Source organism: Methylobacterium sp. Leaf399 (genome assembly GCF_001424525.1).
Taxonomy (GTDB): Bacteria; Pseudomonadota; Alphaproteobacteria; order Rhizobiales; family Beijerinckiaceae; genus Methylobacterium.
Genome location: NZ_LMQK01000012.1, coordinates 230,687 through 457,302, shown reverse-complemented (window position 1 = coordinate 457,302; position 226,616 = coordinate 230,687). Strand labels below are relative to the sequence as shown.

210 protein-coding genes, 2 tRNA genes, 2 pseudogenes and 1 riboswitch (2 of these 215 running past the window's edge) are annotated in these 226,616 nt (G+C 69.2%); of the genes and pseudogenes, 102 read left to right on the top strand and 112 right to left on the bottom strand.

Features of this window, described 5'->3' with window-relative positions:
- On the bottom strand, window positions 1–180 hold the 5' end (the start) of the coding sequence (locus ASG40_RS10225) for a DUF1775 domain-containing protein (protein WP_055884592.1). It extends 831 nt beyond the left edge of the window; 180 of the gene's 1,011 nt are visible here — the first part of the coding sequence; its start codon is at window positions 178–180; the stop codon falls past the left edge of the window.
- A gap of 45 nt (window positions 181–225) precedes the next feature.
- Window positions 226–603: a hypothetical protein gene (locus ASG40_RS22375; RefSeq protein WP_055884587.1), complete on the bottom strand. Its 378-nt coding sequence runs from the start codon at window positions 601–603 to the stop codon at window positions 226–228.
- 268 nt (window positions 604–871) lie between these two features.
- Between ASG40_RS22375 and ASG40_RS10215 the strand changes: the two genes are divergently transcribed.
- The 12 genes from ASG40_RS10215 (at window position 872) to ASG40_RS10160 (ending at window position 15,264) form a co-directional block, all read left to right on the top strand.
- Window positions 872–2,167: a L,D-transpeptidase family protein gene (locus ASG40_RS10215; protein ID WP_055884584.1), complete on the top strand. Its 1,296-nt coding sequence runs from the start codon at window positions 872–874 to the stop codon at window positions 2,165–2,167.
- 383 nt (window positions 2,168–2,550) lie between these two features.
- Entirely contained in the window at window positions 2,551–3,855 is a 1,305-nt protein-coding gene (gene glyA, locus ASG40_RS10210) for a serine hydroxymethyltransferase (protein ID WP_055884580.1), read from the top strand.
- A gap of 206 nt (window positions 3,856–4,061) precedes the next feature.
- Window positions 4,062–4,580, top strand: coding sequence for a transcriptional regulator NrdR (gene nrdR / locus ASG40_RS10205; RefSeq protein ID WP_055884576.1), 519 nt, complete (start codon window positions 4,062–4,064; stop codon window positions 4,578–4,580).
- Window positions 4,577–5,722 (top strand): bifunctional diaminohydroxyphosphoribosylaminopyrimidine deaminase/5-amino-6-(5-phosphoribosylamino)uracil reductase RibD, encoded by a 1,146-nt coding sequence (gene ribD, locus ASG40_RS10200; protein ID WP_055884573.1) that lies wholly within the window; start codon window positions 4,577–4,579, stop codon window positions 5,720–5,722. Before nrdR ends, ribD begins: the two co-directional genes overlap by 4 nt.
- Window positions 5,704–6,336 carry a riboflavin synthase gene (locus ASG40_RS10195; protein WP_055884569.1) on the top strand — a complete coding sequence of 211 codons (633 nt, stop codon included), beginning with the start codon at window positions 5,704–5,706 and terminating at the stop codon, window positions 6,334–6,336. The genes ribD and ASG40_RS10195 overlap by 19 nt, the downstream gene beginning before the upstream one ends.
- 354 nt (window positions 6,337–6,690) lie before the next feature.
- Window positions 6,691–8,688 carry a methyl-accepting chemotaxis protein gene (locus ASG40_RS10190; RefSeq protein WP_055884563.1) on the top strand — a complete coding sequence of 666 codons (1,998 nt, stop codon included), beginning with the start codon at window positions 6,691–6,693 and terminating at the stop codon, window positions 8,686–8,688.
- 319 nt (window positions 8,689–9,007) lie between these two features.
- The gene (ribH, locus tag ASG40_RS10185; RefSeq protein WP_055884561.1) at window positions 9,008–9,523 is read left to right on the top strand and encodes a 6,7-dimethyl-8-ribityllumazine synthase; all 516 of its coding nucleotides are present in this window, start codon (window positions 9,008–9,010) and stop codon (window positions 9,521–9,523) included.
- Between the two features lie 4 nt (window positions 9,524–9,527).
- Window positions 9,528–10,040: a transcription antitermination factor NusB gene (gene nusB, locus ASG40_RS10180; RefSeq protein WP_055884558.1), complete on the top strand. Its 513-nt coding sequence runs from the start codon at window positions 9,528–9,530 to the stop codon at window positions 10,038–10,040.
- A 7-nt stretch (window positions 10,041–10,047) separates the two neighbouring features.
- Window positions 10,048–11,043 (top strand): thiamine-phosphate kinase, encoded by a 996-nt coding sequence (gene thiL / locus ASG40_RS10175; RefSeq protein WP_055884554.1) that lies wholly within the window; start codon window positions 10,048–10,050, stop codon window positions 11,041–11,043.
- A gap of 171 nt (window positions 11,044–11,214) precedes the next feature.
- Window positions 11,215–12,306, top strand: coding sequence for an alkene reductase (locus ASG40_RS10170; RefSeq protein ID WP_055884551.1), 1,092 nt, complete (start codon window positions 11,215–11,217; stop codon window positions 12,304–12,306).
- A 346-nt stretch (window positions 12,307–12,652) separates the two neighbouring features.
- The gene (locus ASG40_RS10165) at window positions 12,653–14,551 is read left to right on the top strand and encodes a PAS domain-containing protein (RefSeq protein ID WP_055884548.1); all 1,899 of its coding nucleotides are present in this window, start codon (window positions 12,653–12,655) and stop codon (window positions 14,549–14,551) included.
- Window positions 14,552–14,568: 17 nt separating this feature from the next.
- Window positions 14,569–15,264 carry an HAD hydrolase-like protein gene (locus tag ASG40_RS10160; RefSeq protein ID WP_338011773.1) on the top strand — a complete coding sequence of 232 codons (696 nt, stop codon included), beginning with the start codon at window positions 14,569–14,571 and terminating at the stop codon, window positions 15,262–15,264.
- Between the two features lie 64 nt (window positions 15,265–15,328).
- Here ASG40_RS10160 and ASG40_RS10155 read toward each other — a convergent pair whose 3' ends face one another.
- Window positions 15,329–15,826: an outer membrane protein assembly factor BamE gene (locus ASG40_RS10155; RefSeq protein WP_055884545.1), complete on the bottom strand. Its 498-nt coding sequence runs from the start codon at window positions 15,824–15,826 to the stop codon at window positions 15,329–15,331.
- Window positions 15,827–16,022: 196 nt separating this feature from the next.
- Between ASG40_RS10155 and ASG40_RS10150 the strand changes: the two genes are divergently transcribed.
- From ASG40_RS10150 to ASG40_RS10105, 10 genes are all read left to right on the top strand, one after another.
- Window positions 16,023–16,610, top strand: coding sequence for a ubiquinol-cytochrome C chaperone family protein (locus ASG40_RS10150; protein ID WP_055884536.1), 588 nt, complete (start codon window positions 16,023–16,025; stop codon window positions 16,608–16,610).
- The gene (locus ASG40_RS10145) at window positions 16,607–17,149 is read left to right on the top strand and encodes a YceD family protein (RefSeq protein ID WP_055884533.1); all 543 of its coding nucleotides are present in this window, start codon (window positions 16,607–16,609) and stop codon (window positions 17,147–17,149) included. Before ASG40_RS10150 ends, ASG40_RS10145 begins: the two co-directional genes overlap by 4 nt.
- Before the next feature lie 168 nt (window positions 17,150–17,317).
- Window positions 17,318–18,352, top strand: coding sequence for a phosphate acyltransferase PlsX (gene plsX / locus ASG40_RS10140; protein ID WP_055884528.1), 1,035 nt, complete (start codon window positions 17,318–17,320; stop codon window positions 18,350–18,352).
- A gap of 28 nt (window positions 18,353–18,380) precedes the next feature.
- Window positions 18,381–19,358 carry a beta-ketoacyl-ACP synthase III gene (locus ASG40_RS10135; RefSeq protein WP_055884525.1) on the top strand — a complete coding sequence of 326 codons (978 nt, stop codon included), beginning with the start codon at window positions 18,381–18,383 and terminating at the stop codon, window positions 19,356–19,358.
- A gap of 96 nt (window positions 19,359–19,454) precedes the next feature.
- On the top strand, window positions 19,455–19,775 hold the full coding sequence (locus ASG40_RS10130; protein WP_055884521.1) for an integration host factor subunit alpha: 321 nt from the start codon (window positions 19,455–19,457) through the stop codon (window positions 19,773–19,775).
- 6 nt (window positions 19,776–19,781) lie between these two features.
- Window positions 19,782–20,300 (top strand): MerR family transcriptional regulator, encoded by a 519-nt coding sequence (locus ASG40_RS10125; RefSeq protein ID WP_055884518.1) that lies wholly within the window; start codon window positions 19,782–19,784, stop codon window positions 20,298–20,300.
- 218 nt (window positions 20,301–20,518) lie between these two features.
- Window positions 20,519–20,956 carry a hypothetical protein gene (locus tag ASG40_RS10120; protein ID WP_055884513.1) on the top strand — a complete coding sequence of 146 codons (438 nt, stop codon included), beginning with the start codon at window positions 20,519–20,521 and terminating at the stop codon, window positions 20,954–20,956.
- Window positions 20,957–21,289: 333 nt separating this feature from the next.
- A complete protein-coding gene (locus tag ASG40_RS10115; protein WP_055884509.1) occupies window positions 21,290–23,236 on the top strand; it encodes a PrkA family serine protein kinase in 1,947 nt (648 codons plus the stop codon).
- Between the two features lie 85 nt (window positions 23,237–23,321).
- A complete protein-coding gene (locus ASG40_RS10110) occupies window positions 23,322–24,623 on the top strand; it encodes a YeaH/YhbH family protein (protein WP_055884506.1) in 1,302 nt (433 codons plus the stop codon).
- On the top strand, window positions 24,620–26,194 hold the full coding sequence (locus ASG40_RS10105) for a SpoVR family protein (RefSeq protein ID WP_055884502.1): 1,575 nt from the start codon (window positions 24,620–24,622) through the stop codon (window positions 26,192–26,194). Before ASG40_RS10110 ends, ASG40_RS10105 begins: the two co-directional genes overlap by 4 nt.
- Window positions 26,195–26,206: 12 nt before the next feature.
- Here ASG40_RS10105 and ASG40_RS10100 read toward each other — a convergent pair whose 3' ends face one another.
- On the bottom strand, window positions 26,207–26,413 hold the full coding sequence (locus ASG40_RS10100) for a hypothetical protein (RefSeq protein ID WP_055884498.1): 207 nt from the start codon (window positions 26,411–26,413) through the stop codon (window positions 26,207–26,209).
- Between the two features lie 269 nt (window positions 26,414–26,682).
- Between ASG40_RS10100 and ASG40_RS10095 the strand changes: the two genes are divergently transcribed.
- Entirely contained in the window at window positions 26,683–27,975 is a 1,293-nt protein-coding gene (locus tag ASG40_RS10095; RefSeq protein ID WP_055884779.1) for a nicotinate phosphoribosyltransferase, read from the top strand.
- Window positions 27,976–27,982: 7 nt separating this feature from the next.
- Here ASG40_RS10095 and ASG40_RS22370 read toward each other — a convergent pair whose 3' ends face one another.
- Window positions 27,983–29,014 (bottom strand): methyl-accepting chemotaxis protein, encoded by a 1,032-nt coding sequence (locus ASG40_RS22370; RefSeq protein ID WP_274533825.1) that lies wholly within the window; start codon window positions 29,012–29,014, stop codon window positions 27,983–27,985.
- Between the two features lie 513 nt (window positions 29,015–29,527).
- Here ASG40_RS22370 and ASG40_RS10085 point away from each other — a divergent pair.
- The 3 genes from ASG40_RS10085 (at window position 29,528) to hisN (ending at window position 33,296) form a co-directional block, all read left to right on the top strand.
- Window positions 29,528–30,313 carry a LamB/YcsF family protein gene (locus ASG40_RS10085; RefSeq protein WP_055884495.1) on the top strand — a complete coding sequence of 262 codons (786 nt, stop codon included), beginning with the start codon at window positions 29,528–29,530 and terminating at the stop codon, window positions 30,311–30,313.
- 129 nt (window positions 30,314–30,442) lie between these two features.
- Window positions 30,443–32,425 carry an AI-2E family transporter gene (locus ASG40_RS10080; protein ID WP_082523993.1) on the top strand — a complete coding sequence of 661 codons (1,983 nt, stop codon included), beginning with the start codon at window positions 30,443–30,445 and terminating at the stop codon, window positions 32,423–32,425.
- Between the two features lie 82 nt (window positions 32,426–32,507).
- Window positions 32,508–33,296: a histidinol-phosphatase gene (hisN, locus tag ASG40_RS10075; RefSeq protein ID WP_055884488.1), complete on the top strand. Its 789-nt coding sequence runs from the start codon at window positions 32,508–32,510 to the stop codon at window positions 33,294–33,296.
- A 9-nt stretch (window positions 33,297–33,305) separates the two neighbouring features.
- Here the strand turns inward: hisN and ASG40_RS10070 are convergent, their stop codons facing one another.
- Window positions 33,306–34,286 (bottom strand): alpha/beta fold hydrolase, encoded by a 981-nt coding sequence (locus tag ASG40_RS10070; RefSeq protein WP_055884484.1) that lies wholly within the window; start codon window positions 34,284–34,286, stop codon window positions 33,306–33,308.
- 180 nt (window positions 34,287–34,466) lie between these two features.
- Between ASG40_RS10070 and ASG40_RS10065 the strand changes: the two genes are divergently transcribed.
- Complete coding sequence (locus ASG40_RS10065; RefSeq protein WP_055884480.1) at window positions 34,467–34,955, top strand: Hsp20 family protein; 489 nt, start codon at window positions 34,467–34,469, stop codon at window positions 34,953–34,955.
- A gap of 107 nt (window positions 34,956–35,062) precedes the next feature.
- Here the strand turns inward: ASG40_RS10065 and ASG40_RS10060 are convergent, their stop codons facing one another.
- Both ASG40_RS10060 and ASG40_RS10055 read right to left on the bottom strand, forming a co-directional pair.
- Window positions 35,063–35,377 (bottom strand): hypothetical protein, encoded by a 315-nt coding sequence (locus ASG40_RS10060; RefSeq protein ID WP_055884477.1) that lies wholly within the window; start codon window positions 35,375–35,377, stop codon window positions 35,063–35,065.
- A 152-nt stretch (window positions 35,378–35,529) separates the two neighbouring features.
- On the bottom strand, window positions 35,530–35,997 hold the full coding sequence (locus ASG40_RS10055) for a hypothetical protein (protein WP_055884473.1): 468 nt from the start codon (window positions 35,995–35,997) through the stop codon (window positions 35,530–35,532).
- Between the two features lie 264 nt (window positions 35,998–36,261).
- Between ASG40_RS10055 and ASG40_RS10050 the strand changes: the two genes are divergently transcribed.
- On the top strand, window positions 36,262–37,128 hold the full coding sequence (locus tag ASG40_RS10050) for a Kdo hydroxylase family protein (protein WP_055884469.1): 867 nt from the start codon (window positions 36,262–36,264) through the stop codon (window positions 37,126–37,128).
- 44 nt (window positions 37,129–37,172) lie between these two features.
- Entirely contained in the window at window positions 37,173–37,472 is a 300-nt protein-coding gene (locus ASG40_RS10045; RefSeq protein ID WP_055884463.1) for an antibiotic biosynthesis monooxygenase family protein, read from the top strand.
- A gap of 24 nt (window positions 37,473–37,496) precedes the next feature.
- On the opposite strand, the gene ASG40_RS10040 is transcribed toward ASG40_RS10045, so the two are convergent.
- Window positions 37,497–37,925: a hypothetical protein gene (locus ASG40_RS10040; protein ID WP_055884459.1), complete on the bottom strand. Its 429-nt coding sequence runs from the start codon at window positions 37,923–37,925 to the stop codon at window positions 37,497–37,499.
- A 405-nt stretch (window positions 37,926–38,330) separates the two neighbouring features.
- Between ASG40_RS10040 and hemC the strand changes: the two genes are divergently transcribed.
- Entirely contained in the window at window positions 38,331–39,254 is a 924-nt protein-coding gene (gene hemC / locus ASG40_RS10035; RefSeq protein WP_055884454.1) for a hydroxymethylbilane synthase, read from the top strand.
- A 32-nt stretch (window positions 39,255–39,286) separates the two neighbouring features.
- Here the strand turns inward: hemC and ASG40_RS10030 are convergent, their stop codons facing one another.
- Complete coding sequence (locus ASG40_RS10030; protein WP_055884451.1) at window positions 39,287–40,348, bottom strand: GSCFA domain-containing protein; 1,062 nt, start codon at window positions 40,346–40,348, stop codon at window positions 39,287–39,289.
- Window positions 40,349–40,593: 245 nt separating this feature from the next.
- On the opposite strand from ASG40_RS10030, the gene ASG40_RS10025 reads away from it, so the two are divergent.
- The gene (locus tag ASG40_RS10025) at window positions 40,594–41,499 is read left to right on the top strand and encodes a WcbI family polysaccharide biosynthesis putative acetyltransferase (protein WP_244480581.1); all 906 of its coding nucleotides are present in this window, start codon (window positions 40,594–40,596) and stop codon (window positions 41,497–41,499) included.
- A gap of 22 nt (window positions 41,500–41,521) precedes the next feature.
- Here the strand turns inward: ASG40_RS10025 and ASG40_RS10020 are convergent, their stop codons facing one another.
- Window positions 41,522–41,914 (bottom strand): response regulator, encoded by a 393-nt coding sequence (locus ASG40_RS10020; protein WP_055884768.1) that lies wholly within the window; start codon window positions 41,912–41,914, stop codon window positions 41,522–41,524.
- Between the two features lie 333 nt (window positions 41,915–42,247).
- Here ASG40_RS10020 and pal point away from each other — a divergent pair, with 333 nt between their 5' ends.
- The 5 genes from pal to glmM all read left to right on the top strand — a co-directional run bounded on the left by pal (window position 42,248) and on the right by glmM (window position 48,417).
- Entirely contained in the window at window positions 42,248–42,748 is a 501-nt protein-coding gene (gene pal, locus ASG40_RS10015) for a peptidoglycan-associated lipoprotein Pal (protein ID WP_055884449.1), read from the top strand.
- Window positions 42,749–42,877: 129 nt separating this feature from the next.
- Window positions 42,878–43,849, top strand: a complete 972-nt coding sequence (gene ybgF / locus ASG40_RS10010; protein ID WP_055884445.1) for a tol-pal system protein YbgF — start codon at window positions 42,878–42,880, stop codon at window positions 43,847–43,849.
- Window positions 43,846–44,931: a tRNA lysidine(34) synthetase TilS gene (gene tilS / locus ASG40_RS10005; RefSeq protein WP_200944231.1), complete on the top strand. Its 1,086-nt coding sequence runs from the start codon at window positions 43,846–43,848 to the stop codon at window positions 44,929–44,931. The genes ybgF and tilS overlap by 4 nt, the downstream gene beginning before the upstream one ends.
- Window positions 44,932–44,976: 45 nt before the next feature.
- Entirely contained in the window at window positions 44,977–46,896 is a 1,920-nt protein-coding gene (gene ftsH / locus ASG40_RS10000) for an ATP-dependent zinc metalloprotease FtsH (RefSeq protein WP_055884442.1), read from the top strand.
- A 168-nt stretch (window positions 46,897–47,064) separates the two neighbouring features.
- A complete protein-coding gene (gene glmM, locus ASG40_RS09995) occupies window positions 47,065–48,417 on the top strand; it encodes a phosphoglucosamine mutase (RefSeq protein ID WP_055884762.1) in 1,353 nt (450 codons plus the stop codon).
- Between the two features lie 11 nt (window positions 48,418–48,428).
- Here glmM and ASG40_RS09990 read toward each other — a convergent pair whose 3' ends face one another.
- Window positions 48,429–48,761 (bottom strand): MmcQ/YjbR family DNA-binding protein, encoded by a 333-nt coding sequence (locus tag ASG40_RS09990; RefSeq protein WP_055884439.1) that lies wholly within the window; start codon window positions 48,759–48,761, stop codon window positions 48,429–48,431.
- A 295-nt stretch (window positions 48,762–49,056) separates the two neighbouring features.
- On the opposite strand from ASG40_RS09990, the gene ASG40_RS09985 reads away from it, so the two are divergent.
- The 3 genes from ASG40_RS09985 (at window position 49,057) to ASG40_RS09975 (ending at window position 51,306) form a co-directional block, all read left to right on the top strand.
- Window positions 49,057–49,965 carry an outer membrane protein gene (locus tag ASG40_RS09985; protein ID WP_055884434.1) on the top strand — a complete coding sequence of 303 codons (909 nt, stop codon included), beginning with the start codon at window positions 49,057–49,059 and terminating at the stop codon, window positions 49,963–49,965.
- 212 nt (window positions 49,966–50,177) lie between these two features.
- A complete protein-coding gene (locus ASG40_RS09980) occupies window positions 50,178–51,008 on the top strand; it encodes an outer membrane protein (protein ID WP_055884432.1) in 831 nt (276 codons plus the stop codon).
- A 28-nt stretch (window positions 51,009–51,036) separates the two neighbouring features.
- Window positions 51,037–51,306, top strand: a complete 270-nt coding sequence (locus tag ASG40_RS09975; RefSeq protein ID WP_055884427.1) for a hypothetical protein — start codon at window positions 51,037–51,039, stop codon at window positions 51,304–51,306.
- A 7-nt stretch (window positions 51,307–51,313) separates the two neighbouring features.
- Here ASG40_RS09975 and ASG40_RS09970 read toward each other — a convergent pair whose 3' ends face one another.
- Window positions 51,314–51,862: an HNH endonuclease gene (locus ASG40_RS09970; RefSeq protein ID WP_055884423.1), complete on the bottom strand. Its 549-nt coding sequence runs from the start codon at window positions 51,860–51,862 to the stop codon at window positions 51,314–51,316.
- Window positions 51,863–52,639: 777 nt separating this feature from the next.
- Here ASG40_RS09970 and ASG40_RS09965 point away from each other — a divergent pair.
- Window positions 52,640–55,288, top strand: coding sequence for a DUF3772 domain-containing protein (locus tag ASG40_RS09965; protein ID WP_055884759.1), 2,649 nt, complete (start codon window positions 52,640–52,642; stop codon window positions 55,286–55,288).
- A 59-nt stretch (window positions 55,289–55,347) separates the two neighbouring features.
- Window positions 55,348–55,776, top strand: a complete 429-nt coding sequence (locus ASG40_RS09960) for a CAP domain-containing protein (protein WP_055884754.1) — start codon at window positions 55,348–55,350, stop codon at window positions 55,774–55,776.
- 42 nt (window positions 55,777–55,818) lie between these two features.
- On the opposite strand, the gene ASG40_RS09955 is transcribed toward ASG40_RS09960, so the two are convergent.
- The gene (locus ASG40_RS09955) at window positions 55,819–56,652 is read right to left on the bottom strand and encodes an OmpA/MotB family protein (RefSeq protein ID WP_055884421.1); all 834 of its coding nucleotides are present in this window, start codon (window positions 56,650–56,652) and stop codon (window positions 55,819–55,821) included.
- 18 nt (window positions 56,653–56,670) lie between these two features.
- Window positions 56,671–57,444: a motility protein A gene (locus ASG40_RS09950; protein WP_055884418.1), complete on the bottom strand. Its 774-nt coding sequence runs from the start codon at window positions 57,442–57,444 to the stop codon at window positions 56,671–56,673.
- A 280-nt stretch (window positions 57,445–57,724) separates the two neighbouring features.
- On the opposite strand from ASG40_RS09950, the gene ASG40_RS09945 reads away from it, so the two are divergent.
- Complete coding sequence (locus tag ASG40_RS09945; protein WP_055884408.1) at window positions 57,725–59,506, top strand: glucan ABC transporter ATP-binding protein/ permease; 1,782 nt, start codon at window positions 57,725–57,727, stop codon at window positions 59,504–59,506.
- A gap of 49 nt (window positions 59,507–59,555) precedes the next feature.
- Here the strand turns inward: ASG40_RS09945 and ASG40_RS09940 are convergent, their stop codons facing one another.
- Complete coding sequence (locus ASG40_RS09940; protein WP_055884405.1) at window positions 59,556–60,359, bottom strand: transglutaminase-like domain-containing protein; 804 nt, start codon at window positions 60,357–60,359, stop codon at window positions 59,556–59,558.
- A gap of 128 nt (window positions 60,360–60,487) precedes the next feature.
- Window positions 60,488–61,405 (bottom strand): YihY/virulence factor BrkB family protein, encoded by a 918-nt coding sequence (locus tag ASG40_RS09935; RefSeq protein ID WP_055884402.1) that lies wholly within the window; start codon window positions 61,403–61,405, stop codon window positions 60,488–60,490.
- Window positions 61,406–61,560: 155 nt separating this feature from the next.
- Here ASG40_RS09935 and ASG40_RS09930 point away from each other — a divergent pair, with 155 nt between their 5' ends.
- The gene (locus ASG40_RS09930) at window positions 61,561–62,439 is read left to right on the top strand and encodes a DMT family transporter (RefSeq protein ID WP_055884753.1); all 879 of its coding nucleotides are present in this window, start codon (window positions 61,561–61,563) and stop codon (window positions 62,437–62,439) included.
- A 121-nt stretch (window positions 62,440–62,560) separates the two neighbouring features.
- Window positions 62,561–64,243, top strand: a complete 1,683-nt coding sequence (locus ASG40_RS09925; protein WP_055884400.1) for an acyl-CoA dehydrogenase family protein — start codon at window positions 62,561–62,563, stop codon at window positions 64,241–64,243.
- Window positions 64,244–64,368: 125 nt separating this feature from the next.
- Here the strand turns inward: ASG40_RS09925 and ASG40_RS09920 are convergent, their stop codons facing one another.
- Window positions 64,369–65,607, bottom strand: a complete 1,239-nt coding sequence (locus ASG40_RS09920) for a glycosyltransferase family 4 protein (protein WP_055884397.1) — start codon at window positions 65,605–65,607, stop codon at window positions 64,369–64,371.
- A gap of 257 nt (window positions 65,608–65,864) precedes the next feature.
- Here ASG40_RS09920 and ASG40_RS09915 point away from each other — a divergent pair, with 257 nt between their 5' ends.
- Together ASG40_RS09915 and ASG40_RS09910 are read left to right on the top strand one after the other, a co-directional pair.
- Window positions 65,865–66,791, top strand: coding sequence for a histone deacetylase family protein (locus ASG40_RS09915; protein WP_055884393.1), 927 nt, complete (start codon window positions 65,865–65,867; stop codon window positions 66,789–66,791).
- Between the two features lie 106 nt (window positions 66,792–66,897).
- Window positions 66,898–68,097, top strand: a complete 1,200-nt coding sequence (locus ASG40_RS09910; RefSeq protein WP_055884391.1) for an MFS transporter — start codon at window positions 66,898–66,900, stop codon at window positions 68,095–68,097.
- Between the two features lie 341 nt (window positions 68,098–68,438).
- Here ASG40_RS09910 and ASG40_RS21165 read toward each other — a convergent pair whose 3' ends face one another.
- Window positions 68,439–69,410: a WcbI family polysaccharide biosynthesis putative acetyltransferase gene (locus ASG40_RS21165; RefSeq protein ID WP_156387639.1), complete on the bottom strand. Its 972-nt coding sequence runs from the start codon at window positions 69,408–69,410 to the stop codon at window positions 68,439–68,441.
- Between the two features lie 116 nt (window positions 69,411–69,526).
- On the opposite strand from ASG40_RS21165, the gene ASG40_RS09905 reads away from it, so the two are divergent.
- Window positions 69,527–69,850 carry a hypothetical protein gene (locus ASG40_RS09905; RefSeq protein ID WP_055884388.1) on the top strand — a complete coding sequence of 108 codons (324 nt, stop codon included), beginning with the start codon at window positions 69,527–69,529 and terminating at the stop codon, window positions 69,848–69,850.
- Between the two features lie 106 nt (window positions 69,851–69,956).
- Here ASG40_RS09905 and ASG40_RS09900 read toward each other — a convergent pair whose 3' ends face one another.
- Window positions 69,957–70,580, bottom strand: a complete 624-nt coding sequence (locus tag ASG40_RS09900) for a sigma-70 family RNA polymerase sigma factor (RefSeq protein WP_244472405.1) — start codon at window positions 70,578–70,580, stop codon at window positions 69,957–69,959.
- A gap of 332 nt (window positions 70,581–70,912) precedes the next feature.
- A complete protein-coding gene (locus ASG40_RS09895; RefSeq protein ID WP_055884382.1) occupies window positions 70,913–71,332 on the bottom strand; it encodes a flagellar biosynthesis repressor FlbT in 420 nt (139 codons plus the stop codon).
- Window positions 71,333–71,571: 239 nt separating this feature from the next.
- Here ASG40_RS09895 and ASG40_RS09890 point away from each other — a divergent pair, with 239 nt between their 5' ends.
- Window positions 71,572–73,239, top strand: coding sequence for a flagellin N-terminal helical domain-containing protein (locus tag ASG40_RS09890; RefSeq protein ID WP_055884378.1), 1,668 nt, complete (start codon window positions 71,572–71,574; stop codon window positions 73,237–73,239).
- 170 nt (window positions 73,240–73,409) lie between these two features.
- Here the strand turns inward: ASG40_RS09890 and ASG40_RS09885 are convergent, their stop codons facing one another.
- The 3 genes from ASG40_RS09885 to flaF all read right to left on the bottom strand — a co-directional run bounded on the left by ASG40_RS09885 (window position 73,410) and on the right by flaF (window position 76,704).
- Window positions 73,410–73,784, bottom strand: coding sequence for a hypothetical protein (locus tag ASG40_RS09885; protein WP_082494565.1), 375 nt, complete (start codon window positions 73,782–73,784; stop codon window positions 73,410–73,412).
- A 211-nt stretch (window positions 73,785–73,995) separates the two neighbouring features.
- Window positions 73,996–75,888 (bottom strand): phosphomethylpyrimidine synthase ThiC, encoded by a 1,893-nt coding sequence (thiC, locus tag ASG40_RS09880; RefSeq protein ID WP_055884372.1) that lies wholly within the window; start codon window positions 75,886–75,888, stop codon window positions 73,996–73,998.
- An 83-nt stretch (window positions 75,889–75,971) separates the two neighbouring features.
- Window positions 75,972–76,076: riboswitch (TPP riboswitch) on the bottom strand.
- A 268-nt stretch (window positions 76,077–76,344) separates the two neighbouring features.
- Window positions 76,345–76,704, bottom strand: coding sequence for a flagellar biosynthesis regulator FlaF (gene flaF / locus ASG40_RS09875; protein ID WP_055884369.1), 360 nt, complete (start codon window positions 76,702–76,704; stop codon window positions 76,345–76,347).
- Window positions 76,705–76,928: 224 nt separating this feature from the next.
- Between flaF and ASG40_RS09870 the strand changes: the two genes are divergently transcribed.
- Window positions 76,929–77,186 (top strand): hypothetical protein, encoded by a 258-nt coding sequence (locus ASG40_RS09870; protein WP_055884366.1) that lies wholly within the window; start codon window positions 76,929–76,931, stop codon window positions 77,184–77,186.
- Between the two features lie 178 nt (window positions 77,187–77,364).
- Here ASG40_RS09870 and ASG40_RS21675 read toward each other — a convergent pair whose 3' ends face one another.
- From ASG40_RS21675 to ASG40_RS09840, 7 genes are all read right to left on the bottom strand, one after another.
- Window positions 77,365–77,517 carry a hypothetical protein gene (locus ASG40_RS21675; protein ID WP_200944234.1) on the bottom strand — a complete coding sequence of 51 codons (153 nt, stop codon included), beginning with the start codon at window positions 77,515–77,517 and terminating at the stop codon, window positions 77,365–77,367.
- A 98-nt stretch (window positions 77,518–77,615) separates the two neighbouring features.
- Window positions 77,616–77,930, bottom strand: coding sequence for a hypothetical protein (locus ASG40_RS09865; protein ID WP_055884363.1), 315 nt, complete (start codon window positions 77,928–77,930; stop codon window positions 77,616–77,618).
- A gap of 111 nt (window positions 77,931–78,041) precedes the next feature.
- Window positions 78,042–78,572: a metallophosphoesterase gene (locus tag ASG40_RS09860; RefSeq protein ID WP_055884362.1), complete on the bottom strand. Its 531-nt coding sequence runs from the start codon at window positions 78,570–78,572 to the stop codon at window positions 78,042–78,044.
- A gap of 10 nt (window positions 78,573–78,582) precedes the next feature.
- Window positions 78,583–79,689 carry an energy transducer TonB family protein gene (locus ASG40_RS09855; protein WP_055884359.1) on the bottom strand — a complete coding sequence of 369 codons (1,107 nt, stop codon included), beginning with the start codon at window positions 79,687–79,689 and terminating at the stop codon, window positions 78,583–78,585.
- A gap of 4 nt (window positions 79,690–79,693) precedes the next feature.
- Window positions 79,694–80,167 (bottom strand): protein TolR, encoded by a 474-nt coding sequence (gene tolR, locus ASG40_RS09850; RefSeq protein ID WP_055884355.1) that lies wholly within the window; start codon window positions 80,165–80,167, stop codon window positions 79,694–79,696.
- Between the two features lie 81 nt (window positions 80,168–80,248).
- Window positions 80,249–80,941 (bottom strand): MotA/TolQ/ExbB proton channel family protein, encoded by a 693-nt coding sequence (locus ASG40_RS09845; RefSeq protein WP_055884352.1) that lies wholly within the window; start codon window positions 80,939–80,941, stop codon window positions 80,249–80,251.
- Window positions 80,942–81,010: 69 nt separating this feature from the next.
- Entirely contained in the window at window positions 81,011–81,427 is a 417-nt protein-coding gene (locus ASG40_RS09840; RefSeq protein WP_055884348.1) for a hypothetical protein, read from the bottom strand.
- Between the two features lie 581 nt (window positions 81,428–82,008).
- Between ASG40_RS09840 and ASG40_RS09835 the strand changes: the two genes are divergently transcribed.
- Window positions 82,009–82,443: an Hsp20 family protein gene (locus ASG40_RS09835; protein ID WP_055884345.1), complete on the top strand. Its 435-nt coding sequence runs from the start codon at window positions 82,009–82,011 to the stop codon at window positions 82,441–82,443.
- Window positions 82,444–82,555: 112 nt separating this feature from the next.
- Window positions 82,556–82,816, top strand: a complete 261-nt coding sequence (locus ASG40_RS09830) for a DUF1150 family protein (RefSeq protein WP_055884750.1) — start codon at window positions 82,556–82,558, stop codon at window positions 82,814–82,816.
- Here ASG40_RS09830 and ASG40_RS09825 read toward each other — a convergent pair.
- On the bottom strand, window positions 82,803–83,621 hold the full coding sequence (locus tag ASG40_RS09825; RefSeq protein ID WP_055884747.1) for an alpha/beta hydrolase: 819 nt from the start codon (window positions 83,619–83,621) through the stop codon (window positions 82,803–82,805). The two genes, ASG40_RS09830 and ASG40_RS09825, sit on opposite strands and share 14 nt — an antisense overlap.
- Before the next feature lie 204 nt (window positions 83,622–83,825).
- Between ASG40_RS09825 and ASG40_RS09820 the strand changes: the two genes are divergently transcribed.
- The 8 genes from ASG40_RS09820 to ASG40_RS09785 all read left to right on the top strand — a co-directional run bounded on the left by ASG40_RS09820 (window position 83,826) and on the right by ASG40_RS09785 (window position 91,102).
- On the top strand, window positions 83,826–85,058 hold the full coding sequence (locus tag ASG40_RS09820; protein WP_055884745.1) for a glycosyltransferase family 4 protein: 1,233 nt from the start codon (window positions 83,826–83,828) through the stop codon (window positions 85,056–85,058).
- Window positions 85,059–85,262: 204 nt separating this feature from the next.
- Window positions 85,263–85,784: a translation initiation factor IF-3 gene (gene infC, locus ASG40_RS09815; protein WP_238204267.1), complete on the top strand. Its 522-nt coding sequence runs from the start codon at window positions 85,263–85,265 to the stop codon at window positions 85,782–85,784.
- A 505-nt stretch (window positions 85,785–86,289) separates the two neighbouring features.
- Entirely contained in the window at window positions 86,290–87,180 is an 891-nt protein-coding gene (locus tag ASG40_RS09810) for an amino acid ABC transporter substrate-binding protein (protein ID WP_055884742.1), read from the top strand.
- 110 nt (window positions 87,181–87,290) lie between these two features.
- On the top strand, window positions 87,291–88,013 hold the full coding sequence (locus ASG40_RS09805) for an amino acid ABC transporter permease (RefSeq protein WP_055884339.1): 723 nt from the start codon (window positions 87,291–87,293) through the stop codon (window positions 88,011–88,013).
- Between the two features lie 89 nt (window positions 88,014–88,102).
- Complete coding sequence (locus tag ASG40_RS09800; protein WP_055884335.1) at window positions 88,103–88,795, top strand: amino acid ABC transporter permease; 693 nt, start codon at window positions 88,103–88,105, stop codon at window positions 88,793–88,795.
- Between the two features lie 48 nt (window positions 88,796–88,843).
- Window positions 88,844–89,572 (top strand): amino acid ABC transporter ATP-binding protein, encoded by a 729-nt coding sequence (locus ASG40_RS09795; protein WP_156387655.1) that lies wholly within the window; start codon window positions 88,844–88,846, stop codon window positions 89,570–89,572.
- A 139-nt stretch (window positions 89,573–89,711) separates the two neighbouring features.
- Window positions 89,712–90,293, top strand: a complete 582-nt coding sequence (locus ASG40_RS09790) for a hypothetical protein (RefSeq protein WP_082523990.1) — start codon at window positions 89,712–89,714, stop codon at window positions 90,291–90,293.
- A 179-nt stretch (window positions 90,294–90,472) separates the two neighbouring features.
- Window positions 90,473–91,102 carry a PRC-barrel domain-containing protein gene (locus ASG40_RS09785; RefSeq protein WP_055884329.1) on the top strand — a complete coding sequence of 210 codons (630 nt, stop codon included), beginning with the start codon at window positions 90,473–90,475 and terminating at the stop codon, window positions 91,100–91,102.
- A gap of 117 nt (window positions 91,103–91,219) precedes the next feature.
- Here ASG40_RS09785 and ASG40_RS09780 read toward each other — a convergent pair whose 3' ends face one another.
- The 7 genes from ASG40_RS09780 to ASG40_RS09750 form a co-directional block, all read right to left on the bottom strand.
- Entirely contained in the window at window positions 91,220–93,361 is a 2,142-nt protein-coding gene (locus ASG40_RS09780) for a diguanylate cyclase domain-containing protein (RefSeq protein WP_082523989.1), read from the bottom strand.
- A gap of 184 nt (window positions 93,362–93,545) precedes the next feature.
- A complete protein-coding gene (locus tag ASG40_RS09775) occupies window positions 93,546–94,799 on the bottom strand; it encodes a molybdopterin molybdotransferase MoeA (protein ID WP_055884323.1) in 1,254 nt (417 codons plus the stop codon).
- A complete protein-coding gene (gene mobB / locus ASG40_RS09770; RefSeq protein WP_200944227.1) occupies window positions 94,783–95,343 on the bottom strand; it encodes a molybdopterin-guanine dinucleotide biosynthesis protein B in 561 nt (186 codons plus the stop codon). The genes ASG40_RS09775 and mobB overlap by 17 nt, the downstream gene beginning before the upstream one ends.
- On the bottom strand, window positions 95,343–97,328 hold the full coding sequence (locus ASG40_RS09765; protein WP_055884321.1) for a molybdopterin biosynthesis protein: 1,986 nt from the start codon (window positions 97,326–97,328) through the stop codon (window positions 95,343–95,345). The genes mobB and ASG40_RS09765 overlap by 1 nt, the downstream gene beginning before the upstream one ends.
- Before the next feature lie 2 nt (window positions 97,329–97,330).
- Window positions 97,331–98,485, bottom strand: coding sequence for a molybdopterin-binding protein (locus tag ASG40_RS09760; protein ID WP_244480580.1), 1,155 nt, complete (start codon window positions 98,483–98,485; stop codon window positions 97,331–97,333).
- A gap of 78 nt (window positions 98,486–98,563) precedes the next feature.
- Window positions 98,564–99,100, bottom strand: coding sequence for a GNAT family N-acetyltransferase (locus tag ASG40_RS09755; RefSeq protein WP_055884314.1), 537 nt, complete (start codon window positions 99,098–99,100; stop codon window positions 98,564–98,566).
- Window positions 99,101–99,222: 122 nt separating this feature from the next.
- Window positions 99,223–100,389: a type III PLP-dependent enzyme gene (locus ASG40_RS09750; RefSeq protein ID WP_055884311.1), complete on the bottom strand. Its 1,167-nt coding sequence runs from the start codon at window positions 100,387–100,389 to the stop codon at window positions 99,223–99,225.
- 708 nt (window positions 100,390–101,097) lie between these two features.
- Here ASG40_RS09750 and ASG40_RS09745 point away from each other — a divergent pair.
- Window positions 101,098–101,604, top strand: a complete 507-nt coding sequence (locus tag ASG40_RS09745) for a GNAT family N-acetyltransferase (protein ID WP_443136602.1) — start codon at window positions 101,098–101,100, stop codon at window positions 101,602–101,604.
- A gap of 52 nt (window positions 101,605–101,656) precedes the next feature.
- Here the strand turns inward: ASG40_RS09745 and ASG40_RS09740 are convergent, their stop codons facing one another.
- From ASG40_RS09740 to ASG40_RS09725, 4 genes are all read right to left on the bottom strand, one after another.
- The gene (locus ASG40_RS09740) at window positions 101,657–101,893 is read right to left on the bottom strand and encodes a hypothetical protein (RefSeq protein WP_055884305.1); all 237 of its coding nucleotides are present in this window, start codon (window positions 101,891–101,893) and stop codon (window positions 101,657–101,659) included.
- 145 nt (window positions 101,894–102,038) lie between these two features.
- The gene (glyS, locus tag ASG40_RS09735; protein ID WP_443136601.1) at window positions 102,039–104,165 is read right to left on the bottom strand and encodes a glycine--tRNA ligase subunit beta; all 2,127 of its coding nucleotides are present in this window, start codon (window positions 104,163–104,165) and stop codon (window positions 102,039–102,041) included.
- A gap of 181 nt (window positions 104,166–104,346) precedes the next feature.
- The gene (locus ASG40_RS09730; RefSeq protein WP_055884297.1) at window positions 104,347–104,784 is read right to left on the bottom strand and encodes a DUF3828 domain-containing protein; all 438 of its coding nucleotides are present in this window, start codon (window positions 104,782–104,784) and stop codon (window positions 104,347–104,349) included.
- A 213-nt stretch (window positions 104,785–104,997) separates the two neighbouring features.
- The gene (locus ASG40_RS09725; protein ID WP_055884294.1) at window positions 104,998–105,957 is read right to left on the bottom strand and encodes a glycine--tRNA ligase subunit alpha; all 960 of its coding nucleotides are present in this window, start codon (window positions 105,955–105,957) and stop codon (window positions 104,998–105,000) included.
- Between the two features lie 216 nt (window positions 105,958–106,173).
- Between ASG40_RS09725 and ASG40_RS09720 the strand changes: the two genes are divergently transcribed.
- Window positions 106,174–106,419, top strand: a complete 246-nt coding sequence (locus ASG40_RS09720; protein WP_055884291.1) for a hypothetical protein — start codon at window positions 106,174–106,176, stop codon at window positions 106,417–106,419.
- A gap of 7 nt (window positions 106,420–106,426) precedes the next feature.
- Here the strand turns inward: ASG40_RS09720 and ASG40_RS09715 are convergent, their stop codons facing one another.
- From ASG40_RS09715 to ASG40_RS09705, 3 genes are all read right to left on the bottom strand, one after another.
- Entirely contained in the window at window positions 106,427–107,299 is an 873-nt protein-coding gene (locus ASG40_RS09715; RefSeq protein WP_055884288.1) for a S49 family peptidase, read from the bottom strand.
- Window positions 107,300–107,383: 84 nt separating this feature from the next.
- Entirely contained in the window at window positions 107,384–108,133 is a 750-nt protein-coding gene (locus tag ASG40_RS09710; protein ID WP_055884284.1) for a tRNA1(Val) (adenine(37)-N6)-methyltransferase, read from the bottom strand.
- Window positions 108,134–108,135: 2 nt separating this feature from the next.
- The gene (locus tag ASG40_RS09705) at window positions 108,136–108,360 is read right to left on the bottom strand and encodes a putative signal transducing protein (protein ID WP_055884281.1); all 225 of its coding nucleotides are present in this window, start codon (window positions 108,358–108,360) and stop codon (window positions 108,136–108,138) included.
- A gap of 179 nt (window positions 108,361–108,539) precedes the next feature.
- Between ASG40_RS09705 and ASG40_RS09700 the strand changes: the two genes are divergently transcribed.
- Window positions 108,540–109,562 (top strand): polyprenyl synthetase family protein, encoded by a 1,023-nt coding sequence (locus ASG40_RS09700; protein ID WP_055884278.1) that lies wholly within the window; start codon window positions 108,540–108,542, stop codon window positions 109,560–109,562.
- A gap of 57 nt (window positions 109,563–109,619) precedes the next feature.
- On the opposite strand, the gene ASG40_RS09695 is transcribed toward ASG40_RS09700, so the two are convergent.
- From ASG40_RS09695 to ASG40_RS09680, 4 genes are all read right to left on the bottom strand, one after another.
- Window positions 109,620–111,245 (bottom strand): putative bifunctional diguanylate cyclase/phosphodiesterase, encoded by a 1,626-nt coding sequence (locus ASG40_RS09695; protein WP_055884276.1) that lies wholly within the window; start codon window positions 111,243–111,245, stop codon window positions 109,620–109,622.
- 167 nt (window positions 111,246–111,412) lie between these two features.
- A complete protein-coding gene (locus tag ASG40_RS09690; protein ID WP_055884730.1) occupies window positions 111,413–112,288 on the bottom strand; it encodes a 4-(cytidine 5'-diphospho)-2-C-methyl-D-erythritol kinase in 876 nt (291 codons plus the stop codon).
- An 86-nt stretch (window positions 112,289–112,374) separates the two neighbouring features.
- Window positions 112,375–114,222, bottom strand: coding sequence for a tetratricopeptide repeat protein (locus ASG40_RS09685; RefSeq protein ID WP_055884273.1), 1,848 nt, complete (start codon window positions 114,220–114,222; stop codon window positions 112,375–112,377).
- A gap of 189 nt (window positions 114,223–114,411) precedes the next feature.
- Window positions 114,412–116,085 carry an electron transfer flavoprotein-ubiquinone oxidoreductase gene (locus ASG40_RS09680; RefSeq protein ID WP_055884267.1) on the bottom strand — a complete coding sequence of 558 codons (1,674 nt, stop codon included), beginning with the start codon at window positions 116,083–116,085 and terminating at the stop codon, window positions 114,412–114,414.
- Between the two features lie 222 nt (window positions 116,086–116,307).
- Here ASG40_RS09680 and ASG40_RS09675 point away from each other — a divergent pair, with 222 nt between their 5' ends.
- The 3 genes from ASG40_RS09675 (at window position 116,308) to moaB (ending at window position 118,825) form a co-directional block, all read left to right on the top strand.
- Window positions 116,308–117,165, top strand: coding sequence for a uracil-DNA glycosylase (locus ASG40_RS09675; protein ID WP_055884265.1), 858 nt, complete (start codon window positions 116,308–116,310; stop codon window positions 117,163–117,165).
- A 102-nt stretch (window positions 117,166–117,267) separates the two neighbouring features.
- Entirely contained in the window at window positions 117,268–118,167 is a 900-nt protein-coding gene (gene ypfJ, locus ASG40_RS09670; protein WP_055884261.1) for a KPN_02809 family neutral zinc metallopeptidase, read from the top strand.
- 100 nt (window positions 118,168–118,267) lie between these two features.
- Entirely contained in the window at window positions 118,268–118,825 is a 558-nt protein-coding gene (gene moaB, locus ASG40_RS09665; protein ID WP_055884255.1) for a molybdenum cofactor biosynthesis protein B, read from the top strand.
- A gap of 6 nt (window positions 118,826–118,831) precedes the next feature.
- Here the strand turns inward: moaB and ASG40_RS09660 are convergent, their stop codons facing one another.
- The gene (locus tag ASG40_RS09660; RefSeq protein WP_055884252.1) at window positions 118,832–119,353 is read right to left on the bottom strand and encodes a hypothetical protein; all 522 of its coding nucleotides are present in this window, start codon (window positions 119,351–119,353) and stop codon (window positions 118,832–118,834) included.
- Window positions 119,354–119,536: 183 nt separating this feature from the next.
- Here ASG40_RS09660 and ASG40_RS21160 point away from each other — a divergent pair, with 183 nt between their 5' ends.
- A complete protein-coding gene (locus ASG40_RS21160; protein WP_055884250.1) occupies window positions 119,537–119,878 on the top strand; it encodes a VOC family protein in 342 nt (113 codons plus the stop codon).
- Complete coding sequence (locus tag ASG40_RS09650; protein ID WP_156387637.1) at window positions 119,875–120,990, top strand: PA0069 family radical SAM protein; 1,116 nt, start codon at window positions 119,875–119,877, stop codon at window positions 120,988–120,990. The genes ASG40_RS21160 and ASG40_RS09650 overlap by 4 nt, the downstream gene beginning before the upstream one ends.
- Here the strand turns inward: ASG40_RS09650 and ASG40_RS09645 are convergent.
- The 3 genes from ASG40_RS09645 to ASG40_RS09635 form a co-directional block, all read right to left on the bottom strand.
- Window positions 120,977–121,597: a ribonuclease HII gene (locus ASG40_RS09645; RefSeq protein ID WP_055884247.1), complete on the bottom strand. Its 621-nt coding sequence runs from the start codon at window positions 121,595–121,597 to the stop codon at window positions 120,977–120,979. The genes ASG40_RS09650 and ASG40_RS09645 overlap by 14 nt on opposite strands.
- Window positions 121,598–121,662: 65 nt before the next feature.
- Complete coding sequence (locus ASG40_RS09640; RefSeq protein ID WP_055884244.1) at window positions 121,663–122,727, bottom strand: glycosyltransferase family 4 protein; 1,065 nt, start codon at window positions 122,725–122,727, stop codon at window positions 121,663–121,665.
- The gene (locus ASG40_RS09635; RefSeq protein WP_055884241.1) at window positions 122,724–123,548 is read right to left on the bottom strand and encodes a UDP-2,3-diacylglucosamine diphosphatase; all 825 of its coding nucleotides are present in this window, start codon (window positions 123,546–123,548) and stop codon (window positions 122,724–122,726) included. The genes ASG40_RS09640 and ASG40_RS09635 overlap by 4 nt, the downstream gene beginning before the upstream one ends.
- A 445-nt stretch (window positions 123,549–123,993) precedes the next feature.
- Here ASG40_RS09635 and ASG40_RS09630 point away from each other — a divergent pair, with 445 nt between their 5' ends.
- The 9 genes and pseudogenes from ASG40_RS09630 (at window position 123,994) to ASG40_RS09590 (ending at window position 134,897) form a co-directional block, all read left to right on the top strand.
- A complete protein-coding gene (locus ASG40_RS09630; RefSeq protein ID WP_055884238.1) occupies window positions 123,994–125,202 on the top strand; it encodes an aminotransferase class V-fold PLP-dependent enzyme in 1,209 nt (402 codons plus the stop codon).
- Window positions 125,203–125,307: 105 nt separating this feature from the next.
- Window positions 125,308–126,252, top strand: coding sequence for a D-2-hydroxyacid dehydrogenase (locus ASG40_RS09625; protein WP_055884236.1), 945 nt, complete (start codon window positions 125,308–125,310; stop codon window positions 126,250–126,252).
- A 226-nt stretch (window positions 126,253–126,478) separates the two neighbouring features.
- Window positions 126,479–127,342, top strand: a complete 864-nt coding sequence (locus tag ASG40_RS09620; RefSeq protein ID WP_055884232.1) for an NADP-dependent methylenetetrahydromethanopterin/methylenetetrahydrofolate dehydrogenase — start codon at window positions 126,479–126,481, stop codon at window positions 127,340–127,342.
- A gap of 3 nt (window positions 127,343–127,345) precedes the next feature.
- Window positions 127,346–127,972: a methenyltetrahydrofolate cyclohydrolase gene (gene fchA, locus ASG40_RS09615; RefSeq protein ID WP_055884231.1), complete on the top strand. Its 627-nt coding sequence runs from the start codon at window positions 127,346–127,348 to the stop codon at window positions 127,970–127,972.
- Between the two features lie 144 nt (window positions 127,973–128,116).
- Window positions 128,117–129,298, top strand: a pseudogene (locus ASG40_RS09610) (malate--CoA ligase subunit beta); the annotation flags it as partial.
- A gap of 18 nt (window positions 129,299–129,316) precedes the next feature.
- Complete coding sequence (sucD, locus tag ASG40_RS09605; protein WP_055884226.1) at window positions 129,317–130,210, top strand: succinate--CoA ligase subunit alpha; 894 nt, start codon at window positions 129,317–129,319, stop codon at window positions 130,208–130,210.
- A gap of 207 nt (window positions 130,211–130,417) precedes the next feature.
- Window positions 130,418–133,177 (top strand): phosphoenolpyruvate carboxylase, encoded by a 2,760-nt coding sequence (locus ASG40_RS09600; protein WP_055884223.1) that lies wholly within the window; start codon window positions 130,418–130,420, stop codon window positions 133,175–133,177.
- A 126-nt stretch (window positions 133,178–133,303) separates the two neighbouring features.
- Window positions 133,304–134,278, top strand: coding sequence for an HpcH/HpaI aldolase/citrate lyase family protein (locus ASG40_RS09595; RefSeq protein ID WP_055884220.1), 975 nt, complete (start codon window positions 133,304–133,306; stop codon window positions 134,276–134,278).
- 184 nt (window positions 134,279–134,462) lie between these two features.
- Entirely contained in the window at window positions 134,463–134,897 is a 435-nt protein-coding gene (locus ASG40_RS09590; protein ID WP_055884217.1) for a GlcG/HbpS family heme-binding protein, read from the top strand.
- Between the two features lie 151 nt (window positions 134,898–135,048).
- Here ASG40_RS09590 and ASG40_RS09585 read toward each other — a convergent pair whose 3' ends face one another.
- Window positions 135,049–135,930: an outer membrane protein gene (locus tag ASG40_RS09585; RefSeq protein ID WP_200938229.1), complete on the bottom strand. Its 882-nt coding sequence runs from the start codon at window positions 135,928–135,930 to the stop codon at window positions 135,049–135,051.
- 206 nt (window positions 135,931–136,136) lie between these two features.
- On the opposite strand from ASG40_RS09585, the gene ASG40_RS09580 reads away from it, so the two are divergent.
- Window positions 136,137–136,316, top strand: coding sequence for a hypothetical protein (locus tag ASG40_RS09580; protein WP_055884212.1), 180 nt, complete (start codon window positions 136,137–136,139; stop codon window positions 136,314–136,316).
- Between the two features lie 78 nt (window positions 136,317–136,394).
- Here ASG40_RS09580 and ASG40_RS09575 read toward each other — a convergent pair whose 3' ends face one another.
- On the bottom strand, window positions 136,395–137,252 hold the full coding sequence (locus tag ASG40_RS09575; RefSeq protein WP_055884209.1) for a formate/nitrite transporter family protein: 858 nt from the start codon (window positions 137,250–137,252) through the stop codon (window positions 136,395–136,397).
- An 81-nt stretch (window positions 137,253–137,333) separates the two neighbouring features.
- Entirely contained in the window at window positions 137,334–138,083 is a 750-nt protein-coding gene (locus ASG40_RS09570; protein WP_055884202.1) for a competence/damage-inducible protein A, read from the bottom strand.
- A 97-nt stretch (window positions 138,084–138,180) separates the two neighbouring features.
- On the opposite strand from ASG40_RS09570, the gene sfsA reads away from it, so the two are divergent.
- Window positions 138,181–138,888: a DNA/RNA nuclease SfsA gene (gene sfsA / locus ASG40_RS09565; protein WP_055884199.1), complete on the top strand. Its 708-nt coding sequence runs from the start codon at window positions 138,181–138,183 to the stop codon at window positions 138,886–138,888.
- 82 nt (window positions 138,889–138,970) lie between these two features.
- Complete coding sequence (locus ASG40_RS09560; protein ID WP_055884196.1) at window positions 138,971–139,378, top strand: cupin domain-containing protein; 408 nt, start codon at window positions 138,971–138,973, stop codon at window positions 139,376–139,378.
- Between the two features lie 7 nt (window positions 139,379–139,385).
- Here ASG40_RS09560 and ASG40_RS09555 read toward each other — a convergent pair whose 3' ends face one another.
- Window positions 139,386–140,216 carry an FkbM family methyltransferase gene (locus ASG40_RS09555; protein WP_055884192.1) on the bottom strand — a complete coding sequence of 277 codons (831 nt, stop codon included), beginning with the start codon at window positions 140,214–140,216 and terminating at the stop codon, window positions 139,386–139,388.
- Window positions 140,217–140,338: 122 nt separating this feature from the next.
- Between ASG40_RS09555 and ASG40_RS09550 the strand changes: the two genes are divergently transcribed.
- Window positions 140,339–141,103, top strand: coding sequence for an alpha/beta fold hydrolase (locus ASG40_RS09550; RefSeq protein ID WP_055884189.1), 765 nt, complete (start codon window positions 140,339–140,341; stop codon window positions 141,101–141,103).
- A 61-nt stretch (window positions 141,104–141,164) separates the two neighbouring features.
- Here the strand turns inward: ASG40_RS09550 and ASG40_RS09545 are convergent, their stop codons facing one another.
- The 12 genes from ASG40_RS09545 to tpiA form a co-directional block, all read right to left on the bottom strand.
- Window positions 141,165–141,926: an ABC transporter permease gene (locus ASG40_RS09545; RefSeq protein ID WP_055884185.1), complete on the bottom strand. Its 762-nt coding sequence runs from the start codon at window positions 141,924–141,926 to the stop codon at window positions 141,165–141,167.
- A gap of 2 nt (window positions 141,927–141,928) precedes the next feature.
- Window positions 141,929–142,894, bottom strand: a complete 966-nt coding sequence (locus ASG40_RS09540; RefSeq protein ID WP_055884182.1) for an ABC transporter ATP-binding protein — start codon at window positions 142,892–142,894, stop codon at window positions 141,929–141,931.
- A 144-nt stretch (window positions 142,895–143,038) separates the two neighbouring features.
- Window positions 143,039–143,491 (bottom strand): BLUF domain-containing protein, encoded by a 453-nt coding sequence (locus ASG40_RS09535; RefSeq protein ID WP_055884179.1) that lies wholly within the window; start codon window positions 143,489–143,491, stop codon window positions 143,039–143,041.
- A 314-nt stretch (window positions 143,492–143,805) separates the two neighbouring features.
- Window positions 143,806–144,180: a hypothetical protein gene (locus ASG40_RS09530; RefSeq protein ID WP_055884176.1), complete on the bottom strand. Its 375-nt coding sequence runs from the start codon at window positions 144,178–144,180 to the stop codon at window positions 143,806–143,808.
- A complete protein-coding gene (locus tag ASG40_RS09525; protein ID WP_055884173.1) occupies window positions 144,177–145,733 on the bottom strand; it encodes a S10 family peptidase in 1,557 nt (518 codons plus the stop codon). The genes ASG40_RS09530 and ASG40_RS09525 overlap by 4 nt, the downstream gene beginning before the upstream one ends.
- Before the next feature lie 56 nt (window positions 145,734–145,789).
- Window positions 145,790–146,242: a DNA polymerase III subunit chi gene (locus ASG40_RS09520; RefSeq protein ID WP_055884170.1), complete on the bottom strand. Its 453-nt coding sequence runs from the start codon at window positions 146,240–146,242 to the stop codon at window positions 145,790–145,792.
- Between the two features lie 51 nt (window positions 146,243–146,293).
- Window positions 146,294–147,463 carry a glutathionylspermidine synthase family protein gene (locus tag ASG40_RS09515; protein ID WP_055884166.1) on the bottom strand — a complete coding sequence of 390 codons (1,170 nt, stop codon included), beginning with the start codon at window positions 147,461–147,463 and terminating at the stop codon, window positions 146,294–146,296.
- Window positions 147,463–148,068, bottom strand: coding sequence for a DUF1190 domain-containing protein (locus tag ASG40_RS09510; RefSeq protein ID WP_055884723.1), 606 nt, complete (start codon window positions 148,066–148,068; stop codon window positions 147,463–147,465). Before ASG40_RS09510 ends, ASG40_RS09515 begins: the two co-directional genes overlap by 1 nt.
- Window positions 148,069–148,173: 105 nt before the next feature.
- Window positions 148,174–148,572 (bottom strand): DUF350 domain-containing protein, encoded by a 399-nt coding sequence (locus tag ASG40_RS09505; protein WP_055884163.1) that lies wholly within the window; start codon window positions 148,570–148,572, stop codon window positions 148,174–148,176.
- A gap of 63 nt (window positions 148,573–148,635) precedes the next feature.
- Window positions 148,636–150,264, bottom strand: coding sequence for a CTP synthase (locus ASG40_RS09500; RefSeq protein WP_055884160.1), 1,629 nt, complete (start codon window positions 150,262–150,264; stop codon window positions 148,636–148,638).
- A gap of 331 nt (window positions 150,265–150,595) precedes the next feature.
- On the bottom strand, window positions 150,596–151,024 hold the full coding sequence (gene secG / locus ASG40_RS09495; RefSeq protein ID WP_055884156.1) for a preprotein translocase subunit SecG: 429 nt from the start codon (window positions 151,022–151,024) through the stop codon (window positions 150,596–150,598).
- 143 nt (window positions 151,025–151,167) lie between these two features.
- Window positions 151,168–151,929: a triose-phosphate isomerase gene (gene tpiA, locus ASG40_RS09490; protein ID WP_055884153.1), complete on the bottom strand. Its 762-nt coding sequence runs from the start codon at window positions 151,927–151,929 to the stop codon at window positions 151,168–151,170.
- 254 nt (window positions 151,930–152,183) lie between these two features.
- On the opposite strand from tpiA, the gene ASG40_RS09485 reads away from it, so the two are divergent.
- Both ASG40_RS09485 and trpE read left to right on the top strand, forming a co-directional pair.
- On the top strand, window positions 152,184–154,085 hold the full coding sequence (locus ASG40_RS09485; RefSeq protein ID WP_055884150.1) for a peptidylprolyl isomerase: 1,902 nt from the start codon (window positions 152,184–152,186) through the stop codon (window positions 154,083–154,085).
- 13 nt (window positions 154,086–154,098) lie between these two features.
- Entirely contained in the window at window positions 154,099–155,628 is a 1,530-nt protein-coding gene (gene trpE, locus ASG40_RS09480; RefSeq protein WP_443136600.1) for an anthranilate synthase component I, read from the top strand.
- 27 nt (window positions 155,629–155,655) lie between these two features.
- Here the strand turns inward: trpE and ASG40_RS09475 are convergent, their stop codons facing one another.
- The 5 genes from ASG40_RS09475 to ASG40_RS09455 all read right to left on the bottom strand — a co-directional run bounded on the left by ASG40_RS09475 (window position 155,656) and on the right by ASG40_RS09455 (window position 161,376).
- Window positions 155,656–156,528, bottom strand: a complete 873-nt coding sequence (locus ASG40_RS09475; protein WP_055884143.1) for a CheR family methyltransferase — start codon at window positions 156,526–156,528, stop codon at window positions 155,656–155,658.
- A complete protein-coding gene (locus tag ASG40_RS09470) occupies window positions 156,525–157,697 on the bottom strand; it encodes a protein-glutamate methylesterase/protein-glutamine glutaminase (RefSeq protein ID WP_055884140.1) in 1,173 nt (390 codons plus the stop codon). The genes ASG40_RS09475 and ASG40_RS09470 overlap by 4 nt, the downstream gene beginning before the upstream one ends.
- 62 nt (window positions 157,698–157,759) lie before the next feature.
- On the bottom strand, window positions 157,760–158,143 hold the full coding sequence (locus tag ASG40_RS09465; RefSeq protein ID WP_055884137.1) for a response regulator: 384 nt from the start codon (window positions 158,141–158,143) through the stop codon (window positions 157,760–157,762).
- Between the two features lie 23 nt (window positions 158,144–158,166).
- Window positions 158,167–158,658 carry a chemotaxis protein CheW gene (locus ASG40_RS09460; protein ID WP_055884719.1) on the bottom strand — a complete coding sequence of 164 codons (492 nt, stop codon included), beginning with the start codon at window positions 158,656–158,658 and terminating at the stop codon, window positions 158,167–158,169.
- A gap of 33 nt (window positions 158,659–158,691) precedes the next feature.
- Window positions 158,692–161,376: a hybrid sensor histidine kinase/response regulator gene (locus ASG40_RS09455; RefSeq protein ID WP_055884133.1), complete on the bottom strand. Its 2,685-nt coding sequence runs from the start codon at window positions 161,374–161,376 to the stop codon at window positions 158,692–158,694.
- 284 nt (window positions 161,377–161,660) lie between these two features.
- Between ASG40_RS09455 and ASG40_RS09450 the strand changes: the two genes are divergently transcribed.
- The 5 genes from ASG40_RS09450 to ASG40_RS09430 all read left to right on the top strand — a co-directional run bounded on the left by ASG40_RS09450 (window position 161,661) and on the right by ASG40_RS09430 (window position 165,196).
- A complete protein-coding gene (locus ASG40_RS09450) occupies window positions 161,661–162,329 on the top strand; it encodes a TetR/AcrR family transcriptional regulator (protein ID WP_055884130.1) in 669 nt (222 codons plus the stop codon).
- A gap of 58 nt (window positions 162,330–162,387) precedes the next feature.
- Window positions 162,388–162,864 carry a DUF2852 domain-containing protein gene (locus ASG40_RS09445; protein ID WP_055884126.1) on the top strand — a complete coding sequence of 159 codons (477 nt, stop codon included), beginning with the start codon at window positions 162,388–162,390 and terminating at the stop codon, window positions 162,862–162,864.
- 158 nt (window positions 162,865–163,022) lie between these two features.
- Entirely contained in the window at window positions 163,023–163,670 is a 648-nt protein-coding gene (gene upp, locus ASG40_RS09440; RefSeq protein ID WP_055884123.1) for a uracil phosphoribosyltransferase, read from the top strand.
- Between the two features lie 76 nt (window positions 163,671–163,746).
- Entirely contained in the window at window positions 163,747–164,757 is a 1,011-nt protein-coding gene (locus tag ASG40_RS09435) for an NAD(P)H-quinone oxidoreductase (protein ID WP_055884120.1), read from the top strand.
- A 124-nt stretch (window positions 164,758–164,881) separates the two neighbouring features.
- A complete protein-coding gene (locus ASG40_RS09430) occupies window positions 164,882–165,196 on the top strand; it encodes a hypothetical protein (RefSeq protein WP_055884117.1) in 315 nt (104 codons plus the stop codon).
- Window positions 165,197–165,227: 31 nt separating this feature from the next.
- On the opposite strand, the gene ASG40_RS09425 is transcribed toward ASG40_RS09430, so the two are convergent.
- The 12 genes from ASG40_RS09425 to ASG40_RS09370 all read right to left on the bottom strand — a co-directional run bounded on the left by ASG40_RS09425 (window position 165,228) and on the right by ASG40_RS09370 (window position 176,869).
- Complete coding sequence (locus tag ASG40_RS09425) at window positions 165,228–166,109, bottom strand: 3-hydroxybutyryl-CoA dehydrogenase (protein ID WP_055884114.1); 882 nt, start codon at window positions 166,107–166,109, stop codon at window positions 165,228–165,230.
- 194 nt (window positions 166,110–166,303) lie between these two features.
- Entirely contained in the window at window positions 166,304–167,254 is a 951-nt protein-coding gene (locus tag ASG40_RS09420) for an electron transfer flavoprotein subunit alpha/FixB family protein (RefSeq protein ID WP_055884111.1), read from the bottom strand.
- Between the two features lie 62 nt (window positions 167,255–167,316).
- Window positions 167,317–168,066, bottom strand: a complete 750-nt coding sequence (locus ASG40_RS09415; protein ID WP_055884106.1) for an electron transfer flavoprotein subunit beta/FixA family protein — start codon at window positions 168,064–168,066, stop codon at window positions 167,317–167,319.
- Window positions 168,067–168,283: 217 nt separating this feature from the next.
- A complete protein-coding gene (locus tag ASG40_RS09410) occupies window positions 168,284–168,856 on the bottom strand; it encodes a cob(I)yrinic acid a,c-diamide adenosyltransferase (protein WP_055884103.1) in 573 nt (190 codons plus the stop codon).
- A gap of 35 nt (window positions 168,857–168,891) precedes the next feature.
- Window positions 168,892–169,542, bottom strand: coding sequence for an acyloxyacyl hydrolase (locus ASG40_RS09405; RefSeq protein WP_055884099.1), 651 nt, complete (start codon window positions 169,540–169,542; stop codon window positions 168,892–168,894).
- Window positions 169,543–169,687: 145 nt separating this feature from the next.
- Window positions 169,688–169,873, bottom strand: a complete 186-nt coding sequence (locus ASG40_RS09400) for a twin transmembrane helix small protein (protein ID WP_055884096.1) — start codon at window positions 169,871–169,873, stop codon at window positions 169,688–169,690.
- Window positions 169,874–170,036: 163 nt separating this feature from the next.
- Window positions 170,037–172,682, bottom strand: coding sequence for a TIGR02302 family protein (locus ASG40_RS09395; protein ID WP_055884092.1), 2,646 nt, complete (start codon window positions 172,680–172,682; stop codon window positions 170,037–170,039).
- Between the two features lie 139 nt (window positions 172,683–172,821).
- A complete protein-coding gene (lysA, locus tag ASG40_RS09390) occupies window positions 172,822–174,093 on the bottom strand; it encodes a diaminopimelate decarboxylase (RefSeq protein ID WP_055884089.1) in 1,272 nt (423 codons plus the stop codon).
- 125 nt (window positions 174,094–174,218) lie between these two features.
- Entirely contained in the window at window positions 174,219–174,527 is a 309-nt protein-coding gene (locus tag ASG40_RS09385) for a lipoprotein (protein WP_055884086.1), read from the bottom strand.
- Between the two features lie 182 nt (window positions 174,528–174,709).
- The gene (locus tag ASG40_RS09380) at window positions 174,710–174,997 is read right to left on the bottom strand and encodes a hypothetical protein (RefSeq protein WP_055884083.1); all 288 of its coding nucleotides are present in this window, start codon (window positions 174,995–174,997) and stop codon (window positions 174,710–174,712) included.
- A 160-nt stretch (window positions 174,998–175,157) separates the two neighbouring features.
- Complete coding sequence (locus tag ASG40_RS09375) at window positions 175,158–176,012, bottom strand: hypothetical protein (RefSeq protein WP_055884080.1); 855 nt, start codon at window positions 176,010–176,012, stop codon at window positions 175,158–175,160.
- Between the two features lie 236 nt (window positions 176,013–176,248).
- The gene (locus tag ASG40_RS09370; RefSeq protein WP_055884076.1) at window positions 176,249–176,869 is read right to left on the bottom strand and encodes a DUF1134 domain-containing protein; all 621 of its coding nucleotides are present in this window, start codon (window positions 176,867–176,869) and stop codon (window positions 176,249–176,251) included.
- 195 nt (window positions 176,870–177,064) lie between these two features.
- Here ASG40_RS09370 and ASG40_RS09365 point away from each other — a divergent pair, with 195 nt between their 5' ends.
- Complete coding sequence (locus tag ASG40_RS09365) at window positions 177,065–177,532, top strand: hypothetical protein (RefSeq protein WP_055884073.1); 468 nt, start codon at window positions 177,065–177,067, stop codon at window positions 177,530–177,532.
- 16 nt (window positions 177,533–177,548) lie between these two features.
- Here ASG40_RS09365 and ASG40_RS09360 read toward each other — a convergent pair whose 3' ends face one another.
- Window positions 177,549–178,793: a hypothetical protein gene (locus ASG40_RS09360; protein WP_055884070.1), complete on the bottom strand. Its 1,245-nt coding sequence runs from the start codon at window positions 178,791–178,793 to the stop codon at window positions 177,549–177,551.
- A 172-nt stretch (window positions 178,794–178,965) separates the two neighbouring features.
- The gene (locus ASG40_RS09355; RefSeq protein WP_055884068.1) at window positions 178,966–179,619 is read right to left on the bottom strand and encodes an ABC transporter ATP-binding protein; all 654 of its coding nucleotides are present in this window, start codon (window positions 179,617–179,619) and stop codon (window positions 178,966–178,968) included.
- Between the two features lie 245 nt (window positions 179,620–179,864).
- Between ASG40_RS09355 and ASG40_RS09350 the strand changes: the two genes are divergently transcribed.
- Window positions 179,865–179,954: transfer RNA gene (locus ASG40_RS09350), tRNA-Ser, on the top strand.
- Window positions 179,955–180,871: 917 nt separating this feature from the next.
- On the opposite strand, the gene guaA is transcribed toward ASG40_RS09350, so the two are convergent.
- Window positions 180,872–182,428, bottom strand: coding sequence for a glutamine-hydrolyzing GMP synthase (gene guaA / locus ASG40_RS09345; protein WP_055884065.1), 1,557 nt, complete (start codon window positions 182,426–182,428; stop codon window positions 180,872–180,874).
- A gap of 138 nt (window positions 182,429–182,566) precedes the next feature.
- Here guaA and ASG40_RS09340 point away from each other — a divergent pair, with 138 nt between their 5' ends.
- Window positions 182,567–182,797 carry a hypothetical protein gene (locus ASG40_RS09340; protein ID WP_055884062.1) on the top strand — a complete coding sequence of 77 codons (231 nt, stop codon included), beginning with the start codon at window positions 182,567–182,569 and terminating at the stop codon, window positions 182,795–182,797.
- Between the two features lie 95 nt (window positions 182,798–182,892).
- Here the strand turns inward: ASG40_RS09340 and ASG40_RS09335 are convergent, their stop codons facing one another.
- The 4 genes from ASG40_RS09335 to ASG40_RS09320 all read right to left on the bottom strand — a co-directional run bounded on the left by ASG40_RS09335 (window position 182,893) and on the right by ASG40_RS09320 (window position 187,297).
- Complete coding sequence (locus tag ASG40_RS09335) at window positions 182,893–183,984, bottom strand: DUF808 domain-containing protein (protein ID WP_055884059.1); 1,092 nt, start codon at window positions 183,982–183,984, stop codon at window positions 182,893–182,895.
- 125 nt (window positions 183,985–184,109) lie between these two features.
- Entirely contained in the window at window positions 184,110–184,853 is a 744-nt protein-coding gene (locus ASG40_RS09330) for a sulfite exporter TauE/SafE family protein (RefSeq protein ID WP_055884056.1), read from the bottom strand.
- A gap of 73 nt (window positions 184,854–184,926) precedes the next feature.
- A complete protein-coding gene (locus ASG40_RS09325) occupies window positions 184,927–185,916 on the bottom strand; it encodes an alpha/beta hydrolase (RefSeq protein ID WP_055884053.1) in 990 nt (329 codons plus the stop codon).
- An 88-nt stretch (window positions 185,917–186,004) separates the two neighbouring features.
- Window positions 186,005–187,297: an RsmB/NOP family class I SAM-dependent RNA methyltransferase gene (locus ASG40_RS09320; protein ID WP_055884049.1), complete on the bottom strand. Its 1,293-nt coding sequence runs from the start codon at window positions 187,295–187,297 to the stop codon at window positions 186,005–186,007.
- A 147-nt stretch (window positions 187,298–187,444) separates the two neighbouring features.
- Here ASG40_RS09320 and ASG40_RS21670 point away from each other — a divergent pair, with 147 nt between their 5' ends.
- The gene (locus tag ASG40_RS21670) at window positions 187,445–187,618 is read left to right on the top strand and encodes a hypothetical protein (RefSeq protein ID WP_165700237.1); all 174 of its coding nucleotides are present in this window, start codon (window positions 187,445–187,447) and stop codon (window positions 187,616–187,618) included.
- A 3-nt stretch (window positions 187,619–187,621) separates the two neighbouring features.
- Here ASG40_RS21670 and panE read toward each other — a convergent pair whose 3' ends face one another.
- The 4 genes from panE to ASG40_RS09295 form a co-directional block, all read right to left on the bottom strand.
- Entirely contained in the window at window positions 187,622–188,563 is a 942-nt protein-coding gene (gene panE, locus ASG40_RS09310) for a 2-dehydropantoate 2-reductase (protein ID WP_055884043.1), read from the bottom strand.
- 73 nt (window positions 188,564–188,636) lie between these two features.
- Window positions 188,637–189,068, bottom strand: a complete 432-nt coding sequence (locus ASG40_RS09305) for an MAPEG family protein (RefSeq protein ID WP_055884040.1) — start codon at window positions 189,066–189,068, stop codon at window positions 188,637–188,639.
- 7 nt (window positions 189,069–189,075) lie between these two features.
- Window positions 189,076–190,569: an IMP dehydrogenase gene (gene guaB, locus ASG40_RS09300; RefSeq protein WP_055884036.1), complete on the bottom strand. Its 1,494-nt coding sequence runs from the start codon at window positions 190,567–190,569 to the stop codon at window positions 189,076–189,078.
- A 171-nt stretch (window positions 190,570–190,740) separates the two neighbouring features.
- Complete coding sequence (locus tag ASG40_RS09295; protein WP_055884716.1) at window positions 190,741–191,625, bottom strand: DUF3313 domain-containing protein; 885 nt, start codon at window positions 191,623–191,625, stop codon at window positions 190,741–190,743.
- 328 nt (window positions 191,626–191,953) lie between these two features.
- On the opposite strand from ASG40_RS09295, the gene ASG40_RS09290 reads away from it, so the two are divergent.
- A complete protein-coding gene (locus tag ASG40_RS09290; protein WP_055884032.1) occupies window positions 191,954–193,354 on the top strand; it encodes a DHA2 family efflux MFS transporter permease subunit in 1,401 nt (466 codons plus the stop codon).
- A gap of 1 nt (window position 193,355) precedes the next feature.
- On the opposite strand, the gene ASG40_RS09285 is transcribed toward ASG40_RS09290, so the two are convergent.
- The 3 genes from ASG40_RS09285 to ASG40_RS09275 form a co-directional block, all read right to left on the bottom strand.
- Complete coding sequence (locus ASG40_RS09285) at window positions 193,356–193,871, bottom strand: DoxX family protein (RefSeq protein ID WP_055884029.1); 516 nt, start codon at window positions 193,869–193,871, stop codon at window positions 193,356–193,358.
- A gap of 69 nt (window positions 193,872–193,940) precedes the next feature.
- Window positions 193,941–195,275, bottom strand: a complete 1,335-nt coding sequence (locus ASG40_RS09280) for a multidrug effflux MFS transporter (RefSeq protein ID WP_244480579.1) — start codon at window positions 195,273–195,275, stop codon at window positions 193,941–193,943.
- A gap of 308 nt (window positions 195,276–195,583) precedes the next feature.
- A complete protein-coding gene (locus ASG40_RS09275) occupies window positions 195,584–197,410 on the bottom strand; it encodes a sigma-54-dependent Fis family transcriptional regulator (protein ID WP_244480578.1) in 1,827 nt (608 codons plus the stop codon).
- Window positions 197,411–197,717: 307 nt separating this feature from the next.
- On the opposite strand from ASG40_RS09275, the gene adh reads away from it, so the two are divergent.
- Complete coding sequence (gene adh, locus ASG40_RS09270) at window positions 197,718–199,238, top strand: aldehyde dehydrogenase (RefSeq protein ID WP_055884023.1); 1,521 nt, start codon at window positions 197,718–197,720, stop codon at window positions 199,236–199,238.
- A 179-nt stretch (window positions 199,239–199,417) separates the two neighbouring features.
- On the top strand, window positions 199,418–199,828 hold the full coding sequence (locus tag ASG40_RS09265; protein WP_055884021.1) for a DUF779 domain-containing protein: 411 nt from the start codon (window positions 199,418–199,420) through the stop codon (window positions 199,826–199,828).
- Between the two features lie 10 nt (window positions 199,829–199,838).
- Here ASG40_RS09265 and ASG40_RS09260 read toward each other — a convergent pair whose 3' ends face one another.
- Window positions 199,839–200,555: an RlmE family RNA methyltransferase gene (locus ASG40_RS09260; protein WP_055884018.1), complete on the bottom strand. Its 717-nt coding sequence runs from the start codon at window positions 200,553–200,555 to the stop codon at window positions 199,839–199,841.
- A complete protein-coding gene (locus ASG40_RS09255; RefSeq protein ID WP_055884013.1) occupies window positions 200,552–201,652 on the bottom strand; it encodes a Ppx/GppA phosphatase family protein in 1,101 nt (366 codons plus the stop codon). The genes ASG40_RS09260 and ASG40_RS09255 overlap by 4 nt, the downstream gene beginning before the upstream one ends.
- A 365-nt stretch (window positions 201,653–202,017) precedes the next feature.
- On the opposite strand from ASG40_RS09255, the gene ASG40_RS09250 reads away from it, so the two are divergent.
- Window positions 202,018–202,093: transfer RNA gene (locus tag ASG40_RS09250), tRNA-Thr, on the top strand.
- A gap of 87 nt (window positions 202,094–202,180) precedes the next feature.
- On the opposite strand, the pseudogene ASG40_RS22125 reads toward ASG40_RS09250, so the two are convergent.
- The 8 genes and pseudogenes from ASG40_RS22125 to ASG40_RS09215 form a co-directional block, all read right to left on the bottom strand.
- Window positions 202,181–202,336 (bottom strand): annotated as a pseudogene (locus ASG40_RS22125) (IS3 family transposase); the annotation flags it as partial.
- Between the two features lie 661 nt (window positions 202,337–202,997).
- Window positions 202,998–203,549 carry an RBBP9/YdeN family alpha/beta hydrolase gene (locus tag ASG40_RS09245; RefSeq protein ID WP_055884010.1) on the bottom strand — a complete coding sequence of 184 codons (552 nt, stop codon included), beginning with the start codon at window positions 203,547–203,549 and terminating at the stop codon, window positions 202,998–203,000.
- A gap of 48 nt (window positions 203,550–203,597) precedes the next feature.
- Window positions 203,598–204,629: a biotin-dependent carboxyltransferase family protein gene (locus ASG40_RS09240; RefSeq protein WP_055884007.1), complete on the bottom strand. Its 1,032-nt coding sequence runs from the start codon at window positions 204,627–204,629 to the stop codon at window positions 203,598–203,600.
- Window positions 204,626–205,351 carry a 5-oxoprolinase subunit PxpB gene (pxpB, locus tag ASG40_RS09235; RefSeq protein WP_055884004.1) on the bottom strand — a complete coding sequence of 242 codons (726 nt, stop codon included), beginning with the start codon at window positions 205,349–205,351 and terminating at the stop codon, window positions 204,626–204,628. Before pxpB ends, ASG40_RS09240 begins: the two co-directional genes overlap by 4 nt.
- Window positions 205,352–205,502: 151 nt before the next feature.
- Entirely contained in the window at window positions 205,503–206,402 is a 900-nt protein-coding gene (locus ASG40_RS09230) for a hypothetical protein (protein ID WP_244480577.1), read from the bottom strand.
- A 44-nt stretch (window positions 206,403–206,446) separates the two neighbouring features.
- The gene (locus tag ASG40_RS09225) at window positions 206,447–206,839 is read right to left on the bottom strand and encodes a DUF3618 domain-containing protein (RefSeq protein WP_055883997.1); all 393 of its coding nucleotides are present in this window, start codon (window positions 206,837–206,839) and stop codon (window positions 206,447–206,449) included.
- Window positions 206,836–207,231: a phage holin family protein gene (locus tag ASG40_RS09220; protein ID WP_055883994.1), complete on the bottom strand. Its 396-nt coding sequence runs from the start codon at window positions 207,229–207,231 to the stop codon at window positions 206,836–206,838. The genes ASG40_RS09225 and ASG40_RS09220 overlap by 4 nt, the downstream gene beginning before the upstream one ends.
- 12 nt (window positions 207,232–207,243) lie before the next feature.
- On the bottom strand, window positions 207,244–207,732 hold the full coding sequence (locus ASG40_RS09215; RefSeq protein WP_443136599.1) for a hypothetical protein: 489 nt from the start codon (window positions 207,730–207,732) through the stop codon (window positions 207,244–207,246).
- Window positions 207,733–208,198: 466 nt separating this feature from the next.
- On the opposite strand from ASG40_RS09215, the gene ASG40_RS09210 reads away from it, so the two are divergent.
- Together ASG40_RS09210 and glgX are read left to right on the top strand one after the other, a co-directional pair.
- Window positions 208,199–209,620 (top strand): alpha,alpha-trehalose-phosphate synthase (UDP-forming), encoded by a 1,422-nt coding sequence (locus ASG40_RS09210; RefSeq protein WP_055883992.1) that lies wholly within the window; start codon window positions 208,199–208,201, stop codon window positions 209,618–209,620.
- Window positions 209,621–209,708: 88 nt separating this feature from the next.
- The gene (glgX, locus tag ASG40_RS09205) at window positions 209,709–211,826 is read left to right on the top strand and encodes a glycogen debranching protein GlgX (protein WP_055883988.1); all 2,118 of its coding nucleotides are present in this window, start codon (window positions 209,709–209,711) and stop codon (window positions 211,824–211,826) included.
- A gap of 56 nt (window positions 211,827–211,882) precedes the next feature.
- Here glgX and ASG40_RS09200 read toward each other — a convergent pair whose 3' ends face one another.
- A complete protein-coding gene (locus ASG40_RS09200; RefSeq protein ID WP_055883985.1) occupies window positions 211,883–212,347 on the bottom strand; it encodes a YidB family protein in 465 nt (154 codons plus the stop codon).
- A 306-nt stretch (window positions 212,348–212,653) separates the two neighbouring features.
- On the opposite strand from ASG40_RS09200, the gene treZ reads away from it, so the two are divergent.
- The 5 genes from treZ to glgB all read left to right on the top strand — a co-directional run.
- Window positions 212,654–214,459: a malto-oligosyltrehalose trehalohydrolase gene (gene treZ, locus ASG40_RS09195; RefSeq protein ID WP_055883981.1), complete on the top strand. Its 1,806-nt coding sequence runs from the start codon at window positions 212,654–212,656 to the stop codon at window positions 214,457–214,459.
- On the top strand, window positions 214,456–219,366 hold the full coding sequence (locus ASG40_RS09190) for a malto-oligosyltrehalose synthase (protein WP_055883978.1): 4,911 nt from the start codon (window positions 214,456–214,458) through the stop codon (window positions 219,364–219,366). The genes treZ and ASG40_RS09190 overlap by 4 nt, the downstream gene beginning before the upstream one ends.
- 173 nt (window positions 219,367–219,539) lie before the next feature.
- Window positions 219,540–222,920 carry a maltotransferase domain-containing protein gene (locus ASG40_RS09185; protein WP_055883976.1) on the top strand — a complete coding sequence of 1,127 codons (3,381 nt, stop codon included), beginning with the start codon at window positions 219,540–219,542 and terminating at the stop codon, window positions 222,918–222,920.
- Window positions 222,921–223,263: 343 nt separating this feature from the next.
- Window positions 223,264–226,521 carry a maltose alpha-D-glucosyltransferase gene (treS, locus tag ASG40_RS09180; protein WP_055883973.1) on the top strand — a complete coding sequence of 1,086 codons (3,258 nt, stop codon included), beginning with the start codon at window positions 223,264–223,266 and terminating at the stop codon, window positions 226,519–226,521.
- Window positions 226,522–226,616: the start of a 1,4-alpha-glucan branching protein GlgB gene (gene glgB / locus ASG40_RS09175; RefSeq protein WP_055883969.1), read on the top strand. 2,188 nt of this gene lie beyond the right edge of the window; 95 of the gene's 2,283 nt are visible here — the first part of the coding sequence; the start codon lies at window positions 226,522–226,524; the stop codon falls past the right edge of the window. It abuts the gene before it with no gap.

Here is a 226,616-nt window from a genome sequence, read left to right as displayed (position 1 = left end):
GGTGACGCTGACGCGATTGGTAGGCTTGCCGGAACAGCCGTGGTTGACCTGGACCACGGCGCGATAGCTCGCGTTCGGGGTTGCCTCGCGGCGCTCCAGGGTGACGTGGGCGAAGGCGGCGGTGGTCGAGGCGGTGACGAGGAGGGCGGCGTAGAGCTCGGCCCGGGGAATCCGGTGCATGGCGGCGGTCCTGCTATCTAAGGGGATCGAAGACGGACGATCGGCTCAGACGGTGGGAGGGCCTCGGGCGGAGACGGTCGATCCCGGCGGCGCGCGGGCTGCGGCGGGGGTCTCGGGGCGCGGGACGACCGGCGAGGCCGTACGCGGCGGCCAGGCCGGCATTGCCATGGCGGGGAGGGGGCCGCCGGCATCGGTGGCGGCGAAGGCGGCGATGCAGCAGGACGCCGCGTGGTGGGCCGGAACCTTGACCGGCCCCTCGCCATCGCCGGCCGCAGCCACACCCTCGGCGCAGAGGACGCCGGTATGGTCGATCATGCTCAAGGGCAGCATGCCGCCGAGCATGCCCTGCAGCACGAACGCGTAGAGCACGATCACCGCGGTGATCGGGCGCCAGACGCTCCGTTTGACGATCGAGGGGACCATGGAACGCCCCTTACGACACGTCGCGTCGCCTCGCCAGGGCCGCGCATCGACGAACTCCGGATGTTGCCGATGCGCCGCAGGTGCGCGGATGCACGCACGGGGCGTGGCCCGCGCCACATTGTGGCCCGGTCGCCATGGCTTCTTAACCGTGCCGGGACAGTGTCCCGGCACGACAGTTTCGCGGCACGACATCCGAAAGTCCCGATCGCGCTCGGCGCGGCGGCCTTCCGGTCGAACGCCCCACCACCGGATCCAAGAGCTGAGCCCGATGCGCAAACAGGCCCTTCCCCTCCGCTCCCTCGCCGTCGCGCTGCTCGGCACCGCCGCCCTCGGGCAGGCAGCCGTGGCGCGTGAACCGGCCGGCTTTTCCCAGGCCGAATGGGCCCAGGACTACGCCGCCCCGGCCGGGCTCCAGGTCCAGCGGTCGCTGACCCCGATCCTGTCGCCCCAGACCATCGCCTCCACCGAGCAGATGGTGGAGAAATACCGGGAGATCGTCGCCCGCGGCGGATGGCGGCCGGTGACCGGCGCCGACCGCCTGCGCATCGGATCGCGCGGTCCGGCCGTGGGCACGCTTCGCCAGCGCCTCGCGGTGAGCGGAGACCTCGACCAGGGCCAGGGCGGCTCGAACACCTACGATTCCTACGTCGCGGCCGGCGTGAAGCGGTTCCAGGCGCGCCACGGTCTCAGCCAGACCGGTGCCATGAGCATGGCGACCCAGCAGGCCATGAACGTCCCCGCGGACATCCGCCTGCGCCAGCTCGAGGTGAACGTGGTGCGGCTGCGCTCCTACTCGGGCAACCTCGGCAACCGCTTCGTCATCACCAACATCCCGGCCGCCCTGGTGCAGACGGTCGAGAACGGCCAGGTCGTGACGCTCCATGCCGCCGGTGTCGGCAAGATCGACCGGCAGTCGCCGATCATGAACGCCAAGGCGGTGGAGATCAATTTCAACCCGACCTGGACGGTCCCCGCTTCCATCGTGAAGAAGGACCTCATCCCCAAGATGCAGAAGGATCCGAACTACCTCACCGAGAACAAGATCCGCATCTTCACCGGAGAGACCGAGATCTCGCCGGCCTCGGTGAACTGGAACTCGGACGAGGGCACCCGCTATCGCTACCGCCAGGATTCGGGCGCCGACTTCAACTCGATGGGCATCGTGCGCATCAACATCCCGAACCCGCACGGGGTGTTCATGCACGACACCAACTCCAAGGGCGTGTACGGCGACGACTTCCGCTTCATCTCCTCGGGCTGTGTGCGCGTGCAGAACGTGCGCGAGTACATCACGTGGCTGCTCAAGGACACGCCCGGCTGGGGCCGCGACCAGGTCGAGCAGGCCATCGAGAGCGGCAAGCGCATCGACGCCCGGATGACGCAGCCGGTGCCGGTCTACTGGACCTACATCACCGCCTGGTCGACCCCGGACGGCCTGGTTCAGTTCCGCGACGACATCTACAAGCGCGACGGCGTCAACGTGCCCTCGACGCTGTCCGCCCCGACCCCGGTGGCGAGCGCCGAACAGGTTCAGACCTTCGAGCCGGGCGACGAAGAGAACTAGGACGTCTCGCTAGTCCGGATCGCCGCGTTCGCGCCTGCATCTCCCTCGGAGGTGCAGGCGTTTCGATTCCCGGCGACCGAGGAGAACCGCCGACCGATACGGCCGGGCGGATCGCCAGACGTCCGGTTTTCGCCGAGCCGGCGACACCGGTCCGCCGCGCTCGATCGCAGCCTCCCGTTCACGTCTGCGACGGCAGGACGCGTCTTCGTCCAACGGTCGAATCCCGCCCGTCGAAGGGAAATGAATTTTTTTGCACCTCGCGGCAAATTCGCGTGCGCTTGGCCTGGCATCCCAGCCCGTGTAGTAATTCAGCCTTCGAACGCCCGTCCGTTCACGCCGACGGATAACGGGTGCGTCAACTCGTTCAACAATCGAGGGCATCCATGAGCGCCGGTACGATTTCCGACAAGCACTTCTCGAACTCGTTCTTCAGCGCGTCGCTCGCCGACGTCGATCCGGAGATCGCCAGCGCCGTCTCGCAGGAACTCGGACGGCAGCAGCACGAGATCGAGCTGATCGCCTCCGAGAACATCGTCTCGCGCGCCGTGCTCGAAGCGCAGGGTTCGGTCCTCACCAACAAGTACGCTGAGGGCTACCCGGGCCGTCGCTACTACGGCGGCTGTCAGTTCGTCGACATCGCCGAAGATCTGGCCATCGACCGCGCCAAGCGCCTGTTCGATTGCGGCTTCGCCAACGTCCAGCCGAACTCCGGTTCGCAGGCCAACCAGGGTGTGTTCCTGGCGCTGATGCAGCCGGGCGACACCTTCCTCGGCCTCGATCTCGCCGCCGGCGGTCACCTCACCCACGGCGCGGCCCCGAACGTGTCGGGCAAGTGGTTCAAGCCGGTGCATTACACCGTGCGCCGCGACGACCAGCGCATCGACATGGAACAGGTCGAGGCGCTGGCTCACGAGCACAAGCCCAAGATCATCATCGCCGGCGGCTCGGGCTACCCCCGCCAGTGGGACTTCGCCAAGTTCCGTGAGATCGCCGATGCTGTGGGCGCCTACTTCATGGTCGACATGGCTCACTTCGCCGGCCTCGTCGCCGCCGGCGTGCACCCGTCGCCGTTCCCGCACGCGCATGTCGCCACCACCACCACCCACAAGACCCTGCGCGGCCCGCGCGGCGGCATGATCCTGACCAACGACGAGGCGCTCGCCAAGAAGTTCAATTCGGCGATCTTCCCCGGCCTGCAGGGCGGTCCGCTCATGCACGTCATCGCCGGCAAGGCCGTTGCCTTCGGCGAGGCCCTGAAGCCCGAGTTCAAGATCTACGCCCGTCAGGTCATCGAGAACGCCAGGGCGCTCGCCGACACCCTGATGACCGGCGGCTACGACATCACCTCGGGCGGTACCGACAACCACCTGATGCTGGTGGACCTGCAGAAGAAGGGCCTCACCGGCAAGGCGGCGGAAGCCGCGCTGAGCCGCGCCCACATCACCTGCAACAAGAACGGCGTTCCGTTCGATCCGGCCAAGCCCACGGTGACCTCGGGCATCCGCCTCGGCACCCCTGCCGGCACCTCGCGCGGCTTCGGCGTCGCCGAGTTCAAGCAGATCGGCAGCCTCATCATCGAGGTGCTCGACGGTCTCGTGGCCAAGGGCGAGGGCGGCGACGCCGAGGTCGAGGCGAGCGTGAAGGCCAAGGTCCACGCGCTCACCGACCGGTTCCCGATCTACGGCTGACCCGCCCCACCATCGGCGGAGGGTTGCCACGGGCGCAGGTGTGCCCGTGGAAGCCCTTAACCCGCGGGCCGCGACCCGCTATGCCATCGGCCACGGACCTCCTCGGGTCCGTGGCCGTTTTCCGTTCGACGGGACGGCCCGCCCCGCCAACCGCGATCCCTCCCGTCCGCCGGGTTCGGTCCGGCCAAGACAGGTCCAACCGCGCGATGCGATGCCCCTATTGCGGCGGTCCCGACACCCAGGTGAAGGATTCGCGGCCCAGCGACGACGCCGCCGCGATCCGGCGCCGGCGCGTCTGCCCCGATTGCGCCGGCCGCTTCACGACGTTCGAGCGGGTGCAGCTGCGCGAGCTGATGGTGCTCAAGCGCTCGGGCAAGCGGGTGCCGTTCGACCGCGACAAGCTGCAACGCTCCATCGGCGTCGCCCTGCGCAAGCGGGCGGTGGATCCTGAGCGGGTCGAGCGGCTGGTGAGCGGCATCACCCGCCAGCTCGAGAGCGGCGGGGAGGGCGAGATCGCCAGCGAGGCCATCGGCGAGCTGGTGATGGAGGGGCTGAAGGGCCTCGACGACGTCGCCTACGTGCGCTTCGCATCCGTCTACAAGAACTTTCGCGAAGCCAGCGACTTCAAGGCGTTGCTCGGCACCCTCGGCACCGGTGCCGCCGAGGCTTCGGACGAGGACGCCGCCCCGGCCACGACCGGGCGACCCGCGCGGGCGCGCCCATGACGGAGACCGCCGGCGACGCCGACCGCCGCTTCATGCGCCTCGCCCTGGCCCTGGGCGAGCGCAACCTCGGCCGGACATGGCCCAACCCCTCCGTCGGTGCGGTGGTGGTGGCTGGTCCCCCCGGGGCCGAGCGCATCGTCGGGCAGGGTGTCACCGCGCCCGGCGGGCGTCCGCACGGGGAACCGCTCGCCGTGGCCATGGCCGGCGAGGCCGCGCGCGGCGCCACCCTCTACGTGACGTTGGAGCCGTGCTCCCACCACGGCCGCACCCCGCCCTGCACCGATTCGATCCTGAGCGCCGGGATCGCCCGCGTCGTGACGGCGATGGAGGATCCCGACCCCCGGGTGGCCGGAAGCGGGCACGCCCGGCTGGCGGCCGCCGGCGTCGCCCTGACTATGGGCGTCCTGCGCGAGGAGGCGATGCGCGCCCACCTCGGGCATGTCAGCCGCATCACCCTCGGGCGTCCCTGCGTCCACCTGAAGCTCGCCGCCACCAGCGACGGGTTCGCGGCGGGCGGTCCGGACGGTCGGCTGCGGATCACCGGCCCCGTCGCCAACGGCGCGGTCCACCTCTGGCGGGCCCATGCCGACGCGATCATGGTCGGCATCGGAACCGTGCGGGCCGACGATCCGTCCCTCACCGTGCGCCTGCCGGGCCTGTCGGGGCGCTCGCCGGTGCGGGTGGTGCTCGATTCGACCCTGCGCATCCTGCCCTCGACCCATCTGGTGCGCAGCGCCCGCGATATCCCGACCCTGGTCCTCACCACCCGCGGCGCCCCGGCGCACGCCCGCCGGATGCTGGCTGCCACGGGGGTCGAAATCCTGTCCGTGGATGCCGACGCCACCGGCCGGATCGATCTGCCGGCCGCGCTGGCGTGCCTTTCGGACTATGGATTATCCCGCATCTGCAGCGAGGGCGGGCCGCACCTGGCCGATGCCCTGGCCGAGGCCGATCTCGTCGACGTCTGCACCCTCGTCACCGGCGAAGGCCGGCTCGGGGAGGGCGGCGGCCTCAAGGCGATCGGCCCCCATCTCGAAGGCCGCCTGTCCAGCGGCCAGTTGCGCCAGGTCGAGGCCCGCGATCTCGGGGCCGACAGGGCGGTCACCTATGAGCGGAGCGTGCCATGTTCACCGGTCTCGTGAGCGATGTCGGAACCGTCGTCGCCGTCTCCGGCGACGACCGGCTCAGGCGGCTGACGATCCAATCCGCCTACGATCCGGCCACCATCGCACTCGGGGCTTCCATCGCCTGCTCCGGTCCCTGCCTCACGGCGGTCGCGGTCGAGCCGGTGGCGGGCGGCTGCCGCTTCAGCGTGGACGCGGCCGCCGAGACCCTGGCGCGTACCAGCGTCGGGGCTTGGCGGGTCGGAACGCGCATCAACCTCGAACGCTCGCTGAAGATCGGCGACGAGCTCGGCGGCCACCTCGTCACCGGCCATGTCGACGGCCTCGGGCTGATCGTGGCGCGCGAGGCGGTCACGGGCGGAAGCGGCGATCCGCAATGGGCGCCCAGCGACCGCTTCAGGATCAAGGCGCCGGCCGCGCTGGCGCGGTTCATCGCCGAGAAGGGCTCGATCTGCCTCGACGGGACGTCGCTCACGGTGAACGCGGTCGAGGACGACGTCTTCTCGGTCCTCTTGATCCCGCACACCCTGGCGGTGACGACCTGGGGCGAGCGCCGGGCCGGCGACCACCTCAACCTCGAGGTCGACCTCATCGCCCGTTACGCCGCCCGCCTGAGCGAGAGCCGGGCATAGACCGGCGCATCGTGAGGGCAGGGCGCGCCGACACGTCCCGCACAGGGCGAAGGCCGAGGATCGACCACACCCGCGCGTGGTAAGCGCCGCCTTGTCACTCGACCGCTCGGGGCAAGGCCGCGCCCTCGACACCTCGGCGCGACCGATGAGCTTTAACGCTCGCCGGCTTTTTCAGATTTTGCATTTTGTATATGATTGGTCTGTCGAGCGCTGGTCATGAATTTATCAATATATCTCTTCATCGATCCTTAATGCGACGCTATTAACCGTGTCGAGGCGCCGCTCGACTCGCGAGACGGATGTGCAGCCAAGGCAACGGGCTGCGAACTCAGCCTCTCTCGTCGAGATACGCTTATGAAACTCGGTATCCGTTCGCGCCTCTATGGCGGTATTTCTGCGCTCGTCATTCTTGCAGGCGCGATGGGAGGCTTCGCTTATAGCCAGCTCGACGATCTCGACGCGACGTTCGCGACACGGGCCCGGATCGAGCGGGCCGCGCGCGAACTCTATACGGTCAACGGGCTCACCGACCGGCTCATGGCCCAGAGCGCTCAGTTTCGCACGACCCCGACCCCGGAACGGGCCGCAGGCATGACCGCCACCCTGGCTTCGATCAAGGAGACCGGGGACGGTCTGGCGGAGAGGGCTCTCAGTGAGGAGCGTCGGGCTGCCTATGCCGCCATCCGCGACGAGACGGTGAGCCTCATCGGCAATCTGCCCAAGCTGATCGAGTTCGGGACCCAGATTCGTGAAAACAAGGCCAAGCTGTTCACGGCCGGCGACAACCTCACCAAGGCCACCAATGCCCTCGTGACCGAGTTCCGCGCGACCGGGGATGCCGATGGCGTCGCGGCGGCGGCGGAGGTGGAAAGCGCCGTACTCCTGGTCCGGGTCAGCGCCTGGCGGTTCCTCGCCACGAACGATGCCAAGGGCCCGGCGACCTTCGCGACGAATTTCGAAAAGGCGAAGCTGACGATCCAGAAGCTGCGTGCCCTCTACGCTGCGACGCCACAGATCCGGGTGGTGAAGACGATCGAAGAGGCGCTGGCCGGCTATGGCGCGAACTTCGGCGCGACTTCGGCAGCGGTCGTCTCGACCGAGGAGTTCTATGACAAGACGCTGACGCCGCAGGTGGACACGATCAATGCGACCGGGCTCGCGGTGCGCACCAAACTCGAAGCGACGCTCAAGGATCTCGTCGAGAAGAGCAACGCCACGATGTCGACGGCCAAGACCGTCCAGCTCGGCCTGATCGGCCTGATCCTGGCGCTGGGTGTCGGTCTGGCCTTCGCGATCGCGCGCAGCATCATCCTGCCGATCTCGGGGATGACGGCCGCGATGCGCCGGCTGGCCTCGGGCGAGACGGCGGTCGATGTTCCCTCGCAGGACGCCGTGGACGAGATGGGCGACATGGCCAAGGCCGTGGACGTGTTCCGTCGCAACGCCATTGCCCGGATCGAACTGGAGGCCGAGCAGGTCGCCCAGCAGTCGGCCCGCCAGCGCCGGGCCGACCGTGTCGACCAGCTCGTACGCAGTTTCGAGGGGCGGATCGCCGGCTCCCTGGAGATCGTGACGTCGGCCGCCACCGAACTCGACGCCACCGCCCGTTCGATGACGGGGGTCGCCGACAGCACCAACGGCCAAGCCATGGCCTCCAGTGCCGCCGCCGAGGAGACGTCGGCCAACGTGCAGACGGTGGCGTCGGCGGCCGAGGAGATGGTGGCCTCGCTCCAGGAGATCGAGCGTCAGGTGCAGCGCTCCAACGAGGTCGCCGGCCATGCCGCGCAGGAGGCCGAGGCGACCACGGGGGCGATGACCGACCTGGCCGCCGCAGCCGAGAAGATCGGCGAGGCCGTCACCATGATCTCCAGCATCGCCGGCCAGACCAACCTCTTGGCGCTCAACGCCACCATCGAGGCCGCGCGCGCCGGGGAGGCGGGCCGGGGTTTCGCCGTGGTCGCCTCCGAGGTCAAGGAGCTCGCCGGGCAGACGGCACGGGCGACCCAGGAGATCTCGAGCCAGATCGCCGCGATCCAGGCCGCCTCGGGTCTTGCCCTCACGGCGATCCAGCAGATCGGCCGCACCATCGTCACCGTCAACACGATCACCGGTACGATCGCCTCCACGGTGGTGGAACAGACCGCGGCCACCAACGAGATCTCGCGCAACGCCTCCGAGGCGGCGCGCGGCACTCAGGACGTCTCCATGAACGTCGCCCGCGTCCTCGCCTCCTCGAGCGAGACCGGCAGTGCGGCCCAGCAGGTGCTCATGGCCGCGGCCGAACTCGCGACGCAGTCGCTCACCGTCAAGGAGGAGGTCGACGGCTTCCTCGCCGACATCCGCGCTGCCTGAGAGCGGCAGACGCAAAGAAGATGGACGGCGGCCTCCCGGAAACGGGCGGTCGCCGCTCGCGTCCGGGCAGGCCGATCGCTCAGGGGACCCGGAATGACGCCGGCCGGCCGATTGCACCGGTCCCGCGCTTGTGAGCCGCCGGCCTTCGGTCTAGTGCTGCGGCGTCCCGATCCCTCGCAAGAAGGAGTCCGACGAGCCGTCGAGGCTCATCGGGCAGGCCGCGGACGAGACCTCGTGGGTCGTGTGTGCGACGGGCTCGTTCGCGCCGAACCCGGGGCGGTGGAACGCCCCCGGGACCAACAGCAGCGACGAGGCCGGCATGGTATCTGCGACCCAGACATTCAAAAGCGACCCTGGCCTCGCGGAAGCTCTGAAAGGCGCGCGCGTCCTCGTGGTGGAAGCACGCTATTACGATGGGCTCGCCGACGAGCTCCTGGCGGGCGCGCAGGCGGCGATCGACCGGGTCGGGGCCGAGGCGGTGGTGGTGACGGTGCCTGGCGCCCTCGAGATCCCCGCCGCCATCGCCATCCTGATCGAAGCGGCGGCACGCGCCGGCCAGCCCTACGATGCGGCGGTGGCGCTCGGCTGCGTCATCCGCGGCGAGACCGGCCATTACGACATCGTGGCCGGGGAAAGCGCGCGCGCGCTCATGGACCTGTCGGTGACGCTGCGACTGCCGCTCGGCAACGGCATCCTCACCGTCGAGACGCAGGCCCAGGCCGAGGCCCGCGCCCGCGTCGCCGAGATGAACAAGGGTGGCGGCGCCGCCGAGGCCGCCCTCGCGGTGCTGGCGCTCAAGCGCGCCGCGGCCGCAGCCTCCGTCGGAGAGGACTAGCCCCATGGCCAAGCCCCAGAATACCCGGACCAACGAGCGCAGCGGCGCGCGTCTCTCCGTGGTCCAGGCGCTCTACGAGATGGAGATCTCCGACAAGGGCGTGATCGAGGCCCTGGCCGAGTTCGAAGCCTTCTGGATCGGCCGCGAGGTCGAAGGCATCGATCATCCGCCCGCCGAGATCGCGTTCTTCCGCGATCTCCTGCGCGGCGTCGTCGAGGAGCAGCGTGCCATCGATCCGCAGATCGACCGGGCATTGGCCGCCGGCTGGTCGCTCAAGCGCATCGAGGCGGTGTTGCGGGCGATCCTGCGGGCGGGCACCTACGAGTTGATGTTCCGCCGCGACGTCCCCGCCCGCGCGGCGATCTCGGAATACGTCGACGTCGCCCATAGCTTCTTCGGTGGCGACGAACCCGGCCTCGTCAATGCGGTCCTCGACAAGGTCGCCCGCGACGTGCGCGGCATCGAGTTCGCGGGCCTGCCCGGAAGTGCCACCCTGCCCGGCACCGCCAAGGGCTGAGGGGACGGTGGCGGGGGAGCGGCCGAGCGAGGACGGGCTGATCGCGCGCTATTTCGCGCCTCTGGCCGGACCTGGCGCCGACGGCTTGCGCGACGACGCCGCCACGCTGACGCCCCGCGAGGGGTACGACCTCGTCGTGACCACCGACACGGTGGTGGCGGGCATCCATTACCTTCCCGACGACGCCGGCGCCTCGGTGGCCCGCAAGGCGATGGGCGTCAACCTGTCCGACCTCGCCGCCAAGGGCGCGACCCCGTGCGGGTTCGTCGTCAACCTCGGGCTGCCCGAGGCCTGGACCGAGGCCTGGCTCGCCGATTTCGCCGCCGGGTTGGGCCGGGCCATCGCGCAGTTCGGGTGTCCGCTGCTCGGAGGCGACACGGTGCGCACCACGGGGCCCGCCTTCGTCGGCGTAACGGCCCTGGGCGAGGTTCCGGCCGGGGCCATGGTCCGCCGGATGACGGCCCGGATCGGGGATCGCCTGTGCGTCACCGGCACCATCGGCGATGCGGCACTCGGACTGCCTCTGGCGCGCGGCGAGCGCCCGGCCTGGGCCGCGGGCCTCGACGACGCCTCGGTCGCCACCCTCGTCGACCGCTACCGGCATCCGCGACCCCGCCTCGCGCTGGCGCCGGCGTTGCGCCGCCATGCGCGGGCGGCCATGGACGTGTCGGACGGTCTGGCCGGCGACCTCGCCAAGATGCTTGCCGGCGAGGGACGCTGCGCGGTCGTCGCCATGGCCGACGTGCCGCTCTCGCCGGCCGCCCGCGCCGCCGTGGTCCGCGATCCCCGTCTGCACGACCTCGCCGTGACGGGGGGGGACGACTACGAGATCCTGTGCGCGGTGCCGCCGGACGCGCTGACGGCGTTTCTGGCCGACGCCAGGGCGGCGGATGTGGCGATGGCCGTCATCGGAACGGTGACGGCCGGGGCGGGGCGGCCGCTCTTCCTCTTTCCAGACGGTAGCCAACGGCGATTCGCGACCGGGTCCTTCAGCCACTTCTGACGACATCCGGCCGCCGCCGGCACAGGCCGATGTGCGCGGACGCACCGCTTGCCGACCCGCAGCGGCTGGTGCGGACGACGCGCGGCCCCATGTAATCCCGCATGGGACGACGCCCGCCCACGATCGCGCGCGTCCCCACCCTCGACACGCAAGAACGCGAGAATCCCTTTCATGCCGTCACTGTTCGATCCGATCCGCCTCGGCGCGATCGACGCTCCCAGTCGCATCCTCATGGCTCCGCTGACCCGCGGCCGGGCCACCCGCGAGCACGTGCCGACGCCGATCATGGCGGAATACTACACCCAGCGCGCCGGCGCCGGCCTGATCATCAGCGAGGCCACCGGCATCAGCCGCGAAGGCACCGGCTGGCCGTTCTGCCCCGGCATCTGGACCGACGAGCAGGTCGCCGCCTGGAAGCCGGTCGTGGCCGCCGTGCATGGCGCCGGCGGCCGCATCGTCTGCCAGCTCTGGCACATGGGTCGCATCGTGCACCCGGCCTTCCTCGACGGCGAGAAGCCGGTCTCGGCCTCCGCGACCACGGCGCCGGACCAGGCCCATACCTATGAGGGCAAGAAGCCTTACGAAGAGGCGCGTCCGCTCGGCCTCGACGAGATCCCGCGGCTCCTGGCGGATTACGACCGCGCCGCGCGCAACGCGATCGCGGCCGGCTTCGACGGCGTCCAGATCCACGCGGCGAACGGCTACCTGATCGACCAGTTCCTGCGCGACGGCACCAACCTGCGCGACGACCGCTACGGAGGGTCGGTCGAGAACCGGGTCCGGCTGCTCGCCGAGGTCGCCAGGACCGTGGCCGACGCCATCGGCAAGGAGCGTGTTTCCGTGCGTCTGTCGCCCAACGGCGAGATCCAGGGCGTCGACGATTCCAACCCCGAGGCCCTGTTCACCGCAGCGGCCGCCGCCCTGGCGGAGGTCGGCATCGCCTTCCTCGAACTGCGCGAGCCCGGCCCGAACGGCACCTTCGGCACCGCCAACCGCCCGCCCGTGGCCCCGGCGATCAAGCGTGCCTTCGGCGGTCCGTTGGTGCTCAACTCCGACTACGACGGCCCCAGGGCGCAGGCCGCGCTGGATGCGGGCGAGGCCGATGCCATCGCCTTCGGTCGTACCTTCCTCGCAAACCCCGACCTGCCGAAGCGACTGGCGGAGGGCGCTGCCCTCAACAAGGACAATGCCAAGACCTGGTACAGCCAGGGACCCGAGGGCTACGTCGATTACCCGACCCTGGGACGGGCCGACGCGGCCTGAACCGGCCGGTCCGGGCGTCACCCTGACCACGTGATACGGTTCCCGCTTGATCCAAGCGGAAACCGTATCACCGAGCCCGCGCGGCGCCTGAGCGAAGCCCATGTCCGCATCACGACGTGATCACCCGGAAATGGGATGAGGTGATCGACCAGGCCGCTATTGTATCGTTTCGTACAATGACGGCCGGACTTTGGTGACCGTTTTGCTAACGATGGCGCCGGACCTACGCCATTTGGTCTAGCCCTCCATTCAGCGCGCGGCGACTCGTGTAAGCTCGACCGCAAGTGAAGCTATCGCAGGCCGCATTTCGGGCCTATGGACGGTTGTCCAGCGAGGGTTCAGAGGTTTGAGTTCGAACGACCCCTGTCTATCGGCTGTCTGTCATTGGGCGGAGAACGATCGGCTCGCGCATCTGCGCGACCTGAAGATTCTCGATACCGTTCCGGAATCGGTCTACGACGACATCGTCGCGATCGCGGTCCGCATCACCGGTGCGCCGATTGCCCTCGTCAGCCTGGTCGACGAATTCCGCCAGTGGTTCAAGGCCCGCGTGGGCTTCCCGGAGGCGGAGACGTCACGACAGGTCTCGATCTGCGCCCATGCGATCGAGAGCGAGGCGCTGCTCGTCATCCCCGATCTGACCCTCGACCCCCGCACGCGCGACAACCCCTTCGTGACCGGCCCCCAGGCCCTGCGCTTCTACGCCGGCGCTGTCATCCGCACCTCCGGTGGCTTGCCGCTGGGAAGCCTGTGCATCCTCGACGCCGCGGCGCGCCCCGACGGGCTCACCGACATCCAGGCCGACGTGCTGTGCGCCCTGGCCCGCCAGGTCGCCACCCTCATCGAGACCCGGCGCATCCGCGAGGAGGTGGCCGCGCAGGAAGCGGAACTGGCCGCGAGCGAGCGCCGGTTCCGCGTGATGACCGCGGCCATGCCGCAGATGGTCTGGACCACGCTGCCGGACGGCTTCCACGACTTCTACAACGACCGCTGGTACGAGTTCACCGGCGTGCCGGTCGGCTCCACCGACGGCGAGGGCTGGAACGGCGTGTTCCACCCCGACGACCAGGAGCGGGCGTGGTCGCGCTGGCGCCACAGCCTCGCCACCGGCGAGCCCTACGAGGTCGAATACCGCCTGCGCCACCGGTCCGGCGCCTACCGATGGACGCTCGGCCGGGCGATGCCCCTGAGGGACGCCGAAGGCCGCATCGAGCGGTGGTTCGGGACCTGCACCGATATCGAGGATCTTAAGCTGGCCGAGGGCGAGGCCCGCAAGCTCGCCGCGATCGTCGAGCAATCGAAGGATTTCATCGGCATCGCCGATACCTCGCTGGCGATGCTGCACGTCAATGCCGCGGGCCGACGCCTGGTCGGCCTGCCCGACCGCCAGGCCGTGACGGGCATGGAACTGCGGGATTACTTCACGCCATCGAGCCAAACGACGATCGAGGCGGTCGTCCTGCCCGCGGTCCGGCGCGAGGGCTGGTGGGAAGGCGAACTGACGTTCAGCCACGTCGTCACAGGCGAGGAGATCGCCGTCCTGTGCACCGTCTTCCCCGTCCACGACGACGACGGGGTGCCGATGGGCTACGCCACCGTGACCCGCGACCTGCGCGAGCGCAAACGCGCCGAGGAAGCCCGCGATCTCCTGATCAAGGAACTGTCCCACCGGATCAAGAACATCTTCGCCGTGGTCGGCGGCATCGCCGCCCTGTCCGGGCGGGGCGATCCCACCGCCAAGCCCTTCGTCGAGGCGTTCCGCCTGCGCCTGGGTGCCCTGGCGCAGGCGCACGAATACGTCCGCCCGCACTCGCCGGCCAGCGCGCCCTCGGTGGGCGATCAGACCGTTCTCGGCCTGATGCGCCTGATCATGGCCGCCTACAGCGACGAGGGCCGCGCCCGCGTCGTGATCGAGGGCGACGACGTCGCGATCGGCGACAGTTCGGCAACCGCGCTCGCCCTGATCATGCACGAGCAGGCCACGAACGCCATGAAGTACGGCGCCTTGTCCACGCCGGGGGGGCGCGTCACCCTCACGGGCCGCCTCGTGGACGGGACCTACGAACTGACCTGGGCCGAGACCGGCGGGCCGGTGGTGACCGGCCCGCCGTCGCGGCGGGGCTTCGGCACCCTGCTGGCCGAACGCAGCGTCGCCGGACAACTCGACGGGACCCTGCACCACGACTGGGCGCCGGGAGGCCTCGTCATGCACCTGGGCGTTCCCGCGGCCAACCTGCGGCATTGACCGAATTCGGGACGGGCATGAGCCCGATGGCGCGGTGTGGCGACGACAACCTCGCCCACGGGTCACGCCCGGCTTCGGCGCGGCCCTACGGTCTCGTGGCGTTCGATTTCGACGGGACCCTGGCCGACAGCTTCCCTTGGTTCTGTGGCGTCCTCAACGACGTGGCCGCCCGCTATCGCTTCCGGGGCGTCGCGGAAGCCGACCTCCATACGATGCGCGGCATGGATGCGCGGGCCATCGTTCGCCACCTCGGCATCCCGGCCTGGAAGCTTCCTTTCGTCAGCCGGCACATGAAGGCGCTGGCGGTGCGCGATCGCGCCGACATCGGGCTGTTTCCCGGCATCGCGCCGATGCTGCGGACACTGGCCGGAGCCGGGATTCCGCTGGCCGTCGTCAGCTCGAACGGCGAGGGCACGATCCGCACCGTGCTCGGGCCGGAACTCGCGGAAACGATCCGGTATTTTGCTTGCGGCGCCTCGCTGTTCGGCAAGGCCAGGCGTCTCGCCGAAACGGTCCGGCGGGCAGGCGAGCCCGGTACGGCGACACTCTATGTCGGCGACGAGATCCGCGATCACGAGGCGGCCACGGCGGCCGGCTGCGACTTCGCGGCGGTGAGCTGGGGTTATACGCGGGCCGATACCCTGGAGGCGAGACACCCGGCCTTCGTCTTCACGAAACCGACCGACATCCCGGCGGCCGTTATCCCGCAGTGAAGCGCCATACCGGCGACGACGACGAGGGCGTCGAACCCTCGCGTCGTCCCGTCGACGGGACGGATCAGAGGCCGCTTCTGGCGCCCGGGACGATGCTGGTGCCGCTGCCGCTGCCGAACGGCTCGTAGCGGGTGAGGCCGCGGAAGAGCTGGCTGAGGAAGGCGCGGTCGGCGCCGCTGGATGGGGTCGTCCGCTCGATGAAGTCGAACACCCGGCCGTCCTGGAGGCCGTACAGCGCCACGCGCTCGACCTTGAAGCCGGCGTTGAAATAGACCGCCGTGACCTTCTGGTCCTCGACCTGCTCACCGAGGAACAGCACCGTGCGGCGGGTGTTCTGGGTGATGTAGTACCAGGACTTGTTGCCGACGGTGGAAACGGTCGACGGCGTGCCGAGGATCTGCAGGACCTGCTCGGCGCTCATCCCGGGCTTCACGGTGGCGAGCGCGGCTTGATCGATCTGGTATCCGTGGCGGATATCCTCACCGATGCAGCCCGATACCCCGAGACCGACGAGACCGACGATAGCGAAACGGGCGAGCGACGAAACGAGACGGCGCGACATCGACCACCCTTGATCTTGAACAACTGAACGCATCTTCGGTGCGGTGCAGGTAACCCGGTGACGACCGGGAGCCCTTGCACCTTGACCGTTCGTTGCCGTACCGCGGGGTTATGGTTTTGACAAGGCAAGCCCGGACACAGCCCTCCGCCCAAGCGCAGGTGCGTTGGCCCCGCCGTTGCGGGCAGGGGACCCGATCGTGATCTGGCGTTTGTTCAGGCGTGAGGCGCCGCGGGGGCTGGCCGTCGAGACGCTGCACCGGCGCATCAACGACGCCTCGCGCCAGCCCGGGCTCTATACCGGCCTCGGCGTGCCCGACACGGTCGAGGGCCGGTTCGAGTGCCTGTGCCTGCACGTCATCCTGGTGCTGCGGCGCCTTGAGACGCTGCCCGAGCCCGCCGCCGACGTGGCGCAGGATCTCGTCAATGCGGTCTTCCTGCAGCTCGATTCGTCGTTGCGCGAACTCGGCGTCGGCGACTTCGGCGTGCCCAAGCGCATGAAGAAGCTCGGTGCCGCCTTCTACGGACGGGCCGAGACCTACGGTGCCGCCCTGGCGACCAAAGACCTGGCGACCAAAGACCTGGCGACCAAGGACGGTGAGGCGCTCGCTACGGCGCTGGCCCGAAACGTCATCGGCACACCCGAACCCGGGCACGGGGCCGGCCTGGCGCGCTATGTCCTGGCCGCTGCCGCCGCCCTGGAGGGGACGGACCTCGACGCCCTGCTGGCGTCGGGGCCTGGTTTCCCCTCGCCCGACGCCTTCACCGACCAGACGGGTGCGCCATGACACGTCACGACCACCCGCCACGCCACGACCGGACCAGGGACCCCAAGCCCGGCCCGCTCTCGCGCCCGACCCGCATCGATCGCCTGCGCAAGGAGGGCAGCGAGGTGATCGTGACGGCGACACCCGCCGAATGCCTGGCGCTGGCGGCCGACTTCAAGATCCCCGCGATCCGCGACCTGGTCGGGCGGTTTCGCGTCGCCGGCCCGTCCTCGCGCCTGATCGTCACCGGCACCGTGACGGCGCTCGTCACCCAGACCTGCACGGTGAGCCTCGATCCGTTCGAGGCGCCGGTGTCGGAGCCCGCGGAAGTGGTCTTCACCGACACCGACATTCTCGCGGGCACCGATGCGGAGGAGGTCGACGTGCCCGACCCCATCGTCGGCAACACCATCGATTTCGGAACCCTCACCGCCGAGTTCCTGGCGTTGGGCCTCGACCCCTATCCGCGCAAGCCCGGCATCGCCTTCACCCCCGTGATCGAGGACGCCGAGCCCGGACCGTTCGATCCCCTCGGGCAGCCTCCGGGGCGGCAGGACTGAGGGCCGGCGCGGGGCTTCGCGCGCCAGGCACCGCAGATTTCGTTTGCCCGGTGGGCCCGGATCGCTATTTTCCGCCCCGCCGAGCAGGGCCCCGCACGATGCGGCGCCTCCATCCCGCCCTTGACGACCGGGGCACCCCTTCGCACGAGGCCACCGGCCGGACCCGTCATGTCACAACGCGTGTGCATCTCCCTCGACGCCATGGGCGGCGACCACGGTCCCGCGACCGTCGTCCCCGGCGCGGGCCTCGCCCGCGAGCGACATCCGGAGATGACCTTCCTGATGTTCGGCGACGAGGCCGTGCTGGGGCCGCTGGTGGCGGCCGAGCCCCGCCTGAAGGGCGCCGTCGAGATCCGCCACACCACCGTCTCCATCGCCATGGACGAGAAGCCGAGCCAGGCGGTGCGCTCGGGGCGCGGCAAGTCGTCGATGTGGCGGGCGATCCAGGCGGTCAAGGACGGCGAGGCGGATGCCGCGGTCTCGGCCGGCAACACCGGCGCGCTCATGGCGATGTCGAAGATCTGCCTGAAGACCCTGTCGGGCATCGAGCGCCCCGCCATCGCCTGCCTGTGGCCGACGGTGCGCGGCGAGAGCGTCGTGCTCGATGTCGGCGCCACCATCGGCACCGACGCCGAGCACCTCGTCGAGATGGCGCTGATGGGCGCGGCCATGGCCCGGATCGTGTTCGACCTCGACACGCCGACCGTCGGCCTGCTCAACGTCGGCACCGAGGAGATGAAGGGCAACGAGGCGGTCAAGGAAGCGGCCCGCATCCTGCGCGAGTCGCCGCTGCCGGGCCTGACCTATCACGGCTTCGTGGAGGGCAACGATCTCGGCCTCGGCACCGTCGACGTCGTGGTGACGGAGGGCTTCACCGGGAATATCGCCCTCAAGACCGCGGAAGGCACGGCCAAGCAGATCGGCACCTACCTGCGGGCCGCCATGAGCCGCACGCTCTCGGCCAGGATCGGCTACTTCTTCGCCCGCCAGGCCTTCAAGGCCCTGCGGGAGAAGATGAACCCGAGCCGCGCCAACGGCGGCGTCTTCCTCGGGCTAGAGGGCATCGTCATCAAGAGCCACGGCTCGGAGAACGCGCAGGGCTTTGCGGCCGCCGTGGACCTAGCCCACGACATGGCCCGCCACGACCTCATGCGCACGATCCGCGACATGCTCGACCTGACGCCGACGGCGGCCTCGGCGTGAGGGCGCCCCCGATGCAGGAGCGGATGCGATGACGATCCTGCGTTCCGTGGTCGTGGGCGGGGGCTCGGCGCTGCCGTCGCGCTGCGTCAGCAACGCCGCGCTGGCCGAGACGGTGGACACCTCCGACGACTGGATCGTCCAGCGTACCGGTATCCGGCAACGCTACCTCTGCGGCCCCGGCGAGACCACCTCGGTGCTGGGCGCCAGGGCGGCGCGGGCCGCCCTCGACGATGCGGGCCTGACCCCCGACGACATCGATCTCGTGATCTGCGCCACCTCGACGCCTGACCACACCTTTCCCTCGACGGCGACGCAGATCCAGGCGGCGCTCGGCATCCACCAGGGCTTCGCCTTCGACCTTCAGGCCGTCTGTGCCGGCTTCGTCTATGCGGTGACCACCGCCGACAAGTTCCTGACCTCGGGCTCGGCCAGGCGCGCGCTGGTCGTCGGCGCCGAGACCTTCTCGCGCATCCTCGACTGGGAGGACCGGACCACCTGCGTCCTGTTCGGCGACGGCGCCGGCGCCATCGTGCTCGAAGCTCAGGACGGGCAGGGGACGATCGCGGACCGCGGCGTGCTCGCCTCCAGCTTACGGTCGGACGGCCGCCATCGCGACAAACTCTACGTCGACGGCGGTCCCGGTTCGACCGGCACCACCGGGCACCTGCGGATGTCGGGCAAGGAGGTGTTCCGATTCGCCGTCGGCTCGGTCACCGACGTGATCCTCGACGCCTTCAATGCCACCGGGACGACCGCGGACGACCTCGACTGGTTCGTGCCGCACCAGGCCAACCGCCGCATCATCGAAGCCTCGGCCGACAAGCTCGGGATCGCCCGCGACAAGGTGGTGCTGACCGTGGACCGGCATGGCAACACCTCGGCGGCCTCGATTCCGCTGGCGCTCGACGTCGCCCGCAAGGACGGGCGCATCAAACCCGGCGACCTCCTGATGATCGAGGCCATCGGCGGCGGGTTCACCTGGGGCGCCGCGCTGATCCGCTGGTAAGGCCAAGGCTTTCTGTTGACCCGGACCGGGCGGGCGATTAGCGTGTCCGATCATAGAGATACGTGTCAAACGTAGAAACGGCCCGGGGACGGATTCATGAGTGGGAAGACGGTCACACGCGCCGATCTGAGCGAGGCCGTCTATCAGCAAGTCGGCCTGTCCCGCACTGAATCCTCGGCCCTCGTGGAGACGGTGCTCGCCGAAATCTGCGCTTGCCTCGCGCAGGGAGAAACGGTCAAGCTGTCCTCGTTCGGATCGTTCGTGGTGCGCAGCAAGGGCCGACGCATCGGCCGTAATCCGAAGACCGGCGTCGAAGTCGAGATCGAGCCGCGCCAGGTGATGGTGTTCAAGCCCTCCAACGTGCTCAAGGCCCGGATCAACGGCATGAACGGCGCGGCGGATCACGACGAGGAGTGAGCGACCATGGCGCTGGCGGCAACCCGGGATGGCGTTGACGGATCGGAGAAGAGCGCCGGGGCCTTCCGCACGATCAGCGAGGTCGCCGATGACCTCGACGTGCCGCAGCACGTTCTGCGCTTCTGGGAGACGCGTTTCACCCAGATCAAGCCGGTCAAACGGGCAGGCGGGCGCCGCTACTACCGGCCGGAGGACGTCGATCTCATCAAGGGCGTGAAGCGCCTGCTGCACGGGCAGGGCTACACCATCCGCGGCGCTCAGCGCATCCTGAAGGAAGGCGGCGTGCGCTTCGTCCAGTCGATCGGACGCGGCGAGGCCGAAGCGGCGGCGCCGGCGGCGCGCGACGCGGACACCGGCGAGGATGGGTCGGACGCCCCCACGTCCATGACCGCCACGGACCGCGCCCTCCTGGAAGACGTGCTCGCCGATCTTCAGGTCTGCCGCGACAGGCTTGTCGCCCTGCGGCTTCCGCCGGAGATGGATCTGCCGGACCTGGTGCTGCCGGACGTTTCCGCGGAATCGTGATTCCCGCCCGGTTTCGAGGCAATCTGCTTCGAGTCTTCCGTCGACCTCGGGCATCCGTGCCCCGGCAGAGGGCAGCCTGCCCAACCGATCATCGTCCGCCGCAGAGCGGACGGCCCTCGACGCTCCCCCTCGCGCTCCCCACATCACGGGTGTTGGGGCGCGACCGGGCCGGGACACTCCGGATCTCATCGGCGCGCCCGCACCGGAGTGTCATCCCGATGTTGATCCGTTCGTCCGCCATCCTCCTTGCAGGCCTCGCCCTGTCGGGCCCCGCCTTCGCCCAGACCACGGTCACCCGCAGCGAGAGCGTGGCCAGCGGCAAGTCGGTCAGGCTCGCCATCGTCCCGAACCTGAAGAAGGATTGCTCGGCCGGCCCGATGCCCGAGATCCGGGTCAGCGGCGCCCCCAAGAACGGGTCGCTCGTCACCAAGGTCGGCAAGATCAAGACGCCCGCGAGCTATCGCTGCCCGGGCAAGGACGCCGCCGTCCAGGCCGTCTTCTACGAGGCCAAGGCGAATTACACCGGCGCCGACGAGGTGGTGGTCGACATCAAGGATTCGGACGGCCAGGTGCAGACCCAGACCATCAAGATCACGGTGGGACCCGCCGCCGCCAAGACGGGCGGCGACGCCAAGAAGGAGGGGACCGACCTCTGAGGACGACGGACGGAGGGGGTGAGGCCGGGAACCGTACCGGCCTCGCTCCCATTCGATCGCGGGCAGGGCGTCAGGCGTGCACCTCCGCGATAGGCCGGCGAGCGATGGGCCGGCGATCCGACACGGCCGCCCTCGAGAGGTCGTGCGAGGGGAAGCCACGCACCGGCGGCCGGGCCCGGTGGTTCGGGCGCTCGGCCCAAATTCGGCCCCGTGTGGCCGTCATCACACGGGGTGTCCCGGCCTCCATCGCACTGCGACAAATCTGGGCCTGTCAGTTGCATCAGAGGCCAGACAGGATGAAGCTGCGAATGTCGTGAGGGGATCGGAGAGCCCATGCCGTCGACGAACGACCTTTTCCAGAGCTTTGCACGGGGCTACGAGGCCCGCCGCGATACGGAGATGAGCCTCTCCGACTATCTCGAGGCCTGCCGCGACGAACCCCTGATGTACGCCTCCGCCGCCGAGCGCATCCTCGACGCGATCGGCAAGCCGGAGTTCGTCGACACCGCCAAGGATGCCCGCCTCGGCCGCGTCTTCATGAACCGCACCATTCGGGTCTACCCGGCCTTCTCGGAATTCTACGGCATGGAGGAGACGATCGAGCGGATCGTCTCGTTCTTCCGCCACGCCGCGCAAGGGTTGGAGGAGCGCAAGCAGATCCTCTACCTGCTCGGCCCCGTCGGCGGCGGCAAGTCTTCGCTGGCCGAGCGCCTCAAGGCCCTGATGGAGGTCCATCCGGTCTACGTGCTCAAGGCCGGCAACGAGGTCTCGCCGGTGTTCGAGAGTCCGCTCGGCCTGTTCGACCCCGAGGTGATGGGGACCGAGATCCAGGAGCGCTACGGCATCCCGCGCCGGCGCCTCACCGGCCTGATGAGTCCCTGGGCCCTCAAGCGCCTCGACGAGTTCAACGGCGACATCTCGCAGTTCAAGGTGATCAAGGTCCGGCCGTCGCGCCTGCGCCAGATCGCCATCGCCAAGACCGAGCCCGGCGACGAGAACAACCAGGACATCTCCTCGCTGGTGGGCAAGGTCGATATTCGGCGGTTGGAGACCCTGAGCCAGGCCGACCCCGATGCCTATTCGTATTCGGGCGGCCTGAACCGCGCCAACCAGGGCGTCCTCGAATTCGTCGAGATGTTCAAGGCGCCGATCAAGATGCTCCACCCCCTGCTGACGGCGACGCAGGAGGGCAACTACGTCGGCACCGAGAACATCGGCGCGATTCCCTTCACGGGCATCATCCTCGCCCACTCGAACGAGTCCGAGTGGCAGACCTTCAAGACCAACAAGAACAACGAAGCCTTCATCGACCGCATCTACGTCATCAAGGTGCCCTACTGCCTGCGGGTGACGGAGGAGCAGCGCATCTACGAAAAGCTTGTCTCCGGCTCGGAATTGTCGGCGGCTTCCTGCGCACCGGGCACACTGGAAATGCTGGCTCGGTTCTCGGTGCTCTCGCGCCTTCGCGAGCATGCCAATTCCAATGCTTTCTCGAAGATGCGGGTCTACGACGGCGAGAGCTTGCGCGAGGTCGATCCCCGTGCCCGCTCGATGCAGGAGTACAAGGATTCCGCCGGCGTCGACGAGGGCATGGACGGGATCTCGACCCGTTTCGCCTTCAAGGTGATGGCGGCGACCTTCAACCACGACACGACCGAGGTCTCCGCCGACCCCGTCCACCTCATGTACGTGCTCGAACAGGCCCTTCGCCGCGAGCAGCTGCCGCCCGAGACCGAGAAGCGCTACCTCGAATTCATCAAGACCGAACTGGCGCCGCGCTACGCCGAGTTCATCGGGCACGAGATCCAGAAGGCCTATCTCGAGTCCTACCACGACTACGGCCAGAACCTGTTCGACCGCTACATCGACTACGCGGACGCCTGGATCGAGGACCAGGACTTCAAGGACGCCGAGACCGGCCAGCTCCTCAACCGCGAACTCCTCAACCAGGAGCTCACCAAGATCGAAAAGCCGGCCGGCATCGCCAACCCGAAGGATTTTCGCAACGAGGTCGTCAAGTTCGCCCTGCGTTCACGGGCGCAGCACGGCGGCCGAAATCCGTCGTGGACGAGTTACGAAAAGCTGCGCGAGGTGATCGAGCGGCGCATGTTCAGCCAGGTCGAGGAACTGCTGCCCGTCATCTCGTTCGGCTCCAAGAAAGACGGCGACACCGAGAAGAAGCACGGCGAGTTCGTGGAGCGCATGGTGGCGCGCGGCTACACCGAGCGGCAGGTTCGCCGCCTCGTCGAATGGTACATGCGCGTGAAGCAGGCCGGATGAGGACGGCCTCCGGACGGCTCCCTGCAGGGGACCGTCCGGACGACCGGGACCCGCGGCACTCCTGGGGCGAGGGCGAAGAGACCGGATGCACATCGTCGACCGTCGACTCAATCCGGGAGGCAAGAGCCTCCCCAACCGTCAGCGCTTCCTGCGCCGCATCAAGGACATGGCGCAGCGTTCGGTGCGAGAATCGGCGCGCGAGAAGGACATCAAGGATCTCGGCAAGGACGGCCGCGTCACCGTGCCGGTGGACGGGGTGCGCGAACCGCGCTTCAGCCGCCAGTTCGGCAGCGGGTTGCAGGACCATATCCTGCCGGGCAACAAGACCTACGTGGAGGGCGACCGTATCGAGCGCCCGCCCGGCGGATCGGGTGGCGGCGGCTCGGGGGAGGGCGGCGACGGCAACGAGAACAACGAGGACGCATTCCGCTTTGTCCTCACACGCGACGAGTTCCTGGAACTCTTCCTCGAAGACCTCGAGCTGCCCGACCTCGCCAAGCGACGGCTCTCCGTGGTGGAGACCGAGGGCCTGCGCCGGGCCGGCTACACGGTCTCCGGCTCGCCCGCCAACCTCGCCCTGACCCGCACCCTGCGCAACTCGATGTCGCGGCGCATCGCCCTCAAGCGTCCGAAGCCCGACGAGATCGCGGCCCTGGAAGCGCAGATCGCCGAGGCCTTCGAGACCGACCCCGGCCTGCCCGATCTCAGGCTCGCCCTGGAGGCCCTGCGCGAGCGCGCCAAGCGCATCCCCTACGTCGACCCCCTCGACCTGCGCTACCGCCGGTTCGAGACCTATCCGCGCCCGGTGGCCCAGGCGGTGATGTTCTGCCTCATGGACGTCTCCGGCTCGATGACCGAGCACATGAAGGACCTGGCCAAGCGGTTCTACATCCTGCTGCACATCTTCCTGACGCGCCGCTACCGCCACGTCGAGATCGTCTTCATCCGCCATACCGACAAGGCGACGGAGGTGGACGAGGAGACGTTCTTCGGCTCACGCGAGACCGGCGGCACGCTGGTGTCCTCGGCGCTCGTGGAGATGAAGCGGGTCATCACCGAACGCTACGACCCCAACGACTGGAACATCTACGCGGCGCAGGCCTCGGACGGCGACAACGTCTCGAGCGACGCGCCCACCGCCACCGACCTCCTGCGCGCCCACATCCTGCCGGCCTGCCAGCACTTCGCCTACCTCGAGGTCGGCGACGAGAACGGCCCGCGTGCCGGCTTCGTCGAGCACCGCACCACCCTGTGGCGCACCTACGAGGCCCTGGCGAAATCCGGCGGCGCCATCGCGATGCGCAAGGTCAACCACCGGCGCGAGATCTATCCGGTGTTCCGCGAACTGTTCGGGCGCAAGGATGCACGTACGGAGGCGGGGGCATGACGGGGACGGCACCAAGACACGTCTCGGGTGGAAACATCTCAGGTGCGCAGCAACCCCTGTTCACCGGCAACGACTGGGATTTCGACACCATCCGGCGCATCCACGAAGCCTGCGAGGCCGAGGCGGCCGCGCTCGGGCTGTCGTGGTACCCCAACCAGATCGAGATCATCACCGCCGAGCAGATGCTCGACGCCTATGCCTCGATCGGCATGCCGCTGTTCTACAAGCACTGGTCGTTCGGCAAGCACTTCGCCCAGCACGAAGCCGGCTACCGCCGCGGCCTGATGGGGCTGGCCTACGAGATCGTCATCAACTCCGATCCGTGCATCTCCTACGTCATGGAGGAGAACACGGCGACGATGCAGACGCTCGTCATCGCGCACGCCGCCTTCGGCCACAACCACTTCTTCAAGAACAACTACCTGTTCAAGCAGTGGACCGACGCGGAAGGCATTCTCGACTACCTCGACTTTGCCAAGGGCTTCATCACCCGCTGCGAGGAGCGCTACGGCCATCAGGCGGTGGAGCAGGTGCTCGATGCCGCCCATGCCCTGATGAGCCAGGGCGTGCACCGCTATCCCCGCAAGAAGCGCCCCGACCTCGCCTCGGAACAGCGGCGCGAGCGCGAGCGGCTGGAGCACGGCGAGCAGATCTACAACGACCTGTGGCGGACCCTGCCGCAGAAGGTCGCCGGCGTCCGGCCCGACGTGGCGATGGAGCGGCGCAAGGCGCTGCTCGAACTGCCCCAGGAGAACATCCTCTACTTCCTGGAGAAGGCGGCTCCCCGCCTGCGGCCCTGGCAGCGCGAGATCCTGCGGATCGTGCGCCTGGTGGCGCAGTACTTCTATCCCCAGCGCCAGACCAAGGTGATGAACGAGGGCTGCGCCACCTATTGCCATTACCGGATCATGAATAGCCTCTCCGAGAAGGGGCTGATCACCGAGGCGGCCTATCTCGAATTCCTGCAGTCGCACACCAACGTCATCCGCCAGCCGAACTACAACGAACGCGGCTACGGCGGGCACAACCCCTACGCCATCGGGTTCGCCATGATGCAGGACATCGCCCGCATCGTGGAGCAGCCCACCGACGAGGACCGGCAGTGGTTCCCCGAAATCGCCGGCACCGGTGACGCCATGGCGACGTTGCGCGATATCTGGGCGAACTACCGCGACGAGAGCTTCATCGCGCAGTTTCTCAGCCCCAAGCTCATGCGCGACATGCGCCTGTTCCACGTGGTGGACGACCCCGACGAATCCGAGCTGCGGGTGGCGGCGATCCACGACGAGCGCGGCTACCGCAAGCTGCGCCGCTCGTTCGCCCGGCAGTACGACGTCGCCTGGCTCGACCCCGACATCGAGGTGATCGACGTCGACCTCGAAGGGGACCGCCGCCTCATCCTCCACCACAAGGCCCTGAACCGCATCACCCTGCAGAAGGACGACGCCAAGCGCGTGCTCCAGCATCTCGCCGATCTGTGGGGTTACGACGCCGTGCTCAGGGAGATCGATCCGGCCACCGATGCGGTCCTGGCCGAACACAACGCCAGCGCGCGGCCGATCTTCTTCTGAGGGCCGCGCCCGTCAGCGGGCATCCAACAGGGTGTCCGGCCGGGCCGGCGTCAAAGGCCCTTGCGAGCCGGGCAGGAGCCCGCTGTCGATGAGCCAGAGCAGGGCCATCACCCCTGCGATCAGCGTCGCCAGCGAGGTCAGGCGGCCGATGTCGCGCCGCCGCACCAGCATGAGCACGAGGACGGCGAGCAGCGCGAGGCCGAGGAGCACCGTCAGCATGGGCGAGCATCGCCGGTCACGCGACACCCCGGCGCAGCCCGGGTCGGTGTCGCCGGCGGTCGCTCGGTGATCGTCATGCCCGCGCCATCCTGATCCCTCGCAACGACTACGGTTCCGTGATGCCGCACGGCTCGCCTCCCGGCAACCGCTCCGGGTTGGCGCGGCCGGCGACGACCTGCAGAGATGCGGCCTTCGGTTGACTCCGCCCTCGGCCTCGTGCGCCTCTGGCCGAGGCGGGCGAGGGGCTCCGCATGACCGGTACCGGCCACATGCTCGATCTCGCGACGCGGGTGCACAACCACAACTTTTCCATCGACCCGGTGGTGCGGTCGCTGCTCGACACCGATTTCTACAAGCTCCTCATGGCACAGACGATCTTTCGGCGACACCGCGACGCCGACGTGACCTTCGGGATCCAGAACCGCAGCCGCAGCGTCCGGCTCGCCGATTTCATCGATGCCGGCGCCTTGCGCGAGCAGCTCGACCACGCCCGCTCGCTGCGCCTCAGCCGCGGCGAGTCGACCTGGCTGCGGGGCAACACCTTCTACGGTCGCCGGCAGATGTTCTCGTCCGATTTCATGGAGTGGTTCGAGGGCTTTTCCCTGCCCGAGTACGAGCTCGAGGCCCGCGACGGGCAATACGTCCTCACCTTCCACGGCCCGTGGATCGAGACGACGATGTGGGAGGTGCCGGCGCTGGCCATCCTCAACGAGCTGCGCTCGCGCGGCGTGTTGCGCAGCCTCGGCAAATTCGACCTGCAGATCCTCTATGCGCGGGCCATGACCCGGGTCTGGGAGAAGATCGAGCGCCTCAAGCGCCTGCCCGGTCTGTCGATCGCGGATTTCGGGACCCGGCGACGGCACGGATTCCTGTGGCAGGACTGGTGCGTCGAAGCGATGCGCGAGGGCCTGGGCGAGGCCTTCCTCGGCACCTCGAACTGCCTCATCGCCCTGCGCCGGGAGGTCGAGGCGGTGGGCACCAACGCCCACGAGCTGCCGATGGTCTATGCGGCCCTCGCGGACGGCGACGCGGCGCTGGCCCGCGCGCCCTACGACGTGCTCGCCGACTGGCAGCAGGATTATGCCGGCAATCTCCTCGTCATGCTGCCCGACACCTACGGCACCACCGGCTTCCTGGCCGAGGCCCCGGACTGGATCGATGCCTGGACCGGCATCCGCATCGACTCGAAGGAGCCCATCGCCGGCGGCGAGGAGGCGATCGCCTGGTGGCGGTCGCGGGGCTGCGACCCGCGCGAAAAACTGGCGATCTTCTCCGACGGCCTCGACATCTCCACCATCGAGGCGATCCACGCCCATTTCCACGGGCGCATGCGGATCGGCTACGGTTGGGGCACCCTTCTGACCAACGATTTCCGCGAGCTGGCGCCGGAGGGCGGCCTCGACCCGATCTCCATCGTCTGCAAGGTCATCGCCGCCAACGGCCGGCCCACGGTCAAGATCTCGGACAATCCCTCGAAGGCGATCGGGCCCGAGGCCGAGATCGCGCGCTACCGGCGGGTGTTCGGTGTCGGCGAACTGGCGGCGATGCCGGTCGTGGTCTGAACCTTCCTCACGCGGGCGGCGTCTGCACGATGACGCCGTACCAGCCGAGCCCCGCATAGGTCTCGTAGCCGGGCGTGCGGTGGAAGGCGGTGACCGCGCCGGAGGTCGGGCTGCGCGCGGCGCCGCTCGCCTGCGTTCCGGGGGCGAAGGCCAGGGTCTCGGTGAGGGCGCCCTTGCCGTCGGAGGCGGCCAGGACGCGCCTGTCGGCATCCACGAGGAGAACGCGGGTGCGCGCCCTGTCCTCGGGGCTGACGCGCACGCCCTCGACGATGGCCTTGGCCTGCGGCTCCCAGTCGAAATGGACGGCGAGGATGCCCAGCGGCCGGCCGTTGGCGCTTCCGCCGGCGCGGATGCCGGCGCAATAGGTGGCGACCTGGGCGCCGCCGAGCAGGCCCTGCCGGGCGACGTCGCCGGCGACGTAGGCGTCGCCGGCGGGCAGGGCCATCGCCTCGCGAAACCAGGTTTCGCCCGCCACGCTTCGCCCGGTCAGGCCGGGATAGCGGTCGGGGCGGCCATGGGCGACGACCCGGCCGTCGAGGTCGCACAGCCACAGGTCGAGGTAGACCGTATAGGCCCCGAGGATGACCGCGAGCCGCTCCATGGCGTAGGCGATACGTTCCGGCGAGGGCGCGGCGGCGCATTCGACGATGGCGGTGTCGGTGGCCCACCAGCGGACGTCGCAGGTGCGCTCGTAGAGATTGCGGTCGATCAACTCGACCGCATTGAGGGCGAGGTCGGTGAGGCGGGCGTCCTCGGACGCCTGCGACAGGCTCTCGAACCGGCCCTGGAGCCCCGCGATCCTGTCCGAGAGCTCGTCCTCGAGGGCCTTGGCGATGACCTCGATCTCGGCTCCGATCGCCCGCACCTCCTGGGCGACCACGGAGAAGCCGCGCCCCATCTCGCCGGCGCGCGCCGCCTCGATCAGGGCGTTGAGCGCCAGCATCTTGACCTGGCCGGTGATGCCCTGGATGCGGCGGCTCTTGTCGAACGAGATCCGTTTGATCTCGCCGATCTCCTCGGCGATGCCGCGGATGCTCACCCCGGCGGGAGCCGCCTCGGCCGAACGCGCCGCCCTGTCCTCCCTCGAGATCGTCAGTCCAGCCACGGGGTCGCGTCCCTCTTGTGTTTCGTTGCGCGGATTATCCGTGGCGGCGCATTACAGTTTCATAAAGACGGGGGGATTTCGGCCGGTCGGTAGCGCTATCGATCCGGTTTCATCCCGTCGGGCGGGGTCGTCGTCCGTTCAAGAACAGATCACGCCAGGACATCACCCGGCGCCAAGACTGTGTTCACGCCGACCGTCGAAGGCCTCGGCGACGCGTCGATGCGGGAGCGCGCAATGAACCGGCACCCTCGGGGTCATGCCATCCTCAAACGCCGTATCGGGCACGGCTTGGAAAAATCAGGCCGTTCGGGCATGTCCCCACCCATGAACACATGCCCCCACCTATGAACACTTGTTCTCACCCATGAACACCTGCCCTGGGATCCGGGCCGTGCGCGGTCGGCCAATACGGCCGGGCGTTCCCGTCGCCCGCGCGGTGGCGCGGTCATGACGGGGGCTGCCGGTGACGGAAAGGTCATCGACCTCAATGCCGACCTCGGCGAGGGCTTCGGGCCCTACCGGATCGGCGACGATGCGGCGCTTCTGGACATCGTCACCTCGGCCAACGTCGCCTGCGGCTTCCATGGCGGCGATCCCGTCATCATGGTCGCCACCGCCGCCGCTGCGAAGGGGAGGGGGGTGGCGATCGGCGCCCATCCGGGCTTCGAGGACCGCCGCGGCTTCGGCCGGCGCCCGATCCGCCTGAGCGAGGCGGAGATCGAGGCCGAGGTCGCCTATCAGATCGGGGCGCTGCAGGCCTGCGCCGCCCTGGCCGGGCATGTCGTGACTTACGTCAAGGCCCACGGTGCCCTGGCGAACCTGTCGAACCGGGAGGACGGCGTCGCCGGGGCCATAGCCAGGGCGGTGCGCGCGGTCGACCGCACCCTTCCCGTGACGGTGATGCCCGGACTGGCGGCCGAACGCGCGGCGGAGCGGGCGGGCCTCAGGACGATCCGGGAAATCTACGCCGACCGCGCCTACGACGAGGACGGCCAGCTCGCCGACCGCAGCCTCCCCGGGGCGGTGATCCACGATCCCCCGGCGGTGGCGGCCCGCGTCGTGCGGATGGCGGCGGCGGGCGTGATCGAGACCCTGTCGGGACGGGCGATCCCGGTGTCCATCGACACGGTCTGCGTACACGGTGACGCGCCCGGCGCCGTGGCGACGGCACGGGCGGTCCGGGCGGCGCTGGAAGACGGCGGCTACCGGCTGGCGCCGTTCGCGACGGCGTGAATCCCCGGCACCCGGACCCGTCCACCGGGACATCCCGCCGGCGCCAGGGATCGATTGGTGCCGGACCGTCGTTTTGAATACGGATGCCGCGCCCGTGGGGCGTCGTCGAGAGCGGGCTTGATCATCGGAATGAATGCGAAGGCGTCCCTCCCGCGCTTGCGGGGCACCCGCGTACCGCCCGCCGAGACACCGCCGCCCGTGCTCGTCTCACCGGTCATCGTCACCGCGGTCTTGATCGCCGGGCTCTACGTGGCGCGGGACGTCCTGATCCCCATCGCCATCGCGATCCTGCTGTCGTTCGTCCTCGGCCCCCTCGTGAACCTCCTGCGCAGGCTGCGCCTGGGCCGTCTCTTCGCGGTGGCGTCCGCCGTCCTGCTGACGCTCGGGATCGCGGCGGCGCTCGCCACCCTGATCGGCGTCCAGCTCGCCGATCTCGCCGGCGACGTGCCACGCTATCGCGACACCATCGAGCGCAAGGTCGAGGGCCTGCGCGACAGTCCGGCCGGCCGGTTGACGGGTTATGTCGCCAGCATCGGCCGCTCCATGCGCGAGGGCGAGCGGACGGACGAGAAACCGAAGGACGAGGCTCCCAAGACCGAGGCGGCGCCCCAGCCCCCGCCGGTGAAGCCGATCCTGGTGGAGGTGCGCGAGCGCCCGCCGAGCCCCGTCGAACTCGCCACCACGGTGCTCTCGCCGGTGCTGCACCCCCTGGCGACCACCGGCATCGTGTTCATCGTGCTGCTGTTCCTGCTGATGCAGCGCGAGGACCTGCGCGACCGCATGATCCGGCTCGTGGGCTCGAACGACCTCCACCGCACCACCGTGGCGATGGACGACGCCGCCCGCCGCCTGAGCCGCTACTTCCTGGTCCAGCTCGGCCTCAACGTCGCCTTCGGCGTGGTGATCGGGGTCGGGCTCTATTTCATCGGTGTGCCGAATCCGGTGCTCTGGGGCATCTTCTCGGCGTTGATGCGGTTCGTGCCCTACATCGGCGCCGTCGTCTCGGCCGTCTTCCCGCTGGCGCTGGCCGCCGCGGTCGACCCAGGCTGGTCGATGGTCATCGCGACGCTGATCCTGTTCCTCATCCTCGAACCGCTGGTCGGCCACTTCATCGAGCCGATGCTGTACGGCCACTCCACCGGCATGTCGCCGTTCGCCGTCCTCGTCTCGGCGCTGTTCTGGACCTGGCTGTGGGGGCCGGTCGGGCTGCTGCTGTCGACGCCGTTGACGGTGTGCCTGGTGGTGCTCGGCCGGCACGTCGACAAGCTCGAATTCCTGGAGGTCCTGTTCGGCGACAAGCCGGCCCTGACCCCGGTGGAGAATTTCTACCAGCGCATCCTCGCCGACGACCCGGAGGAAGCGCAGGAGCACGCCGAACTGCTGCTGCAGTCCTGCTCGATGCTCAGCTATTACGACGACGTCGTCCTGAAGGGGCTCGAGCTCGCCGCGCGGGACGCCGGGCGCGGTGTCCTCACCGCCGAGCAGAAGACCGACATCCGCGCCAGCATCGCCGGGCTCGTCGAGGACATGGCCGGCCGCGAGGTGGCGGGGGACGCCACGGAGCGCGTGGCGGAGGTGCCGCCGGCCTGGCGCCGGCCCGGCGCGGTGCTGTGCGTGGCCGGCCGCAGCTTCGTCGACGATGCCGCCTGCGCGATCCTCGCCCAACTCCTGGCCAAGCGCGGCTTCGGCATCCGCGTGGTCCCGTTCTCCGAGGTGTCCAAGGCCAAGATCGACGATTTCCGCGACGACGACGGCGAGACGGGGCCGGCCCGGATGATGTGCGTGGTATCTCTGGCCATCAACGGTGAGCCGACACACCTGCGCCGCCTCGTGACGCGGTTGCGCCGGCGCATGCCCGACATCCCGGTGGCGGTCGGCGTCTGGCAGGCGGACGATACCCTCCCCGACGAGGCCGCGAAGCGCGACATCGGCGCGGATGCCAACCTCGTTTCGTTCCGTACCTCCCTGGAGGCCGTCGCGGCCATGGCCGCCGCCGACCCCGGCCCCGCCATGCCGCCCGAGCCGGCCGCGGTCGAGCCGGCGCCCGTCGTCGCCCCCGCCGACCTCGACCTCGGCCGCATCCTGGCCGGACCGCCCACCGCCCAGGCGTGACGACCCTCGAAAAGCCCTTGACGCTGGCTGGCCGAGACGGCTTGCCTCATCGACGCTGAAGGGCCGAACGGGGGGTCATGCGATGGCGGTGGTCGATCTCGCGCGGTTCATGGACGATCTCGCCGCCCAGTCGGGCCAGGCGATCCTGCCGTTCTTCCGGGCCGCCTTCGGCATGGATGACAAGACCCGCGGTGCCGGGGCGTTCGATCCGGTGACGGAAGCCGACCGCGCCGCCGAACTCGTCCTGCGCAAGCTGATCGGAAAGACCTTCCCGACCCATGGCATCCTGGGTGAGGAGTTCGGCGACGAGCGGCTCGAATCCGAATACGTCTGGGTGCTCGACCCCATCGACGGGACGCGGGCCTTCGTGGCCGGCCTGCCGACCTGGGGCACCCTGATCGGCCTCACGCGCAACGGCGTGCCGGTGCGTGGACTGATGCACCAGCCCTTCCTCGGCGAGAGCTTCTCCGGAGACGGCGGCGGGGCGCGGCTGCGCGGACCGCGTGGCGAGCGCATCCTCTGCACCCGGCGCATCGCCGATCTCTCGGAAGCCCTGCTGGCGACCACCGACCCGCGCCTGTTCGCTCCCGGCGAGGAGCGCGAGCGGTTCGCGACCCTGGAAGGCCGCACGCGCCTGTCGCGCTACGGCACCGACTGCTACGCCTATTGCATGCTCGCCGCCGGCCAGATCGACCTCGTCGTCGAGGCGGGCCTCAAGCCCTACGACATCGTCGCCCTCATCCCGATCGTCGAGGGGGCAGGGGGCGTGATCACCACCTGGGACGGCGGTTCGGCCGCGGGCGGCGGCCGCATCGTGGCCGCCGGGGACCGACGCCTCCACGAGGCCGCCCTGGCGATCCTCAACCCCTGAGCTGCACCCTCATCCCACCGCCAGCGCGGCCGGATCGGCCTCGGCGACGGCGGTGCCGGGCACGAATGCGTCGAACGCGGCCCAGAACCGGTCGCGGATGACGTCGGTCTCGGACAGGATCTCGTGGCGGGCGCCGGGCAGGACGATGACGTCGCCCACTCGCATCCGCGCGCCGAACCGCTCGGTCGTGGCCGTGCAGCAGACCGGATCGGCGCCGGCGGCGACGATCAGCGTCGGGATCGTGATGGTGCCGGCCAGACGCAGGTCGCGCAGGCGTGCCATGGCCCGGAAGGCCTCGGCCGCCCAGGCGATGCTCGGATCGCCGACGGCTCCCGCCCCCACCGCCTGCGCCGCCCTGGCGTTGCGGGCATAGCGGACGCGGTCGCCGCTGAGGCGGTTGCCTTCGAAGGGCTTGGTGGCGATCGACACGGCGTTGCCGCCGGCAATGTAGCGCTGCCCGAGGCCGATGCGCTGCAGGAGACGGGCGGCGACCGAATTGACTCGCGGCCAGCGTACCATCGTCAGCCCCAGCATCGGCGCCACCGTGACGATCCGCCGGAACGGCAACCAGCCCTCCACCGCCCCGGTGAGCACGACGGCACCCCCCATCGAATGGGCGAGGCAGACGTGGGGATGCGGCATGGACGGGCGCAGCACCGCGTCCTCGATGGCCTTGAGGTCGCGGCGATACTCCTCGAACCGGCCGATATGGCCGCGATGGGGATCGTCGAGCACCCGCGCGGATTCACCGTGGCCCCGCCAATCGAAGGCCACCACGGCGAATCCCCGGGCCCTCAGGTCGCCGATGGTCTCGTAGTACTTCTCGATGAATTCGGCTCGACCCTGGACCAGGCAGACGGTGCCCTTCTGCATCCGCCCGGTGGACGTCCAATGGGCGGCCCGCAGGGTGATCCCGTCGGACGTGACCACCGGCACGAGGGTGCCGCCGGGGGGGACGGGATTGTCGGGGGTGTCACGCAGGGTCAGCATCGGCCGGTCCTGAAATCGCAAAAGGAGCGCGAAAAAAATCGGCCGCCCCGATGGGCGGACCTCTTGAAGGGTCGGAAAAGCATACCGATCTCAGTCCTGTGCCGGCCAATACGGCGGCACGACAGTCCGGCCTTCGGGCGGACCTTGACGTTACATGTTGCTTCACTTGGAGGATATGTCATGCGCCAGTTCGATCTTGCTCCCCTCTACCGTTCGACCGTCGGCTTCGATCGCCTGTTCTCGGCCCTCGACCAGTTCGTCGCCAGCGACGCCGTCTCCAGCTATCCGCCCTACAACATCGAGCGCACCGGCGAGAACGCCTACAGGATCACCGTGGCCGTCGCCGGCTTCACGGAGGCGGATCTCTCCATCGAGGTCAAGGAGAATGCGCTGACCCTGAAGGGCGAGCGCAAGGGCGAGGCCTCTCGCACGACCGAGGTGCTGCACCAGGGTATAGCCGCACGCGGTTTCGAGCGTCGCTTCCAGCTCGCCGACTACGTTCAGGTGACGGGTGCGTCACTCGATCACGGCCTGCTCCATATCGATCTCGTCCGCGAGATTCCGGAGGCGAAGAAGCCGCGCCACATTCAGATCGCGTCGGGATCGACCCGGACGACACCGGTGATCGAGGGCACCGCCCAGGAGAGCCGGACCCGGGAAGCCGCCTGATCGGTTTCGAGCGACCGGCTCCGAATGAGCCATTCATCACATGCTGACCGAAGCGCCCCGACCGAGGTCGGGGCGCCTTTCGTGCGGATCTATACCAGGGGCCGGTGCTAGAAGGCGCCGTCGAAACGGTCGCCGCGACCGGGCTCCTTGCAGCGGTAGCCGATGAAGCATTGCGGCGTGTCGCGGGTCGGTGCGATGGCGCGGGTGGCGATCTCGGTCACCTCGCAGAAGCCACGGTCGCGCACGAAGCGATCGTAGGTCGGACCGCCGGTGCCGAGCACGATGCCGCCGGCCTGAGCGACGGTGGCCTGGGCCTGCCGGCAGGTCATGTCGACCGTTGACGGACGCTGCGCCTGCGCCGAGGTCGACAGAACGACGAGCCCGAGGACGAGGCCGGTGCGGAGGGTGGCGGGGCGGGTCATGAGGCTTGTCCCATCTGCGATGATCCGGACGGAAAACACGCCGGCCTGTCGCCCGGATCCACGAACCTAGTGTGCTCGCGTCGACCGGGCGCGGGCAGATCGGAGGCGTCGGCCACGCCTGAACATCTCCGAAGCCTGGAGATCTCCGACCTCTAGAGATCGCCGAAGACCAGCTGTCCTTGAGGCCCGGCGGGTTTCGCGGGCCGCGCCGGCCGCGGCGGCTTCGCACGTGTCGGGCGAGAGGCCTGGGGTCTGGCCGGCGCGGCCGGGCGCTTGGCCGGCGCATCGCCGCGCATCTTGGCCTTGGCCTTGTCGCGGGCCACCGCTTCGGGCGATTGCGGGTCGTCGTTGAGCCACTTGCCGCGCTTGATCACCTCGTTGACCCGGCCCTGGTTGACGCCGACCTTGAAGGCGATCTCCTGCTGCGTCATGCCGGTGGAGGCGTGCAGGTCGAGGATCGCGCGGGCGAGTTCGGGGGTCATCTTCTGGCCGGTCAGGCGACGGGCGGGCTTGATCGTGCGGGTCGCGCGGTCACGCTCGCGCAGACGCTCGAGCAGCGCCAGCGCCATGAGCATGCCGTGCTCGCGCAGGGACTCCTCGAATTCCTTCAACGTGGCCATCGGCGCATCATCCCCGTCGGCTCTCGAACCGAATCACGCGATTCCCGACGCGACGAGGTCGGGAAACAGTATTCGTTCGAAGGTGGGCTCGGCATGTACGCCTGGCAACCGGACGACACCGTCATCCACTGCGAAGTGACGTCACGGCCGACTTCGGAATCCAGCCGGACCGCTCCTCGGCGCGTCCCGCGACCCGCCCCTTGGCCTGCGCCCTCGCCATCGGCTACACCCGCGACCCTGTCGCCCACCGGAGGTCCACCGCCGATGATCAGTCCGATCGTGTCCGTGCCGACCGGGGCGCCCCCGAGCGGCGCGACCAGCCTCGTGGATGCGCTCGAGGGCGGCGCGGTACTGATGTTCCCGGACCTCGACTTCCCCTTGAGCCCGTTCGAGGAGCGGTTCGTCGAGCGCCCCTTCGCCGACGGCAAGGCCAAGAACGTCAACATCCGCGGCGAGGCCGCCACCCTCAAGGGGGCCGCCGGCACGCCCGAGGAGCAGGCGGCGCTGCGCGCCCTGCTGTTGCGCTACCGGGGCTTTGCCGATGACCTGATCCGGACCCACCTGCCGGCCTACCTCGGCAAGGTGACCCTGGCCGGCACCTCCTATCGCCCGTTCGAGGTGGACCAGCGCAAGCTGAGCTGGCGGCGCGACGATACCCGCCTGCACGTGGACGCCTTCCCCTCCAATCCCATCGGTGAGAAGCGCATCCTGCGGATCTTTCGCAATATCAACCGCGACGGGCAGCCGCGGCGGTGGCGGGTGGGCGAGGATTTCGGCAGCATGGCCGAGAAATTCCTGCCGCGCCTGCCCGGCTACTCGCCGCTCTCGGCACGGCTGCTGGCGGCCCTGCGCATCACCAAGGCGCGGCGCTCGGAATACGACCACCTCATGCTGCATCTCCACGATGCCCTGAAGCAGGACCTCGACTACCAGGCCAAGGCCCCCCAGCAGGACGTGCTGTTCACGCCCGGCCAGACCTGGGTGACCTTCTCGGACCTCGTCATGCACGGCGCCATGGGCGGCCGCTACATGCTGGAGCAGACCGCCTACCTGCCCGTCGCCGCCCAGGCCGATCCCGAGCGTAGCCCGCAGCGGATCCTGGCGCGAAAGCTCGGCCGTCCCCTGCAGTGACCGCCCTGTCCAGGCGCGTACAACCCAAGAACCAGGAATGTCGCATGATCCTCGAAATCGCTCAGATCGACGTGAAAGCCGGGACGGAAACCGATTTCGAAGCCGGCATCGCCAAGGCGGCCGCCTACTTCAGAACGGCCAAGGGCTGCCGTAGCTTCGCCCTCCGCCGCTCGATTGAGAAGCCCCAGCGCTACCGCCTACTGATCGAGTGGGACACCCTTGAGGACCACACCGTCGGATTCGTGAATTCCCAGGATTGGAAGGACTACCGGGCGCTGGTCTCGCCGTATTTCGAGTCGCCCCCCAGCGTCGAGCATACCGAACTGTCCCTCCGGTCGTTCTGACGCAAATGGCGGCCGCCCGTTTCGTCAGCCGGAGCCGCGCACGAACATCTTGAGCCGGCTGTCGAGGGCGTTCCACCGTTCGGCGATGCCGTGCCGCGCGCATCGCTCGAAGGTTTCGCCGACGAACAGAGCGTTTTCGTCGTGCTTCTGCCGGCAATCGAGCAGGGGCGGGACCGCGACGACGAGGGGCACGATCAGCAACAGCAGCAGGATGTCGAACACCACCCAGAGCGGCCAGGTCCGCGATGCCCGCTCCTTGGCGGCGGCATCGCCGTCACGCATTTTGACCTGACGCAGGCCGGGGTCTCCGGCCCGAAGGCGCTCGCGCGCCTCGCTGCGCAGGGCGACCGCGTCCGCATCCGGAGCCGTGAAGGCCTGGGTGCCCACCGCGTTCGAAGCGATGGCGCCGAGGCGTCGTTGCAGCGGGTCTGGCCCGGTCGCGTTCGATCTCATGGTCAACCCCGATCGAGGCGCCATCGCCCCATCGTCACAAAAGCGTGAATGCAAGATCCTAAGATATCGTTGGTTGTGGCCGCTCGTTTGAAGCGATCGTGGTCACCGGAATACCTCCGTCGCGGTGCGCGTCGTCTTTTCCATCGCGGCGAGGCGCCGGATGATCTCTCCGCGAGCGCAGGCGTTCGACCCGGCGACGCCCGAGCGGGCGGCCGTGCCGGAGCGGTGGCGACCGTCCACGATCCTCGCCCGGTGCGGGCGGGAGGACGGCATGGCAGGACATGGTGAAGACACGGTCGCGAGGGGCCTGCGCCTGCGGAGAGCCGGTGACAGGCGCGCGTGGCTTGCGTACCAAGACGGCAGGCCCGTCGTCGCAGCCGCGACCCGTCGAGAGCGTTTTCGTCCATGATCCAGCGTCCCCTGCGCATCGGTACCCGCGGCAGCCCGATGGCCCTGGCCCAGACCGGCATGGTCCGTGACAAGATCGTGGCCGCCAATCCGGGGCTGGAGACCGAGATCGTGGTGGTCAACACGGTCGCCGACCGTATCCTCGACCGGCCGCTCTCCGAGATCGGCGGCAAGGGCCTGTTCACGAAGGAACTGGAGCAGGCGCTGTTCGCCGACGTGGTCGACGTGGCCGTTCATTCCATGAAGGACGTGGAGACCTGGCTGCCCGACGGTCTCGTGATCGCCTGCGTCCTGGAGCGCGACGATCCGCGCGACGCCTTCCTGGCGCGCGACGTCGATCGCCTGTCGGACCTCGCCCCGGGCGCCAGTGTCGGGACCTCGTCGCTGCGCCGGGCGGCCCAGGTGCTGATGCGGCGGCCCGACCTGCGCATCGTGCCGATGCGGGGCAACGCCAACACCCGCATGCGCAAGCTCCAGGAGGGCACCTGCGACGCCACCCTGCTGGCCCTGTGCGGGTTGGAGCGCCTCGGGATGGTCGATGTCGCCCGCAGCGTCCTCGCCGTCGAGGAGATGCTGCCGGCCGTGGCGCAAGGCGCGCTCGGGATCGAATGCCGCGAGGACGATGCCGACGTACGCGCCCTGCTCGCCCCCCTGGTCTCGGCCACGGCGACGGCGGAACTGGCGGCCGAGCGCGGCCTGCTGGCGGAACTCGACGGGTCCTGCCGCACGCCGATCGCGGCGCTGGCACGGATCACCGGCGACCACCTCGCCCTCGACGGACTGCTGTTCCTGCCCGACGGGTCGGCTCATTGGGCGGTCTCGCGATCCGGGCCGGTGGCCGACGCCGCGCGCATCGGCCGGGAGGCCGGCGCCGACCTGAAGCGCCAGGCCGGGGACACCTACGCCCGGCATCTGCAGTAGCGCGCCCGCCGCCGGTCCTTTTTCGGCCCCGGTCAGGCGACGCTGCGCTCGATCTCCTCCTCGTCGCAGATCACCCCCGTGGTGCTCTGGTACTCGGCCGACAGGCTCGACATCGCCAGCGGCGGCCCGGCGCGGTCGGGCGCGAAGGTGGCCAGGAACGAGCGCATCACGTGGCGCACGCCGGCCTCCGAGATCGTGCGCTGGTCGTCGTTGTAGTAGCGCCCCGCGTTCACGTTGCTGGTCACGAGGTCGTAGGCCGGAAAGTACACGAGGCGGGGATCGCCCGAGGCGCAGACCTCGCCGGCCGCCACCCGCAGGACGGATTTCGAGTAGCTGTTGGACACCATGACGTGGCGGTCCATGTAGGTGGCGATCATCGGCACGGGGGAGACCGTGACGATCACCCGGGCGGCCGGATTCACGCTCCACAGCCGGTCGAGGAAGCCCTGGAGGTCGCCCAGCACTTCCGCCGCGCCGGCGTTGACGCACTCGTAGAGCGCCGGATCGTAGCTGCCTCCGGCGACGCCCGGGGCGAGGGGCAGGGCGGCGCCGTCGGCCCGCCAGCGCCATCCCTCGGTGAGGCCCAGGGTCAGGACGAAGACGTCGAGGGTCTCGAACAGCTCGCGGACACGGGCGAAATGATCGACCCTGGCGGCCTCGACCTGCGCCGGTGTCGCGAAGCCCGCAGGCTCCACGGTCGGCCGGAACGGATCGACGTAGCGGCCGTCCTCGCGCTCCCAGACCGACAGCTCGGGCGTGAAGAGGCCGTAGGCCCGGTCGAACAGCTGGGTGAACTGGCGCGTGTAGTAGAGGTTGCCGTAGCGGGCCGAGAAGGTGCCGAACTGGCGCTCGCGAACCTCGTCGGCCGGCATATCCGCGCCGGCACCTTCGGTGACGTGGTAGTTGAAGCCGGCCTCGCGCAGGGCCTCGGCCACGCGCTGGGCGAAGCAGGAACCGCCGGTGGCGACCTTGTCGGCGAGGCCGATGGCGAAGGGGCTGCGCGGGCGCGGGTCCACCGCGAAGGGCGGCAGGTTGGTGACGACCTTGCGCCAGAACCGCTCGGCCGGTAGATCGCTGTAGGGGTTCGTCGCCATCGAGACACCTTTTTCGCGGGTATTGTCCGGCCGAGAGAGATCCGGCGCCGTCGCGTCATCCGGCGGTCGAGTGCCCGACAACCCGGCGCGTATCGTGGTCCTGCCTCGTGGTCCTGCCTACGGTGTCCTTGCACAATCTGCCGCACCGCGCGATCAGGTCCCTGGCCTTGTCGGCATCATCCTGGGCGAGACCGTGGCGGACCGGCCGATCGGGTCGAACGGATGGCCACGGCCCGTCCTTCGCGGTGATCGGCAACTGCCAGGCGCGCGGCATCGCTCAGGCGATCCGCCTGCTCCGTCCGGGCAGCCCGGTCACTTACATTCCGATGGGCACGCTGCGCCGCCGCTACAGCACCGTCGAAGCACTCGCGGAACAGATCGCCGGCCACGCCCATGTCTACAGCCAGTTCGTCCCGCCGGACCTGATCCCCGGCGGGACCGACGCCCTGCGGGTGCTCGACCCGCGCATCGTCCGCTTCCCGACGCTGGTGTTCCAGGCCTATCACCCCGACATGGTCTACGCCGGGCCGATGACCACGCTGGCGGGCATGAAGCTCGCCCCGTCGCCGCTCGGCTTCTACCACTCGGCGATTGCCCTCTTCGCCTATCGCCTCGGGCTCGATGCCGGACAGACGGTGCGGCTCTACCGCGAGGACGTCTTCAGGCGCCTGGGCTACCTCGCCGGCTGGGACGATGCGGTCCGCGACCTCCTGGCCAATGCCGACGGGGTCGGCTTCCCCCTGGGAGCCGACCTGGTGCGCTGGTCCCGGCGGGGAGCGTTCATGCACCTCCTGAACCACCCCAAGGCCTTCGTCCTCGGCGACATCGCCAGGCGCCTCGTGATGGAAAGCGGCCTGACGCCAGAGCCGGTGGCGGTGGAGGACTATCTCGGCGACGACCTCGCCCGAGACGTGGTCTGGCCGATCTACCCGCCCATCGCGGAGGCCTACGGGCTGACCGGCTCCTACCTGTTCAAGGCGCGACCGCGTGGAGAGGCGTTCCCGACGCTCTACGACCTGCGCGGCTTCATCGACGCGAGCTTTGCCCTCTACGCGCGACAGGCCCCCGCCGACATCGCTTGCCACCGCGTGGAGACCTGGCTCGGTATGCCCGAGATCGTGGAGACGTTTCTGCGCGAGACGACGGCCTGACGACGCGCCCGACCCCGCCCCATCAGCCTGCGGCTCGCAGGGCCCGGCGAGGAGGGGCGGCCATCATCCGCACGAGTTCGACGAGATCGTTCACCCGAAACGGCTTTCGCAGGAACACGCTTCCGGCAACCGCCGACCGTTCGGGAAGGCGCGATGCCGAAGTGTAGATGACCGGCCGCCCCGGATTGAGCGCCCGGTAGGCCTCGGCCACCACCCAGCCGTCGATCAGGCCGGGCAGGTTGATGTCCGTGAACAGCCAGTCGACCTCGCCGGGGTTGCCGCGCAGGAAGGCCATGGCGTCCTCGCCGCTCGACACCGCCGTCGCGGTGATGCCCTGCCGCTTGCACAGGGTGGAGAGGAGATCGAGGAGGATGTAGTTGTCCTCGACGACCAGAACGACGGGCTTGCGGTCCATGGCGGCCATCCGCTTCAGATCGGCGACGATAGGAGCGGAATGGTTAACGCGCGACCAAGGTGGTCGCGGCGTCGCAACGATTGCGAGACGTCGCCGGCCGAGACCGAGCGCCCGGAGTCTGCGCGGCCAGGGTGCGTTGGCCGTTCCGAGCGGCGGCCCGGTACGGTGCGTCGCCGCACATGGGCGACCCGGTCAAGGCTCCATCAAGGTTGACGGAACCGTCGCTTAACCGGAACGACCCTAAAGACGCCATCGTGATGATCGCAAGGATGCGTCGCGAGACGCGTTGACGGCTTGCGGGCGACTGTCGCCCGAGCCCGAGGAGAAGAGACCATGGTGATGACCGCCCGCTTCCGCGTGCTTCCGCTGGTGGCGGCCCTGTGCGCCGCGCTCAGCGTGGCCGCCTGCACCAACGACAAGGATCTGGCCGACGCCTCGGGCTTCGGCGGCGGGGCCGGGACGCCCGGCAGCGCCCAGGACTTCGTGGTCAACATCGGCGACCGGGTGTTCTTCGAATCCGATTCCACCGACCTGACCCCCACCGCGACGGCGACCCTCGACAAGCAGGCGCAGTGGCTGCAGCGCTATCCCCGCTACACCTTCCTGATCGAAGGCCATGCCGACGAGCGCGGCACCCGCGAGTACAACTTCTCCCTCGGCGCCCGCCGTGCACAATCGGTGAACGACTACCTCGCCTCGCGCGGAATCGCGGCCGGGCGGATCCGCACCGTGTCGTACGGCAAGGAGCGGCCGGTGGCGGTGTGCAACGACATCTCCTGCTGGTCCCAGAACCGCCGTGCCGTCACCGTGCTCGACCGCGGCGCGGGTTCCTGAGGGGCGGCGGATCCGCATAGGGTCGGCGCCGCAATTTTGCCGCGGCGGCGGCCCTCTGATAGGGGCCTGATGCGCACTGCGCTCTCCCGGCCCGCGTCCTTCCAAGCTTCGATCATCGGTCAGACCGCCATGTTCCGTCGCCTCCTGCTCGCAACCGGCCTCGGCCTCGCCATGCTTGCGCCCGCCGCGGCGCAGGACGGTGCGGACTTCGTGGTGCGCCTCAACCGCATCGAGAACCAGTCGCGCCAGATGGCCGGGCAGATCGAGACGCTCCAGTACGAGAACCGGCAGTTGAAGGAACAGCTGCGCAAGTTCCAGGAGGACGTCGAATACCGCCTGAACGAGGGCAAGGGCGGAAAGCCCGCCGCGCCCTCCGGGACCAATCCCGGACAGGCCAAGCCCCAGAAGCGCAGCGACGCCTTCGATCCGGAGCAGAATCCCGGCCGTCCCGGCGCCCCCCAGCCCCTGGGTGCGACCGCTCCCCCGGCGGATGCATCGAACGGGATCGCGACGCTCCAGGCGGTCACGCCACCGCCCCAGCGCGGTCGCAGCGTCCCGCCCACGGTGGTCGAGGCCGACGACGACGAGCCCGGCCTGCCGCCGCCCGGCCTGGGCGGCCCCGTCGACCTCACCCCTCCGGGACGGGTCGCTTCGACCGGCGGCCTGCCGGCCGGCACGCGTTCTTCGGGCAGCGTCGCGGCCACCGGCAGCGGCGACGCGCAGGAGGACTTCGAGCTGGCCTACGGTCTGGTGCAGCAGCGCCAGTACGAGCAGGCGGAGATGAGCCTGCGCCAGTTCATCCAGTCCCATCCCCGCGACGCCCAGGTGCCGGCGGCGACCTACTGGCTCGGAGAGACCTACCTGCAGCGCAACCGCAACCGTGAGGCCGCGGAGCAGTTCCTGAAGGTCTCCACCGACTACGCCCGCTCGCCCCAGGCCCCCGAGGCGATGCTGAAGCTCGGCGCCTCGCTGGCGGCCCTCGGCGCCCGCGAGCAGGCCTGCGCCACCCTGGCCGAGTTGGAGCGCAAGTTCCCCTCCGTCGGCGCCAGCGTGCGGCAGAACGTGGCCCGCGAGCAGAAGCGCGCCCGCTGCGCCGCATGAACCCGGACGGGAGCGGCGACGCCCTCGCTCAGGGCCTCGCCCCGTTCCTGGCCGATGCCTCGTCGGGCATCGTCCTGGCGGTCTCCGGCGGCCCAGATTCCACCGCCCTGATGCATGCCGCGGCGGCGTTCGGTCGGGGCCGACTCCACGTCGCCACGGTCGACCACGACCTGCGGCCCGGTTCGGCGGACGAGGCGGCGCGGGTCGCCACAGCTGCCGGCGCCCTCGGCCTCTCCCATGCGACGCTGCTCTGGGAGGGAGCGAAGCCCGCCACCGGTATCGCGGCGGCCGCCCGCGCCGCCCGGTATCGCCTGCTTGCCGATTACGCCCGCGCCGTCGGCGCCGATCTCGTCCTCACCGGCCACACCGCCGACGACCAAGCCGAGACCGTGCTGCTCCGCCTCCTCGCCGGCAGCGGTGCCGCAGGGCTCGCCGGTATGAGCCCGGTGCGGGATCTGGCGCCGGGCCTTCGCCTCGGCCGACCCTTCCTGAGGCTGCCGAAGTCGGCCCTCGTCGCCTATTGCGAGGACCGGGGCATCGCCTACGAGAGCGACCCGTCCAATGCCGACGACCGCTTCGCGCGGGCGCGCCTGCGCCGGGCGATGCCCCTGCTGGCCCATGAGGGGCTGACGCCGGAGCGCCTGTGCCGGCTCGCCGCACGCTGCCGCCGCGACGAGATCGCGCTCGCGGGCCTGGCGCACGACGCACTGACGCGGGCCTCGCGCCCGGACCGGAGCGGGATCGTCCTCGACGGCGGCGTCATCGCCGCGCTCCCCGAGGCGGTGGCCTTGCGGGTGATCGGGCGGGCCCTGGCGGGGAGGGGGGGGAGCGTGCGCCTGGACCGCCTCGAGCGGCTGGTGTGCGAAGCGCTGCTGCCGGCCCTGCGGAAGGGCGCACCGATGCGCCGCACCCTGGCCGGTCATCTCGTGGCCGTGACGGAGCGCGGCGACGTCGCCGTGACCCTCGCGCCGCCGCGCCGGCCGGCCGGACGGCCCTGTGCCGTCGGCCTTGCCGCAGCCCCGCCTGATTTACTTGGCAAGGGGGAAGCCGCTGCCTACATTGTTCCTGCGTGCCAGGATTGACCTGCGAGTACGCGCAGCGCGCCGCACGCCCCCAGGGATCGATCGATGAACCCCAATTTCCGCAACTTCGCCTTGTGGGTGGTGATATTCCTTCTCGTTCTCGCGCTGGTGACCCTGTTCCAGAACCCGGGTCATCGCGGCGGCGGAAGTGAGATCGCCTACAGCCAGCTTCTCAACGACGCCGACGCCGGCAAGATCCAGACCGTCGTGATCTCGGGCCAGGACGTCAGCGGCACCTATGTCGGTGGCGGCACCTTCAGCTCCTACGCGCCCAACGACCCGAGCCTCGTCAACAAGCTCCAGAGCAAGGGCGTCCAGATCACCGCCCGGCCGCCGTCCGACAACACCCCCTGGTTCATCCAGCTCCTCGTGAGCTGGCTGCCGATCCTCGTCTTCATCGGTGCCTGGATTTTCCTGTCGCGCCAGATGCAGTCGGGTGCCGGCCGCGCCATGGGCTTCGGCAAGTCGAAGGCCAAGCTCCTCACCGAGGCTTCCGGCCGCGTTTCCTTCGAGGACGTCGCCGGCGTCGAGGAAGCCAAGGAGGACCTGCAGGAGATCGTCGAGTTCCTGCGCGACCCCCAGAAGTTCCAGCGCCTCGGCGGCCGCATCCCGCGCGGCGTGCTCCTCGTCGGCCCCCCCGGCACGGGTAAGACCCTGATCGCCCGCGCGGTGGCGGGTGAGGCCAACGTGCCGTTCTTCACGATCTCCGGTTCCGACTTCGTCGAGATGTTCGTCGGCGTCGGCGCCAGCCGTGTGCGCGACATGTTCGAGCAGGCCAAGAAGAACGCGCCCTGCATCATCTTCATCGACGAGATCGACGCGGTCGGCCGCCATCGCGGCGCCGGCCTCGGCGGCGGCAACGACGAGCGTGAGCAGACCCTCAACCAGCTGCTCGTTGAAATGGATGGGTTCGAGGCCAACGAGGGCGTGATCATCATCGCGGCCACCAACCGGCCCGACGTGCTCGACCCCGCCCTGCTGCGTCCGGGCCGCTTCGACCGCCAGATCATGGTGCCCAACCCCGATGTCGTCGGCCGCGAGCGCATCCTGCGCGTCCACGTCCGCAAGGTACCCCTGGCGCCGGACGTCGATCTCAAGGTCATCGCGCGCGGCACCCCGGGCTTCTCCGGCGCCGACCTGATGAACCTCGTCAACGAGTCGGCCCTGCTCGCGGCGCGCCGTGGCAAGCGGATCGTCACGATGCACGAGTTCGAGGACGCCAAGGACAAGGTGATGATGGGCGCCGAGCGGCGCACCCTGGTCATGACCGAGGACGAGAAGCGCCTGACCGCCTACCACGAGGGCGGCCATGCCATCGTCGCCTTCAACGTGCCGGCCACCGATCCCGTCCATAAGGCGACGATCATCCCGCGCGGTCGTGCGCTCGGCATGGTCATGCAGCTGCCGGAGCGCGACAAGCTCTCGATGAGCTACGAGCAGATGACCTCGCGTCTTGCCATCATGATGGGCGGCCGCATTGCCGAGGAGATGACCTTCGGCGCCGACAAGGTGACCTCGGGCGCCCAGTCCGACATCGAGCAGGCCACGCGTCTGGCCCGCATGATGGTGACCCGCTGGGGCTTCTCGCCCGAACTCGGCACAGTGGCCTACGGCGAGAACAACGACGAGGTGTTCTTAGGGATGTCGATGGGTCGTCAGCAGACGATCTCGGAGGCCACCGCCCAGAAGATCGACGGGGAGGTTCGCCGCCTCGTCGAGACCGGCCTCGAAGAGGCTCGCCGCATCCTGGCCGAGCGCAAGGACGACCTCGAGGCCCTGGCACAGGGGCTGCTCGAGTACGAGACCCTGTCGGGCGACGAGATCAAGGGCCTGCTGGCCGGCAAGCCGCCGATCCGCGACTCCGGCGACGGCCCGACCCCGATCCGCGGCTCGTCGGTTCCCTCCGCCGGACGTGGCCGGCCGCGCGAGAGCGACGGCGGGCTGGAGCCTCAGCCGCAGGGCTAACGCCGGCGGCGGACGAGAGACCCAGGGGCGGCGGGTGAAGACCCGCCGCCCTTTTTCGTATCGCCGTCCAGGCCGTCGGCGGGTCGATTCACCATCGATTCGCCATGCTTGGATACCAGCCGTCCAGACGGATGAAGTACGAGGACCGGGCAACCGGGGATGGGCGACGTGCGCAAATATTTCGGAACCGACGGCATCCGGGGACTGGCCAACGGCGTGATCACGCCGGAACTGGCGCTCAAGGTAGGGCAGGCCGCCGGCCTGGTGTTCCAGCGCGGCGACCACCGCCATCGCGTCGTCATCGGCAAGGACACCCGTCTGTCGGGCTACATGATCGAGACCGCGCTCATGGCCGGCTTCACCTCCGTGGGGATGGACGTGCTCCAGCTCGGTCCGATGCCGACGCCGGCCGTGGCCATGCTGACCCGCTCGATGCGCGCCGACATCGGCGTGATGATCTCGGCCTCGCACAACGCCTATGAGGACAACGGGATCAAGCTGTTCGGGCCGGACGGGTTCAAGCTCTCCGACGAGGTCGAGCGCGAGATCGAGGCCTTGATCGACGGCGCCCTGCACAAGCGGCTGGCCGGCTCCCTCGATATCGGCCGGGCCAAGCGGATCGAGAGCGTGCACGCCCGCTACATCGAGTTCGCCAAGCGCACCCTGCCGCGCCAGGTCACCCTCGACGGCCTGCGCGTGGTGGTCGATTGCGCCAACGGCGCCGGCTACCGGGTCGCGCCCGAGACCCTGTGGGAGCTCGGTGCCGAGGTCATCGCCATCGGCGTCGAGCCGGACGGCTTCAACATCAACCGCGGGGTCGGCTCGACTGCGCCGGCGGCGCTGGCCGCCAAGGTCCGCGAATTGCGCGCCGACATCGGCATCGCGCTCGACGGCGACGCCGACCGCGTGCTGATCGTCGACGAGAAGGGCCAGACGGTCGACGGAGACCAGCTCATGGCGGTGATCGCCCGCTCGTGGAAGGAAGACGACCGGCTGACCAAGCCCGGCATCGTCGCCACGATCATGTCGAACCTCGGCTTGGAGCGCTATCTGGCCGGCATCGACCTCACCCTGGCGCGCACGGCGGTGGGCGACCGCTACGTCCTCGAGCATATGCGTGAGCACGGCTACAACCTCGGCGGCGAGCAGTCCGGCCACATCATCATGTCCGACTACGCCACCACCGGCGACGGCCTCGTGGCCGCCCTGCAGGTGCTCAGCGTCGTCAAGCGCCTGGAACGGCCGGTGAGCGAGGTCTGCCACTGCTTCGATCCGTTGCCGCAGATCCTGCGCAACGTCCGCTACGGCGCCGGCGAGCCGTTGAAGCAGGACACCGTGGTGACCGCGATCGAGCACGCGCGCTCGCGCCTGGGCAATGCCGGACGCCTGGTCATCAGGCCCTCGGGCACCGAGCCGGTGATCCGGGTGATGGCGGAGGGCGACGACCGTGGCCTCGTCTCCGCGGTGGTGGACGACGTCGTCGATGCGGTCGCCCGGGTGGCGGCCAAGGCCGCCGCCTGAGGGCCGGCGCCTCAGGGCGATTCGTCGTCCAGGAGAGCCGGCGCGAGGCGGCGCCAGGCCGCCAGCAGGACCAGACCGACGAACGCCTCGTCCGCGTCCCACAGATCGAGGTTGGTCCAGCCCCGGCGACCCCAGGCTCCCTCGATGGGCGTGAGCAGGCCGGGTGCCTCCTCGTCGAGGGTGGCGATGTCGGCCGGCGTGAGCCGGACCACCAGACGCTCCTCCTCCAGCCACAGGGTCGCGAAGATGCGTCCGGCGAGGCGGAAGTCGGGGTTGCCGTTGTGGGCGCCCTCGACCACCTCGGGCAGCCTCGATGCCAGCCGGGTCACGTCCGTGGCGAGCATGATCTGACTCTTTCCTTGAGGTGTCGGCGGACGGGAGCTGCCGTCCGCACGGGCGAGAGGGATTCCATCGCCGGGATTCTACGTCCGGTAGACATGTCCCGCGAGGTGTTTCGGCCAGGGTGTTGATGGCAGCCCTGATCTTCGTGCCGACATGAACAGAGGGTTAAATTCAGTAACGCGGCACTAGGGATAACTTTTAACGTTAAGCCTGATTTAACCTCTTGGGGACATCCTCCAACTCGTCATCCAAGCCGGCGCCCGAGCTTCCGGCACGCGATCGAGTAAAGGACACCCCATGCGCCGCTCCAAGCTCTCCGCTTTGGCGCGCTCGATCACGCTCCTTGTGAGCGTGGGAGCGCCATGCCTCGCCCAGGCCGCCGACCTCCTGCCCCCGCTGCCCCCCGAGCCGCTGCCCCCGCCGATCGAGATCGGCGGCGGCTGGTACCTGCGCGGCGACGTCGGTGTCGGTGCGGTCGAAGTCTCCAAGATCAAGACCATCATCCCGGGCGGCGGCGCGCTGCCGCCGGCCTACGGCATCGACCAGAAGGCGGTCTCCGAGCAGTACTTCGCCGGCGGCGGTGTCGGCTACCAGTTCAACGCGTTCCTGCGCGGCGACATCACGGGTGAGTACCGTGGCGGCAGCCGGATCAGCTTCAGCGACAGCTTCAACGCTTTCGACGGCAACGGCCGCCAGATCTTCGATGGCCAGGGCCGGCCCTACAAGTCGATCAACTTCTACAACGGCAACATCTCGTCGGTGGTCGTCATGGCCAACGGCTACATCGATCTCGGCACCTGGTACGGCGTGACGCCGTTCGTCGGCGGCGGCGCCGGCTACGCCTTCCACAAGATGTCGGGCTTCCACGATGTCGGCGCCGGCGGCGCCACCGGCGGCTTCGGCTACGCCCCGGACAAGAAGTCGTCCAGCTTCGCCTGGGCGGCGCAGGCCGGCCTCGCCTATGCCGTGACGCCCAACGTCAGCCTCGAACTGGCCTATCGCTACATGAACCTCGGGACCGTGAAGTCCGGCAACGTCGCCTGCTTCAACGATCCGGGCTGCGGATACGTCAGCTACCAGGCCAAGGAGATCACCTCCCACGACGTGAAGCTCGGCATGCGCTGGCTGCTCGGCGGCGTCGGTGTCGCCGCCCTGCCGCCGCTGGCCCCGAGCTACGAGCCCGGCCCGCTGGTGCGCAAGTACTGATCGCAGACCCGTTCCGCCGCGAACGGCGACCGGGAACTCGAGACGAGGGCGACGCGGACATCGGGTCCGCGCCGCCCTTTTTGCTGTCGGAGCGATCCCGATCGCCGCCCGAGAAATGCGATCCCGGCAACCGGTTATTAAGGTTACCCAAGTAGAACGGGACAACAGGCTCAGCACGCCTCCCTAGAGGCCACGCCTTGAGGACGATCCCCATGCGTACCCTGATTGGTTTCCTCGTCGCGGGACTGGCCGCTTTCGGAGCTCCGGCGGCCCAGGCGGCCGATCTCGACTACGGCGTCCTGCGCGGCGCGGAATACGACACTCCGGTGCAGACCGTCGATTGGACCGGCGTCTATGTCGGCGGGCACGGCGGCTACACCGGAACCAGTGTGGGCTTCGGCAACGCCGGCCGGTCCGAGATCGCCCAGATCGTGAGGGGATTGCGGGTCGAGGCGGAGTACGGCGTGTCCGGAAGCAACCGCCTGCGGTCGAAGAACGGACGCGGCGGCTCCTTCGGTGGATTCGCGGGCTACAACATGCAGTTCGACGATACCGTCGTCGGCATCGAGGTCGATTACACCAGCCTGAACCAGTCCGTCGCCTCGTCCGACAGCCTCGGCCGCAACGTGACGCTGAGCAACGGCCTCTACGACAGTTTCGCGATCGCCACTCGTTCGAGCGCGAAGATGATCGACTACGGCACGATCCGGGCCCGCGGCGGCTTCGCCTTCGGTCCGTTCATGCCCTTCGCCACGGCGGGTATCGCCTTCGGCCGGGCCGAAGTCCGCAACCAGGTCCAGGTGAGCCTGCGGGAGTACACCGACAACACCCGGACCACGCTCGTGGGTGCGCTCGACCAGTCGGGCGGCGGCGGCGCGAAGGAGAAATATGCCCTCGGCTTCGCGGCGGGCGGCGGCATCGACTACGCCATCACCTCCAACGTCTTCCTGCGTGCGGAATACCAGTACATCCAGTTCGCCGACTTCGGGGACCAGAAGGTCCACCTCAACACCGTCCGCGGCGCGCTCGGCGTGAAGTTCTGATCCACCGGCCGCTCAGCGAGACGTCTCCATGATCCGCACCTTCATCCTCGGCACCGCCCTGGCGCTCGGCCTGGTGTCGCTGGCCCAGGCCGACGGTTTCGAGCCGGGCCGCGAGCCGGGCTACGACCGGCCGCGTGTGCAACGGGTCGTCCATCACCGCCGTCTCATTACGGTGCGGCGGCGCTACGTGACGCGGCACGTGTATCACGAGCGGCACGTCCGCCCGATCGCACCGGGTGGCCTCACCCACTCCCTCAACGTGCCGATCTACAACGTGCCGCCGCGCCGGTTTCCCTGAGACCGGCTCAGCTCTCGAGCTCGCTGTCCCAGTACAGGTAGTCGAGCCAGGTGTGGTGGTAGTCGCGGTGGTCGAACTCCGGCTGGCGGTGGTGCAGTTCGTACCGGGTCGGCCGGCGCGGCTCGTTCAGGAGCGGCATCTCGGCTTCCGCGGGCGTGCGGTTCGACTTGCGCAGGTTGCACGGGGAACAGGCGGCGACCACGTTCTCCCAGCTCGACAGGCCGCCGCGTGAGCGCGGCACCACATGGTCGAAGGTCAGGCCGCCCGAGGGCAGGCGCAGGCCGCAGTACTGGCACGAGAACGTATCGCGCAGGTAGATGTTGTAGCGGGTGAAGGCCGGGCTGCGCGCCAGCGTGACGTAGTTCTTCAGCGCCACCACGCTCGGCACCCGCAGCGACCGGCTCGGCGAGCGCGCCTCGGTATCGTAGGTCGCCACCAGGGTGACGCGGTCGAGGAACAGCGCGGTGAAGGCGTCCTTCCAGGACCACAGCGAGAGCGGATTGTAGGAGAGCGGCCGGTAATCCGCGTTCAGCACGAGCGTCTGGAGGTCGAGCATCGGCGCTACTCTCTGTACGGTTCGCTGATGGGACAACGCGTCGAACGCGTCGAAGGCGCCGTCCCATCGCCATCGCAGAGCGTGACCCGCTCGCTCGGGCGCGAGTCCCATGACCCACCCGGCAAGCGGGGAGGGCGGCGCCATGGCCGGGACGGGGGAGGGGACGGAACGGATGGCACCGGCCAAAAGCGGTCGCATCGGGCGAAAACGCCCGGCGCGTGGCGGGGATCATCGGCACGGACGATCGGCGCCACCTCCTCGCACAGATACGAAAAGGCACGGTCCATTGCGCGGTAGTCTAATATCAGCGTGACAGGCTTGTGAAGGTTGCCCGTGTCGACTGCGACGTCACACACACAGTTCGTCCGCTGCGGCTCTCCCAGGAATGCCGGGCCCGGGAATGCCGGGCCTCGGAATGATGGGCTTCGGAAGGCTAGGCTCCGTAATGCCGGGCCTAGCCGCGCCCCCGGCGATCCCGCCCTGTCTCCACCGCATCGCCGGGAGCACCGTTTCGCCCCATTGCTTGGCGAGAGACGGCGCGTGTCACGGTGCTGCCCTCGCGGCACGGGGTCTGCGTTCCGCCGGGTCCCGGATCGGTGACGAACGAATCCGACGAGAGTCGGCGCCGGGAGCCGGCGCCCCGAAAGGAACGAGATGGGTCAGGCCATATCGCGCATCCACGCCATCGTCCGGGATCGATCCGGTGAGAGGTCGTCGTGCTTGCGCCGGTCCTGGCGCGACGCGGTGGTCGCGATCTCCGCCGTCCTGCTGTTCGGCATGACGCCCGGGGCGCTCCGGGCCCAAGAATCGGCGGCTCCGGCCGAAAAGGCCAGGCCCGCGACGGCGGGCAAGCCAAGCGAAGGCAAGCCGAGCGAAGGCAAAGCGACAGAGACCAAGCCGACTGGCGCCGGCACGACGGCCGGAAAGCCCGCCGACAAGGCGGTCGAGGAGGAGGAGGTCGAGGAGAAGCCCGTCGTCTCCGAGATGATCCAGGGGATCCGCGACCGGCTCGACAAGGCCAAGCAGGATCTCGACGCCCGCGAGAAGATCGTCTCCAGCCGGACCGCGGCCGCCGGCGACCTCCTGCGCGCCCGCGACGGCCTCGATACGGTGGCCGACGGGATCCGGCGCATCATCGACCTGACGCAGCCGCGCCTCGATGCCGCCCGCGAACGCCTGAACCAGCTCGGCCCCAAACCCAAGGATGGCGAGGAGGGCGACGACGTCGCCAAGGAACGCTCCGAGCGCGAACACGCCGTCGCCGAGATCGACGAGACGCAGCGCCTGGCGAAATCGCTGCTGGTGCAGAGCGAGCAGATCCTCGACCAGGTCTCGAACCGGCGCCGGGCCGCCTTCACGCGCGGCCTGTTCGAACGGTCCTCGCCCCTCGTCAGTCCCGACCTGTGGATGCGGGTGACCGCCGACATTCCCCGCGACCTGCGGGCCCTGCAGAGCGCGGTCACCGACCTGCCGGACCTTTTCACCCGCAACGGCACGCTCGGCAACCTGCTGCTGCTGGGCGTCGCCTTCGGCATCTCGGGCGCCCTGTACTTCGGGCGCCGCAACATCGCGCCGCGCTTCGGACGCCGGGGCAAGGCGGTGGTCGATCCGCCCCGGCGCCAGCGGCTGATGGCGGCCTGGCGGGTGTTCCTCGTTGGCACCGTGCCGGCGCTGGCGGGAAGCTACGCCGTCTACTACGCCCTGGACGCCACCGACCTGATGCCGCCGCGCCTGATGCCGATGGCCGGCGCCATTCTGATCGGGCTGGCCTTCGTCGCCTTCGTGCAATCCCTGTGCGACGCGTTGCTCTCGCCGGACAAGCCGTCCTGGCGCCTGGCGCCGGTGAGCGACGCGGCCGCCTCGCGCCTCACGCTCCTGGCGGTGAGCATCGCCGTCGTGATCTCGGTGGTGAAGACGATCGAGGCCTTGAATTCCGGCATCTCGGCCGCGCTGCCGGTCTCCATCGCCACCCGGGGCATCGGGGCGCTGGCGACCGTGCTGATCCTCGCCATCGGCCTGCATCGCTTCGCCGACACGCAGGACGAGGAGGAGGCCTGCCTCGGCCCCTACGTGCCGCCGGACAACGCCACCACCATCGGGGGGCCGGCCCGGCTGCTCGGCTGGGCGGTGGTGGCGGGCGTCGGCGCGGCGACGACGGTGGGCTACGTCGCCTTCTCGTCCTTCCTCATCGACCAGATCGTGTGGACGGCGAGCCTGTTCGCGCTCCTCTATCTGCTGACGGCCAGCGCCGACACCTTCATCGGCGGCTCGCTCACCGAGCAGACCCGGGTCGCCACGGCCCTCCAGGCCAACACCGGCCTGCGCAAGCGCTCGATCAACCAGATCGCCGTGCTGGCCACGGGCTTCGCCAGGGTCGCGCTGGTACTGGTCGCGATCCTGCTGGCATTGGCGCCGTGGGGACTCGATTCGACGGACGTGCTCACCTCGGTGCGCACGGCCTTCTTCGGCTTCAAGGTCGGCGACGTCACGATCTCGCTCTCCACCATCGCGCTCGCCATCGGCATCCTGGTGCTCGGCGTGGTGGTCACCAAGGCGATCACGCGCTGGCTGGAAAAGACCTACCTGCCCGCCACCGACCTCGACGCGGGCCTGCGCAACTCGATCGCCACGGTCACCGGCTATTGCGGCTTCCTGCTCGCCCTCGCCCTGGCCTTTTCGTACCTCGGCCTCAGCCTGGAGAAGCTCACCATCGTGGCCGGCGCCCTGTCGGTCGGCATCGGCTTCGGTCTCCAGTCCATCGTCAACAACTTCGTCTCGGGCCTGCTCCTCCTGTGGGAGCGGCCGATCCGGGTCGGCGACCAGGTCGTCATCGGCGACAGCGAGGGCATCGTGAAGCGCATCTCGGTGCGCTCCACCGAGATCCAGACCTTCGACCGCTCGGCGGTGATCGTGCCGAATTCCAACCTGATCTCCGGCATCGTCAAGAACCGGGTCCGCGGCGACCGGACCGGGCGCGTCAGCATCTTGGTCAGCGTGATGCGCAACCAGGACCCGGTCCGGGCGGCCGAAATGATCACCGCCTGCGCCACCGCCCATGCCGACGTGCTCAAGTCGCCGGCCCCGCGCGTCGTCTTCCGCAAGATCGGAGACCCGTTCCTCGACTTCGAGTTGCTCGCCTGGATCACCGACGTCGATTTTGGCACGCGCGTGCAGAGCGACCTCAACTTTTCCGTGTTCAAGGCGTTGTCCGCAGCGCAGATGATCCCGGACCTCGGACCGGGATCGAGCGTCGTCACCGTCCAGGGATTGGAACCCGTGCAGAACGCCCTCGGCCAGATCGCCACCGCCTTCGCGACGAGTTCGGCGGCGCCCGCCGCGACGGGCGCGCCCGGAGCGACGACCCCCGAGGACGGGGACGACGCAGCACCGGCCTCGCGGCGGCGGCCCGCGCGGGCCTCGTCGTGACGCGCGCGCGGCGCTTCACCGCCGCCATCCTCGCGGGTGCCCCGTTCCTGTCGGGCTGCATGGCCGACCGGTCCGAACCGGCGCCGACCCTGTACCTGGCTCTGGCGACGCCCGCGGCGCAGATCGATGCCGCCACCGCCCGCGACATGATCTCGGCCTATCGCGCCAGGACCGGCCTCGCGCCGCTGGCCCTCGACCCGGACCTCCAGCGCCTGGCCCAGGCCGAGGCCGCCGCCATGGCGGTGGCGGACAAGCCGAGCCGGGCCGAGACGGTCAAGAACGCGGTGGGGCGCCTGGGCTACGTCGGCGCCGAGGCCAACCTCTCGGCCGGCTACCATACCCTGGCCGAAGCCTTCTCGGGCTGGCGCGAGAGCAAGGGGCACGACGCCGTCATGCGCGCGCCCGGGGCGCGGCGGATGGGCATCGCCACCGCCTATGCGCCGAACTCGAAGTACAAGGTCTACTGGGCGCTGCTGGTCGCCGAATAGGACGACCGGCCCGGCTCGTGATGGGCGTCGGCGGCGGCGGCCTCAGGGAATCCCCTTGGTCCACGGCGTCGGGGCCGATTCGCTGAGCAGGGTCACCGTCACCCTCCGGTTGGCGGAGAGGTAGGGGTTGTCGGGAAACAGCGGCTCGGTGTCGGCCTTGCCGCTGACGGAGGCGAAGCGATCGTCGGGCACGCCGGCATTGGCGAGGATCTCGCGCACGGTGATGGCGCGGTTGGCCGAGAGTTCCCAGGGCGGAACCGACGTGCGGGCGCCGGGGCGATCCGTGGCGGTGAAGCCGGTGATCGCGATACGGTTGGCCATCCGCCGCAGGGTCGGCGCCAGCTTTTCGAGGAGGCGGCGGGTGCGGTCGTTGGGCCGGCTCGACCCGTCCGGGAACATCGAGGCGCCGTCTTGGTCGACGAGCGTCAGGTCGAGGCCGCGCTGGGTCGGCGTGACGATGATGTTCTTCGACAGTTCGGCGACCTCCGGCATGTCCTGCAGCGCCTGGCGCAGGCTGGCGGCGGCCAGGCCCGCTCCGTCGCGATAGCCCGCATCCGGGATGCCGTCTTCCTGGATGGCGTCGGTTCCGGGCGGTGTCGGGCGGTCGGTGGCGTTCTCGGGGGCGATGTCGCGCAGGTTCTTGACGCGTTGCGCGCTCGGCAGCCCGTCCTTCTCGATGATGCCGGCGAAGCGCGATTCCTTGGTCGTGCCGAAGGCGTCGCGCATCGAGCCGGCCACCATCTGCAGCTTCTTCTGGTCCTGCGTCGAATAGGCGGCGATCATGACGAAGAAGCTCATGAGCAGCGCCATCAGGTCGGCGAAGGTCACGAACCAGCCGTGGCCGCCGTGCGCGCCGCCGCGCTTCTTCTTGGCCACCGCCGCCTCCCGTGGTCGTCAGGCCGCTTCGGCCGAAAGGTCTTCGCGGTGGTTGTGCGGCAGGTAGGCGATCAGCATCTCGCGCACGAGCGAGGAGCTCTTGGCGTCGCGGATGAGCAGGATCCCGTCGATGATGAGGGAGCGCGAGACGTCCTCCTCCTCGAGCTTCATGTGGAGCTTGTCGGCCAGCGGCAGCGTGATCGCGTTGGCGAGCAGCGCCCCGTAGAGGGTGGCGAGCAGCGCGGTCGCCATGGCGGGGCCGAGCTTCGAGGGATCGGACATGTTGGCGAACATCGTCACCATGCCGAGGATGGTCCCGATCATGCCCCAGGCCGGGGCGCAGTCGCCGAACGCCCGGTAGATCTTCGAGCCCTCGTCGAGGTGCATGAGAAAGTTGTCCCGGTCGCGCTCCATCGTGTCGCGGATGAACTCGCGGTCGTAGCCGTCGGCGATGTAGCGGGCGCCCTGGGCGAGGAACGGGTCGGAGATCTCCATGCTCTCGAGGGCCATCGGGCCGGACTTGCGCACCACGTCGGCGATCTTGGTGATCTCCTCGATGAGGTCGCGCGGCTTGATCGCCCGCATGGTGAAGGCGTAGCGCAGGCCCATCGGCAGGCCGTGGGCGATCGTCGAGAACGGGAAGCGCATCATCGTCGCGGCGGTGGCGCCGCCGAAGATCACGATCACCGCGTGCTTGTCGAAATAGGCGGCGAAATTGCCGCCGTCGATCATGATCAGGACGAAGACGGTCGCGATTCCGCCGAGCAGACCGACAGCGGTTGCGAGATCCATGGCGGGCAAACCTGAGCGACGGAGACGCGCCGGAAACGGACGCCGGGCGTAAGCCCCGTGCACAGACTTAGGTGGACGCGGTGAACGAACCGTAAAATCGGTGGCGCCGCGCCTGGGAATCGTGTCATTCGCCGTTCAGGGAGAGGCTGCGATAAGCCGATCAGCACCGAGGCTAAGCCGTTCCGCCGACAGCGGACCGCCGATCCGCAGGTGCCGCGTACAGGCACAAGGTCCCGCACGAACGGGGGCCGCCAAAATCGGCTTCGGAGCACACGTCATCATGTCGTTGGTTCGTCTCTACGCCCGGGTCATGGGCCTTTTGGGCGCCGACAAGCGGCTCGCCGTCTTCCTGGCCGCCGCCAACGTGGCGCTGGCCGTGGCCGCCTTCGTCGAGCCGTTGCTCATGGGCCGGATCATCGACAAGCTCACCCATCTGAACAAGGATTCCGACGCTTTTGCGACCCTGCTGCCCCTGGTGGCGGCCTGGGTCGGCTTCGGCCTGTTCACCATCGCGGCCGGTGTCGCCATCGCGCTCCACGCCGACCGGCTGGCCCACCGCAACCGCCTCTCGGCGATGGCCAACTACTTCGAGCACGTCCTCGAACTGCCGCTCGCCTTCCATTCCTCGAACCACTCCGGGCGCGTCCTCAAGGCGATGCTGGAGGGCACGAACGGCATGTCGTGGCTGTGGCTCGGCTTCTTCCGCGACCATTTCGTCGCCATCGTCTCCCTCGGCGTGCTGCTGCCGCTCACCCTGTTCGTCAACTGGCAGCTCGGCGGCATCCTCGTGGTGCTGGTCCTGGTCTTCACCGTGCTGACCACCCTCGTCATCCGCCGCACCGAAACCCTGCAGGGCAAGGTCGAGGCCTACCAGTCGGGCCTGGCCGAACACGCCTCCGATGCGCTGGGCAACGTCGCGGTCATCCAGTCCTTCACCCGCGCCAAGGCCGAGAAGGATGCGATGCACGGCATCATCCGCAACCTGCTCGCCGCGCAGATCCCGGTCCTGTCGTGGTGGGCTCTGGCCAACGTCGCCACCCGCGCCTCCGCCACGCTGACGATGACCGCGATCTTCATCACCGGCATCGTGCTGCACCAGCACGGGATGGCCAGCGTCGGCGAGGTCGTTGCCTTCATGAGCCTGGCCACCATGCTGGTGTCGCGCCTCGACCAGGTCGCCTGCTGCATCAACGGCCTGTTCCAGCAGATGCCCAAGATCGCCGAGTTCTTCGAGATCCTCGACACGGCGCCCGCCGTCCACGACCGGGCCAACGCCCGCCAGGTCGCCCGCTTCGAGGGCGAGGTCTCCTTCGACAACGTCGGCTTCTCCTACACCCCCCGCCGCAAGGCCGTGGAGGAGGTCTCCTTCACCGCCCGCGCCGGCGAGACCGTGGCCCTGGTCGGCACCACCGGCTCGGGCAAGTCGACGACGCTGGGCCTGCTCCATCGCGCCTTCGATCCCGACCACGGCGCCATCCGCATCGACGGCATCGACATCCGCGACATCGGCCTGTCGTCCCTGCGCCACAACATCGGCGTGGTGTTCCAGGAGCCGATGCTGTTCGCCCGATCGATCCGCGAGAACCTGCAGGTCGGCCGCCCCGACGCCACCGACGCCGAGATGCTCGACGCCCTCGACCGGGCGCAGGCCACCGAGTTCATGGACCGCCAGCTCGACGGCCTCGACACGGTGATCGGCGAGCGCGGACGCTCGCTCTCGGGCGGCGAACGCCAGCGCCTGTCGATCGCCCGCGCGCTCTTGAAGAATCCGCCGGTGCTGATCCTCGACGAGGCCACCAGCGCGCTGGACGCCACCACCGAGCGCAAGCTCCAGGGTGCCCTGGAAGCCGTGATGGAGGGCCGCACGACCTTCGTCATCGCCCATCGCCTCGCCACGATCCGCAACGCCGACCGCATCCTCGTCTTCCACGAGGGCCGGATCGTCGAATCGGGGAGCTTCGACGCGCTGGTCGCGCAGAACGGGCGCTTCGCGGACCTCGCCAGGGCGCAGTTCATGGCCGGCGCCCACGAAGCCGACGAGGCCCTGCCGCTGGCGGCCTGATCCGGGTCCCCGACCCCTTCCCCTTTGCGGGGGAGGGGTTTTTCCGCGGTCACACCTCCTCCGCCCACACGCGGAACAGCGTCAGCCGGTTCGGTCCGAAGGTGTGGGTCAGCGGCACGTCGGCCGCGTCGCGTCCCCTGGCGACGAGGATGCGGCCCTGCCGGGGCGCGTTGTTGCGCGGATCGAAGGTGTGCCAGGCCCCGCCGAGATATACCTCGATCCAGGCGGCGAAATCCCCCGGCGGATGCGGCTCGGGCTCGCCGATGAAGCTGAGATAACCGGTGCAGTAGCGCGTCGGGATGTTGAGGGCCCGGCAGAACGCGACGCTGAGATGCGCGTAGTCGCGGCAGACGCCGCGACCCACCGCCAGGGCATCGGTGGCCGTGCGGTCGACGCGGGAATAGTCGTAACCGAAGGCGATGTGGTCGTGGACCCAGTCGCACACCGCCTGCACCCGTGCCCAACCGGCGGGCGTATCCCCGAACAGCCGCCAGGCCTCGTCCGACAGGAGGTCGGATTCGCAGTAGCGGCTTGCCACCAGGAAGGGCAGGGTCTCGGGCGGAAGCTCCTCGACCGCATGCTGGTTCGCCTGCGCCACCACCGGATCGCGGGCGCCGTCCTCCTCCATCAGGGATTCGACGGTCAGGGTCAGGAAGCCGGCCGGGGCCACGAGGCGGGCGCAGCGGTTGCCGAAGGGATCGAGGAAGGCCTGCAATGGTACGTCCGCGTCGGTCCGCAGGTCGTCGGGGACGACGAGGGTGCCGCGGCAATCGGGATGCGAGGTCAGCCGCGCGATCAGCGGGGTCGGATAGGCGAATTCGTAGCCCATCTCGCAGCCGAACCGGATCCGCATGCCGTCACCCCTTGCCAGCCATCCGCGACGGCCCGCCCGTCTCATGCCCGCACCCCGGGCAGGAGGCTAGGACGCGCAGGTCACAGGCGAATGTCGGATGGTGGATCGCGCGTGACCGGAGCGCCTTATCAGGGCGGCGGCGCCTCCCGGGCCTGATCCTCCGGCTGATCCAGCGCCCTGTTCCGTCGTGCCTGCATCCGTGCCTGTAGCCTTCGCCGCCGCGCTGCAATGACGGTGCCATTGATCTCGCCGCCGAACAGGAACATCGCGGCCAGCCAATAGAGGAAGACGAGGAACACCATGGCCGTGGCCAGTCCCCCGTAGGTGGAGGCGTAGGCCGTCGAGAACCGGTCGAGATAGAAGCCGAAGCCGAGGCCGGCGAGGAACCACAGCAGCAGCGTCACCGCCACGCCCGGCAGCACCGCCAGCACCGGCCGGCGCCCGGTGGCGACGAACTTGTGGGCGATGATGAGCACCGCGGCGATCAGGGTGGCGGTGATGCCGATGCGGCCGATGGCGACGGTGAGCCCGAGGGGCTCGAGGCCGGGGACGAACTTGATCAGGGTTCGCCACAGCAGCGGCCCGAGCACCACCAGCAGCGCGAAGGCGAGCATCGCGAAGGCGCCGCACACGACGTAGCCGATCGATTCGAGCCGGGTCAGCCACCACGGCCGCGATTCGCGTAGGCCGTAGGCGCGGTTGAGCCCGACCCTCAGGCTCTCGACGCCGGAGGAGGAAAAGTAGAGCGCCAGCACCGCGCCCACCGTCAGCACGCCGCCGCGCTGCTCGGTGAGCACCCGGTGCATCTCTCCCACGATCGGCTTGGCGACCTCCCTCGGCCAAGCGTCGAAGATCAGCACGCCGGCCTCGTCGGCGAGCGATTTCGTGCCGAACAGGCCGGCGACCGCCGCCAGCAGGATCAGGAACGGGAACAGGGAGGTCAGGCTCGACAGCGCGATGTGACTGGCGATCGCCCAGCCGTCGTGGATCACGAAGCGCTGGGCGGCGATCGCCGCGATGCTGAGGCTGGTGCGCAGGCGGCTCACGGGCAGGCGACGTCTCCTGACGGGATGTCATGGCCCCCTCTAAACGCCAGGGCGGGCGACAGGGCAACGTCCACCGCGGAAAACGAGCGGGCGCATGGGCCGGCGGCGGCCGGCCGGGTTGTGTTCGGGCGCCCGCTATGGTGCCTGCCGGCATCATGTCAAACGCCTCGGCCGCCCGCGCCGCCATCCCCGGGCTCTTCGTCCTGATCTGGGCGACCGGCTTCATCGCCGCCCGCTTCGTGGCTCCCCATGCCGAGCCGCTGACCTTCGTCGCGGTGCGGGTGGTGGCGGTGTCGCTGGTGCTCGCCGGTATCGCCGCCGCCCTCGGCGCGCGCTGGCCCAGAGGCCCGGCCGAATGGCGCGACGCCATGGTCGCGGGGCTTCTGATGCAGGGGCTCTACGTGATCGGGGTGTTCTGGTCGATCAAGAACGGCCTGCCGGCCGGCATCGCCGCTCTCGTCGGCAGCCTGCAGCCGCTGCTGACGGCGATGTTGGCGCGGCCGCTCCTGCGGGAACGGGTGAGTTCCCGCCGTTGGTCCGGCATCGGGCTCGGGTTTTCCGGGGCGATCCTGGTGCTCGCCCCCAAGATCGGCGTCGCCGGCGAGGCCGGCATCCCGGTCCTGCCCCTGGCGGCCTGCCTCGGGGCGATGGTGGCGATGACGCTGGGCACCCTCTGGCAGAAGAGCCATGCGGCCGATGTCGATCTCCTGAGCAACGCCACGGTCCAGTTCGTCGGCGCCTCCCTGCTGGCGGTGCCGGTCGCCCTCCTGTTCGGGGACGGGCGCTTCGACGCCACGCTGCCGCTCTGGGCCGGGCTCGCGTGGTCGGTGCTCGTCAATTCGGTGGCGGGCATCCTGCTGCTGCTGGTGCTGATCCGGCGCGGGGCTGTGGCCGGCGTCGCATCCCTGTTCTTCCTGGTGCCGCCGGTCTCCGCCACCATGGCCTACGGCCTCTACGGCGAGGCCCTGAACGTCGTGCAGATGGCCGGAATGGCGGTGGCCGCGGCCGGTGTGGCCATCGCCAGTCGCGGATGAGCGCGACATCATGAAGTATACCACATCGAATTCCATCGACTGCGGCGAGACGCCTCTACAGAGGCGCCGATCGTGCCTATAATGACAGACAGCATAGGACTTTTGCGAAGGAAAAATCCCCATGTCCGCATCGCCCGCCGTCACGATCGAACCTCAGGACTTCCTGACCCTCGCCCGGGAGGCCGGTGAGGCCGCCAAGGGGCTCGTCTCCGAGGCGACCCGCCGCGTCCGCACCCGGGTCCTGTCCGGCGAGGGCAAGATCTCGGCGGAGATGATGGAAGCCGAGCAGCACGCCACCCACGGCCTCGCCTGGATCGCCGTCTATGCCGAGGGCGTGCGCGAGCTCGCCGCCTACGCCGCCCGCCTCACCGAGACGGGTGAGTTCGGCGAGACCGAATCCCTGCTCGTGAAGATCGGCATCGGCGAATACCTCGACCAGATGTTCTCCGGCATTCCGATGAGCCAGGGCGAAATGGTGCGTCCCACCGGCTCGCTCGGCCTGACCGCCCGTGAGGTCGCCAAGTTCCGCACCGGCGCCGTCGAGTCCCTGATCGCGGAAGGCAACACGGCCGAGAACCGGGCCGCCCTCGTCGCCCGCATCCGCGACAACGGCGGTTCGGCCACCATCGGCAAGTCCGGCCTCGACGAGGACATGGAAGCGATCCGCTCCGAGATGCGCCGCTTCGGGCTGGCCGAGGTCGTGCCCCACGCCCACGAGTGGCACAGCCAGAACGCCTACATCCCCATGGAGATCGTCACCAAGATGGCCGAGCTCGGCGTCTTCGGCCTGACGATTCCCGAGGAGTACGGCGGCATGGGCCTGCCCAAGATCTCCATGTGCGTGGTCTCCGAGGAATTGTCCCGCGCCTACATCGGTGTCGGCTCGCTCGGCACCCGCTCGGAGATCGCCGCCGAGCTGATCCTGTGCGGCGGCACCGAGGAGCAGAAGCACCGCTTCCTCCCGGGCATCGCGTCCGGCGACACGCTCCCCACCGCTGTGTTCACCGAGCCGAACACCGGCTCCGACCTCGCGTCCCTGCGCACCAAGGCCGTCAGGGACGGCGACGTCTGGAAGATCTCGGGCAACAAGACCTGGATCACCCACCCCGTGCGCGCCGACATCATGACCTGTCTGGTGCGCACCAAGCCCGAGGAGAAGGGCCACCGCGGCCTCTCGCTCCTCATCGCCGAGAAGCCGCGCGGCACCGACGAGGAGCCCTTCCCGGTCCAGGGCCTGTCGGGCGGCGAGATCCACGTGCTCGGCTACCGCGGCATGAAGGAATACGAACTCGCCTTCGACAACTTCGAGGTACCGGCGGCCAACCTGCTCGGCGAAGTCGAGGGCAAGGGCTTCGCCCAGCTCATGCAGACCTTCGAATCCGCCCGGATCCAGACCGCGGCCCGTGCCGTCGGCGTGGCGCAGAACGCCCTCGACCTCGGCCTGCGCTATGCCGAGGACCGGGTCCAGTTCGGCAAGGCGCTGATCAACTATCCGCGCGTGGCCGACAAGATCGCGATGATGGCGGTGGAGATCAACATCGCCCGCCAGCTCACCTACTTCTCGGCCCGCGAGAAGGACGAGGGCAAGCGCTGCGATCTCGAGGCCGGGATGGCCAAGCTGCTCGGCGCCCGCGTCGCCTGGGCGGCGGCCGACAACGCACTGCAGATCCACGGCGGCAACGGCTTCGCCCTCGAGTATCAGATCAGCCGGGTGCTGTGCGACGCGCGCATCCTCTCGATCTTCGAGGGTGCCGCCGAGATCCAGGCCCAGGTCATCGCCCGCCGCCTGCTCGAAACCGCCTGAGGCGGGCTTCGGATCGTCGTAGACGGCTCTTCGACGGTCCTTCACCGACCATCCCGTCTCCCCTGGCAGGGGCCCTGGGAGGCGGGCCCGAAACCTCCGGGCCGGCGACACCGGCCGGATCGCCTTCAGACGGCGGCCGGTCGGCGCCCTGCTGCGACGTCCCCGATCAGTTGCAGATGCCGGGGCAGGCAGACCGATGCGAGGTCGTAGCCCAGCGCGGTCCGGCGTGCAGCCGCACGAAGGCCCCGATGTCCCTGTGGATCGGCCAACAGCGCCACTACCGCCTCCGCGATCGCGCCCGGCGAGAAGAAGTCCACCAGCAACCCGTTCTCCCCGTGCCGCACCAGTTCCTCCACCGGCGGCGTCGCCGAGCCGACGACGGCGCAGCCGACCGCCATCGCCTCGATCAGCGACCAGGACAGGACGAAGGGATAGGTCAGGTAGACATGCGCCGCCGAGACCTGGAGCAGGTTCAGGAACACGGCGTACGGGATGCGTCCGACGAAATGCACCCGTGAGAGATCGAGGGCGTCCTTGACCTCGTCGAGATAGGCGTCGCGGTGGCTGCGCCCGTCGGCTCTCGGCCGTCCGTAGCTGGTGCCGTTGCCGCCCACGATGATGACGCGGGCCTTGGGCCGCCGCCGCAGGATCTCCGGCAGCGCCCGCATGAAGATGTGATAGCCGCGGTAGGGCTCGAGGTTGCGGCTGACGAAGGTGACGACCTCGTCGCCCGGCGAAAGCGTCGGGCCCTCGGTGTTCAGCCGGATCGTCGCCGAGGGGTTCGGCGCCGCAACGCCGGTGTCGATCCCGTCGTGGATCACGCTGACCTTTTCGCGGTAGGCGGGCGGCACCTGGCCGGCCTGCCACCGCGTCGGCGAGACCAGCCAGTCGGACTGGTCGTAGGCCAGGAGATGGGGCGCGTTCTTGACGGTCACCTCGAAGCGGGACGCATCGCCGTCCATGGGGAACTCGGGATCGAACCCGACGTCGGCACCCGCGAGCCGGTAGTGGAACTCGGCGAACCCGAGCATCCTGGCCGCGGGCCAGACATCCTTCAGGAACAGCGTCTCGCCCCAGCCGGGATGACCGCAGATGACGTCGGGCGAAAATCCCCGCGCCTTGAGCGCCAGCCCGGCGCGGGCCGCGGCCTCGCCGCGCAGGACCTTGGTCTCGAAGTTCCGGGCGAGGGGATGGATCCCCTCCGTGGGATGCGCCTTGATCCCGTAGCGCAAGGCGTTCACGCCGGGCAGCGCCGGCGCCTCGTTCATGCCGAGCGCCACCACCTCGTGGCCCTGGGCCGCCAGGGCGGGTGCCACGTGACGGTACTGGCCCGGAAAGTTCTGGTGGACGAAGAGGGCGCGCATGGGCAGGCGGGTTCCGGTTGCCGGCGTCGTGTCGAAGCATGAGCCGGCTCGGCCTTTCCGGCAGAGTCGGCGGCCCGGACAGGAAGCGGTTCGCGCCGGGCTCTCCCGCACGCCGTGAAATCATGCCTCAAGCGACGGCGGCGGGACAGTTCCCGTCGGCGGCGAGAAATCCTGGGCGATGCGGTTGCGCCGGTCCGGTCTGGCGCCCCGCGATCGGTCTGGCATATGGTATTCCAAGAGATCGAGAGGATGTTCGGATGACGGTGCTGTTCCACCACGCGGCCGCCTTGGCCCATCGTACGCCGCACGGCCACCCCGAACGGCCCGAGCGCATGCAGGCGGTGCAGGACGCGCTCGCCGGCCCGGACTACGCCGGCCTCGACCGGCGCTCGCCGGAACCGGCCACCCTCGAGACGGTGATGCTGGCCCATCCCGAGGCCTGGGTGCGGGATCTCGTCCGCTCGGCACCGGCGGACGGGCTCGTCCACCTCGACGGGGATACCGTGCTCTCGCCCGGCACCATCGACTGTGTGCTGCGCGGCGTCGGCGCGGCGGTGACCGGCGTCGACCTCGTGATGACCGGGGCCGCCAGGAACGCCTTCAGCGCCATGCGGCCGCCGGGCCACCACGCCGAGCGCACCAAGGCGATGGGGTTCTGCATCTTCAACAACGCGGCCATCGCCGCCCGCCATGCCCAGAAGGTCCACGGGGCCGAGCGGGTCGCCATCGTCGATTGGGACGTGCACCACGGCAACGGCACCCAGGACATCTTCTGGGCGGACTCCTCGGTGCTGTTCGGCTCGACCCACCAGATGCCGCTCTACCCGGGCAGCGGCGCGGTCTCCGAGACCGGCGAGCACGACACGATCGTGAACGCGCCGCTGCGGCCCTTTGCGGACGGGGACGCCTTCAAGGAGGCCTTCGAGAGCCGCATCCTGTCGCGCCTGAAGGCGTTCCAGCCCGACCTGATCGTGATCTCGGCGGGGTTCGACGCCCATTGGCGCGATCCCCTGGCGAACCTGATGCTGGAGGCCGAGGATTTCGCCTGGGCGACGCAGAGGGTGATGGAGATCGCCGACACCGCCTGCCAGGGCCGGATCGTCTCGGTGCTCGAAGGCGGCTACGACCTCAAGGGGCTCGGCGATTCCGTCGCCGCGCATGTGGCGGTGCTGATGAAGGGATGAGGGAGCGCCGCGCGCCGGTCATGCGACCCGCCGCCTCGACAGGGCGGCGCCTTTCACGGCATCCCCGGTCGCGCCATCCCGCCCCTCGATCACGACCGCCGTCCGCATGACCGCCGCCCCGCCAGCGACCTCCTCCGCCACCCGCCTGATCGTGATCCTGTCGGTGGCGGGCTTTGCCAGCACCTTCGCGGGTCGCTCCATCGAGCCGCTGGTGGGAGTGCTGGCGCGCGATCTCGCCAGCGATCCCCATACCGTGGCGCTGCTCTCCACCGCCTTCGCGCTGCCCTATGCCCTGATCCAGCCGGTGCTCGGGCCGCTCGGCGACGGCCTGGGCAAGGAGCGCATCGTCGCAATCTGCCTCGGCGTCCTGGCACTGGCGCTGGGCGGCTGCGCGCTGGCTCCGGACATCGCGAGCCTGTTCTGGCTGCGCATCCTCGCCGGGGCCGCGGCCGGTGGAGTGGTGCCCCTCGCCCTGGCGCTGATGGGCGACCGCATCGCCCTCGCGCACCGCCAGGTCGCCATCGGCCGCTTCCTGGTGGCGGTGATCCTCGGACAGCTCTCGGGCTCGACCTTCGCCGGCCTGATCGAGGCGACGGTCGGCTGGCGCGGCGTCATGGCCATCACGGCCGCGGTCGCGGTGGCCGCCGCGGCGGCGGCTCTGTTCGGGTTCGACCGGACCGCCGCCGCCCCGCCCCGGCGCGTCGGCGTTCGCGAGGCGGTGGCGCGCTACCGGACCATCGTCGCCATTCCCCGGGCGCGGGTGCTGTTCGCTGCCGTCTTCGTCGAGGCGATCGCGGTGTTCGGCATCTTCCCGCACCTGGCGCCGCTGCTGGATGCGCGCGGGGAGGGGGGGCCGCGCGAGGCCGGGCTGGCGCTGGCGGGCTTCGCCGCCGGCGGCCTGATCTATTCCGCCTGCGTCGGGCTGTTCGTGCGCCACCTCGGCCTGTCGCGGATGCTCATGGCGGGTGGGACCATCTGCGCCGGGGCGCTCCTCGTCATCGGGATGGCCTCGCGCTGGCAGGTGGATGCCGCCGCCCTCGTGGCGTTGGGCCTCGGCTTCTACCTGCTGCACAACAGCTTCCAGGTGCAGGTGACGGAGGTGGCGCCGACGGCGCGCGCCTCGGCCGTGGCGCTCCACGCCTTCTCGTTCTTCTGCGGCCAGGCGCTGGGCGTGGCGATCCTGGGCGGCGCGCTCCAGGTTCTCGGGCAGTTCGCCTCGCTCGGCCTCTGCGCCCTCGTCACCCTCTGCCTCGGCCTCGTCACAGCCCGGCTCCTGGGGCGACCCACGCCGATGAAGATGCCGTGAACCTAGCCTACCACTTCCGGTTAATCGCGTCGTGATGCGGACGTGGGTTCGCTCTGGCGCCGCCCCGCCAGACCCTCGCGACCCTGGCGGCGGAGACCTGAACGACACGACCGTCGACGGCACGCCCGACCTCCCGTGGGTCGGCGGCCGCTGAGTCGGCGCCGCGCGCCGGCACCCTCACGGGCGCGCGGATCGAGGGCGTCCATCCCCCGGATGTGGCAGACGACGAGCGTATGACGGACGGCTACCGGCGGCATCCTCCTAATGAGGATCGATGCTCTCGCCGAACGGGATGTCGGACGGCCGGAACACCGGAACCGAAGGCGGCGCCAGGGCTCAGATTACCGGGGCCACTGCGCCGCGTTGCCGAATTTGGCCAGCGAGTCCTTGACGATGGGCAAGTGGATAGACTCATCCTTCATGACCGGCAGGTTGATGAACTTGTCCTTCGGAACCCGGGAAAAGGCCTCGTACTCCAGCTGCACGAACTCCTCCAATCCGTAGACGCGACCCGGCCTATCCCCAACAGACGTCGATTTGAAGAAGTACGATCCCTCGAATGACAGGTTGTTGTGTCGGGCTATCTCAGGATAGACGGGATAAATTGTCGAACTTGCTAGAAAATTCGGGACCGTGTTGACGTCCATTTGCCAACCGCTTCTGCGAGCCAATCCCATATTTTCCAGATAATGGGCAATCTTATCGATAAAGGGCACAAATATACGAGACGATGGATGGTTATGAGAAAAAAAGCATACACCACCGCTGATGAGCCCTCGCATTTCCTGCTCGAACCCTATGTCGACAAACTGCTCCCTGCGCCGAAGTTCCAGGAACGAATTTTCGCACTCGTCGAAGTAGCCGAGGACGTCGTATGCGCCGCGCTGGTAAAGACCAATCGCTTCGTTCGCCGGCAATCCGGACGCAAAGGCCAGAGTAGCGATTAGGCTATGATAATCGCCGAGCGGCCCCTGTATTCTTGCGCCCATATGGCCAATATAGGACACGTCAGGGTGAAGGCCCGTGAAAACAAGATTCGTGATAAAAACGACCGGGATTGGGTAGAAAGATTCGACGATCCGAGCCGCCGAAAATTCCTCGAACTTATCAGATAGGGGAATTGTGATAACAAACGCATAATCACGCTTATTTGCAATAAAATTTGCCTGTATCTCGCTAATATCGGCCGGTCGCGTCGTATGTACACCATACGAATCGACAACGATTTGATCCAGCGCCCAGGTTAATCCATGCTTTAAAGGCTGTACTTGGCAATTACCGATTACCAGGCACCTTCTGGTCGCATTGGACATCTTTGCGACTATGCCCCTTCGACCGAGATGCGATCTGCTTCGCGGCACCCTGTAGGCATAGGGTCTATGAATTTGCCCCGGTCAAGGCAAGCCGCGCGCCCGCGCTGCCAGTCCGGATGAGGTGCTTTTGGACCGTCGACACCACGGCGATCGAGGCCGCCGCCGACAAGGGCTTCGCGCTCAAGGTCGGCGGCGTGGCCCTGCCGATCGCCAGCGTGACCGTCACCGCCAACCTGGTGCGGGTCGTCCCCGTCACGATGCCGGCCGCCGGCACGCCGGTCGAGGTCTCCTACGCCTTCTACGGCCGGCCCGACGTTCCGCCCGGAACCCACGCGGGAGCCTGGGGCAACGTCAAGCGGGTCGGTCCACCCTCCCTCTACGTCCAGGGCGAGACCGTCGACACTTGGCTGTGCGCCCACAAGGCGGTGACCTCCGCGTGAGGATTGTGCGGGTGTCCGCAGTCGCCAGCGGACTGCCCGGTCGGACCGGCATCAGACCCCGTGGACGCAATCGCCGGACGTCCGTCGACGACAGCGGCTTTCCCGATCAGACCGAGCGCAAGCTCGCCTGTCCGCCGTGGTCGGTGTCGTGCCGGATCGCGGAGCGCACGAGGCCGTCCGGGCCGATCTCGTCGGCGGTGTAGCCGAGAACGTCGGCGAGGCGCTCGCGGGCGCGCCAGAGCCGGCTCTTCACCGTGCCGATCTTGCAGCCCATCGCCTTGGCCGTTTCCTCGTAGCTCAGGTTCTCGATGGCCACGAGGGTCAGGGTCCGCGCCATGTCGGGCGGCAGGGTGGCGATCGCCGTGGTCATGTCCTGCAGGTCGAGGCGTCCGCCCTGGGAGGGGAGGGTGACCAGACGCGCGGCATAGGCGCCGTCGCCGTCCTCGACCTCGTTGGCGCGCTTGCGCTGCCCCGAATAGAAGGTGTTGCGCATGATGACGCTGAGCCAGGCCGGCAGGTTGGTGCCGCTCACGAACTGGGCGCGGTACTTCCAGGCCCGCAGCAGCGTGTCCTGCACCAGATCCTCGGCGCGGCCGGGATTCTTGGTGAGCGACAGGGCGAAGCGGTGCAGGAGCTTCATGTTCTCCTGCAGGCCCTGGCGGATCTCCTGCGCGAGGCGCTCGTCGGAGCCCCGCGCCAGGGCGGTCTCCAGTTCGGCGAGAAGGGCCACCACCCGCTCGGAGGGGGTCCAGGCGGCATCGCAATAGACGTCCCGCAGGGACGCGCCGAGATGGAGCCGGATGGAGGCGGGCAGGCCGGGGCGGAGTTTGCGTGACGGTTCGATGGGAGACGCTCCCGACGCTGGCCAGGGGCGATCGGGCGACGCGCCGACCCAAGACGGCCCGTCCCTTCACACGTCCCCGTGACTGGGACAGGTCTGGGCAAAACGCCGGCCGCGCGCATCAACACACGTTATGGCGAGCGGGCTTCTGCGGACCGCGCAGGCGATTCGCGGGTACACCCATCGCCCGTTACCCGGCGAGGAACGCACCTCGATCCCGGTCAGGCCTCGTCGGCCGGCGAATCGGGCTGCGCCTTGGACAGCCGCTCGGCGAGGCTGGCCTCGTAGGCCACGAGGTCCTTGCCGCGCTTGAGCGCCCGGTAGAAATCGCCCGCCTCGATCTGCGCATGGATGTCGCGGATGAAGGGCGCCATGCTCGGCACCATCGCCATCACCTCGCTCGCCTGCGCGACGAACAGGTTCTCCGGTCCGCTCGGATCGTCGGCGAGGTAGAGGACCGTCAGCGTGAGGTAGAGGCGCTTGCAGGCGGTATCGGCCTCGCGCTCGGTGATGATGTCGCTCTCGCGCAGGAACTTCGTGACCGTCTCGATGACGAAGCTCGAGCGCCGCGAGCCGTTGCGGATCGCCGCGCCGCCGATCAACAGCCGCTCGAACGGCTTGAGTTCGATCTTGAGGGGCATGGTCCGGATCTCCGCTGGAGCCGGACCATCGTGGCTTATGGTTAACGAACGATAAAGATCGCTCTCGTGCGTCCGGCGCAAGTGCCTGAACAGTAAGAGATCCATTGCGACCGGGCGTAATTCGCAGCCGCTTGCAATCTCTTGTTGACCTCGCCGCTTAAGCCCTTCGCAACTCCGGCGTGGTTTGTTGGCCTGGCTCCCAAAACAGGGGGCTCACCGATCAGAATGGATCACACACCATGTCTTCAGGCGTCACCCTCACCGCTGCCACCCGCCAGAACCTGCTCTCGCTGCAGGGCACCGCGGACCTCCTGTCCAGCACCCAGAACCGCCTCTCCACGGGCAAGAAGGTGAACTCGGCGCTCGACGATCCGACGAGCTTCTTCACCTCGCAGTCCCTCTCGGGCCGCTCGGGCGACCTCGGCGCGCTCATCAACGGCATCTCCAACGGCGTCCAGACCATCCAGGCCGCCAACCAGGGCATCACCTCGATCCAGAAGCTGGTCGATTCGGCCAAGTCCACCGCCAACCAGGCGCTGGCCGACAAGAGCGCGACCACCAGCGGCACCCCCGCCACCGCAGCCGTGCTGACCGCCGGCGTCGGCTACCAGGGCAGCAGCACCGCGGCAACCGACGGCACCCAGAATTTTTCGGGCTCCAACAGCCTGGTCTTCACCGTCGCCGGCGGCAGCACCGCCAGTGCCGCCACTCCCTCGACGATTACCCTGAACGCCACCACCCTCGCCGGCCTGACCAGCGACCTCTCGAAAGTCAGCGCCGACACCATCGTGACGGCGATCAACAACCAGCTCGCCAACGACGCCGTGCCGTCGGGTGTCACCGCCTCGAAGTCCACGGACGGGCGGATCGTGTTCACGGCAACCGACACCGGTGCGGATTCCGCCGTGAGCCTTACCGGCGTCTCGGGTGACCGCGACATCGGTTTTGGCACCGGTGCCGCCGCCACGACGCAGACGGCGAGCGGATCTGATGCTGCGAACGGTGCGAAGGCCGCCGTGGTATCCGGCGAGACGATCGCTGCCACGATCGATCTGTCCGGCGCCACCTCTCCGACCTTCGAGATCCAGCTCGGTTCCGGCGCCAAGAAGACCATCACCGTCGCCGACGGTGCGGCCCCCGCTGCCACGACTCAGGCTGAAATCGCGGCATCGATCAACGCCCAGCTCAACGCCGATACCGGTTTTGCCGGGAAGGTCTCGGCATCCTTCGTCGACAACCGGCTTACCTTCACGACGGTCGGGACTGGTTCCTCGGAGAAAGTCAGCGTCGGAAACGCAGCCGGTGTCGACCTCGGCTTCGGCACGGCCGGTTTGACCGCGGCGGCGAAAGTCGGCTCGGGTGAAGGCTCGGCCAGCGGTGCCAACGCGACCCGGACCTCGCTGGCCAAGCAGTTCAACACCCTGCTCGACCAGATCACGCAGCAGGCCAAGGACTCGAGCTACAACGGCATCAACCTGCTCTACCGCAGCGGCTCCGACGCGTCCGAGAACTCCCTCAAGGTCACCTTCAACGAGACAGGCTCGTCGAGCCTCAACATCGAAGGCGCCAAGCTCGACTCCGAGGGCCTCGGCCTGACCGCGGCCACCGGCGGCTTCCAGTCGGATGCCGAGATCAACGACGCGCTGAAGGCCATCACGCTCGCCACCAGCCAGCTGCGCGCCCAGTCCTCGACCTTCGGCTCCAACCTCTCGGTGGTGCAGAACCGTCAGGACTTCTCGAAGAACCTGATCAACATCCTCGATACCGGCTCGGCCAACCTGACGAACGCGGACCTCAACGAGGAAGCCGCCAACTCCCAGGCCCTGTCGACCCGCCAGTCGATCGGCATCTCGGCCCTCTCGCTCGCCAACACCGCGCAGCAGGGCATCCTCCAGCTCCTCCGCTAAGGGAGCCAACCTGGGCGACCGCTCCCTCGGGGGCGGCCGCCCTTCGGCAGCGAACAGGTCGTCGCGGCGCAGGCCACGGCGGCCCTTTCGTCGTCCGCAACCTGCGAGACACGACATGGCGAAACGGCCGGGGCGCGAAGCCCCGGCCGTTTCGCGTCGAGGGGTCGGTGTCAGGCGGTCCGGTCGAGGGGTCGCTCGCCGACTTCGCTGCGGGCGGCCGCCACGGCGGCGTAGGCCCTGGCCTTCAGCACCACCGGGTCCGGCAGCTGCACCACCACATCGCCGGAGCCAGGGTCCACCAGCTGGTAGACGAGGGTCTTGGTGTCCTGGTCGACGGTGACCCGCCGTTCGGTGCGTTCGGCCTCGACCTCCACCGGCCGGTTCTCCGCAACCGGTGAGGCGGGGTTCGAAATCGGCCGGATGTCCAGCCGCACGGCGGGCTGGAGCGGCGCGGCTGCCGGCGCATCCGCCGCCTTGACGGGCACAACCGGTGCCGGCGCCGCCGTTCTGATCGGCGTCGTCGCCGTCACCTCGGAAATATTCATCGCCCGCCCTCCTGAGCCGGTCGCGGCATGCAACCAGAAACGACGGGGCTCCTGAATCGAACCTTAAGATGCGCGCCGCACGAACAGATGAGCGGGGGCATCCTGAAGAAACCGACACAAGAAGGCGTCGATTTTTAATGATTCGGAACGGGCATCATGCCTCGGTGATCGGTTCGAGGATGCGCGAACACCCTCGAACCGACCGCGACGACTACTCCGCCGCGTCGACGTAGAGCTTGCCGCCCTCTTCGCGGAATTCGGCCGATTTGGCCGCCATGCCGGCCTCGCGCTCCGCCTCGCTCAAGGAGGCTGCCTCTCCCAGCACCTGCCCCGCCGCCTCCATCGCCAGCACCTCGGCGCGCAGGTCCTGCGTGATCTTCATCGAGCAGAATTTCGGCCCGCACATCGAGCAGAAATGCGCGACCTTGTGGGCGTCCTTGGGCAGGGTCTCGTCGTGGTAGGCGCGCGCCGTGTCCGGGTCGAGGGAGAGGTTGAACTGGTCCTCCCAGCGGAAGTCGAACCGGGCACGGCTGAGGGCGTCGTCGCGCAGCTGCGCCGCCGGGTGGCCCTTGGCGAGGTCGGCGGCATGGGCCGCGATCTTGTAGGTGATGACGCCGGTCTTCACGTCGTCGCGGTTGGGCAGCCCGAGATGCTCCTTCGGGGTGACGTAGCAGAGCATGGCGCAGCCGAACCAGCCGATCATGGCGGCACCGATGCCCGAGGTGATGTGGTCGTAGCCCGGCGCGATGTCGGTGGTCAGGGGCCCGAGGGTGTAGAACGGCGCCTCGCCGCACTCGGTGAGCTGCTTTTCCATGTTCACCTTGATCTTGTGCATCGGCACGTGGCCGGGGCCCTCGATCATGGTCTGGCAGCCCTTGTCCCAGGCGATCTTGGTGAGTTCGCCGAGCGTCTCCAGTTCGGCGAACTGGGCCGCGTCGTTGGCATCGGCGATAGAGCCGGGGCGCAGACCGTCGCCGAGCGAGAACGAGACGTCGTAGGCCCTCATGATGTCGCAGATCTCGTCGAAGCGCTCGTAGAGGAACGATTCGCGGTGCCCGGCCAGGCACCAACGCGCCATGATCGAGCCGCCGCGGCTGACGATGCCGGTGACGCGGCGCGCGGTGAGCGGCACGTGGGCCAGGCGCACGCCGGCATGGATGGTGAAATAGTCGATGCCCTGCTCGGCCTGCTCGATGAGGGTGTCCTTGAAGACTTCCCAGTCGAGCTTGAGCGGGTCGCCGCCGACCTTCTCGAGGGCCTGGTAGATCGGCACCGTACCGATGGGCACGGGCGAGTTGCGCACGATCCAGGAGCGGATGTTGTGGATGTTGCGGCCCGTCGACAGATCCATCACCGTGTCGGCGCCCCAGCGGGTCGCCCAGACCAGCTTCTCGACCTCTTCCGCCGCCGACGAGGTCACGGCCGAGTTGCCGATGTTGGCGTTGATCTTGACGAGGAAGTTCCGGCCGATCGCCATCGGCTCCACCTCGGGGTGGTTGATGTTGGCCGGGATGATGGCCCGGCCCCGTGCCACCTCTTCGCGCACGAACTCGGGGGTGATGAAGGCGGGCAACGCGGCGCCGAAGCTGTTGCCGTCGCTGAGCGCGGCCTGCGCGCCCTCCAGCATGGTCTCGCGGGCGAGGTTTTCGCGGTGGGCGACGTAGATCATCTCCTCGGTGACGATCCCGGCGCGGGCGAACTCGTATTGCGTCACCATCTGGCCGGGCGCCGCCTTGCGGATCTCGCGGGTCGCCGGGCAGGGGGCGACCAGCTTGTCCTCGGGCACGAAGCCGTTGTCCTCTGGCTTGACGGCACGCGGTGTCACCGTGGCGTAGCCGCGCTTGGCGATCCACGGCTCGCGCACCCCGGGCAGACCCTGGTTCAGGTCGATCCGCGCATCCGTCTCGGTATAGGGGCCCGATGGATCGTAGACCCGGACGGGGGCCTCCTTGGGATCGCTGAGCCCGATCTCGCGGAACGGCACCCGGATCTCGGGGTGGCCCGCGACCGCTGCGTAGACCTTGCGCGAACCGACGATCGGTCCGGTGGTCACCGCCTGTGGCTGGCGCTGGGGAAGATCCTTGGGAAGAACGGGTGCATTCATGGGGGCGGCTCCTGGCGCTGGAGGCGACCCGCATTCGTCGACGACATCAGGCGGCGCGGCGACAGGGTCCATAGAAGCCCGATGCGCCGTCTCGTTCCCGTCCCTCCGCCGGTACGAACCGGATCAGGTTCAAGGGTCAGGGCGAGAAGCCCAATCTCAGCCCGGCACGGGCTCCCCTCGGAACGACCCAAGGGTCGGGCTTGCGCGGTCGTTTGTCAAATCCCCCGACCCGGCCATCCTCACGGGTCGGCTGACCGAACCGCCGGTTCGGCGTCGCGGGCTCAGGTCCCGGGTCGCCACGGCCCATGACGAACGCGCAGCGGGCGGCCGCGACGAGTCTCCGATCTCGTCGACGAAATCCACCTTCTCGTGACGACGCTTTCGACCGAGCAGACGATGACCGTGCGGAACGGAGCCCAAGCTCGCATCGACCGCCGGACGCCATCGGCGTGTGGATCAGGTGCGCAGGCCGGCGGCGATCTGGTGGTTGATGTTGATCAGCGCCGAGAGCTTCTCGGCCTTCGGGTCGACGAGGGTATCGATCATCCGGCGGAAGACGAACACCGACAGCTGGGCGATGTTGGTCTTGATGTCGGCTGGCAGCGGGCTCTCGGGAGCGGTGGCCGCACCGGCGATGATCGTCCAGACCTTCTGGTTGAAGTTGAGCGCCTCGCTGAGCCCGCCCGACAGGTTTGTCCAGTCGCCCTGGATGGCCTGGAGCCGGCCGGCGGCCTTGATGAGGACGGCGGCTTCGGCCTCCCGCGGGGTCATCGCGGTCCGGGAAACCTTGGCGTAGGCACTGGCACCGTAACTCATCGTGGTCCTCGCTGCGGCGGCGCGGTCCCGATTCCGGATCGCGGGGCGTCAGCTAGACAGTCTTGTGTTAACACCCGGTAATCGCCGCCGCTGGGCATCGTGACGGTGGGTACCGTCTTGCCGTCAGCGCCGTCCTGCCGCAATGCCGCCGGGAAACTCGGCAAAGGCATGTGGCGGAATCCGCGCGCTGGCCTGTCGCGACGGGACTCGGGACCCACGCCGGCATGATGAACTTTATCCTGGGGACGATCGCGGGCGGATTGATCGCCTGCATCGCGACGATCGCGGCGGCGCGTCATCCGGAAGTGCAGCAGCGCCTCGGCCTCGTTCCGGCGGTGCCGGCACTGACCCTGGCAGCGGGCCCTCAGCGGACTGAGGCCCCCTGCGCTCCCTCATCGGGCAAGGGAACGGCAGAGGCGACGGTCGGCCAGACCGACATGCTGTTCTCGCGGCGCCGCTTCTGGTTCGTGGCGCCGCACTGAGCCGCTCTTCTACACCGTCGCCCGGCTCATTTTCGACGGCCGGGTTCGAGGGCCGGGAATGCCGACCCTCCTCTCATCCGAAATCCGTTCCTTCGCGTCGCGAGGAGGATGTGGACGTCGCTCGGGCGCCGCACGGGCTGGGCGATGCGGCTCCCGCGCGCATTACCCGATAATCGTATCAATAGGCGCTGAGCAGAAACATCAGCATGGTCGTGGCGACCGTGGTGCTGAGAAAGCCACACATCGCAGCGGCGAGGGATGGGCCGGTCTGCGTGCGATCGACATCGCTGGTGAGCATGGCGAGGTCGCTGGAGGAGGTGATGGTCTTCATGACGGCTGGCTTTCGGGATGACCGGTCGTGGGGCTTTGTCGAGGGAGACTGTGGACAACTTCTGACGGGATCGCGGTGCGTGGCCGCACCCGAACGCGTCAGTCGCAGCGGTTGACGGATTTGGCGATCCTGAGAGCGCGGGACTCGCTGCGCAGGTCGATGGCGACGACATCGGCCCCGCAATCCTCGAAGGCGTCGCGGGCCTCGGCGTAGCGGTCGCCGACTTCGTCGAGGGTGTCGCAAACCCGGCCGCGATCGCCGATGCGTGCCTCCTGCCGGGCCTGATAGCGCAGCGCGTTGGCCTCGACGACCTTGCGCTCGCCCTCGGCACAGGAGGGGCGGGCGATGGAGGGGCCGACCGCGCCGACGAAGACCGTCGCGGCAACGAGCACCGTGGTGATGGTGTTACGCATCGGGGCAACCTTGCGATGGTTGACGAGAAGTGAAGATCTGATCGGAGATACATCCGCCGGCGTTTCCGGCAGTCATCTCCCGTTCATGGCCTTGAAACGGCCGGTCGCCGGTTAAGGTTCCGCCGGTTTTTGCGGCGCAGCGTTGTGTCGGCGCGAGGTCAGGATCGTCGCGAGCTGCACCGGCGCGAAGCCCTGTGCATCGACCCCGACGTCGTATTGCCTCGGCGCCGGCTTCAGCTTGCCATGCGAATGCCCGTGCAGGTCGATGACGCCGCTGCCCATCCGGTTCCAGGTCCGGAAGGCGTAATGGCACAGAACCAAATGGCGATCGTCGACGGTCAATTCTGCGTAGTGGGCGACCGACGCCCAGCCCGGAGCGGCGAGCGTCCCCGGCCCGTCGTTGTTGCCGATGATGAGGTGCTTCGTTCCGTTCAGGCTCGCCAGGAGGGCGGCCACCGCATCGTCGTCGGGGCCCAGCGCGAAGTCGCCCAGGTGCCAGACCTCGTCGTCCGGCAAGACCACCGTGTTCCAGTTGGCGATCAGCGCCGCGTCGTGGCTGGGCAGGTCCCGGAACGGCCGCCGGTCGATCCGCAGGATGCGCGGGTCGCCGAAGTGGGTGTCGCTGGTGAACCAGGTCGCCATGCGGCGGCCGTCACCGGCCGGGGCTGAAGCGCAGGGGCACCGTCACCGCGAGGCTGCTCACCGAGACGCCGGCGGGGGCTGCCGGCAGCGAGCCCCTCACGGTGGCCAGCGCCGCGCTGTCGATCGGACCGACCCCGCTGCTGCGGGCGAGCCCCGCGCTGGTGACCTGGCCGGACCGGGTCACGGTGAAGCGCACCACCGCGACGCCTCCGGCCGTACCGGCCGCGGCGTTCCTGTCCATCCGGCCGTGGATCGCCGAACTCAGGGCGCCCTGCCAGGCGCGCAGCGCGCTCGGATCGTTGCCGCCCGCGGCCGCGCCGGCACTGCTCTGGCGGGAGGCCGAGGCCGCGTTCTGGGCGCCCCGGGCGGTGTTCGGTTCGGCGCTGCGATCGCGCGTCTCGCGGGCGGCGTCCCGGACCGCCTTGGCCCTGGCCTCGCGCTTCGCCTCGATCTCGGCCTTCCGACGCGCCTCTCGCTCGGCGATGCGCTTGGCCTCGCGCTTGGCTTCCTGGCGCGCCGCCTCGAGCTTGGCCGGGTCCGGCGGCGTCGGCTTGGGCCGCTGCGGCTCGGGCGGCTTGGGCTGAGCCACCACCTTGGGGGGCTCGGGTGGCTTAGGGGGCTCGGGCGGCTTGGGGGTCTCGGCGACCACCTCGGGCGGTGCCTCGACCGGGGCGGCCTCCTCGGCGGTGGAGGTGACGACCTGCTCCTGCGGCGGTGCCGCGGCCACGGACTCGGCCGGGGCCGCCGGCTCGACCTCGGTGGGAACGGCCATCGTCGCCTCGGCCGGTGGCTTGGCCGTCGTCGTGTCCTCGGGCGCGATCGCCATCGTATCGGGCGGTGCGCTCGACACCGTGGCGTCCGGCGCCTCCACGGGCTCGGTCTCCGCCGGCGGCGGATCGGACTGAGCCTGATCGGCGGGCGCCTGCGAATCCGCCTCCGTCATCTGTGGAGCCAGATCGATCGTGATGGTGTTCTCGCCGGGCGGCGCCGACGGGGGCGGCGCGTAATAGGCCAGCCCCGCCAACGCCGTCGCGTGCAGCAGGAATGCAACGAGAAAGGCGGGGCCGAGCCCCGACGGCCCGCCGCCGGGCTGGTCTGCGGTCGTGGACAGGCTCATCGGGCTATCGCGTCGCCCCAGCGGGCGCGGTCGGCAGCGGGCCGCCGGGCGACTGGGCGATCAGCGAGACCTTGGTGAACCCGGCCTGACCGACGAGGCCCATCACCTCCATAATCTTGCCGTAGGGCACGTCGCGGTCGCCGCGCACCAGCATCACCTGGCTCGGGTCCTCGGCGGCCAGCGCCCGCAGCCGCGGCAGGATGGCCTCCGCGCTGAGGAACTCCTTGGCGAGGAAGGGCTGTCCGTCCTTGTCGATGGAGATCTCCAGGGGCTTCTTGGCCTGCGCCACCTTGGCGGCCGTGGTCTTGGGCAACTGCACCGGCACGCCGGTGGTCATGAGGGGGGCCGCCACCATGAAGATGATCAGCAGCACCAGCATCACGTCCACCATCGGCGTGACGTTGATCTCCGACATCGGCGCCGAATCGAGGCCGTCCTCGTCGTCGCCGCCGGAGGCGCGGATCGAACCCATCGCCATGGTCGTGTTTCCCTGAACGGAATGAGGCGGTGCAGCCGGGCCCGTCTTGGGGGCGGCTTCGGTCTGAGAAGCGAGGCGCGGCTATTCCGCGGCGGCGGCACGGCCCTGCACGGTCCTGTCGCGGGCCAGACGGTTACCGAGGATGCCGATGCTCGACACGAAGGCGGATTGGATGCGCCCGAGGTCGTTCGTCAGCTTGTTGTAGGCCATCACCGCCGGGATCGCGACGATCAGGCCGATGGCGGTGGCGAACAGCGCCTCGGCGATGCCGGGAGCCACCACGGCGAGGGAAGTGTCCTGGCTCTTCGCGATGGCCGAGAACGAGTTCATGATGCCCCAGACCGTGCCGAACAGGCCGATGAAGGGCGCCGTCGAGCCGGCGGTGGCCAGGAGCGGCAGGCCAGTCTGCAACCGCTTGATGTCGAGGGTGAGGGCGGCGCGCATGGCCCGCTCGATGCGGTCGCGCCGTTCGGCGCGGGTCTCGCTGGTGTCTTGGTCGCGCCAGGCCTCCACCGCCGCCCTGGTGACGGATCGGGCGAGGCCGCGGCCCTCGGTCTCCAACGCACCGTTGGCACGCACCAGGGCATCGAATGCCTTGGCCTGTCGCTTGGCGCCGGCGAACCGCACCACCTTCTCCAGCATCACCGTCCAACAGGCGACGGACGCCACGACCAGAAGGATCATCACGCCCTTCACGATCGGATCGGCCTGGAGGAAGAGGCCGAGGAAGGAGAGATCGTGGGCGATCTCGACGGGGGCGTGGGTCGGGTCCATGAGGGTCCCTCGGGTTCGATGACGGGGCACCCGCGGCCGGGCGGCCGTGGGGCGGACGGTTGTCGGGCCTCAGCGGGCGAAGGCCGCCGCTGCCTTACTCTCGGGCTCGATCCGCTCGAGGCAGCTCTCGCGGCTCGCCTGCGCGCCTTCGCAAGCCAGCACGTCGTTCAGGAGGACCCGCCCGATCTTGGGGCAGGCGATCCCCGGGAAATCGAACAGCCGGACCACGGTCTTACGATCCGGGATCGGGCCGAGCTCGACCGCGAGCCGCTTCTGGGCGACGCCCTCGGTATCGAAGGCGAAAAGGTCGACCTTGAGGGACTTCAGCGCGGTACCGCGGCTGTTGTCCACCATCAGGTAGGTCCGGCAGGCGTCTCCCGCCGGCTCAAGCCGGTTGAGTTCGAGCTTCAGGGGTGCACCCTTCGTCTCCTGCGCCGCGGCCGGCCCGGCCAGCACAACGCCGAGGGCGACGACCGGAACGGCCATCCGGCGCCGATCGCGGGCCGATGAGGTCGGCCGAGTCTTCGGCCCGGTGAGCGGCAAAGCGGACGGCATGTCGATCCTGGCTTCCTCGGTGGCGACCCGCGCCGCAAAGGCCGGCCTCTCAAAACGGCTGTGCGCGCCGGGCGACACTCGCTGGCGTCGGCGCCGACGTATCGTCGCGGCGACCCACCCCTCCGGGGCTTGGCCGGCGTCTCGGGTCGCTGGCGGGATTAGCCGAAGCCGCGGGCCGTGATCAAGGGGACGCCTGAAAATGAGAGCAGTTCCAAACTGTTACCGCGCCAGGCAAAACGTCGTCTGCGAGCCCTCCCGACTGCCGGATCATCCCGGATACACTTGCCGAATCATCCCGAAATCTCGTCGCAGGTCGGGGTGGCGGGGGTGCCGCCCCCGGGGTCGATCCCGCTTCGACTTCGTCAAGGATGGCAAACCCTTGATGGCGTTCCGGTCCGCATCCATATCGCGGACAGCCGCCGTCGCCGGCGGACAGGAGCGCTGCGTGAAGCGGGCTCCGACCCTCGAAGTGCCCCACGATCGTTCCCGGGGCTTCGCCAAGGACCTATCGCGTGACGACACGTCCCTCGCCCTTCGGGCACCCGTTCCTGCTCGGGTTCGACGAGATCGAGCAGGCCCTCGACCGTGTCGCCAAGGGAGCGAGCGACGGCTACCCGCCCTACAACATCGAACGCGTGGCACGGGCCGCCGACCGGCCGGAACGCCTGCGCATCACGCTGGCCGTGGCCGGCTTCACGCAGGGTGAACTCGACGTGATGCTGGAAGAGAACCACCTGGTGGTCCGCGGCCGGCAGGTGGACGAGAAGACCAAGGAATTCCTCCACCGCGGCATCGCGGCGCGCCAGTTCCAGCGGACCTTTCTGCTCGCCGACGGCATGGAAGTGATGGGGGCCGACCTAGCCAACGGTCTCCTGTCGATCGACCTCACCCGGCCCGAGCCGGAACGGATCGTCCGCAAGATCGCGATCGTCTCCCGCGATCCGTGAGTTCGCCGCTTAGCCCCAGACTGCCCGGTGCCGCCGTCGCGGACCGCGAAACCACCCAGACGCTCTGCCTCGAAAGGAGGGCCCAGCCATGTCCGACATCAGCCAGAACCCGATGACGTCCGCCGACCTCGACGCCGGCGACTTCCAGATCGCCGATCTCGCCGCGCTGGGCGAAGGCCACCTCGCCTACGTCCGGGCGATCCGCTCGGACGACGTCCGGCGGCTGTTCCCGCAGGCGCCCGAACTGATGCCAGGCCTCGACCTGTTCGCCCTTCTCTCGGCCAACGGCACGCCGATCCTGCTGGCGGACTCCCGCGACGTCGTCGTCGCCAATGCCCACGCGCAGGATCTCGTCACCGTCAGCCTGCACTGAAGGGGCGATCCTCGCGGACGCTCGCGTCCACCGCCGCCACCAGCCGCGCGATGTCGGCCGGGCGGGACAGGCGGTGGTCGCCATCGGCGATCAGCGTCAGGACGGTGCCGGCCTGGGGCAGGATGCCGACGATGCGCAGGGCGTGCCCGTAGGGCACGTCCGGGTCGTCCATCCCCTGCAGGATCTCGACGGGACATCCCGGATCGAACGGCCCGTCGAGGAGGCCGTGACGGCGACCGTCCTCGATGAGGGCGCGCGTCACCGGGACCGGATCGGGTCCGTAGTCGGTGGGGCGCAGCCAGACCCCGTCGCGCTCGATGGTGGCGCGGATCTCCGGCCCGAAGCGGTCCCACATCAACTTTTCCGTGAAGTCGAAGGCCGGGGCGATCAGGACCAGGGCGTGTGCCGGCCGCCCGGCATCCCGCAGTTCACGGGCGAGCAACGCCGCGATCCACCCTCCCATCGAGGAGCCGACCAAGACGGGGGAGGGGCCCGCGGAGTTTGCCACCGCGGCGCGTGCGTCCTCGAGCCAGGTCGAGATCGTGCCATCCTCGAAGCGTCCGCCGGACTCGCCGTGGCCGCCGTAGTCGAAACGCACCAGCCGCCGTCCCGAGGCCCGCGCCCAGACGTCGAGGGCGAGCGCCTTGGTGGCGCCCATGTCCGAGCGGAAGCCCCCGAGCCAGACCACGGCGGGGCCGGCCCCCTCCCTGACGCGGACGGCGAGGTCGCGGCGTGCCGGCCCCGTGCCGACGGCGAGACGGATGGGTTCGTCGGGACGATCCGGCGCGTTGGGGATTGCGGGCATGGGGGAGGGGTCCATCGTGGCATCGTCGCTGTGGGCGGGTCGCATTCGCACGTCGTTTACCAGACCGTAAAGCGAAGGACCGATGGTGGAGCATGATCGCAGACAGTCCACGTCGCCGTGCCGAGCCGGGAACCGCGAGGATCGAGTCGCCCTCCGAACCGAGGCCCGCATCCGGACGGTCGGCCGAACGCCATGACGAACGCCATGACGGTTGAGAGCCGCCAGGGCGGTGGCTTTCCCGCCGACGCGGCGCCACTCGCCGGCGCGACCATCCTGCAGATCATTCCGGCCCTGGACGCCGGCGGGGCCGAGCGCACCACGGTGGACGTCGCCGAGGCGCTGGCCGCGGCTGGCGCACGGGCCCTGGTCGCCACCGAAGGCGGACGGCTGGTGGGCGAACTCCAGGCCAAGGGCGGCATCTGGCTTCCGTTCCCGGCGGGCTCCAAGAACCCATTGAGCATGGCGCTGCACGTCGGGCGCCTCGCCCGCCTGTGCCGGCGCGAGGGCGTCGACCTCGTGCATGCCCGCTCCCGCGCACCGGCCTGGGTGGCGCTGGGGGCGGTGCGCCGCAGGGGGCTGCCTTTCGTCACCACCTACCACGGCAGCTATTCCGGGCGGACCGGCGTGAAGGTGCTGTACAACTCGGTGATGGCGCGCGGCGACGTGGTCATCGCCAACTCGCATTACACCGGCGGCCTCATCCGCGCCCTCCATCCCGAGCAGGCGGGCGACCGCGTCCGGGTGATCCATCGCGGCACCGACCTCACGCTGTTCTCCGCCGGCGCGGTCTCGGCGGCGCGGGTCGAGGCCCTGCGCCGGACGTGGGAGGTGGCGCCGCACGAACGGGTGGTGCTGCTCGCCGCGAGGCTGACCGCATGGAAGGGCCAGCGCGTCCTCATCGAGGCCGCGGCCCTGATGCGCGATCGCGGCCTCGGCGACGTCGCCTTCATCCTGGCGGGCGATCCACAGGGACGCTCGGCCTATGAGCGCGAACTCGACGCGCTGATCGCGGCCAGGGGGCTCGAGGGAATCGTGCGCCGGGTCGGTCATTGCACCGACATGCCGGCGGCGTTCCGGGCGGCCTCCGTCGTCGCGGTGCCCTCCGTGGAACCCGAAGCCTTCGGTCGCTCGGCGGTGGAGGCGCAGGCGCTGGGAACGCCGGTGGTCGTCTCCGACCTCGGCGCCGTCCCCGAGACCGTCCTGGCGCCGCCCGACGTGCCGGCCTCCCAGCGCACCGGCTGGCGGGTGCCCCCGGCCGATGCCCCGGCGCTCGCCGGCGCGCTGGTGGAGGCCCTGTCGCTGGGCGCCAGTGCCCGCGATGCCCTGGCCGGGCGGGCGCGGGCGCATGTGGAGGCGCACTTCTCGCTCGAAGGTATGGCGCGCGACACCCTGGCCGTCTACGCTTCGCTCCTCGCCCAGAGGCGGGGCCCGTCGTGATGCGGAATCGGCGATCCTCGCTTCGGCGGTCGCCATGAACCAAATCGCCATTGCCCGGTTGACTTGTGACCCGAGTCAGTCAAGCTGCATCCACCGGAGTTCCGGAGCGTTTGGTGGCCAGGATCTGCCTTAAAGGCGTGTCCCGCGGCTGCCGTTTAGGCGTTTCATCAGGAGATTGAAGCCATTCGTAGACCAATGAGAGCCATGCCGGCCCCGCAGAAGGACGGGCCGCGCGCCAACCGGGACATCCGTGGTGTCCGTGAAGTGCAGCTCATCGACGATACCGGCCAGAACCGTGGCGTTGTCGCCTTCTTCGATGCCCTGACGTTGGCCGAAGAGGCCGGCCTCGATCTCGTCGAGATCGCCCCCAACTCCGTCCCTCCCGTCTGCAAGCTGCTCGATTACGGCCGCTTCCGCTTCAACGAGCAGAAGAAGCAGAACGAGGCCCGCAAGAAGCAGAAGACGGTCGAGGTCAAGGAGATTAAGCTCCGCCCCGGCATCGACAAGCACGACTACGACACCAAGATGAAGGCCGTCGTCCGCTTCTTCGAGGAGGGCGACAAGGTCAAGGTGACGTTGCGCTTCCGTGGGCGCGAGATGGCACACCAGGACATCGGCCTGCGCCTGCTCGAGCGCGTCAAGAACGAGACGCAGGAAATCGCCAAGGTCGAGAGCGAGCCGATGCTCGAAGGCCGGCAGATGATCATGATCCTGGCGCCGCGCTAGGATTGATCGGCCGGCGCGCTCGATCCGGGACGGTCGATGGGGTTCGGTGGCCGGAGGCTGAAAAGTACGGCGCTCCGACATTGTTTGATCCACATGAAACGGCGCCCGTGAGGGTCGCCGTTTTTTTGTGTCGCCGTCGTACCGTGATGTTCCGCGGTGGGATCGGCCGTACGATGCATAGGAGACGGGCAGATCGGGCGACAAATGTCGGCGGGACTGCCTGTCAACGGCGCTTCTCCGGCCAGGATCTCACCGATATGGTGACGACAGGTTTCGTGATCGAGGCGAGCCGTAATCGGCGGACTGCGTCATCCGCACGAATCTTGCTGGCTCCGATTCGCCCCGTGCAAAAAGCGGTATGACACTGTCCTTCACTTGCGACCGGGCCGACCGCTGTTAAGCTGCTGTCGTCAAGGCAGCGATGCCGATGCAAATCCGTCATCATCAAGGAGTGAGTCTGCCGATGCATACGAGCCAACAGCGCCTGCCGCGCCGTCCCCTGGCGATGTTGCTGGGCGTCACGGTCGCGGTCGCAGCAGGAAGCGCGCAGGCGCAGGACCTCACCGGCACCCTGGCGAAGATCAAGGAGACGGGCGCCATCACCATCGGCTACCGCGACGCCTCGGTACCGTTCTCCTATCTCGACAACGACCAGAAGCCCGTCGGCTACGCGTTCGAGATCTGCAACAAGGTCGCCGACGCGGTTAAAGCCCACCTGAAGCTGTCCAAGCTCGAGGTGAAGCTCAACCCGGTGACTTCGGCGACCCGCATCCCGCTCATCGCCAACGGCACCGTCGACCTCGAGTGCGGCTCGACCACCAACAACGTCGATCGCCAAAAGCAGGTGTCCTTCACCAACACCCACTTCCTCACCGCCACCCGCTATGTGGCCAAGAAGTCGGCCAAGCTCGACAAAATCGAGGACCTGAAGGGCAAGACCGTGGTCTCGACCTCGGGAACCACCAACATCCGGCAGATCAACGAGGCCAACACCGCCCGCGGCCTCGGCCTGACGATCCTGCCGGCCAAGGACCACGCGGAAGCGTTCCTGATGGTCGAGACCGGGCGGGCGGTCGCCTTCGTGATGGACGACGTCCTGCTGGCCTCGCTGGCCGCCGGCTCCAAGGATCCGGGCGCCTACGCGATCTCGTCTGAAGCCCTGTCCGCCCCCGAGCCCTACGGCATCATGCTGCGCAAGGACGACGAGCCCTTCAAGAAGGTCGTCGATGCCGCCACGGCCGCGATCTACAAGAGCCCCGACGGCGTCGCGCTCTACGAGAAATGGTTCACCAAGCCGATCCCGCCGCGGAACATCAACCTGAACCTGCCGATGAGCGAGGCCATGAAGAAGGCCTTCGCGAACCCGAGCGACAGCGCCGATCCGGCCGCTTACTGACCGACCGTCGCGGCCGCCACAGGCACCTGCCCGTGGCGGCCGCGCGGCTCCGTGGCCGCGCTCATGGCGCCGGCGATCGTTCCCCTCGCGAAAAGATCATGCCCTAGGCCATGAACTACAATTGGAACTGGAGCATCTTCTTCGACCAGTCCCCCGAGGGGACCGGGACCTATGCCGACATGCTCCTGTCGGGCCTGCTGTGGACCCTGGCGACGGCCTTGTGCTCCTGGATCATCGCCTTCTGCCTCGGCTCGATCATCGGCGTGATGAGGACGCTCCCGAGCAAGGCCGCGAATGCCATCGGCACCGGCTACGTGGAGCTCTTCCGCAACATCCCGCTGCTCGTGCAGATGTTCCTCTGGTACTCGGTGATGCCGGAGGTGGTGCCCGAGAATTGGGGCAACTGGCTCAAGCAGCTCCCGAACGCCTCCTTCTATACGGCGGTGATATGCCTGGGCTTCTTCACCGCCTCGCGCGTCGCCGAGCAGGTGCGCACCGGCATCGAATCGCTGCCCCGAGGCCAGCGGATGGCCGGCACGGCCCTGGGGCTGACGACGGCCCAGACCTACCGCTACGTGATCCTCCCCATCGCCTACCGGGTGATCCTGCCGCCGCTGACCTCCGAATTCCTCAACAACATGAAGAACACCTCGGTGGCCCTGACCATCGGCCTGCTGGAACTGACGGCGCGCGCCCGGTCGATGCAGGAATTCTCATCGCAGGTGTTCGAGGCCTTCACGGCGGCGACGGTGATCTACCTCGGCATCAGCCTCCTGGTCGTCACCGTGGCCGGCAAGATCGAGACCCGCGTCGCCGTGCCGGGGGCCCGCTGATGGCCGCCGCTCCGTCTCGGGAAACGTGTCCGCGCCTGGCCGACCCGTCGAAGCCGTCACGCAAAACCGTCGCGATCTGAGGTAGCCGGATGTTCTCGGATTTCGATCTCAACGTCATCCTGGGCTCGCTGCCCTACCTGTTCGGGACGGGCATGGTCTTCACCGTCACGCTGACGGCGCTGGCGGCCACGGGCGGCATCATCCTCGGCACGCTCATCGCCATGATGCGCCTGTCCGGCATCGCCGCGCTGGCGATCCCGGCCAAGATCTACGTCAACTTCATGCGGTCTCTGCCGCTGGTGCTGGTCATCTTCTGGTTCTACTTCCTGGTGCCCTACATCGGGCAGTGGATGACCGGGGCGTCGCGCCCGATCTCGGTGGGGGCCTTCACTTCGGCTCTCGTCACCTTCACGCTGTTCGAAGCGGCGTTCTTCTCCGAGATCATGCGCGCGGGCATCCAGTCGGTCTCCAAGGGCCAGACGTCGGCGGCGCAGGCCCTGGGCCTTAACTACCGCCAGACCATGGCGACCGTGATCCTGCCGCAGGCCTTCCGGAACATGGTGCCGCTGCTTCTGACGCAGACCATCGTGCTCTTCCAGGACACCTCGCTGGTCTACGTGATCTCGCTCACCGACTTCATGGGTGCGGCCTCCAAGGTCGCTCAGCGCGATGGACGCCTCGTGGAGATGTATATCTTCGCGGCCGTGGTCTACCTCATCATCTGCCTCACCGCCTCGACCCTCGTGCGCCGCCTGCAGCGTCGCGTCGCCATCATCCGCTGAAGGCATCCTGCCATGTCCGCTTCCGCGTCCCCCGCCAGCGCCGCGCCGATGATCGCCATCAACGGCATCAGCAAATGGTACGGCCCGGTTCAGGTCCTCAACGACTGCACCACCCAGGTGACCAAGGGCGAGGTCGTCGTGGTGTGCGGGCCTTCGGGATCGGGCAAGTCGACCCTCATCAAGACGGTGAACGCCCTCGAGCCGATCCAGAAAGGATCGATCACGGTCGACGGCATCGGCGTCCAGGCCAAGGGGACGGACCTTCCCAAGCTGCGCTCGCGCGTCGGCATGGTGTTCCAGCACTTCGAGCTGTTTCCCCATCTCTCGATCACCGACAACCTGATGCTGGGCCAGCGCAAGGTGCTCGGCCGCTCGGCCGAGGCGGCACGGAGCACGGGTCTCACGCTCCTCGAGCGGGTGGGCCTATCGGCCCATGCCCACAAGTACCCGGGCCAGCTCTCGGGCGGGCAGCAGCAGCGCGTGGCCATCGCCCGCGCGCTCTCGATGAATCCGATCGTGATGCTGTTCGACGAGCCGACCTCGGCGCTCGATCCGGAGATGGTGGGCGAGGTGCTCGACGTGATGGTCGGCCTCGCCAAGGAAGGCATGACCATGATGGTGGTGACCCACGAGATGGGCTTTGCCCGCAAGGTCGCCAACCGCGTCGTCTTCATGGACCGCGGCGAGATCGTCGAGGATGCCGGCAAGGACGATTTCTTCGACAAGCCGCGCTCCGACCGGGCGCAGACCTTCCTGTCCAAGATCTTGGCCCACTGAACGATCCTGGCCCACTGAACGATCTCGGCCCACCGAGCGATCTCGGCCGCTTGACGCTCTTGACAGGCCGCCCGCCGGGCGGCTGACATGCCGCGTGACAGCGTCGGCCCGCCATGGGCGACGCAGCGGGAGAAATATCATGCGTGGGCTCGGTTCCGCCTTTGTCGTCGCGACGGCCATGGTTCTGTCGAACTGCGCGTTGGCGCAGGGGACGGCGGGCACCGGCGTTCCGGCCAACATCTGCAAGGAACTGACGGCCTTCCTGCATCCGCCGGCACCGGCCGCCCCGGCGGCGGCGGCGGCACCGAGCCAGACAGCGGTCCAGGCGCCCAACCCGGGCGGATCGAGCCCGGCGCCGTCCGGTGCGAGCGAAACCCAGAAGTCGTCCGGCCTCAGCGGGCCGACTACCAACGGCGGTCCCGGTGCCTCGGGCCCTCAGGGCGCCTCGCAGAATGCCGGGTCTCCCTCCGGCGCCAGTGCGCCCTCGGGCCAGGCGAGCCCGCCCCCGGCGCAGGCCGCCGCGCCGGCAGCCCCCGCGGCACCGCCGCCCAAGAAGCCGTCGTCCGAGGAGGTCGTGCGCGCCGATGCCGCGATCGCCGCCAACGACATCGCCGCCTGCCAGGCCTCGGCGCGCGGCATGCGCCGGGCGGGCGTGGTGATGCCGGCGCCGCTGATGTCCCTGGCCGCCCTCGATCTGAAGTTCCTCATCGCCGCACAATAAGGGCGCACGAGCCGTCGACCGGGCAGACGCGATTCGCCTGCCCGCGAGCGGGATGAACCGGCACGTCATCGGGTTCGTTGTCAGGCAACAGGTTTTCGGCTCTCGCCCGTTCGGGCTTCGTCGCGACTCCTGTCTCGCGATCCGTGGCATCTCGGATCAGGGTAATGCCGGAGACCCCAATGACCCACCTCAGCCGCAGCGGCGCCATCGCCCTGCTCGTCGCCGTGCTCGCGAGCGCACCCGCATTCGCAGAGCCGGGCGGATCCGCCGCCACTTTCCTGACGGCCCGGTCCGTCGCCGGCATGCCCGCCTCGAAGCTCATCGGCCTTGACGTGATCGGCATGGGGCACGAACGGGTCGGCCGGATCGAGGAGATCGTTCTCGACGCGAATGGCCACGCCAAGGCCGTGGTCATCGGCGTCGGGGGCTTCCTCGGCATCGGCGAGAAGCGCGTCGCGGTTCCCTTCGACCAGATGGTCTGGAACGGCGTCGCGACCTCAGGCGATCCGGCGCGATCCAGCACCACGCCGGCCGATGCCCCGAACGTCAAGGCCGCCGACACCGCCGGCCCCCAGACGATGCCCGGGTCGCAAATTTCCAACGATGTCCTCACCGTCATCGACGAGAAGAGGGGCGGGGGCGTCAACGAGGCGACGGGATCGGTGACCGCCACGGACACGTCCCGCGGACGCGCCACCGTCGCGGTGCCGGGATCCGGCGACGGTCCGGTTCGCGCCGAGATCCGGGCGACGAAAGCGATGCTGCAGGAAGCGCCGGCCTTTGACGCCACCGGTACGGCGGGCCGTTAAGCGGCTCGGCGTTGGCGGGCCGACGCTTCACCCTGCTCAGGTTCTTGGTCTGTCGCAGGTCTTCGACGCAAGACCGATGACCCCTTTTGCGAAGCCGGCGTGGAGAACCGGCCTTCCTCAGCAGGCCTCGTCGAGGCTCGGTGGGGCCGCCAGCATTGCGACGATCTTGGCAGCGAGGGCATCGGGCCGGAACGGCTTGACGAGGAATCCGTCGACGCCGGCGTCGCGGGCGGCGAGCCGGGCCGCGGAGCGGGCGTTCGCCGTCAGCATGAGGAACCGGATGGGGGCGAGGGCGGCATCGGCACGGATGCGGGCCAGGAGCTCGATCCCGTTCACCGGGGTCATGGTCCAGTCCGAGATCACGAGCTCGAATCGATGGCGGCGAAGGAGCGTCCAGGCTTCTTCGCCGTCGCCCGCATAGCGAACATCGCTGAAACCGAAGGCGCCGAGCAGCGACACCAGGGTCGCGCCGATGATCTCGCTGTCGTCGACCACGAGGACGGGCAGCCGCTCGGGCCGAAACGGGCGCAGCCGGTCGGCGGCGCTGCCCGCCTCCGCCCCCCCGGCGGCGGGCGTGGGGGCCGGCCGCACGGCACCGACCAGGGGGGCAAAGCTCGCGATGGCTCGGGCGGGACTGACGACGGGTCCGAGGATGCCGTCGACGCCGGCCGCGGCCAGACGGTCACGCATCTCCGGGCAGTCGACAGACGTGGCGGTGACGGGCAGAGCGAATGCCCGGCACGCCGCGAGAATGGCCGCGAGGCGCGAAGCCGGCGCTTCGGGGCGTGCAAACAGTCCGGCCAGTTTTACGTTCCCGAACGTGCCGCCGTCGAGGGCGGCGATCGACGCCGTGCCGGCACCGAAATTCTCCAGGCCGAGCCTGACCTTCAGGGCGCGAAGCCTCATCAGCGTCTCGGTGACGGATCGACCGCCGGCCAGGACGGCGGCCTCGCCGACATCCACCCGCAGGCGCGTCGGATCGAGGCCGGTGAGCGCAAGAGCCTGCGAGACGCTGAGTGCGACATCGCCGCCGGTGAGCTGCGACGGGCAGACCGGCACTGCGATCCCGAGGGGCCGGGTCCAACTCGCGGCCTGCCGACAGGCCTCGTGGATCAGCCAGTCCCCGATCGACGTCATCAGGCCGGCCTGCTCGGCGATCGGTACGAAGACCGCGGGAGCGATCGGCCCGAGGCGCGCACTGTGCCACGACAGGCCCACATCGAAGCCCGAAACACTGCCGGTGGCGACGTCGATCTGCGGCTCATAGGCGAGTTCGAGCTCGCCCCGATCGATGGCGAACAGGAGATCCGCCTCGATCGCCCGGCGGCGTTCGACGGCGTCGTCGAGGGAGGGATCGAACACGCGAAACGTGTTCTTGCCCTCGCGCTTGGCCTTGTAGAGCGCGGCGTCTGCGTTGCGCAGAAGGTCCGCGATCGACCGGCCCTGGTGCGGATGATGGGCGATCCCGATGCTGACGCCGAGATGGAGGGGCGCATCGGCGACGAAGAAGGGAAGGCCGATCGCGGCCACCAGCCGCTCGGCCAGCCGGACGGATTGCGACGGATGGCCGGTGAAGGCCTGCAGGATCACGAACTCGTCGCCACCGAGGCGGAAGACCAGGTCGCTTTCGCGGGTGGCGTCCTTCAGCCGGCGCGCCACTACACGCAGCGCTTCGTCGCCGGCGGCATGGCCGTGATTGTCGTTGATCGCCTTGAAGCCGTCGAGATCGAGACAGAGCACTGCGAATTCGGCGCCGTAACGGCCGGCGCCGGTGTGCTCGACATCGACGACGTGATCGAGGCCGAGCCGGTTACGCAAGCCCGTGAGCGGATCGTAGCGCGCATGGCGGCCGACCCGCTCGACAGCGGAACTGCGGGCGCGCAGATCGTGGATGTTGAGCAGGCCCAGGGAAGCGCCGCCGAGGACCACCCGCCGATGCTGGATCTCGACGCCGATCGCATCGGGGCCGGCGAGCACGATCTCGACCGGGGCCGTGCCCTCGGGCGCGCAGATCGCACGCAGAACGATGCCACGATGGGCGTCCGTCGCCAGTTCCTCGGCCCGGCTCCCGACGAGGGCGCGGGGATCGCATCCCAGCAGGCCGCCGAGGCTGGCGTTGGCCTCCAGGATCAGGCCGTCGGGCGATACGATCGCCACGCCGTCCACGATCGCGTCGGACAGGCTCCGAATCCGCAGCAATTCCGCATCGATCCTGCCGGGTTGGTCGTCGCATTCCATCATCGGATCGTCGACTCGCATCCCCGCCGGCACTCGCCGCTCCGAGTCACCATTCAGCGCTGAAGAAGAGCTTAAGATCGCCCGGCCGGGGCACCGCGCCGCAGGCCCATTCCGCGATGACGATCGGGCTGCCGGCGCTCTGAAAAATGGTCTCTACCAGAGACTTGTGAGGCCCGATGCAAAGCGCCGGCAGACCCGCGCCCACTCAGGACAAGACTTCGTGAGGGAAGACCTCGATCGTGTCGCCGGGATCGAGCCGGGTACGCTCCTCGCCGAGCTGCGCCAGCCCGTCGCCGCCGGTGAGCGAGGTGAGGGCGCCGGCGCCGTCGCGGGGGTACTTGCGGGCCTCGAACACCCCGTCGGCGCCGCGATGCAGGCTGACGCGCACGAATTCGCGGCGCCCGGTCTTCTTGGCGTAGGCGAAACCGGCCCGGGCCGGGATGCCGATGGGCGGCAGGTAGGTGGCACCCCCGAGGCGGGCGAGGAGCGGACGCACCACGAACACCAGGGTGACATAGGCCGCAACCGGGTTGCCCGGCAGCCCGACGAACGGCGTGCCGGAGATCGTGCCCATGGCGACCGGGCGGCCCGGCTTGATGCCGAGGCGCCAGAACATCAGCTGCCCGGCGGCCTCCACCGCCGCCTTGACGTGGTCCTCTTCCCCCGTGGAGACGCCGCCGGAGGTGAGCACGAGGTCGTGGTCGGCGGCAGCCGCCGCCAGTCGCTCGGTCAGCACGCCCCGGTCGTCGCGCAGGAGGCCGAGGTCCGCCACCGCGACGCCGAGGCGGCGCAGCAGGGTGACGAGCATGATGCGGTTGGCATCGTAGATGCCGCCGGGCGGCAGCGGGGCGCCGGGCTCGGTCAGTTCGTTGCCGGTGGAGAAGACGGCCACGCGCAGGCGCCGGCGCACGCTCAGCGCGGCATGGCCCACCGCCGCGGCCAGCGCCAGATCCTGGGGCCTCAGGCGCCGGCCGGCGGGAACGACGATGGTCCCCCTGGTGACGTCCTCGCCCGCCAGCCGGCGGTTGGCGCCACGCTTCAGGCCGGTCGGCAGGCCGACGACATCGCCCTCCCGCCGCACGTCCTCCTGCATGAACACGGTGTCTGCACCGGTGGGCATCGGGGCGCCGGTGAAGATCCGCACGGCATTGCCGGCGATGACGAGGCCGGGTCCGGCCGCCCCCGCCGCGATGCGGCCGGCCACCGGCAGCACGGTCTCGCCCGCGGGGTCGAGGTCGGCGTGGCGCAGGGCGTAGCCGTCCACCGCCGAGTTGTCGAAGGGCGGCAGGTCGATCCCGGCCAGAACGTCGGCCGCCGCGATGCGGCCGTCCGCCTCGTCGAGGGGGACGGTCTCGCACCCCGCCAGCACCGGCAGGCGATCCTGCATCAGTGCGATGGCTTCCTCGATGGAGAGAAGCGATCCGCCGAAGGCGAAGCAGTCGTCAGTGAGCTGGGCCATGATCCGACCGTCGGTCCTGCAGCCTGTCCAGCACGGCCTCGATCGGCTCGGCCAGGGCCAGGACGGTATCGGCGATGGCGGCGATGGCGTCGAGGGCGACCACCGGCACCCCGGCCCGCGCGAACGGAACATCGCTTGCCACCGCGACGATGCGCGCGTCGTCCGGGTGCAGGGGCGGCTGGCCGTTGGCGGCGCGGAACACCTCGAGCTTGGGGTGGGTCTCGCGCTTGAAGCCCTCGACCACAACGAGATCGCAAGGGCTCAGGCGCCGCAGGAGGTCGGCGAGGGTCGCCTCGGCGCCGTCCGCGACCTCGTGGATCTGCACCCAGCGCCGGTTCGACGACACGACGACCTCGCTTGCCCCGGCCTCGCGGTGGCGGTGCGAATCCTTGCCGGGCCTGTCGACGTCGAAGGCGTGGTGGGCGTGCTTGACCGTCGCCACGCGAAGCCCGCGCTGGCATAGCACGGGGATCAGGCGCGTCAGGAGCGTCGTCTTCCCGGCCCCGCTCCAGCCCGCGAGGCCGATGACCCTCATGGCGGCCATCAGCGCCCCTCGTTTCGCGACAGGCCGAGGGTCGTCAGGTCGTCACCGGTCGCGGCCTCGGCCAGGACATCGAGGAACGCCGCCAAGGCCGGCGAGACGACGGCACCGCCGGCATGGGCGAAGTCGTAATGCTCTTCCCTCAGCGGCAGGAAGCCGAGGCCGTAGAGCGTGGCGACCGTCGCGATGGCGACGCCCCAGTCGGCCCGCCCCTGCGCCACCGCCGCGGCCACCGCGTTGTGGGAGCGCGGCTGGTTCCAGAAGCCCGCCGGCCGCGCCCCTGCCAGGAGGCCGTCGACGAGGAGGCGGGTGCCCGAGCCGGTGTTGCGGTTGACCATCACCACGTCGGGATCGTCGCGAAGGCCGGCAATGGCCGTCTCGGCGTCGCGGCCGGCAAAGCGCGGATCGTCCGGCCGGAACACGACGCCCTGGAGGCGGCGCCAGCCCGCCACCAGGGCGAGGCCGGGGCGCAGGAACGGCGCGTTGTAGCGGCCGCTGAGCGGATCGAACAGGTGAAGGGCGGCCAGATCGCATTCGCCACGCTCCAGAGCGGCCAGCCCGCCCGAGGAGCCCACCCAGATCGTGCGCGCGTGGACCCCCCGTTCGGCCAGGCGCCCGACCACGCGGTCGAGGCCGAGGCAATGGCTGCCGGCGATGGTGAGATCGGGCGTCCGCGCCCCCGCGCCGAGGCGGGTCAGGCTCACGCGCTCGCCGGCCTCCAGCCCGGACCGCTCGGCCGGGACGGCGAAAAAGCCGTCGGCCTGGGAGAAGGCGGTGACCGAGCCCGAGCCCTTGGGCAGCGGCACCGCCACCGCGCCGTCCGGCCCTCGGACCAGGGCCGCCATGACGAACTCCATCCGCCCGAACTCGGACGACAGGCGCTGCGGCAGGACGGCCTCGACGCCGGCCTCCTCCCGCGGGGGGAGGCCGGCAAGGGCGCGGATCAGGGGGACGACGACATCGTGGAAGGTGAACATGGCCGAGGTCGGAAAGCCCGGCAGTACCACGATGGCCTTGCCTTCGGCCTTGGCGAGGCACAGCGGCTTGCCGGGCTTGAGCGCCACGCCGTGCACGAGGATGCCGGGCGGCCCGAGCCGCGACAGGATGCGGTGCGAGACATCCCCCGCTCCCTTCGAGGTCCCGCCCGACAGGACGACGAGGTCGCAGGCGGCCAGGGCGGCGCGGATCTTCGCCTCGAGGGCATCGCCGTCGTCGGGCACGATCCCGAAGGAGACCGCCTCGCCGCCGTTCTCGGCGACGCTCGCCGCGACGATGGCACCGTTGGAATCGTAGATGCCGGCCGCCGGGAGGGCGGTGCCGGGGGCGACCAGTTCGTCGCCCGTCGAGATCACGCCGACGCGGGGACGGCGCACCACCGTCACCGCTGAAAGGCCGCAGGCGGCGAGCATGCCGATCTCGCGGGCGGTGAGGAGGGTGCGCGCCCGCAGCACGGTCTCGCCGCGGGCCATGTCGGCCCCGGCATAGCCGACGAACTGACCCGGCGCGGCCGCCCTGGACAGGTCGATGGCCATTCCGCCGTCGTCGTCGCGGAATTCGGTGGCCTCGATCATCACCACGGCGTCGGCCCCGCGCGGCAGCATGCCCCCGGTGGCGATGGGGGTGGCCGTACCCGCCGTCACCGCCTCCGCCGGGGCGATGCCGCAACTCAGGATCTCGCGGTTGAGGACAAGGCGCCGCGGTGAGGCCTCGCCCGCCCCGCGCGTATCGGCGGCGCGCACCGCGAATCCGTCCACCAGAGCCCGGTCGAAAGGCGGTACGTCGATGGGCGAGGCGACGTCCTGCGCCAGCACCCGTCCCAATGCGGCGGCCAGCAAAGCCGTCTCGTCGCCGAGGGGGACGTGCGGGATCTCGGCGCGAAACAGCGCCAGCGCCGCATCGCGCGAGAGCACGTTCAGGAACTGCTCCTGGCGGGACGCCGCCGCGAGGCGCGCGGCGAAGGCGTCGGCCGGGTCCGGGGGAGGGGGCATCGTCACAGGGGGATGAACGGGACCGTCGTCCCTTCGCCATAGCCCTCCCGCTCGGGCGGCACCAGAACCGCGGCGTCGGCGAGGCACAGGCGATGCAGGGGAATCTCGGCCCCGCCCAGCGGCACGAGCCCGCCCACCTCCCGGCGTACGAACACGATATCGCTCACCCCGGGGGCCGAGACGACCTTGCGGGTGAGCGGCGCGGTCGGGCGATCGGCGGCGACAGCCCCCGACAGGGTGTCGAGGAGCGGACGCACGAGGGCGAGGTAGGCGGCGAGCGCCGCCTCGGGCCGGCCGGGGATCAGCACGACCGGACGGCCCGTCGCGCTCCCGAAGCCCGCGCTTTCGCCCGGACGCAAGGCAATGCCGTGGACGGCGACGGTGCCAGCGGCGGCGAGACCGGCCGCACTCCGGTCGGTACGCCCGAACCCGGTGCCGCCGACGACGAGGACGGCATCCGCCGATGCCGCGAGGATGGCGTCGGCGATGGCCTGCGCCTCGTCTGGCGCGTCGAGGACGGCGACGACGCGGGCACCGTCAGCCGCGATCAGGCCGGCGAGCCCCCGGCAGACGGGTGCGGCATGCGCGCCGGTGGCGATCAACGCGACGGCCGGGCTTCGGACCTCGACCGCCGCGATCCCGCAGGCGACGAGAGCCATACTCTGCAGGGGCGTGAGCCGCGTTCCCGCCGCCACCAGGATGTCGCCGCCGCCGAGGTCGCCGCCGGCCTGCCGGGTCCCGTCGGTCCCGGCGGCATCGGCGACGACGGCGATCCGGCCCATCGGATCGGGGGTGTCCGGTACCGCCTCCGGGTCGAGGACCGTATCGGCGCCGACGGGGAGGCGATCTCCGGCCTCGACCCATTCGGGGCGCCGCACGAGCAGGACCGGCGAATAGGGACCGGCCCCCGCCACCGCCTCGGCGGCCACCGCCCAGCCGTCGCGGAGCGCGAGCGGCCCGGCCGGACAACCGGCCGGCACCAAGACGTCCGCCGCCATCCGCGCCCCGATGGCTGCGGCGAGATCGCGACGCAGGGGCATCACGTGGGCCACGCCGGCCAGAAGCCGCCGGCACGCGGCATCGAGGGGCGTCAGGGCGCTGGACGCGGACCGGCGCCCGTCACCACCCATCGCTGCGGGACGATCTGTGCTGCCCATGCGCGCCAGCGTTGGTCCAAACCCGCCGGTCGATCAAGCTGTGCCGCCGTCGCGTCGGTCGACGAGAGGCCTCATTCCTCAGGCCGCTCGTCGCGCCACCTGCGCTTCGATCGCGAGATCCCAGGCGCCGGTGGCGCGCAGCTTTCCGGACGCACCGTCGAGGGCACCACGGCGCAGGTTCAGCCCGAGGAACCGCGACCGCTCGAACGGGCCCGGCATGGACAAACCCGCCGTGAGCAGCCCGGAAAAGCCGAAGCGGGCGTAGTAGGGCGCGTCGCCCACCAGCAGAACCCCGCCGTGGCCGAGGGCCTCGGCCCGCGCCAGGGCGGTCCACATCAGCGTCGTGCCGAGCCCGGCCCCGTGCAGGGCCGGATCGACCGCCAGCGGGCCGAGCAGCAGCGCGGGCCGGCCGAGACCGGCCTCCACGTGCCAGAGCCGCACGGTCCCGACGATGCGGCCCTGACGCTCGGCCGAGAACGCGAGTCCCCGTGCCGGCAACCGGCCCTCGCGCAGGCGCTCGCTGGTCTTGGCCAGGCGCGCCGTGCCGAAGCAGGCGTCGAGCAGCCGCTCGCGCGCAACGACGTCGCCATCCTGTTCCTGACGGATCTCGATCACGGCCTTGGAGCCTTCCCATGGTCTGGCGGGAGACGAAACACACCGCACCGAAGCCCCGTTCCGGGGCGATCGGCGTCGGATCGGCCGATCCCGCGGGGACCGGCCCCGCGGGATGCGTCGCGTCAGATCACGTACTGCTGCAGGGGCGGGAAGCCGTTGAACGCCACCGCCGCGTAGGTGGTGGTGTAGGCCCCGGCTCCCTCGATCAGCACCTTGTCGCCGATCGAAAGCGAGACCGGCAGCGGATAGGGCACCTTCTCGTAGAGCACGTCCGCCGAATCGCAGGTCGGTCCGGCCAAGACGCACGGGGACATCCGGTCCTCGTCGTGGTCGGTGGTGACGCGGTAGCGGATCGACTCGTCCATGGTCTCGGCGAGTCCCCCGAACTTGCCGATGTCGAGGTAGACCCAGCGGATCTCGTCCTCGGCATCCGACTTCTTGGATACCAGCACCACCTCGGCCTCGATCATGCCGGCGTTGCCGACCATGCCGCGGCCCGGCTCGATGATGGTCTCTGGCAGCTGGTTGCCGAAGTGCTTGGTGAGCGCGCGGAAGATCGCGTCGCCGTAGCTCTCCACGCCCGGCACCGCCTTGAGGTACTGCGTGGGAAAGCCGCCGCCGAGGTTGACCATGGACAGCGCGATTCCCCGGTCGGCGCAATCGCGAAATATGCTGGCGGCGGAGGCGAGCGCCCCGTCCCAGGCGCCAGTGTTGGCCTGCTGCGAGCCGACGTGGAACGAGACGCCGTAGGCGTTCAGCCCCTGGCGGCAGGCGTGCTCGAGCACGTCCACGGCCATTTCCGGCACACAGCCGAACTTGCGCGAGAGCGGCCATTCGGCGCCGGCGCCGTCGCACAGGATGCGGCAGAACACCTGGACCTCGCCGCCCCCGATGCCGGCGGCCTCCGCCGCGCGGGCGATCTTCTCGACCTCGGCCTGGCAATCCACCGCGAACAGGCGCACGCCGAGCTTGAGCGCCCGGCCGATGCAGCGCTCCTTCTTGATGGTGTTGCCGAACGAGATCCGGTCGGCGGTGGCGCCTGATGCCAGCGCCATCTCCACCTCGACCACGGAGGCCGTGTCGAAGCACGAGCCCATCTCGGCGAGCAGGCGCAACACTTCCGGGGCCGGGTTCGCCTTCACCGCGTAGAACACGCGGGTGTCGGGCAGCGCGCGGGCGAAGGCGGTGTAGTTGTCGCGCACGACATCGAGGTCGAGCACCATCACCGGGCCCTCGTCCTGGCCCATGTCGCGGCGAGCGCGCAGGAAGTCGCGGATGCGATCGGTCATGATGTTTCCAACCCACAGGTTCGCAAGCGCCCGAACGCGGGGCGCGCTGTCGAAATCGGGACGGCGACGAGCCGTCCGGCGTCTGGGGGCGATGCGTCGCGGCGCACACGTGCTGTGGAGACACGCGTTCGGCGCGGGCGCATGCGCACCCGGAAGCTGCCGTGGATTGGTAAGGGAATGTCCCCACCGCACGCCGGGCAAAGAGAAACAAGCCTCTTCGGTGCCGGCCTTTGGAGGGCCGACGAGACCAAAAAAGCCCGTTCGTCGTTGCTTTAAGCTGCGTCCCCCGTGGAGAGCGGGGTTCGCCGGTTTCGCCTCCGGCTGCCGGTTGTTGTCGGGGTCCGGTGTCGCCACCTGGATGCCGGCCGGAGGGGATCCACCCTGTCGACCATCGATCCTTTAAGACCCCTGGCGGCTGTCCGGCAGTTGGCCGGATGCCCACCAACCGACACGCGGCCACAGGCACGTGCGAAATTGGGCAAGGGCGATATACGGGCGGGGGGTCGGCGCCACAAGCACAAACAGCCGGCTCACCATTAAAAACAGGCCTCGGGAGGCAGGCTGTTGCACGGACGCCGCGCTCCTCGTGCAGGCTCTCGTCGCAGGCCCTTCCCAATCGCCGGCGAACCGGCCATCAAGCCGGCACCTCGCCGCCGCACACGTCGTCCAAGCCGCCCTCGCAAGCCGCCCTCGACCATCGACAGGACCATCACCGTGCCCACCCGCTCCGCCGCCACGAGGCAAACGGCTGCCCCGCGACCGACGATCCGGACGGCGACGCCGGACGATCTCGACGCGCTGGTGGCGCTCGAATACGCGGCCTTCGCCAGCGATCAGGCCGAACGTCGGGCGATCCGGCACGCGATCCGGTCGGCGAGCATGACGGTACTGGTGGCGGTGATGGGGGAGGAGAACGGCGCGGATGTCCTCGTGGCTGCGGCGACCCTGGAACGGCGACGCGGCACGCGCAGTTCGCGGCTCTCGTCGATCGCCGTCTCGCCGACTCGGACGGGATCGGGCCTCGGCAGCATCATGCTCGACGCCGCGGAGGAGGATGCGCACTCACACGGCTGCTCGGTCCTGCGGCTCGAGGTCCGCGCCGACAACGGCGCCGGCATCCGGCTCTACGAGCGGCACGGCTATACGCGCTTTGCGGTCATCCCCGACTATTACGAGGACGGCATGGAGGCCTGGCGCTACGAAAAGGCGCTGTAAAAACCCTCCCCCCGGGTGGGGAGAGGGAGCACCGCCGAGGATCCGTTCGAGATCAGTCGCAGCTTTCCTTGGTGACCGTCTTGCGGTCGCCGTCCTCGTTCTCCTTCGTCACCGTCTTGGAGCGGCAACCGTCGGCGCTCTCGCGGCGCTCGATGGTGCGGGTCTCCGAGGCGGGACGGTCGACGATCACCCGGTCGGGGGCGTCGCGCTCGATGATGGTGGTCTGGGCCTGGGCCGCGGAAGCACCGGCCAGGGCCAGCAGCGTGGCGGCGACAATCGAATAACGCATGCGTCTCTCCATCGGGAATACGCGGCCTAACGACGCCGATGGGCCAACCGTTCCGCTTGGGTGATGCCGAATTCACCCGGCCGAGACGGGAGGATCGTGCAAGAGCGATCTCCCGTTCCGCACCGGCCCGGTGACGCGGTCGCGGTCAGCCCTCGATCCGGGAGAAATCCGCCACTTCTTGCGTCGCCGCACGCAGGGCATTGAGGAGGGCGAGGCGGTTGTCGCGCAACCGCGGCTCGGCGGCGTTGACGGTGACCTTTTCGAAGAAGGCGTCCACCGGCGCCCGCAGGGTCGAGAGCGCCCGCATCGCGCCGGCAAAGTCCTCCGCCGCCACGGCGGTCGAGGCGGCCTCGCGTGCCACCACCAGCGCCTCGGAGAGGGCCCGCTCCTCGGGCCCGCCGGCCGCCGCGAGGGCCGCATCGGGGGCGCCCTCGTAGGCGCGACCGTCCTTCTTTTCCTCGATGCGCAGGATGTTGGCCGCGCGCTTGTAGCCGGCGAGCAGGTTCCTGCCGTCGTCGGTGTCGAGGAATCGGCCCAGCGCCTCGACGCGGCGGACGACCATGAGAAGGTCGTCCTGGCCGGGCAGGGCGAAAACCGCGTCGATCAGGTCGTGCCGCGCTCCCTGGTCGCGGAGGTAGACTTTGAGGCGGTCGGCGAAGAAGATCAGCAGGCTGTCCGCGATCTGCTCGCAAATTTCCAATTTCACCTGTCGCGTCGTGTGTCCATCGCCGCGTCTCTTTTCATCATACTTGCCCGGCAGATCGGCCAAACCCTGAACGAACAATACCTGATGCTGAATGATGGTAAGGAGGTGTAAGCGAAAGGAGCCATCAAGGATCAACCGAATGACGCCAAGCGCCGCCCGCCGCAACGCATAAGGGTCCTTACTCCCCGTCGGCTTCTCGTCGATCGCCCAAAATCCGACCAGCGTGTCGAGCTTGTCCGCCAGCGCCACGGCCACCGAGACCGGATCGCTCGGCACCCGGTCGGACGGGCCGACCGGCTTGTAATGCTCCTCGATCGCCGCCGCGACACTCGGGTGCTCGCCCTGCAGAGCCGCATACTTGCGGCCCATCAGGCCCTGCAGTTCCGGGAACTCGCCGACCATCTCAGTGACGAGGTCGGCCTTGGCGAGCCGCGCCGCGCGCTCGGCGAGGTCAGGGTCGGCGCCGACGAGCGGTGCCAGTTCGCGCGCCAGCGCCGCGATGCGCTGCACCCGTTCGCCCTGCGTCCCGAGTTTCTCGTGAAACACAATGGTGGCGAGTTTCGGCAGCCGGTCCTCGAGCCTGACCGCCTTGTCGGTCTCGAAGAAGAAGCGCGCATCCGAGAGCCGCGCCCGCACCACGCGCTCGTTGCCGGCGGTGATGGCGAGCCCGCCGTCGCTGGCCACCAGATTCGCGGTGAGGATGAAGGCCGGCGCGAGGGCGTCGCTGCCGCCCTTGCGCAGCACGAAGCACTTCTGGTTGGCACGGATCGTCGCCCGCACCGCCTCCGCCGGGATCTCCAGGAAGGCCTCGTCGAAGGTCCCGAGCAGCACCACGGGCCATTCGACCAGCCCGGCGACCTCCTCGAGCAGGCCGTCGTCCTCCACGAGTTCGAGGCCGCGGGCGAAGGCGAGGTCGCGGGCGTCGTGCAGGATGATGTCCTTGCGCCGCTCGGTATCGAGGACGACGTGGGCACGTTCCAGCGCCTGGACGTAGTCGTCGAAGCGGCGCACCTCGATCGGACCCGGCGACAGGAAGCGGTGGCCCCAGGTGGTGGTGCCGGCCACGATCCCGTCGACGGCGAAAGGCACCACCTCTGGCGTCTCGGTCTCCGGGCCGAAGGTGGCCACGATCGACTGCAGCGGACGCACCCAGCGCAACGCCCCGGGCTGCGCCGAGGCGGCGCCCCAGCGCATCGACTTCGGCCAGGGAAAGCTTTTGACGACTTGCGGCAGGATCTCGGCCAGGACGTCGAGGGTGTCGCGGCCGGGCCGCTCGATCACGGCGACGTAGAACTCGCCCTTCTTCGGGTCGGTGACGACGGTCGCCTCGTCGATGCTGGCGAGCCCCGCGCTCTTCAAGAAACCCTGGACGGCACCCTCGGGCGCACCGACGCGGGGGCCTTTGCGCTCCTCGCGCACATCCTTGCCGCGGGCGGGCAGGCCGGCGACGTGCAACGCGAGGCGCCGCGGGGTCGCGAAGGCCTTGGCGCCTTCATAGAGAAAGCCGCGCTCGACCAGGGCGTCGGTGACGAGCTTCTTCAGGTCGTCGGCCGCCCGCCGCTGCATGCGGGCGGGAATCTCTTCGGAGCGCAGTTCGAGGAGGAGGTCGGGCATGATCGGCGGCTGGTGCCTCGGCCCCCGACCCTCAGGCAGGCGGGGGCTGCGGAATGACGGGCCGGCCGTGGCCGGGCGATGACGTGCCCGTGTAGAGAGCCCGCTCGGGCGTGTCGAGAAGCGGGCGGCCGCCTCAGGGCAGCGGCGCCGACATGATCGCCTCGAGCCGCCAGCGCTCCTTCGTCAGCGCCCGCACGTCGGTGACGAGCCAGAGCCCGTTCTCCTTGACGAGATCGTAGCGCAGGTCCTGATTCGAAAAGTTCTTGAAGCGCGCCTGGACCTCGGCCCTGGTCGCGTCCGCCGACAGGGTCTTGAGCACCAGGGTCTTGCGCCAGCCGGCCTGCGTATCCTGACCGTTGACGTGATAGGCGAACCCGAGCCGCCCGACCTCGCCCTTCGACTCCGTCGCATCCTTCTCGAACAGGGTGCGCAGGCCCTTGGCGAGAAACCGCCATTCGTTGACGTCGTCCGCGGCGTAGAGGGCGCGCACCGTCTCGACCGGATCGGTGGCCGACTGCGCAATGGCCGGTGCCGCGGCGAGGGTGACGAGGAGGGCGAGTGTGAGGCGCATGATGTCCGCTCCCGCTTGATCGCGTCGTTGTCCGTCGGTGGGCCGAGTCACGCAGGTCTGGAAACGGTCGTCGATCTTGGGGTTTTTGCCGACTTGGCTGCGCCTCATTGATGACGCCCCCGAACCGCCGACGATGTCGGGGCTTCGTCGGCCCCGCCAAGGTGATGACGGTGCCGACGATGATCCGCGGGACCGGCGTTCGTGGTCTGAAGTCTAGGGCGCACCACCACCCGCGGTCCTCAGCCACGCCGCCCCGCACGCCTTCGCCAGTTCCCGCACCCTGAGGATGTAGCTCTGGCGCTCGGTCACCGAGATCACGCCGCGGGCGTCGAGCAGGTTGAAGACGTGGCTCGCCTTGATGCACTGGTCGTAGGCCGGCTGGGCCATGCGGTGGCGCTCGGTCTGCGTGGCCGGGGCGCCGGCGTCGAGATAGCTGCGGCAGGCCTTCTCCGCGTCGGTGAACTGCCGGAACAGCATCGCCGTGTCGGCGGCCTCGAAGTTGTGGCGGGAGTATTCCTGTTCCGCCTGCAGGAAGACGTCGCCGTAGCTGACGCGGTCCTCGCCAGAGCCGCCGTTGAAGTTGAGGTCGTAGACGTTCTCGACGCCCTGGACGTACATGGCGAGGCGTTCGAGACCATAGGTGAGTTCGCCCGCCACCGGTGCGCATTCGAAACCGGCCACCTGCTGGAAGTAGGTGAACTGGCTGACCTCCATCCCGTCGCACCAGCATTCCCAGCCGAGACCCCAGGCGCCCAGCGTCGGGCTTTCCCAGTCGTCCTCGACGAAACGGATGTCGTGGAGCTTCAGGTCGACGCCGATGGCGTCGAGGGAGGCGAGGTAGAGCTCCTGCAGGTTGGGCGGGTTCGGCTTCAGGATGACCTGGAACTGGTAGTAGTGCTGCAGCCGGTTGGGGTTCTCGCCGTAGCGCCCGTCCTTCGGGCGGCGGGAGGGCTGCACGTAGGCGGCCTTCCAGGGCTTGGGGCCGAGCGCCCTGAGCGTGGTGGCCGGATGGAAGGTGCCCGCGCCGACCTCCATGTCGTAGGGCTGCAGGATCACGCACCCCTGGGCGGCCCAGAAGTTCTGGAGCGTGAGGATCAGCCCCTGGAACGAGGTCTTGTGGGACGAGATCTCGTCAGACGAGAGTTTGGGCGCGGGATCGACGGCGCTCGACATGGAATGGCGTCCGGTGCGGTTGACTGGCGGGCAGCGTTTAAGGGGGTCGCCCCCCGTGTCAACGGCACCGCTCTGCACGGTGGTGTGTGCCCGGGCACGCAATTCCGCCACGATTCGATCTAGGCCCGGAACTGTCCCGCCTGCAGCCAAGTTTATGCAGCAATCAAGGGGTCGCGGATCGTCTTCGGATGGTCCCGTAAATCGGAATGCCGGATCATGCGCCAGTCGTTCACTGTCTTCGCCGCCGTCCTCGCCGCCTCGCTGGTCGCGACACCTCTGGTGATCAGCGCCTCCAACGCCTTCGCAACCCCTGAGAGCACGGATGCCGTGGTGATGCCCGCGGTGGTGACTGCGATCGAGGTCGCGCCGGTGGCCGCGCCCGCTGTCGCCGAGACCTGCCAGCGCAAGGTCCGCGTCGTCTATGCCGGCTACGCCCAGGCGGGCTGCACCGCCGCCCGCTGAGCCGGCCTCACAACCCGAATCGCGCCCAGGCCGCCCTCTCGTCGAGGGCGGCGATCGCGTCCTCGGCCAGGTTCGGCATTCGTGCGAAAGACGTTCCGCCGGGTCCGGCCCGCCGCAGGAGCCGCGCGATCAGCGAACCCCGGCGGTCCGCCACGAGGACGAGTTCCACCGCCTTGCCGTACCGCTCCCTCAGGGTCGAGCGCACGTCGCCGAGGCCGTCGACAAGACCGAGCTCGAGTGCCTGACGCCCGGTCCACACCGCACCGGTGAAGAGGTTGCGGTCGGCCGTCAGCTTCGGGCGGCGCTCGCGGACCAGGGCGGTGAAGAGCTCCTGCACGTCGGCCTGGATGGCGAGCAGGCGGGCGACGTCGGCCGGGTCTTCCGGCCGGAACGGATCGAGCATGGCCTTGGCCTCGCCCTGGGTGTGGATGCGACGCTCGACACCCAGACGCTCGATAAGCCTGTCGAAACCGAACCCCGCCGAAACGACGCCGATGGAGCCCACCAGAGAGGCCGGATCGACCACGATCTCGTCGGCGGCGCAGGCGATCATGTAGCCGCCCGAGGCCGCGACATCCTCGACGAACGCGAAGACCGGCAGTGTCTTCTCAGCCGCCAGTGCCCGGATCCGCCGATGGATGAGATGCGACTGCGCGGCCGACCCGCCGGGCGAATTGATGACGAGGGCCACCGCCGTGATCCCCTTGAGGGAGAAGCCGCGCTCCAGGCTCGAGGCGATGCCGGCGATCGACAACCCGGCGCGGAACGGGGAGACCGCGCCGATCGCGCCGCTGAGGCGGATCACCGCCACCCGCGGCACGGTCTTGCGCCAGCGGCCCGGAAGCATCGAGCGAAGCCAGGTGGGCAGGGTGATCGGCATGGTCGCGAATTCCCGAGGGCTTGAGTCGGGATGCGGCTTACCACGGCGGGCGACGACCGCGGGTGCCCCCGCGTCGCCGCAGACTCAGGCCGTGGGAAGACCCGCGCCGCGGTGGAGGGCTTGCGCCTCGGGGGTGAAGCGGCCATCCGCCTGCTGCAGCACCAGAGGCGGCAACAGGCTGGTGGGAGCACGGCTGGCCTTGGTCGCCGTCACCAGGATGCGGATCGCGGGCCGGTCGGCACGGGCATGGACCGGGCGGATGGCGAGACCGCCGAAGCGGGCGCGCAAGGCCTCCAGGCAATGCTCCAGGGCATCGGCCCGATGGATCAGGCCGAGCCGGCCCTTGGGCCCGAGCACATCGGTGCAGGTGCGCAGCCAGCCATCGAGGTCACCGGCGCCGAAGCTGTGGGCATCGCGCTTGCCCGCGACCGGCGACAGGCGATGCCGCGATTCGTCGAAATAGGGCGGGTTCGTCACGACGAGGTCGGCCAGTCCCGGCAGGAGGCCGGCGGCATGGCGCGCGGTCGCGGCGGCCAGGATATCGGCCTCGATGACGGAGGCGCGGTCGCCGAGCCCGTTCAACGCAACATTGGCGCGGGCCAGTTCGACGAGGGTGGCTTCGCGTTCCACCAGGACGACCCGGCAAGCGGGATTGAGCGCGGCGACCGCCAGCCCCACCGCACCGGCGCCCGCGCCGAGATCGCAGACGGTGCTGCCCGGCTCCGGCGCCACGAGATGCGCCAGGAGGACCGCATCGGTTCCGGCCCGATGCGCGCCCGGCGGCGGCTGGTGCAGATGCAGGCGTCCACCGAGCCAGGCGTCGGGGTCCGCCATCGTCACGGTGCGCGCAACTCGTGGGCGAGGCCGGCGTCCGTGAGGAGGCGCCGGGCCTGGAGGGCAAGGTCGTCGGGCACGAGCAGGCGCCGTGAGAACGCGCCGATCGACCCTTCCATCAGGCTCATGTGGGTATCGGCCACCAGGACCGGGATCTCGGCGCCGTCGAGGAGGGATTGGGCGAAACCGATCAGGACGATGTCGTTTGTGCGGATCAGTTCCGTCATGCTCAAGCTCCCCCGGCGGTCGTGTCGACTCGGCTGGCGCGGGCCGCGACACGGGAAAAGCTTAGCCTTTTTCCTTGCGGCATGCTGCGTGTTGCGAGCGCGGGGACCGCGTGCCATGGGAGCCTGACGGTTGGAGCGCGGGCTCCGCCGCCGACCGCTCAGCATGGAGGCTTGGCCCATTGGGTGTCGTTGTTCCCTTCGATGAGGCCCGTTCCGATCCGGAAGCGAGCCTGAACGATCTCGTCGCCCTGGTGGCCAAGGGCATGGAGCGCGTCAACGCGACGATCCTGTCCCGCACCGGCTCCGACGTGGCGATGATCCCGGAGGTGGCCAACCACCTGATCGCGTCGGGCGGCAAGCGCCTGCGGCCGATCCTCACCCTGGCGACCGCCGACCTGTGCGGCTACGGCCACGGCGAAGGTGCGGTTAAGCTCGCGGCCAGCGTCGAGTTCATGCACACGGCCACCCTCCTGCACGACGACGTGGTCGACGAGAGCGACATGCGCCGTGGCCGGGTGGCGGCGCGGATCAAGTGGGGCAACGAGGCCAGCGTGCTGGTCGGCGACTTCCTGCTCGGCCAGGCCTTTCGCATGATGGTGGAGGTCGGGAGCTTACGAGCGCTGGATATCCTCTCGGCCGCCGCCACGGTGATCGCCGAGGGCGAGGTGATGCAGCTCACCGCCGCCAAGAACACCGAGACCAGCGAGGACGAGTACCTCGCCGTCATCCGCGCCAAGACGGCCGAGCTGTTCGCCGCCGCCTGCGAAGTCGGACCGGTGCTGGCCGACCGCCCCCGGGCCGAGCAGGCCGCCTGCCGGTCCTACGGGATGAACCTGGGCATCGCGTTCCAGCTCGTGGACGACGCCCTCGATTACGGCGGCACCAGCGCCTCGTTGGGCAAGAACGTCGGCGACGATTTTCGAGAGGGCAAGATCACCCTGCCGGTCGTGCTCGCGTTCCGGCGCGGCAGTGACGAGGAGCGGGCGTTCTGGCGCCGGACCCTGGAGCAGGGGGCGCTGGCGGAGGGCGACCTCGATACCGCCTTGGCGATCCTGCATCGGCACCGGGCGCTGGACGACACCATCGAGCGCGCCCGCCACTACGGCGCCATGGCCCGCGATGCCCTCGCATTGTTCCCGAACGGCCCGATGAAGGCGGCGCTCCTCCAGGTCGTGGATTTCTGCATCGCGCGGGCGCACTGAGCCGGGCGGCCGGCGGCATCGCACGACTGCGCAGGTCCGCCCGCGCCGGATTTCCCGTCAGGCCGCGGACGCCCTTAGCGCGCCGGCCTTCAACTGACGCTGGGCCTCGGCCGCTCCGTCGAGCACGACCTTGCCGCTCTCGTCCGACCATTCGGCCAGGAGGACATCGGTGGCGGACTTGCCCATGGGCGCTCCGAACAGGAAGCCCTGGCCGTAGGTGCAGCCCTGGTCTGCGAGCCAGTCGACGCTCGACGCCGTCTCGATTCCCTCGGCCGTGGTCAGGAGGCCGAGGCTCGAGCCCAGCGCGATGATCGCATCGACGAGCTTGGCTCGTTCCGAACCCAGCGGGATCGAGGCGACGTAGCTGCGGTCGATCTTGAGCTTGTCGAACTGCAGCTCGCGCAGGTGATAGAGGCTCGAATAACCGGTTCCGAAATCGTCGAGCGCGATGCGCACGCCGAGGTTCTGCAGCGACTTGAGGGCGACGCGGGCGGCTTCCAGATCGTTGACGAGGGCCGTCTCGGTGATCTCGATCTCCAGGCGGCTGGGAGCGAAGCCGGTCTCCGTCAGGATCGCCAGCACGCGCTCGGGCATCTGCTTGTCCTGCAACTGCAGCGGCGAGATGTTGATGGCGAGCTGGAGGTGCTGCGGCCACGAGCGGGCATCGCGACAGGCCTGGCGCATCAGCGACCAGCACAGGTCGGCGATCATGCCGGTCTCTTCGGCGAGCGTGATGAAGTCGCTCGGGTTCATCAGGCCGTGCTCGGGATGACGCCAGCGCGCCAGGACCTCGAAGCCGATCAGCTCGCGGCCCGGCAGCGCCACCACCGGCTGGTAGAAGGGCTCGATCTCGCCGCGGGCGATGCCGGCGCGCAGGTCCTGTTCGAGAAGCGCGCGGATCTTGAGGGCGTGCCCCATCTCGAGCTGGAAGAACCGGTAGGTGCTGCGCCCGTCGCGCTTGCCCTGGTACATGGCGACGTCGGCCGCATGCAGCAGGGTCTCCGACGTGACGGTCTCGACGCTCGCCAGGGCGATGCCGATGGTGGCGCCGATCTCCAGGCGGCCTGCGCCCCACGGGATCGGCTGCGAAAGGCTGGTGATGATCTGCTGGGCGAGCCGGCTCACCGATTCGGTGTCGGCGCCGTAGTCGAACAGCAGCGCGAACTCGTCCCCACCGAGCCGCGCCGCGGTGTTGCCGGGGGGCAGGAGCCCGCGCAGCCGGTCGGCCACGGCGCAGAGCACGGCGTCGCCGGCGGCATGGCCATGGACGTCGTTGACGGGCTTGAAGCGATCGAGGTCGATCTGGATGACGGCGATGCTCGGAATACCCTCAGCGGAGGCGAGGCGGGCATCGAGGGTCTCCTTGAAGAGACGGCGGTTGGCCAGTCCGGTGAGGACGTCGTGGCGGGCCACCGACTCCGCCTGTGCCTGGGCGCCGTCCCGCGCCTCCATGACGCGACGCAGCTTGAACGACTTGCGCACGGCTGCCACCCCGATCCCGAGGGACATGCAGATGGCGAGCATCAGGAGATGTTCGAGCCCGTGCAGCGCCGTGAATTCGAGCAGGATCTTGAAGACCCCGAGCTGCGTACCGACGATCCAGACACAGACGCCGATCATCATCAGCGACAGGAGCTCCCGCGCTTCCCCCTCGGCCCACGAGGCAGATCGATCGTCGCTCATTCGTCGCTCCTGTTGCCCCAGTCTTAGGCAGCGGACTCTTTCGCGAGCGTAAACGAGGGCCGGCCCTTCCTTCATCGAATGCCGGAGGCACGTCGTACAGTCCGGCGGCGACGGATATCAGTCTCGATGGAGCGATAGTCCGGAGGAGGCCAAGGATCCGACCGCCGTCAACGCAGTAACGCCGATATGATCCACCACTCCGGCTGCCGCGAGCGTATCCGCGCGGCGGCGCGAACCGCCGCACGGCGATCGGCGAACACGCCGAAGACCGTCGCGCCCGAACCCGACATGCGCGCGAGCCGGCAGCCGGGCTCGTCGCGCAGGGCGCTGAGCGCGTCGCCGATGACCGGGGCCACGGTAAGGGCGGGCGCCTCCAGGTCGTTGCGGGCCGGTGCGAGGGCGGCGAGAGTCGCATCCACGCCGGCATCAGCGACGAGGACGGGGTGAGGCGCACCCTCGTTGCGGGCCCCGACCTTGAGGCCGAGGGCACGGAACACCGGTGCCGTCGCCACCGGGACGCCGGGATTGATGAGGACCGCGGGGAGGGGGGCCAGGCGGAGGGCGTCGCTCACGGTCTCGCCGGCCCCGCGCATCATCCGGGCCGTCGGCTCGAGGCACACGGGAACGTCGGCACCGGTCCGTCCGGCGGCAAGCCGCACGGCGGGGTCGGTCACGGCCAGATCGTTGAGGCCGGCGAGCAGCCGCAACGCGGCGGCGGCGTCGGAGGAGCCGCCGCCGATGCCGGCGGCGACCGGCAGCCGCTTCACGAGGTGGAACGCCCCCCAGCGCAAGCCCGGAACGGCCTCGGCGAGATGACGGGCCGCCCGGATCACCAGGTTGTCGTCGAGGGGCCCTGCGGGCCCCGCGGTCGGGCCGGAGACGGTCAGCGCGAGCTCCGGGCCGGGATCGAGGCTCAGCGTATCGCCGGCCCCCGTGAAGGCGACCAGGCTCTCGAGCTCGTGATATCCGTCCCCCTCGCGGCGACCGAGGACATGGAGGGTCAGATTGACCTTCGCCGGAGCACGGGTGACGAGACGGGACACGGGCACTCGGAGGATCGAGGACGGCGACGCCGCCGGGCGCCCGGCTATGGCCGGACGCCCGCCACGAGGTCAAGCCGGGCGGAGCTTCAGCCGCCGCTCTTCTTGTCGGCCGCTCCCGGGGGCTCGCTCGGAGCGGGAGCGCCCTTGGGAAGCTCGGGGTTCACGGCCTCGGCCGGGGGATTCTCGGCGGTCGCCGCGGGCTTGTCGAGTTCGGGCAGGCCATCCTTGAGCTTGGCGTTGATCTTTTCGAGATCCTCCGGCTCCGGGTTCAGGTCCTTGGCGTGCTGCCACTGGAACTTGCCCTCGAGCCGGCGCCCGGCCCGCCAATAGGCATCGCCGAGGTGGTCGTTGATGGTGGGGTCGCCGGGCTTCAGCTCGATCGCCTTTTCCAGTTCGCGCACCGCGTCGTCCCAGCGGCCGAGGCGGAAGTAGGCCCAGCCGAGGCTGTCGATGATCATGCCGTCGCGCGGGCTGGCGTCCACCGCCTGCTTGAGCATGGTGAAGGCTTCGTCGATGTTCAGGTTCTGGTCGACCCAGGAATAGGCGAGGTAGTTGAGCACCTGCGCGCGGGCGCCGGGCTGGGAGGCCGGCACGAGTTCCAAAGCCTTCTTCAGGTCGGCCTCGGCCTTGGACCATTCCTTGGCCCGCTCGTAGGCGGTGCCGCGGAAGTAGAAAGTGGTCCAGTAGCTCGCCGCCGGCCGGTCGCCGATCAGTTCGATCGCCCGGCTGTAGGTGGCCGCGGCCTCCGCGTACTTCTTGCGCGACCGCTGGACGTTGCCGAGGGCTGTCACCGCGTCGATATCGGTGGGGTGCGCCTTCATGACCGCGTCGAGATGCGCCAGGGCCTCGTCGCCCTTGCCCATCTGTTCGAGGTTCAGGCCGACCTGGATGTCGGCATTGAGCCGCAGCGGCGAGGTCGCCGGGATCTGGGCATAGGCCTCGTTGGCCCGCTCGGTCTGCTTCATCCGGTCGAGAAGATCGGCCAGGGTCAGGCGGGCCAGGGCGTGATCGGGAGCGAGGTAGAGGGCGAGGCGCAGGTAGACCACCGCCGGCAGTTCGTCGCCCTGGGTCGAGCCGGCCGAGCCGAGCCCGTAGAGCACCTCGGCGGCACCCTCCTGCGCGTTGGTGATCAGGCGGCCGAGGGGCTTGCCCGCCTTGAGGCGGTCGAGGGCGTCGCGCACGATGGGGTGGCGAGCCATCAACTGGTCGAACTCGGTGTAGGCCTGGATCGCCAGGTCGGTGCGGCCGGCCTGCGCTTCGAAGCGGCCGTAGGCGTCGACGATCCGCAGGGTGTTGTGGTCGGCGTCGTAGGCGGCCTTGAGCCGGCGCTCGGCCTCGGCCTGGTCGCCGACCACGCTGGCGATCAGGCCGGCGTGGTAGTCGCGGAAGGTGTTGTAGTAGCGCTCGCCCTTGAGCTTGGACACGGTCTCCAGCGCCCGCCTGCCGTCGTTGGCGCCGGCGTAGGCCCAGGCCGACAGGAGCGTGCCGGTGAGGTCGGCCGCGGCACCGCGACCGCTGCGGGCGAAGTTCTGGCGGGCCTGGGCGAACTGGCCGGCCTTGATCTGACGAACGCCGAGCGCGAGCTGGGCGAGCCCGTTCGATCCGTCGCGGGCGGTCAGGCGCTCGGCCGTGCGGAAGGCGTCGGGCAGAGCGCCGTCGGCGAGCAGCGAGATGAAGGCGCGTTCCTGCAGTTCGGAATTGCGCGGGTCGGCCTTCAGCGCCTCGCGGTAGAAGGTGGCGGCTGCCGCCGTGTCGCGGGAGGCCCCCGCGATGTAGGCCGAGAGGAAGTTGCCTTCGAGGGATTCCGCCGGCTCGAAACTCGAGATCGGCGCCGATTCCCGTGGCTGCATCGCCAGGGCCGGCGCGCCGACAACGGCGACCGATGCGAGGAGCGAGAGGACGGACAGGGTCCGGCGAGCAGCGCGTGCGGTCATCGGTCTTCCGTTCATGGGCACCGGTCACGGTTAGCGGCGCCGGCCCTGAGGGACCGGCGGGGAATGGCGGCGGAGACTGGACTCTTCCCGCCAGGGCCGCAAGGCCATCTTCCGGCCAGAGCGGCACCGTCTTCCCGCCAGCACGGCGAGGCGAAAGGATGGCGCGCGAGAAGGCGCCACCGCCCACCATTACATGTTGGGGTAGTTCGGCCCGCCCGGCCCCTCGGGCGTGACCCAGTTGATGTTCTGGTTGGGGTCCTTGATGTCGCAGGTCTTGCAGTGGACGCAGTTCTGGGCGTTGATCTGGTAGCGCACGCCCTGCGAGGCGGCGGCCTCCGCCACCCATTCGTAGACCCCGGCCGGGCAGTAGCGCGCCGAGGGACCGCCGTAGACGTCGTGCTCCGAACTCTTCTGGAGGCCGATGTCGCCGATGGTGAGGTGGGGCGGCTGGTCCTCCTCGTGGTTGGTGTTCGAGAGGTAGACCGAGGACAGGCGGTCGAAGGTCAGCACGCCGTCGGGCTTCGGGTAGACGATCGGCGTCACCTCGGCGATCGGCTTGGTGCAGGCGTGGTCGGGCTTGCCGTGCGCCAGGGTGCCGAAGGGCGAGGCCCCGAAGATCGTGTTGGCCCACATGTCGAGGCCGCCGAGGCCGACGCCGACGAGGGTGCCGTAGCGCGACCACAGCGGCTTGACGTTGCGCACCGGCTTCAGGTCGCGGCCGATGTCGCTGTCGCGCCAGCCGGTGTCGTAGTCGGTGAGCTCGTCGCCCCGGCGGCCTGCGGCCAGCGCCGCGGCGATGGCCGTCGCCGCCTGCATCCCCGAGAGCACGGCGTTGTGCGAGCCCTTGATGCGGGGCACGTTCACGAAGCCGGCGGAATCGCCCACCAGGCAGCCGCCCGGGAACACGAGCTTGGGCACCGACTGCCAGCCGCCCTCCATGATGGCGCGGGCCCCGTAGCCGATGCGCTTGGCGCCCTCGAACACCTCGCGGATCATCGGGTGGGTCTTGAAGCGCTGGAACTCCTCGAACGGCGACAGGGTCGGGTTCTCGTAGTTCAGGTGCGTGACGAAGCCCACGGAGAGCAGGTGGTCGTCGAAATGGTAGAGCCAGGAGCCGCCGCCGGCCTTGTTGGGCAACGGCCAACCCATGGTGTGCTGGACGAGGCCGGGCTGGAATGTGTCGGGGCTGAGCTGCCAGAGCTCCTTCACGCCCAGACCGTATTTCGGGTGGTCGCTTTGGGCGGCGAGGTCGAACCGGGCGATCAGCGACTTGGTGAGCGAACCGCGCGCGCCCTCGCCGAAGACCGTGTACTTACCGCGCAGCTCCATGCCGCGGGTGTAGTCGTCGCGCGGCTCGCCGGACTTGCCGATGCCGAGGTCGCCGGTGGCGATGCCCACCACCGCCCCGCGGTCGTCGAACAGCACCTCTGACGCCGGGAAGCCCGGATAGACCTCGACGCCGAGGGCCTCGGCCTTGGCGCCGAGGTACTTCGTGACGTTGGAGAGCGAGCCGACGAAGTTGCCGTGGTTGCTCATGAACTTGGGAAAGAACAGGTTCGGCATCGTCACGCCGCTGTTCTTGGTGAGCATCATGAACTCGTCGCGCTCGACGGCGGTCTTGAGCGGCCGCTCGGGATCGTCGCGCCACTCCGGCATCAGCCGGTCGAGGCCGAGCGGATCCACGACGGCGCCCGACAGGATGTGCGCCCCGACTTCCGAGCCCTTCTCGACGACGACGACGCTGATCTCGTTCCCGGTCTCGGCGGAGAGCTGCTTGAGGCGAATGGCAGCGGCGAGCCCGGCCGGCCCCGCGCCCACGATCACCACGTCGAAATCCATCCCCTCGCGTTCCGGCAGCGCCATTCCCGATGTTCCTTGCCCAATGGTCTCTTGGTCGCGACGCTCGGGACCGTTGCGGCCACCGCGCCCTTCGTCCCTCACTCTCAACCCATTCCAGGGTGCAATGGCAAGTCGGTCGTCGCCTTCTCAACCGTCGCAGGAGTGGCGTACAAAAGACCAGTCTACGGCGCCCGGCTCACGGTCCGGCGGTTGTCCACAGCCGCGGTGGGCGCCAGATAGGATGCCATGACCGAGGCCCACGACGAACGGCGCGACCTGACCGCCTGTCTCGACTTCTACACCGAGGCGGGGGTCGATCTGGCCCTCGACGAGCGTCCGCACGACCGTTTCGCCGAAGTCGATCCGATCCCCGCGCCGCGCCTCGAGCGGAGGGAGGTCGAGCGGCCCGCCCCGCAAAGGCAGCCGCTGCCCGACCGGGGGACGCCGGTCGATCCGCCACGGCAGCAGACGTTCGGCCGGTCGGCATCCGCCATGCCCGAGGCGGCGGCCGGCGATGCGCGGGCGAAGGCCAAGGATTGCGCGACGCTGGCCGACCTCGAAGCCCTGCTCGCCACCTTCGACGGATGCCCGCTGAAATTCACAGCCAAGAACCTCGTCTTCGCCGACGGCAACCCCGCCGCGAAGCTGATGTTCGTCGGCGAGGCGCCCGGCGCCGACGAGGACCGGATCGGCAAGCCGTTCATGGGCCGCTCGGGCCAGCTCCTCGACCGGATGATGGCGGCGATCGGCCTCGATCGGACCCGCGCCTACGTCACCAACATCGTGCCGTGGCGGCCGCCGGGAAACCGCAACCCGACACCGCAGGAGGTGGCGATCTGCCGGCCCTTCATCGAGCGTCAGATCGAGCTGGCCGATCCCGACCTGATCGTCTGCCTCGGCAGCCCGGCCACGCAGGCGCTGACAGGGACGAAGGACGGCATCCTCAAGGCGCGCGGCCGCTTCTATCCCTACCGGGTGGGACAGCGCGAGATCCGCGCCCTGGCGACCCTCCATCCGGCCTATCTGCTGCGCCAGCCGCTGCAGAAGCGGCTCGCGTGGCGCGACTTCCGCCTGTTGCGCAACGCCCTCGACGGCAAGGCCTGAGCCCGCTAGGGCGAGGGCCGACGGAACCGTCACGCTCGCGCGGGAATTACTCCGTGCGACGCCGGCCCGACCAGACGTCCGGACACAGGTGGTAGCCTCGACATGCGCTGGGAAGATTTTCGCTCGTCGGACAACGTCGAGGACCGCCGCGGCGAGGGTGGCGGCGGCGGCTTTCCGGGCGGCGGTGCCGGCGGGCTCGGCATCGGCGCCATCGTCATCCTTTGCATCATCGGCTGGGTCACCGGCATCAACCCCGCCGTCCTGATCGGCGGCGCCGAGCAGATGATGGGCGGCGGCGCGCCGCGTCAGGAACAGGTCGACCCTCAGACCCAGGCCAGGCGCGGCACCAAGCCCGCCGACGATGCCGGGCGCTTCGCCGCCGCCATCCTGGGCAATACCGAGGACGTCTGGAAGGAGATCCTGCCCAACCAGACCGGCAAGCAATACCGGCCGACCGGGATGGTGCTCTACACCGGTGGCACCCGCAGCGGCTGCGGTTCGGCCAAGGCGGCGATGGGCCCGTTCTACTGTCCGCTGGACAAGAAGGTCTATCTCGACACGACCTTCTTCAAGGAGATGGAGACGAAGTTCGGCGTGAAGGGCGACTTCGCCTACGCCTACGTCATCGCCCACGAGGTCGGTCACCACATCCAGGGCGAGCTCGGAATCCTCGGCAAGGTCCAGTCCCGCCAGCAGGCGGCCGGTCAGGTCGAGAGCAACAAGCTGTCGGTCCGCGTCGAGCTGATGGCCGATTGCCTCGCCGGCGTCTGGGCCAAGAACTCGAACGACCGCTTCAATTCGCTCGAGCCGGGCGACATCGAAGAGGCGATGCAGGCGGCCAGCGCTATCGGCGACGACAAGCTCCAGAAGCAGTCGCAGGGTTATGCCGTGCCCGATTCCTTCACGCACGGTTCGTCGGCGCAGCGGATGCGGTGGTTCATGACCGGCTACAAGAGCGGCCAGACCCGCTCCTGCGACACCTTCCGCGCCGCCGCGAACTGAGAACGCGACCCGGCGGGGGAGATCCGCCGGCGGCGGTCCATTCCATTGCGGCCGTCATGCCGGTCCGGCACGGCCTTTCTTCCTTCGAGGACACCGTCCCATGGTCGCCTCCGACAAGACCCGCACCTTCGTTCCCCTGGCCATCGCCGTGCTCACCGTCTCGGACACACGGACGGCCGAGGACGACCGCTCCGGCGATCTCCTCACGGAGCGACTGACCGCGGCCGGTCATCGCCTCGCCGCCCGCGGGATCGTCCCCGACGAGGTCCCGGCGATCCGGGCGCGGGTCGAGGAATGGGTGCGGGACCCGGGCATCGACGTGGTTCTCACCACCGGCGGTACCGGCTTCACCGGCCGTGACGTCACCCCGGAAGCCCTCGAGCCCCTGTTCGAGAAACGGATGGACGGCTTCTCGGCGGTGTTCCACCGCATCTCCTACGACAAGATCGGAACCTCGACGCTGCAGTCGCGCGCCACCGCCGGTGTCGCCGGGGCCACCTACATCTTCGTACTGCCGGGCTCCCCCGGCGCCTGCCGGGACGCCTGGGACGGCATCCTGGCCGCCCAACTCGACTACCGGCATCGCCCCTGCAACTTCGTTGAGATCATGCCGCGCCTCGACGAACATTTGCGCCGGGGGGCCACCATTAGCGTCTGATCCCGCTCAGGGTCGATCGATCCGCGCGGAGAGCCGGCGTGGACGCAGGCGCGGCGAGAAGGTGGGCTCGGCGAGCAGACGGTCGCGTCGGACGAGATCGCCCGGGCGCGGCCGGCTGACGCCGACCACAGCCTCACCGCGGGCGGCCAGACGGATCGGAAGCCGGGTGTGAGGTCGCCGCAGCCTGCCCAGAGCGACGTCGGGCCGGGCCATGCCGATGAACCGGTCGAGGGTGCGGATCCAGCCTTCCGCGAGGACGTCGCCGGCCTCCAGGCACAGCACCCACTCGCGCCGCGCTATCCTGGCACCCGCCGTCCAGGGGCTTGCGCCGCGGGTGCGCACCACCAGGGTGGCCCCTGTGGCCTCCGCCACGGCCTCGATGGCCTCGGTGGAGGTCGGCACGACGATCACCGCATCACCCACGAGCCCGGCCGCCACGCCCGCCACGAGGGCGGCCAGCGAATCCGCGAGGCGATCGACGGCAAGCGCATCACCGGGTCTGGCGACATGGATCAAGCCTGAAATCATGCGCGCCCATACCGCATTTTGGCGGGTCGCCAAGCGGTCGCTCCACACCAGGCACATCGGAATCGGGGTTGTCGCGACCATTCGCGGGAATTGCCCGAAATCCGTGCAGAATCGCCGATCTGACGTTCTTGCTATGTTCTCTGTGTCGGCTGATGCTCGATCACGGGACTGCGGAGGACGACCATGCGCGAGGACGGCAAGATCGATTATCTGGAACTGCCCGGCCGGACGCTCGGACCCGTGAAGGCGTTCTACGCGCAAGCGTTCGGGTGGACCTTCGTCGACTACGGACCCGCCTATTGCGCCTTCGACGAGGGGCTGGAGGGTGGCTTCGATGGCGATCCGCAGAAGGGGACCCGCGTGCCGCTCGCCGTCCTCTATGCGACGGATCTCGAAGCCATGCTGGTGCGGGTCGAGGCGGCCGGCGGCCTCGTCGTAAGGCCGATCTTCGCCTTTCCGGGTGGGCGGCGGTTCCATTTCCGCGATCCGGCCGGAACCGAGCTCGCGGTCTGGTCGGAGCGATGACGGCGGCGGCGCGTACGTTCAAGGGGCGCGGCGCCACGGTCAATCCGGACGGACGCTACGAGGCGGCCCGGCACGAGGCCTTCGACGACGGCTGGGGTGGCGACGAGGCCCCGTCCGCCCCGCGCGCCGAAGTCCTGCGCGCCGAAGTCCTGCGTACCGAAGTCCTGCGTACCGAGGTCCTGCCGGAGGCCGCGCGCAGCATCATCACCCGCAACACCTCGCCCGACATCGCCTTCGACCGGTCGATCAACCCCTATCGTGGCTGCGAGCACGGTTGCGTCTACTGCTTCGCGCGGCCCAACCACGCCTACGTCGGCCTCTCGCCGGGGCTCGACTTCGAGACGCGGCTGTTCACCAAGCCGGATGCGGCCCGGCTGCTGGAGCGCGAGCTCGCGGCCCCCGGCTACCGCCCGGCCACCATCGCGCTGGGAACCGCCACCGACCCCTACCAGCCGATCGAACGGACGCACCGCCTGACCCGGCAGGTGCTGGAGGTGCTGGCGCGCGACCGGCATCCCGTGGGTATCGTCACGAAATCGAATCTCGTCACCCGCGACATCGACATCCTGTCGGACATGGCCGCGATGGGCCTCGTGAAGGTGGCGATGTCGGTGACGACCCTCGATCCGGCCCTGGCCCGCCGGATGGAGCCGCGCGCACCGCATCCGGAACGGCGCCTCGACGCGATCCGGCAACTGACGGCGGCCGGCATTCCGGTTCTCGTCATGGTGGCGCCGATCATCCCCTCGCTCAACGACCACGACATCGAGGCGATCCTGGCGCGGGCGCGGGACTGCGGCGCGATGGAAGCCCGTCACGTCCTGCTGCGCCTGCCGCTCGAACTCGACGACCTCGTCGGCGACTGGTTGCGTGCGCATTACCCCGGCAAGAAGCGGCACGTGATGTCCCTGGTCCGCCAGGCGCGCGGCGGCAAGGCCTACGACGCCGCCTTCGGCCGGCGCATGACCGGTGCCGGTCCCTATGCCGAGTTGATCGCGGAGCGGATGCGGCTGGCGCGAAAACGCTTGGGCTACCGCGAGACCCGCGTCCCGCTGCGGACCGACCTGTTCGTCAGACCCTCCCGCGACGGCGCCCAGCTCAGCCTGCTGTGACACCGGGGAGCTGAGCGTAGCGGCGGGTGAAGCTGATGCGGTGGTGTGGGGTCCGCCCGAGGCTGGCGAGGCCCGCCAGATGGGTGCGGGTGCCGTAGCCGACGTTGCTGTCCCAGCCATAGGACGGGTAGCGGACGGCCAGGGCCCGCATCAGGGCGTCGCGCACCGTCTTGGCCAGGATGGAGGCGGCGGCGATCTGGGGCACCAGCCGGTCGCCTCCGACGATCGCCGTGCAGGGCCGGTCGAGCCCCGGGATGGGATCGCGGCCGTCCACCATCACGGGGCCGTCGAGGCCGAGACCGACGACGGCGCGGCGCATGGCGTCGAGCGTGGCGGCGCGCACGTTGATCCGGTCGACGAGGGCGCGGGAGCCGGCGGCCAACGCGATACGCGCGCAGGCCCGGATCTCCGGCGCCAGCGCCTCGCGGGTCGCGCGGTCGAGGCGCTTGCTGTCGTCCAGGCGTCCCAGCACCGACGGCGGGATCGCGGCGGGATCGAACCAGACCGCCGCCACCACCACCGGCCCGCACAGGGCCCCGCGCCCGACCTCGTCGCAGCCGACGACGGCGGGATAGCGGCCGGGCGACGCGGGATCGAAGGGAGGCATGAGAACCGTCGCGCGAAGAACGAGCCCCGGGGCCGAACCGCTCGTCCGGCAGGGACAGGAATCGTCTAACGGGGCTCGACCGAACCGACAACGGCGGGCGCGACGCGCTCGCGCCGTCGCGCGGGCAGTCCGTGGGCGCGCTCGATGTTGCCGAAGAACTGCCGCGCGCTCTCGGTCCAGGTGTAGCGCAAGGCCTCTGTCCGGCAGGTCTTGCGCGGGATGTCGAGGGCCGCCAGGGCCGCCTTGCGCAGATCCGCGTCGAGCACGCCGGCGTCGGTGCCGCCGATCACGTCGAGGGGGCCGGTGACCGGGTAGGCGGCCACGGGCACGCCGGAGGCCAGGGCCTCCAGGAGCACGATGCCGAAGGTGTCGGTGAGGCTCGGGAACACGAAGACATCGGCGGCGGCGTAGACCGCGGCGAGGCCGGCGCCGGTCCGCATCCCGAGGAAGCGGGCGGCCGGGTAGAGCGAGGCCAGCCTGGCGCGGTCCGGACCGTCGCCGACCACGACCTTGCTGCCCGGCAGGTCGAGGTCGAGGAAGGCCGCGATGTTCTTCTCGACGGCGACACGGCCCACGAAGAGGAAGACGGGGCGCGGCAGGCCGGCCAGCGCGTCGCTCTCCTGAGGCCGGAACAGGTCGGTGTCGACACCGCGCGTCCAGCGCATCAGGCGCGTGAAGCCCCGCGCGGAGAGATCCTGCTCCAGGGACGGCGTGCTGACCATGGTGCCATTGGCGGCATCGTGGAAACGTCGCAGCCAGGCATAGCTCCAGGCTTCCGGCACCGGCAGTCGGGCGGAGAGGTATTCGGGAAAGCGGGTGTGGTAGCTCGTCGTGAAGGGCCGCCCCTGCGCCAGGCAGAGGCGGCGCGTGGCGTAGCCCACCGTCCCCTCGGTGGCGATGTGGACATGGGTCGGCGCGAACTGCGACCAAAGACGCGCGACCTTCGTGCGGGTCGCATAGGCGAGCCTGATCTCGGGGTAGCCGAGCAGCGGCAGGGACGCGAAGTTCTCGTGGGTGAGGAAGATCGTCTCGAAGCCGAAGGCGCGGCCCGCCGCGGCCATGTGCTCGAGGGAGCGCACGACGCCGTTGACCTGGGGGTGCCAGGCATCGGTGGCGATGAGCAGCCTCACGCGACGGCCCGCGCCCCGCCCCTGTCGACCGCGATGGTCACCGCGGAGGCGGCCTCGCGGGCGCGCAGGACACTGGGATAATGCAGCACCTCCATCGTGCCGTCGTAATGCTCGACGATGGCCGTGCAGGATTCCACCCAGTCGCCGGTGTTGAGGTAGGTCAGCCCGTCGATCTGCCGGTTGGCGGCGTGGTGGATATGGCCGCAGATGACCCCGTCCGCCCCGACGCGCTTGGCTTCCGCCGCGAGCAGCTCCTCGAACTTGCCGATGAAGTTGACGGCGTTCTTCACCCTCAGCTTGGCCCAGGCCGAGAGCGACCAATAGGCCAGACCGAGGCGGCGGCGCACGGTGTTGAGGTGCGTGTTGATGAAGAGCGCCGCCGTGTAGGCGCCATCGCCGAGGTAGGCGAGCCACTTGGCGTGGCGCACCACCATGTCGAACTGGTCGCCGTGGATGACGAGGTAGCGTTTGCCGTCGGCGGCCACATGCACGCGCTGGTCGGCGACCTCGATGCCGCCGAAGTGCGCGCCGAGGTAGTCGCGCAGGAACTCGTCGTGGTTGCCGGGCACGTAGATCAGGCTCGTGCCCTTGCGGACCTTGCGCAGCAGCTTCTGCACCACGTCGTTGTGGCTCTGGGGCCAGTACCAGCCCGACTTCAGTTGCCATCCGTCGACGATGTCGCCGACGAGGTAGATCTCGTCGGCATCGTAGTCGCGCAGGAAGTCGAGCAGCAGGGCGGCTTGGCAGCCCTTGGTGCCCAGGTGCATGTCGGACAGGAAGAGCGTCCGGACACGGATCGCCTTCTCGTTGTCTTCGCTCACGGGGATCTCCGGGCAGACGCGTCGTGCCGGAGCCAAACCGGATTCCCGTATCAGTTTGATGACGCGGCCCCACGCGGCGGCCCGAGCGCGCCCCGGGAAACCGGTCGTCGGCGGCCACGGGCGGGCCCTCTGTTGCAGCGCAATTTTTTGAGTCGCGTGGACAAGTTTTTTCAGTTTTCCTTCACAGCGGAAGCTCGCCATATTGCCGGCGCGACAGGGGCGGCGCGAGCCGTCCCTTGCGCGCGGCCATCTCACGCCGGGTCGGCGTTTCGGGACGGAGCGGACGGAACCGGTGGACGGCGTTCTACGAACGCGACACCCGTACGACGCTCTGGACTACAGGGATGGGCGCGCCGGGTCGTCACGACCCGTCGGCAGACAATCATCGTTCGAGGCGCCGCCACATCGCGGTCGCGAGACGCACTGGGAACCGGAGACAATCATCATGGCGCCAACGAAACGGCCTGGTCGCAACCACCTCTTCGTGCCGGGCCCGACCAACATCCCCGACCGCGTGATGCGGGCGATGATCGTCCCCTCCGAGGATCACCGCTCGGTGGATTTCCCGGCGCTGACCAAGCCCCTGTTCGAGGACACCAAGATGGTGTTCGGTTCGACCGACGGCACCATCTTCCTGTTCCCGGCCTCCGGCACGGGCATCTGGGAATCCGCGCTCACCAACACCCTGTCGCGCGGCGACAAGGTGCTGACCTCGCGCTTCGGCCAGTTCAGCCATCTCTGGGTCGACATGGCCGAGCGCCTCGGCCTCGAGGTCATCGTCCAGGACGAGGAGTGGGGCACCGGCGCCGATCCTCAGCGGATCGAGGAGGCCCTGCGGGCCGACAAGAACCACGAGATCAAGGCCGTCATGACGGTCCACAACGAGACCGCCACCGGCGTCACCAGCGACATCGGTGCGGTGCGCAAGGCCATCGACGCGGCCGGCCACCCGGCGCTGCTGTTCGTGGACGGCGTGTCCTCGATCGGCTCGCTGCCGTTCTACGCCGACCAGTGGAAGGTCGATTGCGCCATCGCCGGCTCCCAGAAGGGCCTGATGCTGCCGGCCGGCCTCGGCGTGATCTGCGTCAGCCAGAAGGCGCTCAAGGCCGCCGAGACCTCCTCGGGCAAGAACGACCGTCTCGCGGCCGTCTACTTCGCCTGGTCCGACCACCAGAAGCAGAACCCGGGCGGCTACTTCCCCTACACCCCGTCGCTGCCGCTGCTCTACGGCCTGCGCGAGGCGCTGGCCTGCATCAAAGAGGAAGGCCTCGAGAACGTCTATCACCGCCATCACGTGCTCGGCGAGGCGACCCGCCAGGCCGTGGCGGCCTGGGGCCTCAAGACCTGCGCCAAGGAGCCCAAGTGGAACTCCGACACGGTGACGGCGATCCTCGCTCCCGAGGGTGTCGACGCCGCCGCGATCATCAAGCACGCCTACGTGCGCTACAACCTGGCGCTCGGCGCGGGCTTGAGCAAAGTGGCCGGCAAGGTGTTCCGCATCGGCCACGTCGGTGACCTGAACGAGCTCTCGTTGCTCGGCGCCATCGCCGGTGCCGAGATGTCGATGCTGGACAACGGCGTGAAGGTGCAGCCGGGCTCCGGCGTCGCCGCCGCCTCGAGCTACCTGCGCGAGAACCCGCTGTTCAAGGCCTGATCCGACCCCTCCCGGGGCCGGTCTCCACGACCGGCCCCGGACCTTCGACAGACCACGCGTTCGCGTTCGGCCGTGCCTCGCGCGGGGACGTCACCGAGAGTTTCCATGACGCACAAAATCGTCTTCCTCGACCGTGAGTCCCTCGACGCCACCGTGCGCGAATTCAATTTCCCGCACGCGTACAAGGAATACGAGTCGACCTGGACACCCGACGAGATCGTCGAGCGGCTTCAGGGCGCGTCGATCGCGCTGATCAACAAGGTTCCGATGCGGGCCGACACCCTGGCGAGGCTGCCGGACCTCAAGCTGATCGCTGTGGCCGCCACCGGCACCGACGTCGTCGACAAGGCCGCCGCCAAGGAGCGCGGCATCACCGTCGTCAACATCCGAAACTACGCCTTCAACACCGTGCCCGAGCACGTGATCGGACTGATGTTCGCCCTGCGCCGGGCCATCGTGCCCTACGCGAACTCCGTGCGCCGGGGCGATTGGGCCAAGTCCACCCAGTTCTGTTATTTCGACTACCCGATCCACGACATCGCAGGTTCGACCCTGGGTATCGTCGGCTACGGGGCGCTCGGCAAGTCCATCGCCAAGCGCGCCGAAGCCCTCGGCATGAAGGTCATCGCCTACGACGTGTTCCCGCAGGAAGGCCTCGTCGACTTAGAGACGATCCTGACGGAATCGGACGTCATCACCCTGCACGCGCCGCTGACGCCCGAGACCCGCAACATGATCGGGCGCGAGCAGCTGGCGAAGATGAAGAAGAGCGCCATCCTCATCAACACCGCCCGCGGCGGCCTCGTGGACGAGGAGGCCCTGGCCGAGGCGCTCAAGGCCGGCACCATCGGCGGCGCCGGCTTCGACGTGGTGATGACCGAGCCCCCGAAGAACGGCAACATCCTGTGCGAGCTCGACCTGCCCAACCTCATCGTCACGCCGCATGTGGCCTGGGCGAGCAAGCAGGCCATGCAGATCCTGGCCGACCAGCTGGTGGACAACGTCGAGGCCTTCGTGGCGGGCAAGCCTCAGAACGTGGTCGAGTCTTGAAGGGAGGCGGTACGATCGCGCCACCTGTCGGTCCTGGGCTGCGGAGCAGACCCCGGAACCCATAACCGTCGACGCGGCAGGATGGAGCACCCTCGGCGGCTTCGGAGTCCCGGTTCGCCCGTGCGGCGCCCCGGAACGACGACGCACCGACGCGCCCACGCCGACGTCCCGTAACGCCCAGTCGAAACGCCGACCGCTCAGCGATGCGGCCAGAGGATCCGAAGACATGACCAAGAAACTGCTGTTCCTGTTCGATACCGACGCAGTGCCCAGCGTGTTCGACACCGTTGTCGGCTACGACGGCGGCGCCGATCACATCACCGGCTACGGCAACGTCACGCCCGAGAACGTCGGCGCGCTGGTGGACGGCACGATCTACACCCGCGGCGGTTCCGAGAAGAAGTCCACCGCGATCTTCGTCGGCGGCGGCAACATGGCCGCCGGCGAGGCGGTGCTGAAGGCGGTCAAGAAGCGGTTCTTCGGGCCCTTCCGCGTCTCGACGATGCTCGATTCCAACGGCTCCAACACCACGGCCGCCGCCGGCGTCGCACTGGTGCAGAAGGCCGCCGGTTCGCTCCAGGGCAAGAAGGCCGTGGTGCTGGCCGGGACAGGCCCCGTCGGCATGCGCTCGGCCGCGCTGCTCGCCCAGGAAGGCGCCAGCGTGGTCCTGTGCGGGCGCTCGCTCGACAAGGCCCAGGCCGCCGCCGACCAGATCAACCAGCGCTTCAAGGTCGCGATCTCGGCGGCCGCGACGCCCGACGCCGCCTCCCGCGCCGCCATCGTGAAGGGCCAGAACCTGGTGTTCTCCGCCGGCGCCATCGGCATCGAGCTTCTCTCGGAAGCCGATTGGAAGGACGAGGCCAGCATCGAGTTCATCGCCGACTACAACGCCCAGCCCCCGCTCGGCTTCGGCGGGATCGACGCGATGGACAAGGCCAAGGAGCGCCACGGCAAGATCGTGTTCGGCGCGCTCGGCATCGGAGGCCTGAAGCTCAAGCTCCACCGCGCCTGCGTCGGCAAGCTCTTCGAGAACACCGAGACGGTGTTCGACGCCGAGGAGATCTACGCCCTCGCCAAGTCGATGGCCTGAACCATGGCCGCCACCGAAACCATCCAGAACTTCCTCGACGGTCTGGCGAGTTCGGCCCCGACCCCCGGTGGGGGTGGCGCCGCCGCCATCTCCGGCGCCATGGGCGCCGCACTCCTCAGCATGGTCTGCAACCTGACCATCGGGAAGAAGAAGTACGTGGAGGTCGAGGAGGAGCTGAAGGGCATCCTCGTCCAGTCCGAAGCGTTGCGGGCCAAGCTCACGGGCATGATCGCCGACGACGTCGAGGCGTTCGACGCGGTGATGGCGGCCTACGGGCTGCCCAAGGGCACCGACGAGGAGAAGGCCGCGCGCGCGGCCAAGATCCAGGAGGTGCTGAAGGTGGCCACCGACGTGCCGCTCGCCTGTTGCAAGGCCTGCCGCGAGGTCGTCGACCTCGCCCAGGCCGTGGCCGACAAGGGCAACCTCAACGTCATCTCGGATGCCGGGGTCGCCGTCCTCTCGGCCTACGCCGGCCTGCGCAGCGCCGCGCTCAACGTCTACGTCAACGCCAAGGGCCTGGACGATCGCGGCTTCGCCGAACAGCGCCTGGCCGAACTCGAAGGTCTGCTCGGCGATGCGGGTGCGAAGAACGAAGCCATCTACGAGGTCGTGAAGACCAAGGTGAACTGAGCCGGTTCACTGTCCAAACTCAAGCATTCCGGCTGCTCTCAAGGCAGACTGAAAGAGAATGTAAAAAAATAAAAATGGCAAAGGGCTTTTCGTGAAGTCAAATTTACGAGAAGGTCCGCGCCAAGGGAAGCGTCGAGGAGCGAGCAGATGGATGTCCACGAATACCAGGCCAAGGAGCTTCTAGCCGGCTTCGGAGTCGCGGTTCCCAAGGGCGCCGTGGCGTTCAGCCCCGATCAGGCGGTCTATGCCGCCACCGAACTCGGCGGCTCGTTCTGGGCGGTGAAGGCCCAGATCCACGCCGGCGCCCGCGGCAAGGCCGGCGGGATCAAGCTGTGCCGGACCTACAACGAGGTCCGCGACGCCGCCAAGGATCTGCTCGGCAAGCGCTTGGTGACGCTGCAGACGGGGCCCGAGGGCAAGCCGGTCCAGCGCGTCTACATCGAGACCGCCGACCCGTTCGAGCGCGAACTCTACCTCGGCTACGTCCTCGACCGGAAGACCGAGCGGGTGCGCGTCATCGCCTCGCAGCGCGGCGGCATGGACATCGAGGAGATCGCGGCCAACGAGCCCGAGGCCCTGATCCAGGTGGTCGTCGAGCCGGCGGTGGGACTGCAGCAGTTCCAGGCCCGCGAGATCGCGTTCCAGCTCGGCCTGAACATCAAGCAGGTCTCGGCCGCCGTGAAGACGATCATGAACGCCTATCGGGCGTTCCGCGATTGCGACGGCACCATGCTCGAGATCAACCCCCTCGTCGTCACCAAGGACGACCGGGTGCTGGCCCTCGATGCCAAGATGTCGTTCGACGACAACGCCATGTTCCGCCGCAGCAACATCGCCGACATGCACGATCCCTCGCAGGGCGATCCGCGCGAGGCCCAGGCCGCCGAGCACAACCTCAGCTACATCGGCCTCGAGGGCGAGATCGGCTGCATCGTCAACGGCGCGGGCCTGGCCATGGCCACCATGGACATGATCAAGCACGCCGGCGGCGAGCCGGCCAACTTCCTCGACGTCGGCGGCGGTGCCTCGCCGGACCGGGTCGCGACGGCCTTCCGGCTCGTCCTGTCCGATCGCAACGTCAAGGCGATCCTCGTCAACATCTTCGCCGGCATCAACCGCTGCGACTGGGTCGCCCAGGGCGTGATCCAGGCGGCCAAGGAAGTGAAGATCGACGTTCCGCTGATCGTCCGGCTCGCCGGCACCAATGTCGAGGAGGGCCAGAAGATCCTGGCCGAGAGCGGTCTCGACCTCATCACCGCCGACAGCCTGTCGGATGCCGCCGCCAAGGCCGTCGCGGCCTGCGACGCCGCCAAGCGCAAGCATTAAGGTCGGGGAGAGAAGACCATGAGCATTCTGATCGACGAGAAGACCCCGATCATCGTCCAGGGCATCACCGGTGACAAGGGAACGTTTCACGCCCGCGAGATGGTGGAATACGGCTCCAACGTCGTCGGCGGCGTGACGCCGGGCAAGGGCGGAAAGACCCATCTCGGCCTGCCGGTGTTCAACACCGTCAAGGAGGCCGTGGCGGCCACCGGTGCCACCACCTCCATCACCTTCGTGGCCCCGCCCTTCGCGGCGGACGCGATCATGGAGGCGGCGGACGCCGGCCTGAAGCTGATCTGCTCGATCACCGACGGCATCCCGGCCCAGGACATGATGCGGGTGAAGCGCTACCTCATGCGCTATCCCAAGGACCGCCGCTCGATGGTGGTGGGTCCGAACTGCGCCGGCATCATCTCGCCCGGCAAGTCGATGCTCGGGATCATGCCCGGCCACATCTACCTGAAGGGCAACGTCGGCGTGATCTCGCGCTCGGGTACGCTGGGCTACGAGGCCGCGGCTCAAATGAAGGCGGTGGGCATCGGCATCACCACCTCGGTGGGCATCGGCGGAGACCCGATCAACGGCTCGTCGTTCCTCGACCACCTCGCCCTGTTCGAGCAGGACCCCGACACCAAGGCGGTGCTGATGATCGGCGAGATCGGCGGCCCGCAGGAGGCCGAGGCCTCGGCGTGGATCAAGGAGAACATGACGAAGCCCGTCATCGGCTTCGTCGCCGGACTCACCGCCCCGAAGGGCCGCCGCATGGGCCACGCCGGCGCCATCATCTCGGCGACCGGCGACTCGGCCGCGGAGAAGGCCGAGATCATGCGCTCCTACGGCCTCACCGTCGCGCCGAGCCCCGGCGAATTCGGTTCGACCGTGGCGGACGTGATGAGAAAGCTCGCGGCCTGAGCCGAACCGTAGAACCCTTCCCCCTCGGCGGGGGAGGGTGCCTCGCGGATGCGAGGCGGGAGAGGGGCAGAACGACCTCTCCGAACAGGGCGGCGCTCCCCTCTCCCGCCCGACTTCGTGGGCCGCCCGACCCCGCGGAGGGGGAGGGATGACGCCCGCGCCTGACGCGGGCACCATTCGTGCGCCCAAGACCGAGGTGGCCACCCGATGACCGACACCCTTCACGCCCCCCTCGGCGCCGTCGACCAGGCCTTCGCGCCGCCGGTGATCACGGGCACGTCCTCCAAGGACGCCCTCGACATCCTGTTTCACGCCCTGCTCGACGTCGCCCGCCGCCACGAGCCGGAGCTCGAGGACGTGCTGCACGGTCGCGCCGATATCTCGACCTTCACGCCCGAGATGCTGGCCCGCGCGCTCCAGGTGCAGGGCATCTGGTTCCAGCTGCTTTCCATCGCCGAGCAGAACGCCGCCATGCGCCGGCGCCGCCAGGTGGAGCGGACCAAGGGCCGGGCCGAACTGTCGGGCAGCTTCAGCGCCGTGCTCGCCGATGCGGTGAAGGATGGGGTCGCGGCACCCGAGATCCATGCGCTTCTCAAGGACCTGCGCATCCGCCCCACGATCACCGCCCACCCCACCGAGGGCAAGCGCGTCACGGTGCTGGAGAAGTTCCGGCGCATCTATCTCGTCCTGCGCGAGCTCGAATTGCCGCGCTGGACCGAGCGCGAGCGCAACGGCTTGATGAGCGAACTGCGCGACCAGATCGAACTCGTCTGGATGACCGGCGAGTTGCACCTGGAGAAGGCCACCGTCGAGCGGGAGGTCGCCTGGGGGCTGCACTTCTTCGACGAGACCTTGTTCGAGATGCTGCCGGAGGTGTTGTACTCCCTCGAGGAGTCGCTGGCCGAGTATTATCCGGACGAGAAGTTCGAGGTGCCGGCCTTCTTCCAGTTCGGCTCCTGGATCGGCGGCGACCGCGACGGCAACCCCTACGTCACGGCGTCGGTCACCCGCACCACCCTGCAGCGCAACGCCCTCGCCTCGCTACGGCGCTACCGCGATGGCGTGACGGCGCTGGGCCGCACCCTCTCGCTCACCGAGCGCTCGCTGCCGGTGCCGGAGTCGTTCAAGCAGGAGCTGGCCCAGAAGCTCACCGAGAGCGGCGACGGCCGGGCGATCGCCAGCCGCAACCCGGGAGAGGCCTACCGCCAGTACCTCACCTGCATCCTGCGCAAGATCGAGGCGACCATCGCCCGCAACAAGGGCCTGCGTTCGACGGGACCCGACTATCCGAGCGCGGACGGGCTCATCAACGACCTGCGCATGCTGGAGAAGGGGTTGGCGGACGCGCGATGCCCGTCGCTCGCCAGCGACCTCGTGCGGCCGGTGCGCCGGATGGTGGAGATCTTCCGGTTCTCCACGGTGCGGCTCGACCTTCGCGAGAACACCACCCGCACCACCAAGACGCTGCACGCGCTCTGGCAGCAGGCCAATGGCCAGAACAAGACGCCGCCCGAACTCGACTCGCCCGAATGGAAGAAGTGGCTGCTTTCCGAACTCGCCAAGCCGCGTTCGGGCGACCGCTCGTTCGAGGGGCTGCCCGACGATGCCCGCGAGACGCTGGAGACCTTCGCGCTGGTGGGCGAGATGCGCGAGCAGCTCGACCGCGAGGCCTTCGGCGCCTTCGTCCTGTCGATGACCCGTTCGGTACCCGACATCCTGGGAGCCTACCTGCTCGCCAAGGAGGCCGGAAACTTCCTCGACGGCGCCGGCACCGAGATCTGCTGCCTGCCGATCGTGCCGCTGTTCGAGACCATCGACGACCTGCGGGCGGCGCCGGCGATCATGAAGGAGCTGTTCTCGATTCCGGTGGTGCGCCGCTCCACCCGCTGGCAGGGCGGCGTGCAGGAGGTGATGATCGGCTACTCGGATTCGAACAAGGACGGCGGCTTCGTCGCCTCTAACTGGGAGCTGTACAAGGCGCAGGACAAGCTGACCCAGCTCGGCAAGGCCTCGGGCGTGCCGATCGCGTTCTTCCACGGCCGCGGCGGCTCCGTGAGTCGGGGCGGGGCGCCGACGGCGCGCGCCATCGCGGCGCAGCCGCCCGGCTCGATCAACGGGCGCTTCCGCACCACCGAGCAGGGCGAGGTCGTCTCGTTCAAATACGCCAACCGCGGCACGGCGGCCTACCAGATGGAGCTCCTGGCCTCGTCGGTGTTCGCGCACGCGCTCAAATCCGAGCGCGAGGCCGCCAAGCTCCCGCGCAACGAGTTCGACGACGCGCTGGAGGCCCTCTCGGGAGCTTCGCGGGCGGCCTACGTCAACCTGATCCAGCACCCCGACCTCGTCACCTATTTCCAGGCGGCGAGCCCGCTCGACGAGATCGCGCTCCTCAACATCGGCTCGCGTCCGGCGCGCCGCTTCGGAGCCCGGTCTCTATCGGACCTGCGTGCGATCCCGTGGGTGTTCGCCTGGTCGCAGAATCGGCACGTGATCACCGGCTGGTACGGCGTCGGCTCGGGCCTCAAGAGCTTCCTCGACGTCCGCGGCGCGCAGGGCGAGGCCCTGCTCAAGCGCCTGTTCGCGGAATCACGCCTGTTCCGCCTCATCCTCGACGAGGTCGAGAAGACACTGTTGATGGTCGATCTTGACATCGCCCGCGATTATGCCGGCCTCGTGGCCGACGTGGGCGCGCGCGAGGCGATCTTCCCGCTGATCGAGGCCGAATACGCACTGACCCGCGAGATGGCCCTGCGGGTGAGCGGGGGTACCGAACTCGCCGAGCGTTTTCCCCTGTTCCGCGACCGCCTCAACGGCCGGCTGCCGACCATCAACCAGGTCAGTCGCGAACAGGTCGAGCTCCTCCGGCGTTTCAGGGCCGAGGAGGACGAGGACAAGCGCGAGGCGGTCAAATCCGCTCTCCTGCTCTCCATCAACTGCATCGCCGTCGGCTTCGGCGCGACGGGCTGATACCGCAATTCCGGGTGCCGGAACGGCACCCGGCCGAGGGCGGGGTTTCTTGCGCGGCTCCGGTCGCGATGGGGCCTCGCACGCCAGACGATCGAATACGGTCGATATTTTAGGAAGGAAACATCGATGAGCTTCACCCTGATCCAGCAGGCCACCCCGCGCCTGCACCGCTCGGAACTCGCCGTCCCCGGCTCCAACCCGACCTTCATGGAAAAGTCGGCGACCTCGAAGGCCGACGTGATCTTCCTCGACCTCGAGGACGCGGTCGCGCCGGACGACAAGGAGCAGGCGCGCAAGAACATCATCCAGGCGCTCAATGAGATCGACTGGGGCACCAAGACCATGATGATCCGCATCAACGGTCTCGACACCCACTACATGTACCGCGACGTCGTCGACATCGTGGAGGCCTGCCCGCGCCTCGACATGATCCTGATCCCCAAGGTCGGCGTGCCGGCCGACGTCTATGCCATCGACGTGATGGTCACCCAGATCGAGCAGGCCAAGAAGCGCGAGAAGAAGATCGGCTTCGAGGTGCTGATCGAGACCGCGCTCGGCATGGCCAACGTGGAGGCCATCGCCACCTCGTCGAAGCGCCTGGAGGCGATGTCCTTCGGCGTCGCCGATTACGCCGCCTCCACCCGCGCCCGCTCCCAGGTGATCGGCGGGGTCAACGCCGACTACAGCGTGCTCACCGACAAGGACGAAGCCGGCAACCGCCAGACCCATTGGCAGGACCCGTGGCTGTTCGCCCAGGCCCGCATGATGGTGGCCTGCCGCGCCTACGGCCTGCGCCCGATCGACGGTCCGTTCGGCGACTTCTCCGATCCGGACGGCTACACCTCCGCCGCCCGCCGCTGCGCCGCGCTCGGCTTCGAAGGCAAGTGGGCGATCCACCCCTCGCAGATCGACCTCGCCAACGACGTGTTCACCCCGTCGGAAGCCGAAGTCGGCAAGGCACGCCGCATTCTGGCGGCGATGGAAGACGCCGCCAAGGCCGGCAAAGGCGCCGTCTCGCTGGACGGCCGCCTCATCGACATCGCCTCGATCCGCATGGCCGAGGCGCTGATCGAGAAGGCCAACGCGATGGCCAAGGGCTGAACGTCGGACGCTCGGACGGCCTGAGAACCTCAAGCCGCGACGGCCGCTCCCCACCGGGGGGCGGCCGTCGTCATATCGGCACCAAATGCCGCAGCCGTTCGTTATCGGCATGCCGCTGCGACTGGCCTCACGCCACAAACGACACCCTACCAACGACCTCGCGACTCCCAGGGAGACAACCCCCATGCACGTCACCATCGAAGACGCTCACAAAGCCATCGAGGCCGCCCGCGCCAAAGCGGTGGAGCTCAACACCCAGATGTGTATCGCGGTCGTCGATTCCGGCGGAAACCTGAAGGCCTTCTACCGGATGGACGGCGCCTGGGTCGGGTCCATCGACATCGCCCAGAAGAAGGCCAAGACCTCGGTGTTCTTCGGCATGATGACCGGCCAGATCGGCCAGCTGTCCCAGCCCGGTGGCCCGCTGTTCGGCATCGAGCATTCCAACGACGGGCTCGTCACCTTCCCAGGTGGCATCCCGATCGTGGACAAGGACGGCGAGATGTCCGGTGCCATCGGCGTCAGCGGTTCGACCGTCGAGAACGACCATGCGGTCGCCCTGGCCGGCGCCAGTGTCATCGGCGCGACGGAACTGCCGGCCCACCCCTGGCGGACCTGAGGCCGCTGGCCGGCTCGCCGAAAGGCCCACGAACCGGCTCGGGTGGCACCCTTGAAGACGAACGAAAGAAGGGGGCGCTCCGATAAGGAGCGCCCCCTTCTTTTGGAGACGGCCAGCCCTTGAGGGTTTGGCCGTGCTTCCGACCGAAAAGCTAGAAGCCTCCGAACTTGTAGTTAAATCCGGCCCGAACGATGCTGCCTTCGGTCGTGAATCGCGAGGTGTAGGAGCCCGTGGCCGGCGTCAGGCCGGTGGCGGCCACCGTCACGTTGCGGCTGCCGAGGTCGTAGCGCAGGTACTCGGCCTTGAGCGTGATCGCACTGGCACCGAGGAGATTGCCGATGATGCTGTAGCGGCTGAGGAAGCTGTCGGCGGGGATCGCGTACTCGATGCCGCCGCCGTAGACGTAGCCCGTCTCGATACCGTCGTTACGGCCGAGATAGGCCAGGGCCAGGGCGCCGTTGTAGAACTTGGCGTTGTAGTTCACGTCGCCGTAGGCGAATCCACCGGTGCCGTAGACCAGGACGCGGTCGAAGGCGTAGCCGACGCGTCCTTGCGCCGTACCGAGCCAGTTGAGGCCCTGCCGGAACGAGCTCGGATCGGGGACGCCGCCGTTGGCGGCCAGCGCAGGGCCGAGGTAAAGATAGTTCTTGCGCAGGTCGGTCCAGGTCCAGTCGGCCTCGACGCCCACGACGAAGCCGGAGCCCGGCGTGAACTGGTGATTGTAGCCGACGCCGGCGCCGAAGTTGCCCCGGCCGTCCTGCTCCGAGCGCAGGCTCGGCGGGCGACGCAGGGTCTGCACGTTGCCGATGGTGTTGGTGGTGGTGCTGCCGTCGTTGTTGCCGACGGTGCGGATCTGCTGGCTGTCGCTGAAGCTGTAGGAGCTGTGCGTCCCGGCATAGAAGCCGGTCCAGGTGAAGACCGGAACCGGCACGAAGGCCGGTGCGGGCTCGACGCGCCGCGGCAGGTCGGCGGCGGAGGCGGAGCCGACGGCCAGGAGCGCCGCCGTACCGGCCAGAAGCAGCTTCATCATTATGCAGGTGTCTCTCAAAAAATGCCCATCTCGGATGCAACGTACCCTTGTCGCTGCCCAGTCCCTATGCCTGGAGAGCCACACCGAGCCTCGGATGCGAGAGGAGCCATCGGTCCCGTCCGCACCGTGGCGAGCGAGCCGACAACACCCGGTTAAGGCTGTTGCCTTAATCAGGTCCGAACCGATCTTCAGTCCCGACAGGAGCGCCGATGACCCGTGATCAACTCGCCGCCGAACTGAAGCGCATGGCGAGCGTCCACGTCAGCGACATCGAGCGTGCGGTGAAGGACGGCCACAAGACCATCGCCCTCAACGAACTGGCGGACCTCAACCGCCAGCTCAAGGCACTGTCGGCGGCGGTGAAGGCCAAGCCCGTGGTGCGGGCCTGAATGTCGGCCCCGAAACGCGTGTTCCGGTGCCGCGCGCAGGAGAAGAACGCCCGGTGATCGGGCGTTCCGTGGGGTGCACTAACCCGCCCGGCCGCCTGCCTTTTCTTCTTCCACCTGTGGAGCGACCTGCCCGTAGTTGAGGACCGCGACCAGGGCGGTGCCGCCGAAGACGTTGCCGATGAGCGTCGGCACGAAGAAATGCCACAGGTAGTCGGACATGGAGGCTTCGCCGGTGAAGACGAGGTAGAACGTATCCACCGAGCCGGCCACGATGTGGGCGAGGCCGCAGACCGCCACGAGCCCCGTCATCAGCACCACGATAAAGGGCGCGGCCGACCCGGTGGCGGGCAGCATCCACACCATCAGCGCGATGAGCCAGCCGGCGAACACCGCCTTGATGGTGGTGGTCCAGAACGGGGCCGCGCTGGCGTGGTGGCTGATCTCGGCGAAGGCCTTGCGGACCTCCGGCTCGAAGGCGTCGGAATGGGCGAGGACGGCGGCGACGAGGGCGGTGGCGATGATGTTGCCGACGAGCACGATCCCCCACAGCCGCGCGACCCGCCACAGGGTCGCCACGGTGCGGTCGTGCAGCAGCGGCAGGATCGGCGTCAGGGTGTTCTCGGTGAAGAGCTGCTGGCGTCCGAGCACCACGATGAGGAAGCCGGTGGCGTAGCCCATGCCCGAGATGAGCTCGCTCCACGGCGCCTCCGGCAGGTGCGCCTTGAGGACGCCCGGCACGATCAGCGAGAACCCCATGGTGAGGCCTGCCGCCAGGGCGGAGAGGAAGAGCGCCCCGGCGTTGCGGCGCAGCTCCTCGTCACCCTCCTTGCGGATGACCTCGTGCAGCACGAAGGCGTCGGGGCGGATCACCTCCGCGACGCTCTCCTCGTGCTCCTTCTTTTTCTCGGCGGTGGTGTTGGCATCGTCCAGAGTCATCGGCGTTTCCTCAGCGCCGGTTTCCGGGAGCCGGCCCCCCTTCGCTGCGGCTTGATGCCGCTTGGGGAGGCAAAGCCGCAATCAGGCGCCGGTTCCCCCGCGCAGGCGTTCAACCAGGGCGATGACCGCGTCCCGCGCCCGCGCGACGGACACGGCGTCCCGGCCCCGCACCACGATGCGGTTGGCGAACCCCGTCGGCGTCATCGAGGGATACGATCCGATCGACACGGCCGTCTCCGCCTTGGCGATCGCGGCGAGATCGCCGGCGTAGGTGCCCTCGGGGAGGTTGCCGGCCTCGATGGTCTCGGAGATCACCTTGGCGCCCGTCTCGAGCGTCGGGCCGATCTGGTCGAGCATCGCCTGCATGATCGCCGGCACGCCGGCCATCACGAAGACGTTGCCGAGGCGAAACCCCGGTGCCTTCGAGATCGGGTTGGGCACGAGGTCGGCGCCGTCGGGGATGCGGGCCATGCGCAGGCGGGCCTCGTTGAGATCCTCCGGCTTGTGCCGTTCCAGGAGCATCGCCTTGGCGCGCGGATCGACGTCGATGCCGACGCCGAAGGCGGCCGCGACGCAGTCGGCCGTGATGTCGTCGTGGGTCGGGCCGATGCCGCCGGTGGTGAAGAGGTAGGTGTTGCGGGCCCGCAGCGCGTTCACCGCCTCGACGATGGCGTCCGCCTCGTCGGGCACGACCCGGACCTCGCGCAGGTCGATGCCGATCGCCGTGAGGTAATCGGCGATGGTGCCGATGTTCTTGTCCTTGGTGCGCCCGGACAGGATCTCGTCGCCGATGACGAGGATGGCGGCGGTGACGGCGGGCGGTGGGGTCATCGGGGTCCGGGTGTCGGGAGAGGGGCCCCATCGCACCTAGCGCGGGGCACCGGCGCTGGCTATGGCCGTGCCTTTCCGCATCCAAGATCCGGCCCACATGCGCCTTCCCGCCCCCCTGATCGAAGGCCGCCTCGTGAGGCGCTACAAGCGCTTCCTGGCGGACGTCGAACTCGCCGACGGCACGGTGACGACGGCCCATTGCGCCAACCCCGGCGCGATGCTCGGCCTCCATGCTCCGGGCAACCGGGTCCTGCTCTCGGCCTCCACCAATCCGGCGCGCAAACTCGGGTTCTCGTGGGAGCTGGTGGAGGCGGACCTGCCCGGCGGCCCGCAATGGGTCGGCATCAACACCATGCGCCCGAACGCCCTGGTGGCGGAGGCCTTCCGGGCCGGGCTGCTGGCGCCCCTCGCGGGCTATACCGACCTCAAGCCGGAGGTGCGCTATGCCACGGCGAGCCGGGTCGATTTCCTGGCGACGGGGGAGGGGCTCGCCCCCTGTCACGTCGAGGTCAAGAACTGCCATCTCCTGCGCCGGCCCGGCCTCGCCGAATTCCCCGACTGCGTCGCCGCCCGCAGCGCCCGCCACATGCGGGACCTGGCGCAGGTGGTGCGGGACGGCGGCCGCGCGGTGGTGATCGTCGTCGTCCAGATGCAGGCGATTCGGTTCGACGTCGCCCGCGACCTCGATCCGGCCTTCGACCGGGCGTTCCAGGCCGCGCGGGAGGCCGGCGTCGCCGTCCACGCCTATCGCTGCCGGGTGACCCCGGAGGAGGTCGCCATCGCCGAGGAGATCGCGGTCGCCTGAAGCACGGCCACGCCGCGGGCGACTTGCGCCCCGGCCGGTTCGGACCGATCCTCGTCTCCGGCATCCGTCGAAGGGCCATCCGATGAGCGAGACACCGCCCACCTGCCGTCTCGTCAAGGCCGGAGCCGCCTTCACCGGCAGGCAGGGGCTCGACTACGCCGTGGCGATCTCGGCCGAGACGGTGGGGGCGAAATCGCTGCACATGCAGATCGTGACGTTGCCGCCCGGCGTGCGCGCCAAGGCGCACCGGCACGAGGCGCACGAAAGCGCCATCCATGTGCTGAGCGGCGAATCCGGTTGCTGGTACGGCGAAACGCTGGAGCACCACGCCGTGGTGAGGGCGGGGGATTTCTTCTATATCCCGGCCGGCGTGCCGCACCTGCCCTACAACCCGAGCGACAGCGTACCCTGCGTGGCGGTGATCGCCCGGACCGATCCCAACGAGCAGGAGAGCGTCGTGCTCATGCCGCAACTCGACGGACGGGTTTGAACCGCTCTCAGACCGTCCGCTCGAACACCAGGTTCAGCCGGGTCTCGGCGATGCGGCGGTAGCCGTGGCCCTCGAGCAGGCCCGCGAGGTCGATCTGCCACTGGTCGGTGCCGTTCTCGACGAGGAGCAGGGTCGGATGCAGGCTTTTGGGCGCCGCGCGCAGGAAAGGCTCCAGGATCAGGTCCTCGGCGCCCTCGACGTCGAGCTTCATCGCGTCGATGCGGGTGATGCCCTCGCTCTCGGCCAGGCCCAGCAACGTCACGGCGGGCACGCGGATCTGGGCGCTCTCGTTAGTGCCGACGATCTTGAGACTCGATTCGCCGCGGTTGCGCGGATCGACGAACAGCGTGAGTTCGCCGGCCTTGTCGGCCACCGCGCAGGCCACCGCCTTGACGGTGCCGAAGGGGTTCTGCGCGATGTTGTAGGTGAGCCGGTCGAACACGTCGGGCTGGGGCTCCACCGCGAGGATGCGGGCGCGCGGCCCGGCGAAGGCCGCCACGGCCAAGGCGTAGGCGCCGATGTTCGATCCGATGTCGAGGAAGGTGCAGCCCTGCGGCAGGCGGGCCTTCAGCAGCGCACGCTCCTCGGGATCGAAGAACTGCGGCGTGAACAGCACCTTCTTCTCGCAATTGTTATTGTAGGGGTAGAGCCGCATCCGGGCGCCGTAGCGCTCGACGTCGAGGGGGCGCCCGCGCAGCAGGGTGATGCCGATCCGGCGCAGGAACAGGGCGAGGCGTCGGCCGCTCCAGCGCGCATCCGAGATCCGGCCGGTGCGTGCCAGCAAGCGCGCCACGAGGCCCGCGGGCGCGTAGGTTCCGAAAGGGGGGCTGTTCTTCATGGCAAGCCGGGTGATGCCAGCCGCCGTCGCCGGGGGCAAGCAGGTCGCCCCTCGGCCACCGGCATGATAGGCATCCCCGTCATGCGAACCAGCCACGGGGATGGGCGGACGTGCCGGAGCCGATGCAGCGATTTCATTCCGATGGCGTCGCCATCGCCTATATCGACGTGCCGCCGGCGAGCGGCGGCGGCGACGCGATCCTGCTGATCCACGGCTTCGCCTCGAACCACGCGGTCAACTGGGTCAACACGCTGTGGGTGCGCACGCTGACCCAGGCCGGCTACCGGGTGGTGGCCCTGGACAACCGCGGCCACGGCGAGAGCCAGAAGCTCTACGACCCGGACGCCTACGGCTCGGACATCATGGCCGCCGACGCGCGGCGCCTGCTCGACCACCTCGACATCGCCCGCGCCGACGTGATGGGCTACTCGATGGGCGCGCGCATCGGTGCCTTCCTCGCCCTCGACGAGCCAGCCCGCGTGCGCTCCCTGCTGCTGGGCGGCCTCGGGCTGCACCTCGTCGAGGGCAAGGGGTTGCCGAGCGGGATCTCCGAGGCGTTGGAGGCGCCCCCCGGCACCCCGGCTCCGAACCCGACGGCCGCCGCCTTCCGCACCTTCGCCGAACAGACCCGTAGCGACCTTCGGGCACTGGCCGCCTGCATGCGCGGCTCGCGCCAGACCCTGTCACGCGAAGAGGTCTCGCAGATCGAGGCGCCGAGCCTGGTCACGGTGGGCAGCCTCGACACGGTGGCCGGCTCCGGCCCGGCCCTGGCGGCATTGATGCAAGACGCCAAAGCCCTCGACCTGCCGGGGCGCGACCACTCGACGGCGGTGGGCGACAAGGGGCATCGCACCGGCGTTCTGGAGTTCCTGGCCGCGCGGCCTTGAGCGGCGCGGTTTCGGGCAACCCGTAGCAGGGCGCCGACCGGTCCCTCGCCGGGAAGGGGGTTCAGCTCTTCAGCCGATACCCCGTCCGAAAGATCCACGTCACGGCGGCCAGGCACGCGCTCAGGAACAGCAGCGTCATCCCGAGGCTGATCTCGACCGCCACGTCGCCCTTGCCGAAGAAGCTCCAGCGGAAACCGCTGATCAGGTAGACGACCGGGTTGAACAGGCTCACCGCGCGCCAGAACGGCGGCAGCATGTCGATGGCGTAGAAGCTGCCGCCGAGGAAGGTCAGCGGCGTCACCACCAGCAGCGGCACGAGCTGCAGCTTCTCGAACCCGTCCGCCCACAGGCCGATGAGGAAGCCGAACAGGCTGAAGGTGACGGCGGTGAGCAGCAGGAAGACCACCATCATCGCCGGATGTTCGATGTGGATCGGCACGAACAGGGTCGCGGTGGCCAGGATGATCAGCCCGATCAGGATCGACTTGGAGGCCGCGGCACCGACGTAGCCGAGGACGATCTCGAAGGGCGAGACGGGGGCCGACAGGATCTCGTAGATCGTGCCGGCGAACCGCGGGAAGTAGATGCCGAAGGAGGCGTTGGCGATGCTCTGCGTGAGCAGCGACAGCATGATCAGGCCCGGCACGATGAAGGCGCCGTAGGCGATCCCGTCCACGGCGGTCACCCGCGAACCGATGGCCGCCCCGAACACCACGAAATACAGCGAGGTCGCGATGACCGGCGCGACGATGCTCTGCAGGGCGGTGCGCCAGAAACGGGCCATCTCGAAGCGGTAGATGGCGGTGACCGCCGGCCAGTTCATGGTCATGCGTCGATCCCTGCGTCGATCCCTGCGCTGGTCCTCGCACCGGTCCTGACGAGGTCCACGAAGATGTCCTCGAGCGAGCTCTGCCGGGTGGAGAGGTCGCTCACCGAGAGGCCGGCGGCGGCGAGATCGGACAGAAGCGTCGCGATCCCGGTCTCGGCGGCCTGCGTGTCGTAGGTGTAGGTGAGTTCGGCGCCGTCCGCCCCGAGGGCGAGGCCGGGATGGGCGGCGAGCGAGGCGGGCAGGGCCGTCAGCGGGCCCTGGAGCTGGAGGATGAGCTGCTTCTTGCCGAGCTTGCGCATCAACTCGGCCTTCTCCTCGACCAGGATGATCTCGCCCTTGGCGATGACGCCGACCCGGTCGGCCATCTCCTCGGCCTCCTCGATGTAGTGCGTGGTCAGGATGATGGTGACGCCCTGGTCGCGTAAGGAGCGTACCAGGCGCCACATGTCCTGGCGCAGTTCCACGTCGACGCCGGCGGTGGGCTCGTCGAGGAACAGGATGCGCGGCTGGTGGCTCAGCGCCTTGGCGATCAGCACCCGTCGCTTCATGCCGCCCGAGAGGGTCATGATCCGGCTGTCGCGCTTGTCCCACAAGGAGAGGTCGCGCAGCACCCGCTCGATATGGGCCGGGTCGGGCTTCAGGCCGAAGAGACCGCGGGTGAAGCTGGTGGTGGCCCACACCGTCTCGAAGGCGTCGGTGGTGAGTTCCTGCGGCACCAGGCCGATCGCCGTGCGTGCGGCCCGGTAGTCCTTGGCGGCGTCGTGACCGTCGATCCGGATGGTGCCGGCACTCGGCGTCACGATCCCGCAGACGATGTTGATCAGCGTGCTCTTGCCCGCCCCGTTGGGGCCGAGCAGCGCGAAGATCTCGCCCTTGGCGATCTCCAGGTTGACGTCGCGCAGGGCCTGGTGGCCGGAGGCATAGACCTTGGACAGGTTCGCGATCGCGATGATCGGCGGCATCGGGTCTCCGTGGGTCGGGAGCGGGCGCCGCCTATACCACGCCGAGGCCGTTCGCGAGGGGCAATCGGCCGGCCGCCGCGTCGCGGCGCCTGTCGGCCTCGGGGACGAACCGGCCCCCGACGGGTGGCCGGTTCGAGCCGAGCCCTAGCCGGCGAGTCGCTGGCCCTGCCGCTTGGCTTGCTCGAAGGCCTGGAGGTCGAGGGCGAGGGCGACGACCTGTGCGCTCTTGAGGCGCGACGGGTCCATCGCGCTGCCGATCCCGTGCTCCAGGTAGATCTCTTCCATCTCGGGCGTGCGCATGGCCCCACCCATGGTCCAGTTCGGAAAGAAGCGTGCCTCGATATCGCGCACGTTCAGGATGGTCGCCGTGGAATGGCGGGTGTCGCGGGCGATGCGGTTGTAGGTTTCGACCACCTGCGCCTTGTCGCCTTCGAGGATCTGTACGAACCACGTCTTGTCGAAGATCAGGAACCCCGTGACCCCGTCGCGGCTGTTGTTGCGCTGGGAGGCGGAGACGATCTCGCGCAGGTTGGTCAACATGGCGCGGTCGCCACCCTGCACCGTGTTGCGGCTGTAGTAGACGAGCTGGTGGATCATGAATGTTCCGCCCCGGGACAGGTTGTTATGGCGTTCTGCGACGCTTGCCCGGACATCGATGGTCGAACGGGCCGTCGTGTCCCAGGGGTGTCACCGACGCACTGAGATTTCTGAATCGTCTTCCGAATACATGTGTCGAACGAAAATCGATTGCGTTCGGTAGACACTCGTCGACCTACAACTCGAAATGATTCGGATTGGACATAACGCTTGTTAAGGCTACCGCATCTGCCAACGACCCCACGGGGGCGATGGGGACGCTGCGATGCCGGCGTACCCGACGCCCATCCACCCGGTAGGGGATCGACGAGCGATCATGATTTCACGATGCGGTCGAGGCGGGCGTTCACGAAGAAATACAGCTCCTTTGCACCGGGCTCGGCATAGAGCACCTGAACTTCGCGGCCGGCGCGGCCGGCACCCACGAGAACATCGGTGGGCGGCCGGCCCTTGAGACGCACGAGGTCGCACTCGCCGATCCCCGGCTCGATCGCCGTGGCGACGACCGGGCCGGCCTCGGAACAACTGCCGTCCGGGCGCAGCACGGGTCCCGGGAACACCGCTGCTGCGGGGGCCGGCGCCGGAGGGGCTGCGGCCTCGACCGCTTCGGCGGGTCGCCTGTCGGACCCGACGCAGCCCGTCACGGCTACGGCGAGCAACACGGCCAGAACGGAACGAACCGGTCTCATCGGCCTGCCTCACCCTCGCCGGTCCCGGATCGGGCACGGATGGCGGCGGAATAGAGATCGGCGGCATCGCGATGGAACGCGGCGCGGGAATCGGGGCGCGAATAGAACATGTGGCCGCCGGGATAGACCGAGAGGCCGAGGCGGCCGCCGCCGAGCGGCGGCATCTGGTCGATCAGGAGCTTGGAGGTGAAATAAGGCGTCACGAGATCCGTGAAGCCGTGGACGACGAGGACGCGCAGACGTCCGTCGAGCGCCATCACGCCGCGCAGGGTGCTCAGGGATTCGGGCGCACTGCGGCCCGATCCCCAGGTCCAGCCGCGGTTGACCGCGTTGTTGAGGAGTTCGTAGCGCAGGTCCGGCACCCGGTAGCCGAGGCGCGTCGCATAAAGGTCCAGCATCGCGGTGGTGAGGGGGGCCTGCATTCCGGTGAGCAGGGGGTCCTCGAAGCCGGAGACCGCGGCGGTCGGGTCGGGGTCCCAGCCGGTGACGCCGGTGTCGTAGGCGCTGGCGACCCGGCCTTCGTCGCGGCCGATCTCGCGCTGGACGCTCGCGCCGGACAACCGTCCCGCCTGGCGGCGCACGAACGTGGGATCGAGCCCCGTGAGGGCGCCGACCCTGTCGCCGAGACGGGCGACGGCTTGGCTGTCGCCCGGCCCCTTGAGGAGGTCGGCGATATAGGGGCCGGTGGCATAGGCCTCGGCCTCGGCGAGGGCGGCCCGGCTCGGCGTCCGGCCCGCCCGTTCCATCGCGGCGGCGGCCAGCGAAGGCAGCTTGGTCACGTGGCCCCAGGGCGTGGTGCGCGGCGCCTGCAGCCAGGCGAAATCGAACACCGGCGACACGAGGACGAGGCCGGACAGGCCGATGCCGATCTCCTCCTGGAGCTTGGCGGCGATCAAGGGCCCGCGAAAGCCGCCGTAGCTCTCCCCGAGGAAGAACTTCGCGGAGGCGACACGGTCGTTGACCCGCAGGTAGCGGGCGATGGCCGCGGCGAGCACCGAGGCGTCCGAATCCACGCTCCAGTAGCGCTTGGCGTCGCCGTCGGCGGCGCGGCTGTAGCCGGTCCCGACCGGGTCGATGAAGACGAGGTCGGTGAAGTCGAGCCAGGTGCCATCGTTGGCCACGAGGTCCACCGGCATCGACGGGCTGATGCTGGCGCCCTCGAGCGGCAGCCGCCAGGGGCCGACCGCACCGATGTTGAGATAGGCGGAGGCAGCGCCGGGGCCGCCGTTGACCGCGAAGGTGATCGGACGGGCGGGCTCGCCTTCCCTCGGCGCCTGCACGTAGGCGATGAAGGCGATCTCCGCCTGGAGCTTGCCGGCCTCGTCCATCAGCGGCAGGCTGCCGGCGGTGGCCTTGAAGGCCAGCGAGCGCCCGTCCGGCAGGGTGACGGTGTGGTCGGTGGTCACGTTGGCCGGGAGCTTGCGACCCTCGACGGGCCTGGCCTCCGGGCCTTTCCGGGCCTCCTGGGCCGGGGAGCCGTGCGGATTGGCCTGCGCCATCGCCGGGAGCGGAGCCGCGAGGAGGGCCGTCAGGACGGGGATGATGCGGTGCATGCGAGTGTCCCGGCCGCCTCGGCGGCATCCATCGGTGAGGTGCGGTCGTGGGCCGATCACGCCTTCTTCTGCCAGCGGCCGTCGTCGTCCTGCTGCCAATAGGCGAGGGCGTGGCCCGCCTCCTTGGCCTGCTTCCACTGCGCCCGGGCGAGCAGCAGCGACTCCTGGTCGGTGCCGTCGAACAGGATGCAGAGGCGCTCGTAGCCCTGCGCGTCGGCCGGGAGCGGCGATCCCTCCACGAGGAAGCGGATCGCGGCGGCGTTGGGGTTGGCCTCCGCCAGCGTCAGGACCACTGGCAGGCCGGCGGCATCCGGCTCGCGGTCGGTGCCGTGGGGCAGGAAGCTGTCGTCTGTGTAGGTCCAGAGCTGATCGTCGAGCGCCTGCAGGCGCTCTTCGGACGAGGCCTGGATCACCACTCGCCAGTCGCGCGCCAGGGAGCGCTCGACGAGGCTGGGCAGCACCTTCTCCAGGGGCTGGCGCTGCAGATGGTAGAACAGGATCTCGGTCACGCCCCGACATATAGGGCCGCCGATGCCTTTGACAGCGCGGCGGCGGATCGATCACGGCGCCTCGATGAGATGGGGCACGAACACGGCTGCGTCCGTGGTGACCGGGCCTTCGGCCTCGCGGATGCAGAGACCCGCGGCGGCATCCCCGACGATCCATGAGCCGACGAGGGCGTGGCGGCCGTCGAAGGCGGGCATCGGGGCCAGGGCCTGGCGGATGAACCGCGCCCGGTCGTAGGGACCGGGCAGGTCGGCGAGCACGCGTCCGTCCCGCACCATCCGCACGTTCGCGCCTTCGCGCGAGTGCAGCGGTTTCCTCACGTAGGCCCCGCCGAGACACGCCGCCTGCGGATCGTCCTCGAAATAGGCCGCCAGCAGGTTGGGATGACCGGGCTCCATCGCGTGGAGATGGACGAGGGCGCCCTTGTTCGAGAGGACCGCTTTCCAGGGCGGTTCGAGGAAACGGGTGGGCGTGTCGCGCAATGCGCCACCGAAGGCGTCGGCGAAGGCCCATTCCCACGGATAGAGCTTGAACAGCGTCGCGATCGGCGCATGTGCCGGATCGATGAAGCGGCCATCGCCGGACAGGCCGATCTCGGCGAGGTCGAGGAAGCGGGTGGCGAGCCCCGCCTGGCGGGCGCAATCCTCGAGGTAGGCGACGGTGCCGCGGTCCTCCGGCGCGTCGGCATAGGCGGTCAGGCACAGGGTGCCGTCGCCGGGCATGCGCCGGAAGCGATCGATCAGGTGTTCATGGACCGCGTTGAACTGGTCCGATCCCGGCGGCAGCCGCCCGGTGGCCAGCATCTCCTCGAGCCAGAGCCACTGGAACACGCCGGTCTCGTAGAGGGCGGTGGGCGTATCGGCGTTGTACTCCAGCAACTTGGCCGGTCCGGTCCCGGCGCCGCCATAGGCCAGGTCGAGGCGGCCGTAGAGGGAGGGGTCTCCCCGCCGCCAGCTGTCGCGGACCGCATCCCAGGCGTGTTCGGGAATCGCGAGGGAGGCGAGGATGCGCTCGTCCTCGACCGCCCTGGCGACGAAGGCGAGGCAGAGGGCGTGGAGTTCGGCACTGGGGCCTTCGATGTCGCGCTCGATCTCCGCCAGCGTGAAGGCATAGGCATGGCTCTCGTCCCAATAGGGCGCGCCGTCGATCGTGTGGAAGGTGAAGCCGTGGGCGCGGGCGGTCCCGCGCCAGTCCGGCCGTTCGCCGACGGCGAGGCGGAGCATCAGCCGCCGCCGTGGCCGGACGAGCCGTGCGAGGAGAAGCCGCGCCCGGTCCGGCCGAACCCGCCGAACGAGGCCTGCCGCACCGCCGACGAGGCGACGCGGGCGCTCGACGACGTGCCGCCGCTGGCGGTGACGACCCGCCCGCCCCAGCTCGTGCAATAGCCGCCGTGCCCGGCATGGGCATGGGCGGCCTGTTCCGGCCGGTGGTGGTAGATCGGCTGGGGGGTAAGGGCCTGATCGGGTCGGCGCCCGAGCAGATAGCCGGCCAGCATCGGCACGAAGCGGCCGGTGGCGCTGGCGGCCACGACGGCGCCGGTGAGGCAATGGGCCGGACCGTGATGGGCCTCGCAATCGGGCAGCGACCCGTAGCGCGGCGCCGCCTCCGGATAGGCCTGCCGCGCGATGGCGTAGTCGCGTCGGCAATCCGCCTCGGTACGGATGGCGGCCGACACGCAGGCGTCGGGGCCGGGATAGACGAGCACATCCTCCTCGCGCTGCGTCGGATCGACCTGACCGAGCACGAGGGCCGTGGTTCCCGCTCCGGCCACCAGGGCCAGGGAGACGGTCGCGGAGCGCTTCCGGTGCTTCGAGAACGGCGGTGTCATCGACGGTCGGACCTCGGCGGACGGGTCCGTCTCCCCCACGGCCGGATGCCGCATGGGAGAGGAGCATAGGCGGTTCCGGCCCGGTGAAAAGCCGGGTCTCCCACGTCAGTAGGTCATCGCGGCCGCATCGACGATTCCGCCGGCGACCGAGGCCGACGCCAGGAACGTGGCGGCGGCGACCTCACCGGCCTCGATCCGCCGCGACAGGTCGGGCAGCACCAGGCGCACCAGACCGTAGACCGAGAGCTGGACCACCAGGGCGACGAGGCCCCAGATCACGCAGTCGAGGATGGATTGCGCGTTGAAGATCGAGACCGAGAGCGGAATGGTGTAGCCGACCAGGCTACCGCCCAGGGCGATGGCGGCGGCGAGGTTGTTCTCGCGGATCAGCGCGATCTCGCGGTGGGCCGTGGCGGTGAGATAGACGCCGAGATAGAGCGCCACCAGCCCGAGCGCGGTGGCGGCGTAGGCGCAAAAGGCCGGCAGGCCGGAAATCGAGACCATCACGGGCTCCTCGTCCGCAGGGTCGACGGCGGATGCTCGGTGGGAGCGATCCAAGCGCCCGCATCACACGAGCCGGCTCTGCTCCATCGCCGCGCCGATGAAGCTGCGGAACAGCGGATGCGGCTCGAACGGGCGCGACTTCAGTTCCGGATGGAACTGCACGCCGATGAACCACGGATGGCCGACGTGCTCCACCGTCTCCGGCAGTAGGCCGTCCGGCGACAGGCCGGAAAAGCGCAGGCCCCTGGCCTCCAGGCACTCGCGATAGGCCATGTTGACCTCGTAGCGATGGCGGTGGCGCTCGGAGATCTCGGTGGTGCCGTAGATCTCGGCGATCTTCGTGTCGGCGTGGAGCGTCGCCTTGTAGGCACCGAGCCGCATGGTGCCGCCGAGGTCGCCCTCCGCCGCGCGCCGCTCCAGCTCGTTCCCGCGCAGCCACTCGGTGAGGAGGCCGACCACCGGCTCGGCGGTCTCGCCGAACTCGCTGGAATTGGCGTCCGGCACCCCGGCCAGCGAGCGGGCCGCCTCGATCACGGCCATCTGCATGCCGAAGCAGATGCCGAAATACGGGATCTTGCGCTCGCGCGCGAAGCGGGCCGCGCGGATCTTGCCCTCGGCGCCGCGCTGGCCGAAGCCGCCGGGCACGAGGATGCCGTTGATGCCCTCGAGGAACGGGGCCGGGTCCTCGCGCTCGAACACCTCGGACTCGATCCATTCGAGGTTGACCTTCACCCGGTTGGCGATGCCGCCGTGGGTGAGTGCCTCGGTCAGCGACTTGTAGGCGTCCTTGAGGCCCGTGTACTTGCCGACGATGGCGATGTTCACCTCACCCTCGGGGTTGCGCACCCGCTCCGAGATCGTCGTCCAGCGCGTCAGGTCCGGCTCGACCTCCGGCGCGATGTCGAAATGCGCCAGCACCTCGCGGTCGAGGCCGGCCTCGCGGTAGGACAGCGGCACGTCGTAGATCGAGGCCACGTCCCGGGCCTCGATGACGGCGGTCTCGCGGACGTTGCAGAACAGCCCGAGCTTGCGCCGTTCCTCCACGGGAATCGGACGGTCGCAGCGGCAGAGCAGGATGTCGGGCTGGATGCCGATGGAGCGCAGCTCCTTGACCGAATGCTGCGTCGGCTTGGTCTTCAGCTCGCCGGCGGACGGGATGTAGGGCAGGAGCGTCAGGTGCACGAAGGCGGTGGTGCCGCGCGGCAGCTCCTGGCCGAGCTGACGGATCGCCTCGAAGAACGGCAGGCCCTCGATGTCGCCCACCGTGCCGCCGATCTCGACGAGCACGAAGTCGAAGGCGTCGTTGCCGTCGAGCACGAACGCCTTGATGGCATTGGTGACGTGCGGGATCACCTGGATGGTGGCGCCGAGGTAGTCGCCGCGCCGCTCCTTGGTGATGATGTCGAGGTAGATCCGGCCGGTGGTGATGTTGTCGGCCTTGGTGGCCGGCAGACCGGTGAAGCGCTCGTAATGGCCGAGGTCGAGATCGGTCTCGGCGCCGTCGTCGGTCACGAAGACCTCGCCGTGCTGGGTCGGGCTCATCGTGCCCGGATCGACGTTCAGATAGGGGTCGAGCTTGCGCAGGCGGACCTTGTAGCCGCGCGCCTGGAGCAGGGCCGCGAGGGCGGCCGAACCGAGACCCTTGCCGAGCGAGGAGACCACGCCGCCGGTGATGAAAACGTACCGCGTCATGGGCTTTGGTCCATAAACAAGGGAGGTCGATTCGCCAAACGGCAACGCGACAAAGCCGTGGACGGTCCTTGGCAGAACCGTCCCACGGGTCCGGGCCGCATCGATCGCCGGCTCAGGGCGGGTCTGGAGGGACCCGTCGCAAACGCGACGACCCGATCATCGCTGACCGGGCCGTCGATGGCAGGCGGCAGGCGAACGATCGTCCGCCGCGAGGTCCGTCGTCGCGGCCTAAGCAGGGGCACGTCGGCGAACCGACGCTTCACCCTGCTCGGGTCTTTGGCGTGTCGGCGTGTCGTGACGCCAAACCGGTGACCGCTCTTGCGAACCGTGCTCAGCGCGACTGGGGTGCGTCCGGGGTCGAGGGCTGTGCCGGAACCGGAACGGGCGCGGCGGGCTGGCCCGGCGTCGCGGGGGCGGCGGGCACGCCCTGACCCTGGCGCAGGGTGTCGAGCAGATTGTCGGCGTTGGGCTGGGCGGGCTGCGTGGCGGAGCCGGCACCCTCGATGATCGAACGGGGCGCGGCGGCACGATGCGACATCACCGCCAGGGTCATGCTGGTGGTGAAGAACAGGGCCGCCAGGATGGCCGTGGCGCGGGTCAGCGCATTGGCCTGGCCGCGGCCGGTCATGAAGCCGGAGACGCCGCCGCCACCGCTGCCGCCACCGCCGAGCCCGAGCCCGCCTTCGGACCGCTGCAGCAGCACCACGACGATCAGGCCGAGGACGACGATGAGGTGGATCGAGATCAGGACGGTCTGCATGTCGCTTTACGAAGGTCCGAGGCTCCGCCCGGCGGGGCGACCCAATGGTCGCCGCATCGATGCGGTGCGTCTGCGAAAGAACGCGCTCGTACACGAGATCGGGATGGGCGCCAAATCCCGCAAGGGAGACGGGTCCGGCCAGGTCAGGCGCAGGCCGAGACGATCCCCAGGAAGTCCTCGGCCACCAGGCTGGCGCCGCCGACCAGTGCCCCGTCGACGTTGTCGACCGCCATCAGCTCGCGGGCGTTGCCCGGCTTGACCGAGCCGCCGTAGAGAATGCGGACGTTCTGGGCCTCGGCGCCGATGAGCTGGCCGAGCATCTCGCGCAAGGATGCATGCACCTCGGCGATGTCGCGCGGCGTCGGGGTGAGGCCGGTGCCGATCGCCCAGACCGGCTCGTAGGCGATCACGGTGTCGCGGCCGGTGGCACCCTTGGGCACGCCGATGGCGAGCTGGGCCCGCACGATGTCGAGCGCCCGGCCCTCCTCGCGCTCCTCTTGCGTCTCGCCGACGCAGATGATGCCGCATAGCCCTGCGCGACGAGCGCCCAGCGCCTTGGCGTGGACGCCGTCGTCGGTCTCGTGGTGGTAGGCCCGGCGTTCGGAGTGGCCGACGATGACGTAGCGGGCACCGAGGTCGGCCAGCATCTCCGCCGAGATCGAGCCCGTGAAGGCGCCGCTGGCCTTGGCGTGAAGGTTCTGTCCGCCGATGGCGACGGGCGAATCGTAGGTCGCCGCGACGCAGGAGGCGATCAGGGTGGAGGGCGGGCAGATCAGCACGTCGACACGCTCGCGCATCTGCGGAGTCAGACCGTCACGCACCGCCTCGACGATGGCGACCGACTTGCGCAGGCCGTTCATCTTCCAATTGCCGGCAACCAGCGGACGCCGCACCCGACCCGTCATTCTGTCCCTCATGCCTCGATCTGCCGTCGTATCGGGCGGTCGCCCGCCGCGGCGCGGGCCTAACAGAGCCCTATCGGTGGCGCAAACCGCGCGGCTCCCCGGATTCCGCTTCGTCTTTGCGGATGGCGACCGGATCGGCTATCGGCAGACGCACCACGATGCCTCCCGCGCGACGGAGACGGATCACCCGCGATCCGGTCGGTCGCGCGGGGAGGGCGCAAGAGCACCTTTGGTCACGAGCCGCCGAGCGTTCGATGCTTCAGTCCATACGTACCGCCAGCCGCCATTGGCTCGGCAAGATCGTCCTCGGCGTGATCTTCACCTTCCTGATCGCCGGTATCGCGGTGTTCGGCGTGGAGGAGTTCTTCCGCGGAGGGTCGACGAGCAGCGTCGCGACGGTGGGCAAGACGCCGATCACGGCGGAGGCGGTGCGCAGCGCCTACCAGAACCAGCTCCAGCGCTACCAGAGCCAGATGCAGCGCAGCTTCACGCCGGACCAGGCGCGGGCGCTGGGCATCGACCGGCAGGTGCTGGCACAGCTGATCAGCGAAGCCTCCCTCGACCAGCAGACCCAGCAGCTCGGCCTCGTGGTGCCGGACGCGGCCGTCCTGCGGGCGATCCGCGAGGAGGCCGCGTTCAAAGGCGCCAACGGCAACTTCGATTCGAGCCTGTTCTTCCAGACCCTGCAGCGCGCCGGCATCACCGAGGCGGCCTTCGTGCGCGAGCAGCGCGCCGTCATCGCGCGGCTCCAGCTCGCCGAGGCGGTGGCCGCCGACCTGCACGTGCCCGTGGCGATGCGCGAGGCGGTCCACCGCTATTCCAGCGAGCGGCGCTCGGCCGCCTTCATGACGCTGCCGCCCTCCGTGGCCGGCGACGTCCCGGCGGCGAACGAGGACGAGCTCAAGGCCTACTACGAGGAGAACAAGTCCTCGTACCGTGCGCCCGAGACCCGCGCCGTGACGATGCTGATCCTCGATCCGCAGACGATGGCCAAGCCCGACGCCGTAAGCGCCGACGAAGTCGCCAAGCGCTACGAGGCCAACAGAAGCAGCTTCGGCTCGCCCGAAAAGCGCACGATCCAGCAGATCGTCTTCCCCGATGCCGCCGCCGCGGAAGCGGCGCGCAAGCAGATCGAGGCGGGCGAGAAGCCGTTCGAGGCAGTGGCGGCCGAGCGCGGGCTCGACGCCAAGAACCTGTCGCTCGGCACGCTGACGAAGGCGGAGGTCTTCGACAAGGCGGTGGCCGACGCGGCCTTCGCGCTGTCCCTCAACACGGTCAGCGCCCCGGTGCAGGGCCGCTTCGGCAGCGTCCTGCTGCGGGTGAGCGCCATCGTCCCCGAAGACCTGAAGCCGCTGGCCGCGGTCGAGGCCGAGATCCGCAAGGCGATCGCCGCCGAGCGCGCGACCCGGGACATCGACGCCGCGCACGACGCCATCGAGGACCAGCGCGCCAACACCAAGCCGTTGGCCGATATCGCCAAGGACCGCGACATGGCGCTCCTCACCGTCCCGTCGGTGGACGCGCGCGGCGCCGACCCCACGGGCAAGACCGTCGAGGGCATCCCGGACCGCGACACGGTGCTGGCGGCGGTGTTCCGCAGTGACGTCGGCGGCGACACCGAGGCGTTGCGCACCAAGTCCGGCGGCTACGTCTGGTTCGACGTGACCCAGGTCGATCAGGCCCGCGACAAGCCCCTGGCCGACGTCCGCGACGCGGTGGCCGCCGGCTGGCGCAGCGCCGCGGTCGCCAAGCGCCTGGCCGCCAAGGCCAAGGATCTCGTCGCCCGCCTCGACAAGGGCGAGGCCCTTGAGACGCTGGCCGCCGAGACCGGCGTGCAGGCCGAGACGGAAACCGACCTCGTGCGCGGGCAGCCCAAGGGCCAGCTCACCGCCGCCAGCGTCGAGCGCGTCTTCGCGACGCTCCTCGACAAGGCGAGCTCGGCGGAATCGGGTGAGTCGCGCGTGGTGTTCAAGGTCACCGGCGCGACCATGCCGGGCCTGGCGCTGGGCAGCTCCACCGACACCGCCATCGAGAGCCGGTTCCGCACCGTGGTCGCCGACGACGTGCTGAGCCAGTACATCGGCGAGGTCCAGAAGGACGCCGGGGTCACGGTCAACCAGGCCGCCTTCCGGCGCGCCATCGGCGGCGAATACTGAAACCTCAGGACCGATGCCGATGTCCGATCCCTCCGCCGAATCGCAGGTGATGGAGGCCTACGGGGCGGGGCGGGCGAGCCTCGTCAGCCTGACGCTGGTGGCCGACCTCGAAACCCCCGTGGCGGCCTACCTGAAACTCAGGGCCGGCCACGCCGGGCCGGCCTTCCTGCTCGAATCGGTGGAAGGCGGCGCCGTGCGCGGGCGCTATTCGATGATCGGCCTCGATCCCGATCTCGCCTGGCGCTGCCGCGACGGCCGGGCCGAGATCGCGCAAGGGAGCGACCTCACCGCCTTCACGCCCGAGCCCGATCATCCGTTGCAGAGCCTGCGCAGCCTCATCGCCGCCAGTGCCATCGGCGACGAGGCCCGCGACGAAGCGCTTCCACCCATGGCGGCGGGCCTGTTCGGCTACCTCGGCTACGACATGGTCCGGTCGATGGAAGCGCTCGGCGTGCCCAACCCCGACCCCCTCGGCGTGCCGGACGCGATCCTGATCCGGCCGCGCGTGATGGTGGTGTTCGACGCCGTGCGCGACCTCATCACCGTGGTCGCCCCGGTGCGGCCGCGCGAGGGCATCGGCGCCAGGGCCGCCTACGAGACGGCGCTCTCCACCCTCGAGCGCGTGGCGGAGACCCTGGAAGGGCCGCTGCCGGTGGAGGCGCGGATCGATCCTCGCGGGATCGCGGCGCCCGATCCCGTCTCCAACACCACGCCGGACCAGTTCTACGCGATGGTGGCCCGTGCCAAGGAGTACATCGTCGCCGGCGACGTGTTCCAGGTGGTGCTGTCGCAAAGGTTCGAGGCGCCCTTCACCCTGCCGGCCTTCGCGCTCTACCGCTCGCTGCGGCGGACGAACCCGGCCCCGTTCCTGTGCTACCTCGACTTCGAGGCGTTCCAGGTGGTGTGTTCGTCGCCCGAGATCCTGGTGCGGGTGCGCGAGGGCGTCGTCACCATCCGGCCCATCGCCGGGACCCGGCCCCGCGGCGCCACCCCGGCCGAGGACAGGGCGCTGGCCGAGGAACTGCTGGCCGACCCCAAGGAGCGCTCGGAGCACCTGATGCTGCTCGACCTCGGCCGCAACGACGTCGGCCGCGTCTCGACCATCGGCTCTGTGACGGTGACGGATTCGTTCTTCCTCGAATACTACAGCCAGGTCATGCACATCGTCTCGAACGTCGAGGGCAGGTTGGACCCCGCCCACGACCCCTTGAGCGCCCTGGCCGCCGGCTTTCCCGCCGGCACCGTCTCCGGGGCGCCGAAGGTCCGTGCGATGCAAATCATCGACGAGCTGGAAAGCCAGAAGCGCGGGCCCTACGGCGGTTGCATCGGCTACTTCGGCGCGCGCGGCGAGATGGACACTTGCATCGTCCTGCGCACCGCCATCGTGAAGGAAGGCCGCATGCACGTTCAGGCCGGGGCGGGCATCGTCTACGATTCCGACGCCGCGTCCGAGCAGCAGGAATGCGTCAACAAGGCCCGGGCCCTGTTTCGCGCCGCAGAGGACGCGGTGAGGTTCGCGAGCCGGGCGCGCAGGGGGCAGTAGAACCGTCCCCCGCGCCGTCGCCGGCCGTCAGAGGCCCACCACCCGGCGCAATGGCGGCGCGACCGGGGACGCGAGCCGCGCGCCTGCCGCGCGGGCCTGGTTGTAGAGGCCGCGGTGCGTCGGACTCGGCACGAGCCGGTCGGTGAGGCCGATCACGGTCTCGGCGGCGCCGAGCAGCAGGGCCCCGTCAGGCGACAGGCTGGCGCTGAGCCGCCCGAGGACGTCGGCCTTGGTCGGCGCATCGAAGTAGATCAGCACGTTGCGGCAGTAGATGATGTCGAAGGTGCCCAGCGCGTCGAAGGGGTGCAGCAGGTTGAGGGGACGGTAGTCCACCATCTGGCGCAGGCCTTGCGAGATCCGCCACTGCTCGCCGATCTGCTCGAAGTGCTTGAGCAGGAGCTGCACCGGCAGGCCGCGCTGCACCTCGAAGTGGCTGTAGAGCCCGGCCCTGGCCTTCTCCAGCACCTCGGTGGAGATGTCGGTGGCGACGATCTCGACGGTCCAGCCGGCCAGCCGCGGGGCGGCGTCCTGCAGCATCATGGCGATGGAGTACGGCTCCTGGCCGGTGGAGGCCGCCGCGCACCAGATCCGCAGCTTGCGCTGGGCCGCCCGGCGCACGATCGCCTCGGGCAGGAGCACGTCCTTGAACAGGTCGAACGGCGTGCGGTCGCGGAAGAAGAACGTCTCGTTGGTGGTCATCGCCTCGACCACCGCCTTCTCCACGGCCGGGTCTCGGGGCGTCTTCAGCGCGCCGACGAGGTCGTGCAGGGTGGCGAGGTTGAACCGGCGGCAGACCGGGCCCAGGCGGCTCTCGACGAGGTAGCGCTTCTCGGCCGTGAGGGCGAGGCCGGAGCGCGTCTTGAGATAGGCGCGCAGGAAATCGAACTCGACGTCGGTCATGCGCCATGTCCCGTCAGAAGGTTGCGCAGGGCGGCGCCGATGTCGCCCAGAGGCAGGATCGCCTGGGCGAGGCCGGCCTTGGCGATGCTGCCGGGCATGCCCCAGACCGTACTGGTGGCCTCGTCCTGGGCCAGCACCGCGCCGCCGGCCTCCGTGAGCGCCCTGGCGCCCCCGGTGCCGTCCGAGCCCATGCCCGTGAGCACCACCGACAGGGTGGCGGCGCCGTAGATGGCGGCGGCATCCCTGAACAGCACGTCGACCGCGGGCCGGCAGAAGTTCACCACCGGCCCATCGTCGAGGCGGATCGTGACCTCGCCGCGGTTTCCGGCGAGCCCCATGTGGCGCCCGCCGGGCGCAACGTAGATCCGGCCCGGCATCAGGCGTTCGTCGGCCTTGCCCTCCGCCGCCGGAAGGCCGGTGCGGGCGCCGAGGTGCTCGGCGAAGACCGCCGTGAACACCGGTGGCATGTGCTGGACGATGAGGACGGGGAACTGGCGCAGGGTCGCCGCCCCGATCTTCTCCAGCACCTCGCCGACGGCGCGCGGCCCGCCGGTGGAGGCCCCGATGAGCAGGACCTTGGGGGGCACGACCGACCGGGCCTTGGGCCGCAGCAGGACGGGGGCGGCGGGGCGTGCGGACGGGAGAGGTACCCCGGCATTGCCGGCAGTCGCGGGCGACGAGGAATGGGACGGACGGCGCCTGGCCCTGGCGGATCCGAACACCCGGACTCGTTCGATCAGGTCCGTGCGGAACACGTCGGAGGTTGTGACGCCGCGGTTGCTCTCGGGCTTGGCCAGATAATCGACGGCGCCGAGCGCCAGGCAACGCAGGGAAATGTCGGCATTGCGCGTCGTGAGGGTCGACATCATCACGACCTGGAGGCCGGGGCTCTTGGCCAGCAGCAGCGGCAGCGCCTGGGTGCCGTCGAGCTCGGGCATGTCGATGTCGAGGAGGACCACGTCCGGGTCGTGGCGGGACATCGCCTCGACGGCGATCCGACCGTTGGCGGCGGTGGCGACGACGTCGTAGCCGGCCTCGCCGAGCCAGCGGGCGACGAGGCCGCGCACGACGGCGGAATCGTCGGCGATCATCACCCGGATGCGGTGTCCCGCGCCTGCCGCGGTTCCTCCCGGAGTCGGAGCGTGCGACGGGGCGATGGCTGCCAACATGGGATGATACGCTTCACTGACGCGAACACGGAGGGAGGCCGTCGAGCCCGGAGGGACGTGGCTCAGGCAGCGTTGGCCTGCGCCGGGAAACCGACCTGCTCGAGCTTGGCCGAGACGATGTCGCGGTCGAACGGCTTCATGATGTACTCGTCGGCGCCGGCGTGCAGGGCCCGGGCGATCGCGCCGACGTCGTTCTCGGTGGTGCAGAACAGCACCTTGGGAGACCCGCCCGACGGGCTCTGGCGCAGGGCCCGCAGGAAGTCGTAGCCGTCCATCTCCGGCATGTTCCAGTCGAGCAGGATCACGTCCGGCATCGCATCCGAGCATTGGACGAGGGCCTTGGCACCGTCCTCGGCCTCGGCGACCTTGAAGTTCATGCCCTCGAGGATCCGGCGGGCGACCTTCCGGATGACGGCGGAATCGTCGACGATGAGACAGGTTTTCATCGGTTGCGTCCTCGGTTGACCGGTCAGGCGGCGCCGGCGGCGTGACGGGGGGCGCCGAACGCCAGCAGCGCATCGACGTCGAGGATCACGAGAAGGCGTCCGTCGAGGCGGTGGACGCCGAGGGTCAGGTCGCGCCAGCGCGCGTCGAGGTTGATCGGGACCGGCTCGTGCGTGCTCGACCCGAGCTTGAGCACCTCGCCGACCCCGTCGACGACGAGGGCGAAGGTCTCGCCGCCCTGTTCGAGGCCGATGGCCATCTGCTTGGCGTCGCCGACCCGTGCGGGAAGCCCGAGGCGGCGGCGCAGGCACAGGGCCGTGACGACGCGGCCGCGCAGGTTGAGGAGGCCGACGATTTCCGGCGGAGACAGCGGTACGGGGGTCACCCCGGCCGGGATGAACACGTCGTGGACCCGGTCGATCGCCAGGCCGAACATGGTCTCGCCGACGAAGACCGTGACGAAGTCGTTGGTCGCCCCGGCCTCGGCCTGGGTCGTGTTGGTGTTGGCGGCCTGCATCATGGAACTCACTCCGAACTCGGGATGTCGGCCTCAGGCGGCGTTGGCGAGGGGGACGACCTGGATCTCGGACAGTGCCGAGATCAGGCCGCTCCGGTCGAACTTCGCCACGAGGTCGAGGATGGCGAGGCCCCGCGCCCGCTCGATCGCCTCCGGGCCGATCGAGCCGGTCAGGCCGATCACCGGCAGGGCCGCGACCCGTCCCTCCGCCTTGCGCATGGCCGCGACGAGGTCGAAGCCGTTGCGGCCCGGCATGTCGAGGTCGCAGACCACCACGTCGATCCGGCCGTTGGTGATCATCGTGGACAGCCCCTCCTCGGCGCTGCCGGCGGTGATGACGTGGTAGCCGGCCGCCTTGAGCACCGGGCTCAGCATGTCGCGGAAGAAGGCGGAATCGTCCACGAGGAGCAGCGTCGAGGTGCGGGTCTCGGTCTTGCGGGTCCCGCGGGCCCAGTCGTCGTAGGCCAGCGGCAGGAAGTGGGCGATGTTGATGATCTCGGTGGCGCGACCGCGCAGGACCGCCGAGCCGATGAGGTCGGAGCGGTCCGCCGAGATCTCGACGTCGAGGCGCTCCTCGACGATGTCGACGATCTCGTCGACCACGAGGCCCATGGCGCGCTCGCCGTCCGAGAACACCACCAGGGCCTGGGTGCCCTCGGACCGGATCTCGATGGAGGAATCGGCCGGGACCAGGGGCATCAGGCGGCCGCGGTACTGCACCAGGGGCCGGCCGCCGACCCACTCGATCTTCGAGGCCTCGATCTCCTCGAGGCGGGTGACGAGGGAGAGCGGCACCGCCTTGAAGCTGCCGGCACCGCCGCGGAACACCAGGAGCGTCGCCTTGGAGTCGGTATCGGCGACCTCCTCCACCTCGGCCTCGATCGGCATGCCGCCGGCCTGCGAGCCCTGGCTGACCTGCTGGGCGATGCCGTTGGGATCGACGATCAGCACCACCGCGCCGTCGCCGAGGATGGTGTTGCCGGCAAACAGCGACAGGTGGCGCAGCTTCGAGGACATCGGCTTCACGACGATCTCCTCCGTGTGGAAGACCTCGTCGACGAGGATGCCGAAGCGCTGGCGGCCAACCTGAGCCACCACCACGAAGCCGGAATCGATGGTCTCGGCGTTCTGCTCCTGGCCGAGCACGCCGGTGAGCGTGACGATCGGCAGGAGGCGCTCGCGCAGGCGCAGCACCGGCGAGCCGTTGATGCGCTCCACGGTCTGGGCGGTGGTGCTGTCGACCCGCACCAGTTCGAGGACGGCCACCTGGGGCACCGCGTAGCGCAGGTCGCCGGCCTTGACGATGAGGGCGGCGATGATGGCGAGGGTGAGCGGGATCTTGATCGTGAAGGTGGTACCGCGCCCGAGCTGGGTGTTGATGTCGATCACGCCGCCGATGACGTCGATGTTGGTCTTGACGACGTCCATGCCGACGCCGCGGCCGGAGACCGAGGTCACGGCCTTGGCGGTGGAGAAGCCGGGGTGGAAGATGAACTTCGCCACTTGGGCGTCGGTCATCCGGTCGATCTCGGCCTGGCTGGCGACGCTGCGCTCCACCGCCTTGCGGCGGATCGCGGACAGGTCGAGGCCCTTGCCGTCGTCGGAGATCTCGATCGTGATCGTCCCGCCCTCGTGGTAGGCCGACAGGCGGATCGTGCCCTTGACGGGCTTGCCGGCCGCCTTGCGCTCGGCCGCCGACTCGATGCCGTGGTCGGCCGAGTTGCGGACCATGTGGGTGAGCGGGTCCTTGATGACCTCCAGGACCTGGCGGTCGAGCTCGGTCTCGGCGCCGTTCATCACGAGCTCGATCGACTTGCCGAGTTCGGAGGACAGGTCGCGCACCACCCGCGGCAGCTTCTGCCAGGCGTTGCCGATCGGCTGCATGCGCGTCTTCATGACGCCTTCCTGCAGCTCGGCGGTGACGTGGCTGAGCCGCTGCAGCGGGACCTTGTAGGTCGAATCGTCGTGCTGGCGGGCGATCTCGAGGAGCTGGTTGCGGGTCAGCACCAGCTCGGACACCATCGTCATGAGGTGTTCGAGGGTGTCGACGTTCACGCGGATGGTCTGCACCTTGGCGACGCCACCTTCGCTCTCGCCGCCGGACGCCGCCGGCGCGTCGGCCTTTGCCACGGGGGCGGGGACCGGGGGTGCGATCGGCTCGGGCTCGGGAAGCGGAGCCGGTGCCATCGCCATGGCCATGTCGTCGGGGCCTTCCGCTTCCATGAAGGCGCGTTCGAGGTCCTCGAGGGTGACCTCGCCGGGCTTCAGCTCGCGCTGGACGGGCGGCGGCAGCACGATGTCGGCGCGCGGGGCCGGGGCGGCGGGGACGGCAGCCTGGCCGACCGGCCCGGAGGCCATGTGCTCGAGGGCGCCGATCAGGTCCTCGTCGTTGCCGACGGGCTCGGTCCCGGTCTTCTCGAGGTCGCCGAGGATCGACTTCAGACGGTCGAGGGTCACCAGGATCAGGCTGACGGCGGCGCCGGTCACCGGCATGCCGTCGCGGAACTGGCCCATCAGCGTTTCGGCCGCATGCGCCAGCGCTTCGAGGCGGGGCAGGCCGAGGAAGCCGCAGGTGCCCTTGATGGTGTGGACGAGCCGGAAGATGTTGCTCAGGATCGTCTTGTTGTTCGGATCCTGCTCGAAACGGACGAGTTCGGTGTCGACCGTGTCGAGGTGCTCGGCACTCTCAGTGAGAAACTCACGCAGCAAGTCGTCCATGAGAGGTACTCAGTCCAAACGCGCACTACCGTCCGTGCAGACGAGACCTTGAGCCATAATCAGTTAGTGAAGCGTTTCCGGCGATCACCAAAGCGTGACTCTGATCGGTAAATCGGGATGCCGCCGTGAGCGCCCCGTGCCTCCATCGCGCCCGGCCGAGCGTCGTGTGTCGCCCTGTCCGGCGGTGGCTTTCATGGTATCGCATGGCGGGGCGCGGACCGGTTCGCGCTTCTCAAGGCGGCGGCGCGGGGCGTCGAGGCGACGCCGCGAAGGAGGACGACCTTTTGCGACCCTGGCGCGACCAACCGGGCGACCGGCGCAGCTACCACCACGGCAATCTCAAGGAAGCGTTGATCGAGGCGGCCCGCCGCTTCATCGCCGAGCGGGGCGTGGGCGGTTTCACGCTGGTCGATGCCGCCCGCCTCGTCGGCGTCACCCCGGCCGCGCTGTATCGGCACTTTCGCGGGCGCGAGGCGCTCCTGGAGGAGGTGGCGGGCCGCGGCTTCACCGATCTCGCGGCACGCCTCGCCAAGGCGGTGGGCGGGAAAGGCACGCCTCTCGAACGCTTCACCCGAATGGGCGAGGCCTACCTCGCCTTCGCCGAAGAGGAACCGGGCTACTACGCCGCCATCTTCGAGAGCCGCAGCGCCGGCCTCGGGGCCGCCACCGCCGCGGAGCCCGCGGCGGCGCGGCCGAGCCCGTTCGATCTCCTGGTCGAATCGCTGCGCTCGACGTTCCCCGACGGTTTCGGGGCCATCGATCCGCGCTTCATCGCGATGGAGGTGTGGGCGCTCGCCCACGGCCTCGCCACCCTCTCCGCCGCCGGTCAACTGCCGCGGGGGCCCGGCGTGCCGGACAAGTACGAGCTTCTGCGCGCCGGAGTCCTCGCCCTCGTCCACGGGGCGGGCGCCCCCGTGGCCGCCAACCCCGACGGCACGCGCCGCGGGACTTGAAATACCGGGGGGGCACCCGCAAGTTAACGAGGTTCACATTGACATCGGAGCATGCACCGTGAGCTTTTCCTCGACCTCCCCCTGGGCCAGCGGCAAGTCCTTCACAGGCAAGTCCTACCGCAACGGTCCGTTTCCGCGCCGGTCCTTCGAGATCGGCGCCATCGTCGTCGCCTTCATCTACTGGTGGCCGCTGGCGCTGGGTTACGTCGTCTGGAAGCTCTCGGGCTATCCGGCCTTTTCCGAACTGCGTGATCTCGTCGGCCGCACCACGGCGGCCGGAGCGAGCGGCCGGTCGCGATTCGCGGCGGCCTTCGAGGCCACCAATGTCGGCGGCACCGGCAACCTGGCCTTCGACGCCTATCGCAAGGCCGAGATCGAGCGCCTCGTCGCCCAGCGTCGCGCGCTCGACGAAGAGGGCCGTGCCTTCGCCGCCTTCGTCGAGGAGCTGAAGCGCGCCAAGGACCGCGAGCAGTTCGACGCTTTCATGGCCCAGCGTCGCGCCGCCGCCGGCTCGAAGGGGACTCCTGAAGCCTGATCCGGCCCATCGATCCGATCCGTCGAGAAGGGCTCCCCGCCGAACGGTGGGGAGCCCTTTTTCGTGGGTGCCCGCCGGGGATCGCGTCGTCGCCGCGCTTTCGCTGGTGTAGGACAGCGGCAGCAGCCTGACGGCGATGGCGAGCGGAGGAGCGGACGATGCGGGCTGAGGGCGAGACGGCATCGGTGCGGGTGGTCGACCATCCCCTGGTCCAGCACAAGCTGACGCTGCTGCGCGAGCGCGAGCGCTCGACCAAGGGATTCCGCCAGATCCTCAACGAGATCGGCATGCTGCTCGCCTACGAGGTCACCCGCGACCTCCCGCTCGAACCGGTGACCATCGAGACGCCGATCCAGACGATGGAAGGCCGCCAGATCGCCGGCAAGAAACTGGTGTTCGCCCCGATCCTGCGCGCCGGCGTCGGCTTCCTCGACGGGATGTTGTCGCTGGTGCCTTCGGCGCGCGTCGCGCACGTCGGCCTCTACCGCGACCCCGAGACGCTGCAGGCGGTGGAATACTACTTCAAGGCGCCCTCGGACCTCGTCGACCGCACCGTCCTGGTCCTCGACCCGATGCTGGCCACGGCCAATTCGGCGGTGGCGGCGATCGATCTGCTCAAGGCCCGCGGCGCCCAGGACCTGCGTTTCGTCTGCCTGCTCGCCGCTCCCGAGGGCATCGCCCGGCTCCAAGCCGCCCATCCGGACGTCCCCGTGTGGACGGCGGCCATCGACAGCCACCTCAACGACCACGGCTACATCGTGCCGGGACTGGGGGATGCGGGCGACCGGATGTACGGGACGCGGTGAACCGACTTCTGCGTCCCGCCCTTGCCTTCGGAGTGTACGACGGCGATGACGGCGGCTCGACGCCAGGAGACACGCCATGTCGACACCGATCCCCGAGACCATGCGCCAGATCCGTTACACCGAGGCCGGTGGGCCGGAAGTGATCGCGGTCGAGACCGTGCCGGTGCTCAAACCCGGCCCGGGCCAGGTGCTGATCGAGGTGGTGGCGGCGGGCGTGAACCGGCCCGACATCATGCAGCGCGAAGGCAAGTATCCGCCGCCCAAGGGTGCCACCGAGGTGCCGGGGCTGGAAGTGTCCGGCCGGATCGTGGCGCTGGGGGAGGGCGCCGGCACCTTGTCCATCGGCGACGAGGTCTGTGCGCTGGTCATCAGCGGCGGCTATGCCGAGTTCGCCGTGGCGCAGGCCGGCCAGTGCCTGCCTAGGCCCAAGCCCCTGTCCCTCGTGGAGGCGGCCGGCCTGCCCGAGACCTATTTCACGGTGTTCAGCAACGTCATCGAGCGCGGGCGGCTCAAGGCCGGCGAGACCTTCCTCGTCCATGGCGGCTCGAGCGGCATCGGCTCCACCGCGATCCAGATCGCCAAGCACCACGGCGCCACCGTCTTCGCCACGGCGGGGTCGGACGAGAAATGTGCCTTCTGCCGAGACCTCGGGGCGGATGCCGCCATCAACTACCGCACCGCCGATTTCGCCGACGAGGTGAAGACCCTCACGGGCGGCAAGGGCGTCGACGTCATCCTCGACATGGTCGGCGCCCCGTATCTCGCCCGCAACCTGTCGGCCCTGGCCGTCGAGGGACGCCTCGTCCAGATCGCCTTCATGCAGGGCTACAAGGCCGAGAGCTTCAGCATGACGCCGATCATGATGAAGCGGCTCACCTTCACGGGCTCGACCTTGCGCGCCCGGCCCGATGCCGACAAGGCGCAGATCGCGCGCGGCTTGGCCAGCCAAGTCTGGCCGCTCCTGGAGGACGGACGTATCCGGCCGATCATCCACGCGACCTTCCCGTTCGACCAGGCGCGGCAGGCGCACGAACTGATGGAATCGAGCGCGCACCTCGGCAAGATCCTGCTGCTCACCGGTCGCTGACACGGGTGCATCGGGCCTCGACCAGGAACTCTCGTCGCGAGCGCCGCGTTTGACGACCAACACGATGCATCCGCGTCGGTCGTAAAACGAGAGGCCGGTCGCGGCCTCGCAGACGAGGTCCTTCATGCAAGAGTACAGGCAACAGCAGCAGGAGCAGGTTCCGGTTCAGGACGCCCGCCAGGGCAAGCGCGGCAAGCCCATACTCTACGTGCTGGGTGCGAGCCTTCTTCTTCTGGCGATTGCGATCACCGGGCTGATGACGTGGCAGGGCGCCAACTCGCCGCCCGACTACGCGTCGAAGAGCCAGGAAGCCTCCCGCGAGCAGGTGACCGGTTCGGTCACCGGCGGCACGGCGAAGGCACCGACCACGCAGCCCGCCAACCCGACGAGCGGCGCTCCGGCCCAGCCGTCCAGCGACGGCGCCCGCAAGCCGGAGTGATCGGCTTCGCCGCCATCGTCCGTCTCGATCCTCAACGGGTCGGGACGGGCACCTCACCGCGATAATCGTAGAATCCGCGCTTGGTCTTGCGACCGAGCCATCCCGCCTCGACGTATTTCACGAGAAGCGGACAGGGGCGATATTTCGAGTCCGCCAAGCCTTCGTAGAGAACCTGCATGACCGACAGGCAGGTATCGAGGCCGATGAAGTCGGCGAGCTGCAGGGGCCCCATCGGGTGGTTGGCCCCGAGTTTCATCGCCGTATCGATCGATTCCACCGAACCGACGCCCTCGTAGAGCGTATAGATCGCCTCGTTGATCATCGGCAGCAGGATGCGGTTGACGATGAACGCCGGAAAATCCTCCGACATGGTCGAAGTCTTGCCGAGCTTGCCGATGAAGGCCTTGGCCGATTCGTAGGTCGGGTCTTCCGTCGCGATGCCACGGATCAGCTCGACGAGCTGCATGATCGGCACCGGGTTCATGAAGTGGATGCCGATGAACCGCTCCGGCCGATCGGTGGAGGCGGCCAGTCGCGTGATCGAGATCGACGAGGTGTTGGTGGCGATGATCGCGTCGGGCTTGAGCGACCCGCACAGGGTGCTGAAGATCTTGCGCTTGGTCGCTTCGTCCTCGGTCGCCGCTTCGATCACCAGATCGCAGGGAGCGAGGTCGTCGTAGCTTCGCGCCTGGACGATGCGGCCGACCGCGCCGCGGCGCTGATCGTCGGTGATGGTACCCTTGGCCACCTGTCGGGCGAGATTTCCGTCGATGGTGGCGAGCCCGCTCTCGATCCGCGAGCCTTCACGGTCGTTGAGCCGCACGTCGAGCCCCGCCATCGCGCAGACATGGGCGATGCCACTTCCCATCTGTCCCGCACCGACGATCCCGACGGTCTTGATATCGATGCCCATCGCGTAACCCGCACCCCCGATGCGTCGTCGGCGGAGCCGGCGAACGCGTTGCATGCCAGGGCGTCGTGCCGACGCAGCGATCCCCCCGGATCAGTCGTTCCTTAGAACATTTTCACACGCAGGTGCAGTGCGGCGGCGAGCGTTTAATGCATGCCCGACCGCGCCGCGGCCGGGCATACGCAGTCGGCTTGCCCTCAGCCCTTGGCGCCGGCGATGGCGGCCCGCAGATCGGGCACCACCTGGAACAGGTCGCCCACGAGGCCGTAGTCCGCCACCTGGAAGATCGGCGCATCCTCGTCCTTGTTGATGGCGACGATGACCTTGGAGTCCTTCATGCCGGCCAGATGCTGGATCGCACCCGAAATTCCCACCGCCACGTAGAGGTCGGGCGCCACCACCTTGCCGGTCTGGCCGACCTGCCAATCGTTGGGCGCGTAGCCGGCATCCACCGCAGCGCGCGAGGCACCCACCGCCGCGCCGAGGCTGTCGGCCAGGGGCTCAATGAGCTCCTTGAACTTTTCCGCCGAACCGAGCGAGCGGCCGCCCGAGACGATGATCTTGGCCGCTGCCAACTCCGGCCGGTCGGATACGGCGATCTCCTCGCCCTTGAAGGTCGAGCCCCCGGCGGCCGGGACGGCGGCCTCCAACGGCTGGACGGTGCCGGCGGACCCGCCCTCCGCCGCCGCCTTGAAGGCGGCGGTCCGCACGGTGATCACCGCCTTGCCTGCCGGCGCCTGCACGGTCTGGATGGCGTTGCCGGCGTAGATCGGCCGCTCGAACGTGTCGGGCGAGACGACCTTGATGATGTCCGAGATCTGGGCGACGTCGAGGAGGGCGGCCACCCGCGGCAGCACGTTCTTGCCCGTGGTCGATGCGGCGGCCAGGATGACGTCGTAGGGTCCGGAGATGGACGCGATGAGGGCGCCGGTGGGCTCGGCGAGGAGGTGGTCGTAGGCCGAATCCTCGGAGACGAGCACCGTCTCGACGCCGTCGAGCTTGGCCGCCGCCGCCGCCGCCGCCTGCGCGCCGCTGCCCAGCACCAGGGCGTGGATCGGGCCGCCGATGTCGCGCGCGGCCGTGACCGCCTTGAGGCTGCCGTCGCGAACCGCACCGTTTTCGTGCTCGATGAGAAGAAGGATGGTCATGGTCTGGAATAACCTCGGATCGGGTTGCCGCTGCGGGATGGACGACGCGTCGGGGAGGGGGCTCAGATCACCCCGGCTTCGCCTCGCAGCTTCTCCACCAGGGCGGCGGCGGATTCGACCTTCACGCCGGCCTTGCGCCCGGCCGGCTCCACCGTCTTGAGCACCTTGATCCGCGGCGTCACGTCGACGCCGAGGGCGTCGGGCGACAGCTCCTCCAGCGGCTTCTTCTTCGCCTTCATGATGTTGGGCAGGCTGGCATAGCGCGGCTCGTTGAGGCGCAGATCGGTGGTGACGATGGCCGGCAGGGCCAGGGTCACGGTCTGCAGGCCGCCGTCGACCTCGCGGGTGACGTCGATGCTTCCTTCGCCGAACGCGACCTTGAAGGCGAAGGTGCCCTGCGGCCAGCCGAGCAGGGCTGCGAGCATCTGGCCGGTCTGGTTGGAATCGTCGTCGATGGCCTGCTTGCCGAGGATGACGAGGCCCGGGGATTCCTTCTCGACCACCGCCTTGAGGATCTTGGCGACGCCAAGAGGCTCGACGGTGACGTCGGTCTTGACCAGGATCGCGCGGTCGGCACCCATCGCCAGCGCCGTGCGCAGCGTCTCCTGGGCCTGCTGCGGGCCGATCGAGACGGCGACGATCTCCGTGACCTTGCCCTTCTCCTTCAGGCGGATCGCCTCCTCGACCGCGATCTCGTCGAAGGGATTCATCGACATCTTGACGTTGGCGAGTTCGACGCCCGACCCATCGGCCTTGACGCGGATCTTGACGTTGTAGTCGACGACCCGCTTGACGGGCACAAGAACCTTCATGGCGGTCACAATCCTCAGCGCAGACACATCGATGCAGCGGGGCGGTCGACGGCCCTTCGTCCGGGCTCCTGTCGATCGAGCCCCGCCGACAAGGCGGCGGACCGTAGCGATGTGATTTCGCGGTTGTCAACGCGGGGCCCGGCACAGTCCGTGCGCGATCCCGGACACGAGGGCGTCGACGGGAACCTGGGCGCGGACGGGCGTTTCGGTTTCCCGCCTACCGGTTCTTGCCCGGCACCCACAACACGTCGTCCGCGCCGTTGGCGTTCGCCGTGCGGCTCGCCACGAACAGGAAATCCGACAGGCGGTTGAGGTATTGCAGCGCCTCGGCCGAGACCTGCTCGCCCTCGACGGCGGCGAGCGCCACGGCGAGGCGCTCCGCCCGGCGGCAGACCGTGCGGGCCTGATGGAGAAACGCCGCTGCGGCCGATCCACCCGGCAGCACGAACGACTTCAGGGGCGCGATGTCGGCGTTCAGCGCGTCGATGTCGGCCTCGATGCGCTTGACCTGGGAAGCGACGATCCGCAGCGGCTCGTAGGCCGGCTTCTCCACGCCTTCGGGGGTCGCGAGGTCGGCACCGAGGTCGAACAGGTCGTTCTGGATTCGGCCGAGCATGGCATCGAGTTCGGGACCGGCATGCAGCCGCACGAGACCGATGCAGGCGTTGGTCTCGTCCACGGTGCCGTAGGTCTCGACCCTCAGGTCGGCCTTGGAGCGGCGCTCACCGTTGGCGAGGGCCGTCGAGCCCTTGTCACCAGTGCGGGTGTAGATGCGGTTCAGGGTGACCACGGTGTTCGATCCGGGGTGATGTCAGCGGATTGCCGTCAGAAGGTGTAGCCGATCCGGCCACCATAGTTGGTCAGGCCGCGATTGTTCGCACACAGGCCGGCGTTCGACATGTGCTCGATCGTCGCCATGATGCTCCAGCGCTCGGTGATGCGGAAGCCCAATGCGGCGGCCTCGCGGAAAAGCGGGTTGCAGCCCAGCGTGTTGAACCCATAGGGCGTGTTCGCCTTAGGGCCGGTGTAACCGTTGTGGGCGGCGCCGCCGAAGAAGCCGTCGAGGAAGACGCGCCGGCCGAAGGTCTCGGGAAAGAGGTCCACCGACCAGGTGGCGCCGATGTAGGCGAAGCTCGTGCGGCCGCCGGTGTTGTAGCTGCCACCGACGGTCGGACGCGGGACGAAGGCCTGCCAGAACGGGTCCGCGCTGATGATCGGCTTGGCGAACAGGATCTCGCCGTTGACGTTGGCGGTGCTGAAGCCCCGGGCCTTGCCCTCGGCGCTGCCGGGGTCCTGCACCGATCCGCCGATGCGGACCTCCGAAACGAAGCTCATCGGCTGGGCCGGAGCGACATAGACGGGCGGCGCGGGCCGTGCGCCGCGCAGATCCGCACCCTGCGCGCTCGGGATCGTCGCGCTGGCGCCGATCGCCACGGCGAGGGCGCCCTTGAGAAGGCGCAGGTGTTGGAACGGCATCGCTTCGGTGTCCGGCAGGGATATGGCGAAAGGCTAGCACGCTCTCGGTCCGCCCGTTGAGGGGACCGCGCCGCCAATCATCCGGGGAGCGCGCGATAGATCCCCGGTGAGCCCTCGCCGCCACACCTCGGACGCTTGGCCGACCTCAGGCCGAGCGCCACCACAGCACGCCCATGATCACGACGATCGCGGCGAACTGCAGGATCACGCGCAGCCGCATCAGCCTTTGAGAGACGTTGCTGCTGCCGCCCCGCATCATGTTGACGAGGCCGAGCAGCAGGACGACGGCCACGGCGATGCAGGCGAACAGGACGATGGTGTTGGAGGACATCGGACGGGCGTCTCGGCTCGAGGGCGGGTGATCCGGTGCCTGACGGTCTCCGGTCTCCGGACCACAGACATAGGACCGGCTCGGCGAATCGTCGCCGGGGCAGGAGGGCGCATCGCGACGGGGCGAGACGGTGCCGGTGAACCGCCTCCGCCGGCCGCCGCGGTCAGTTCCGGCGCAGCAGGCGCTCGAAGTAGTCGAGCTCCTCGCGCGGCCGGCTCGGGTCGCCGAGCTTGCGCCGCAACTCCTCCATAATCCGGCGGGTGCGCTGAACCCCCGATTCGTCGGCGGTGGGAACCCGGACGTTGCCGCCGGAGGTGTCGCGTCCCTTGGTCGGGCGGCCGAGCGGATCGTCGTCACGCGAGCCGGCCTGGCCCTGCTGGCTCGGGGACTTGCCGCCCTCCTGCTGGCCTTCGCCTTCGCCCTCGCCCTCGGCCATCTCCTGGCGCTGCTGCTGCATGCCCTCGGCGCCGCGCTTGAGCCCGTCGAGCGCACGCCCCTGGGCATCGACGGCGTCGCCCTCCCGACCCTGGCCCAGGGCGTCCTCGGCCTCGCGCATGGCCTCCTCGGCATCGGACAGGCCTTCCTCGCCCTGCATGCCAAGTTCCTTCATGCGGCGTTGCAGGTCCTCCAGGCGCTCGCGCAGGGCCTGCTGGCGCTGGCCGGGGCCGCCTTGTCCCTGCCCTTGCCCCTGCTGGCCCTGGCCCTTTTCGCCCTTCTGTCCCTGACCCTGCTGGCCCTCGCCTTGTTGACCCTGGCCCTGTTGACCCTGCTGGCCCTGCCCTCCGGGCTGCTGCTGGCCCTGCTGGCCGTTGCGGGGGCGCGGCTGGCCGCGCTTGGCCTGTCCGTCCTTGAAGGTCTCGTCGCGCAGGCCCTGCTGCTCGCGCGCCATCTTGTCGAGATCCTCGGCCTGCTTGTCCATCTCGCGGGACCGGGGGTCGGACTTGCCGCCCTGCTCGGCGGTCTGGAGGTTCTCGAGGATGCCGCGCAGCTGCTCGAGCAGGCGCTGGGCCTCGGCGGTGTCGCCGCGCTTCATCGCCTCGGCCATGTCCTCGATCATCTTGTTGAGATCGTCGGGCGTGACGCTCTTGGCGTTCTGGTCCTTCTGGCCGCGCTCGTTGGGCTTTCGCGGCTCCTTGCCCTGGCGCTCGGCCATCTCCTTCATGAACTTGTCGAGGGCCTGCTTGAGGGCGTCGGTGAGCGCCTTGACCTCCTCGTCGGGGGCATTGCGGGCGATCGCCTCCTTGAGGCGGTCCTGGGCCGCCCGCAGCGACTTCTCGGCGTCCGACAGGTCGCCGTCCTCGATCTTGAGGGCCATCTCCCACAGGAGGTCGGCGACCTCCGTCAGGGCCTCGTCGGTCCGGGCCGCCTTGAGGCGCCGCGAGGCGGTGCGCAGCCCTAGGAAAACGGCGGGCTCGGGCGTGAACCTGTCGGGCGCGATCATGAGGGCGTCGAGGGCGATCTGGACCCGGGCGCGGCTCTCGTCGGGGGCCGTGACGAGGCGGCGACGCTCCTCGGCGAGCGCCCGCGCCAGCGGCTTCTGGAACGGCCGCGCCGGCAGGGTCATCTCGACGCCCTGGCTGCGCGCCTCCTGCTCGGCCTCGTCCTTCACCGTCAGGGTGAAGCGCACGCGTGCGCCGGACCAGGGATTGTCGGTGAGGTCGACGAGGGTCTTGGTGTCGGTCTCGCCGGTGGCGTCTCCTGGCAGCGCCAGGGCGATGCGGGGCGGCGGGACCAGCGACCGGCCGGGCTTGAGCGGCTCCACCACGCCTTCGGCCGAGACGATGCCGTAGTCGTCCCGGGCGCGGTAGCTCAGGTTGAAGGTGCCGCGGCCGTTGACCTCGGGCGTCCCCACGGCTTCGATGACGGGGGCGTCGTCGGGAGTCGTCTCGATCACGAGGCGCTGCACCGGCGTGCCCGGCGTCTCGATCGTCAGATCGGCCGTTCCGCCGGTGAGCTTGAAGCGGTCCTCGCGCAGGTCGGGCCGCGGCTCCTTGCCCGGCAGGGACTGCAGGCCGGACCGGACGCCGAGCCTGGCCTCGCCCTGTCCGGCGATCCGCACGATCAGGGTGGAATTGATCGGCGCGCGCAGGCGCTGCTCGGCCTCGCCCAGGGCCACCACCAGGGGGGGAATGCGCGTGTAGAGCGGCGGGTCGATCCATCCGTCGACCCGGAAGCTCGGACCGGCCGAGACGGGCGCCCGCCAGTCGAAGGCCGCGCCGACGCGCTGGCGCCACTCCGGCCCGGCGACGAACAGGCTCGCGGCGGCCGTGACCAGGACCGCCGCGCGCAGCGCGAAGGGATCGCGACGGGGCATCGCCGGCCGCGGCGGCGACACCGTCAGCGTCGCGATGGCGGCCACGGCGCGGCGGCGGTGGAGCGCCCAGAGCGCCTGCGTAGCCGGGTCACCGGTCCCGACGGCGAGGGTGTCCTCAATGGCGGAGGCGGGGTTGTGGGCTAGGGCACCGCTGCCGGACGCGGCGTCGCGGTCGAGCCGCGCCAGCGCCTCGCGTCGGCTCGGGCGGGCGATCCGCGCCAGCGGCAGAAGCCCGGCGACGAGGGCGATGGCGAAGAGGGCGAGCCCCACCATCCGGCCGAAGGGGGGGAGGTCGAGCCACAGCCCGAGCCAGGACGCGGCGAGGAAGGCCAGGACCATGGCGATCCCGCGCCACATGACCGGCCAGACCCGCTCCCAGACCGTGGCGGCGCCCGCACGGGCCACCAGGCGGTCGAGGCGGCTGCGCTCGGTTTCGGACGCGCTCATGGGCGCCGCTCCCTCGTCCGCCCTGCCGCTCTCTCGCGCCTCGCCCATGCTTCGACGGCTCCCCGGGCGGCCACCGACACCGGCGGCCACGCTGCGTGAGCCTAGCATGGTGGCCGGACCCGACCATCGGGTCAAATCCGCTCAGGGACTCCCGCGGGGGGACGTCCCGCTCACGCGCGGAGGCCTTTCAGCGAGCCAGCCAGTCCGGCAGGCGGTCGAGGCCGATGAGCACGTCGTAAGTCTGGCGCGGGCGCACGATCGCGGCGGCCTCGCCGCGCACCAGCACCTCCGGCACCAGCGGACGGGTGTTGTAGGTCCCGGCCTGGACCGCCCCATAGGCGCCCGCGCTCATCACCGCGACGAGGTCGCCGGCCTTCAGTTCGGGCATCTCGCGGTTCAGAGCGATGTAGTCGCCGCTTTCGCACACCGGCCCGACGAGGTCGGCCACGACGAGCGGGGTCTGGGCCGTCGGCTCGACCACCGGCCTCACCCCGTGGAAGGCGTCGTAGAGGGTCGGTCGGATGAGGTCGTTCATGGCCGCGTCGACGATGACGAAGGTGCGGCCCTCCGTGCGCTTCACGTAGAGGACACGGGTGAGGAGGATGCCGGCGTTGCCGGCGATCATCCGGCCGATCTCGAACACCGGCCGCAGGCCGAGCGGCCGGAAATGCGGACGCAGCATCGCCGCGAAGGCCGCCGGATCGGGCGGCGGCGCATCGTCGTCGCGGTAGGGAATGCCGAGGCCGCCGCCGAAGTCGATGTGATGGAGGCGATGCCCGTCGGCGAGCAGGTCGCGGGCGAGGCCGGCGAGCAGCCCGGCGGCGCGGTCGAACGGCGCCAGGTCGGTGATCTGGCTGCCGATGTGCATGTCGACGCCCGCGACCGCGACCCCGGGCAGGGTGGCGGCCTTGGCGTAGACGGCGCGGGCGCGGCCGATAGGGATGCCGAACTTGTTCTCCGACTTGCCGGTGGAGATCTTGGCGTGCGTGCCGGCATCGACGTCGGGATTGACGCGGATCGAGACCGGCGCGGTGGCGCCGAGGCTCGCGGCCACCATCGAGAGCGTCTCGAGTTCCGGCTCGCTCTCGACGTTGAAGCAGAGGATGCCGGCCTCGAGGGCGGCACGCATCTCCACCGGGGTCTTGCCCACACCCGAGAACACGATCTTGCGAGGATCGACCCCGGCCGCCAACGCCCGGCGCAATTCGCCCTCCGAGACGATGTCCATGCCGGCTCCGCTCCGGGCCAGGGTCGTCAGCACGGCCTGGTTGGAGTTGGCCTTCATGGCATAGCAGACGAGGGCGTCGTCACCGTCGAAGGCCTCGGCGAAGACCCGGTAGTGCCGCTCCAGGGTGGCGGTGGAATAGCAGTAGAACGGCGTGCCGACGGTCTCGGCCAGATCGCCGAGGTCGACGTCCTCCGCCTTCAGGCGACCGTCGCGGTACTGGAAATGGTGCATCGGATACGCGGCGCTCGCCTCGTGAGAGCCCCGGCGGGCGCGGGCGAAGCGGCGGGCCGGGGTGAAGTCGGGACGGTCTCTTCACCTTCGGGCGCCGCACGGGTCGACACCGACGATCCCGAGGGTCAGAGCAGCGGGTCGAGGATGAAGGGGGCCTTCGGGATCGTGTAGCCGCGTTTGGCGCCCCGCGACGTGGTCAACGGCGTGTCGAAGCCTCCGCCCGCCACCGCTGCCGGGCTCAGCTCGTCGCCGTCCTGGACCGCGGTGGGCACGGCGACGGCAGCGGCGGGAAGGGCGCGGCTGGTCGCCGGGCCGGGGGGCACGGAGCCGTCCGGCGGCGCTTCGAGGCCGCCGCGTCGCCCGCAGGCCGAAACGGCGAGGGCAACGAAGCCGAGCGCGACGAGAGGGGTCAACGGGCGGAAACGAAGAGGCATCGACGACGGGGTCCGGTAGTGACAGGCGAACACCTTAGCCGTTGCCGGGCCGCGAGGCGAGGACGACGACCCGGCTTTGCGATGGCCGGACGTCCCGGCGCGGGAGAAACCGGGGATGAGCCCGTCGCGCCCGCGTCATCGCCGCCGAGACGAGGGCCGTCGCGACCGGAACCGCCCGTGCGTCAGCCCTTCTTCTCGGCGCCCTTCTTGTCGCCGCCCTTCTGGTAGGCGTCGATGGCGCGGCGGCAGTTCTCGCTCAGCTTCGTCCAGTTGGTCTGGAAGCACTTGTCCATGGCCGGGTCGTCCGGGGACAGGTTGCCGCAATAGCTCAGGTAGTCGCCGGTGCAGTATTTCTTGAGGGTCTCGTTACCGCGCTTGGTCTGCGGAGCCGCCTGGGCCATCGCCTGGACGGCGGGCAGGGACAATCCGGCAGCGAGGATCACGGCGAGCGATGTCAGCTTCAGGGACATATGAGGTCGGATCCGTCTCGAAAGGGCGTGGCTGATGATCGTGGGCCTGCGCGACCCGATGATGGGCCGGCATGGTCGAAACAAGGCGCCGGGGTGGTGATGCCGTGAACTGGCGGCCTTCTACGCCGCGACCCCCGGTCGCCGCAACGGTCCGATCCGATCAGGGCGGTGACGATCGGGTCGCCGGGCCGGGCATGGTGAACGCCGCCACGGAGGGCAGGCGTTCGGAGCGGACCAGGGCCTCGGCCACTGCCACGATGCTCTCGCGCAGCGCCGCGTTCTGTGCCTCGATTCCCGTTCCGGCATGGCGCGTGGCCGCTTCGGCGACGGCCAGGCGCGCACGCAGGGCCTCGCACTCGGCCGCGAGTTCCGCGATCCGCATCTGCGGGTCGGTCGCCGGTTCGAGGGTCGCGACGGGGAAGGGCCCGTAGGATCTGGCCGTCGCATCCCGGTTCGTCGCAGGCGCTTCAAGATCCTGGGCGTCGGAATCCTGGGCGTCGGAATCCTGTGGCGCGGCCTCCCGCGGCTGCGGGCGACGGCGGCTCAGGAGGAGTTCGTCCAGCAGCGTGCGATGGGCCTCCTCGAGGATGCCGAGGGTCGCGACGCCGACGGCGAGATCGGAGCGGGAGGTGGCCAGATCGCCCGCGATGCCGTCGCGCTCGCTCCGGACGGCGGCGATCTCGCCCTCCCTGACGGTGATGAGGGCCTCGCGCTCCGAGACGGTTCTGGCCAGCGCCGCGGCCTCCAGGGTGCGCACGCCGATGGTCGCCATGTCGGCGTGCTTGGTGGCCCCCACCGCCTGCATGCGCTGCTCCATCCGCGTCCGCTCGACGGCGAACTGCGCGCGCAGGTAGTCCTTCTCGGCGGCGGCCTCGACGCCGGTGAGCGGGAACAGCGTCGCCATCCGGCGCCGGGCCAGCCGCCCGGCCCGGGCATTCACCGCAGGCAGCAGGAGGAGCGCGGTCAGGCTTGCCAGGAGGAAGCCGAACGCGAAGATCAGGATGGTTTCGATCACGCGGAAACGCTCATCACACCCGTGCTGGTGACCATCGGCCGACGCGACGCCCGACGCGCCCGGCCGATCCTTAATTCACGTCGGCGCGCGGCGGGCAAGTCGGCCGGCCACACGACCCATTCCGACCTCGGCGGGTTCGCGTCGGCACGCCAACCCTTCACCCCGCTGGGATCCCTGTTCCGTCGCAGGTCTTCGCCGCGAGACCGGTGACCGCTTTTGCGTAACCCGCTTCGTGCTCAAAACGGGTTCCAGGTCGGCCGGCTGGTGAACTTGAGATAGCCGATGTTGATGCCGAAGCGGGCGCCGACACCCGTCCGGATCGGCACGACGATGATCCCGTCCGAGGTGGTGGCGCTCATGCCGATCCCGCCGACGAGGAAGGCCGAGCCGTCGACCCCTCCGAAGCGGCGGTAGAGCTTCGCCACCGACGGCAGGTTGTAGATCAGCATCATCGTCCGGTCGCCGTCGCCGCCGACGTCGAAGCCGATGCTGGGGCCCTGCCAGTAGATCCGGCGCTGGCCGGCGTTGCGGGTATAGAGCGTCCCCTCGCCGTAGCGGACGCCGCCGACGATGGCGCCGGAGGCCTCCTGCCCGAGAATGTAGCCGTTGGGCTCGCCCCACCGCTTCGTGGCCTCCTCCACCGCGCGTCCGAGGCCGCGCGACACCGAGCCGAAGAACCGGTGGCCGGAGTCGACGATCTCGCGGGGGCGGAACGAGCCCGGGTCGCCGTCGTCCGCCGGCTGTGCGGCCACGGCTCCGGCGCCGCAGAGATAGGCCGCGGCGGCGAGCAGGGGCAGGCCCAGGAGGCGACGCCGTCCGCGATCGAGTGGGGCAGGGCAGGTCCGTTGATCCGACATCGGTCTCGTCATTCGCGTTGGGGACCGTTCCGAACGGGCAGGGTCCGCGTCACAAGGGCCACGTGAAGGGTATCTCGCCGGTGAGGTCTGAGGGATACGCCCGGCGGGGCGTCGAACCGGCGGGTCCGCCATCGAACCCCACACTGAATTGATGACTCGGGACTCGGCAAGATGTGGTTAACAAGGCGTGGTTGCATGGGTCTGTTCGTCGGCGCGGCGTGGCCGCTCCGGCCTTCGGACGGCCATTCCGCGTCGCCGCCCGTCGCCTCGGCCGATCTCCTCGCCCTGCGCGGGTTCGACGTGGTGACCTATTTCCTCGACGGGGCGGCGCCGAGGCCCGGCCGGGCCGATCTCGAGTGGGCCTGGAAGGGGCGCGCCTGGCGTTTCGTCAGCGCCGCCAACCGCACCGTGTTTCGCGAGGCTCCGGCCACCTATGCCCCGCGCCTCGACGGGTTCGACCCGGTGGCGATGGCCCAGGGGCGCCTCGTCGAGGCCGACCCGCTGGTGTTCGCACGCCTGCCCTTCGGCGCAGCAGAGCCGCTCTACCTGTTCCGCCACGACGCCAACCGTGCCGCCGCCCGGCAACAGCCGGGCATCGTCGCCGAGGCCGAGGCGCGCTGGCCGTCCCTGCGCGGCCTCATCGACCTGCGGTTCCCCGACTGACCGATCCCACCCGTCCTCAGACCATCTGCTTGCGGGCGAAGACCGAGAGCGAGAAGGCGATCCCGGCGCCGGCGACGATGAGGCTGGTCATGAGGAGGCGGCGCGGCTGCTGGGCGGACTGGGCCATCACCGGCTCGACGACGGTGGTGAAGAACTCCACCTGCCGCGACGCGACGATGCGGGAGCGCTCATAGGCCGCCAGCACCTTCGCGTAATACTTTTCGGCATCCTTGCGGTCGTTGTCCAAGGCCTCGAAGCGCGTCAGGGCATCGGCCAGGATTCGGCGGCGCTCGGGCGCGACGCTGGTCGACTGCTGCTCGATGCGGGCGATGTTGTCGTCGAGGTCCCTGATCTGGGACTTGATGTCCTGGATGCGGCGCGATTCCGGCCCGAGGTCGCGTTGGCCGAGGCTGAGCTGTACCGCGAGGTTGATGCGGGCCGTGCGCAGATCGCCGATGACCTTGAGGTTGGCCTCGTTAGTCTTCTGCGCATCGAGCACGCCCTCTCGGTTTCGCAGGGCGGCGACCTCGATGCGGATCTTCGTCATGCGCTCCTCGGCGAGCTTCAGCTCGCGGGCGCTCTCGGCGACGGCATCCTCCCGCGCCTTGACGCTCAGCGCGTTCACCATGCGCTCGCTCTCCGCGAGGATCGCCTGCGTCAGCGCCAGGGATTCGGCGGCGTCGAAGGCCGTCACCGACAAGGCGAGAATGCCGGAATTGGTCTCGATCTCGATCTCGACGCGCCGGTTCCAGTACTTGAGGAATCTCTCGATCGGCTTGTCGATGTTGAAGCGCGACAGGTAGTCGATGTCGTCGCGGGCGAACATCTGGCGCACGGGCAAGGTGGCTTCGAGGGCCTCGATCATCGGGCGACTGCTGATGTAGTTCATCACCAGCAGGCTATCCTGGACGACCATCAGGGACGAACTGGTCCCGTTGTTGGTGCCGACCTGGTCGGGACTGGCCTTCTCCACGTTGCCGAGCGCGGGGCGCAGGGCGAAGCGGGCATGGGTCTCGTATTGATCCGAGGCGATGACGCCATAATAGAGCGCCCCGAGGACGGCGGGGATCAGGAACACGAACACGAACAGGATCGGGATGACCACGTCGCGCTTGACGTGGGTCTGGTAGGACCGGATGCCCTTCTTGCGGTCGACGAAGCGGGAGACCCGGGCGACCTGCTTGAGCGATTCGGCGACCGCGTTCGAGCGGTCGGCGGTGCTCAGCGGCTGCCCCTGGGGGTTGCGGATGTCGATGGTCATGAACCCCGGTCTTCCGATCTGTTGGTCACGGGCAGGGTCTCCGCGTCAGGCTCGCGCTGCACGCCCGGCACGTTCGGCCTCGCGAGGCCACCGAGCGTCGCCGCAGCCTCCGCCTAGGGGCAGCACGCGGCAAAACCATGGCCGGATCGCGGCCGGCCGGGCGGTCAGGCGTTCAGGCGTTCAAGCGCCGGTAGACCTCGACCGCGTCGTTGATGTCCTCGTAGACGATCGCCCGCCCGTTGATGATCACGATGCCCTGGGTGCACCATTCCCGCAGGGTCTCCATGGAGTGCGAGACCATGATCACGTCCGCGTTCTGCCGACGGGCGGCGAAGGCCTCGGTGCAGCGCCGCTGGAATCGGGAATCGCCCACGGCCGTGACCTCGTCGATGAGATAGCAATCGAACGGGATCGCCATGCTCATGCCGAACGCGAGGCGCGAGCCCATGCCCGAGGAATAGGTCTTGATCGGTACGTCGAGGTAGCTGCCGAGCTCGGAGAAATCCTCGACGAACTCGAGCACCTTCCTCGGGTCCTCGCCGTAGATCCTGGCGACGAAGATGACGTTCTCGCGGCCCGTCATGGCGGGATGGAACCCACCGGCGAACCCGAGCGGCCAAGACACCCTCAGGTTGCGATGGATCTTCCCCCGCGTCGCGTCCTCCGTACCGGAGATCAGCCGCATGGTGGTGGACTTGCCGGCACCGTTGATGCCCAAAATGCCGTAGCTGGTTCCGGGCCGAAGGGTGAAGGACGCTCGCTCCAGGATGGTGCGGCGATGGCCGTTGGTCCGGTAGATCTTGGTGACGTTCTCGAAGCGGATCACCGTCGGATATGCTCCTGAAGGCGACGCGGCTCACCGGAGTCGGATCGCGTGGCAGACTCATGCTGCGATGAAAGCGGCGATTCTGAGAATGTCCGGTCTGCCCCTCGGCTTGGACGATCGGCTCCGGTCGCTGGCGTCTCTTGCTCGCGAGCGCCTTGCACCGGAGCGCCGCGCCTTGTACAGCACGCCACCCGATGCCGAGGCGTCGCCGCTGCGACGCGGCGGTCGCATCCCGCATAGGGCCCGGAGGGGTGGCCGAGTGGTTGAAGGCGCACGCCTGGAAAGTGTGTATACCGGAAACGGTATCGCGGGTTCGAATCCCGCTCCCTCCGCCAAGTGGCTATAAACCACTGTCAATAGCCGTCCTTTAGCGCCCGACCGCGACCCACGCGCCGACACGGTGTCACCTTGGCCGTGGGGAGCGATGCCAACGGTGCCTTCGCCGATTATCTGCGATGTCGCTGGGCCGTCCGCCTGCGGGTTCCCACTCATCTCGTAGCCCACCGTGGGGCAGCAGCACCTCGTCAGAGCCCTCGACACCGCCAGCGAAGCGGTAGCGCGCCAGCGACGCCGGATTGCGCTCTCATCACTGTGGGATTGGAGCAGCGCTCAGACCGTCTGACACCGTTTCAGGTTGACGAGTTCGGCCTGGCAGGCCGTGGCCACCGGCGGACGAGTGTGGTGGCTCTCACGGTGTCTGGCTGAGCTCCGAGGTCGCGGCAATGTGGCTCGATGCGGTCTTGGATCGCGGTGAGGCGGTCGAAATACCGGTTGACGATGGGTTCGTCGCCGAGTCGCCAGAAGTGCTTTGCCGGCTGGAATTCGGGCGTGCAGGGCGGCAGGGAGGCGAACCGCAGACCTTTCCACGCACGGTCCGGGTTCAGTGTCCCAGCCGGCATCATCGAGCGGCAGGGTGATGGTGCGTCGTGGATCTGCGCCGGCCTCGCGGGCGAACAATGCCGACAGGCGCTCGACGACCGGCTTGGTGACGCCGTTGCCGAAGCCAGCGCGACACGCAACCGGTCACGGCGGCCACCTCCGGCATCGTCTGTTCCCGGACCCCGGAAGCCAGATCGCCTGGTCGTGCAACGCCGCGCACGCGTCCTTATTCGTACGCGCCCGCCGGCCCGATTCCTCGACGCTCGGATGGTCGACGACGTGAGCCTTGTCCGCCTCCGCAAGACAATGTTGAGGCTAAATCCATGATCCCCTGGAGAGGAATCCCATCCGGATCAATCCGCCGAAACCAGTCTCACTCCCACTCGATCGTGCCGGGGGGCTTCGAGGTGATGTCGTAGGTCACCCGGTTGATGCCCTTGACCTCGTTGATGATCCGGGTGGCGACCCGGCCGAGGAAGGCCATGTCGAAGGGATAGAAATCCGCCGTCATGCCGTCGACGGAGGTGACCGCGCGGAGCGCACAGACGTGGTCGTAGGTGCGGCCGTCGCCCATCACGCCCACCGTCTTAACCGGCAGGATCACCGCGAAGGCCTGCCAGATGGTGTCGTAGAGGCCGGCCTTGCGGATCTCGTCGAGATAGATCGCGTCGGCCTTGCGCAGGGCGTCGAGCTTCTCGCCCGTGATGACGCCGGGGCAGCGGATGGCCAGCCCCGGGCCGGGGAAGGGGTGGCGGCCGACGAAGGCCTCGGGCAGCCCGAGCTCCTTGCCGAGCACCCGGACCTCGTCCTTAAACAATTCACGCAGGGGCTCGACGAGCTGCATGTTCATGCGCTCGGGCAGGCCGCCGACGTTGTGGTGGCTCTTGATGGTGACGCTGGGGCCGCCGGTGAACGAGACGCTCTCGATCACGTCGGGGTACAGGGTGCCCTGGGCGAGGAAGCGGGCGCCGCCGATCTTCTTCGCCTCGGCGTCGAACACGTCGATGAACAGGCGCCCGATGGTCTTGCGCTTGATCTCGGGGTCGCTGACGCCCTCCAGCTCGCCCAGGAACAGGTCCTGCGCCTGCACGTGCACGAGCGGGATGTTGTAGTGGTCGCGAAACAGTCGCACGACCTCCTCGGCCTCGCCCATGCGCAGCAGGCCGTGGTCCACGAACACGCAGGTGAGCTGGTCGCCGATGGCCTCGTGGATCAGGACCGCCGCCACCGAGGAATCGACGCCTCCCGAGAGGCCGCAGATGACCTTCTCCGTGCCCACCTGCTCGCGAATCTTGGCGATCGCCTCCTCGCGGTAGACGCCCATGGTCCAGTCGCCCGAGCAGCCGGCGATGTCGCGCACGAAGTTGCGAATCAGGAGCGCCCCGTGGGGCGTGTGCGCCACCTCCGGGTGGAACTGGACCGCGTAGTAGTTCCGCGCCTCGTCCGCGACGGCGGCGAAGGGTGCGTTCTTCGACATGGCGACGGTGGTGAAGCCGTCGGGCAGCTTGGTGACGCGGTCGCCGTGGCTCATCCAGACGGGGTAGTGCTCGCCAACGTGCCAGACGCCCTTGAACAGGGGGCAATCCGACAGGATCTCGATCTCGGCGCGGCCGAACTCGGCATGGTGCCCGGCCTCGACCTCGCCGCCGAGCTGGGCCGCCATGGTCTGCTGGCCGTAGCAGATTCCGAACACCGGCACGCCCGAATCGAAGATGACCTGCGGCGTGCGGGGCGAGGCGTCCGTCGTCACCGATTCCGGCCCGCCCGACAGGATCACGCCCTTGGGGATCGCATCCGCGAAGGCTTCGGCCGCTTTCGTGAAGGGCACGATCTCGCAATAGACGCCCTCCTCGCGCACCCGCCGCGCGATGAGCTGCGTCACCTGGGAGCCGAAGTCGACGATGAGGATCTTGTCGTGGTCGGTATTCATGGACCCGGAGTTAGACGAGGCGCCTCGCGGGTGCAACGCGCCCGCTCACGTCCGCGCGACCGGGCCCGAGGATTAATCGGGCGTTCATGCCCGGTCGGCGAAACGGCGCCCCCCAGCAACGAACAGGAGCCTCAGTCCATGAGAGCAACCATCCTCGGGATCGCCGCCATCGCCCTCGCCGGTCTCGCCATGCCGGCCCAGGCCGCGCCCTTGAGCGTCGGCACCGGGTTCGCGCCGGACAATGCCATCGAACAGGCCCGTGTCGTGCGGCGCACCGTGGTGCGCGGCCCCCGCTGCAAGACGGTGATCACCAAACGTCGCGGGCCGCTCGGCCGCGTCACGGTGGTGCGCAAGCGCCAGTGCTTCTAATCGATGCGGCGCCGTCCCGAATGACGGCGCCCCACCCATGACGAGGATGGTCCCGTCACCACGGGGCCATCCGATCCGGCCCGGGCGGATGTCCCTCAGGCGGAGTCCGACACCCGCCGCGACGGCGTCTCCGGCGCGGCCTTGGACTTGAACAGCCCCATCACCTTAGCGGCCACCGGCACGATCAGGTACTGGGCGACCGGGATCGTCGCCGCCCCGATGGCGAGCCCGAGCACACCCGACAAGGCGGCCGTGACGAGCCATTCCACGACCGCGGCCATGGCCGGGACCAGGCCCGCCGCCCACAGGGCCGCCGCGTGGACGATGTGGCTCGGCCCCTTCACGCCGTAGTCCTCGAGGCCGTGCAGGATGATGCCGCCGCCGACCCAGAGCATCGCCGCCGTGCCCACGATGGCGAGGACGGTGAGGAAATACGGCATGGCGACCACGAGGCCGCGCCCGAACCCTCGGGTGATCGGCGCCAGGCCGCGATCGGCTCCCGAGGGAGCGGCCGTGACCGGAACGGTCCGCAGGCCGAGCAGGCTCGAGGCCGGACGGTCGTTCACGGCCAGCGCCATCCCGGCGTCGTCGGCCTTCACGATGAGGGCCACGAACCCGTAGACGAGGAGGGTCACGCCCAGCGCCACGACGGCGAGGATGGTCGCCTGCATCGTCACGGACGTCGTGCCGAGGGAGGCGAGCGTCAGGGCCATGACCTCGGCCGAGAGGATGAAATCGGTCTGGATGGCGCTGCGGACGCGCTGGTCCTCCTGGGCCTTGGCGTCCTCCTTGGAGGCGCCGATCGCCGTCTCGTGGCGTTCGGCCTGATGCGGCATGACGGCGTGCAGCACCTTCTCCGCGCCCTCGTAGCAGAGGTAGATGCCGCCGAGCATGAGCAGGGGCGTGATCGCCCAGGGTGCGAAGAAGCTCAGCGCCAGGGCGCCGGGAAGCAGGAACAGGAACTTGTTCTTCAGCGATCCCATCGCGATCCGGCCGACGATCGGCACCTCGCGGGCGGCGGCGAAGCCAACGACGTAGCGCGGCGTGACGGCGGCGTCGTCGATGACGATGCCCAGCGCCTTGGTCCCGGCCTTGGCCGATTGCGCGGCGACGTCGTCCAGGGAGGCGGCGGCGACCTTGGCCAGCGCCACCACGTCGTCGATGATTGCGATCAGCCCGATACTCAACGGCGTTGTCCTTCAAATCTGTCTGCGGCCGGCCGGCGGCCGCCCGGTGCGCACGAACAACGAGACAGGCCGCCGAAAGATCGATGGCGCCATGGTCTTCGTTGTCCGCTCGTCTGCATAGCCCCTTATCGCAACGTCGGGAGGGTCGTCGCGATCAGAACGAAGCCCGAGGCGGTCAGGAGCGACAGGATCACGGTGCGAAAGGTCTCCTCGCTGAAGCGGCGGTAGAGCCGGGCACCCACGAGGGCGGGACACAGGACGGCGAGGGCGACGGCCGGGAACAGCGCGAAGGCCTCGGCCGGCACGGCATCGACCGCGACGTAGGTCGTCAGGGTGACGGCGTGCATCACCAGGTTGAACCCCTGGAAGACACCGCGCTGCGTGTCGCGGTCCCAACCGCGCAGGGTCGCCCAGAGCGTCGGAGCCGGCCCGGTGAGGCCGCCGAGGCCACCCATGATGCCGCCGACGACACCCACCGCACTGTCCGCGATGCGACCGCCCCAGGCGATGCGGGGCAGGTCCCGCGCAAACAGCATGATCGGGCACCAGACCGCCAGGAGGATGCCGATGGCGAGCTTGAAATGGCGCGGGTCGACCACCTGCAACAGGGCGACGCCGATGGGGACGCCGAGGATGCCGCCCGCCACGAAGGGCAGGAGGCGCTTCGGATCGAGACTCCGCCGGATCGCCCCGAGCGAGAGGAGCTGGCCGATCAGCGAGCCGAACACCACCAGGGGCCCGGTCAGCACCGGATCGAGGGACCACGCCCAGACCGCCATCGTCACGAGCCCGAACGAGGTTCCCGACAGGCCCTGGACGAAGCCGCCGGCGGCGGCCCCCAGCATCACGATGCCTGTCTGCGGGTCCATCGGGTCTCCTCGACATGGGCGTAACGCGTGCGGCAGGGGGCGTCGGCGGCCTGTGTCGCGCGATTCCACATCCTCACGCGCGTAAGAATCCGCGTCGGCGCATCCAGGTGAGGAACAGCCCCGGCCAGGCCGCCGCCGGCGAGCCCGGCACGCCGAGGCCGTAGCCGTGGCCGCCCCGTTCGAACAGGTGCAGTTCGACGGGGACGAGGGCGCGGCGCAGGGCCGAGAACATCACGAGGGAGTTGTCGACGACCGCGATCGGGTCGTCGGCCGATTGGGACAGGAAGATCGGCGGACCACGCTCGCGCACGTGGCTGTCGACGGAATGCGCCGCAGCCTCTTCCAATGTTGGGGACTCGCCGACGAGGACGCGGCGCGTCGAGGTGCGGTCGAAGGGCGGCCTCAGGGTGATGACCGGGTAGATGAGGCCGGCCAGATCGGGCCGGGGCGAAACGTCGTCCCGCGCATCCACGGCGGCGTAGAGGGCATCCGCCGAGCGGACCGCGGCCTCTCCCATCAGGTGGCCGCCCGCCGAGAAGCCGAGCACGCCGATCCGCTGCGGGTCGACGGCAAAGCGGGAAGCCTCGGACCGCACGAAGCGCAGGGCCCGCTGCACGTCCTGGATCGGCGCGACCGGCCCCGCCGCCCAGCCCTCGCCCGGCAGCCGGTAGATCAGGACGAACGCGGTGACGCCGGAGGCGGCCAGCCAATTGGCCACGGGAACACCTTCGTTGCCGATGTCGATGCGGCGGTAGCCGCCGCCGGCGGCCACCAGCATCGCCGCGCCGTTGGGCCTGGCCGCCCGCATCACCAGGAGGCAGGGGCGGGTCACGTTGGTGATCACGCCCTCGCGGGTCTCGTCGAAGCGTCCGTCGGCGGCGATGGGGCCGCCGCCACCGGGGGCTAGGCCGGGCCAGAGGTCGAGGATCTCGAGGTCGGCGCCGGGGGAGGCCAGGACGCCGGATCGCGGTGGGACGGGGGACGGCGCCTGAGCCTGCGCTTCCCGGGTCGTCGACAAGGCCGCGGCCAGGCCGGTGATGACGTCGCGACGGGCGAGTCTCATGCGGGTTCGCGCGATGTCGGACGGGCGGATGAAAGGCACGGGAGCGGACGCTCGGGGGGCCGGGAGTCTCCGCGCCGCACCTCCCGCATCAGCGCACCCGCTCGAGGGTGGCGACGTAGAAGCCGTCCGTTCCCGTCAGGCCCGGGCTCATCTGCAGCCCGAAAGTCGTCAGCCTGACGGCAGGACGAAGCGCGTCCCCGGCGATGTCGGCGGCGGGGACGACGGCGAAGGCGTCGTCGTGTCGTCCGAGGAAGCCGGCGACCGCGCCGTCGTTCTCGGCCGGGAACAGCGAGCAGGTCACGTAGGTGATGCGCCCGCCCGGCCGTACCAGCCGCGCCGCCCGGTCGAGGACGCCGGCCTGGTCCTGGAGGCGGGCGGCCAGGGCGCCGGGCCTGACGCGCCACTTGGCGTCCGGATTGCGCCGCCAGGTGCCCGAGCCGGTGCACGGCGCATCCACGAGCACGCGGTCGACCTCACCGTCGAGGTCGCCGAGGACGTCGGCGCGGGCGCGCCCGGCGCGCGGCGTCCTCACCTCGGCGACGGCGCCGGAGCGGCGCAGGCGCTCGTGGATCGGGGCGAGCCTGCGGGGATCGTCGTCGCTGGCGATGAGCCGGCCGGCGTTGCCCATGGCGGCGGCCAGCGCCAGGGTCTTGCCGCCGCCGCCGGCACACAGATCGACCACCGTCTCGCCGGCCCTGGCGCCACAGAGGAGCCCGGCGAGCTGCGAGCCCTCGTCCTGGATCTCGTACCAGCCGTCGAGAAACTCAGGCTCCACGTGGAGGGCCGGCCCGCGCCCGTCCTCGCCCAGCGGGATGCGCAGGCCGTGGGGGGCATGCGGTGTCGGCTGGGCGGCCAGATGCGAAAGACCCGCCAGCGCCTCCTCGCGGCTGCGCTGAAGCGTGTTGATCCTGATATCGAGTGGCGCACGTCGGCCGAGCGCCCGCAATTCGTCGCGCAGGGCGTCGCCGAACACGTCCGTGAGGGCCGGCAGCACCCACTCCGGCACGTCGCCGGCGATGGCCGGAGGGGCCTCGGCCAGCGACCCCTCGGTGAGGGCCCGGCGCTCGTCCGTCGTCAGGGGAGGGGGGGCGAACCGCTCGCCCGAGAACAGGCCGGCGATGGTCGGTTCGGCGAGCCCGTACTGGAGTCGCAGCATGCCGGCGACGACGGCGCGGGGAGTGTCCGCCCCCATGATCCAGGCGGCCGAGGCGCGCCGGCGCAGGGCGTCGTAGACGAGGCTGGCTATGGCGGCCCGGTCGCCGGAGCCGGCGAAACGGTGGCCGAGCCCCCAATCCTTGAGGGCGTCGGCGGCGGGGCGGCGGCGGTCGGCGATATCCGCCAGGATGTCGATGGCGGCGGACAGGCGGGCGGGTGGGGTCAGCGGTCGATCCTCGAAACGGCGTCGTCTGCCGCGATACGGCCACGCTTACGCCCAAAGCCCAGCATAGGCCGTCCTGGTGTCCGGTGCGAACCGCGATCGGACGCGGGGCCGTTTTTGCCTGTGACCATCCGGAGCTGCGAAGCCACCATGCCGTCCGTCATCCTGCCGCCCGTCGTCAAACTCACCGTCGCGAGCCTCGCCCTGGCCGCGCTCGCCGCCTGCGCCAGCGCGCCGCCGCCGGACCTGACCCCGCCTCCGGCCAAGCCCTACGACGCCAAGACCCAGCTCGAATACGGCGGACCGCGCGGACCCCGCTCCTGAGCCTCAGGCCTTCGCGCGCGCGCGGCGGCGCTCGTAGGCCTTGAGATGGGTATAGGCCTGCCCCAGGAGGGGGCAGGCGGCGGGATCTGCCGCCCGGGCGATCAGGTCGCCGACGATGTGGTCGGCCTCGATCCTGGCCCCGTTCTCGATATCGCGCAGCATCGAGGCGGTGAAGGCCGAGCCCTCCGCCGTGAGGATGCCACGCCCGCTGCGCACGGGCTTCTCGCGTGGGGTCCGGCCGGCGGCGGACGCGATGGCGATGCACTCGTCGTAGAGCCCGTTGACGAAGGCGAGCCCGCCCGGTGCACCGACGATATCGCCGATGGTGGCGCGCATCAGGCAGGTCGATCCGGCCAGCGTGGCCAGGAAGACCCATTTCTCCCACATCTCCAGCACGATGGTCTCGCTCAGGCGCGGCTGGAAGCGCACCCCCTCCATCAGGGCTTCGACGGCCAGGATGCGCGGCGTGCGAGAGCCGTCGCGCTCGCCGTAGGTCAGGGTATGGAGGTCGTTCATCTGCCGGATCTCGCCGGCCGGTCCGAGGGTCGAGACGATGGCGCATGAACCGCCGAGCACGCGACCCGGCCCGAATGCGGCGTCGAGGGCGTCGAGGTGGCGCATGCCGTTGAGGATCGGCAACACGGCGGTGGCCTCTCCGACCGCCGGCGCGACGTCGGCTATGGCGCCGTCGAGATCGTAGGCCTTGCAGCTCAGGAGGACGAGGTCGAAGCCGTCGCCCCGCCCGGCGGCGAGGTCGGCCGCGATGACGGTCTTGGGCGCCGGGATATGGATGTCGCCCACCGGGCTCTTCACGACGAGGCCGTCGGCCGCCAGGACTTCCGCTCGGCGCGGCCGGACCAGGAAGGTGACGTCGCGGCCCGCCTCGGCCAGGCGCGCTCCGAAATATCCACCGGTGGCACCGGCGCCGACAACGAGCACGCGCATGGGAGGCTTTCCGACAAGACCCTGACTGGGCCCTCCTTATCGGAGAAGGCGCGCGGTGTTCCAGGCCGGGCGCTCAGATTCCGGCAGGCGCCAGGACGATCCGGACGGCGAAGACGATCCACATGGCCGCCAGCGCCACGAAACCCGCCAGATAGGCGCGGAAGCGGTGAGGGATGTGGTTCGTGGTGATGTAGACGCCCGCATGAACGACTCGGGTCGCCACGAACACCCACGACAGCACCACGAACAGGAGGTCCGCCTTTTTCGTGAGAATCGCGAGCGGCACCAGCACCAAGAACAGCACCGGGAGCTCGAACTGGTTCGAGAACGCGTTGGCGGCCTGCTGCGCACGGGCCGGCCAGTTGCGCTGGCCGAGACCGACGTCTCCGGGCTCGACCGTGCCGGCCCTGACCTCCGCGAAGCGGACGCGCCCCATCCACAGCAGCAGGGCGAAGATCAGCGCGACCTGAACGAAGACGGGGGCGAGGACGGCCTGGATGGTCATGACCGCATCACGCCCGTCCGGGATAGTTCGGGCTCTCGCGGGTGATCGTCACATCGTGGACGTGGCTCTCGCGCAAGCCTGCGTTGGTGATGCGCACGAACTGGGCCTTGTCCTGGAACTCGGGGATCGTCGGCGCGCCGACATAGCCCATCGCGGCGCGCAGGCCGCCGGCGAGCTGGTGCAGCACCGCCGCCACGGGGCCTTTGTAGGGCACCTGGCCCTCGATACCCTCCGGCACGAGCTTGTGGGTGTCGCTGACCTCGGCCTGGAAGTAGCGATCGGCGGAACCGCGCGCCATGGCGCCCACCGATCCCATGCCGCGGTAGCTCTTGTAGGAGCGGCCCTGGTGCAGGAACACCTCGCCCGGGGCCTCGTCGGTGCCGGCGAGCAGCGAGCCGAGCATGGCGACGGAGGCGCCCGCCGCGATCGCCTTGGCGAGATCGCCGGAATATTTGATGCCACCGTCGGCGATCACCGGCACGTCGGCGCGGTCGGCGGCCTCCACCGCCTCCATCAGGGCGGTGAGCTGGGGCACGCCGACACCGGCGACGATGCGGGTTGTGCAGATCGAGCCCGGCCCGATGCCGACCTTGATCGCGTCGGCCCCTGCATCGATCAGCGCCTGTGCCCCGTCGCGGGTGGCGACGTTGCCGGCCACGATCTGCACGGTGTTGGAGAGCTGCTTCACCCGGCGCACGGCGTCGAGCACCTTGATCGAGTGGCCGTGTGCGGTGTCGACCACGATCACGTCGCAGCCGGCATCGATCAGGCGTTCCGCCCGCTCGAAACCGTTGTCGCCTGTGGTGGTGGCGGCGGCCACCCGCAGGCGGCCCTGCTCGTCCTTGACCGCGCCCGGGTAGGCGACCTGCTTCTCGATGTCCTTGACGGTGATGAGGCCGATGCAGCGGTAGTGATCGTCGACGACGAGCAGCTTCTCGATCCGGAACTGGTGGAGCAGGCGCTTGGCCTCGTCCTGGTTCACCCCCTCGCGCACCGTGATGAGACGGTCGCGGGTCATCAGCTCGGCCACCGTCTCGGACGGGTTGGTGGCGAAGCGCACGTCGCGGTTGGTGAGGATGCCGACGAGTTTGCCGCGCGAGCCGTTGGGGCCGCGCTCCACCACCGGGATGCCGGAGATGCGGTTGCGCTTCATCAGGGAGAAGGCGTCGGCTAGGGTCTCGTCGGGGTGGATGGTGATGGGGTTGAGCACCATGCCCGACTCGTATTTCTTGACGAGGCGGACCTGCTCGGCCTGCTCGTGCGGCTCTAGGTTGCGGTGGATCACGCCCATGCCGCCGTTCTGGGCCATGGCGATGGCCATCGGCGCCTCGGTGACGGTGTCCATGGCCGAGGCCAGGATCGGCAGGTTGAGGTGGATCGCCCGCGTCAGGCGGGACGCGACGCTGACCTCCGTCGGCATCACCGATGAGGCGGCGGGGCGCAGAAGCACGTCGTCGAAGGTCAGGCCCTCGGTGATCGAGTCTGCTGTGATGCGGGCCATGAACCAACTCCCAAAAGGGTGAGCGACGCCGCCCCGCGCAGGCGGGTCGGCGTGAATGAGTTGGCACGGGGCGATATCATGGCGCCTGCGGCGGCGCAAAGCTCCGAATGTCGCGACGGCACAGGAAAGATGCCCTCGCAGGGCACCCATGCTTCGACCGCTGCATCACCGTCAATCGACGAAGGGCCGTGCGCCCTTGTCGGTCCAGTCGGGCGGTAGGCCGAGATAGTCGCCGATGATGCCGTCGATGCCCGGGGCACGACCGAACCGCTCGCAATCGGGATCGAGCGGGCGTTCGCCGAGCACGGTGACGCGGATGCGGTTGAGGTTCGGGATCGCGTAGGGCGCCTTGAACGGATCGACGCCGGTGGCGAGGAAACCGCCGAAGTCCTGGCCGAACTCGCCGGCCAGATCGTAGGCGTCGCTGGCGGGCGAGAACCGGGCCTGGTTGGTGAAGGCGTTGGCGGCCCCGCCCCAGACCATGGCGGCGCGCTGCTGGTTGCGCCGATCGAGCGCCTCGGCCTCCACGGTGAGGCTGCCCAGGCCGATCGGGATGCGCGGAATCGGCACGCGTCCCACGGACGTTGCGAAACCGACGCCGAGCTGCGAGGCGACGCTGATCCCCGCCGAGGTGGCGATGGTGGTCCCGGCCGCCGGGACGTTGGTGCTGGCAAAGCGCGTGACCACCGCACGCACGGTGAGGTCGGCCTTCCGGGTGGAGACCACGTCGTAGCGCAACGAGAGCTCGTAGCAGAGCGCCCGGTCGGCGGCATTGGCGATCAGGCGGCGTTCGACGTCGTCGATGTCCGGCCCCGCGACGGAAACGGGAAACTCGGCGGGAATGATGCGGACGGTGCGGGCCTCGGCCAGCGCCGCGGTGTCGACGTAGAGCCTGGCGCGGGTGGTCGATTCCGAACTCGCCTCGAGGCGGTCGTAGCGCGTCAACGATCCGGTCTCGTTGAGGAGGATGGTGCCGCATCCGGCAAGGAGCGCCGTCACGCCGATACCGGCCGCGGCCTTCGCCCATCGCCCACGGCCTTCGAACCTTCGCAACATCCACATACTTTCGCCGGACTCAAGGTCGCTTCGTGGTGTCAGCGGGTGCAATGCGCCATGGCGCAGGGCAACGACCGGACGGCCACGTCGCGTCTTTCCACAATCTATCCACGCCAAGCTTGCGCGGGAAGGTGACCCGACCCCACCCCGGCCCTCCTAGCGCGCGGCTGTGTCCATCGGGCAACGCCATGCCCCCGCACGTCCGATCGCCCGCGGTCATCCAGGGCAACCGTGAAAGCTCCGTTTTGCGTTAGGAGATCCCCCCGTCCGGCGTCGATCCCGCGACACCGGCGTCCCTGCCTCCGCGAAAGCCGCTTCCCTCCGTCCGATGCGAAATTCCCAGATCGTCCCCCTCGTCGTCGCCACCGCCCTGTTCATGGAGAACACCGATTCGACGGTGATCGCCACGGCACTGCCGGCTATCGCCGCGAGCCTCGGGGAGGACCCGATCGCACTGAAGCTGGCGCTCACCGCCTACCTCGTCAGTCTCGCGATCTTCATCCCGATCAGCGGCTGGATGGCCGACCGCTACGGCGCGCGCACCATCTTCCGGGCGGCCCTCCTGGTGTTCATGGTCGGTTCGCTGGCCTGCGCCGCATCGAACTCCCTGTCCCAGTTCGTGGCCGCGCGGTTCCTGCAAGGGCTCGGCGGGGCGATGATGGTGCCGGTGGGGCGCCTCGTGATCCTGCGCAGCGTGCCCAAGAACGAACTCGTCAGCGCGCTCGCCTACCTCACCATCCCCGCGCTGATCGGCCCGATCATGGGGCCGCCGCTGGGCGGGCTCATCACCACGAGCCTCGACTGGCGCTGGATCTTCTTCATCAACATCCCGATCGGCATCGCCGGGATCGTGCTCGCGAGCCTCTACTTCGAGAACCTGAAGGAGCCCGAGCGTCCGCCCCTCGACGTCGTCGGTTTCCTGCTCTCGGGATTGGGCCTCGCCACGCTGATGCTCGGCATCGCCTCGAGCGGCCGGCACCTCTTGCCGGAGGGCGTGTCCTGGGGCTGCCTCGGTGCCGGCGTCGTCCTGCTGGCGCTCTACCTGCGCCATTCGCGCCGGGTCGCCCATCCGGTGATCCGCCTCGACCTCCTGCGCCATCCGACCTTCCGCGCGGCGGTGACCGGGGGCAGCCTGTTCCGGATCGGCACCGGGGCGATTCCGTTCCTGCTGCCGCTTCTGTTCCAGATCGGGTTCGGCCTCGATGCCCTGCAATCGGGCCTGCTCACCTTCGCGGCGGCGGCCGGTGCGCTCCTGATCAAGCTCATCGGCCCGCGTATCCTGCGGGCCTACGGCTTTCGCCGGGTCATGCTGGTGAACGCGATGCTGGCCTCGGCCTTCCTCGCGGTGAACGGGCTGTTCACGGCGCAGACGCCGCACGGCGTCATCATCGCCGTTCTTCTCGTGGGCGGCTGCGTGCGGTCGCTGCAGTTCACCTGCGTCAACGCCCTGGCCTACGCCGATCTCGACAACCGCGACATGAGCGCGGCCACCAGTCTCGCCAGCGTCGCCCAGCAGCTGTCCCTGAGCCTCGGCGTCTCCATCGGAGCGCTGGCCCTGGAGGCGGCGGCCGGACGGGACGGACGCACCGCCATCGCCGCGGCCGACTTCTGGCCGGCCTTCGTCACGGTCGCGCTGATCTCGGCGACCTCTTTCCTATCGTTCCGGCGCCTGTCGGCGGATGCGGGATCCGAGGTCTCGGGCCAGCGTCCCGCTCGCGACCGCGCCTGACTCAGGCGGCGGCTCTCGCGGGCTTTCGGCCGCTCGACGGCGCCCGGGTTCCGCGCCCGGCGGCCTTGGCCGGCGCCGCCCGGGCGGCGGCACGCGATTCGCCCGGCTCGCGACGGCGCCAGCCCTGCCAGCTCCAGCCTCCCGGACCGGCGAGGGCATAGAGGAGGAATCCGCCCGCGAGGCCGAGGTCGGCCAGAAACAGGGCGCGTTCGGTGAGGAAGTTGGCGCCCGAGAACTGCCAGAACGGATGCAGGAGCACCGCCATCGCCGCCGCGAAGGCCGCCAGCGCCACGCCGCTGATCGCCGGCAGAACGCCGAGGACGACCGCCAGCGGCCCGAACACCTGGACGACGACGGCGGCCGTGGCGACGCCGTTGGGCATCGGCACCCCGGCCCCGGCCAGCGTCAGGGCGAAACCCGAGACGTTGAGGGCCCGTGCCACCCCGGTCGGCAGCAGGGCGGCGGCGAGCAGCAGCCGCGAGGCGAGCAGCAGGAGGTTGTGGCTGCGACCGGTCACGTGGCGTCTCCGTCGGGATTTTTCGAGCGGCCGCAGGATCGACGGTTTCCTTGAAGACCGCGTTAAGGATCAGCCCGCGACGCCCCCGCGAAACAGCCGGCCGCGTTCGGTCCAGGCCACCACCGCCAGGGCGAGGCCGCCGAGCGCCGCATAACCGATGCCGATCGGCAGGACGCTGCCATCGAAGGCCTGGCCGATCACGAAGCCGCACATGGCACCCAGCAGCGTCGTGTAGAACCCCAGGACCGACGAGGCGGTGCCGGCGATCTCGCCGAGGGGCTGCAGCGCGAGCGCATTGAAGTTCGGCATCGCGAAGCTGATGAGGAACTGGTTGGCGCTCAAGACGGCCAGGAACAGGCCGAGCGGTGGCCTGCCCTGGTAGGCGAGGCCGAGCAGCACCTGGACCACGGCCACGGCCACGAACAGGCCGAGGCCGGCATGCGACAGGGTGCGCATGCCCAGACGCCTGACGATGCGGGCATTGACCAGCGTCGCCGCTCCCATCGCGCCGGCCACCAGCCCGAAGGCGAGGGGGAACAGCCCGCCGAGGTGATAGAGCCCGGTGTCGAACACCTGCTGGGCCGAGCCGACGTAGCCCATGATGCAGCCGGTGAGCAGGCCGAGCGCCGTGGCGTAGCCCACCGCGACGCGGGTACGCAGGGTCAGCCGCACGGCCTCGACCACCGCGGTCAGGGAGAACGGGCGGCGGTGCTGCGGATGCAGCGTCTCGGGCATCCGCATCGAGAACCACAGCGCCAGGATGCCGGCCAGCGCCAGCATCGAGACGAAGACGTAGTGCCACGAGCCGAGCAGGAGCATGGCGCCGCCGATGGCGGGGGCGATCATCGGCACGATCAGGAACACCATCATGATCAGCGACATCACGCTGGCCATCTCGCGGCCCGTGAAGCGGTCGCGCACGATGGCGGTCGAGAGCACCCGCCCCCCGGCCGCACCGATACCCTGGACGACGCGGGCGGCGAGCAGCCATTCGAAGGTCGGCGCCACCATGGCGAGGCCGCAGCCGGCCACGTAGATGACCAGGCTCCCGAGGAGGATCGGCCGGCGCCCGTAGGTGTCCGAGAGCGGCCCGTAGGCCAGTTGCGCCACACCGAACCCGATCATGTAGACGTAGATCAAGAGTTGCAGCCGGTTGGGGTCTGACAGGCCGAAGTGCGACTGCATGGCGGGAAAGGCCGGCAGCAGGTTGTCGATGGAGATCGCGGTCACCGCCATCATCAGCGCGACGATGCCGACGAATTCGCCGAAGCCCGGGCCCCTCCACTCGGGCCGCGTGCGTTCGGGCGCGGATGCCTCGACGATCGCCCGCATCTCGGGCGACGTCGCGACAGGTTCGCTCTGGAGCGAGGCCCCGCGTTCGGGCCGGGCCGCGATGACGGTCACGATGGGGGCGATCCTTTGGGGGCAATCCTTGCGCGGCGGGTCTTCCCCTGGCGCGGCGGGTCTTCGAGGCGAAAAGGTCGATGCGCCGGCGAAGCGATGCCACGCCGGTCCATCCATCAATTCGGTCGATCGCCTGACGGATGCATCTATGTCCCGGCCCTGCACGGCCGGGTGCGCCCGCGCACAGGAGGTTCGGCTCGTGCTGCGGCTTTCCGGTCTTCTCCAGCCGGCCTTGCCACCTCAGAACGACCGCGCATCGGCCCCCAGGCGATCCGCCGGTCCGTGGACCGTCTGGTCTCACGCGCGCTTCACCCCCTCGGGACAGCCTCACCGCTCGCCGAGAGGCAGCGCCGATAGAGCGTGCTGCGGCTGATCCCGAGACGACGGGCGGCCTGCGAGACGTTGCCGCCACAGGCCGCCAGGGCCGCGCGCATGGCCTCCAAGGCGATACCGTCGAGCTGCCCGGGAGCGGCGGGAGCAGGCGCTTCGGCCTGTCGCTTCAGGTCGGCGGGCAGGGCGTCGCGGGTCAGCGTCTCTCCGGGGTCCGCCAGGGCGCGCAGGGCGCGCAGGGTACCCACGAGCTGGCGGAAGTTGCCGGGCCAGTCGCAGGCCGCGAGCGCCGCCTCGCAGCCCTCGTCGAGGACGACGTCGCCGCCCAGGTTGCTCCAGAGCCGGCGCACGAGGGCCGGGCGGTCGGGATAGGCCCGCAGGGGCGGCAGGCCGACGGTATAGGTGGCGATGCGGAAGTACAGGTCGGCGCGGAAGGCACCTGCCGCGACGAGGTCGGGTAGCCGGCGGTGGGTCGCGCAGATCACGGCCACGTCGAGGGGGATCGGCCGGCTCGCCCCGACCGGCGTCACCTCCCGCTCCTGCAGCACCCGCAGCAGGCGCGACTGCAGGGTGAGGGGCATGTCGCCGATCTCGTCGAGGAAGACGAGGCCGCCCTCGGCTTCGCGCAACAGGCCGCGGGAACCGGCCTTGCGCGCGCCGGTGAAGGCGCCCGCCTCGTAGCCGAACAATTCTGCCTCGATCAGGCTCTCGGGCAGGGCGGCGCAATTCACCGCGACGAAGGGCTTTGCCCCCCTGCGGCTACCGGCGTGGGCTGCACGGGCGAACACCTCCTTGCCGGTGCCGGTCTCGCCCTGGATCAAGACCGAGACGCCGGCATCGAGGAGGCGCACCGCCCGCGCGAGATCCCGGCGGGTCTCCGGCGACAGCGCGATGTCGGGCTCGGGCACCACGGTCGCCGCCGCCGGGAGATCCGGCCGCGAGAGTCTTCGCGTGGCCGGAGGCTCGCGGTCGATCCGGGCGTGGAATCCGCGCCCGGCCCGGTCGCGCAGCATCGCCACGCCGGCGCCGGGGCGGATGGTGTCGGGAAACAGCGCGGCGAGGGCGAGGTGGTCGAGGCCGGCCCAGTCGAGGCCGAGCAGACTCAGCCCGTGCCGGTTGGCCGCCACCAGGCGCCGGTCGTCGAACACCAGCACGCCTTCGCGGGGCGTGCCGACGAGCGCCGGGTCGGAATGCAGCCGCAGGATTTCGCAGCCGGGAAACCCGGTCGTGAGGGCGCGATGCTCGACGCCGTCGACGGCGCGTCGCAGCAGCTCCAGGGCGTGCGAGGGATGCGCCGAGGCCGGTCCGGATAGGTCGAGCACGCCCAGAGTGTTGCCGCGCGGACCGAGGATCGGCATGGCGGCGCAGCTCAGGATGCGGTGGCCCTCGAAGTAATGCTCCACGCCGTGCACGGATACGGCCTGGCGCTCGATCAGGGCCGCGCCGATGGCATTGGTGCCCGTGGACGATTCCGACCACGGCACGCCGGGGCGCAGGGCGACCTGCACCGCACGGGCGGCGAAATCCGTGCTGCCGAGACTGTCGAGGATGATTCCGTCGGGATCGGCGAGGACCACGATCCCGCCGCCGGCGAGGGCCTCGGCATGCAGGGCCTCGACCTCGGGCCGGCATAGCCGGCGCAGGTCGAAACTGCGTTCCACCACCTGGCGCAAGGCATGGTCGGGCATCGGCTCGAGGGTAGGGCGCACGGCGCTGTCGAGCCCGGCTTCGGCACAGCGCAGCCACGAACGCAGGACCGGTTCCGACGGGCGACGATCGCCGACGAGCGAGCGCCGTGCGGCCATCAGCGTTTCCGCGGTCACGGACGGGGATTCTTCCATCGCTCGCGCCGTTCAGACTCCAGCTGCGACACCCGTCGCAATTTGCGACGGGTGTCGCAGCTGTCGCAGCACAAGTCCAGCGTAAGGGCGTCGAAAGGCCTTTCGCCGTTCCGGCGAGCAAGGATGCCCGCCTGTGGTAGAACGAACAAGTAACGAATATCTTCAACGTCTTACCGCGACGCACAAGAGACGCTCGACCGTACCGGTTTCATTTGGCATGGACCCTGCCATGGCGTATGAGGTCTCAACACAACAACAAGGAGGATTCGCCATGAACAAGCCGGAGTTTCTCGCGTCCAGCCTGAAGGCCCCGTTCTCGGCCCGTTACGACAACTTCATCGGTGGCCAGTGGGTCGCACCGGTGAACGGCCGCTACTTCGAGAACACCTCTCCCATCAACGGGCGGGTGATCTGCGAGGTCGCCCGGTCGGATGCGCAGGACGTCGACAAGGCCCTCGACGCCGCCCACGCCGCCAAGGACGCCTGGGGCCGCACCTCCGCCGCCGAGCGCGCCCTGATCCTCAACCGGATCGCCGACCGGATGGAGGACAACCTCGACCTGATCGCCCGGGCCGAGACCTGGGACAACGGCAAGCCGATCCGCGAGACGACGCATGCGGACATTCCGCTCGCCATCGACCACTTCCGCTATTTCGCCGGCTGCGTGCGCGCCCAGGAAGGCTCGATCTCCGAGATCGACCACGACACGGTGGCCTACCACTTCCACGAGCCGCTCGGCGTCGTCGGCCAGATCATCCCGTGGAACTTCCCCATCCTGATGGCGGTGTGGAAGCTGGCGCCCGCGCTCGCCGCCGGCAACTGCGTCGTCCTCAAGCCCGCCGAGCAGACCCCCGCCTCGATCCTCGTGGTGGCCGAACTCATCGCCGACCTGCTGCCGCCGGGCGTGCTCAACATCGTCAACGGCTTCGGCCTCGAATGCGGCAAGCCGCTGGCCTCCTCGCCCCGCATCGCCAAGATCGCGTTCACCGGCGAGACGACGACGGGCCGGCTCATCATGCAGTACGCCTCGCAGAACCTGATCCCGGTGACGCTGGAGCTCGGCGGCAAGTCGCCGAACATCTTCTTCGCCGATGTGGCCAACGAGGACGACGACTTCTTCGACAAGGCCCTGGAAGGCTTCACGATGTTCGCCCTCAACCAGGGCGAGGTCTGCACCTGTCCGAGCCGGGCGCTGGTGCACGAGTCGATCTACGACCGCTTCATGGAGCGGGCGATCAAGCGGGTGGAGGCGATCACGCAAGGCTCACCGCTCGATCCCACCACGATGATCGGCGCCCAGGCCTCCTCCGAGCAGCTGGAGAAGATCCTCAGCTACGTCGATATCGGCAAGCAGGAAGGCGCCGAGTGCCTGACCGGCGGCGAGCGCAATGTGAAGGACGGCGACTTCGCCGAGGGCTTCTACATGAAGCCGACGGTGTTCAAGGGCCACAACAAGATGCGCATCTTCCAGGAGGAGATCTTCGGGCCCGTGCTCTCGGTCACGACCTTCAAGGACGATGCCGAAGCGCTCTCCATCGCCAACGACACCCTCTACGGGCTCGGCGCCGGCGTCTGGACCCGCGACGGCAGCCGCGCCTACCGCTTCGGCCGGGCGATCCAGGCCGGCCGCGTCTGGACCAACTGCTACCACGCCTATCCGGCGCATGCGGCCTTCGGCGGCTACAAGCAGTCCGGCATCGGCCGCGAGAACCACAAGATGATGCTCGACCACTACCAGCAGACCAAGAACATGCTGGTCAGCTACTCGGCCAAGAAGCTCGGGTTCTTCTAGGCCGTCCACGCCCGTCGCGAAGCGCCCCGACCGGACCGGCCGGGGCGTTTCCGCGTGGCATATCTGCGATCGTTCACCTCGCCACCTGATCCTGAGGCAGCGGCGCGAAGCGCGGCCCTTCAGGACAGGGTGGCGTGTTGGTCCGAGGCCGATCTCACCTGAGCGAAAGACGACCGACCATGACCGATCCCAGCACCGCCGACCAAGCCGGCGCCGACGGTACGCCCCTGCGCGTCACCGCGACCCCGGCGGCCGTCTCGTTGATCGACGAACTGCGCGCCGAGCACGGGCCGGTGATGTTCCACCAGTCCGGCGGCTGCTGCGACGGCTCCTCGCCGATGTGCTACCCCGTCGGCGACTTCCTCACCGGTGACAGCGACGTGCACCTCGGCCAGGTGGCCGGTGCCGACTTCTGGATCAGCCGGCCGCAGTTCCAGGTCTGGAAGCACACCCACCTCATCCTCGACGTGGTGCCCGGGCGCGGCGGCATGTTTTCTCTCGAGAACGGTCGCGACAAACGGTTCCTCATCCGCTCGCGGCTGTTCACGCAAGCCGAGAACACCGCCCTGGAGGGCGCCTGCCGGCTCTGATCGCCGTCGCTCAGGTCTCGGTGGCCTCATCGGTCTGGGACGTCGTCCCACGATACCCCGTCGCCAACACGTACAATTCGCTCGAATCGGCCCGGCTCGCGTTCGGCTTGACGTGTCGCACCAGGGCGAAGTCGCGCTTCAAGTCGGCGAGCAGCGTGCCCTCGGTGCCGCCCTGGAACACCTTGGCGAGATAGGCCCCGCCCGGCGCCAGGATCTCGCGGGCGAACTCGGCGGCGGTCTCGGCCAGTCCGATGATGCGCAGGTGGTCGGTCTGCTTGTGGCCGGTGGTGTTGGCGGCCATGTCGGACAGGACGAGGTCGGCCCGGCCGCCGAGCAGAGTGGTCAGGCGTTCGGGCGCGCTCGGGTCGAGGAAGTCGAGGGTGATGAACTCGACGCCCGTCATCGGCTCGATCTCGAGAAGGTCGATGCCGACGATGCGCCCTTCCGCGCCCACGATCTTGGCCGCCACCTGCGACCACCCGCCGGGGGCTGCGCCGAGATCGACGATCCGCTGGCCGGGCTTGATGATCTTGAAGCGCTCGTCGATCTCGATGAGCTTGAAGGCCGCCCGCGAGCGATATCCCTCGCGCTTGGCACGGGCGACGTAGGGATCGTTGAGCTGGCGTTCCAGCCAACGCTTCTGAGACGCCGTGCGGCCTCGCCCCGTCTTCACCCGCTGCTTGAGTTCGCCCCGCAACCCGCCGCTGGCACCGCGCCGATCCGTCAACGGTGGCCCCCGCGGCGCCAGACGCCGTCCTCGCGCATCATGTTCATCAACAGTCCTTCGCGCAGGCCGCGGTCGGCGATGCGCAGGCGTTCGGAGGGAAAGGCCCGGCGGATCGCCTCGAGGATGGCGCAGCCCGCCAGCACGAGGTCGGCCCGGTCCCGGCCGATGCAAGGGTTGTCTGCGCGCTGGTCGAGGCGCGTGTCGAGGAGGTCGTCGATGGCGTCGGAGACCTCGCCGTCGCTCATCCAGAGGCCGTCGACCCGGCGGCGCTCGTAGCGCACGAGCCGCAAATGCATGGCCGCCAGCGTCGTCACCGTGCCGGAGGTGCCGAGCAGATGAAAATGCCGGGCGTTGGCGGCGGGTGCCGCCCGGATCGCGAAGCGGGCGAGGAGGTCGGCGACCTCCTCCACCATGCCCTCGAACATCAGCCGCGTGACCTCCGCCCCGCCATGGCGTTCGGCCAGGGTGACGACACCGACGGGCAGGGAATCCCAGGCGCGGATGCGCAGGGTCGGGTCCGTCGACGGGTTGGTGGCCGCCCCGTCGAGCCAGGCGATCTCGGTGGAGCCGCCGCCGATATCGAAGATCACCACCGATTCGGCGTAAGGGTCGGCCAGTGCCGCGCAGCCGGTGACGGCGAGATAGGCCTCGGTCTGCCGGTCGACGATCTCGAGATCGAGTCCGACCTGCGTGCGGACCCGTTCGACGAAGTCGGCGCCGTTCACCGCGAGCCGGCACGCCTCCGTAGCGATGATCTTGGCCCGCACGACGCCGCGGGTCTCCATCTTGGAGCGGCAGATCCGAAGGGCTTCGAGGGTGCGCAGGATCGCCGCCTCGCTGAGGCGGTCGGAGGTGCCGAGCCCCTCGCCGAGGCGTACGATGCGCGAGAAGGCGTCGATGACGCGAAAGCCATGGGAGGCCGCTTCGGCGATCAGCAACCGGCAATTGTTGGTGCCGAGGTCGAGGGCCGCATAGGCGTTGCGGCGTCCGAGCCGGAACGGGGCGGCGGGTGCGGCACTGCGCGAGGTGGACACCCCGTCGATCGCTGGCTGGCCGGCGGGCGGGGCCGGCAGGGTCGCCGCACTCTCTTCCCTCATCGGGGGACACGGTCCTCGGTCGCGGCCGCGGGCATGCCGCCCGGCCATCGTTCATGTCGAAACTACAGGGCTTACGAAGAACTGCAAAGACTTCATCCCGGCCGGTATTCCCCATCCCCCGCCACATGCGCGGTGCTCCCGCCAAAAGCGCCCGGCCGCAGCGCGAAGGCGCGCCGATCATGGAAACATCGCATCGTTCGCAGGGTGCATCGCCCGAGCGTCGGCCGCGGCAACACCGCGTCCCCGTTGCCCCACTGCATCGCCTGCGCATCCTATGACCCCGAGACGCTCCCGCCACCTTGCCAAGGTCGGACCGGCCGGGTAACACCGCGCGGTACCAGCTCGCTCGACGATCCGGTGCCTGTGCCGCAATAGCTCAGCTGGTAGAGCACCTCATTCGTAATGAGGGGGTCGGGGGTTCGAATCCCTCTTGCGGCACCATTTCGGACCTCGGTTGCAAATCGTTTTCGGCTTTTTGCCCGCCTGCGCACGGACAGTGGGCGCTCGCTGTTTGTCCGGGCGTGATGTCGCCGAGTGGATGCGTTGCCGTTCGTAGCGACCTCCGATCTCGGCGAACGTGTCGCATCGGATCTCGTCCCGGGTCGCCCATCGTCGCTGGCTGACGCGTTCGATCTTGAGGATGTGGAGGAAGCATTCCAGCGGGGCGGTGCCGGCGCAACAGCCAGGCCACCTTTAGCCGCGACGCCATTTCGATCCGCGCTTCCGTGAGGGAGCGACTTTCCACGACGCGCGAGGCCGACCCCTGCGACGGGTTTCGATCCACGCTCCCGTGAGGGAGCGACGTGCCGAAGGCGTCGTGGTGGATGTCGTCGATGTTTCGATCCACGCTCCCGTGAGGGAGCGACGTCCCATGCCGGTGCGCCGCGCCTACGAGGTCAAGTTTCGATCCACGCTCCCGTGAGGGAGCGACATGCGGCGGGCCTGACCAACCTACCTGTCGTCCAGTTTCGATCCACGCTCCCGTGAGGGAGCGACGGGCCGTCCCCTAACATGCGACCGGAATTGATGTCTTCAGCCTGTCTGCGCGAACCGTCGGGGGCGAAGGTGGTTGAGGCCGGTGGCGTGAGGGCGTCGGGACGCGAAGGTCTTGTCGGGCAAGGTGTTGTCCGATGTGCGAACCTCGGAACGACGGTCCGTCCGCTCAGGGTCCGCGCGTGCCACTTCGTGCATCGCTGGCGCGACCGTCGAGAACGACAGCGGATCGGGTCTTCGGCCGGGTAGGCCGCGTGCGAGCCCCAGGCGGAGGGCATCGACGTTCGCCGAACCGGTCACCACGACGAAGCGAGGGGCGGGAGCGGCCGAGTCCGGTCCTACTGGTCTACGCTCACAGGTCCTTCATGAAGCCGGCGAGGCGCATCAGGCCCTCGGGCCAGGGGCCGTGCCCGCTGGCGATGTTGATATGGCCGGAATGTCCGGCATCGACCGTCGTCGCGCCCCAGGCGAGGGCGAAATCCTCGGCGCGCTCGTAGCTGCAATAGGGGTCGTCGCGGCTCGCCACGACCAGGGCCGGGAACGGCAGGGGCCGGCGCGGGATCGGGGCGAACCGTCGGACGGCGTCGGGCAGGTTCGGTGTCGTCTCGACGTCGGGCAGGGCGACGAGAACGGCGCCGTGCACCACGCCGGTCGGGAAGGCGGGAACGGCCAGGATCGTGGCCACGACGCCCAGGCTGTGGGCGATCAGGATCACCGGACGCGTCGCCTGCGTCACCGCCTCGACGATGCGCCCGCACCACGCCTCGGGGTCGGGATTGTGCCAATCGGCCTGCTCGACAACACGACCCGTCGACATGCGGGAGGCCCAGCGCACCTGCCAGTGGCCGTCGTCGGAGCCCCCGAGGCCCGGCAGGATCAGGATGTCGCAATCGGCCGTCTTCATGGGCGCGTCGATAGCCAACTCGGGCCGGCCCGTCGAGGGCCGGTGCGCTCACGGGGTCGAGGCGAGGGCGTCGACGGCATCGCCGGCCAGGTTGGCGGCGCCCAGGCATTCGGCGTCTGCGACGGCCACGTCCCGGAGCGACCCCGGCAATGCCGCGATCTCGCGCGACCGGGCGCGAGCGGCCGCCGTCGCCTGGGCGAGATCGACGATGGCGAAGCGGACGGCATCGCCGGGCCGCCGTTGCGCCAGCCGGCGCAGGTCGGCCGAGACGACCGTCGCGATCTTGGGGTATCCGCCGGTGGTCTGCCGGTCCACCATCAGCACGATCGGGTGGCCGTTGCCGGGCAACTGGATCGAGCCGGCCACCGTCCCGTCCGACACGATGTTGTAGCCCTTCCCGCCATGGGCGATCCACGGACCGTCGAGGCGGTATCCCATGCGATCGGCCTGATGCGAGACCGTCAATCCCTCGCCGAGGAACACCGCCCATCCCTCCGGCGAGACATGGTCGTCCTGGGGACCGAGCATGACGCGGATCGCCCTATGCCCATCGTGTGGGAGCGCAGGCATGGCCCTGTCGATACCGCCCGGATCGGCAGGTACGTCGAGCCTGTCGCCGGGCCGGAGGGGACGTCCGTCGATTCCGCCGATGCCGGCGCGTAGGTGCAGGGCGCGGCTGCCCAGGACGGACGCGCCGCCGATTCCGCCGGCCACGGCCAGATAGCCAAAGACGCCACGATGTGGCGGCGCAATGGTGAGGCATCGGCCCTTCGCGAGAACGAAGGAACGCGCCCCGATCACCGGAGAGCCATCGCATGCGACCATGCCCATGGCACCGGCGATAGCTAGGCGGACATCGCCGTCCTCAACGCGAAACTCGCCGCCGCCGAGACCGAACTCGATGACGGTTTCATCCGCCTTGTTGCCGACCAGGGTGTTGGCCATCGCCATGGCGAGCGGATCCATCGCACCGGACGGCGACAGGCCGTAGCGCTGATGGCCCCGGCGTCCACCGTCCTGCAGGCTCGCCAGGCCATGGCAGCGCAGGACGACGAGCGCACATGCTCCGGTCCCGCTCACGCCGAGATCGACTCGGCGACGCAGTCGCCGGCCTCCTCGGCACGGTCGAGGTCGTCCCAACGGTCAGGATCGATCGGGACGAACCGCACCCTGTCTCCGGGTTCGAACAGAAAGATCGGGTCGCCCTCCGGACGAAAGGTCCGCACCGGCGTGCGTCCGAGGAGATGCCAGCCGCTGGGCGCCGCGATGCTGGCGACCAGGGCCTGGGCACCACCGATCGAAATCGTGCCGGCCGGTGTTGCGGAGCGTGGATTCTCACGCCGGGGCAGGGCCAGGCGCGGGTCGAGCCCGCTGAGATAGGCATAACCCGGCAGGAAGCCGAGCATCGCGACCCGGTAATCACCGGAGGCATGGCACGCGATCACCGCCTCCGGCGTCAGCCCATGCCGCTGCGCCACGGCGTCGAGGTCCACCCCGAACGCGCCGCCGTAGACCACGGGGATACGCCAGCTTCGGTTCGGTCGACTGGCTGTGGTGCACCGTCCGGCCAGGGCGAGCACGTCGGCGGCGAGTCGTGCGGGATCGACGGCGATGGGATCGAGGTGCACCGTCAGGGAACGATAGGTCGGTACGACCTCGACGAGGCCGGGCAGCGCCACCTCCTTCAAGAGGCCATCGAGCGCCAGGACCCGGCTTGTCAGCGCATCGTCGATGGTATCTCCGAACGCGATCGTAAATGCGGTGTCGCCGCACCAGAGAAGCCGCGCGTCGGGTCCTTCCATCTCCCTTCGGCCCATCTCCCTCGGCCCCACGGCACCGGCGACCGCGGTGCGCACGACAAAGCACCGCGTGCAGGACGGGGATCATCGACGAAAAAAGGGCGGTGCCAAGCCCGGCACCGCCCACGTCGTCGTCTACGGAGCTACCGCAACGTCAGTGCGGACGCGGACGGTTCGCGCCGGCGTTTGGCTCGGCGGCCTCGGCGACACGCTGAGCAGCGGCGTTGATCGCCTCGGGGTCAAGGGCGCTCTCAACGAACTCGCGGCCCTTGCTGGTGATGTCGCGTGCATACCGGAGACCCTGGTCGCGTACCTCGTCGGCCCACGGACCCACGGTCTCGTCCTCCTTGCGGGTGCGGGGCAGAAGGGCTCCGAGGAGCAGCCCCGCCGCCACGCCGACGACGCCCACGAGGAGGGGGTTCTCGGACACGAAGGTCTCCACGGCGCTCTTGCCCTCGCGAAGGCGCTCGGCTCCCCGATCCGACAGGTCGGACAGCCGCCGACGCTGGGCCTCACTCTGCTCGCTGGCCCAGTCGCGGGTATCGTCGTAGGTCCGGCCGGCCCGGTCGCGCAGGTCCCGCGCGGTCTCCGCGGCGCGTCCCTTGGCATCGGACGCAGCGGAATAGACCCGCTCCTTCGCCTCGTCGAACGTGTCGGACGCCTGCTCGGCGAGGTGCGCGGCGCGGCTCTTCAGCCCCTCGGCGGTGTCGCGAGCATCGTCGACGGCATCCGCCGTCTCGGCTCGGGCCCGGTGGAGGCCGGCGGCGGTATCTTTGTGCAGGCGATCATGCAGAGAATGCTCGGTGGTCGAGCCGTGAGGCAGGCCGGCCGCGGCCAGGATGTCTTCGGGCGTCGTACCCGGGCCGCCGATGGTGCTCTTGCTGGTGTTCATCTGGCAAACTCCTCGTGCGTTGTGCCGGCCCCTCTCCAGAGAGGAGGCATCGATCTCGACCAATGAGTCCGGATATTCGGGCTCGATAACGGAGGGTGACGAAAGTCGTACCGCGATCGGAGCGGGCGTGTGCTGTAGATAGAACTCGTCGTCCGCAGCCAATTGGTCCTGTCGCCGACGATGACGTCTCCGACACGCTCGCGGCTTCAGATCTGGGTCTCGTCGCCGATCCCATTGACGGAGCGTCGGGTCGGTTGGTCCGGATCGTAGGTCCGATCGGCGCCGTTCTTCAGGACCGGCAGATCCTCGGCCGCCCGCTGGACGCGGCGCCGCTCGGCATCGCGCATGACGTCGCCCGACATCCGGTGCAGCAGCCAGCCCACGCCGGCGGTGATCAAGAGAACCGGCACCGGGTTCCGGCGGACGGCTGCGAGAACACCGTCGTAGGCGCCGGACAGTGGCGTCTTGCGAGCGTTCCCGAGCATCTCGTCGACGATGCTCGATACGGTGAGCCGACCCTGGATCTTGTCGATGGTCTCGTCGAGGCGAGCGCGGCTCGCTTCGATGTCCTTCTCGAGGTCGTTGAGCGAACCGGTCATCCCGAAACCCTTTCGGACAATGTACGAGCGTCTTCGCGGACCTGCCGGGTCGTGCGCGTCGGAGCGAGGGTGGAGATCGACATCGCGCTGCGGCCCCACAGCGCGAGGCCGATCGCGACGACGAGCAGGACGCCGCCGACGATGAGGGCGGCCAACGCTTCGGAGTTCACCACCGTCGCCAGCCACTTCACGAGGGCGTCGACGAGGACCAGCATGGCCACGACGCCGAAAACGGCGGCGCCGACGAGCATCGCCATTCCGAGGAACAGCGAGCGGATGTTGCTCGTCATCTCGTTCCGGAAGAGAGCGATCTCCTTGCGCGCCAGCTCGTTGGTCTCACGGAGCGCATCGCCGATGAGCCCCTGGATGCTGGATGGATTGCCGTTCGACATGGGCTCGCGACCTCAGGCGCCGTAGCCGTCGTAACGATCGCCCTTCGGCGAAACGCTCGACGACTTGATGAAACGCGCGACCATGAAGCCGGTCACGAAGGTCGCGACAGCCACGGCGACCGGCGCCCGACGAGCGAAGGCCTCGGCGTCGTCGTAGAAGTCGGCGAAGCTCCGCGACTCGATCGATCCGCCGAGCTGCTCCAAGCCCTCGGCGGCACTGTCGAAGAAAGCCTTGATGTTGGGCTTGTCGTCGAACGTCTTGCTCGAGTCGCGCAGACCCTTGGCGAGGTCGTGGACCGACTGGGCGGCGTCGCCCTTGCGCCGATCGACGTAGTCGGTCGCCTGGACCTTGGCGGCTTCCACGAACCCGCGGCCGCGCTCGACGGCGAGGTTGGCAATACCGTCGACGTCGCTGCGCAGGGCCTTGAGATCGGGGGGAGCCGTATTGTCGCCGGACAGGGACTCGTTGGCGTGTTGGCCTGGGGCGTTGATGCCGCTCACGGGTGTCACTCCTTCACTGGCGCGCGCGACGGCCGCAGGGCACGACGGCGTCGCAGGTGCTATGTTGTGGCGGTGTAACATTCCCCGTGGGCGCCGGTTCCTTCTGTGGAGCCCGGCGGTTTCCCGCTCGCGCTGGCAGCCGACCGTGGAGCCCGAGAGAGGTGACGCGGGGAAGCCGGTCGGTCCCTGTCGCTCGGGTCGCGATCAGGCTCCGTTCATCGCGCCCAGGGCATGAAAGCCGAGCTTGGCCGGTCAGGACATCGACCCGGTGGACGCTTTTCGGCGGGAGTTGTGTGCCATTCTGCCAAACGATCGGTCCGGCGTCGGCGATGCCTTGACCGACGAGGCTCAAAGGCGCTTGGCTGTAGGCACGGATCACGAGCGGTCTTTGCGCGTTCACGTAAGCATTTCATTGATGGCGAAGCGCGGTGGTCGCGCCGAGCCCTGAGGACCGGAGCCCACATTCGTGGCACGCCTTGTCATCGTATCGAACCGCGTCGCGATCCCCGACGAACAGGGCAAGGCGGTGGCAGCCGGCGGATTGGCCGTCGCCGTCAAGGAGGCTTTCACCGCCTACGAAGGGCTCTGGTTCGGCTGGAGCGGAACCGTCACCGAAAACCCGTCGCCCGAACCGACCCTGATCGACCGCGGCCACATCCAATATGCGGTCGTCGATCTGTCTCCCCAGGATCACCGGGAATATTACAGCGGTTTCGCCAATCGCGCCCTCTGGCCGATCATGCATTACCGGCTTGGTCTCGGGTCTTTTTCGCGCTCGGACTACGCGGGTTATCTCCGGGTCAATCGGATTTTCGCGCGTACCCTGGCCAAATTGATCGAGCCGGATGACATCATCTGGGTGCACGACTACCACATGTTGCCGCTGGCCTCCGAGTTGCGTGGCCTCGGCATCGCCAACCCGATCGGTTACTTCCATCACATCCCATGGCCGGCCGCGGACGTGTTCAACACGCTGCCTGCCAGTGGCGAGCTCCTGCGCGCCATCGCCGATTACGACCTCATCGGCCTGCAGACGGACCCGGACGTCCACAACCTCTCGCGCAACCTCATCGACGAACTGCGGGCGATCCCGCTCGGTGGCGGTTCGCTCATGGTGGAGGGGCGGCGTACCCGCATCCGCAGCTTCCCGATCGGTATCGACGTGGCCGGTTTCAAAGAGGCCGCCGAGAACGCCGGTGCCAACAAGGTCGTGCGCGAGACGTTGTCCGGCCTGCGCACCCGCAAGCTCCTGATCGGTGTCGATCGTCTCGATTACTCGAAGGGCGTGCCGGAGCGGATGGAGGCGGTCGACCGCTTCTTTGCTTCGAATCCCGATCAGCGTGGCAACGTCGTCTACATTCAGATCACCCCGAAATCGCGCACCGAGGTCCCGGAGTACGAGGAGCTCAGCCGCGAGGTGAATCAGACGGTCGGCGAGATCAACGGGTCGCTGGGCGAACCGAACTGGACGCCGATCCAGTACGTCACGAAGGCCTATCCGCGCCCGGTCCTCGCCGGGCTCTATCGTGCCGCCCGGGTCGGGCTGGTGACGCCGATGCGCGACGGCATGAACCTGGTGGCCAAGGAGTTCGTCGTCGCCCAAAGTCCCGAAGACCCTGGCGTCCTCGTGCTGTCGAAATTCGCGGGCGCCGCACGGCAGCTGCCGGAAGCTCTGCTCGTGAATCCCTACGACCGATTCGAGGTCGCCGAGGCGATCAGGACGGCGCTGTACATGCCGCGCGGCGAGCGGCTCGAACGCTGGACCCCCATGGTCGAGCGGATGACCCGCGAGGATGTGGATTGGTGGGCGCGCAACTTCATGACCGAGCTCGAGAATTTCCGTACGATCGAGCGTGAACCGCCCCGCGCCGCGGCGGCCGCGGAATAGCCGAAGGGTACCGTCGGACGCCTTTGCTCCGCAGCGGCGGCAGGACTAAGGTCACGCTTCTTTCCTCGGAGCGTGGACAAGTTTCGGCATGATCGGCATCGATGACGGCGTGCCTGCCCCGCTGGGCGCGCATTTCGATGGCCGCGGCGTCAATTTCGCGGTGTTCTCGGAGCACGCCACGGCCGTGGATCTGTGCCTGTTCGAAGCGGGCGAACGCCACGAACACCAGACGATCCGGCTGCCGTGCCGCACCGACGATGTCTGGCACTGCTACCTGCGCGGCGTGTTCCCCGGCCAGCTCTACGGCTACCGCGTCCACGGCCCGTGGGACCCGGCGCAGGGCCACCGGTTCAATCCGGCCAAGCTCCTGCTCGATCCCTATGCCCGCGAGATTCGTGGCCGGCTTCGTTGGCACGATGCGCTCTACGGCCACCGCCGCGCATTGCAGCGCGAGGACCAGATCGACCGGCGCGACAGTGCCATCCACATGCCCAAGGCGGTGGTGACGGCCCCCGATCTCGCCGCGCAATCGCACCTGGTGAGCCGTCGCCCGCTCGCCGAGACGGTGATCTACGAGGCGCACGTCAAGGCGCTGACCCAGCGCCACCCGGCGGTGCCCGAAGCGGAACGCGGCACCTACGCCGCGCTCGCCCATCCGGCCATCATCGAGCATCTGCTCAAGCTGGGCGTCACGGCCATCGAACTCCTGCCGATTCAGTCGTTCGTCGACGATCGTTTCCTCGTGGAGAAAGGCCTGTGCAATTTCTGGGGCTACTCGCCCCTCAACTATTTCGCGCCGGAGCCACGCTACCTCGGTCCGACCGGCATCGGCGGCTTGAAGGCGGCGATCCGCGAGTTGGCGGCGGCCGAGATCGAGGTCTATCTCGACGTCGTCTACAACCATACGGCCGAAGCGGATCGGCTCGGGCCGACGTTGTCGTTCCGCGGCATCGACAACGCCAGTTATTACAAGCTCGACCCCGCCGACCGGCGGCGTGACATGGATTGCACCGGGTGCGGCAACACCCTCGACCTCGATCATCCGCGCGTGATGCAACTCGTGCTCGATTCCCTGCGGCACTGGGTGACGGCCTATGGAGTTGCGGGTTTCCGGTTCGATCTCGCGACCTGTCTCGGCCGGACACCGCACGATTTCTCCCGCAAGGCGGCCTTCTTCCAGGCGGTCGCGCAGGACCCGGTACTGGCGTCCATCAAGATGATCGCCGAGCCCTGGGACATCGGAGCCGGCGGCTACCAGCTCGGCGGCTATCCGAAGGGCTGGAGCGAATGGAACGACCAGTTCCGCGACAGCGTCCGCGGATTCTGGCGCGGCGATCCGGGGATGCTCGCGAAGGTGACGCAGGGGTTGTCGGGCTCTCGCGAGATCTTCGGGCCCTCAGGCCGGGCGCCCCAGGCGAGCATCAACTACGTGGCGAGCCACGACGGCTACACGCTCGCCGATGTCGTCGCCTACGAGGACAAGCACAATCTGGCCAATGGGGAAGACAACCGCGACGGCCACGGCCACAACCTGTCCCGCAACTATGGGGTCGAAGGCGAGACCGAGGATCCGGCCATCCTCGCCCTTCGCCATCGGCAGAAGCGCAATCTTTTCGCGACAATCCTCCTCGCCCAGGGCGTGCCCATGCTGCTGATGGGCGACGAGCGTTCCCGTAGCCAGAAGGGCAACAACAACGCCTACGCCCAGGACAACGAGACCAATTGGGTCGATTGGGAGAATGATCCCGATCCCGGCCTGGCGAGTTTCGTCGCCAATCTCACCCGCCTGCGGCGCGAGCAGCCGGCACTGCGCCGCCGCGCCTTCCTGACAGGCAACCCGATCGACCCCGACGAGGCCCTGCGCGACGTCCACTGGCTGTCGCCGAACGGCGAGGAAATGGATGCTCGCGATTGGGGGGACGACAACCGCCAGACCTTCGGGATGCAGATCGGCAACGACCTGCCGGAAGCCGACCGGCTCCTGGTGCTCGTGAACGCCGCCGAGGCCGCCTGCGACTTCACCCTGGCTCCCGTCGTCGGCGGTCCCTGGGTGGCCATCTTCGACACCACGCGGCCCATCGGTCAGGTTCAGGGCGCCCAGGCCCTGTTCCTGCCGGGCACCCGCATCCGCCTCGACGGACGCTCGCTTCTCGTCCTGCGCGCCCGCCCCGCGGCGGCCTATGGTGCGGGATTCGCCAGGGGATAGCCGAACCGCCGGGTCGGGACGCTCCGTCCCGCCCGGCGGCTTGGAACGGCGTCGCCCTACGCGGGCACGCGTCCGTCCGGCGTGTACTGGTCGATCGCCTTGGGCAGCTCGCGCGACAGCCGCGAGAGCAGCTCCTCCCGCGACAGGCCCGTCCGCTGCGACAGGGTCGCGAGAACGTCGGGACCGATCGCCTGTTCGAGCTGGGGCGGAGCGATCTCGCGGTTCGGGCCCTGCTTGACCCAGGAGTCCGCGGTCTCGCCCTGGCCGGCCTGCCGGAACCGGTCGACGAGTTCGCCGACGCCGCCGCCGAGGAAGCTGCCGGCTCCCGCGCCGGCCCCGGCACCGCCCAGGGCGCCGGCGATGCTGCCGAGAATCCCGCTCAATCCACCCTGCTCGACCGGCTGTCCCGGCTGCCCTTTGCCGAGGCCGCCGAGCATCTCGGCGATCTTGTCCCTGTTCTGGAAGCCGGCTACCGCCAGCAGGCCCAGCAATGCCGTCATCGACGGATATCCACGGCTCATCGTTCTCTCCCAGGCGCGAGTGGCGCAAGGTAAGAATCCCGGCCGGGCGTGGGTTCCGTGACCGGTCCTGCCTTTGTCGGTTCAGAGCGGCCGGTGTTCGCCCGCCGATCGGCCGGAGGCGGGTCTGCGTCCCCGAAATGCGGTGCAACATTCCGCTGCCCGTGCGGGTTGTCGCGGTGTGGCCACGCCATAGCTCGGATGCGGGAACCAGACCGCGCCGGGCCGCCTTCTCAACCAATCGGTGCTGTGCACGCTCCGGCGCCGACGTGCGGATGCCACAACCATGATGATCGAGGATGCCGCCTGATGCAGCGTGCCCATACGATGCCCTTCGGCGCGGAGACGACCAAGGATGGGACCCGGTTCGCCCTCTGGGCCCCCACCGCCGAGCGGGTCGCGCTCGTGCTCGACGGGGTCGACCACGACGTACCCGATGTCGGCGGCGGGTGGCGCGTCCTGACGGTCCCCGGCATCGGCAGCGGCGCACGCTACGGGTATCGCATCGACGGTGACCTTGTCGTTCCCGATCCGGCTTCGCGTTTCCAGCCCGACGACGTGTCTGGCCTCAGCGAAGTCGTGGATGGACACGCTCACGTCTGGACCGATGCCGCCTGGAAGGGCCGGCCGTGGGAAGAGGTCGTGCTCTACGAACTCCACGTCGGAACCGCGACGCCGGAGGGCACCTACGCCGCCCTCGCCGACAAGCTCGAGGATTTGTGCGATCTCGGCGTCACCGCCATCGAATTGCTGCCACTCGCCGACTTCAAGGGCACCCGCAACTGGGGCTACGACGGCGTGCTGCCCTATGCTCCCGACGCCGCATACGGCACTCCCGACGATCTCAAGCGCCTCGTCGAACGCGCCCACGGCCTCGGGCTGATGGTCTTCCTCGACGTCGTCTACAATCACTTCGGCCCGGCCGGGAACTATCTCAACGTCTACGCCAAGACCTTCTTCACCGAGCGTCACCAGACACCCTGGGGGGCCGGCATCAACGTCGATGGCGAGGACAGTGGCCGCGTCGTGCGCGACTTCTTCTTCCAGAACGCACTCTACTGGCTGGAGGAATACCATTTCGACGGCCTGCGTTTCGATGCGGTCCACGCGATCCTCGACGATTCCGAGACGCATTTCATCGGTGAGCTTGGCGAGACGATCCGGGCCCGCCTGCCCGGCCGGCAGGTCCATCTGGTGCTTGAGAACGAAGCCAACCAGGCACGCTGGCTCGAACGGGGTGCGGACGGGAAGGCCAGGCAGCACGACGCGCAATGGGCCGACGACCTCCATCACTGCTGGCACGTGCTGCTGACGGGCGAGGACGCCGGCTATTACGCCAGCTTCTCCGACAAGCCCGTCGCGCATCTGGCGCGCTGCCTGTCGGAGGGCTTCGCCTATCAAGGCGAGCCGTTCCCGACCCTCGACAACCATCCGCGCGGCGAACCCTCGGCCCATCTGCCGCCCTCGGCCTTCGTCACCTTCCTCCAGAACCACGATCAGGTCGGGAACCGGGCCCTCGGCGAGCGGCTGAGCGCGCTCAGCGACCCGAAGAAGCTCGCGCTGGCACGGGCAGGGCTGCTGCTCGCGCCGCAGATCCCGATGCTGTGGATGGGCGAGGAATGGTCGGCCACCGCCCCGTTCCTGTTCTTCGTCGATTTCGCGCCCGACCACGACCTCAACAAGGCGGTTCGCGAGGGGCGACGGCGCGAGTTCAAGAGCTTCGCGGCATTCGCCGACGACACCTCCGTGATCCCCGATCCGACCGAGGAGGCGACGTTCCTCGACTCCAAGATCGACTGGGCCGAGCGTGATCGGCCGGGCCACCGCGAGGTCTGGGCCGATACCCGCAATCTCCTGCAGATCCGCCGCCAGTCGGTGGTGCCGCTGACGAAGTCCCGCTATCTCGGGGCGCAGGTCCACCTGCCGCGGCCCGACGTCGTGGATTGCACTTGGCGATACGAGGCCGGCTCTCTGCGCTTCCTCGCCAATCTCGGCACCGACGACTTCGAGACGCCGTCGGACGGCGGTCACATCATCTGGTCCAGCGACGCCGGCGATTCGACGATACTCCTGCCGTCCTGGACCGGCATCTTCCTGACGAAAGCCGCCCAATGAGCGCCGACCTCGAAAAACTCGCCGATCTCGTCGGTGTCGCGAACGGCTACACCGACGCATTCGGGCAGCCCGTCGAGACCAGCCTCGAGACCCGCCGCGGCATGCTCGCCGCCCTCGGGATCGCGGTCGACGACGACGCGGAGATCGCGGCGAGCCTGTCACGGGTGGAAGACTTGCGGTGCGGCCTGATCCCATCGCTGCTGCCGGTCGAGTCGCGGCGCGCGGCCAGCATCCCGCTGCGGGTGTCGTCGGCATCGGGCCATGTCGCCTGGAAGCTCGTCGACGAGCGCGGTCAGGTCCGCGAGGGCCGCGCCGCCCTCGGCGAAGGCGAGGACGCCACCTTCTCGCTCCCGCCCCTTACGCCGGGCTATCACCGCCTCACCGCGTCCCTCGGTGACCGGCGCGGGCAGGCCTGGGTGATCGCGGCGCCCAAGCGCTGCTGGCGCCCGCGGGCCTATGCCGACGAGGGCGCCCGGGATTGGGGGCTGGCCGCCCAGCTCTACGGGCTGCGCTCGCCGGACAACCTCGGCATCGGCTCCTATGCCGATGCGGGACGCGCCGCCCGCGACGCGGGCCTGCGGGGCGCATCGTTCCTCGGCCTCAGCCCGGTCCATGCCTTGTTCGAGTCGGACCGCAGCAAGATTTCGCCCTATTCACCGTCTTCGCGCCTGTTCCTCGAGACACTGTTCATCGAGCCGGGGACCCTGCCCGGGTTCGCGGGCTCACGCGCCGCGGCACGCCTCGCCGAGATGGCGCCGCGGGTCGAGGCGCTGCGCGAGGCGGCCCTCGTCGACCACGCGGGCATCTGGGCCGTGCTATCGCCCGTGCTGCAGGCCCTGTGGGAGGATTCTCCGGCGCGCAGGGGCCGGGACGCAGACTTCCAGGCCTTTCGCGAGGCCGGCGGCCCCGACCTTGAAGCGCATGGGCGCTTCGAGGCGCTCTCGGCCTTCTATCAGGCCCGCGGCGCCCATTGGGTCGGCGATTGGCCGGAGGAGATGCGGTCCGCCGGCTCCGATGCGGTGGCGGCTTTCGCCCGCGAGAACGCGGAATCGGTCAGCTATCACGTCTGGCTGCAGTACCTCGCCGATGTCCAGCTCGGGGCAGCGTCGCAGGCCGCATTGGGGGCGGGGATGAGGCTCGGCCTCTATCGCGATCTCGCCGTCGGCGCGGATCGCGGCGGCTCCGAGGTCTGGTCGCACCCGGATCGGTTCGCCCTGGGCGTGTCGATCGGCGCTCCGCCCGATCTCCTCGCCCCCAAGGGCCAGGATTGGGGCCTGCCGGCCTTCGATCCCCTGGCCATGGAGCGCGATGGCCTCGCCGCGTTCCGCGCCCTGGTGCAGGCCAACATGCGCCATGCCGGTGCGATCCGCATCGACCACGCCTTCCAGCTCGCCCGCCTCTTCCTGATTCCGTCCAACGGATTGGCCCGCGACGGCGCCTATGTGGCGATGCCCTTCGACGCCATGCTGGCGGTGTTGCGGCTCGAGAGCCACCGCGCCAAGTGCCTCGTCATCGCCGAAGATCTCGGCACCGCGCCCGACGGGTTCTCCGACGCCTTGATGCGTGTCGGCATCCTGAGCTACCGCATCCTCGCGTTCGAGCGCGAGAACGACGGACGCTTCAAGCCGCCGGCCGCCTATCCGCGCGATGCGCTCACCGCCATCACCACCCACGACCTGCCGACCTTCGTCGGCTGGTGGCGCGTGGTCGACACCGATACCCGCCAGGCTCTCGGGCTGTACGATGCCGAGCGGGCCGAGGCCGAGCGCCTCGGCCGCGTCACCGAGCGGGCCAGACTGACGGAGGCCCTGGCGGCGGATCAGCTGTTGCCGAGCTACGATCCGCCCGAGGCGGCTCCCTTCGAGGCCGCCGCTCGCTACCTCGCCCGTGCGCCGTCGATGCTGACGGCGGTGCAATACGAGGACGTGGTCTCCGAACTCAGCCAGGCCAACGTGCCCGGGTCGACGGAGGGCTATCCGAACTGGCGGCGCAAGCTCGACCGCAGCCTCGAGGCCATCGCCGCCCCCGGCGGGCCCCTGGCCAAGCTCGCGGCTTCCCTGTCGGCCGAAGCGCGTGGGCCGCGTTCGGGTGCGGCACGGCTCGCCTCGGCGCCGCCGCGGGCGACCTACCGCCTGCAGTTCCACGAAGGTTTCACCTTCGCGGACGCCGAGCGGATCATTCCGTACCTGGAAAAGCTCGGGATCAGCCACGTCTACGCATCGCCGATCCAGAAGGCGCGGCCGGGCTCGACCCATGGCTACGACATCGCCGACCATGCCACCATCAATCCGGAGCTTGGCGGCGAGGACGCCTTCGTCCGCTTTTCCGAAACGCTGCACGGGCACGGCCTCAAGCTGCTGCTCGATATCGTGCCCAACCACATGGGCGTCGGCGGCGCCGACAATCCATGGTGGCTGTCGGTGCTCGAATGGGGCGGGCTGTCGCCCTTTGCCCATGCCTTCGACATCGACTGGTCGCGGCTCGGCGCCAACAACAAGCTGGTGGTTCCCTTCCTCGGGGACCGCTACGGCGAGGCCCTGGAGAGCGGCAAGCTCGACCTGAAGTTCGACGCCGCCAAAGGCGCCTTCAGCGTCTGGCACTATGAGCACGCCTTTCCGGTCTGCCCGCTGCAGTATCCGTCGATCCTCAACCGCGCACTGGCTGCCCTGAACGAAGTCGGCGACGCCGCCGCCTTCGAGGTCCTCAGCATCTCCGAGCAGTTGCGGCTGATGGGCGAGGAGACGAGCTTCGAGCGTCGGCGCGGTTTCCCGGCCGAGGCGGAAGAGCTCAAGGAGCGCCTGGCGGAGGCGGTGGCGGCGTCCTCCGCCCTCGGTGACGCGATCGAGCGGACCCTGCGGTTGTTCAACGGCGCCGAGGGTTATCCCGACAGCTTCGGCCCCCTCCACAGGTTGCTCGAATTGCAGTCGTACCGTCTCGCCCATTGGCGGGTCGCGGCGAGCGACATCAACTATCGTCGCTTCTTCGACGTGAATTCCCTGGCGGGCCTGCGCGTCGAGAAATCCGACATCTTCCAGCGCTCGCACGAGACCATCTTCCGGCACGTCCGCGAGGGCCGCATCGACGGGCTGCGCATCGACCACATCGACGGCCTGGCCGATCCCCTCGGCTACGCCCGCGCGCTGCAGGCGGCGGTCGGCCCCGGCTTCTACGTGGTGGTGGAGAAGATCCTGGAGCCCGGCGAGAAGCTGCGTCCATGGCCTGTCGCCGGCACCACCGGGTACGACGTGCTCAACCAGCTCGACGGCATCCTCGTCGACCAGGGCCGACGCACGGACGTGCGCAAGCTCTACGAGGCGAGCACCGGGTTCGACGAGCCCTACAAGTTCATGCTGCGCGCGGCCAAGGCCGAGATCCTCGAGATCAGCTTCGCCAGCGAGCTCGAGGTGATGACCTCCGACCTGAAGCAGATCGCCGACGCCGACCGTCGCACCCGCGACTTTTCGGTGAACGCCATCCGCCGCGCCTTGATCGAGATCATCGCGCGCTTCCCGACCTACCGCAGCTACCTGCCCGGCGACCTCGACGAAAGCGACGTGGAGGACGAGGACATCCGCCTGATCGAGGGTGCTGTGAAGAAGGCCAAGCGCTGGAGCGCGCTGCCGGATCGGTCGGTCCACGACTTCGCGGCGGACGCCCTGCTCGGACGCATCGACACGGCGGCTCCCGGGCGTCCGGACCCGGCGGTGATCCTGCGCTTCCGCCGTCGCTTCCAGCAGCTCACCGGCCCGGTGATGGCCAAGAGCCTGGAAGATACGCTGTTCTATCGTTACGCGGCCCTCCTCGCCCTCAACGAGGTCGGTGGCGATCCGGGCGAGTACGGCCTGTCGGTGGAGCATTTCCACGCGTTGCAGGTGGCGCGCGCCCGCGACTGGCCCAACGCGATGATCACCACGGCGACCCACGATACCAAGCGCGGCGAGGATGCCCGCACCCGACTGCTCGCCCTGTCCGAGATTCCCGAGGAATGGGCGCAGGCCTGGGCGAGCTGGCAGGAGATCGCCGCTTCGCACCTGACCGTCATCGACGACGAGGCCGTGCCTGACGCCAACGACCAGTGGATGTTCTTCCAGGCGATCCTCGGGGCCTGGCCGCTTGAACTGCTTGAGCGCGACGACGAAGCGGCCATCACCGATTTTCGCGAGCGGCTCGGCGCCTATTCGGAGAAGGCGCTGCGCGAGGGCAAGCGCCGGTCGAGCTGGGTCAACGTCGACGAGGCTTACGAGGGCGCGGTCAAGGCGCTGTTCGCCAAGCTGATCGCACCGGGGTCGGACTTCCTCGACCGTCTGCGTCCGTTTGCGCGCCGACTCGCCCACCTCGGCATGATCGCCAGCCTCGGCCGCACCGTCCTAAAGGCGACCCTGCCTGGCCTTCCCGACACCTACCAGGGCACGGAGAACTGGGATTTTTCCTTCGTAGACCCCGACAATCGCCGCCCGGTGGACTATTCGGCGCTGTCACAGGCCCTCTTCGGCGAGGCGGACGTGGCCTCTCTGCTCGGCACCTGGCCGGACGGGCGGGTCAAGCAGGCGACGCTGGCGCGACTTCTCCAGGATCGCGCGGCCCGGCCGTCCTTCTACGCGGACGCCGACTACATCGCCGCTCCCGCGGCCGGTGACATGGCCGGGCACGTCCTCGCCTTCACGCGCTCGGCCAGCACCAGCGGCGAGGGTGATCTGATCGTGGCGGTTCCACGTCTCGTATCGGGCTTGCCGGGAGATGGCGTGTGGTCGGCGTCGCGCTTTGCCGGGACCGTTCTCCCGGTGCCGGGTGAGAGCCGGTGGACCGACCTCGTCACCGGACGCGACGTGGCGGTCGGTGACGGCCGGCTCGATGTCGCCGATCTCTTCGCGCAACTGCCATACGCCGTCCTTAAACGGACGGGTTGAGACAATCCGAACCCTTCCCCGACGCAAAGGGGGAGGGTGCCTCGCCGCGGGCGGGGCATGAGGGGGACGCCGACCGGGTCAGAGTGATCGGGTTGGTCACCCTCGAACTCTCAGTGCGCGGCCCCCTCTCTCGCAGAGGCCCGAGGGCGCGCGACGACCGATAGGACGAAGACATGAACGCTCCCAACCCCGCAAGGACCTCCGCGCAGCGGGCCGACGCCGGCCTCGTGGCGCTGCCCGCCACACTGGCGCCCCGGGCCGAGGGGCCGCGGATCTACAACCTTTTCCCGCTCCTGGTTGGGCCCGTCTCCGCCTGGACCGCCGAACTGCCGCGCATCGCCGCGATGGGGTTCGACTGGATCTACCTCAATCCGTTTCACCAGACCGGCGGTTCGCGCAGCCTCTATGCCGTCTCGGACATCGAGCGCCTGGACGAGCGGTTCCGCGACCAGGACGGAACGTCCGACGACGACCAGGTCCGCCGCTTCTGCGCGGCGGCGCGAGAGCTCGGTCTTTCGGTGATGATCGATCTCGTCATCAACCACACCGCCAAGGACGGCCCCCTCGCACGCTCGCGGCCGGATCTGTTCGTCCTCGACGAACACGGGCATCCCGAAAGCCCGTATGCGGTCGATCCCGACGACCCGACGATCCGCACCGTCTGGGGCGATCTCGCGGAACTGAACTACCATTCGGAGGCCGCCGCCCATGAGCTGACCAAGCTCTGGGCCGCCTATATCAACCGCCTGCAGGACCTAGGCGTGAGTGGATTCCGCTGCGACGCCGCCTACAAGGTGCCGCCGGAGGTCTGGCGTGTCCTGATCCAGTCGGCCAAGGCGATCGAGCCGGATTGCCTGTTCGCCGCCGAGACGCTGGGATGCACCTTCGAGGAGGCGCAGGCCACCGCCGGCTCCGGCTTCGACTACCTCTTCAACTCCTTTGCCTGGTGGGATCTCAAGGCGCCGTGGGCGCTGGAGCAATACGAGCGCCTGCGCGTCATCGCGCCCTCGATCGCGTTCCCCGAGAACCACGACATGCCGCGCCTCGCGGCGCAGGCGCCGGGCGACGCCGCGGCGATCGCCCGCCATCTCAAGGCCCGCTACACCCTGGCCGCGTTCTTTTCGGCCGGTGTCTTGATGCCGATCGGCTACGAGTGGGGCTACGCGCGTCCGCTGCACGTGGTCGAGACGACGCCTGAGGCACGCGAGACCGCCACGGGGGTGGATATCTCGGCCTCCATCGCCGCCATCAATGCGCTGCGGGCCGAGTTGTCCGCCGCCAACGTCGAGGGCGCCCAGGCGCGGATCTCGGCGCCGGATGCAGCGGTGGTCGCCTTGATCCGCTTCGACACCGGCCACGCCGCCTCGGCCCGCCACGCGGTGCTGGTGCTCCACAACCCCACCGACGCGCCGGCCGTTCTGGAGCCCGGACCTCTTCTGGCCCGTACCGGCGGCATGCTCGGTACCTTCGTCGATCGAACGCCCGAGGTGGAGCCGATCGCCTTCCGGGCCGGGGGGGTCGTCACGCTTTCACCGGGCGAAGTCCGTATCCTGGCGGCCGAGCGACCCAAGGTCTCGCGCTGGCCGACACCGACGAACCCGGACGGTCGCGGCCGCGTCGTGATCGAGGCCGTCAGCCCGGAGATCGACGGCGGCCGTTCCGCGGTCAAGCGCGTGGTCGGCGAGCGCGTGGCGGTGGGCGCCGACGTCTTCAGCGACGGTCACGACATCATCGCCGCCGCGATCCTGTCGCGCCCGGCCGGCGAGACCGAATGGCGCCGCGATCCGATGACCTTCGTCGACAACGACCGCTGGGAAGGTTTCTTTCCGCTGGAGCGCAATGCCCGCTACGTCTTCACCATCGAGGCGTGGCGAGACGGCTTCGCCTCGTGGATGCGCGACACCCTCAAGAAGCGCAACGCCGGCGTCGACGTGCGCCTGGAGACCATCGAGGGCGTCGCCATCGTCCAGGATGCGGCGAGCCGCGCCGAGGAGCCCGATGCCGCAGCACTCGAATCCCTGCTCGTGGCTCTCGACCTGGAGCAGGCGGGGTCGGCGGCGCAACTCGACCTGATCCTGGCGCCCGAGACCGCCGCTCTCGTTCAGCGCAATGCCGAACGCTTGAACCTCTCGCGGTATCCCGTCGAGGTTCCGGTGATCGCCGATCGCCTGGCGGCGCGATTCTCGGCTTGGTACGAAATCTTCCCGCGCTCCCAATCGGGCGACGTCAACCGCCACGGCACCTTCGACGACGTCATCGCGCGTCTGCCGCAGATCCGCGAACTCGGCTTCGACGTGCTGTACTTCACGCCGATCCATCCGATCGGGCGCACCAACCGCAAGGGCAAGAACAACACCCTCAAGGCGCTGCCCGGTGACGTGGGCTCGGTCTATGCCGTGGGTGCGGAGGAGGGCGGCCACGAGGCGGTCCATCCCGACCTCGGGACGCTCGAGGATTTCTCGCGGCTGGTCGCGGCCAGCCATGCCTACGGCATGGAGATCGCGCTCGACTTCGCGATCCAGTGCTCGCCCGACCACCCCTGGATCAAGACTCATCCGGAATGGTTCGAGTGGCGGCCCGACGGCACCCTGAAGTTCGCCGAGAATCCTCCGAAGAAGTACGAGGACATCTCGAACGTGCATTTCTACGGCGGCGCGCTGCCGTCGCTGTGGATCGAATTGCGCGATATCGTCATGGGCTGGGCCGAGCGCGGCGTTCGCATCTTCCGCGTCGACAACCCCCACACCAAGCCGATCCCGTTCTGGGAATGGATGATCGCCGAGGTCAACGACCGCTATCCCGACGTCATCTTTCTGGCCGAGGCCTTCACGCGGCCCAAGATGATGAAGAAGCTCGCCAAGGCCGGCTACCAGCAGAGCTACACCTACTTCACCTGGCGCGACACCAAGGCCGACCTCATCGCCTATTCCACGGAATTGGCCGGAGAGATGGGCGAGTACTATCGGCCTAATTTCTTCGCCAATACGCCGGACATCAACCCGATCTATCTCCAGACCAGCGGTCGGGCCGGGTTCGTCGTGCGCGCCACGCTGGCGGCGACCCTGTCGTCCGTCTACGGCATCTACAACGGCTTCGAGATGTGCGAAGCCGAGCCCTATCCGGGCAAGGAAGAATATCTGAACTCGGAGAAGTACGAGCTCAAGGCGTGGGATTATCACCGCCCCGGCAATATCCGTGAGCACATCATCAAGCTCAACCGCATCCGTCGCGACAATCCCGCATTGTGGGATTTCCGGAACGTCGTCTTCACGGCTGCGGGCGACGACGAGATCGTGGCCTATGCCAAGACCACGCCGGAAGGCGACAATTGCATCTTCGTGATGGTCAACCTCGATCCGCGCAACCGTCGTGAATGCACCTACGAGGTCCCGCTCTGGCTGCTGGGCCAGCCCGACGACGGCGCGGTCGAGGTGGAGGACCTGTTGCAAGGATACACGTTCGAACTGCGCGGCAAGTCGCACCGCATCGCCCTCGACCCGGCCGAGCGGTCGTGTGTGATCTGGCGCTTGAGGGCACCGCGACGGGTTGCGTGACGGGAATACCCGTGTCAGCGAGGCGAGGCCGTCACGCCGTCGCCAAGATGATGGCGCAAGCCCCCGACGAACCCGGGATCGACGGCTGGCCAACAGGCCGGCCGTCGCGTTCCGCACCGAATTTTCCGCCCGGCGCAACCCACCGGCTCATCGAATCCGTACCGTCACGTCAGGGCTTCGCACGCGAACCCGAATTCCAGGAGCCGCCGATGGCGCGGGCAGGGGACGTCACCCCGCCTCTGGATTTCGGGGTCCGTTGCCGGCCATTCGGGGCGGGGCAAGGACGCGATGACCGGTACGATGATCCGGAACCCTTGAATCAGATCCGCAAGGCAGTGACACGATGATCGATCGTAGCGATCCGCAATGGTACCGCGACGCCATCATCTACCAGATCCACGTCAAGTCGTTCTTCGACGCGAACAACGACGGGATCGGTGATTTCGAGGGGCTGACGCAGAAGCTGGACTACGTCCGCGACCTCGGCGTCACGGCGATCTGGCTGATGCCTTTCTATCCCTCGCCGCTGCGCGACGACGGCTACGACATCGGCGACTACCGCGAGGTGAACCCTTCCTACGGCACGATGGAGGAGTTTCGTCGCTTCGTGGACGCGGCGCACGAGCGCGGCCTGCGCGTCATCACCGAACTCGTGATCAACCACACCAGCGACCAGCACCCCTGGTTCCAGCGCGCCCGCGAGGCGCCGGCCGGCAGCCCCGAGCGCGATTTCTACGTCTGGTCGGACACCGACACCCCGTATTCCGACACGCGCATCATCTTCCTCGACACCGAGACGTCGAACTGGACCTGGGATCCGGTCGCCAAGCAATACTTCTGGCACCGGTTCTACAGCCACCAGCCGGACCTGAACTTCGACAACCCGGCCGTGCTCGCGGCCGTGATCGAGGTGATGCGCTATTGGCTGGACATGGGCGTCGACGGCCTGCGGCTCGACGCGATCCCCTACCTGATCGAGCGCGACGGCACGAACTGCGAGAACCTTCCCGAGACCCACACGGTCATCAAGGCGATCCGTGCGGCGCTCGACGTCAGCTATCCCGACCGGATGCTGCTCGCGGAAGCCAACCAGTGGCCCGAGGAAACCGCGCAGTACTTCGGCGACGGCGACGAATGCCACATGGCGTTCCACTTCCCGCTGATGCCGCGCATGTACATGGCGATCGCTCGGGAAGACCGGCACCCGATCACCGACATCATGCGCCAGACCCCGGAGATCCCGGAGGGCTGCCAATGGGCGATCTTCTTGCGCAACCACGACGAGTTGACGCTCGAAATGGTCACGGCGGAAGAGCGTGACTATCTCTGGTCGTTCTATGCCGCCGAACGCCGCGCCCGGATCAACCTCGGCATCCGTCGCCGCCTCGCGCCGCTGCTGGAGAACGACCGCCGCAAGATCGAGCTGATGAAGTCCCTCGTCCTGTCGATGCCCGGCACGCCGGTCCTCTACTACGGCGACGAGATCGGCATGGGCGACAACATCTACCTCGGCGACCGCGATGGCGTGCGCACCCCCATGCAATGGTCGCCCGACCGCAACGGCGGTTTTTCGCGCGCCAATCCGGCGAAGTTGTTCCTGCCGTCGGTGCAGGACCCGATCTACGGCTTCGACGCCATCAACGTCGAGGCGCAGACCCAGTCGCAGACGAGCCTGCTGAACTGGACCCGGCGCATGATCGCCATCCGCAACAACTCCGTCGCGCTCGGCCGCGGCGCGATCCAGTTCCTGTATCCGTCGAACCGCAAGGTCCTCGCCTGGATCCGCGAATTCGAGGGCGAGCGGGTCCTGTGCGTCGCCAACCTGTCGCGCGCCCCCCAGGCGGTCCAGCTCGACCTGTCCGAGCTGCGCAGCGCCGTGCCGATCGAACTCACCGGCGGCTCCGAATTCCCGCCGATCGGCGACCTGCCCTACCTGCTGACGCTGCCGTCCTACGGCTTCTACTGGTTCGGGCTGAGCGCGGCTAACGCCGGTTCGATCGGGCCGCAGCCCGAGACGCCCGAACTGTTCACCCTTGTCCTGACCGGCGGCATCGAGACGCTGATGGCCGGGCGCGAGCGCATCGCCTTCGAGCGCACGGTGGCGCCCCGCTTCATCGCAACCCGCCGCTGGTTCGGCGCCAAGGGCTCGCGCATCAAGTCCGTCCAGGTCATCGACAGCGCCATGCTGACCGATGCCGGCGGCGAGGCGAAGTTCCTGCTGCCGCGGGTCGCGGTCCACCTGGCCACCGGCGAGCGCCAGGACTACTTCGTGCCGGTCGCCGTCGACGAGGGCCGCGAGGACGAGACCCTGATGCCGTTCGCGGTGGCGCGGGTGCGCCGCGGTCCCCGCACCGGCCTCCTGTTCGGGGCGGCGGCGGCACCGGCCTTTGCCGTGGCCATCATCGAGGGGATGCGCAACGGCGTCTCGATGCCCAGCGAATCCGGCCGCCTCGAGTTCTCGACCACCTCCGCCTTCGATTCCGAGGTGTCGGTCGACATCGGCGAGGTCCGGCGCCTTTCGGCTGAGCAGAGCAACACCTCCATCGCCATCGGCTCCAAGATGATGCTCAAGCTGCTGCGGCGGCTTCAGACCGGCATCCATCCCGAGATCGAGGTCGGGCGCTTCCTCACGGAAACGGCGCGGTTCGCCAACACGCCCGCCCTGCTCGGCGTGATGGAGCATGTGGCCGCCGACGGCACCCGGACGGCGCTCGCCGTTCTCCAGACCTTCGTGCCGAACCAGGGCGACGCCTGGACCCTGATGCTGGAAGGACTGCGGCGCGACTTCGACACGGTGGTGCTGGCGCCCGAGAGCGAGGCGCCGGAGGCCCTCGACACCTTCGCGGATCACCTGCGCTGGGCCATCCTGCTCGGACGGCGCACCGCCGAGATGCACCAAGCCTTCGCCATCGAGACGGACGACGCGGCCTTCGATGCCGAGCCGTTCACCCACGACGACCTGCGTGCGCTCGGCGAGGACACGCGCCTCCAGGGCGAACGTGCCTTCCGCGGCCTGGAATCGCTGGCCGGCCGTCAGGCGAACACGGCGAGCACCGAACTGATCGGCCGGCGTCGCGAGGTCGAGGCGGTCATCGAGGATCTCATCGCCAAGGCGCCCAAGGGGGCCATGAAGACCCGTATCCACGGGGACTACCACCTCGGGCAGGTCCTCGCCTCCGAGGGCGACCTCGTCATCGTGGATTTCGAGGGCGAGCCGTCACGGCCGGCGGACGACCGCCGCCGCAAGGCGACGCCGTTGCGCGACGTCGCGGGCATGCTGCGCTCGTTCGCCTACGGCGCCGAGACCGTGACCCGCGAGATCACCGCCCGCTTTGCCGATTCGCAGGTCCGGGCGCGGCGCGCGGCGGCGGAATGGCGCGGCATGATCGATGCAGCCTTCCTCGACGGATACCGGGAGGCGGTCGCCGACAGCAGGGCCGCCGTGACCGATTCGGAGACGGAAGCGCGCCTCCTCAAGCTCTGCTTGCTGACCAAGGCCCTCTACGAAGTCGATTACGAAGCCAATAACCGTCCGGACTGGATCGAAATCCCCGCGCGAGGGGTTCTGACCATTCTGGACGACATCAAGAGAGGCATTTGAATGACGGATATCGACGAGACGTTCGCGACGCGGACCCCCACATCTTCGGGCATCTCCGGGTCCGCGGACGTCACGCCGGTGGGCGGGACGTCGCC

Coding starts and splice junctions, on each gene's coding strand:
- ASG40_RS09860 (WP_055884362.1), bottom strand. CDS start 78,572: ATGGCGACCTGGTTCACCAGCGACACCCACTTCGGCGACCCGCGCATC.
- ASG40_RS09650 (WP_156387637.1), top strand. CDS start 119,875: ATGACGGCGGCGGCGCGTACGTTCAAGGGGCGCGGCGCCACGGTCAAT.
- ASG40_RS10125 (WP_055884518.1), top strand. CDS start 19,782: ATGGCGCTGGCGGCAACCCGGGATGGCGTTGACGGATCGGAGAAGAGC.
- ASG40_RS10095 (WP_055884779.1), top strand. CDS start 26,683: ATGCTCGATCTCGCGACGCGGGTGCACAACCACAACTTTTCCATCGAC.
- treZ (WP_055883981.1), top strand. CDS start 212,654: ATGCAGCGTGCCCATACGATGCCCTTCGGCGCGGAGACGACCAAGGAT.
- ASG40_RS09645 (WP_055884247.1), bottom strand. CDS start 121,597: ATGCCTCCCTTCGATCCCGCGTCGCCCGGCCGCTATCCCGCCGTCGTC.
- ASG40_RS09785 (WP_055884329.1), top strand. CDS start 90,473: ATGACCCACCTCAGCCGCAGCGGCGCCATCGCCCTGCTCGTCGCCGTG.
- guaB (WP_055884036.1), bottom strand. CDS start 190,569: ATGGCCCGCATCACAGCAGACTCGATCACCGAGGGCCTGACCTTCGAC.
- ASG40_RS10070 (WP_055884484.1), bottom strand. CDS start 34,286: ATGCTGACCCTGCGTGACACCCCCGACAATCCCGTCCCCCCCGGCGGC.
- ypfJ (WP_055884261.1), top strand. CDS start 117,268: ATGCGCTGGGAAGATTTTCGCTCGTCGGACAACGTCGAGGACCGCCGC.
- sucD (WP_055884226.1), top strand. CDS start 129,317: ATGAGCATTCTGATCGACGAGAAGACCCCGATCATCGTCCAGGGCATC.
- ASG40_RS09365 (WP_055884073.1), top strand. CDS start 177,065: ATGGGTCTGTTCGTCGGCGCGGCGTGGCCGCTCCGGCCTTCGGACGGC.
- ASG40_RS09980 (WP_055884432.1), top strand. CDS start 50,178: ATGCGTACCCTGATTGGTTTCCTCGTCGCGGGACTGGCCGCTTTCGGA.
- ASG40_RS09685 (WP_055884273.1), bottom strand. CDS start 114,222: ATGACCGCACGCGCTGCTCGCCGGACCCTGTCCGTCCTCTCGCTCCTC.
- thiC (WP_055884372.1), bottom strand. CDS start 75,888: ATGAATGCACCCGTTCTTCCCAAGGATCTTCCCCAGCGCCAGCCACAG.
- ASG40_RS09825 (WP_055884747.1), bottom strand. CDS start 83,621: ATGCCCGCAATCCCCAACGCGCCGGATCGTCCCGACGAACCCATCCGT.
- ASG40_RS09620 (WP_055884232.1), top strand. CDS start 126,479: ATGACCAAGAAACTGCTGTTCCTGTTCGATACCGACGCAGTGCCCAGC.
- ASG40_RS10135 (WP_055884525.1), top strand. CDS start 18,381: ATGACGATCCTGCGTTCCGTGGTCGTGGGCGGGGGCTCGGCGCTGCCG.
- ASG40_RS10055 (WP_055884473.1), bottom strand. CDS start 35,997: ATGGCCACGTTGAAGGAATTCGAGGAGTCCCTGCGCGAGCACGGCATG.
- ASG40_RS09535 (WP_055884179.1), bottom strand. CDS start 143,491: ATGATCCACCAGCTCGTCTACTACAGCCGCAACACGGTGCAGGGTGGC.
- ASG40_RS09865 (WP_055884363.1), bottom strand. CDS start 77,930: ATGCGTAACACCATCACCACGGTGCTCGTTGCCGCGACGGTCTTCGTC.
- ASG40_RS10145 (WP_055884533.1), top strand. CDS start 16,607: ATGACACGTCACGACCACCCGCCACGCCACGACCGGACCAGGGACCCC.
- ASG40_RS09460 (WP_055884719.1), bottom strand. CDS start 158,658: ATGCAGGCCGCCAACACCAACACGACCCAGGCCGAGGCCGGGGCGACC.
- ASG40_RS09905 (WP_055884388.1), top strand. CDS start 69,527: ATGAGGTGCTTTTGGACCGTCGACACCACGGCGATCGAGGCCGCCGCC.
- ASG40_RS10190 (WP_055884563.1), top strand. CDS start 6,691: ATGAAACTCGGTATCCGTTCGCGCCTCTATGGCGGTATTTCTGCGCTC.
- ASG40_RS10160 (WP_338011773.1), top strand. CDS start 14,569: ATGAGCCCGATGGCGCGGTGTGGCGACGACAACCTCGCCCACGGGTCA.
- ribD (WP_055884573.1), top strand. CDS start 4,577: ATGACGGAGACCGCCGGCGACGCCGACCGCCGCTTCATGCGCCTCGCC.
- ASG40_RS09555 (WP_055884192.1), bottom strand. CDS start 140,216: ATGAAGAACAGCCCCCCTTTCGGAACCTACGCGCCCGCGGGCCTCGTG.
- plsX (WP_055884528.1), top strand. CDS start 17,318: ATGTCACAACGCGTGTGCATCTCCCTCGACGCCATGGGCGGCGACCAC.
- ASG40_RS09845 (WP_055884352.1), bottom strand. CDS start 80,941: ATGGACCCGACCCACGCCCCCGTCGAGATCGCCCACGATCTCTCCTTC.
- glgX (WP_055883988.1), top strand. CDS start 209,709: ATGATCGGCATCGATGACGGCGTGCCTGCCCCGCTGGGCGCGCATTTC.
- ASG40_RS09730 (WP_055884297.1), bottom strand. CDS start 104,784: ATGCGCCTCACACTCGCCCTCCTCGTCACCCTCGCCGCGGCACCGGCC.
- tilS (WP_200944231.1), top strand. CDS start 43,846: ATGAACCCGGACGGGAGCGGCGACGCCCTCGCTCAGGGCCTCGCCCCG.
- upp (WP_055884123.1), top strand. CDS start 163,023: ATGCGGGCTGAGGGCGAGACGGCATCGGTGCGGGTGGTCGACCATCCC.
- ASG40_RS09990 (WP_055884439.1), bottom strand. CDS start 48,761: ATGCTCGCCACGGACGTGACCCGGCTGGCATCGAGGCTGCCCGAGGTG.
- ASG40_RS21160 (WP_055884250.1), top strand. CDS start 119,537: ATGCGCGAGGACGGCAAGATCGATTATCTGGAACTGCCCGGCCGGACG.
- ASG40_RS09985 (WP_055884434.1), top strand. CDS start 49,057: ATGCGCCGCTCCAAGCTCTCCGCTTTGGCGCGCTCGATCACGCTCCTT.
- ASG40_RS22375 (WP_055884587.1), bottom strand. CDS start 603: ATGGTCCCCTCGATCGTCAAACGGAGCGTCTGGCGCCCGATCACCGCG.
- ybgF (WP_055884445.1), top strand. CDS start 42,878: ATGTTCCGTCGCCTCCTGCTCGCAACCGGCCTCGGCCTCGCCATGCTT.
- ASG40_RS09910 (WP_055884391.1), top strand. CDS start 66,898: ATGACCGCCGCCCCGCCAGCGACCTCCTCCGCCACCCGCCTGATCGTG.
- ASG40_RS09965 (WP_055884759.1), top strand. CDS start 52,640: ATGACGCCCGGGGCGCTCCGGGCCCAAGAATCGGCGGCTCCGGCCGAA.
- ASG40_RS09625 (WP_055884236.1), top strand. CDS start 125,308: ATGACGCACAAAATCGTCTTCCTCGACCGTGAGTCCCTCGACGCCACC.
- ASG40_RS10105 (WP_055884502.1), top strand. CDS start 24,620: ATGACGGGGACGGCACCAAGACACGTCTCGGGTGGAAACATCTCAGGT.
- ASG40_RS09290 (WP_055884032.1), top strand. CDS start 191,954: ATGCGAAATTCCCAGATCGTCCCCCTCGTCGTCGCCACCGCCCTGTTC.
- tpiA (WP_055884153.1), bottom strand. CDS start 151,929: ATGACGGGTCGGGTGCGGCGTCCGCTGGTTGCCGGCAATTGGAAGATG.
- ASG40_RS09920 (WP_055884397.1), bottom strand. CDS start 65,607: ATGCGCGCCCTCTTCGTCCACCAGAACTTTCCGGGCCAGTACCGTCAC.
- ASG40_RS09515 (WP_055884166.1), bottom strand. CDS start 147,463: ATGCTCCGCCTCGCCGTCGGCGAACGGCCGGACTGGCGCGGGACCGCC.
- ASG40_RS09675 (WP_055884265.1), top strand. CDS start 116,308: ATGACCGAGGCCCACGACGAACGGCGCGACCTGACCGCCTGTCTCGAC.
- ASG40_RS09225 (WP_055883997.1), bottom strand. CDS start 206,839: ATGACCGGTTCGCTCAACGACCTCGAGAAGGACATCGAAGCGAGCCGC.
- ASG40_RS09630 (WP_055884238.1), top strand. CDS start 123,994: ATGGCGCCAACGAAACGGCCTGGTCGCAACCACCTCTTCGTGCCGGGC.
- ASG40_RS09775 (WP_055884323.1), bottom strand. CDS start 94,799: ATGGCCCAGCTCACTGACGACTGCTTCGCCTTCGGCGGATCGCTTCTC.
- ASG40_RS21165 (WP_156387639.1), bottom strand. CDS start 69,410: ATGTCCAATGCGACCAGAAGGTGCCTGGTAATCGGTAATTGCCAAGTA.
- infC (WP_238204267.1), top strand. CDS start 85,263: ATGCCGGCCCCGCAGAAGGACGGGCCGCGCGCCAACCGGGACATCCGT.
- ASG40_RS09940 (WP_055884405.1), bottom strand. CDS start 60,359: ATGCGGATCCGGTTCGGCTGCGAGATGGGCTACGAATTCGCCTATCCG.
- ASG40_RS09500 (WP_055884160.1), bottom strand. CDS start 150,264: ATGACGCGGTACGTTTTCATCACCGGCGGCGTGGTCTCCTCGCTCGGC.
- ASG40_RS21670 (WP_165700237.1), top strand. CDS start 187,445: ATGCCGTCCGTCATCCTGCCGCCCGTCGTCAAACTCACCGTCGCGAGC.
- ASG40_RS09895 (WP_055884382.1), bottom strand. CDS start 71,332: ATGCCCCTCAAGATCGAACTCAAGCCGTTCGAGCGGCTGTTGATCGGC.
- nrdR (WP_055884576.1), top strand. CDS start 4,062: ATGCGATGCCCCTATTGCGGCGGTCCCGACACCCAGGTGAAGGATTCG.
- ASG40_RS09470 (WP_055884140.1), bottom strand. CDS start 157,697: ATGTTGGCAGCCATCGCCCCGTCGCACGCTCCGACTCCGGGAGGAACC.
- ASG40_RS09245 (WP_055884010.1), bottom strand. CDS start 203,549: ATGAAGACGGCCGATTGCGACATCCTGATCCTGCCGGGCCTCGGGGGC.
- ASG40_RS09305 (WP_055884040.1), bottom strand. CDS start 189,068: ATGACCATCCAGGCCGTCCTCGCCCCCGTCTTCGTTCAGGTCGCGCTG.
- ASG40_RS09595 (WP_055884220.1), top strand. CDS start 133,304: ATGAGCTTCACCCTGATCCAGCAGGCCACCCCGCGCCTGCACCGCTCG.
- ASG40_RS09695 (WP_055884276.1), bottom strand. CDS start 111,245: ATGAGCGACGATCGATCTGCCTCGTGGGCCGAGGGGGAAGCGCGGGAG.
- ASG40_RS09360 (WP_055884070.1), bottom strand. CDS start 178,793: ATGACCATCGACATCCGCAACCCCCAGGGGCAGCCGCTGAGCACCGCC.
- ASG40_RS09370 (WP_055884076.1), bottom strand. CDS start 176,869: ATGTCGGATCAACGGACCTGCCCTGCCCCACTCGATCGCGGACGGCGT.
- ASG40_RS09915 (WP_055884393.1), top strand. CDS start 65,865: ATGACGGTGCTGTTCCACCACGCGGCCGCCTTGGCCCATCGTACGCCG.
- ASG40_RS09950 (WP_055884418.1), bottom strand. CDS start 57,444: ATGGATCTCGCAACCGCTGTCGGTCTGCTCGGCGGAATCGCGACCGTC.
- ASG40_RS09545 (WP_055884185.1), bottom strand. CDS start 141,926: ATGAACTGGCCGGCGGTCACCGCCATCTACCGCTTCGAGATGGCCCGT.
- ASG40_RS09715 (WP_055884288.1), bottom strand. CDS start 107,299: ATGCCGATCACCCTGCCCACCTGGCTTCGCTCGATGCTTCCGGGCCGC.
- glyS (WP_443136601.1), bottom strand. CDS start 104,165: ATGCAGCGGCGGGCGGCCGACGACCTGAAGAAGCTCGTCACCGACGCC.
- ASG40_RS09780 (WP_082523989.1), bottom strand. CDS start 93,361: ATGCGAGTCGACGATCCGATGATGGAATGCGACGACCAACCCGGCAGG.
- ASG40_RS09725 (WP_055884294.1), bottom strand. CDS start 105,957: ATGTCGAGCGCCGTCGATCCCGCGCCCAAACTCTCGTCTGACGAGATC.
- guaA (WP_055884065.1), bottom strand. CDS start 182,428: ATGAATACCGACCACGACAAGATCCTCATCGTCGACTTCGGCTCCCAG.
- secG (WP_055884156.1), bottom strand. CDS start 151,024: ATGCAGACCGTCCTGATCTCGATCCACCTCATCGTCGTCCTCGGCCTG.
- nusB (WP_055884558.1), top strand. CDS start 9,528: ATGGCCAAGCCCCAGAATACCCGGACCAACGAGCGCAGCGGCGCGCGT.
- ASG40_RS10085 (WP_055884495.1), top strand. CDS start 29,528: ATGACGGGGGCTGCCGGTGACGGAAAGGTCATCGACCTCAATGCCGAC.
- ASG40_RS09790 (WP_082523990.1), top strand. CDS start 89,712: ATGCGTGGGCTCGGTTCCGCCTTTGTCGTCGCGACGGCCATGGTTCTG.
- glyA (WP_055884580.1), top strand. CDS start 2,551: ATGAGCGCCGGTACGATTTCCGACAAGCACTTCTCGAACTCGTTCTTC.
- ASG40_RS09340 (WP_055884062.1), top strand. CDS start 182,567: ATGAGAGCAACCATCCTCGGGATCGCCGCCATCGCCCTCGCCGGTCTC.
- ASG40_RS10130 (WP_055884521.1), top strand. CDS start 19,455: ATGAGTGGGAAGACGGTCACACGCGCCGATCTGAGCGAGGCCGTCTAT.
- ASG40_RS09330 (WP_055884056.1), bottom strand. CDS start 184,853: ATGGACCCGCAGACAGGCATCGTGATGCTGGGGGCCGCCGCCGGCGGC.
- panE (WP_055884043.1), bottom strand. CDS start 188,563: ATGCGCGTGCTCGTTGTCGGCGCCGGTGCCACCGGTGGATATTTCGGA.
- tolR (WP_055884355.1), bottom strand. CDS start 80,167: ATGGCGATGGGTTCGATCCGCGCCTCCGGCGGCGACGACGAGGACGGC.
- ASG40_RS09485 (WP_055884150.1), top strand. CDS start 152,184: ATGCTTCAGTCCATACGTACCGCCAGCCGCCATTGGCTCGGCAAGATC.
- ASG40_RS10045 (WP_055884463.1), top strand. CDS start 37,173: ATGATCCTCGAAATCGCTCAGATCGACGTGAAAGCCGGGACGGAAACC.
- ASG40_RS09765 (WP_055884321.1), bottom strand. CDS start 97,328: ATGCCCCCTCCCCCGGACCCGGCCGACGCCTTCGCCGCGCGCCTCGCG.
- ftsH (WP_055884442.1), top strand. CDS start 44,977: ATGAACCCCAATTTCCGCAACTTCGCCTTGTGGGTGGTGATATTCCTT.
- ASG40_RS10115 (WP_055884509.1), top strand. CDS start 21,290: ATGCCGTCGACGAACGACCTTTTCCAGAGCTTTGCACGGGGCTACGAG.
- ASG40_RS09200 (WP_055883985.1), bottom strand. CDS start 212,347: ATGAGCCGTGGATATCCGTCGATGACGGCATTGCTGGGCCTGCTGGCG.
- ASG40_RS09575 (WP_055884209.1), bottom strand. CDS start 137,252: ATGACTCTGGACGATGCCAACACCACCGCCGAGAAAAAGAAGGAGCAC.
- ASG40_RS10020 (WP_055884768.1), bottom strand. CDS start 41,914: ATGGACCGCAAGCCCGTCGTTCTGGTCGTCGAGGACAACTACATCCTC.
- fchA (WP_055884231.1), top strand. CDS start 127,346: ATGGCCGCCACCGAAACCATCCAGAACTTCCTCGACGGTCTGGCGAGT.
- ASG40_RS09425 (WP_055884114.1), bottom strand. CDS start 166,109: ATGGGCATCGATATCAAGACCGTCGGGATCGTCGGTGCGGGACAGATG.
- ASG40_RS09560 (WP_055884196.1), top strand. CDS start 138,971: ATGAGCGAGACACCGCCCACCTGCCGTCTCGTCAAGGCCGGAGCCGCC.
- ASG40_RS09190 (WP_055883978.1), top strand. CDS start 214,456: ATGAGCGCCGACCTCGAAAAACTCGCCGATCTCGTCGGTGTCGCGAAC.
- moaB (WP_055884255.1), top strand. CDS start 118,268: ATGGTCGCCTCCGACAAGACCCGCACCTTCGTTCCCCTGGCCATCGCC.
- ASG40_RS09805 (WP_055884339.1), top strand. CDS start 87,291: ATGAACTACAATTGGAACTGGAGCATCTTCTTCGACCAGTCCCCCGAG.
- ASG40_RS09800 (WP_055884335.1), top strand. CDS start 88,103: ATGTTCTCGGATTTCGATCTCAACGTCATCCTGGGCTCGCTGCCCTAC.
- ASG40_RS09405 (WP_055884099.1), bottom strand. CDS start 169,542: ATGCCGTTCCAACACCTGCGCCTTCTCAAGGGCGCCCTCGCCGTGGCG.
- ASG40_RS09570 (WP_055884202.1), bottom strand. CDS start 138,083: ATGACCCCACCGCCCGCCGTCACCGCCGCCATCCTCGTCATCGGCGAC.
- ASG40_RS09820 (WP_055884745.1), top strand. CDS start 83,826: ATGACGGTTGAGAGCCGCCAGGGCGGTGGCTTTCCCGCCGACGCGGCG.
- adh (WP_055884023.1), top strand. CDS start 197,718: ATGAACAAGCCGGAGTTTCTCGCGTCCAGCCTGAAGGCCCCGTTCTCG.
- ASG40_RS10100 (WP_055884498.1), bottom strand. CDS start 26,413: ATGCTGACGGTGCTCCTCGGCCTCGCGCTGCTCGCCGTCCTCGTGCTC.
- ASG40_RS09185 (WP_055883976.1), top strand. CDS start 219,540: ATGAACGCTCCCAACCCCGCAAGGACCTCCGCGCAGCGGGCCGACGCC.
- hemC (WP_055884454.1), top strand. CDS start 38,331: ATGATCCAGCGTCCCCTGCGCATCGGTACCCGCGGCAGCCCGATGGCC.
- ASG40_RS09430 (WP_055884117.1), top strand. CDS start 164,882: ATGCAAGAGTACAGGCAACAGCAGCAGGAGCAGGTTCCGGTTCAGGAC.
- ASG40_RS09380 (WP_055884083.1), bottom strand. CDS start 174,997: ATGTCCCTGAAGCTGACATCGCTCGCCGTGATCCTCGCTGCCGGATTG.
- ASG40_RS09415 (WP_055884106.1), bottom strand. CDS start 168,066: ATGAAGGTTCTTGTGCCCGTCAAGCGGGTCGTCGACTACAACGTCAAG.
- pxpB (WP_055884004.1), bottom strand. CDS start 205,351: ATGGAAGGACCCGACGCGCGGCTTCTCTGGTGCGGCGACACCGCATTT.
- ASG40_RS09385 (WP_055884086.1), bottom strand. CDS start 174,527: ATGCCTCTTCGTTTCCGCCCGTTGACCCCTCTCGTCGCGCTCGGCTTC.
- ASG40_RS10060 (WP_055884477.1), bottom strand. CDS start 35,377: ATGACCCGCCCCGCCACCCTCCGCACCGGCCTCGTCCTCGGGCTCGTC.
- ASG40_RS09475 (WP_055884143.1), bottom strand. CDS start 156,528: ATGACCGACGTCGAGTTCGATTTCCTGCGCGCCTATCTCAAGACGCGC.
- treS (WP_055883973.1), top strand. CDS start 223,264: ATGATCGATCGTAGCGATCCGCAATGGTACCGCGACGCCATCATCTAC.
- ASG40_RS10120 (WP_055884513.1), top strand. CDS start 20,519: ATGTTGATCCGTTCGTCCGCCATCCTCCTTGCAGGCCTCGCCCTGTCG.
- ASG40_RS09395 (WP_055884092.1), bottom strand. CDS start 172,682: ATGGGCGAGGCGCGAGAGAGCGGCAGGGCGGACGAGGGAGCGGCGCCC.
- ASG40_RS09760 (WP_244480580.1), bottom strand. CDS start 98,485: ATGGGCAGCACAGATCGTCCCGCAGCGATGGGTGGTGACGGGCGCCGG.
- ASG40_RS09435 (WP_055884120.1), top strand. CDS start 163,747: ATGTCGACACCGATCCCCGAGACCATGCGCCAGATCCGTTACACCGAG.
- ASG40_RS09885 (WP_082494565.1), bottom strand. CDS start 73,784: ATGAATATTTCCGAGGTGACGGCGACGACGCCGATCAGAACGGCGGCG.
- ASG40_RS09840 (WP_055884348.1), bottom strand. CDS start 81,427: ATGGCCGTTCCGGTCGTCGCCCTCGGCGTTGTGCTGGCCGGGCCGGCC.
- ASG40_RS09890 (WP_055884378.1), top strand. CDS start 71,572: ATGTCTTCAGGCGTCACCCTCACCGCTGCCACCCGCCAGAACCTGCTC.
- hisN (WP_055884488.1), top strand. CDS start 32,508: ATGGCGGTGGTCGATCTCGCGCGGTTCATGGACGATCTCGCCGCCCAG.
- ASG40_RS09295 (WP_055884716.1), bottom strand. CDS start 191,625: ATGTTGCGAAGGTTCGAAGGCCGTGGGCGATGGGCGAAGGCCGCGGCC.
- ASG40_RS09465 (WP_055884137.1), bottom strand. CDS start 158,143: ATGAAAACCTGTCTCATCGTCGACGATTCCGCCGTCATCCGGAAGGTC.
- ASG40_RS09530 (WP_055884176.1), bottom strand. CDS start 144,180: ATGAGACCGGTTCGTTCCGTTCTGGCCGTGTTGCTCGCCGTAGCCGTG.
- ASG40_RS10155 (WP_055884545.1), bottom strand. CDS start 15,826: ATGTCGCGCCGTCTCGTTTCGTCGCTCGCCCGTTTCGCTATCGTCGGT.
- ASG40_RS09265 (WP_055884021.1), top strand. CDS start 199,418: ATGACCGATCCCAGCACCGCCGACCAAGCCGGCGCCGACGGTACGCCC.
- ASG40_RS09945 (WP_055884408.1), top strand. CDS start 57,725: ATGTCGTTGGTTCGTCTCTACGCCCGGGTCATGGGCCTTTTGGGCGCC.
- ASG40_RS09795 (WP_156387655.1), top strand. CDS start 88,844: ATGATCGCCATCAACGGCATCAGCAAATGGTACGGCCCGGTTCAGGTC.
- ASG40_RS09975 (WP_055884427.1), top strand. CDS start 51,037: ATGATCCGCACCTTCATCCTCGGCACCGCCCTGGCGCTCGGCCTGGTG.
- ribH (WP_055884561.1), top strand. CDS start 9,008: ATGGTATCTGCGACCCAGACATTCAAAAGCGACCCTGGCCTCGCGGAA.
- ASG40_RS09810 (WP_055884742.1), top strand. CDS start 86,290: ATGTTGCTGGGCGTCACGGTCGCGGTCGCAGCAGGAAGCGCGCAGGCG.
- ASG40_RS09930 (WP_055884753.1), top strand. CDS start 61,561: ATGTCAAACGCCTCGGCCGCCCGCGCCGCCATCCCCGGGCTCTTCGTC.
- ASG40_RS09740 (WP_055884305.1), bottom strand. CDS start 101,893: ATGCGTTATTCGATTGTCGCCGCCACGCTGCTGGCCCTGGCCGGTGCT.
- ASG40_RS09275 (WP_244480578.1), bottom strand. CDS start 197,410: ATGGCCGCACGGCGCTCGCTCGTCGGCGATCGTCGCCCGTCGGAACCG.
- ASG40_RS10040 (WP_055884459.1), bottom strand. CDS start 37,925: ATGAGATCGAACGCGACCGGGCCAGACCCGCTGCAACGACGCCTCGGC.
- ASG40_RS10080 (WP_082523993.1), top strand. CDS start 30,443: ATGAATGCGAAGGCGTCCCTCCCGCGCTTGCGGGGCACCCGCGTACCG.
- sfsA (WP_055884199.1), top strand. CDS start 138,181: ATGCGCCTTCCCGCCCCCCTGATCGAAGGCCGCCTCGTGAGGCGCTAC.
- ASG40_RS10030 (WP_055884451.1), bottom strand. CDS start 40,348: ATGGCGACGAACCCCTACAGCGATCTACCGGCCGAGCGGTTCTGGCGC.
- ASG40_RS09505 (WP_055884163.1), bottom strand. CDS start 148,572: ATGGTCTCGATTTCCGGCCTGCCGGCCTTTTGCGCCTACGCCGCCACC.
- ASG40_RS09580 (WP_055884212.1), top strand. CDS start 136,137: ATGACCCGTGATCAACTCGCCGCCGAACTGAAGCGCATGGCGAGCGTC.
- ASG40_RS09550 (WP_055884189.1), top strand. CDS start 140,339: ATGCAGCGATTTCATTCCGATGGCGTCGCCATCGCCTATATCGACGTG.
- flaF (WP_055884369.1), bottom strand. CDS start 76,704: ATGAGTTACGGTGCCAGTGCCTACGCCAAGGTTTCCCGGACCGCGATG.
- ASG40_RS09325 (WP_055884053.1), bottom strand. CDS start 185,916: ATGAGACTCGCCCGTCGCGACGTCATCACCGGCCTGGCCGCGGCCTTG.
- ASG40_RS09420 (WP_055884111.1), bottom strand. CDS start 167,254: ATGACCATCCTTCTTCTCATCGAGCACGAAAACGGTGCGGTTCGCGAC.
- ASG40_RS09680 (WP_055884267.1), bottom strand. CDS start 116,085: ATGGCGCTGCCGGAACGCGAGGGGATGGATTTCGACGTGGTGATCGTG.
- ASG40_RS09540 (WP_055884182.1), bottom strand. CDS start 142,894: ATGCCGCCGATCATCGCGATCGCGAACCTGTCCAAGGTCTATGCCTCC.
- ASG40_RS09830 (WP_055884750.1), top strand. CDS start 82,556: ATGACGTCCGCCGACCTCGACGCCGGCGACTTCCAGATCGCCGATCTC.
- ASG40_RS10110 (WP_055884506.1), top strand. CDS start 23,322: ATGCACATCGTCGACCGTCGACTCAATCCGGGAGGCAAGAGCCTCCCC.
- ASG40_RS10170 (WP_055884551.1), top strand. CDS start 11,215: ATGCCGTCACTGTTCGATCCGATCCGCCTCGGCGCGATCGACGCTCCC.
- ASG40_RS09720 (WP_055884291.1), top strand. CDS start 106,174: ATGCGCCAGTCGTTCACTGTCTTCGCCGCCGTCCTCGCCGCCTCGCTG.
- lysA (WP_055884089.1), bottom strand. CDS start 174,093: ATGCACCATTTCCAGTACCGCGACGGTCGCCTGAAGGCGGAGGACGTC.
- ASG40_RS09970 (WP_055884423.1), bottom strand. CDS start 51,862: ATGCTCGACCTCCAGACGCTCGTGCTGAACGCGGATTACCGGCCGCTC.
- ASG40_RS09750 (WP_055884311.1), bottom strand. CDS start 100,389: ATGACCGATCGCATCCGCGACTTCCTGCGCGCTCGCCGCGACATGGGC.
- ASG40_RS21675 (WP_200944234.1), bottom strand. CDS start 77,517: ATGAAGACCATCACCTCCTCCAGCGACCTCGCCATGCTCACCAGCGAT.
- ASG40_RS10195 (WP_055884569.1), top strand. CDS start 5,704: ATGTTCACCGGTCTCGTGAGCGATGTCGGAACCGTCGTCGCCGTCTCC.
- pal (WP_055884449.1), top strand. CDS start 42,248: ATGGTGATGACCGCCCGCTTCCGCGTGCTTCCGCTGGTGGCGGCCCTG.
- ASG40_RS09455 (WP_055884133.1), bottom strand. CDS start 161,376: ATGGACGACTTGCTGCGTGAGTTTCTCACTGAGAGTGCCGAGCACCTC.
- ASG40_RS09710 (WP_055884284.1), bottom strand. CDS start 108,133: ATGGCGGACCCCGACGCCTGGCTCGGTGGACGCCTGCATCTGCACCAG.
- ASG40_RS09705 (WP_055884281.1), bottom strand. CDS start 108,360: ATGACGGAACTGATCCGCACAAACGACATCGTCCTGATCGGTTTCGCC.
- ASG40_RS09220 (WP_055883994.1), bottom strand. CDS start 207,231: ATGTCGAACGGCAATCCATCCAGCATCCAGGGGCTCATCGGCGATGCG.
- ASG40_RS09925 (WP_055884400.1), top strand. CDS start 62,561: ATGTCCGCATCGCCCGCCGTCACGATCGAACCTCAGGACTTCCTGACC.
- ASG40_RS09660 (WP_055884252.1), bottom strand. CDS start 119,353: ATGATTTCAGGCTTGATCCATGTCGCCAGACCCGGTGATGCGCTTGCC.
- ASG40_RS10065 (WP_055884480.1), top strand. CDS start 34,467: ATGCGCCAGTTCGATCTTGCTCCCCTCTACCGTTCGACCGTCGGCTTC.
- ASG40_RS09510 (WP_055884723.1), bottom strand. CDS start 148,068: ATGACACCGCCGTTCTCGAAGCACCGGAAGCGCTCCGCGACCGTCTCC.
- ASG40_RS09855 (WP_055884359.1), bottom strand. CDS start 79,689: ATGAGCCTGTCCACGACCGCAGACCAGCCCGGCGGCGGGCCGTCGGGG.
- trpE (WP_443136600.1), top strand. CDS start 154,099: ATGCCGATGTCCGATCCCTCCGCCGAATCGCAGGTGATGGAGGCCTAC.
- ASG40_RS10215 (WP_055884584.1), top strand. CDS start 872: ATGCGCAAACAGGCCCTTCCCCTCCGCTCCCTCGCCGTCGCGCTGCTC.
- mobB (WP_200944227.1), bottom strand. CDS start 95,343: ATGGCCGCCATGAGGGTCATCGGCCTCGCGGGCTGGAGCGGGGCCGGG.
- ASG40_RS09400 (WP_055884096.1), bottom strand. CDS start 169,873: ATGTCCTCCAACACCATCGTCCTGTTCGCCTGCATCGCCGTGGCCGTC.
- ASG40_RS09255 (WP_055884013.1), bottom strand. CDS start 201,652: ATGAGGGAAGAGAGTGCGGCGACCCTGCCGGCCCCGCCCGCCGGCCAG.
- ASG40_RS09590 (WP_055884217.1), top strand. CDS start 134,463: ATGCACGTCACCATCGAAGACGCTCACAAAGCCATCGAGGCCGCCCGC.
- ASG40_RS10050 (WP_055884469.1), top strand. CDS start 36,262: ATGATCAGTCCGATCGTGTCCGTGCCGACCGGGGCGCCCCCGAGCGGC.
- ASG40_RS09870 (WP_055884366.1), top strand. CDS start 76,929: ATGATGAACTTTATCCTGGGGACGATCGCGGGCGGATTGATCGCCTGC.
- ASG40_RS09960 (WP_055884754.1), top strand. CDS start 55,348: ATGGCCGACCGGTCCGAACCGGCGCCGACCCTGTACCTGGCTCTGGCG.
- ASG40_RS09600 (WP_055884223.1), top strand. CDS start 130,418: ATGACCGACACCCTTCACGCCCCCCTCGGCGCCGTCGACCAGGCCTTC.
- ASG40_RS09525 (WP_055884173.1), bottom strand. CDS start 145,733: ATGCACCGCATCATCCCCGTCCTGACGGCCCTCCTCGCGGCTCCGCTC.